General features: G+C 71.7%; 213 protein-coding genes, 2 pseudogenes and 1 riboswitch (2 of these 216 only partly in view). Of the genes and pseudogenes, 78 read left to right on the forward strand and 137 right to left on the reverse strand.

Annotation, left to right across the window (positions count from 1 at the left end; all coding sequences use genetic code 11):
- A protein-coding gene (locus JMF97_RS17320; RefSeq protein WP_203222510.1) for a YeiH family protein crosses the window boundary here: on the reverse strand, window positions 1-106 show its start. Its footprint begins 1,049 nt before the window's first position; the window shows 106 of its 1,155 coding nt (coding positions 1-106); the start codon lies at window positions 104-106; its stop codon lies off the left edge, out of view.
- Window positions 106-249: a hypothetical protein gene (locus JMF97_RS17325; protein ID WP_203222511.1), complete on the reverse strand. Its 144-nt coding sequence runs from the start codon at window positions 247-249 to the stop codon at window positions 106-108. Before JMF97_RS17325 ends, JMF97_RS17320 begins: the two co-directional genes overlap by 1 nt.
- 277 nt (window positions 250-526) lie before the next feature.
- Between JMF97_RS17325 and JMF97_RS17330 the strand changes: the two genes are divergently transcribed.
- Both JMF97_RS17330 and smpB read left to right on the forward strand, forming a co-directional pair.
- Window positions 527-2,827 (forward strand): hypothetical protein, encoded by a 2,301-nt coding sequence (locus JMF97_RS17330; protein WP_203222512.1) that lies wholly within the window; start codon window positions 527-529, stop codon window positions 2,825-2,827.
- Window positions 2,828-2,878: 51 nt separating this feature from the next.
- Window positions 2,879-3,370 (forward strand): SsrA-binding protein SmpB, encoded by a 492-nt coding sequence (gene smpB / locus JMF97_RS17335; protein ID WP_203222513.1) that lies wholly within the window; start codon window positions 2,879-2,881, stop codon window positions 3,368-3,370.
- Here smpB and JMF97_RS17340 read toward each other — a convergent pair.
- From JMF97_RS17340 to JMF97_RS17360, 5 genes are all read right to left on the reverse strand, one after another.
- Entirely contained in the window at window positions 3,356-4,426 is a 1,071-nt protein-coding gene (locus tag JMF97_RS17340; protein ID WP_203222514.1) for a hypothetical protein, read from the reverse strand. The genes smpB and JMF97_RS17340 overlap by 15 nt on opposite strands.
- Window positions 4,330-5,385 carry a glutamate ABC transporter substrate-binding protein gene (locus JMF97_RS17345; RefSeq protein ID WP_013734288.1) on the reverse strand — a complete coding sequence of 352 codons (1,056 nt, stop codon included), beginning with the start codon at window positions 5,383-5,385 and terminating at the stop codon, window positions 4,330-4,332. Before JMF97_RS17345 ends, JMF97_RS17340 begins: the two co-directional genes overlap by 97 nt.
- Window positions 5,386-5,549: 164 nt before the next feature.
- Entirely contained in the window at window positions 5,550-5,960 is a 411-nt protein-coding gene (locus JMF97_RS17350; protein WP_203222515.1) for a type II toxin-antitoxin system Phd/YefM family antitoxin, read from the reverse strand.
- Between the two features lie 75 nt (window positions 5,961-6,035).
- Window positions 6,036-6,917 carry an MHYT domain-containing protein gene (locus tag JMF97_RS17355; RefSeq protein ID WP_203222516.1) on the reverse strand — a complete coding sequence of 294 codons (882 nt, stop codon included), beginning with the start codon at window positions 6,915-6,917 and terminating at the stop codon, window positions 6,036-6,038.
- 169 nt (window positions 6,918-7,086) lie between these two features.
- Window positions 7,087-9,864: a DEAD/DEAH box helicase gene (locus JMF97_RS17360; RefSeq protein WP_203222517.1), complete on the reverse strand. Its 2,778-nt coding sequence runs from the start codon at window positions 9,862-9,864 to the stop codon at window positions 7,087-7,089.
- A gap of 86 nt (window positions 9,865-9,950) precedes the next feature.
- On the opposite strand from JMF97_RS17360, the gene JMF97_RS17365 reads away from it, so the two are divergent.
- On the forward strand, window positions 9,951-10,700 hold the full coding sequence (locus tag JMF97_RS17365; RefSeq protein ID WP_412101232.1) for an HAD family hydrolase: 750 nt from the start codon (window positions 9,951-9,953) through the stop codon (window positions 10,698-10,700).
- A 200-nt stretch (window positions 10,701-10,900) separates the two neighbouring features.
- Here the strand turns inward: JMF97_RS17365 and JMF97_RS17370 are convergent, their stop codons facing one another.
- The gene (locus tag JMF97_RS17370) at window positions 10,901-11,833 is read right to left on the reverse strand and encodes a diacylglycerol kinase (protein WP_438803764.1); all 933 of its coding nucleotides are present in this window, start codon (window positions 11,831-11,833) and stop codon (window positions 10,901-10,903) included.
- Window positions 11,834-12,331: 498 nt separating this feature from the next.
- Between JMF97_RS17370 and lanKC the strand changes: the two genes are divergently transcribed.
- The 4 genes from lanKC (at window position 12,332) to JMF97_RS17390 (ending at window position 18,614) form a co-directional block, all read left to right on the forward strand.
- Entirely contained in the window at window positions 12,332-14,920 is a 2,589-nt protein-coding gene (gene lanKC / locus JMF97_RS17375; protein WP_307816962.1) for a class III lanthionine synthetase LanKC, read from the forward strand.
- A gap of 6 nt (window positions 14,921-14,926) precedes the next feature.
- The gene (locus JMF97_RS17380) at window positions 14,927-15,046 is read left to right on the forward strand and encodes a SapB/AmfS family lanthipeptide (protein WP_013734295.1); all 120 of its coding nucleotides are present in this window, start codon (window positions 14,927-14,929) and stop codon (window positions 15,044-15,046) included.
- A gap of 74 nt (window positions 15,047-15,120) precedes the next feature.
- Window positions 15,121-16,848 (forward strand): ABC transporter ATP-binding protein, encoded by a 1,728-nt coding sequence (locus JMF97_RS17385; RefSeq protein WP_203222521.1) that lies wholly within the window; start codon window positions 15,121-15,123, stop codon window positions 16,846-16,848.
- Complete coding sequence (locus JMF97_RS17390; RefSeq protein WP_203222522.1) at window positions 16,845-18,614, forward strand: ATP-binding cassette domain-containing protein; 1,770 nt, start codon at window positions 16,845-16,847, stop codon at window positions 18,612-18,614. The genes JMF97_RS17385 and JMF97_RS17390 overlap by 4 nt, the downstream gene beginning before the upstream one ends.
- 49 nt (window positions 18,615-18,663) lie before the next feature.
- Here JMF97_RS17390 and JMF97_RS17395 read toward each other — a convergent pair whose 3' ends face one another.
- From JMF97_RS17395 to JMF97_RS17430, 8 genes are all read right to left on the reverse strand, one after another.
- Window positions 18,664-19,806, reverse strand: coding sequence for a glycoside hydrolase family 25 domain-containing protein (locus tag JMF97_RS17395; RefSeq protein ID WP_203222523.1), 1,143 nt, complete (start codon window positions 19,804-19,806; stop codon window positions 18,664-18,666).
- A gap of 286 nt (window positions 19,807-20,092) precedes the next feature.
- Window positions 20,093-20,671, reverse strand: a complete 579-nt coding sequence (locus JMF97_RS17400; protein ID WP_203222524.1) for a response regulator transcription factor — start codon at window positions 20,669-20,671, stop codon at window positions 20,093-20,095.
- 89 nt (window positions 20,672-20,760) lie between these two features.
- Window positions 20,761-21,366 (reverse strand): response regulator transcription factor, encoded by a 606-nt coding sequence (locus tag JMF97_RS17405; RefSeq protein ID WP_238359574.1) that lies wholly within the window; start codon window positions 21,364-21,366, stop codon window positions 20,761-20,763.
- A 302-nt stretch (window positions 21,367-21,668) separates the two neighbouring features.
- Complete coding sequence (tatC, locus tag JMF97_RS17410) at window positions 21,669-22,619, reverse strand: twin-arginine translocase subunit TatC (RefSeq protein ID WP_203222525.1); 951 nt, start codon at window positions 22,617-22,619, stop codon at window positions 21,669-21,671.
- Window positions 22,620-22,637: 18 nt separating this feature from the next.
- Window positions 22,638-22,925: a Sec-independent protein translocase subunit TatA gene (gene tatA, locus JMF97_RS17415; protein ID WP_013734302.1), complete on the reverse strand. Its 288-nt coding sequence runs from the start codon at window positions 22,923-22,925 to the stop codon at window positions 22,638-22,640.
- A gap of 225 nt (window positions 22,926-23,150) precedes the next feature.
- Entirely contained in the window at window positions 23,151-23,399 is a 249-nt protein-coding gene (locus tag JMF97_RS17420) for a hypothetical protein (protein WP_203222526.1), read from the reverse strand.
- Between the two features lie 9 nt (window positions 23,400-23,408).
- The gene (locus JMF97_RS17425) at window positions 23,409-24,413 is read right to left on the reverse strand and encodes a helix-turn-helix transcriptional regulator (RefSeq protein ID WP_126710820.1); all 1,005 of its coding nucleotides are present in this window, start codon (window positions 24,411-24,413) and stop codon (window positions 23,409-23,411) included.
- Window positions 24,410-25,456, reverse strand: coding sequence for a helix-turn-helix transcriptional regulator (locus JMF97_RS17430; protein WP_203222527.1), 1,047 nt, complete (start codon window positions 25,454-25,456; stop codon window positions 24,410-24,412). The genes JMF97_RS17425 and JMF97_RS17430 overlap by 4 nt, the downstream gene beginning before the upstream one ends.
- Window positions 25,457-25,678: 222 nt before the next feature.
- Between JMF97_RS17430 and JMF97_RS17435 the strand changes: the two genes are divergently transcribed.
- Window positions 25,679-26,776: a DUF3866 family protein gene (locus tag JMF97_RS17435; RefSeq protein WP_203222528.1), complete on the forward strand. Its 1,098-nt coding sequence runs from the start codon at window positions 25,679-25,681 to the stop codon at window positions 26,774-26,776.
- A 74-nt stretch (window positions 26,777-26,850) separates the two neighbouring features.
- On the opposite strand, the gene JMF97_RS17440 is transcribed toward JMF97_RS17435, so the two are convergent.
- The 4 genes from JMF97_RS17440 to rfbA all read right to left on the reverse strand — a co-directional run bounded on the left by JMF97_RS17440 (window position 26,851) and on the right by rfbA (window position 30,031).
- On the reverse strand, window positions 26,851-27,036 hold the full coding sequence (locus tag JMF97_RS17440; protein ID WP_203222529.1) for a hypothetical protein: 186 nt from the start codon (window positions 27,034-27,036) through the stop codon (window positions 26,851-26,853).
- A gap of 54 nt (window positions 27,037-27,090) precedes the next feature.
- Window positions 27,091-28,449: a Pup--protein ligase gene (gene pafA / locus JMF97_RS17445; RefSeq protein ID WP_013734308.1), complete on the reverse strand. Its 1,359-nt coding sequence runs from the start codon at window positions 28,447-28,449 to the stop codon at window positions 27,091-27,093.
- A 71-nt stretch (window positions 28,450-28,520) separates the two neighbouring features.
- Complete coding sequence (locus tag JMF97_RS17450) at window positions 28,521-29,135, reverse strand: dTDP-4-dehydrorhamnose 3,5-epimerase family protein (RefSeq protein WP_203222530.1); 615 nt, start codon at window positions 29,133-29,135, stop codon at window positions 28,521-28,523.
- Window positions 29,132-30,031, reverse strand: a complete 900-nt coding sequence (gene rfbA / locus JMF97_RS17455; protein ID WP_203222531.1) for a glucose-1-phosphate thymidylyltransferase RfbA — start codon at window positions 30,029-30,031, stop codon at window positions 29,132-29,134. The genes JMF97_RS17450 and rfbA overlap by 4 nt, the downstream gene beginning before the upstream one ends.
- An 86-nt stretch (window positions 30,032-30,117) precedes the next feature.
- Here rfbA and rfbB point away from each other — a divergent pair, with 86 nt between their 5' ends.
- Genes rfbB through JMF97_RS17485 form a run of 6 tightly spaced genes read left to right on the forward strand, consistent with a single transcriptional unit; the run spans window position 30,118 to window position 35,400 of the window.
- Window positions 30,118-31,119 (forward strand): dTDP-glucose 4,6-dehydratase, encoded by a 1,002-nt coding sequence (gene rfbB / locus JMF97_RS17460; RefSeq protein WP_203222532.1) that lies wholly within the window; start codon window positions 30,118-30,120, stop codon window positions 31,117-31,119.
- Window positions 31,116-32,000, forward strand: a complete 885-nt coding sequence (rfbD, locus tag JMF97_RS17465) for a dTDP-4-dehydrorhamnose reductase (RefSeq protein ID WP_203222533.1) — start codon at window positions 31,116-31,118, stop codon at window positions 31,998-32,000. Before rfbB ends, rfbD begins: the two co-directional genes overlap by 4 nt.
- Window positions 31,997-32,377, forward strand: a complete 381-nt coding sequence (locus tag JMF97_RS17470) for a DUF2304 domain-containing protein (protein WP_013734313.1) — start codon at window positions 31,997-31,999, stop codon at window positions 32,375-32,377. The genes rfbD and JMF97_RS17470 overlap by 4 nt, the downstream gene beginning before the upstream one ends.
- Complete coding sequence (locus tag JMF97_RS17475; RefSeq protein ID WP_013734314.1) at window positions 32,370-33,071, forward strand: glycosyltransferase family 2 protein; 702 nt, start codon at window positions 32,370-32,372, stop codon at window positions 33,069-33,071. The genes JMF97_RS17470 and JMF97_RS17475 overlap by 8 nt, the downstream gene beginning before the upstream one ends.
- Window positions 33,068-34,375, forward strand: a complete 1,308-nt coding sequence (locus JMF97_RS17480; RefSeq protein ID WP_203222534.1) for a polysaccharide biosynthesis protein — start codon at window positions 33,068-33,070, stop codon at window positions 34,373-34,375. Before JMF97_RS17475 ends, JMF97_RS17480 begins: the two co-directional genes overlap by 4 nt.
- The gene (locus JMF97_RS17485) at window positions 34,372-35,400 is read left to right on the forward strand and encodes a glycosyltransferase family 2 protein (protein ID WP_203222535.1); all 1,029 of its coding nucleotides are present in this window, start codon (window positions 34,372-34,374) and stop codon (window positions 35,398-35,400) included. The genes JMF97_RS17480 and JMF97_RS17485 overlap by 4 nt, the downstream gene beginning before the upstream one ends.
- A 554-nt stretch (window positions 35,401-35,954) precedes the next feature.
- On the opposite strand, the gene prcA is transcribed toward JMF97_RS17485, so the two are convergent.
- The 7 genes from prcA to arc all read right to left on the reverse strand — a co-directional run bounded on the left by prcA (window position 35,955) and on the right by arc (window position 44,159).
- Complete coding sequence (prcA, locus tag JMF97_RS17490) at window positions 35,955-36,785, reverse strand: proteasome subunit alpha (protein WP_203222536.1); 831 nt, start codon at window positions 36,783-36,785, stop codon at window positions 35,955-35,957.
- 63 nt (window positions 36,786-36,848) lie between these two features.
- Window positions 36,849-37,688 carry a proteasome subunit beta gene (prcB, locus tag JMF97_RS17495; protein WP_203222537.1) on the reverse strand — a complete coding sequence of 280 codons (840 nt, stop codon included), beginning with the start codon at window positions 37,686-37,688 and terminating at the stop codon, window positions 36,849-36,851.
- On the reverse strand, window positions 37,607-38,128 hold the full coding sequence (locus JMF97_RS17500) for an endonuclease VII domain-containing protein (RefSeq protein WP_307816963.1): 522 nt from the start codon (window positions 38,126-38,128) through the stop codon (window positions 37,607-37,609). The genes prcB and JMF97_RS17500 overlap by 82 nt, the downstream gene beginning before the upstream one ends.
- A 186-nt stretch (window positions 38,129-38,314) precedes the next feature.
- Window positions 38,315-38,530, reverse strand: coding sequence for a ubiquitin-like protein Pup (locus JMF97_RS17505; protein ID WP_013734319.1), 216 nt, complete (start codon window positions 38,528-38,530; stop codon window positions 38,315-38,317).
- A gap of 115 nt (window positions 38,531-38,645) precedes the next feature.
- On the reverse strand, window positions 38,646-40,163 hold the full coding sequence (gene dop, locus JMF97_RS17510) for a depupylase/deamidase Dop (protein ID WP_013734320.1): 1,518 nt from the start codon (window positions 40,161-40,163) through the stop codon (window positions 38,646-38,648).
- A gap of 110 nt (window positions 40,164-40,273) precedes the next feature.
- The gene (locus tag JMF97_RS17515) at window positions 40,274-42,247 is read right to left on the reverse strand and encodes a hypothetical protein (protein ID WP_203222539.1); all 1,974 of its coding nucleotides are present in this window, start codon (window positions 42,245-42,247) and stop codon (window positions 40,274-40,276) included.
- Window positions 42,248-42,377: 130 nt separating this feature from the next.
- Window positions 42,378-44,159, reverse strand: coding sequence for a proteasome ATPase (gene arc, locus JMF97_RS17520; protein ID WP_013734322.1), 1,782 nt, complete (start codon window positions 44,157-44,159; stop codon window positions 42,378-42,380).
- A gap of 178 nt (window positions 44,160-44,337) precedes the next feature.
- Here arc and JMF97_RS17525 point away from each other — a divergent pair, with 178 nt between their 5' ends.
- The gene (locus JMF97_RS17525) at window positions 44,338-44,631 is read left to right on the forward strand and encodes a ferredoxin (RefSeq protein ID WP_013734323.1); all 294 of its coding nucleotides are present in this window, start codon (window positions 44,338-44,340) and stop codon (window positions 44,629-44,631) included.
- A gap of 35 nt (window positions 44,632-44,666) precedes the next feature.
- Here the strand turns inward: JMF97_RS17525 and JMF97_RS17530 are convergent, their stop codons facing one another.
- From JMF97_RS17530 to JMF97_RS17540, 3 genes are all read right to left on the reverse strand, one after another.
- Window positions 44,667-45,239 (reverse strand): hypothetical protein, encoded by a 573-nt coding sequence (locus JMF97_RS17530; RefSeq protein ID WP_013734324.1) that lies wholly within the window; start codon window positions 45,237-45,239, stop codon window positions 44,667-44,669.
- A gap of 72 nt (window positions 45,240-45,311) precedes the next feature.
- Window positions 45,312-46,316 (reverse strand): tRNA (adenine-N1)-methyltransferase, encoded by a 1,005-nt coding sequence (locus tag JMF97_RS17535; RefSeq protein ID WP_438803765.1) that lies wholly within the window; start codon window positions 46,314-46,316, stop codon window positions 45,312-45,314.
- A 2-nt stretch (window positions 46,317-46,318) separates the two neighbouring features.
- Complete coding sequence (locus tag JMF97_RS17540; protein ID WP_412101234.1) at window positions 46,319-47,470, reverse strand: M50 family metallopeptidase; 1,152 nt, start codon at window positions 47,468-47,470, stop codon at window positions 46,319-46,321.
- A gap of 82 nt (window positions 47,471-47,552) precedes the next feature.
- Between JMF97_RS17540 and JMF97_RS17545 the strand changes: the two genes are divergently transcribed.
- The 5 genes from JMF97_RS17545 to JMF97_RS17565 all read left to right on the forward strand — a co-directional run bounded on the left by JMF97_RS17545 (window position 47,553) and on the right by JMF97_RS17565 (window position 54,058).
- On the forward strand, window positions 47,553-48,467 hold the full coding sequence (locus JMF97_RS17545; protein WP_203222540.1) for a RecB family exonuclease: 915 nt from the start codon (window positions 47,553-47,555) through the stop codon (window positions 48,465-48,467).
- Between the two features lie 76 nt (window positions 48,468-48,543).
- Window positions 48,544-49,746: a sensor histidine kinase gene (locus tag JMF97_RS17550; protein WP_126710813.1), complete on the forward strand. Its 1,203-nt coding sequence runs from the start codon at window positions 48,544-48,546 to the stop codon at window positions 49,744-49,746.
- 14 nt (window positions 49,747-49,760) lie between these two features.
- Window positions 49,761-50,450 carry a response regulator gene (locus JMF97_RS17555; protein WP_203222541.1) on the forward strand — a complete coding sequence of 230 codons (690 nt, stop codon included), beginning with the start codon at window positions 49,761-49,763 and terminating at the stop codon, window positions 50,448-50,450.
- Between the two features lie 285 nt (window positions 50,451-50,735).
- Window positions 50,736-51,503 carry an ABC transporter ATP-binding protein gene (locus JMF97_RS17560; RefSeq protein WP_203222542.1) on the forward strand — a complete coding sequence of 256 codons (768 nt, stop codon included), beginning with the start codon at window positions 50,736-50,738 and terminating at the stop codon, window positions 51,501-51,503.
- Entirely contained in the window at window positions 51,503-54,058 is a 2,556-nt protein-coding gene (locus JMF97_RS17565) for an ABC transporter permease (RefSeq protein WP_203222543.1), read from the forward strand. Before JMF97_RS17560 ends, JMF97_RS17565 begins: the two co-directional genes overlap by 1 nt.
- Before the next feature lie 81 nt (window positions 54,059-54,139).
- Here JMF97_RS17565 and JMF97_RS17570 read toward each other — a convergent pair whose 3' ends face one another.
- The 3 genes from JMF97_RS17570 to JMF97_RS17580 form a co-directional block, all read right to left on the reverse strand.
- Window positions 54,140-54,787, reverse strand: coding sequence for an HAD family hydrolase (locus JMF97_RS17570; RefSeq protein ID WP_203222880.1), 648 nt, complete (start codon window positions 54,785-54,787; stop codon window positions 54,140-54,142).
- A 97-nt stretch (window positions 54,788-54,884) separates the two neighbouring features.
- Window positions 54,885-55,622 (reverse strand): neutral zinc metallopeptidase, encoded by a 738-nt coding sequence (locus JMF97_RS17575; protein WP_203222544.1) that lies wholly within the window; start codon window positions 55,620-55,622, stop codon window positions 54,885-54,887.
- A gap of 129 nt (window positions 55,623-55,751) precedes the next feature.
- The gene (locus JMF97_RS17580) at window positions 55,752-56,849 is read right to left on the reverse strand and encodes a calcium:cation antiporter (protein ID WP_203222545.1); all 1,098 of its coding nucleotides are present in this window, start codon (window positions 56,847-56,849) and stop codon (window positions 55,752-55,754) included.
- 319 nt (window positions 56,850-57,168) lie between these two features.
- Between JMF97_RS17580 and JMF97_RS17585 the strand changes: the two genes are divergently transcribed.
- Window positions 57,169-57,660, forward strand: coding sequence for a hypothetical protein (locus JMF97_RS17585; RefSeq protein ID WP_203222546.1), 492 nt, complete (start codon window positions 57,169-57,171; stop codon window positions 57,658-57,660).
- A gap of 85 nt (window positions 57,661-57,745) precedes the next feature.
- Here JMF97_RS17585 and JMF97_RS17590 read toward each other — a convergent pair.
- The 3 genes and pseudogenes from JMF97_RS17590 to metH form a co-directional block, all read right to left on the reverse strand.
- Window positions 57,746-57,851, reverse strand: a pseudogene (locus JMF97_RS17590) (vitamin B12 dependent-methionine synthase activation domain-containing protein); the annotation flags it as partial.
- Window positions 57,852-57,912: 61 nt separating this feature from the next.
- Window positions 57,913-58,491: a hypothetical protein gene (locus JMF97_RS17595; protein ID WP_203222548.1), complete on the reverse strand. Its 579-nt coding sequence runs from the start codon at window positions 58,489-58,491 to the stop codon at window positions 57,913-57,915.
- Window positions 58,492-58,635: 144 nt separating this feature from the next.
- Window positions 58,636-62,151 carry a methionine synthase gene (metH, locus tag JMF97_RS17600; RefSeq protein ID WP_203222549.1) on the reverse strand — a complete coding sequence of 1,172 codons (3,516 nt, stop codon included), beginning with the start codon at window positions 62,149-62,151 and terminating at the stop codon, window positions 58,636-58,638.
- Between the two features lie 323 nt (window positions 62,152-62,474).
- Here metH and JMF97_RS17605 point away from each other — a divergent pair, with 323 nt between their 5' ends.
- Both JMF97_RS17605 and JMF97_RS17610 read left to right on the forward strand, forming a co-directional pair.
- Window positions 62,475-63,344: a PAC2 family protein gene (locus tag JMF97_RS17605; protein ID WP_203222550.1), complete on the forward strand. Its 870-nt coding sequence runs from the start codon at window positions 62,475-62,477 to the stop codon at window positions 63,342-63,344.
- A gap of 146 nt (window positions 63,345-63,490) precedes the next feature.
- A complete protein-coding gene (locus JMF97_RS17610; protein ID WP_203222551.1) occupies window positions 63,491-64,282 on the forward strand; it encodes a GntR family transcriptional regulator in 792 nt (263 codons plus the stop codon).
- 408 nt (window positions 64,283-64,690) lie between these two features.
- Here JMF97_RS17610 and mshC read toward each other — a convergent pair whose 3' ends face one another.
- From mshC to JMF97_RS17630, 4 genes are all read right to left on the reverse strand, one after another.
- Window positions 64,691-65,938: a cysteine--1-D-myo-inosityl 2-amino-2-deoxy-alpha-D-glucopyranoside ligase gene (gene mshC / locus JMF97_RS17615; RefSeq protein ID WP_203222552.1), complete on the reverse strand. Its 1,248-nt coding sequence runs from the start codon at window positions 65,936-65,938 to the stop codon at window positions 64,691-64,693.
- A gap of 64 nt (window positions 65,939-66,002) precedes the next feature.
- Complete coding sequence (locus JMF97_RS17620; RefSeq protein ID WP_238359650.1) at window positions 66,003-66,776, reverse strand: SCO1664 family protein; 774 nt, start codon at window positions 66,774-66,776, stop codon at window positions 66,003-66,005.
- Window positions 66,777-66,817: 41 nt separating this feature from the next.
- On the reverse strand, window positions 66,818-67,393 hold the full coding sequence (locus tag JMF97_RS17625; RefSeq protein WP_013734343.1) for a DUF3090 domain-containing protein: 576 nt from the start codon (window positions 67,391-67,393) through the stop codon (window positions 66,818-66,820).
- Window positions 67,394-67,526: 133 nt separating this feature from the next.
- Complete coding sequence (locus JMF97_RS17630) at window positions 67,527-68,231, reverse strand: histidine phosphatase family protein (RefSeq protein WP_203222554.1); 705 nt, start codon at window positions 68,229-68,231, stop codon at window positions 67,527-67,529.
- Window positions 68,232-68,670: 439 nt separating this feature from the next.
- Between JMF97_RS17630 and JMF97_RS17635 the strand changes: the two genes are divergently transcribed.
- Window positions 68,671-69,258 carry a hypothetical protein gene (locus JMF97_RS17635; protein ID WP_203222555.1) on the forward strand — a complete coding sequence of 196 codons (588 nt, stop codon included), beginning with the start codon at window positions 68,671-68,673 and terminating at the stop codon, window positions 69,256-69,258.
- Between the two features lie 326 nt (window positions 69,259-69,584).
- Here the strand turns inward: JMF97_RS17635 and JMF97_RS17640 are convergent, their stop codons facing one another.
- Both JMF97_RS17640 and JMF97_RS17645 read right to left on the reverse strand, forming a co-directional pair.
- A complete protein-coding gene (locus JMF97_RS17640) occupies window positions 69,585-70,421 on the reverse strand; it encodes an undecaprenyl-diphosphate phosphatase (RefSeq protein WP_203222556.1) in 837 nt (278 codons plus the stop codon).
- Complete coding sequence (locus JMF97_RS17645; RefSeq protein ID WP_203222557.1) at window positions 70,418-71,470, reverse strand: LLM class F420-dependent oxidoreductase; 1,053 nt, start codon at window positions 71,468-71,470, stop codon at window positions 70,418-70,420. The genes JMF97_RS17640 and JMF97_RS17645 overlap by 4 nt, the downstream gene beginning before the upstream one ends.
- 138 nt (window positions 71,471-71,608) lie before the next feature.
- On the opposite strand from JMF97_RS17645, the gene JMF97_RS17650 reads away from it, so the two are divergent.
- Both JMF97_RS17650 and JMF97_RS17655 read left to right on the forward strand, forming a co-directional pair.
- Window positions 71,609-72,580: an aldo/keto reductase gene (locus JMF97_RS17650; protein WP_013734348.1), complete on the forward strand. Its 972-nt coding sequence runs from the start codon at window positions 71,609-71,611 to the stop codon at window positions 72,578-72,580.
- 69 nt (window positions 72,581-72,649) lie between these two features.
- Complete coding sequence (locus JMF97_RS17655) at window positions 72,650-72,841, forward strand: DUF5703 family protein (protein WP_013734349.1); 192 nt, start codon at window positions 72,650-72,652, stop codon at window positions 72,839-72,841.
- Window positions 72,842-72,865: 24 nt separating this feature from the next.
- Here JMF97_RS17655 and JMF97_RS17660 read toward each other — a convergent pair whose 3' ends face one another.
- Window positions 72,866-73,591, reverse strand: coding sequence for a YoaK family protein (locus JMF97_RS17660; RefSeq protein WP_203222558.1), 726 nt, complete (start codon window positions 73,589-73,591; stop codon window positions 72,866-72,868).
- A 302-nt stretch (window positions 73,592-73,893) separates the two neighbouring features.
- Here JMF97_RS17660 and JMF97_RS17665 point away from each other — a divergent pair, with 302 nt between their 5' ends.
- On the forward strand, window positions 73,894-75,912 hold the full coding sequence (locus JMF97_RS17665; protein WP_203222559.1) for a helix-turn-helix transcriptional regulator: 2,019 nt from the start codon (window positions 73,894-73,896) through the stop codon (window positions 75,910-75,912).
- Between the two features lie 65 nt (window positions 75,913-75,977).
- On the opposite strand, the gene JMF97_RS17670 is transcribed toward JMF97_RS17665, so the two are convergent.
- On the reverse strand, window positions 75,978-77,123 hold the full coding sequence (locus tag JMF97_RS17670) for a cupin domain-containing protein (protein WP_203222560.1): 1,146 nt from the start codon (window positions 77,121-77,123) through the stop codon (window positions 75,978-75,980).
- The gene (locus tag JMF97_RS17675; protein ID WP_203222561.1) at window positions 77,107-77,352 is read right to left on the reverse strand and encodes a hypothetical protein; all 246 of its coding nucleotides are present in this window, start codon (window positions 77,350-77,352) and stop codon (window positions 77,107-77,109) included. Before JMF97_RS17675 ends, JMF97_RS17670 begins: the two co-directional genes overlap by 17 nt.
- A 213-nt stretch (window positions 77,353-77,565) precedes the next feature.
- Between JMF97_RS17675 and JMF97_RS17680 the strand changes: the two genes are divergently transcribed.
- A complete protein-coding gene (locus JMF97_RS17680) occupies window positions 77,566-78,315 on the forward strand; it encodes a DUF1275 family protein (protein ID WP_238359576.1) in 750 nt (249 codons plus the stop codon).
- Window positions 78,316-78,394: 79 nt separating this feature from the next.
- On the opposite strand, the gene JMF97_RS17685 is transcribed toward JMF97_RS17680, so the two are convergent.
- Both JMF97_RS17685 and JMF97_RS17690 read right to left on the reverse strand, forming a co-directional pair.
- Complete coding sequence (locus JMF97_RS17685) at window positions 78,395-79,042, reverse strand: hypothetical protein (protein ID WP_013734355.1); 648 nt, start codon at window positions 79,040-79,042, stop codon at window positions 78,395-78,397.
- A 56-nt stretch (window positions 79,043-79,098) separates the two neighbouring features.
- A complete protein-coding gene (locus tag JMF97_RS17690) occupies window positions 79,099-80,427 on the reverse strand; it encodes a M20/M25/M40 family metallo-hydrolase (protein WP_203222562.1) in 1,329 nt (442 codons plus the stop codon).
- Window positions 80,428-80,580: 153 nt separating this feature from the next.
- On the opposite strand from JMF97_RS17690, the gene JMF97_RS17695 reads away from it, so the two are divergent.
- From JMF97_RS17695 to JMF97_RS17705, 3 genes are all read left to right on the forward strand, one after another.
- On the forward strand, window positions 80,581-81,180 hold the full coding sequence (locus tag JMF97_RS17695) for a hemerythrin domain-containing protein (protein ID WP_013734357.1): 600 nt from the start codon (window positions 80,581-80,583) through the stop codon (window positions 81,178-81,180).
- Window positions 81,181-81,257: 77 nt separating this feature from the next.
- Window positions 81,258-82,256 carry a LysR family transcriptional regulator gene (locus JMF97_RS17700; RefSeq protein ID WP_203222563.1) on the forward strand — a complete coding sequence of 333 codons (999 nt, stop codon included), beginning with the start codon at window positions 81,258-81,260 and terminating at the stop codon, window positions 82,254-82,256.
- 19 nt (window positions 82,257-82,275) lie between these two features.
- Complete coding sequence (locus tag JMF97_RS17705) at window positions 82,276-82,512, forward strand: hypothetical protein (protein WP_013734359.1); 237 nt, start codon at window positions 82,276-82,278, stop codon at window positions 82,510-82,512.
- A 58-nt stretch (window positions 82,513-82,570) separates the two neighbouring features.
- Here JMF97_RS17705 and JMF97_RS17710 read toward each other — a convergent pair whose 3' ends face one another.
- Genes JMF97_RS17710 through JMF97_RS17720 form a run of 3 tightly spaced genes read right to left on the reverse strand, consistent with a single transcriptional unit; the run spans window position 82,571 to window position 85,671 of the window.
- Window positions 82,571-82,921: a DUF3140 domain-containing protein gene (locus JMF97_RS17710; RefSeq protein WP_203222564.1), complete on the reverse strand. Its 351-nt coding sequence runs from the start codon at window positions 82,919-82,921 to the stop codon at window positions 82,571-82,573.
- Entirely contained in the window at window positions 82,921-83,085 is a 165-nt protein-coding gene (locus JMF97_RS17715) for a hypothetical protein (RefSeq protein WP_203222565.1), read from the reverse strand. The genes JMF97_RS17710 and JMF97_RS17715 overlap by 1 nt, the downstream gene beginning before the upstream one ends.
- A gap of 30 nt (window positions 83,086-83,115) precedes the next feature.
- Window positions 83,116-85,671: an ATP-dependent Clp protease ATP-binding subunit gene (locus tag JMF97_RS17720; protein ID WP_203222566.1), complete on the reverse strand. Its 2,556-nt coding sequence runs from the start codon at window positions 85,669-85,671 to the stop codon at window positions 83,116-83,118.
- A gap of 356 nt (window positions 85,672-86,027) precedes the next feature.
- On the opposite strand from JMF97_RS17720, the gene JMF97_RS17725 reads away from it, so the two are divergent.
- From JMF97_RS17725 to JMF97_RS17750, 6 genes and pseudogenes are all read left to right on the forward strand, one after another.
- Window positions 86,028-86,405 carry a hypothetical protein gene (locus JMF97_RS17725; protein WP_013734363.1) on the forward strand — a complete coding sequence of 126 codons (378 nt, stop codon included), beginning with the start codon at window positions 86,028-86,030 and terminating at the stop codon, window positions 86,403-86,405.
- Between the two features lie 240 nt (window positions 86,406-86,645).
- Window positions 86,646-86,906: a hypothetical protein gene (locus tag JMF97_RS17730; protein WP_013734364.1), complete on the forward strand. Its 261-nt coding sequence runs from the start codon at window positions 86,646-86,648 to the stop codon at window positions 86,904-86,906.
- Between the two features lie 8 nt (window positions 86,907-86,914).
- A pseudogene (locus tag JMF97_RS17735) lies at window positions 86,915-87,814 on the forward strand (hypothetical protein); the annotation flags it as partial.
- A 316-nt stretch (window positions 87,815-88,130) separates the two neighbouring features.
- Window positions 88,131-90,794: an FtsK/SpoIIIE domain-containing protein gene (locus JMF97_RS17740; RefSeq protein WP_203222568.1), complete on the forward strand. Its 2,664-nt coding sequence runs from the start codon at window positions 88,131-88,133 to the stop codon at window positions 90,792-90,794.
- Complete coding sequence (locus tag JMF97_RS17745) at window positions 90,791-91,450, forward strand: hypothetical protein (RefSeq protein ID WP_203222569.1); 660 nt, start codon at window positions 90,791-90,793, stop codon at window positions 91,448-91,450. The genes JMF97_RS17740 and JMF97_RS17745 overlap by 4 nt, the downstream gene beginning before the upstream one ends.
- Before the next feature lie 249 nt (window positions 91,451-91,699).
- A complete protein-coding gene (locus JMF97_RS17750) occupies window positions 91,700-92,197 on the forward strand; it encodes a GNAT family N-acetyltransferase (protein ID WP_238359578.1) in 498 nt (165 codons plus the stop codon).
- Here JMF97_RS17750 and JMF97_RS17755 read toward each other — a convergent pair.
- Together JMF97_RS17755 and JMF97_RS17760 are read right to left on the reverse strand one after the other, a co-directional pair.
- Window positions 92,194-93,456 carry a cupin domain-containing protein gene (locus JMF97_RS17755; protein WP_203222571.1) on the reverse strand — a complete coding sequence of 421 codons (1,263 nt, stop codon included), beginning with the start codon at window positions 93,454-93,456 and terminating at the stop codon, window positions 92,194-92,196. The two genes, JMF97_RS17750 and JMF97_RS17755, sit on opposite strands and share 4 nt — an antisense overlap.
- A 9-nt stretch (window positions 93,457-93,465) precedes the next feature.
- Window positions 93,466-93,708, reverse strand: coding sequence for a hypothetical protein (locus tag JMF97_RS17760; RefSeq protein WP_126710797.1), 243 nt, complete (start codon window positions 93,706-93,708; stop codon window positions 93,466-93,468).
- A gap of 252 nt (window positions 93,709-93,960) precedes the next feature.
- On the opposite strand from JMF97_RS17760, the gene JMF97_RS17765 reads away from it, so the two are divergent.
- Entirely contained in the window at window positions 93,961-94,707 is a 747-nt protein-coding gene (locus JMF97_RS17765) for a PIG-L deacetylase family protein (protein WP_203222572.1), read from the forward strand.
- Window positions 94,708-94,760: 53 nt separating this feature from the next.
- On the opposite strand, the gene JMF97_RS17770 is transcribed toward JMF97_RS17765, so the two are convergent.
- The 8 genes from JMF97_RS17770 to JMF97_RS17805 all read right to left on the reverse strand — a co-directional run bounded on the left by JMF97_RS17770 (window position 94,761) and on the right by JMF97_RS17805 (window position 100,229).
- Entirely contained in the window at window positions 94,761-95,189 is a 429-nt protein-coding gene (locus JMF97_RS17770; protein ID WP_013734372.1) for a DUF2267 domain-containing protein, read from the reverse strand.
- Window positions 95,190-95,474: 285 nt separating this feature from the next.
- Complete coding sequence (locus tag JMF97_RS17775) at window positions 95,475-96,350, reverse strand: DUF72 domain-containing protein (protein ID WP_203222573.1); 876 nt, start codon at window positions 96,348-96,350, stop codon at window positions 95,475-95,477.
- Between the two features lie 43 nt (window positions 96,351-96,393).
- Window positions 96,394-96,792, reverse strand: a complete 399-nt coding sequence (locus tag JMF97_RS17780) for a TraR/DksA family transcriptional regulator (RefSeq protein ID WP_102660563.1) — start codon at window positions 96,790-96,792, stop codon at window positions 96,394-96,396.
- 122 nt (window positions 96,793-96,914) lie between these two features.
- Window positions 96,915-97,556: a nucleoside/nucleotide kinase family protein gene (locus tag JMF97_RS17785; protein ID WP_203222574.1), complete on the reverse strand. Its 642-nt coding sequence runs from the start codon at window positions 97,554-97,556 to the stop codon at window positions 96,915-96,917.
- A 57-nt stretch (window positions 97,557-97,613) separates the two neighbouring features.
- Window positions 97,614-98,225 (reverse strand): winged helix-turn-helix domain-containing protein, encoded by a 612-nt coding sequence (locus JMF97_RS17790; protein WP_203222575.1) that lies wholly within the window; start codon window positions 98,223-98,225, stop codon window positions 97,614-97,616.
- Window positions 98,226-98,659: 434 nt separating this feature from the next.
- Window positions 98,660-99,100, reverse strand: a complete 441-nt coding sequence (locus JMF97_RS31790) for a winged helix-turn-helix domain-containing protein (RefSeq protein ID WP_203222882.1) — start codon at window positions 99,098-99,100, stop codon at window positions 98,660-98,662.
- Between the two features lie 134 nt (window positions 99,101-99,234).
- Window positions 99,235-99,726 carry a rhodanese-like domain-containing protein gene (locus tag JMF97_RS17800; protein ID WP_203222576.1) on the reverse strand — a complete coding sequence of 164 codons (492 nt, stop codon included), beginning with the start codon at window positions 99,724-99,726 and terminating at the stop codon, window positions 99,235-99,237.
- Window positions 99,727-99,764: 38 nt separating this feature from the next.
- A complete protein-coding gene (locus tag JMF97_RS17805) occupies window positions 99,765-100,229 on the reverse strand; it encodes a cysteine dioxygenase (protein ID WP_203222577.1) in 465 nt (154 codons plus the stop codon).
- Window positions 100,230-100,765: 536 nt separating this feature from the next.
- Between JMF97_RS17805 and JMF97_RS17810 the strand changes: the two genes are divergently transcribed.
- Window positions 100,766-101,158 (forward strand): ankyrin repeat domain-containing protein, encoded by a 393-nt coding sequence (locus tag JMF97_RS17810; protein WP_203222578.1) that lies wholly within the window; start codon window positions 100,766-100,768, stop codon window positions 101,156-101,158.
- Window positions 101,159-101,322: 164 nt separating this feature from the next.
- On the opposite strand, the gene JMF97_RS17815 is transcribed toward JMF97_RS17810, so the two are convergent.
- The 4 genes from JMF97_RS17815 to secA2 form a co-directional block, all read right to left on the reverse strand.
- Window positions 101,323-102,078: a class I SAM-dependent methyltransferase gene (locus JMF97_RS17815; RefSeq protein ID WP_307816970.1), complete on the reverse strand. Its 756-nt coding sequence runs from the start codon at window positions 102,076-102,078 to the stop codon at window positions 101,323-101,325.
- 110 nt (window positions 102,079-102,188) lie between these two features.
- Window positions 102,189-102,755, reverse strand: coding sequence for a DUF2231 domain-containing protein (locus JMF97_RS17820; protein ID WP_238359579.1), 567 nt, complete (start codon window positions 102,753-102,755; stop codon window positions 102,189-102,191).
- Window positions 102,756-102,874: 119 nt separating this feature from the next.
- Window positions 102,875-103,615 carry a GAF and ANTAR domain-containing protein gene (locus JMF97_RS17825; RefSeq protein ID WP_203222581.1) on the reverse strand — a complete coding sequence of 247 codons (741 nt, stop codon included), beginning with the start codon at window positions 103,613-103,615 and terminating at the stop codon, window positions 102,875-102,877.
- Window positions 103,616-103,821: 206 nt separating this feature from the next.
- Complete coding sequence (gene secA2, locus JMF97_RS17830; protein WP_203222582.1) at window positions 103,822-106,116, reverse strand: accessory Sec system translocase SecA2; 2,295 nt, start codon at window positions 106,114-106,116, stop codon at window positions 103,822-103,824.
- Between the two features lie 301 nt (window positions 106,117-106,417).
- Here secA2 and JMF97_RS17835 point away from each other — a divergent pair, with 301 nt between their 5' ends.
- From JMF97_RS17835 to ctaD, 3 genes are all read left to right on the forward strand, one after another.
- Window positions 106,418-107,434: a glucosyl-3-phosphoglycerate synthase gene (locus JMF97_RS17835; protein WP_239089170.1), complete on the forward strand. Its 1,017-nt coding sequence runs from the start codon at window positions 106,418-106,420 to the stop codon at window positions 107,432-107,434.
- Window positions 107,435-107,600: 166 nt separating this feature from the next.
- Window positions 107,601-108,329, forward strand: coding sequence for an ATP-binding protein (locus JMF97_RS17840; protein ID WP_203222584.1), 729 nt, complete (start codon window positions 107,601-107,603; stop codon window positions 108,327-108,329).
- An 86-nt stretch (window positions 108,330-108,415) separates the two neighbouring features.
- Window positions 108,416-110,422, forward strand: a complete 2,007-nt coding sequence (gene ctaD / locus JMF97_RS17845; RefSeq protein WP_203222585.1) for an aa3-type cytochrome oxidase subunit I — start codon at window positions 108,416-108,418, stop codon at window positions 110,420-110,422.
- A gap of 80 nt (window positions 110,423-110,502) precedes the next feature.
- Here ctaD and JMF97_RS17850 read toward each other — a convergent pair whose 3' ends face one another.
- The 4 genes from JMF97_RS17850 to JMF97_RS17865 all read right to left on the reverse strand — a co-directional run bounded on the left by JMF97_RS17850 (window position 110,503) and on the right by JMF97_RS17865 (window position 115,876).
- Entirely contained in the window at window positions 110,503-111,381 is an 879-nt protein-coding gene (locus JMF97_RS17850; protein ID WP_203222586.1) for a SigB/SigF/SigG family RNA polymerase sigma factor, read from the reverse strand.
- Window positions 111,382-111,605: 224 nt separating this feature from the next.
- Complete coding sequence (locus JMF97_RS17855) at window positions 111,606-113,018, reverse strand: hypothetical protein (protein ID WP_438803760.1); 1,413 nt, start codon at window positions 113,016-113,018, stop codon at window positions 111,606-111,608.
- A gap of 430 nt (window positions 113,019-113,448) precedes the next feature.
- Window positions 113,449-114,765, reverse strand: a complete 1,317-nt coding sequence (locus JMF97_RS17860) for a thiamine pyrophosphate-binding protein (RefSeq protein ID WP_203222587.1) — start codon at window positions 114,763-114,765, stop codon at window positions 113,449-113,451.
- Window positions 114,758-115,876: a baeRF2 domain-containing protein gene (locus tag JMF97_RS17865; RefSeq protein ID WP_203222588.1), complete on the reverse strand. Its 1,119-nt coding sequence runs from the start codon at window positions 115,874-115,876 to the stop codon at window positions 114,758-114,760. Before JMF97_RS17865 ends, JMF97_RS17860 begins: the two co-directional genes overlap by 8 nt.
- Before the next feature lie 148 nt (window positions 115,877-116,024).
- Here JMF97_RS17865 and JMF97_RS17870 point away from each other — a divergent pair, with 148 nt between their 5' ends.
- Window positions 116,025-116,564 carry a hypothetical protein gene (locus JMF97_RS17870; RefSeq protein ID WP_013734392.1) on the forward strand — a complete coding sequence of 180 codons (540 nt, stop codon included), beginning with the start codon at window positions 116,025-116,027 and terminating at the stop codon, window positions 116,562-116,564.
- A 28-nt stretch (window positions 116,565-116,592) separates the two neighbouring features.
- On the opposite strand, the gene JMF97_RS17875 is transcribed toward JMF97_RS17870, so the two are convergent.
- Window positions 116,593-116,937, reverse strand: coding sequence for a DUF3817 domain-containing protein (locus JMF97_RS17875; RefSeq protein WP_126710788.1), 345 nt, complete (start codon window positions 116,935-116,937; stop codon window positions 116,593-116,595).
- A 152-nt stretch (window positions 116,938-117,089) separates the two neighbouring features.
- Between JMF97_RS17875 and JMF97_RS17880 the strand changes: the two genes are divergently transcribed.
- On the forward strand, window positions 117,090-118,568 hold the full coding sequence (locus tag JMF97_RS17880) for a glutamate-cysteine ligase family protein (RefSeq protein WP_203222589.1): 1,479 nt from the start codon (window positions 117,090-117,092) through the stop codon (window positions 118,566-118,568).
- An 85-nt stretch (window positions 118,569-118,653) separates the two neighbouring features.
- Window positions 118,654-119,775: a carboxypeptidase-like regulatory domain-containing protein gene (locus JMF97_RS17885; RefSeq protein ID WP_203222590.1), complete on the forward strand. Its 1,122-nt coding sequence runs from the start codon at window positions 118,654-118,656 to the stop codon at window positions 119,773-119,775.
- Between the two features lie 8 nt (window positions 119,776-119,783).
- On the opposite strand, the gene bla is transcribed toward JMF97_RS17885, so the two are convergent.
- Entirely contained in the window at window positions 119,784-120,710 is a 927-nt protein-coding gene (gene bla, locus JMF97_RS17890) for a class A beta-lactamase (protein WP_438803766.1), read from the reverse strand.
- A gap of 35 nt (window positions 120,711-120,745) precedes the next feature.
- A complete protein-coding gene (locus tag JMF97_RS17895) occupies window positions 120,746-121,237 on the reverse strand; it encodes an FBP domain-containing protein (RefSeq protein ID WP_203222592.1) in 492 nt (163 codons plus the stop codon).
- 76 nt (window positions 121,238-121,313) lie between these two features.
- Between JMF97_RS17895 and JMF97_RS17900 the strand changes: the two genes are divergently transcribed.
- Window positions 121,314-121,889, forward strand: a complete 576-nt coding sequence (locus JMF97_RS17900) for a TetR/AcrR family transcriptional regulator (protein ID WP_203222593.1) — start codon at window positions 121,314-121,316, stop codon at window positions 121,887-121,889.
- A 30-nt stretch (window positions 121,890-121,919) separates the two neighbouring features.
- Here JMF97_RS17900 and JMF97_RS17905 read toward each other — a convergent pair whose 3' ends face one another.
- From JMF97_RS17905 to JMF97_RS17915, 3 genes are read right to left on the reverse strand one after another with little or no spacing between them, the layout of a single operon-like run.
- The gene (locus tag JMF97_RS17905; protein WP_203222594.1) at window positions 121,920-123,581 is read right to left on the reverse strand and encodes a CotH kinase family protein; all 1,662 of its coding nucleotides are present in this window, start codon (window positions 123,579-123,581) and stop codon (window positions 121,920-121,922) included.
- Window positions 123,581-124,255 (reverse strand): DUF4956 domain-containing protein, encoded by a 675-nt coding sequence (locus JMF97_RS17910; RefSeq protein WP_203222595.1) that lies wholly within the window; start codon window positions 124,253-124,255, stop codon window positions 123,581-123,583. The genes JMF97_RS17905 and JMF97_RS17910 overlap by 1 nt, the downstream gene beginning before the upstream one ends.
- A 4-nt stretch (window positions 124,256-124,259) precedes the next feature.
- Entirely contained in the window at window positions 124,260-125,060 is an 801-nt protein-coding gene (locus JMF97_RS17915) for a polyphosphate polymerase domain-containing protein (RefSeq protein ID WP_238359580.1), read from the reverse strand.
- 360 nt (window positions 125,061-125,420) lie between these two features.
- Here JMF97_RS17915 and JMF97_RS17920 point away from each other — a divergent pair, with 360 nt between their 5' ends.
- From JMF97_RS17920 to JMF97_RS17930, 3 genes are read left to right on the forward strand one after another with little or no spacing between them, the layout of a single operon-like run.
- On the forward strand, window positions 125,421-125,849 hold the full coding sequence (locus JMF97_RS17920; RefSeq protein ID WP_203222597.1) for a hypothetical protein: 429 nt from the start codon (window positions 125,421-125,423) through the stop codon (window positions 125,847-125,849).
- Window positions 125,843-126,076: a helix-turn-helix transcriptional regulator gene (locus tag JMF97_RS17925; RefSeq protein ID WP_203222598.1), complete on the forward strand. Its 234-nt coding sequence runs from the start codon at window positions 125,843-125,845 to the stop codon at window positions 126,074-126,076. The genes JMF97_RS17920 and JMF97_RS17925 overlap by 7 nt, the downstream gene beginning before the upstream one ends.
- Window positions 126,073-127,050, forward strand: a complete 978-nt coding sequence (locus JMF97_RS17930) for an NAD(P)-dependent alcohol dehydrogenase (protein WP_203222599.1) — start codon at window positions 126,073-126,075, stop codon at window positions 127,048-127,050. Before JMF97_RS17925 ends, JMF97_RS17930 begins: the two co-directional genes overlap by 4 nt.
- Before the next feature lie 77 nt (window positions 127,051-127,127).
- On the opposite strand, the gene argG is transcribed toward JMF97_RS17930, so the two are convergent.
- Entirely contained in the window at window positions 127,128-128,579 is a 1,452-nt protein-coding gene (gene argG / locus JMF97_RS17935) for an argininosuccinate synthase (RefSeq protein ID WP_013734404.1), read from the reverse strand.
- A 179-nt stretch (window positions 128,580-128,758) separates the two neighbouring features.
- Between argG and JMF97_RS17940 the strand changes: the two genes are divergently transcribed.
- The gene (locus JMF97_RS17940) at window positions 128,759-129,757 is read left to right on the forward strand and encodes a sulfite exporter TauE/SafE family protein (RefSeq protein ID WP_203222600.1); all 999 of its coding nucleotides are present in this window, start codon (window positions 128,759-128,761) and stop codon (window positions 129,755-129,757) included.
- 524 nt (window positions 129,758-130,281) lie between these two features.
- Here JMF97_RS17940 and JMF97_RS17945 read toward each other — a convergent pair.
- The 5 genes from JMF97_RS17945 to glgX form a co-directional block, all read right to left on the reverse strand.
- Window positions 130,282-131,130 (reverse strand): DUF6082 family protein, encoded by an 849-nt coding sequence (locus JMF97_RS17945; protein ID WP_203222601.1) that lies wholly within the window; start codon window positions 131,128-131,130, stop codon window positions 130,282-130,284.
- Window positions 131,131-131,207: 77 nt separating this feature from the next.
- A complete protein-coding gene (locus JMF97_RS17950; RefSeq protein ID WP_203222602.1) occupies window positions 131,208-131,411 on the reverse strand; it encodes a DUF397 domain-containing protein in 204 nt (67 codons plus the stop codon).
- A gap of 140 nt (window positions 131,412-131,551) precedes the next feature.
- Window positions 131,552-133,276 carry a malto-oligosyltrehalose trehalohydrolase gene (treZ, locus tag JMF97_RS17955; protein WP_203222603.1) on the reverse strand — a complete coding sequence of 575 codons (1,725 nt, stop codon included), beginning with the start codon at window positions 133,274-133,276 and terminating at the stop codon, window positions 131,552-131,554.
- Window positions 133,277-133,292: 16 nt separating this feature from the next.
- Window positions 133,293-135,584, reverse strand: a complete 2,292-nt coding sequence (gene treY, locus JMF97_RS17960) for a malto-oligosyltrehalose synthase (protein WP_203222604.1) — start codon at window positions 135,582-135,584, stop codon at window positions 133,293-133,295.
- 1 nt (window position 135,585) lies between these two features.
- Window positions 135,586-137,703 carry a glycogen debranching protein GlgX gene (glgX, locus tag JMF97_RS17965; RefSeq protein WP_203222605.1) on the reverse strand — a complete coding sequence of 706 codons (2,118 nt, stop codon included), beginning with the start codon at window positions 137,701-137,703 and terminating at the stop codon, window positions 135,586-135,588.
- A 393-nt stretch (window positions 137,704-138,096) separates the two neighbouring features.
- Between glgX and JMF97_RS17970 the strand changes: the two genes are divergently transcribed.
- The 4 genes from JMF97_RS17970 to JMF97_RS17985 all read left to right on the forward strand — a co-directional run bounded on the left by JMF97_RS17970 (window position 138,097) and on the right by JMF97_RS17985 (window position 143,784).
- Complete coding sequence (locus JMF97_RS17970; RefSeq protein ID WP_203222606.1) at window positions 138,097-139,500, forward strand: glycosyltransferase family 4 protein; 1,404 nt, start codon at window positions 138,097-138,099, stop codon at window positions 139,498-139,500.
- A 576-nt stretch (window positions 139,501-140,076) separates the two neighbouring features.
- Complete coding sequence (locus JMF97_RS17975) at window positions 140,077-140,733, forward strand: response regulator transcription factor (protein ID WP_203222607.1); 657 nt, start codon at window positions 140,077-140,079, stop codon at window positions 140,731-140,733.
- A gap of 131 nt (window positions 140,734-140,864) precedes the next feature.
- Window positions 140,865-143,027, forward strand: a complete 2,163-nt coding sequence (locus JMF97_RS17980; RefSeq protein WP_238359582.1) for a M14 family metallopeptidase — start codon at window positions 140,865-140,867, stop codon at window positions 143,025-143,027.
- A gap of 88 nt (window positions 143,028-143,115) precedes the next feature.
- Window positions 143,116-143,784, forward strand: coding sequence for a fasciclin domain-containing protein (locus tag JMF97_RS17985; RefSeq protein ID WP_203222608.1), 669 nt, complete (start codon window positions 143,116-143,118; stop codon window positions 143,782-143,784).
- A gap of 141 nt (window positions 143,785-143,925) precedes the next feature.
- On the opposite strand, the gene JMF97_RS17990 is transcribed toward JMF97_RS17985, so the two are convergent.
- The 4 genes from JMF97_RS17990 to JMF97_RS18005 form a co-directional block, all read right to left on the reverse strand.
- Complete coding sequence (locus tag JMF97_RS17990) at window positions 143,926-145,209, reverse strand: citrate synthase (RefSeq protein ID WP_203222609.1); 1,284 nt, start codon at window positions 145,207-145,209, stop codon at window positions 143,926-143,928.
- A gap of 214 nt (window positions 145,210-145,423) precedes the next feature.
- Window positions 145,424-147,457, reverse strand: a complete 2,034-nt coding sequence (locus tag JMF97_RS17995; RefSeq protein ID WP_203222610.1) for a sulfatase-like hydrolase/transferase — start codon at window positions 147,455-147,457, stop codon at window positions 145,424-145,426.
- A complete protein-coding gene (locus tag JMF97_RS18000) occupies window positions 147,450-148,970 on the reverse strand; it encodes a class I SAM-dependent methyltransferase (protein ID WP_238359583.1) in 1,521 nt (506 codons plus the stop codon). The genes JMF97_RS17995 and JMF97_RS18000 overlap by 8 nt, the downstream gene beginning before the upstream one ends.
- 6 nt (window positions 148,971-148,976) lie before the next feature.
- Entirely contained in the window at window positions 148,977-149,126 is a 150-nt protein-coding gene (locus JMF97_RS18005; protein ID WP_013734425.1) for a hypothetical protein, read from the reverse strand.
- A 180-nt stretch (window positions 149,127-149,306) separates the two neighbouring features.
- Here JMF97_RS18005 and JMF97_RS18010 point away from each other — a divergent pair, with 180 nt between their 5' ends.
- Window positions 149,307-149,711, forward strand: coding sequence for a VOC family protein (locus JMF97_RS18010; RefSeq protein WP_203222611.1), 405 nt, complete (start codon window positions 149,307-149,309; stop codon window positions 149,709-149,711).
- Window positions 149,712-149,722: 11 nt separating this feature from the next.
- On the opposite strand, the gene JMF97_RS18015 is transcribed toward JMF97_RS18010, so the two are convergent.
- The 4 genes from JMF97_RS18015 to JMF97_RS18030 all read right to left on the reverse strand — a co-directional run bounded on the left by JMF97_RS18015 (window position 149,723) and on the right by JMF97_RS18030 (window position 153,129).
- The gene (locus JMF97_RS18015; RefSeq protein WP_203222612.1) at window positions 149,723-150,529 is read right to left on the reverse strand and encodes a helix-turn-helix domain-containing protein; all 807 of its coding nucleotides are present in this window, start codon (window positions 150,527-150,529) and stop codon (window positions 149,723-149,725) included.
- Window positions 150,530-150,631: 102 nt separating this feature from the next.
- On the reverse strand, window positions 150,632-152,071 hold the full coding sequence (locus JMF97_RS18020; RefSeq protein ID WP_203222886.1) for a sensor histidine kinase: 1,440 nt from the start codon (window positions 152,069-152,071) through the stop codon (window positions 150,632-150,634).
- 17 nt (window positions 152,072-152,088) lie between these two features.
- Window positions 152,089-152,832 (reverse strand): response regulator transcription factor, encoded by a 744-nt coding sequence (locus JMF97_RS18025; protein ID WP_412101341.1) that lies wholly within the window; start codon window positions 152,830-152,832, stop codon window positions 152,089-152,091.
- 75 nt (window positions 152,833-152,907) lie between these two features.
- Entirely contained in the window at window positions 152,908-153,129 is a 222-nt protein-coding gene (locus tag JMF97_RS18030; RefSeq protein WP_013734430.1) for a DUF8847 domain-containing protein, read from the reverse strand.
- 155 nt (window positions 153,130-153,284) lie between these two features.
- Between JMF97_RS18030 and JMF97_RS18035 the strand changes: the two genes are divergently transcribed.
- From JMF97_RS18035 to JMF97_RS18045, 3 genes are all read left to right on the forward strand, one after another.
- Window positions 153,285-154,226 carry a serine/threonine-protein kinase gene (locus JMF97_RS18035; RefSeq protein WP_203222614.1) on the forward strand — a complete coding sequence of 314 codons (942 nt, stop codon included), beginning with the start codon at window positions 153,285-153,287 and terminating at the stop codon, window positions 154,224-154,226.
- A gap of 59 nt (window positions 154,227-154,285) precedes the next feature.
- Window positions 154,286-154,708, forward strand: a complete 423-nt coding sequence (locus JMF97_RS18040) for an OsmC family protein (RefSeq protein ID WP_013734432.1) — start codon at window positions 154,286-154,288, stop codon at window positions 154,706-154,708.
- 374 nt (window positions 154,709-155,082) lie between these two features.
- The gene (locus JMF97_RS18045; protein WP_203222615.1) at window positions 155,083-155,958 is read left to right on the forward strand and encodes a hypothetical protein; all 876 of its coding nucleotides are present in this window, start codon (window positions 155,083-155,085) and stop codon (window positions 155,956-155,958) included.
- A 6-nt stretch (window positions 155,959-155,964) separates the two neighbouring features.
- Here the strand turns inward: JMF97_RS18045 and JMF97_RS18050 are convergent, their stop codons facing one another.
- The 4 genes from JMF97_RS18050 to JMF97_RS18065 form a co-directional block, all read right to left on the reverse strand.
- On the reverse strand, window positions 155,965-156,417 hold the full coding sequence (locus JMF97_RS18050; protein WP_203222616.1) for a response regulator: 453 nt from the start codon (window positions 156,415-156,417) through the stop codon (window positions 155,965-155,967).
- Window positions 156,418-156,471: 54 nt separating this feature from the next.
- Window positions 156,472-156,825 (reverse strand): STAS domain-containing protein, encoded by a 354-nt coding sequence (locus JMF97_RS18055; protein WP_203222617.1) that lies wholly within the window; start codon window positions 156,823-156,825, stop codon window positions 156,472-156,474.
- A 77-nt stretch (window positions 156,826-156,902) separates the two neighbouring features.
- Complete coding sequence (locus JMF97_RS18060) at window positions 156,903-157,961, reverse strand: cobalamin B12-binding domain-containing protein (protein WP_438803761.1); 1,059 nt, start codon at window positions 157,959-157,961, stop codon at window positions 156,903-156,905.
- On the reverse strand, window positions 157,958-159,688 hold the full coding sequence (locus JMF97_RS18065; protein ID WP_203222618.1) for a PP2C family protein-serine/threonine phosphatase: 1,731 nt from the start codon (window positions 159,686-159,688) through the stop codon (window positions 157,958-157,960). Before JMF97_RS18065 ends, JMF97_RS18060 begins: the two co-directional genes overlap by 4 nt.
- Window positions 159,689-159,932: 244 nt before the next feature.
- On the opposite strand from JMF97_RS18065, the gene JMF97_RS18070 reads away from it, so the two are divergent.
- Window positions 159,933-160,289 carry an STAS domain-containing protein gene (locus JMF97_RS18070; RefSeq protein WP_498043310.1) on the forward strand — a complete coding sequence of 119 codons (357 nt, stop codon included), beginning with the start codon at window positions 159,933-159,935 and terminating at the stop codon, window positions 160,287-160,289.
- 98 nt (window positions 160,290-160,387) lie between these two features.
- Window positions 160,388-160,732, forward strand: a complete 345-nt coding sequence (locus JMF97_RS18075; protein ID WP_203222620.1) for an STAS domain-containing protein — start codon at window positions 160,388-160,390, stop codon at window positions 160,730-160,732.
- 58 nt (window positions 160,733-160,790) lie between these two features.
- On the opposite strand, the gene JMF97_RS18080 is transcribed toward JMF97_RS18075, so the two are convergent.
- Window positions 160,791-161,084 (reverse strand): hypothetical protein, encoded by a 294-nt coding sequence (locus tag JMF97_RS18080; RefSeq protein WP_102656401.1) that lies wholly within the window; start codon window positions 161,082-161,084, stop codon window positions 160,791-160,793.
- 207 nt (window positions 161,085-161,291) lie between these two features.
- Between JMF97_RS18080 and JMF97_RS18085 the strand changes: the two genes are divergently transcribed.
- Window positions 161,292-162,272 (forward strand): 4a-hydroxytetrahydrobiopterin dehydratase, encoded by a 981-nt coding sequence (locus tag JMF97_RS18085; protein WP_203222621.1) that lies wholly within the window; start codon window positions 161,292-161,294, stop codon window positions 162,270-162,272.
- Between the two features lie 123 nt (window positions 162,273-162,395).
- On the opposite strand, the gene JMF97_RS18090 is transcribed toward JMF97_RS18085, so the two are convergent.
- The 5 genes from JMF97_RS18090 to JMF97_RS18110 all read right to left on the reverse strand — a co-directional run bounded on the left by JMF97_RS18090 (window position 162,396) and on the right by JMF97_RS18110 (window position 166,493).
- Complete coding sequence (locus JMF97_RS18090; protein WP_203222622.1) at window positions 162,396-163,697, reverse strand: NAD(P)/FAD-dependent oxidoreductase; 1,302 nt, start codon at window positions 163,695-163,697, stop codon at window positions 162,396-162,398.
- A 50-nt stretch (window positions 163,698-163,747) separates the two neighbouring features.
- Window positions 163,748-164,032, reverse strand: a complete 285-nt coding sequence (locus JMF97_RS18095; protein WP_203222623.1) for a DUF6510 family protein — start codon at window positions 164,030-164,032, stop codon at window positions 163,748-163,750.
- Between the two features lie 54 nt (window positions 164,033-164,086).
- Window positions 164,087-164,809, reverse strand: a complete 723-nt coding sequence (locus JMF97_RS18100) for a ferredoxin reductase (protein ID WP_203222624.1) — start codon at window positions 164,807-164,809, stop codon at window positions 164,087-164,089.
- Between the two features lie 8 nt (window positions 164,810-164,817).
- Window positions 164,818-165,408 (reverse strand): sulfite oxidase-like oxidoreductase, encoded by a 591-nt coding sequence (locus JMF97_RS18105; protein ID WP_203222888.1) that lies wholly within the window; start codon window positions 165,406-165,408, stop codon window positions 164,818-164,820.
- A 68-nt stretch (window positions 165,409-165,476) separates the two neighbouring features.
- Complete coding sequence (locus JMF97_RS18110) at window positions 165,477-166,493, reverse strand: TerC/Alx family metal homeostasis membrane protein (protein WP_203222625.1); 1,017 nt, start codon at window positions 166,491-166,493, stop codon at window positions 165,477-165,479.
- A gap of 221 nt (window positions 166,494-166,714) precedes the next feature.
- On the opposite strand from JMF97_RS18110, the gene JMF97_RS18115 reads away from it, so the two are divergent.
- The gene (locus JMF97_RS18115) at window positions 166,715-167,881 is read left to right on the forward strand and encodes a CaiB/BaiF CoA transferase family protein (RefSeq protein WP_203222626.1); all 1,167 of its coding nucleotides are present in this window, start codon (window positions 166,715-166,717) and stop codon (window positions 167,879-167,881) included.
- A gap of 70 nt (window positions 167,882-167,951) precedes the next feature.
- On the opposite strand, the gene JMF97_RS18120 is transcribed toward JMF97_RS18115, so the two are convergent.
- Window positions 167,952-168,362: a DUF2267 domain-containing protein gene (locus JMF97_RS18120; protein ID WP_203222627.1), complete on the reverse strand. Its 411-nt coding sequence runs from the start codon at window positions 168,360-168,362 to the stop codon at window positions 167,952-167,954.
- Window positions 168,363-168,503: 141 nt separating this feature from the next.
- Here JMF97_RS18120 and JMF97_RS18125 point away from each other — a divergent pair, with 141 nt between their 5' ends.
- Window positions 168,504-168,776, forward strand: coding sequence for a DUF2795 domain-containing protein (locus JMF97_RS18125; RefSeq protein ID WP_013734449.1), 273 nt, complete (start codon window positions 168,504-168,506; stop codon window positions 168,774-168,776).
- Between the two features lie 220 nt (window positions 168,777-168,996).
- On the opposite strand, the gene JMF97_RS18130 is transcribed toward JMF97_RS18125, so the two are convergent.
- From JMF97_RS18130 to JMF97_RS18155, 6 genes are all read right to left on the reverse strand, one after another.
- On the reverse strand, window positions 168,997-169,653 hold the full coding sequence (locus tag JMF97_RS18130) for a hypothetical protein (RefSeq protein WP_203222628.1): 657 nt from the start codon (window positions 169,651-169,653) through the stop codon (window positions 168,997-168,999).
- 49 nt (window positions 169,654-169,702) lie between these two features.
- Window positions 169,703-170,674: a pirin family protein gene (locus JMF97_RS18135; protein ID WP_203222629.1), complete on the reverse strand. Its 972-nt coding sequence runs from the start codon at window positions 170,672-170,674 to the stop codon at window positions 169,703-169,705.
- Between the two features lie 50 nt (window positions 170,675-170,724).
- Complete coding sequence (locus tag JMF97_RS18140) at window positions 170,725-171,636, reverse strand: hypothetical protein (protein WP_203222630.1); 912 nt, start codon at window positions 171,634-171,636, stop codon at window positions 170,725-170,727.
- 165 nt (window positions 171,637-171,801) lie between these two features.
- Complete coding sequence (locus JMF97_RS18145) at window positions 171,802-172,437, reverse strand: hypothetical protein (RefSeq protein ID WP_203222631.1); 636 nt, start codon at window positions 172,435-172,437, stop codon at window positions 171,802-171,804.
- Between the two features lie 13 nt (window positions 172,438-172,450).
- The gene (locus JMF97_RS18150) at window positions 172,451-174,235 is read right to left on the reverse strand and encodes a DUF4012 domain-containing protein (protein WP_203222632.1); all 1,785 of its coding nucleotides are present in this window, start codon (window positions 174,233-174,235) and stop codon (window positions 172,451-172,453) included.
- 79 nt (window positions 174,236-174,314) lie between these two features.
- Complete coding sequence (locus JMF97_RS18155; protein ID WP_203222633.1) at window positions 174,315-175,574, reverse strand: glycosyltransferase family 4 protein; 1,260 nt, start codon at window positions 175,572-175,574, stop codon at window positions 174,315-174,317.
- 159 nt (window positions 175,575-175,733) lie between these two features.
- On the opposite strand from JMF97_RS18155, the gene JMF97_RS18160 reads away from it, so the two are divergent.
- Window positions 175,734-176,288, forward strand: a complete 555-nt coding sequence (locus JMF97_RS18160) for an arsenate reductase/protein-tyrosine-phosphatase family protein (protein WP_203222634.1) — start codon at window positions 175,734-175,736, stop codon at window positions 176,286-176,288.
- Here the strand turns inward: JMF97_RS18160 and JMF97_RS18165 are convergent.
- Window positions 176,269-177,726 (reverse strand): tyrosine-protein kinase domain-containing protein, encoded by a 1,458-nt coding sequence (locus JMF97_RS18165; protein ID WP_203222635.1) that lies wholly within the window; start codon window positions 177,724-177,726, stop codon window positions 176,269-176,271. The genes JMF97_RS18160 and JMF97_RS18165 overlap by 20 nt on opposite strands.
- 359 nt (window positions 177,727-178,085) lie before the next feature.
- Between JMF97_RS18165 and nhaA the strand changes: the two genes are divergently transcribed.
- Window positions 178,086-179,414 carry a Na+/H+ antiporter NhaA gene (gene nhaA / locus JMF97_RS18170; RefSeq protein WP_203222636.1) on the forward strand — a complete coding sequence of 443 codons (1,329 nt, stop codon included), beginning with the start codon at window positions 178,086-178,088 and terminating at the stop codon, window positions 179,412-179,414.
- 16 nt (window positions 179,415-179,430) lie between these two features.
- Here nhaA and JMF97_RS18175 read toward each other — a convergent pair whose 3' ends face one another.
- The 9 genes from JMF97_RS18175 to JMF97_RS18215 form a co-directional block, all read right to left on the reverse strand.
- Window positions 179,431-179,796, reverse strand: coding sequence for a DUF1622 domain-containing protein (locus JMF97_RS18175; protein ID WP_203222637.1), 366 nt, complete (start codon window positions 179,794-179,796; stop codon window positions 179,431-179,433).
- Between the two features lie 51 nt (window positions 179,797-179,847).
- A complete protein-coding gene (locus JMF97_RS18180; protein WP_013734460.1) occupies window positions 179,848-180,435 on the reverse strand; it encodes a TMEM165/GDT1 family protein in 588 nt (195 codons plus the stop codon).
- A 261-nt stretch (window positions 180,436-180,696) separates the two neighbouring features.
- On the reverse strand, window positions 180,697-181,662 hold the full coding sequence (gene egtD / locus JMF97_RS18185) for an L-histidine N(alpha)-methyltransferase (RefSeq protein ID WP_203222638.1): 966 nt from the start codon (window positions 181,660-181,662) through the stop codon (window positions 180,697-180,699).
- A 41-nt stretch (window positions 181,663-181,703) separates the two neighbouring features.
- Complete coding sequence (egtC, locus tag JMF97_RS18190) at window positions 181,704-182,450, reverse strand: ergothioneine biosynthesis protein EgtC (protein ID WP_203222889.1); 747 nt, start codon at window positions 182,448-182,450, stop codon at window positions 181,704-181,706.
- A 10-nt stretch (window positions 182,451-182,460) separates the two neighbouring features.
- Complete coding sequence (gene egtB, locus JMF97_RS18195; RefSeq protein WP_203222639.1) at window positions 182,461-183,798, reverse strand: ergothioneine biosynthesis protein EgtB; 1,338 nt, start codon at window positions 183,796-183,798, stop codon at window positions 182,461-182,463.
- Window positions 183,795-185,030, reverse strand: coding sequence for an ergothioneine biosynthesis glutamate--cysteine ligase EgtA (gene egtA, locus JMF97_RS18200; RefSeq protein WP_203222640.1), 1,236 nt, complete (start codon window positions 185,028-185,030; stop codon window positions 183,795-183,797). The genes egtB and egtA overlap by 4 nt, the downstream gene beginning before the upstream one ends.
- Before the next feature lie 123 nt (window positions 185,031-185,153).
- A complete protein-coding gene (locus JMF97_RS18205; RefSeq protein ID WP_203222641.1) occupies window positions 185,154-186,062 on the reverse strand; it encodes a hypothetical protein in 909 nt (302 codons plus the stop codon).
- A gap of 1 nt (window position 186,063) precedes the next feature.
- Window positions 186,064-186,693 carry an RNA polymerase sigma factor gene (locus JMF97_RS18210; protein WP_203222642.1) on the reverse strand — a complete coding sequence of 210 codons (630 nt, stop codon included), beginning with the start codon at window positions 186,691-186,693 and terminating at the stop codon, window positions 186,064-186,066.
- A 110-nt stretch (window positions 186,694-186,803) separates the two neighbouring features.
- Window positions 186,804-187,016, reverse strand: a complete 213-nt coding sequence (locus tag JMF97_RS18215) for a hypothetical protein (RefSeq protein ID WP_203222643.1) — start codon at window positions 187,014-187,016, stop codon at window positions 186,804-186,806.
- Between the two features lie 18 nt (window positions 187,017-187,034).
- Between JMF97_RS18215 and JMF97_RS18220 the strand changes: the two genes are divergently transcribed.
- Window positions 187,035-188,414, forward strand: coding sequence for a serine/threonine-protein kinase (locus tag JMF97_RS18220; RefSeq protein ID WP_203222644.1), 1,380 nt, complete (start codon window positions 187,035-187,037; stop codon window positions 188,412-188,414).
- 147 nt (window positions 188,415-188,561) lie between these two features.
- Complete coding sequence (locus tag JMF97_RS18225; RefSeq protein ID WP_203222645.1) at window positions 188,562-189,824, forward strand: nucleotide sugar dehydrogenase; 1,263 nt, start codon at window positions 188,562-188,564, stop codon at window positions 189,822-189,824.
- A gap of 53 nt (window positions 189,825-189,877) precedes the next feature.
- Here the strand turns inward: JMF97_RS18225 and JMF97_RS18230 are convergent, their stop codons facing one another.
- From JMF97_RS18230 to JMF97_RS18245, 4 genes are all read right to left on the reverse strand, one after another.
- Entirely contained in the window at window positions 189,878-192,370 is a 2,493-nt protein-coding gene (locus JMF97_RS18230; RefSeq protein WP_203222646.1) for an ABC transporter permease, read from the reverse strand.
- 4 nt (window positions 192,371-192,374) lie between these two features.
- Window positions 192,375-193,175 (reverse strand): ABC transporter ATP-binding protein, encoded by an 801-nt coding sequence (locus JMF97_RS18235; protein ID WP_203222647.1) that lies wholly within the window; start codon window positions 193,173-193,175, stop codon window positions 192,375-192,377.
- A gap of 131 nt (window positions 193,176-193,306) precedes the next feature.
- Window positions 193,307-193,990 carry a response regulator gene (locus JMF97_RS18240; protein WP_203222648.1) on the reverse strand — a complete coding sequence of 228 codons (684 nt, stop codon included), beginning with the start codon at window positions 193,988-193,990 and terminating at the stop codon, window positions 193,307-193,309.
- A complete protein-coding gene (locus tag JMF97_RS18245; protein ID WP_203222649.1) occupies window positions 193,987-195,192 on the reverse strand; it encodes a sensor histidine kinase in 1,206 nt (401 codons plus the stop codon). The genes JMF97_RS18240 and JMF97_RS18245 overlap by 4 nt, the downstream gene beginning before the upstream one ends.
- A 151-nt stretch (window positions 195,193-195,343) precedes the next feature.
- Between JMF97_RS18245 and JMF97_RS18250 the strand changes: the two genes are divergently transcribed.
- The 4 genes from JMF97_RS18250 (at window position 195,344) to JMF97_RS18265 (ending at window position 198,694) form a co-directional block, all read left to right on the forward strand.
- Window positions 195,344-196,801: an LVIVD repeat-containing protein gene (locus tag JMF97_RS18250; RefSeq protein WP_203222650.1), complete on the forward strand. Its 1,458-nt coding sequence runs from the start codon at window positions 195,344-195,346 to the stop codon at window positions 196,799-196,801.
- Window positions 196,802-196,917: 116 nt separating this feature from the next.
- Window positions 196,918-197,139, forward strand: a complete 222-nt coding sequence (locus JMF97_RS18255; RefSeq protein WP_102656327.1) for a DUF2188 domain-containing protein — start codon at window positions 196,918-196,920, stop codon at window positions 197,137-197,139.
- Window positions 197,140-197,280: 141 nt separating this feature from the next.
- A complete protein-coding gene (locus JMF97_RS18260; RefSeq protein ID WP_203222651.1) occupies window positions 197,281-198,492 on the forward strand; it encodes an ArsB/NhaD family transporter in 1,212 nt (403 codons plus the stop codon).
- Between the two features lie 46 nt (window positions 198,493-198,538).
- Window positions 198,539-198,694 carry a transcriptional regulator gene (locus JMF97_RS18265; RefSeq protein WP_273543885.1) on the forward strand — a complete coding sequence of 52 codons (156 nt, stop codon included), beginning with the start codon at window positions 198,539-198,541 and terminating at the stop codon, window positions 198,692-198,694.
- Window positions 198,695-198,712: 18 nt separating this feature from the next.
- Here the strand turns inward: JMF97_RS18265 and JMF97_RS18270 are convergent, their stop codons facing one another.
- Together JMF97_RS18270 and JMF97_RS18275 are read right to left on the reverse strand one after the other, a co-directional pair.
- Window positions 198,713-200,323: an asparagine synthetase B family protein gene (locus JMF97_RS18270; protein ID WP_203222652.1), complete on the reverse strand. Its 1,611-nt coding sequence runs from the start codon at window positions 200,321-200,323 to the stop codon at window positions 198,713-198,715.
- A gap of 4 nt (window positions 200,324-200,327) precedes the next feature.
- Complete coding sequence (locus JMF97_RS18275) at window positions 200,328-201,284, reverse strand: DUF5715 family protein (protein ID WP_203222653.1); 957 nt, start codon at window positions 201,282-201,284, stop codon at window positions 200,328-200,330.
- 185 nt (window positions 201,285-201,469) lie between these two features.
- Between JMF97_RS18275 and JMF97_RS18280 the strand changes: the two genes are divergently transcribed.
- Window positions 201,470-203,170, forward strand: coding sequence for a DEAD/DEAH box helicase (locus JMF97_RS18280; RefSeq protein ID WP_203222654.1), 1,701 nt, complete (start codon window positions 201,470-201,472; stop codon window positions 203,168-203,170).
- A gap of 81 nt (window positions 203,171-203,251) precedes the next feature.
- Here JMF97_RS18280 and lon read toward each other — a convergent pair whose 3' ends face one another.
- Window positions 203,252-205,588, reverse strand: a complete 2,337-nt coding sequence (gene lon / locus JMF97_RS18285) for an endopeptidase La (protein WP_203222655.1) — start codon at window positions 205,586-205,588, stop codon at window positions 203,252-203,254.
- A gap of 267 nt (window positions 205,589-205,855) precedes the next feature.
- Here lon and JMF97_RS18290 point away from each other — a divergent pair, with 267 nt between their 5' ends.
- On the forward strand, window positions 205,856-206,200 hold the full coding sequence (locus tag JMF97_RS18290; RefSeq protein WP_043721267.1) for a histone-like nucleoid-structuring protein Lsr2: 345 nt from the start codon (window positions 205,856-205,858) through the stop codon (window positions 206,198-206,200).
- A gap of 108 nt (window positions 206,201-206,308) precedes the next feature.
- Here JMF97_RS18290 and JMF97_RS18295 read toward each other — a convergent pair whose 3' ends face one another.
- Together JMF97_RS18295 and JMF97_RS18300 are read right to left on the reverse strand one after the other, a co-directional pair.
- Window positions 206,309-207,580: a hypothetical protein gene (locus tag JMF97_RS18295; RefSeq protein WP_203222656.1), complete on the reverse strand. Its 1,272-nt coding sequence runs from the start codon at window positions 207,578-207,580 to the stop codon at window positions 206,309-206,311.
- 275 nt (window positions 207,581-207,855) lie between these two features.
- Window positions 207,856-208,770: a hypothetical protein gene (locus JMF97_RS18300; RefSeq protein WP_238359586.1), complete on the reverse strand. Its 915-nt coding sequence runs from the start codon at window positions 208,768-208,770 to the stop codon at window positions 207,856-207,858.
- Window positions 208,771-208,951: 181 nt separating this feature from the next.
- Between JMF97_RS18300 and JMF97_RS18305 the strand changes: the two genes are divergently transcribed.
- Together JMF97_RS18305 and JMF97_RS18310 are read left to right on the forward strand one after the other, a co-directional pair.
- Entirely contained in the window at window positions 208,952-209,503 is a 552-nt protein-coding gene (locus tag JMF97_RS18305) for a hypothetical protein (protein WP_238359679.1), read from the forward strand.
- A 112-nt stretch (window positions 209,504-209,615) separates the two neighbouring features.
- Complete coding sequence (locus JMF97_RS18310; protein ID WP_013734486.1) at window positions 209,616-209,996, forward strand: FKBP-type peptidyl-prolyl cis-trans isomerase; 381 nt, start codon at window positions 209,616-209,618, stop codon at window positions 209,994-209,996.
- Window positions 209,997-210,054: 58 nt separating this feature from the next.
- On the opposite strand, the gene JMF97_RS18315 is transcribed toward JMF97_RS18310, so the two are convergent.
- From JMF97_RS18315 to pdhA, 5 genes are all read right to left on the reverse strand, one after another.
- Complete coding sequence (locus JMF97_RS18315; RefSeq protein ID WP_013734487.1) at window positions 210,055-210,408, reverse strand: STAS domain-containing protein; 354 nt, start codon at window positions 210,406-210,408, stop codon at window positions 210,055-210,057.
- Window positions 210,409-210,596: 188 nt separating this feature from the next.
- Complete coding sequence (locus JMF97_RS18320; RefSeq protein ID WP_203222658.1) at window positions 210,597-211,859, reverse strand: L,D-transpeptidase; 1,263 nt, start codon at window positions 211,857-211,859, stop codon at window positions 210,597-210,599.
- A gap of 282 nt (window positions 211,860-212,141) precedes the next feature.
- On the reverse strand, window positions 212,142-213,542 hold the full coding sequence (locus JMF97_RS18325; protein ID WP_203222659.1) for a dihydrolipoamide acetyltransferase family protein: 1,401 nt from the start codon (window positions 213,540-213,542) through the stop codon (window positions 212,142-212,144).
- Window positions 213,539-214,555: an alpha-ketoacid dehydrogenase subunit beta gene (locus JMF97_RS18330; protein ID WP_013734490.1), complete on the reverse strand. Its 1,017-nt coding sequence runs from the start codon at window positions 214,553-214,555 to the stop codon at window positions 213,539-213,541. Before JMF97_RS18330 ends, JMF97_RS18325 begins: the two co-directional genes overlap by 4 nt.
- On the reverse strand, window positions 214,555-215,721 hold the full coding sequence (pdhA, locus tag JMF97_RS18335; protein WP_203222660.1) for a pyruvate dehydrogenase (acetyl-transferring) E1 component subunit alpha: 1,167 nt from the start codon (window positions 215,719-215,721) through the stop codon (window positions 214,555-214,557). Before pdhA ends, JMF97_RS18330 begins: the two co-directional genes overlap by 1 nt.
- Window positions 215,722-215,824: 103 nt before the next feature.
- On the opposite strand from pdhA, the gene JMF97_RS18340 reads away from it, so the two are divergent.
- Window positions 215,825-216,328, forward strand: a complete 504-nt coding sequence (locus JMF97_RS18340) for an Lrp/AsnC family transcriptional regulator (protein ID WP_013734492.1) — start codon at window positions 215,825-215,827, stop codon at window positions 216,326-216,328.
- Between the two features lie 6 nt (window positions 216,329-216,334).
- Here the strand turns inward: JMF97_RS18340 and JMF97_RS18345 are convergent, their stop codons facing one another.
- Both JMF97_RS18345 and JMF97_RS18350 read right to left on the reverse strand, forming a co-directional pair.
- Complete coding sequence (locus JMF97_RS18345; RefSeq protein WP_203222661.1) at window positions 216,335-217,306, reverse strand: DNA polymerase domain-containing protein; 972 nt, start codon at window positions 217,304-217,306, stop codon at window positions 216,335-216,337.
- 66 nt (window positions 217,307-217,372) lie between these two features.
- Complete coding sequence (locus JMF97_RS18350) at window positions 217,373-217,612, reverse strand: hypothetical protein (protein WP_203222662.1); 240 nt, start codon at window positions 217,610-217,612, stop codon at window positions 217,373-217,375.
- Window positions 217,613-217,844: 232 nt separating this feature from the next.
- Between JMF97_RS18350 and JMF97_RS18355 the strand changes: the two genes are divergently transcribed.
- Together JMF97_RS18355 and JMF97_RS18360 are read left to right on the forward strand one after the other, a co-directional pair.
- Window positions 217,845-219,341: a S8 family peptidase gene (locus JMF97_RS18355; RefSeq protein ID WP_203222663.1), complete on the forward strand. Its 1,497-nt coding sequence runs from the start codon at window positions 217,845-217,847 to the stop codon at window positions 219,339-219,341.
- 72 nt (window positions 219,342-219,413) lie between these two features.
- Window positions 219,414-219,503: riboswitch (ZMP/ZTP riboswitch) on the forward strand.
- Between the two features lie 18 nt (window positions 219,504-219,521).
- The gene (locus JMF97_RS18360) at window positions 219,522-220,958 is read left to right on the forward strand and encodes a glycine hydroxymethyltransferase (RefSeq protein ID WP_203222664.1); all 1,437 of its coding nucleotides are present in this window, start codon (window positions 219,522-219,524) and stop codon (window positions 220,956-220,958) included.
- Between the two features lie 143 nt (window positions 220,959-221,101).
- Here the strand turns inward: JMF97_RS18360 and JMF97_RS18365 are convergent, their stop codons facing one another.
- The 6 genes from JMF97_RS18365 to JMF97_RS18390 form a co-directional block, all read right to left on the reverse strand.
- The gene (locus JMF97_RS18365) at window positions 221,102-221,362 is read right to left on the reverse strand and encodes a hypothetical protein (RefSeq protein ID WP_013734497.1); all 261 of its coding nucleotides are present in this window, start codon (window positions 221,360-221,362) and stop codon (window positions 221,102-221,104) included.
- A 62-nt stretch (window positions 221,363-221,424) separates the two neighbouring features.
- The gene (locus tag JMF97_RS18370; RefSeq protein WP_203222665.1) at window positions 221,425-223,728 is read right to left on the reverse strand and encodes a HelD family protein; all 2,304 of its coding nucleotides are present in this window, start codon (window positions 223,726-223,728) and stop codon (window positions 221,425-221,427) included.
- A 212-nt stretch (window positions 223,729-223,940) separates the two neighbouring features.
- Entirely contained in the window at window positions 223,941-224,252 is a 312-nt protein-coding gene (locus JMF97_RS18375) for an antibiotic biosynthesis monooxygenase family protein (protein ID WP_013734499.1), read from the reverse strand.
- On the reverse strand, window positions 224,249-225,502 hold the full coding sequence (locus tag JMF97_RS18380; protein ID WP_203222666.1) for a beta-ketoacyl synthase N-terminal-like domain-containing protein: 1,254 nt from the start codon (window positions 225,500-225,502) through the stop codon (window positions 224,249-224,251). The genes JMF97_RS18375 and JMF97_RS18380 overlap by 4 nt, the downstream gene beginning before the upstream one ends.
- The gene (locus tag JMF97_RS18385) at window positions 225,499-226,773 is read right to left on the reverse strand and encodes a beta-ketoacyl-[acyl-carrier-protein] synthase family protein (protein ID WP_203222667.1); all 1,275 of its coding nucleotides are present in this window, start codon (window positions 226,771-226,773) and stop codon (window positions 225,499-225,501) included. The genes JMF97_RS18380 and JMF97_RS18385 overlap by 4 nt, the downstream gene beginning before the upstream one ends.
- Window positions 226,770-227,089 carry the 3' portion of a cupin domain-containing protein gene (locus JMF97_RS18390; RefSeq protein ID WP_203222668.1) on the reverse strand. 79 nt of this gene lie beyond the right edge of the window, so 320 of the gene's 399 nt are visible here — the last part of the coding sequence; its start codon lies beyond the right edge, outside the window; its stop codon occupies window positions 226,770-226,772. Before JMF97_RS18390 ends, JMF97_RS18385 begins: the two co-directional genes overlap by 4 nt.

Here is a 227,089-nt window from a genome sequence, read left to right on the forward strand (position 1 = left end):
CGGCGGCCGTCCAGGCCCAGAAGTTCCTGTCCCGCACTGCCGGGGCGGGCGGTCCGGCAGTCGGGGCCGCTTCCGCTGCGGATCGGGTGTTGGCGTCGGCGGCCATCAGGGCACCAGCCCGGCGGGAATGGCACCGGCCAGGACCAGACCGAGCAGGGCGAGACCCAGGATGGTGGCGGCCCAGTCCTCGTTGACGGCGAACCGGCTCTCGGGTGCGGTGGGTGACGGTTGGGGTTCCGGATTGGTCATGATCGCCTCTTTCGACAGATCGACGGGGAGGACCGCCCGCCGACGGCGGAAGCACAGATGAAGTAGACCTATATTCCTACCGGGAAACTAGGTTTTCAAGCCCTTGTCCGCTCCCGTTCGTCGGGCCCGCCGCGTCACCGGCAATCCTGTCCGGCACAACGTCCACCCATGCCGCAGGCGTGACCGGCGTCGGGGCGGGTAGACGGCGACGCCGCGCCCGCAGCGGTTCGGTCGGGTTCCGCCACGCCCGGCCGGCAGAGACGACCCCGGGGGACGAATGACCAGCGGACCGCAGGCCCACGTCGATGTCGTGGAACTGCGGGTCCATGGTGTGTCCGGCGCCGGGGCCGAGCAGATCCTGAACCGTCCGCACAGCTACCAGGTCGCCGGGGACGGCAGCGGGGGCTTCTACCGGCCGCATCCGGACTATCCGGATGCCAAGGGCCCGGCCGGAGTGACCCTGGAGGCGTACCGCTGGAGTGATCTGCCCTCCGGGACGACGGTCCGGACCTTGTCGCTGATGTTCCTGTTGCCGTTCATGCTCTGCAACGTCGCCATCTGGATGCGACCGGCGACCCGGGGCACCTCCGGTGCGGGGATCAAGGCGACCTGCCGGCTGCTCGCCCTCACCCTCACCATGCTGTACGTGCTCGCCACGATGGGGGTGGCACTGGACCTGATCGCCGTCCGGTGCATGTCGAACCCGTTCTGCACGGCGAATCGGCCGTGGTTGTCCTGGCTGAGCGGACGACCCACCGGCCTACGCGTGTCCGTGCTCGCCCTGGCGCCGGCCGCCGCTCTCGGGCTGGTCTGGCGGCTCGGCGCACGACCGGGACACAACTTCGACACCTTCCACCGGGCGGCCAACGAGTCGAAGCCCCACGCACTCAGCGCGGTGGGCCAGTGGGACGGCGCGCCGCCGGTGGGCCGCCTGCGTTCGCTGCACGTCGCCGCCGGCTTCGCCACCCTGAGCAGCGGCCTGCTCATCGCCCGTTGCTTCGCCGGCCCCTCGACGCTGAGTGTCGCTCCCACCGTCGTGGCGATCGCGATACTCGGTGCCTGCGTCACGGTGCTCTGCGTCCGGCCGTGGATCGACGCCCCGGACAGTGGACGGGTGGACCGGTTCTGCTCCTTCCTGCGCACCGCTGCCTGCGTGCTCACCGCAGTGGTCCTGGTCCTGGTGGCGGTCGACCCGACACCCTGGCGATCGGCGGTGGGGTTGCCCGGATACAGCGTGATGGTCGGCCTGGTCATCCTCGCGCAGACGGCCCTGCTGTTCACCCTCGGCGTGGCGACCCTCGCCACCCGTGCTCAGCTCAACGACAAGGTGAGCGTGGCGGGCCGGGCGCGTGGCGGGGGGATCGACCCGGAGGAGGCGCGGCGTGGATTCGGCTGCGACGGGCTCGGATCGGGACCGTTGCAGGGGCTCGGGGCACCGGTCATCGCCGCCACCGCGACCGGTCTGGCGCTCGCCCTCACCGCAGACCTGGTCTTCGGGGTCGCGGATCTGCTCAACCGCCGTGCCCTGGCCGACGACGAACGCACCATCTCCGCGCCGCTGGGCTTCAAGTGGGCCATCTTCGTGTTCCTGCTGGCGGCAGTGATCGTCCTGGTGGGCGCGGTGGTGGTGAACCTGGCGAGTCGGTCCGTACGGATGAACAGCGCCCGGGCCACCGTGGCCCGCGACTTCCCCGACGCCCCCGCCGCGGCCCGGTACCGGCTGGAGCAGGTCGAACGCACCATCGCCCGGGCACGGTTCACCGAACGTCTGGAGATCCTCGCGGTGATCTACGCCGGTGTGGTCGGCGTGGGGTTACCCACCATCCTGCTCGGAATGTTGCAACTCGCTCCCGGCCAGGTCGTCGAGCAGCTGACCGGGATACCGGGGGCGGCGACGAACTTCGGCATCCAGGTGGGCAGCGTCCTCATCGCGGCCGTGGTGCTCGCCCTGCTCATCGGCGGCATCTTCGCCTACCGCACGGCCGAGTTCCGCCGGTACGTCGGGGTGCTGTGGGACCTGGGCACCTTCTGGCCCCGGGCGGCACACCCGTTCGCCCCGCCCTGCTACGCCGAGCGGGCGGTGCCGGAGTTGAGCCGGCGGATCACCTACCTCACCGAGCAGGGTCACGGCGTCCTGCTGACCGGGCACAGCCACGGGGCGGTGCTGCTCGCCGCCACGGTGCTGCAACTGCCCCGTGAGGTCTGCGGCCACCTGGCCCTGCTCACGTACGGCTCACCACTGCGCCGGCTGTACGGGCGACTGTTCCCCGCGTACGTCAACGAGCAGGTGCTGCGCGACGTGGGCGAGCGGGTGAACTGGCGGTGGCTGAACCTGTGGCGCGACACCGACCCGATCGGCGGTTGGGTCTTCTCACCGCACCGCCCGGGCCGGGATCCGGTGCTGCCCGGGCCACCGGGCACCGTCGATCGACGCTTCCGTGACCCGGTCGACGTGGTCCCCCCACCCGGCGACAGCGTGCCACCACAGATCATCGGGCACTGGCCCGGCGAGGCCGACCCCCGGTTCCGGGCCGCGGTGATTGATCTGGCCGAGCGGCTGCGCAACCGGCTGCCCTGAGCAGGGCGCGCGGCGACGTCGGTTCCGCCGGCGACGGATATCCTTCGCCGGGTGAGCACCTCCCGCAGTGGCGAGCGGACCTTGGTCGCGTCGAACCGCAAGGCCCGGCACGACTACACCATCCTCAAAACGTACGAGGCCGGGATCGTGCTGGCCGGTACGGAGGTCAAGTCGCTGCGGGCCGGCCGCGTCTCGCTTGTCGACGCCTTCGCGCAGGAACGCGACGGGGAGATCATGCTGTACGGCCTGCACATCGCCGAGTACCGCTACGGCAGTTGGACCAACCACGCTCCCCGCCGGACCCGCAAGCTGCTGCTGCGCCGGGTGGAGATCGGCCGGATCCTGGCGCAGGTCCGGGAGGGCGGGTTCACCCTGGTGCCGCTGTCGATGTACTTCTCCGGCGGCTGGGCCAAGGTCGAACTCGCCGTGGCCAAGGGCCGCAAATCGTACGACAAGCGTCAGGCACTCGCCGCCCGCGACGCGGACCGGGAGATCGCCCGCGAGCTGGGCCGTCGTCTCAAGGGGCGGTCACGGCCCGGCTGACGGCGAGGGCACCGGCAACGGCACCAGACCGCCGCAGCGCGGATCGGGCGGACCCACCGGTCGACGCGGCATGAGCCATTCCAGCGCGGTGTCCTCCACCGGCCATCGGGCCACGGTGACCCGGCTGCTCGGCACCCGGTCGGCGTCCGGGCAGAGCACCTGCGCCCGCACCTCGTCGTTGGGCAGGAAGCGGACCTCGCCGGAGCGGCTCAGCACGATGGTCATCCGGTCGGTCACCGTCACCGCCTCGCCCAGCACCACCTCCTGGGTCTGCGGCTGACCGACCTCGACGGCCACCGCGGGCAGCAACGGGACGCGCAGGAACACCGCTCCCGTCAGCAACGGCAGCAGCCCACCGACCGCGTAGATGACCGCCCGGGTCACGCCCGGGGCCATCCGCGCCGGCACCGGGCCGGTCAACACCAGCGCACCGGCGGGTGGGAGCGCCAGCAGCAGGGCCGTGGCCAGCTCACCGTGCCCGACGGCCGACCGGATGGCCGGTGCGAGCCAGGCGTAGCTGGCCGCCGCCACGACGACCGGCAGGATCAGGCCGGTGGCCAGCAGCAGTCGCGGTCGGTCCGGGTAGCGGCTGCGGGTGTGCAGGGCGACCAGCCAGACCAGCATCATCACCAGCCCGGGCAGGAAGCGCAGCTGCCAGGTGAGGGCGGCCAGCGCCGCCGCCACGACCAGCACCCAACCCGGCGTACGCGCGGCGGCGTACGCCAGCAGCGAGCGCTCCGGGTCGAACCGCTGCGGGGCGCTGACCTGCAACAGTCGACCGAGCACGACCGGCACCAGCACCACCAGCGGTACCGCCCAGACCAGCGCGATGAGCAGTGCGCTGAGCAGCCCGAGCGGGCTGACGTACTGCACCAGCAGCAGCATTGTCGACATGTCCTGTCGACTGAGCCGCCACAACCGCAGCACCAGCAGCAGTACCGGGAAGGCCGGCAGTACGGTCAGCAGCCACTGCTGCGTCTGGCGCGCACCCGGACGGCGGCGGCCGACAGGCCCGGTCGTGGTTGGTTCGGGTGCCGCCAGGCGGACCTCTCCCATGGCCACTGCCGCACCTCCACCTTGTCCGCCGGGCCGGGCGGTGGCTGCTGGTCAACCGCAACCTGCTGCTGGTCGTTGTACTTCTGGGAGTAGCCGAAGTAGCGGTCGAAGGCCGTCCGCCACCGCTTGCCGTTGCGGCCGTTGCGCGCCTCTTCCAGGGAGAGATTGACCAGGTCACGCATGGCCGGGTCGGGGCCGGTGTTGACCCCCCACAGTTCATCACCGTCGGCACCGATGTCGAAGTGACGCAACGGCTTGGGGTTCGTCAGCTTCTTGACCGGCGGTGCCTGCTCGGCGAGGGGCGGAGCCACGAATCCGGCCAGCACCGCCGCGTCGGTGGTGACCGCGTCGATCGTGCCGTCGTACAGCTCCTGGATGCACTGGCTGATCCGGTTGCGGCCGTGGGCCTGCGCACCGGCCGCGGCCAGGTTCTGCTCGGCCGTCGAGGTCGCCAGCGTGCAGACCTTGCGGCCGGCGAGATCGGCGAAGGTGGTCGGTGCCAGCTTGCTGTCGGCGCGGGTGACCACCGACTGCTCGGTCTGCAGATAGGGTGCGGAGAAGACCACGCCCTGGCGTCGGCGATCCTCGGTGATGCTGTACGAGGCGATGACCAGATCGACGGTGACGAAGCGCCCGTCCGGAGTGCGGGCCTGCCGACGGGCCCGGTCCTCGCTCTCGATGGGCAGGAACCGCACCCGTGGCGCGTCGAAGCCGAGATCCTCGGCGATCATGTAGGCGATCTCGATGTCGAAGCCCACGAACGCGCCGTTCTCCAGCAGCTGCGACACGCCCGGCTGATCGTCCTTGACCCCGATCAGCAGTTCCTGCTTGCCGGTGAGCCCGGCTCGTTCCCGCAACTGGTCACGACTGGGCGGGCCGGTCACGCTGACCACCCGCACCACCGTGACCGCGGCCACCACCAGCAGCACGAGCAGCGCGGCGAGGCGCAGCCACCGCATCCGGGGCGTGGGACCGGAGCTCGCGGGCGCGCCGCTCGGTGCTTCGGATCCGCTCATCGTCACCCCCGGCTACGCCCATCGTGAGGGTCTATTGTGGCCGACCAGCACCACCGGGTGACCCACAGTTACCCAAGCGAGATGCGTGTCGAGGCGACGCAGGGCGATCAGCCGTCGAGCAGGTCGGCGTGTCCGGCGCGCAGCCGGGCCAGCTCGGCGTCGCCCGGCGCGGCCCGACGCTCCAGCACGGCCCACACCTCGGCCAGCGCCGCCCGCATCGCGCGCAGCTCGGCGGCGTGTCGGCGACCGGCCTGCTCACGCTGCGCCTCAAGGCGACGGGACCAGCCCGCGGTGACCTCGGCGAGCCGGCCGGCGTCGGCACGAGCCTGCGCGGCGCTGCGGGCAGCATCGGCCGGCACGATCGCAGCGATCGGCCGGGAGTCGCCGTCGCGGGTGACCACGGTGACGGTGTCGGTCAGCTCCGCCATCGCGACGAGCTGACTCAGTCGGGTGCGCGCCTCGCGCAGCGGCAGCGAGCGCGGTGGGGTGTTGCGCGGGGTGAGGGCGGGGACAGCCATGAATACATGATGGGTACCGGGTACGACACTTTCCGCCACCGTCCACGAGGGACCGCGCAGATCGGTGCGCGCGGGTCAGCGCGGCGGACGGTCCCGGCGGGACGGGAACTGGGCACCGGGGCGGGCCAGGGTCGAGCGGGCACGCAACCCGACCGGGTCCGGCGAGTCGGCGCCGACCGGGTCGGCTGCCGGGGCCCGGCGGGCGGCCAGGTAGGCCGCGGCGGCCCGGTCCTCGTCGGTGGGCGCCGCGAGCAGCGCGTAGACCAACCCCACCACGCCGAAGATCACGAGCAGTACGATCGGGATCAGCAGGCTGCCCACCTCCGCGCCGGCGACCTCCCCCCGCCGCTCGTGCAGGTGCACCGACAGGGCGCTCATCCCGGTGAAGTGCATACCGTTGACCGCCACGCCCATCACCAGCGCCGACGCGAAGATCGCCACGCCGCGACGTACCGTCATCGCGAGCCACAGCGCGGCGGTGGCGGCGACCACGGCGATCAGCACGGAGAGCGCGACCCGGGTGGGGTCGTAGCCGAGTTCGCCGTTGAGCCGCATCGCGGCCATGCCGGTGTAGTGCATCGCCGCCACCCCGGCACCGGTGAACAGCCCACCGGCGAGCACCCGTACCGCCGACAGCCGGCCGGTGCCGACGATGGCCAGCCCGATACCCACCGCCACCACCGCGAGCAATGCGCTGACGACGGTGACCGGCACGTCGTACCTGATCCGGGAGCCGCTCACGGCGAAGCCGAGCATCGCCATGAAGTGCATCGTCCAGATGGCGGTGCCGCCGATGGCCCAGGCCGCGAGAGTTCCCCACCAGGCCCGCTGGCCGGCACTCGACGCGGTACGGATCCGGCCCGCACAGATCAGCCCGAGAACGGACCCCAGGACCGACAGCGCGTAGCTGAGGGCGGGTGTGATCCATCCGTACTCAAAGTGATTGATTTCCCCCACGACGGCTCCCCCCAGAGCTTCCACCGGCGCGCGGCTTACGCGCCGGTAGAATGATCAGGGAAGCGTTCACCAGGCACAATAGGATCAGTTGTCGAATGCGAACCGTTGCCGTTCGGTGACATCACCATCCGTCAGCCGGTGTTGACGTAACGTCGAGTGACGAAGCTGGTCAGGCCGGCGCGTGGTAGGCGAGCACACCCCGGTTGACGACACCGATCGCCTGCCGGGCGGTGGCCCGAAGCTCCGCCGAGGCACCGCCGGAGTCGGCGACCTGACCGAGCAGGTCCACCACCTGACGCGCCCAGCGCACGAAGTCACCGGCCGGCATCTCGCCGTCGAGTTCGTGTCCGCTGGCCAGCACCTTCGCCAGCGCCTCGCCCCGGGCCCACCGGTAGATCGGCCAGGCGAAACCCAGATCCGGCTCGCGGGTGACGGTCAGACCACGGGCGGCCTCGTCGGCCTCGATCTCGCTCCACAGCTTCAATGTCGCGTCGACCGCCTCGGCGACCGGACCGCGCGGCAGGGACGCCCGTTCGTCGACGTCACGCCGGGCCTCGAAGACCACCACCGAGACCGCGGCGGCCAGTTCGGCCGGTGACAGCCCGTCCCAGACCCCGCGACGCAGGCACTCCGCCACCAGCAGGTCGGCCTCGGTCCAGATCCGACCCAGCATCCGCCCGGCGTCGGTCACCTCGCCCTCGGCGGTGAGGTAGCCCCGGGCGGTGAGCAGGGCGACGATCCGGTCGAAGGTACGCGCCAGCGACCCCGTCCGACCGGCCACCCGCTCGCGCAACTCCTCGGTGTCGCGCTCCAGCCGGCGACGACGCTCCGCCCAGCGGGCGTGCTCCTCCCGCTCCGGGCAGGCGTGACAGGGGTGCCGCCGCAACTCGGCCCGCAACTGGGTGAGCTGGTGGTCCTCGCCCGACTGCCGGCCCCGGGCGCCTCGACGGCTGTGCCGGTCCAGGCCGGTGCCGCTGACCTGCGCCGCCAGGTCACGACGGGCCGCCGGGTTGCGGGGGTTGAAGTGCTTGGGCACCCGGATGCGGGCCAGCACCTCGGCCGGCGTGGTGAAGTCGCCGGGGCTGATCCGCCCGGCCCAGCGATCCTGGGTCAGCACCAGCGGACGCGGCTCACTGAACCCACCGGCGGCCGGGTCGAGCACCACGGCCAGGCCGGCGCGCCGACCCGACGGCACCCGGATCACGTCACCGACACGCAGCCGCTCCAACGCGGCCACCGCCGCCGCCCGGCGCTGGCTCTGCCCCTGCCGGGCGAGCGCCCGCTCCCGGTCGGCGATGGACACCCGCAGCGCGAAGTACTCGTCGAAGTCACCGTGGTGGCACTCCGCCTCCACGCCGTACGCCTCGATGGTTTCGGTGTTGCGCTGCACCTGCCGGGCCAGGCCGACCACCGAACGGTCCGCCTGGAACTGGGCGAACGAGGACTCCAGCAACGCGCGGGCCGGGTCGGCGCCGACGCTGCCGACCAGGTTGACCGCCATGTTGTACGAGGGCCGGAAGCTGGACCGCAGCGGGTACGTGCGGGTCGACGCCAGACCCGCCACGTGCCGCGGGTCGGTTTCCGGGGACCACACCACGACGGCGTGCCCCTCCACGTCGATGCCGCGCCGCCCGGCCCGCCCGGTGAGCTGGGTGTACTCCCCCGGCGTCAGGTCGACGTGCGCCTCGCCGTTGTACTTGACCAGGCGCTCCAGCACCACGCAGCGGGCCGGCATGTTGATGCCCAGGGCCAGGGTCTCGGTGGCGAACACCGCCTTGACCAGCCCTCGGACGAACAGCTCCTCGACGACCTCCTTGAACGCCGGCAGCATCCCGGCGTGGTGGCTGGCCAGCCCACGCTCCAGGCCGTCGAGCCATTCCCAGTAGCCCAGCACCGACAGGTCCTCACCGGGGATGGCGGTCACCCGGGACTCCACCACCCGACGGATCTCGGCCCGTTCCTCGGGCGAGGTGAGTCGCAGCCCGGCGGCCAGGCACTGCTGCACGGCCGCGTCGCAGCCGGCCCGGCTGAAGATGAACAGGATCGCCGGCAGCAGCCCTTCGCGGTCCAGCCGCTCGACGATGTCCGGCCGCGACGGCCCACGCCAGCGCGGCCCCCGCCGCCCACCCCAGCCGGCGGCGCGCCCCTCGCCCAGGTCGAGACGGCGGACCGTCTCCCGGGTGTAGCGCAGCAACTCCGGATGCACATCGTGCTTACGGGCCGCCGCCGCGTCGTGGAACAGGTCGAACATCCGCTTGCCGACCAGCATGTGCTGCCACAGCGGCACCGGCCGGTGTTCGCTGACCACCACCGTGGTCTCGCCCCGCACGGTGATCAGCCAGTCGGCGAACTCCTCCGCGTTGGACACGGTCGCCGACAGCGACACCAGGGTGACCGAGGCGGGCAGGTGGATGATGACCTCTTCCCACACCCCGCCCCGGAACCGGTCGGCGAGGTAGTGGACCTCGTCCATCACCACGTACGCCAGGCCCTCGAGCGTGGTCGAGCCGGCGTAGAGCATGTTGCGCAGCACCTCGGTGGTCATCACCACCACGGGAGCGTCGCCGTTGATGGCGTTGTCGCCGGTGAGCAGCCCGACCTGCGCGGCGCCGTAGCGGTCGACCAGATCGTGGTACTTCTGGTTGGACAGCGCCTTGATCGGCGTGGTGTAGAAACACTTGCGCCGCGCGCCGTCGGTCGGCGCCGGCTGCCCGGGCGTGCCGCGCAACGCCAGGTGTACGGCGAACTCGCCGACCACGGTCTTACCGGCGCCGGTGGGCGCGCACACCAGCACGCCGCTGCCCCGCTCCAGCGCCTGACACGCCTCACGCTGGAAATCGTCAAGATCGAACCCGATATCGGAGGTGAATTCTTCCAACGCCGGGAACTGTGAGGCCTGGGCGGCCCGGCGGCGCGCCGCGGCGTACCGCTCGGCGGGGCTCGACATGTTCTCAAGATTAGTCCGTACGCCTGACAGGTACCCGGCAAGGCCGACCGGCAGCCGGGTCGGAGGGGGTCGGTAGGGTGCAGCACGTGCCGGATCATGCCGAACCGACCGACTCCGTACGCGACGTCCAGCCGACCCCGTCCCGCCGTCCGGTGGAGGCGGTGCTGCTCGACTTCCACGGCACGCTCGCCCAGGTGGAGGAGCCCCGCGAGTGGGTCCTGGCCGCCGCCGCCACGTGTGGCGTGGATCTTGACCGGGTCCGGGCCACCTCGCTGGCCGACCGGCTGCTCACCGCGGGTCGGGCCGGCGGGCCGCTGCCCGCCCGGGTGCCACCGCAGCTGGCCGAGCTGTGGGCCGACCGGGATCTTTACGAGCATGCCCACCGGGGCGCGTACACCGGGCTGGCCGCCACGGTCGACGCGGGCATCGACGGCTTCGCCGACGCCCTCTACGAGCGGGTGCTGACGCCCGAAGGCTGGGTACCGTACCCGGACACCGCTCCCACCCTGGCGGCCCTGCGGGCGGCCGGCGTACGGGTGGCGGTGGTCAGCAACATCGGCTTCGACATCCGCCCCCACTTCGCCGCCTGGGGTCTCGCCGACCTGGTCGACGCCTTCGTCCTCTCGTACGAGGTGGGTCGCTGCAAGCCGGACCCGGCGATCTTCTGGCGCGCCTGCGGACTGCTCGGCGTCGACCCGGAGCACGCCCTCATGGTCGGCGACACCCCCGCCGACGCAGGAGCCGTGGCAGCCGGCTGCGCCGCGCTGGTACTCCCGGCCGCCGACGTAGGCCGCCCCAACGGCCTAGGCTCCATCCTCCCCCTCACCACCCCCTAAACCCCCACCCTCACCCCGCTGCCCCACCCGCACCCGCACCCGCACCCGCACCCGCACCCGCACCCGCGATCTTGCACTTCTGGTCGCCGACATGGGGCATACGCCCGTTATTCCCCGACCTAAAGTGCAAGATCGGCGAGGCTGTGGGAGCCGCGAGGGGTGGGAGGGCGGGGAGGGCCGAGGGCGCGAGGGTGGGGGGTTTAGCGGAGGAGGTGGAGGGCGGAGGGGGTGGCGGTGATGGTGATCGGGAGGGGGAGGCAGCGTTCGCCGTCGGCGTAGGTGGTGATGTCGGGTGCGGCGATCTCGACGGTGTGCGCTCGGTAGCTGCGGACCAGCGGGTGGTGGATGTGGGTGCCGTGGTAGATGTTCGGCTTCTCGCGGATCAGCATGCGCCGGTTGAACCGCCCGCCCACCACGATGTCGAGCAGTCCGTCGGTCGGGTCGGCGTCCGGGCAGATTCGCATGCCGCCGCCGTAGGACGCGCAGTTGCCGACGGCCACCAGCGCGGCGTCCAACTCGTGGGTTTCCCCGTCGAGGCGCAGCGTGTAGCGGCGCGGGCGCAGCCGGGCCAACTCCACCAGGATCGCCAGGTCGTACCGGCGCGGGCCGCGCGGCCAGCGCATCCGGTTGGCCCGTTCGTTGACGATCGCGTCGAAGCCGGCCGCGAGCACGGCGCCGAACCAACGGTGTTCGCCGGTCGCCGTGGTGATCCGGGCCAGGTCGACGGGGCGGGAACGGCCGTCCCGCAGCGCCGCCGCGATGGTGTCCACGGCCGTCAGTGGATCGGCCGGGAAGCCGGTCTCGACGGCGAAGTCGTTGCCGGTGCCGGCCGGCACCGCGCCGAACGGTACCCGGGTGCCGGCCACCGCCTGCAGGGCCACGTGCACGGTGCCGTCGCCACCCACCGCGACCAGCGCCGCCGCCCCGTCGGCCACCGCCTCGCGGCAGGCCGCCTCGGCCTGGCCACGGGTGTACGCGTCCAGCACCCGCACCGGCCGTCCGCCCGCCGACAGGCGGTCCAGCACCTCGGGTAGCAGTCGCCGGTGCCTTCCTCGACCAGCGGTGGGGTTGGCCAGTACGGCGACCGGCCGATCGACGGCTACGCGGTGATCGCCAGGCGCCACGGCGGCCAGCCGATCGACTACGGGGTGATCGCCAGGCGCCACGGCGGCCAGCCGATCGACTACGGGGTGATCGCCAGGCGCCACGGCGGCCAGCCGATCGGCTGCGGGGTGATCGCCAGGTGTCACAGCGACCGGCCGATCGACGGCTACGCGGTGATCGTCAGGCGTCACGGCGGCCAGCCGATCGACTACGGGGTGATCGCCAGGTGTCACGGCGTACGCCGTATCCGTCCCGGCTGCGGCTGGGCCCTCGCCGTCAGACGCAGGTCAGCGGCGTCTTCGCCGCCGACAGGCACGACCCGGGCTCTCGGTCGCGTCGGCTCGCACCGCGGGCGGTCGTGCCAACCGCCGTCGGCCGGGACCCGCCTGACATTTGTCACGGCCAAGAGTGTGGCACACACCTCACGTCATGACTGATCACACTGGAAGCGCCATAGGCCGAATAGACAAACTCATATCAGCCAGCAAGACCGAGGGCTCAGCCGATCAGCGGAGGGAGTGGTCACGGTGGACGATCGCTACGACAGCTACTGCGCCGCCGACCGGCACTTCTACGACTCGCTGGGCAACGCCGCCGCAGAGCCCACCTTCGCGGCGGCCCGGCGGCCCCTGCCCCACGGCTGGCGCACCGAGCCGCTCGACGACTGGCTGATCTACGCCCCGGACGGCGGCTCGTTGCCGCAGCAGGGCTGGAAGATCCACGTGTCGGCGACCCTGGACAACGCCGAACGGGTGCTGGACGCGATCTGGGACTACTGCGTCCCTCGTGGACTGTCGTTCAAGTTCCTCCGCGGCCCCCGCACCCTGTTGCTGCGCAACTCCAAGTACGCCTCCCGGGCGGCCAGCGGCAAGTTCGTCACCGTCTACCCGCACGACGACGCCGAACTGGAACTGGTCTGCAAGGAACTCGACGAGCTGCTCGCCGGCGAGGCCGGTCCGTACATCCTGAGCGACCTGCGCTACGGCGCAGGCCCGGTGTACGTGCGCTACGGCGGCTTCGCCGCCCGCTACTGCCACTCGGCGGACGGCCAGGTCGTCCCGGCGATCGAGGACGACAACGGCGCCCTGGTGCCCGATCGGCGTGACCCGGTCTTCCACGTACCGTCCTGGGTGACGCTGCCCGACTTCCTCGCACCGCACCTGGCCGCCCGCAACGCCACCAGCACCGACGAGGTGCCGTACCGGATCGAGAAGGTCATCCACTTCTCCAACGGCGGTGGCCTCTACATCGGCCGGGACCTGCGTACCGACACGCAGGTGGTGCTCAAGGAGGCGCGACCGTACGCCGGTCTGGACGCCGACGGCGCCGACGCGGTGGCCCGCCTGAGCCGCGAGGCAGCGGCGCTGCGTCGACTCGCCGACCTCCCGCAGGTGCCCCGGGTGCACGACGAGTTCACCCTCGGCGAGCACCGGTTCCTGGCCCTGGAGTTCATCGAGGGCCGGGCGCTGAACAAGGTGCTCGTCGACAGGTACCCGCTCATCGACGCCGACGCCACCGACGACGACCGTGCCGCCTACACGCGCTGGGCGTTGGACATCCACCGGCAGGTCGAGGAGGTTGTCCGGGCCATCCACGAGCGTGGCCTCGTCTACGGCGATCTGCACCTGTTCAACGTGATGGTCCGCCCGGACGATCGGATCGCCCTGGTCGACTTCGAGGTCGCCGCCCCGATCGACGGGCATCGCCGGCCCGGCCTGCGCAACCAGGGCTTCGCCGCACCCCGCGACCGCACCGGTCCCGCCGTCGACCACTACGCCCTGGCCTGCCTGCGCCTGGCCCTGTTCCTGCCGCTGACCCAACTGTTCCGGCTGGCACCGGCAAAGACCGCACACCTCGCTGACGTGATCGCCGCCCGGTTCCCGGTGCCCGGAGCTCTCCTGGACGCCGCCGTCGAGGAGATCACCGGCGAGAGTCCGGCAGCAGCGGAACACCGAGCCGACCTCACCGTCGACGTCGGGCCGTCGCACCGCGACCGACTTGCCCGGGCGATCCTGGCCAGCGCGACACCGGAGCGCGACGACCGACTCTTCCCCGGCGACATCGAGCAGTTCCGCAGCGGTGGGCTCAACCTCGCCCACGGTGCCGCCGGAGTCCTGTACGCGCTGCACGTCAGCGGCGCCGGACGCCGGCCGGAGCACGAACGCTGGCTGGTACGCCGGGCGACCTCGCCCGGCGCCGGCACCCGCTGCGGTTTCTACGACGGCCTGCACGGTGTCGCGTACGCCCTGGAGCTGCTGGATCGTCGGCAGGACGCCCTCGACGTGCTCGACATCTGCCTACGGCAACCGTGGGACGGGCTGGACCACAGCTTGGCCGGCGGCCTGTCCGGGATTGCGCTCAACCTCGCCGAGCTGGCCGGACGCACCGGCGAGACAGCCCTCCGCGACGCCGCCTGGCGGGCCGCCGAGCGGGTGATCGCGCAACTCGCCGACGCACCGGAGTCGGACGTCAGCGGCGGCCGGCACCCGTACGCGGGACTGCTGCGCGGCCGTACCGGACCGGCCCTGATGCTGGTACGGCTGTACGAGCTGACCGGCGACTCCCAGTTGCTGGAGCACGCCGCCACCGCACTGCGACAGGACCTGCACCGTTGTGTGGTACGCCCCGACGGCGCGCTGGAGGTCAACGAGGGCTGGCGCACCATGCCCTACCTCGGGCAGGGCAGTGTCGGCATCGGACTGGTGCTCGACCAGTACCTGCGGCACCGCGCCGACGAACGGTTCGCCGAGGCGAGCGCCGGTGTCCGTCGGGCCGCCCGGTCCCCGTTCTACGCACAGTCCGGCCTCTTCGCCGGACGGGCGGGCATCGTCGCCTACCTGGCGGCGTACCCGGACGATCCGCAGCTGGCGGCACAGGTGGAACGCCTCGCCTGGCACGCCCTGCCGTACGCCGACGGGATCGCCTTCCCCGGCGAGCAGCTGTTGCGGCTGTCCATGGACCTCGGCACCGGCACCGCCGGCGTCCTGCTGGCACTGGCCGCCGCCCGACCAGACACGGCGGTGACGCTGCCGTTCCTCGCGCCCCTGACGGGCGCCACCGACACCCTCGCCGATGCGAGGGGAACCGACCAACCCGACAAGCACGGGAGGAGGTGACACGACATGGCGCTTCTCGACCTCCAGGGCCTGGAGATGGCCCCCGCCGACCGCACCGGCGGTGGCAGCCGGGCGAGCCTGCTGCTCTGCGGCGACAGCTCGCTGTCCGTCACGACCTGCAACTGACGGGTCGCCACGCGAGGCCCTGGGCGGGGCGATGTACCCGCCCAGGGCCGCACGTCTTTCTCGCGGGAGGTCCGATGCCGACACCGACCGGCCCCGACCGGCTGCTGCGCCGGGTGGTCCGCGACGGCGGCGGTTGGACCGTCCTGCTCACCGTGGTGGCGCTCATCGGCGCCGCCGCCGAACTGGCCCTGCCGGCATCCCTCGGGTTCGCCGTCGACGCCGCCGTCGGCGGTACGGCCTCCTGGTGGCCGGCCGTCGCCTGCGCGCTCGTCGCGATCCTCCTGGCCACCGACATCCTCGGTGACGTCGCCGCCGGCTACGGCGCGGCCCGGGCCACCGCCCTGCTGCGCCGGCGGCTGCTACGCCACCTGTTCGCCTGCGACGTACGCACCGTGCGTCGCTACCCGGTGGGTGACCTGGTCGGCCGGCTCGTCGGTCAGGCCACCGACGCCGGGCAGGCCGGGACCGCCGTGGTGTTCGGTGTCGTCGCGCTGCTGCCCCCGGTGGGCAGCGTCGTGGCGCTCACCCTGATCGAGCCGCTGCTGGGGCTTACCCTCCTCGGCGGGCTGGCGGTGCTCGCGGTGCTCATGCGGGCCTTCGTGACCGATGCCTCCGCCGCCGTGACCGGATACCAGCGCGTGTTGGGCGCCATCGCCGGGCGGCTGCTGGAGGCGCTCGGCGGGGCCCGCACCATCGCCGCCGCAGCCACCGTCGACCAGGAACGCGACCGGGTGCTGAGCGCACTACCGGAACTGCGCGGGTACGGGCTGCTCGGTTGGCGACTACTGGCCCGGGCGAGCGCCCGTACCGCGGCCGTGGGTCCGCTGTTGCAGGCGGCCGTCGTGGCCGTCGGCGGGTACGCGCTCACCGCCGGCTGGCTCACCCCCGGGCAACTGGTCGCCGCGATGCAGTACGCGGCCCTCGGCGCCGGACTGGGCGCGGTCCTGGCCACGCTCAACCGACTGGTACGCGCGAGGGCGGCGGCCAACCGGATCGCCGAGCCCCTGGCCCACCCGACCCGCCGGTACGGCGACGAGCCACTGCCGTCCGGCCAGGGTGAACTGCGGCTGTGCGGGGTCGGCGTGCACGGCGCGGACGGGCGGCCGGTGCTGCGGGGTATCGACCTGCTGGTGCCGTCCGGCGCCACGCTCGCTGTCGTCGGGCGTTCCGGCGTCGGCAAGTCGACCCTGGCCGCCGTGGCGGGCCGACTGCACGACCCGGACGCCGGTGAGGTGCTGCTGGACGGGGTGCCGCTGCACCGGTTGAGCCCGCAAGCGCTGCGCCGGGGCATCGGACAGGCGTTCGACCGTCCGGTCCTGGTCGGCGAGACGGTGCATGACGCGATCGGTCTCGCCCTGCCCGACGAATCGGCCGGCCCGCCCGCCGGTGCCGCCCCGGCGACCGCCGAGGTGCTGGCCGTGGCGCGGGCCGCCCAGGTGGCCGACGTGGTGGCCCGCCTGCCCGACGGGTTCCGCACCCGGCTGACCGACGCGCCGCTGTCCGGCGGCGAGGCACAGCGCCTCGGGTTGGCCCGCGCGTTCCCGGCACAGCGGCTGCTGATCCTCGACGACGCCACGTCCAGCCTGGACACCGCCACCGAGCACCGGATCAGCCGGGCGGTGACCGAGGGGGTCGGCGGTCGTACCCGGCTGGTGGTGACCCATCGTGCGGCGACGGCGGCCACGGCCGACCTGGTCGCCTGGCTCGACGGCGGCCGGGTACGGGCCGTGGGGCCGCACCGCCGGCTGTGGGCCGACCCGGACTACCGCGCGGTCTTCACCCCCGGCGGTGACCTCCGATGACCGGCGTACGCCGCACCACCTTCGCCGCCCTGCGGGACCGCCGCCGCCCGTTGGGGCGGCTGGCCGCCTGGTCGGTGGCCGAGTCACTGCCGGCGCTGCTCAGCGGCCTGATCGTGGCCCGCGCGGTCGACCGGGGCTTCCTGGCTGGCGAGTTCGGCACCGGCCTGGCGTGGTTGGCCGGGCTGGCCGCCGCCGTACTGGTCGGGGCGGTCGCCACCGGGCGGGTGTACCGCAGCCTCGGTGCCGTGGTGGAGCCGTACCGCGACGAGTTGGCCGCCCGGGTGGTCGACGGTGCGCTGCGCGAGGCCACCCGGCCCGGTGGTCGCCCGGACAGCGCCGCCGTGGCCCGACTGACCCAGCAGGTGGAGGTGGTCCGGGACACCTTCGGTGGGCTGCTGCTGGTGGTGCGCGGTTTCCTGTTCACCGCCGGTGCGGCACTGCTCGGCCTGCTTGCCCTGTCGCCGCCGCTGGCCGCGGCGGTGGCCGCGCCGCTGGTGCTCGGGCTGGCCGTGTTCGCGGCGGCGCTGCCGTCGATGGTCGCCCACCAGCGGGCCCAGGTGGCGGCCGGTGAGGAACTCGGCCGGTCGGCGGCCGCCGCGCTGACCGGGCACCGTGACGTGACCGCCTGCGGTGGGCAGGAGCGGGTCGTGGCCGCGGTCGACCGGCGGGTCGTGGCACAGGCCGACGCCGAACGGACGCTGGCCCGGATGGCGGCGCTGCGCAGCCTCAGCCTCGGGTTGGGCGGCTGGCTGCCGGTGGTGGTTCTGCTGCTGGCCGCGCCGTGGCTGGTGGGGCGCGGCCTCAGCACGGGCGCGGTGCTGGGCGCGCTGGTCTACGTCACCACCGGCCTGCAACCCGCCCTGCACGCCCTGGTGCAGGGCGTGGGCGGTGGCGGCCTGCGCTACGCCGTCACCCTCGACCGGATCCTGCGCAGCTGCCCGCCGACCGACCCGAGCGCCGCCGCGCCCCCGGGTCGAAACGCCGGCCCGGCAGACACCGGCACGGTGGGCGGCGGCGTGGTGCCGGCGGTACGGGTCCGCGGGCTGACCTTCCGGTACGGCCCGCACGCCCGGCCGGTCCTCGCCGACTTCACCCTGACCGTGGCCGACGGTGAACACCTGGCCGTGGTCGGGCCGAGCGGTGCCGGCAAGTCCACCCTGGCCGCGCTTATCTCCGGGCTGGTGCCGCCGGAAGCCGGCAGCGTGCACCTGGCCGACACGCCGGTCGCCGCCGTCGCGCCGGAGACACTGGCCCGGCTGCGGGTGCTGGTGCCGCAGGAGGCGTACGTCCGCTCCGGCACCCTCGCCGACAACCTGCGGTACCTGCGCCCGGACGCCGACCAGGCGACCGTGGCGGCCGCCGTGGACGCGCTCGGGGCCGGGCCGCTGGTCGAGCGCCTCGGCGGCCTGGCAGCCGAGGTCGAGCCCGGCCGTCTCTCGGCCGGGGAACGGCAGCTCATCGCCGCGGTCCGGGCCTACCTCGCCCCGGCACCGCTGGTCATCCTCGACGAGGCGACGTGCCACCTCGACCCGACGCTGGAGGCCACGGTGGAAGACGCGTTCGCCCGCCGCCCCGGCACCCTGGTGGTGATCGCACACCGGATCAGTTCGGCGATCCGCGCCCGTCGGGTGCTGGTGTTCGACGACGACCGGCCACTGGCCGGGAGCCACGAGGAACTGTTGCGCCGCTCCCCCACCTACCGGGAACTGGTCGGCCACTGGCAGGAACTGACGATCCCGGTCCACCGGCCGCTCACCCGGACATGACCGCCGACCGCCCGTCGCCCCGGCAGGCTGGCGGCCCGGCAGGCTGGTGTCAGCTGGGGAGCCGGAACAGCACCATGCTCACCCTGGTCAGGTCGCCGTAGGAGACCCGACGGGTGGTGTCGCCGTCGCCGGCCCGCACGGCCACCTGGAGCCGGATCTCGGTCCCGGACGGCAACTCCACGTTGATGTTGGGAGTGTTCACCACGAAGATGCCGCCAGCGGTGTCCGGGTTGAACGAGACGAGTTCCTGGGTCAGCAACGGGGTCTCGGAGGCGGGATGGCCCGGCTCGGTGTACTCCGCCCGTACCCGGACCAGGTCGTCGAGTTGGAGCCCGCGCAGGTCGACGGTGGCCTGGACGGCGGTGAGCCCGTCGGCCGGCAGCGTCCAGTGGTAGGTGCCGCTTTCCCAGCGGATGGCGTGGAAGGTGTCGTCGGTGTCCAGCGTCTGGTCCCGGTACGGCACGGTGAGGAAGCTGGCGATCACGTCGTCTTCTCCTTCCGACGCTTGCGCGCCGATCATTTCCGCGAAATCCGCTTCGGTGCCACGGAACGCGTCGGCATCGCAGGTGTGCTGTCGACCGATGATGGCCGAATCGGTGAACTGCCAGATGCGCGGCATCAATTCCGGCCGCCCGTAACGGATCCAGCCCGGCCCCGAATCGCCACCGGCGCGGGCGTACGCGGCCTTGAAGTCCTCCGCCACCTGATAGGGGTAGTTGGCGTTCCACCGTGGATAGCTGCCCAACTCGTTCGAGCCGTACTGGCCCCGTGAGGCGTACATGACGACCCGGCGGTCGGTGCGTGCGCTCAACTCCCGGGCGACCGCGACACCGACCGTCGACGGCACGTCGTCCGTCGGCCAGCGTTCCAGGTCGATCTGCCAGAAGAACCGGTCGTAGTCGCGCCACCAGGGGGTGTGTTCGTCGGCGTAGTCGATGGCCGTGGTGGCCTGCTTCTCGGCGGTGATTTGGGAGTGCACCACGACGTACATGCCGAGGAAGGGAATGCCGGCGTCCTTTGCCGCGGTGAGCATGACGCCGTAGTACTGGCTGTGGAAGGTGCCGGCGGCGGACTGCTCCGTGCCCTTGTACGTCATGAAGGAGATTCCCGCCGCGCGGGCATCGCGGATGCGGCCGGTCGTCAAACCCCGACCGACGTCGTAGTCGCTCGCATCCCAGCCGTAAAGCGTCACCTGAGGCACCTCTCGACCTGAGTCTCGAACGGTTCGGGAAATGGTGGACATGCCTTTGGCGACACACCTGCCGAAGCGGCGCAAAACCATGGTGGCAACCTTTGGGAATTGCAGCCCGGACCCAGCCGGAAGGGAGGTGCTCCCTTTTGCGCGAATCCGCTCATCGAGGCTGGCCTACACGGCCGATGCTACCCCTTCAATCGGCGAGGAAAATGATCCATCCACAGGAATATTTCCGCAAAACAATTTCATCAACGGCGGCCGGTCCACCGAGGATTCCGGGCGGTCAGATCCAGCCCGCCTCGTGGGCCACCCGGACCGCTTCCACCCTGGTGCGGGCACCGACCTTGCGGGTGATCCGACCGAGATGATTGCGTACCGTGCCCGGCGCGAGGCCGAGCGCCTGGGCGACCTCCGCGACCGGAGCGCCCGCTGCGGTCAGATCGAGGATCTGGGTCTCCCGGGAGGTGAGCGGACTCCCCCGGGTCAATGCCGCCATCACCAGGTCGACATCGATCACCGACTCCCCTCGGGAGAGCCGCCGGACCCCGTCCAGCACCCGGTGCGGAGCGACGTCCCTGCCGAGGATGCCGAGGGGACGCCCCGGCACCAGCACCCGGTGCAGGCGGCGTGCCCGGCGTTGGTCGACGAGCACCAGCAACGGACACCACCCTGCGACGTTGGCCGTGCCGACCAGGTCGAGGTCGATGACCGCCACATCGGGACGCCGGGCCCTGATCAGCCGAGCCAGGCCGTCCCCCCGGTCCACCTCCGCCACCACGCTGATGTCCGCCTCGGCGGTGAGCACGAGGGAGAGCGCGCCACGGACCAGAGCACCGTCGAGGGCAAGCAGGGTACGGATCACGGTGGACCTTCCCGGAGATCGCCAGGCGGATCACGAACCGTCAGCATTCAAACACGTACCGGCCAGTACCGGGCGACGGCGTCTCGGGCCTAGATCCAGCCGTGGCGGCGGGCCTGCCATACCGCCTCCATCCGGTTGCGGGCACCTGTCTTGCGCATCACCGCCGACAGATGATTGCGCACCGTGCCGTGCGCCAGGAACAGCCGGCGGGCGATCTCCTTGAGCGGCAACCCTTCGGCGGCGACCCGCAGCACCTCCGCCTCCCGACGGGTCAGCGGGCTGCCGGGGGGCAGCAGCGCGGTCACGGCGACCTCCGCGTCGATCACCCGTCCGCCCGTCGCCACCTCCCGTACCGCCCCGACCAACGCCTCCACCGGCGCGTCCATGCCGATCAGCCCGCGCGCGCCGGCTGCCAGCAGATCCCCGACCACCGCCGGGCTCCACTGCCGGCCCATCGCCAGCACCGCGGCGTCAGGTGCGACACCCGCGATCTCGGCGACCACCTCGACCGACGGCGCGACCTCCGATGCCAGGTCCACCAGTACGACGTCGGGGCGGTGCCGTCGCAGCACGGCGGACAGGTCCAACGCCCGGGCCACCTGGGCCACCACCTCGATCTCATCCTCGCTCGACAGCGCGACGCAGAGCGCGCTGCGCAGCAGACTCATCTCCTCGGCGACGACGACGCGAATCAATGCCTGACTCCGATCGGGAAACGCACCCGCCACCCTCGGAGTCCCGCTGATGGGACTCCCATGGGCGGCACAGCGGTAGGCCGGATTCTTCGCAGGACGACCTTCCTCGTCGAAGTGCGACAACACATCGTTAAGGCGTCATTACCCGCCTGTTGCGCCGAGTAGGCCCGATGACGGATTACCGACTCCATCGCTGACAGTCAGCACGCCATGCGCTAGGAGCCCGTCGTGGCGGAGTGCTGCCACAGACAGGGCGACCCGCCCGCTGCATCACTCGCGCGGACGGGCCACCTCGACGACCGTCAGGTCACGTCGTCGTAGCGCCGCTCGATCGGCTTGGGCGCGGCGACCGGCTCCGGTGGCTCGATCGGGCTGACCGCCTCCACCGGCTGTCCCGCCGCCACCTGCTCGCGGTCGACCTCCAGCGGGGAGGCCTCGTCGTCGCCGATGCCGGCGTAGACCTCCTTGCCGCGGCCCTTGCGCCGGTCGTTGAGGAACGCCACCCCGACCGCAATGAAGTAGAGCAGGCTGAGACAGAGCGCCAGCAGCGTCATCCCGAACGGACCCGGGTCGGGCGTGGCCACCGCCGCGAACGCGAAGCAGATGAAGACCACCACCCGCCACCAGCTCAGCAGCCGCTTGGCGCTCACCACCCCGGTGAAGTTGAGCATCAGCAGGGTGAGCGGGAACTCGAAGGCCACCCCGAACAGCAGGATCATGGTGGTGACGAAGCTGATGTAGCGGGTCACCTCGAGCTGCTGATCGGTGCCGGTGACACCGGCCTCCATCAGGAACGCCAGGCCCTTGTCGACCACGAAGTAGGCGAGCACCGCGCCGGCAGCGAACAGCGGCGCCGCGATCGTGACGAAGACGTACGCCCACTTGCGCTCGTGCCGGTGCAGGCCGGGCGCGATGAACGCCCACAGCTGGAACAACCAGACCGGGGCACCGACGATGAGCCCGATCCAGAGCGCCAGCTTGAGCTTGAGGATGAAGCCGTCGGCGGGCGCGAGCATCAGGAACTGTTGACACTCGCCGTCGACAGTCATGCCGGGCAGCCGGCAGTACGGCTGGGCCAGCAGGTCGAAGGCCGGCTGAGCGAGCAGGTAACCGACGATCAGCCCGACCACGATCGCCAGCGACGCCCGGAACAGTCGGGTACGCAGCTCGCGGAAGTGCTCGACGAGCGTCATCGAGCCGTCGGCGGCCCGTTCGAACTGGCTCGGGCCACGCTTACGCAGGGCGAAGGCCACGGTGGTCGGGCCCGTCGCTCAGTTGTCGCGGACGCGCTGCACCGGGTCGACGACCGGCTGCTGCACCGTGCCCTGGTACGGCTGCTGCTGCGGGGGCTGCGGCGGAAGCGGCTGGTAGCCGGCCTGAGCGTCGGCCTTGCCGGCCAGGTCGCGGTCGTCGTCGTCAGCCAGGCTCTTGGTCTCGGCCTTGATGATGCGCAGCGAGCGGCCCAGGGAACGCGCCGCGTCCGGAAGCCGCTTCGCGCCGAAGAGCAGGATCATCACGACCACGAGTACGGCGATGTGCCAGGGCCTGAGGGCACCCATGTGAAGCTCCAGTCGCTTGTGTCAACGGGGGTGGTTCCGCAGCCCATCGTACGTGCGACACGGGCTGTTGCCACCCACCGGGGCGGTGGTGGATCCGTTCCGGCGGGTGAAGTCTCAGCCACCCGCAAGTGTCTCGTCAACTAGTTGACTCCGATCTTCGCACCGGAAAGCCGGTCCCGCTGCGCTGACGATCGGCGTGGCGGCCCACATCCACAGCACCCCAGCTCAGTCGCCTCGGCGGGCCCTGATCACGGCGAGGCGACGCTGGGTCGTCTCCAGCCGCCCCTGCACTCCTTCGGCCCGCTGCTGGAGGCTCTCCGCGGCCACCCGCAACGCCGTCGCCTCGTCGGCCCGCCGTTGCAGGCGCACCGCGGCCCGACGCAGCTGCGGCAACCGGGCGAGCAGCGGACGGACCGCCAGCGCGAGGACGACCAACGGCACCAGCACCAGCGCGAGCACGATCCACTTCAGCACGGCGTCAGCCTACTGCCTGGGCACTGTCGCCGCCGGGTCCGCGCCGGGCAGCACCGGCGTCGCGTACGCCTCCAGGGCCGCCACCGCCGTGTCCCGGACCTGCTCGGCCAGCTCCGCCGGAGCCAGCACGGTGACCTCCGAACCCAGGCCCAGCACGAACCGCCGGGCCCAGCCGAGGTCGGTGACCCGCAACGAGACCACCCACCGCTCGCCGTCGGACTCCACCCGCTCGCACGGGTAGTACTCGGTGATCCACCGCTCGCCCCGACCGATCCGCAACGTGATCAACGGCAGATCCGGCGAGGGGCGGAACACGCCCTCGCTGAGATCCTGGGGGCGGGCCTGCGGCGGCACCACGGCCGGCTCGTCCAACTCGGTGACCGCGTCGATGCGGTCGGCCCGGAACAGCCGTACCGCCTCGGCCCGCCGACACCACGCCTCGACGTACGCCCGACCACCGGCCATCAGCATCCGCAGCGGGTCGATCACCCGCTCGGTGGTCTCGTCGCGCGCCCGCGTGTAGTAGGTGATGCGCAACGCGCGCCCACCCTCCACCGCGGCCCGCAACTGCTCGACCCGGCGAGCGTCACCGGGCAACCGCACCTCGACCGGCGCCGCCACCAGGTCACCGCCGGCATCCTCGATCTTCGCGAGGGCCCGCTCGACGGCCTCCCGGTTGGCCACCCCGGGGGTCTCGGCCAGCATCCGCAGCGCGACGACCAGGGCGAGCGCCTCGTCCGGGGTGAGCCGCAGCGGCCGGTCGATACCCGCGTCGTAGGTGATGGTCACCCGGTCGCCGTCGAAGGCCATGTCGATGAGGTCGCCCGGACCGTAACCCGGCAGACCGCAGACCCAGAGCAGCTCCAGGTCCTCCCGCAACTGCCGCTCGGTCACCCCGAGATCGCCGGCCGCCTCGGCGATCTCGATGCCGGGCCGGGCGAGCAGGTACGGCACCAGGTTGAGCAGCCGCGCCAACCGGTCGGCCGAGGTCCGCGTGCCAGCCTTCGCGCTCACCGATCAAACCTTCCGTTCGCGACTGCGGGGCTCGCAAGCTCACTCCTCGCGCGTACCGGGACGACGGGCGGGAGGTCGTGGTGGGCGGCGATCTCCTTGAGGCGCTGGATGACCGCGTCGCGCACCTCCGGTGGGTCCAGCACCCGCACCTCGGGTCCGTAGCCGACCAGGTGACCGGCGATCAGGTCCACGTCGGTGTACGGCAGGACCAGGCGGTCCGCCTCCGGCCCCAGAGTCGCCTCGACAGCCACCCGACGCAGCCCGGCGGCCCGCCCGGGGGTCACCAGCACGGTGGCCCGTCCGGCGTGTTCGGTCGGGCCGGACCAGCGGGCCACGTGGCTGATCAGGTCGACACCGACGGGCGGCTGATAGGCGCCTGCGGTACCCGTGGCGCGCACCTGGCCGACCACCCGGGACAGCCGGAAACAGCGGGTGGCGTCACGATCCAGGTCGTGGCCGACCACGTACCAGCGTCCCCGCCAGCAGACCACGCCCCACGGCTGGAGTCGACGGTGATCGGGTGCGTCCCGGTCCGGTACCCGGTAGTCGAAGCGGACCTCGCGCCGGTCCCGGGCGGCGGCGGTCAGCGGCGCGAACGCCGGATCGACGTTGACCATCGGTTCGAGCCCGAGGGTGGCATGGGGGTCCACGTCGACGCCGGCCGCGCGTAGCTTCGCCAGGCCGGACGACGCGGCGGCCGCCAGCCCCGCGTGCTGCCACAGCCGGGCGGCGATGCCCACCGCGGCGGCCTCGTCGGGTTTGAGCGGAATCTCCGGGAGGGCGTACTCCCTGCGGGCGATCCGATATCCCGGCTCCGTGTCGAAGGCGCTCGCCGTGCCGGTCTCCAGCGGTACGCCCAACTCCCGCAGCTCGGCCTTGTCCCGCTCGAACTTGCGCTGGAACGCCTCGTGCTCACGGGCATCGTCCGGATCGTGCTCGTAACCGGGCACGGTCGCGGCGATCTGCGCGGCGGTCAGGAACCGCCGCGTAGACAGCAGACAGATCACCAGGTTGACCAGGCGTTCGGTGCGGCTGCGCGACACCCCGTAGACGCTAGCAGCCAACCCGCCCCACCCATGCACCCCCGCCGACACCTGAACCCCCTCCCTCATCCAACCCCGCCGATCTTGCACTTTCCGTCGCCAACTCACCCCTTTTGACAGGTTATGCCCCGACCAGAAGTACAAGATCGCGGGGGCGGTGGGCGGGCGTGGTGGGGGTGGGGTGGCGGAGGGGTGGGGTGGGGGTGGGTTAGCGTGCGGGGCATGGTGCGGTGGCGGGTGGGGACGGTGGCGGGGATACGGCGGCGGTGGGCGGGGGCCGTGGAGCTGGATGTCACGCTCGTCGACGGGACGTCGATGCGGGCGTTGGCGTACCCGGAGCTGGTGGGTGTGCCGGAGGTGGGCGACCGGGTGCTGCTCAACGCCGGGGCGCTGCTGATGGGGTTGGGCACCGGCGGGTACGCCCTGGTCGTGGCGGTGCCGGACCGGCTGCCGCCGGATCCGCCGCAGGCGGTCGACAGTCGCGACGCCGGCCATCTGGTGAAGGCCCGGTACACCCCGCTGCAACCGATCCTGCTCGGCGTCGACGAGGAGGCGTCACCGCATCACGAGGTGCTGGCCACCGCCGAGGATCTGGGCGGCCTACCGGTGGTGACCGCCGACCTGCACTCGGCGCTGCCGGCCATCCTCGCCGGCATCCGCGCCGACGCCCCGCAGGCCCGGGTGGCGTACCTGCTCACCGACGGCGGAGCGCTGCCCGCCTGGTTCTCCCGGACGCTGTCCGCCCTGCGCGACGAGTTGGTCGGCACGATCAGCGTCGGGCAGGCGTTCGGCGGTGACCTGGAAGCCTCTACCCTGCACAGCGGCCTGCTCGCCGCCCGGCACGTGCTGCACGCCGACGTGGCGGTGGTGGCGCAGGGCCCGGGCAACCTGGGCACCGGTACCCGGTGGGGCTTCTCCGGCGTGGCGGTGGGCGAGGCGGTCAACGCGGTCGCCACGCTGGGCGGCCGGCCGGTCGGCTCGCTGCGCATCTCCGACGCCGACCCACGGCCGAGGCACCGTGGCGTGTCGCATCACAGCCTGACCGCGTACGGCCGGGTGGCGCTGGCCCGCGCGGAGCTGGTGGTCCCCGACGGTCTGGACCCGGCGCTGGCCGCCGAGGTCGACGCCGCGCTGGCGCCGCTCGCCGACCGGCACACCGTGCTGCGGGTGGACACCGCCGGGCTGGACGCCGCGCTACGGCGCAGTCCGGTGCCGCTGTCGACGATGGGCCGCGGGCTCGACGCCGATCACGCCTACTTCCTGGCCGCCGCCGCAGCCGGTCGGCACGCCGCCCGCCTGTTCGGCCCTGGAGCGGCCTGAGCCGACCGGGCGTACGTGTTAACAGGGGGCCCCTGCTCTACCGCAGGCGTTAACAAGGGGCCCTTCCTTACACCTCAGGCGAGGATGATCAAGGCGAGCCAGGCGCCGACGATCAGTGCCAGCGCGGCCGCCAGCACCCAGGTCGGGACGGTGTACTCGCCTCGGCGATTGCGCTCGATCTCGGCGCGGACCTTGTCGCGACGGCGTTCGAGCCAGCTCTGCCGCTGGGCGCCCTGGGTGGGAGGTTCGGAAGGAAACATGGTCCGGCCAGCCTACCCGGGCCCGTCCGCGGTGGACGGGCCCGGTGCAGCCGGTCACATGCTGGCGATCAGCCGTTCGACCCGCTCGTCGTACGCCCGGAACGGGTCCTTGCAGAGCACGGTGCGTTGCGCCTGGTCGTTGAGCTTCAGGTGCACCCAGTCGACGGTGAAGTCCCGCCGCTTCTCCTGGGCGTGCCGGATGAACTCCCCGCGCAGCCGGGCCCGGGTGGTCTGGGGCGGCGTCTCCTTCGCCTCGAAGATCTCCGGGTCGGTGGCCACCCGGTCCACGTCGCCGCGCCGCTCCATCAGGGCGTAGAGGCCCCGACCCCGACGCAGGTCGTGGTAGGCGAGATCCATCTGCGCCACCCGGGCGTGCGACAGCGGCAGGTCGTGCTTGCGCTGGTAGCGCTCGATCAGCCGCAGCTTGGTCACCCAGTCGATCTCCCGGGAGACCGGTTCCAGGTCGCCGGTCTCCACCGCCCGCAGCACCCGGCCCCACAGCTCGACCACCCGCTTGGCGGTCTGGTCGCCGCCCCGGCGCTCGACGAACTCGGTCGCCTTGGCCAGGTATTCCTGCTGGATCTCCAGGGCGCTGATCTCCTTGCCCGAGGCCAGCCGCACCTTCCGCCGGCCGGTGATGTCGTGCGACACCTCCCGGATGGCCCGGATCGGGTTCTCCAGGGTGAGGTCGCGCATCACCACCCCGGCCTCGATCATCCGCAGCACGATGTCGGCGCTGCCGACCTTCAGCAGCGTGGTGACCTCGTTCATGTTGGAGTCGCCGACGATGACGTGCAGCCGGCGGTACCGCTCGGCGTCGGCGTGCGGCTCGTCGCGGGTGTTGATGATCGGACGGCTGCGGGTGGTGGCCGAGGAGACCCCCTCCCAGATGTGCTCGGCGCGCTGCGACAGGCAGTACACCGCACCGCGTGGAGTTTGCAGCACCTTGCCCGCGCCACAGATCAACTGCCGGGTGACCAGGAACGGGATCAACACGTCGGCCAGCCGGCCGAACTCCCCGTGCCGGGAGACCAGGTAGTTCTCGTGGCAGCCGTACGAGTTGCCGGCCGAGTCGGTGTTGTTCTTGAACAGGTAGATCTCGCCCGCGATGCCCTCGTCGTGCAGCCGCTTCTCCGCGTCGATGAGCAGCCCTTCCAGGATGCGCTCACCGGCCCGGTCGTGGGCCACCAGGTCGATCACCGAGTCGCATTCCGGGGTGGCGTACTCCGGGTGCGAGCCGACGTCCAGGTAGAGCCGAGCGCCGTTACGCAGGAAGACGTTGCTCGACCGGCCCCAGGACACGACCCGGCGGAAGAGGTACCGGGCAACCTCGTCGGGGGACAGCCTGCGCTGTCCACGGTAGGTGCAGGTGACGCCGTACTCGGTCTCCAGACCGAAGATTCGCCGTTCCATGATGAGACATTAGCCGTACGGAGCCCCGATTCGTCACTGTCGTGACACGTACGCTTGCCGCGTTCGCGACGTCAGCACCCGCCGGGCGCCTCGGCGTCCAGCTCGGCGGCGTACCGTCGGCACGTCTCGTACTGCGGCAACTGCCCCGCCGCGCGCACCTGCGCCAGGCTCGGCGCGGCGGCGTCGCGGGCGGACAGCAGCGGTGTGCCGGTCGGCCACTCGATGCCCAGTTCCTCGTCCAGCGGATGCACCGCATGCTCGGCCGTCGGGTTGTAGGTGGTCGAGCAGAGGTAGCTCAGGGTGGCGTCGTCGGTCAGCGCGCAGAAGCCGTGGCCGAGCCCTTCGGCCAGGTAGACCGCCCGCCGGTCCACGTCGTCGAGGCGCACGCTCTCCCACTGGCCGAAGGTGGGCGAGCCGACCCGCAGGTCCACCACCACGTCCAGGACCGCGCCGCGCACGCACGTCACGTACTTCGCCTGGCCGGGTGGCACGTCGGCGAAGTGGATGCCGCGCACCACGTGGCGGGCGGAGACCGACAGGTTGCCCTGGGCCAGCCGCAGCGGATGACCGACCTCCTCGGCGAGCCGGTCGAAGCGGTACCACTCCAGGAACAGTCCCCGGGAGTCACCGTGCTGCTGTGGCGTGATCTCCCAGGCGCCCTCGATGCCCAACTGTCGCAGCTTCATCGCACCTCTCCGGGGCTGATCAGCTCGTGACGATCACCGGCGAGCAGGTCGAGCAGGTAGTCGCCGTACCCGCTCTTGGTCAGCGGCTCGGCCAGGGCCCGCAGCTGGTCGTCGTCGATCAGCCCGGCCCGCCAGACGACCTCCTCGATACAGCCGATCTTCATACCCTGCCGTTCCTCGATCACCCGGACGAACTCGGCGGCCTGCATCAGCGAGGTGAAGGTGCCGGTGTCCAGCCACGCGGTGCCCCGGTCCAGGACGGTCACCGACAGCTCACCCCAGCGGCGGTACGCCTCGTTGACCGCGGTGATCTCCAACTCGCCACGGCTGCTGGGAGTGAGGCCACGCGCGATCTCCACCACCCGGTTGTCGTAGAAGTACAGGCCGGGCACCGCGTACCGGGACCGGGGCTGGTCCGGCTTCTCCTCGATCGACAGCACCCGGCCGTCCGGGGCGAAGTGCACCACCCCGTACGCCTGCGGGTTCGCCACCGGGTAGGCGAAGATCCGTCCGCCGACCGGGTCACCGGCGGCGGCGAGCTGTCGACCGAGACCGACGCCGTGGAAGATGTTGTCGCCGAGGATCAGCGCCACCCCCTCGTCGCCGATGAAGTCCGCGCCGAGCACGAACGCCTGGGCGATGCCCTCCGGCCGGGGCTGGGCGACGTACTCCAGCCGCAGCCCGAACTGGCTGCCGTCGCCGAGCAGCCGCTGGAACTGGGCCTGCTCCTCCGGCGTGGTGATCACCAGGATCTCGCGCACCCCGGACATCACCAGAGTGGAGAGCGGGTAGTAGATCATCGGCTTGTCGAAGACCGGCATCAGCTGCTTCGACACCGCCCGGGTGATCGGCCACAGCCGCGATCCGGTGCCACCGGCCAGCAATATTCCACGCACCCGGGGAGCGTACCGACACCCGCCGCAACCGGCACGCGGGCGCGAGCGGAGGCGAATGCGGGTGTTTCGCGTAGACTTCCGGACCCGTGAGGATCCTGGTCACCGGCGGCGCCGGCTTCATCGGTTCGGAGTACGTGCGCATGCTGCTGGGCGCACCCGGGGGCAGCGCCGAGGGGGTGCCCCCGATCCAGCCGTCCCAGGTGACCGTGCTCGACGCGCTCACCTACTCGGGCAACCGGGCCAACCTGGCGCCGGTGGCGGACGACCCCCGACTTCGGTTCGTACACGGTGACATCCGTCACGCCGAGGTTGTCGACGAGGTCGTCGCGGGGCAAGACGTCATCGTGCATTTCGCCGCCGAGTCGCACGTCGACCGTTCGATCTCCGGCGCCGGGCCGTTCGTCTGCACCAACGTGCTGGGTACGCAGACACTGCTCGACGCCGCGCTGCGGCACGGGGTGCGCCGGTTCGTGCACGTCTCCACCGACGAGGTGTACGGCTCGATCGCCGAGGGCTCGTGGACCGAGGACTGGCCGTTGGCGCCGAACTCGCCGTACTCGGCGTCGAAGGCTGGCTCCGACCTGCTCGCCCTGGCCTACCACCGCACCCACGGCCTGGACGTGGTGGTGACCCGCTGCTCCAACAACTACGGCCCCTACCAGTACCCCGAGAAGGTCATTCCGCTGTTCGTGACCAACCTGCTCGACGGCCGCACCGTGCCGCTGTACGGCGACGGCGGCAACGTGCGGGACTGGCTGCACGTGCACGACCACTGTCGGGGCGTGGCGATGGTCCAGCAGGGCGGGCGGGCCGGCGAGGTCTATCACATCGGCGGCGGCACGGAGCTGACCAACAAGGAGCTGACCGGCCGGCTGTTGCAGGCCTGCGGCGCGGACTGGGACCGGGTCACCCTGGTCGCCGACCGCAAGGGCCACGACCGCCGTTACTCGCTGGACATCAGCAAGATCAACAAGGAGCTCGGGTACGCGCCCACGGTCGGTCTCGACGAAGGCCTCGCCGACACCGTCGACTGGTACCGCGACAACCGCTCCTGGTGGGAGCCGCTGCGGAAGGCGTCGGCCGGATGAGATTCCTGGTGACCGGTGCCGGCGGGATGCTCGGGCGGGACGCCGTCGAGGTGCTCGCCGGGCACCCCGACCACACGGTGACGGCCGTCACCCGCACCGAACTCGACGTCACCGACGCGGCGGCCGTCGCCGACGCGGTGGCCGGGCACGACGTGGTGCTCAACGCCGCCGCGTGGACCGACGTCGACGGCGCCGAGCAGGACGAGGCGGCGGCGACCGCGGTCAACGGCACCGCCGTGGCCCATCTCGCCACCGCCTGCGCCACCCACGGCGCGTACCTGCTGCACGTCTCCACCGACTACGTCTTCGCCGGCGACGCCGACACCCCCTACCCGGAGGACGCGCCGACCGCCCCGGTCAACGCGTACGGTCGCAGCAAGCTCGTCGGAGAACAGGCCGTGCGCCGGCTGCTGCCCGACCGCGGCCACGTGGTGCGTACCGCCTGGCTGTACGGCACCCACGGCCGCAACTTCGTCACCACCATGCTCGGCCTGGCCAAACAGCGCGACTTCCTCGACGTCGTCGACGACCAGCGCGGCCAACCCACCTGGTCGTACGCGCTGGCGGAGCAGTTGGTCAGGCTCGCCGAGGCGGCCCGCGACGGCCGGGCGCGGCCCGGCATCTGGCACGGCACCTGCACCGGCGAGACCACCTGGTACGGCCTGGCCCGGGCGGTGTTCGCCCTGCACGGGCTCGACCCCGACCGGATCCGACCCACCACCAGCAGTCGGTTTCCGCGTCCCGCCGCGCGACCGGCGTACAGTGTGCTGCGGCACGGCCGATGGGCCGAGGCCGGCCTGTCCCCCCTGCCGGACTGGCACACCACGCTGACCGAAGCGTTCACCCCCGCCGCTCCACCCTCCCCGTGGAAGGTCGCATGAAGCTCACCCTGGTCACCGGCCTGACCGGACTCGTCCTGCTGGCCACGATCGTCGAGCTGTTGCGCCGGCGGCAGCTGCGGGAGAAGTACGGCATGCTCTGGCTCGGGCTGCTGTTCGTGGTGATCCCGCTGTCGCTGTTCCCCCGGCTGCTCGACGGCGTGGCCGACCTGGTCGGCGTGGCCTCCGGCGTCTCTCTGGTGCTCTTCCTCGGCATCGTCTTCCTGCTGCTGGTCTGCATCCACCTCAGCTGGGAGGTCAGCGCCCTGGAGGAGGAGACCCGGACGTTGGCCGAGGAGTTCGCCCTGCTCCGCGCCGAGGTCGAGGCCGACCGGGCGGAACGGGCCGACCGGCAGGAACTGGTGAGCCGCGATGGTTAACGGCAAACGACTGCTCGTCATCATCCCGGCGCTCAACGAGGCCGGTTCGATCGCCGACGTGGTCCGCGAGATCCGGGGCGAGTTGCCCGGCGTGGACGTGCTGGTCGTCGACGACGGATCGGCCGACCGTACGGCCGCCGTCGCCGCGGCAGCCGGTGCCCGCGTCGCCCGACTGCCGTACAACCTCGGGGTCGGCGGGGCGATGCGGCTGGGCTACCGCTACGCCCACGACCACGACTACGACGTCGCGGTGCAGATCGACGCCGACGGGCAGCACGATCCCCGGTACGTGCCGAAGCTGGTCGACCTGCTCGACGACTACGACCTGGTCATCGGGGCCCGGTTCGCCGGTGAGGGCGACTACGCCGTACGCGGACCGCGCCGCTGGGCGATGGGCATGCTGTCGATGGTGCTGTCCGGCCTGGCCGGCACCACCCTGACCGACACCACCTCCGGGTTCCGCGCCGCCAACCGCCGCATGATCGAGATGTTCGCCCGCTGGTACCCGGCGGAGTACCTCGGCGACACGGTCGAGACGCTGGTGCACGCCGCCCGCCGCGGCTACCGCATCCAGCAGGTCCCGGTGGCGATGCGACGGCGCATGGCCGGCACCCCCAGCCACTCCCCCGCCAAGGCGATGATCTACCTCGGGCGGGCGCTGGCGGTCCTCACCCTGGCGCTCATCCGCCGGTGATCCGCCGACTGCTCCGCCTCGTCCCACCCGGCACCGTCCCCGTCGGTGCCGGGCTGGCACTGGTGGGACTGGCCTCGTACGTGCATCTGGCCGTGGCCGGGCACACCCTCACTCCCGGCGACTACTCGTCGCTGTCGGTGCTCTGGTCGATCGTCTTCACCGTCGGCATCGGCGTGTTCCTGCCGGTCGAGCAGGAGGTCGCCCGGCTGGTCGCCGCCCGGCGTACCCGTGATCTGCCACCGGGCCCGGTGCTGGCGCGGGGCGCGACCGTCGCCGCCGCCGTGCTCACCCTGCTCGTCCTGGCCGTCACCGCCGCCACCGACACCCTCGCCGAGCGCCTCTTCGACGGCGACCGCGCCATGGTGGCCACGCTGGTCGGCGCGCTGGTCGCGCTGGCGCTGGCGCACACCACCCGTGGGGTGCTCTCCGGGCTGGGCCAGTTCACCTGGTACGGCAGCCAACTCGGGCTCGACGGCGGGCTGCGCATCGGCGGGGTGGCCGCGCTCGCCGCGGCCGGGGTCGACTCTCCCGTGGCGTACGCCTTCGTGCTGGTCGCCGCGCCGCTGCTGGCGGTCGCCCTCACCGCCCCGCCGGTGGCCCGCGCCGTCGGGGGTGGGACGCCGATGCCCTGGCCGCCGCTGCTACGCGGGCTGGCCCTGCTCACCGTCTCCAGCCTGTTGTCGCAGGTCGTGGTCAACGTCGGTGTGATCAACGTACGGCTGCTGGCCCCGGACGACGTCGCCACCGCCGGCGCGCTGCTGTCGGCGCTGGTGCTGGTCCGCATCCCGCTGTTCGTCTTCGGCTCGATGCAGGCCGCACTGCTGCCCGGCCTGTCCACCGCCGCCGCCACCGACGACGAGGCGGCCTTCGGCGGTCTGCTGCGGCGCGCCCTGGCGGTCGTCACCGCCCTGGGCGTCGGCGGCGGCGTGCTGACCGTGCTGCTCGGGCCGTGGCTCGTAACCGCCCTCTTCGACGCGCCGGCGATCCTCGGCCACGGCGACTTCGCCTGGCTCGCCGTGGCCACCCAGGCGTACCTGTGGGCGATGGTGCTCGGCCAGGCGCTGCTGGCCCGCGACCGGCACCGCGCCCAGGCGGTGGCCTGGACCCTCGGCGTCGCCGCGCTGGCCGCCGCGACCCTGGCCCCGCTGTCGGTCGCCCTGCGGGTCGAACTCGGCTACACCGTGGGCTCGATGGTGGTCGCCGCCGTCATGCTCGCCCTGCTGCGCCGCCGTCGTCGTCAGTCCGACCCGAACCCACCCGTCGCGGTGACGCTGCCCGCGACCGCCCCCGGAGGTGTCCGATGAGCCCGGCCCGAGTGACCGCGGTGATGCTCGCCTACGGCCCCGAACCCTGGCTGGTCGACGCCGCGCAGGCGGTGCTGGCCAGCACCGGCGTCGACGTGGAACTGATCGTCGTCGACAACGGGTGCACCAGCGACGGCATCGATGTGGTCAAGGGCCTGCCCGGCGTACGGGTGATCCGCCCGGAGCAGAACACCGGATTCTCCGGCGGCTGCAACCTCGGCGCCGCCGAGGCCGGCGGCGACTGGCTGGCCTTCGTCAACTCCGACGCGGTGGTCGCCCCCGACGCCCTCGCCAAGGTCACCGCGGTGGCCGCCGAACCCGGCGTGGGTGCCGCGATGGCCTCCATCCGCCTCGCCGACAACCCCGAGCTGATCAACACCTCCGGCAACCCGCTGCACTTCACCGGCCTGTCCTGGGCCGGCGGCAACGGCGAGCCGGCCACCGCCCACGCGCGCCGCACCGCCGTACCGTCGCTCAGCGGCTGCTGCTTCGTGATCAGCCGGGAACGCTGGGAGGAGTTGGGCGGCTTCGCCACCGAGTACTTCGCCTACCACGAGGACACCGAACTCAGCCTCCGGCTGTGGCACCGTGGCCTACGGCTGGAGTACGTGCCCGACGCGGTGGTCCGCCACCACTACGAGTTCTCCCGCAACGCTCTCAAGCTCTACCTGGTTGAACGCAACCGGCTGATCACCCTGCTCACCGCCTACCAGGGACGGACCCTGACGCTGCTGGCACCGATGCTGCTGCTCACCGAGGCCGCCATGCTCGCCGCCGCCCTCGCCGGCGGCTGGGGCCGACAAAAGGTACGCGGCTGGGCCTGGCTGTGGCAGCACCGCACCTGGGTACGCACCCGCCGCCGCCAACTCCAGTCCGAACGCACAGTCGGCGACGGCGCCCTCGCCCACCTGATCACCGCCCGGGTGGCACCCTCGAACGTGGACGCCCCACCCGGAATGGGCGTGTTCAACGCCATCGCCGCCGCCTGGTGGACCCTGGTCCGCCCCCTCCTCACCCGCCCCTGACCCAGCCCGCCCCCGACCCGACCTCGGCGCGGCCCGGGCCGTGCCGGGCCGGCCATCGGTTGAACCGAGCGGCTCGCCACACCACCTTCCTCCCGCCCGCCCTGCCTCCCCTCGCGCCCTTTGCTCTGCTTCAACCGACGCACAACTTCCCGCGCGCTTTGCTCTGCTTCAACCCACGCATCAACTCCGACGCGAAATCAGTGCGTGGGGTGAAGCAGAGCAAAGGGCTCCGGGAGCAGTGTGGACGCCGCTCGTGAAGCTCACCCCTCGAGCCGGCGCTGTCCGTGCCGGCAGCGCAGTGTGGACGCCGCTCGTGAAGCTCACCCCACGAGCCAGCGCTGTCCGTGCCGGCAGCGCGTGGAGGGCCGAGTCGAGTCCGCGTGGAGGGCCGAGTCGCGTGGAGGGGTCGTTCGGGCGTACAGAGCGGGTCTGGGTGGGTGTTGGGCCGGGCGGGTAGGCCGACAAAGGGTGCGGCGCTCGGCAGCAGAAAGCTGCCGAGCGCCGCGCAGAGCGTGATCAGGCCGAGTCGGGTCGGCCGGACCGGTGTGGGGGGGTCAGGCCTCGGAGGGGTTGCCGGGCTTGTCCTCCAGGTCGGCCGAGCCCGCCGAGGTGGTCGGCTTGTGGGCCTCCTCGGTCGGCGTGGTCGGGGTCTTCGCCCGGTCCTCGTCGGCGGCCTCACCCGCCGCGCCGCCGTCGAGCAGCGCGGTCAGCGTCGCGCCGGTGATCCGCCGGAAGGTACGCCCCACCCGGCTGCGGTCCAGGACCGCCACCTCCAGCTGGTTGGCTGCTATCGTCCGGGCGGCACCGCCCTCACCACCGACGCTGCTCAGCGCCTGCACCGCCACCTTCACCGCATCGCCGAGCGACATGTCCGGCTGGTGGTTCGACTTCAGCACCCCGGCGATCGCCTCGGACTGGCCACCCATCGCCATCCGGCCGGGCTCGTCGTTGACCGAGCCGTCGTAGGTGAGCCGGTACAGCGAGTCCTCCTCCGGCGTGGCACCCACCTCGGCCACGCAGATCTCCACCTCGAACGGCTTGGACTGTTCGGTGAAGATGGCACCGAGGGTCTGCGCGTACGCGTTGGCCAGGGCCAGACCGGTGACGTCGCGCCGGTCGTAGCTGAGCCCGTTCAGATCGGCCATCCGCACCCCAGCGCGGCGCAGGTTCTCGAACTCGTTGTACTTGCCGACCGCGGCGAACCCGATGCGGTCGTAGATCTCACTGACCTTGTGCAGGGTGCTGGAGAGATTCTCCGCAACGAAGAGGACCCCGCCGGCGTAGCTCAGGACCACCGCGCTGCGTCCTCGGGCGATGCCCTTGCGGGCCATCTCGGAACGGTCGCGCATGATCTGTTCGGGCGAGGCGTAGAACTGCATGGCCACGGCGGCGGCTCTCCTTCAGGCGCTGTGCTGGGCAACTGCGATCAGGTGGGATGCGGGACCGGCTCAACCGCCCGGGTTCTCCATCCGGCCGGCGACGACGCTCTCGGCGATCACCGACGTCTCCGCGTCGGTCAGCCGGTGCGTTCCCTCCGCCGTCGCGGTCATCACCACCGGGTAGATCCGCCGGGTCAGGTCCGGGCCACCGGTGGCGGTGTCGTCGTCGGCGGCGTCGTAGAGCGCCTCCACCGCCAACCGCACCGCGTCGTCGATCGACAGGCCGGCCCGGAACCGCTTCTTCAACGCCGACCGGGCGAACAGCGATCCCGAGCCGATCGCGTCGTAGCCGGTCTCCTCGTACGGGCCGCCGGTGACGTCGAAGCTGAAGATCCGACCGGCCCGGGCCGGGTCCTTGGCGGCCAGGTCGAACCCGGCGAACAGCGGGATCACCGCCAGCCCCTGCATCGCGGCACCGAGGTTGCCCCGGATCATCGAGGCGAGCCGGTTGGCCTTGCCGTCGAGCGAGAGCATCGCGCCCTCGATCTTCTCGTAGTGCTCCAACTCCACCTGGAACAGTCGCATCAGCTCGATGCCGATGCCGGCGGTGCCGGCGATGCCCACCAGCGAGTACGCGTCGGCCGGGTGCACCTTCTCGATGTCCCGCTGGGCGATCAGGTTGCCCATGGTGGCCCGCCGGTCGCCGGCCATCACGACGCCACCGGCCGCGGAGATGGCCACGATCGTGGTGGCGTGTGGGGCCAGGTCGGCGGCCATACCCGGGGGCAGCGGCCGGCGGCCGGGCAGCATCTCGGGGGCCACCTTGCTCAGAAACGACGTGAAGGAGGACGTCCCCGCGTTGGTGAACACATCTGGTAGACGCCCGGATGGATCAAAACCCGCTGCCACGTGGTTCCTCTCAGGTACGTGATGGCCCTGGCCAGCCTCGTGGGACTGTCACGGAACTGGCCAAGACCACCGTTGCAGTTGAAGCAGAGTATCCCGCGCACCCACCCGGTGGCATGATCGTGGTCCACATGTTCCGGATCGGGGTCACCGCACACCCCGCAGACCCCACCCTGCTCGGCCAACAGCTCGGCGAACTCCGCCTGCCCGATCCCGTAGCGACGCCGCAGGTGGTATTCGCGGGTCCCACCGTAGAGCCGCTGCTTCGTCTCACGCGTTCGGGTGTTGTGGCAGGGCTTGCAGTAGGTGGCGTAGCCCGAACTGTCGGCGCGGTTGCGGGGAAACTCGGCAAGCGTTTTGACGCTGCCACAGTCCGCGCAGAATCGGTGCCCGTCAGGCACCTCTCGGGCTGGCTTCACTTCCCGGCCATGCTGAAGCTTCACCCGTTTGGCGTAACTGGCCTTCGACCGGATGTTGAAACATGGCTTGCAGTAGCTACCTCGACCATTGGGACGCTTGCTGTTCGAGCAGAATTCCTCAGGCGCCTTCCACTGACCGCAGTCACGGCAGCGAAGCTGACCGCTTCCGTCGTCCCGCATTCCCGCCATGTCCAATTTAAACCGGTATGCTCACTGACCTCCCTTTTGCACGTATCCTCTCACGAATTCCTCGGCGTTCTCCTCGAGGACGGAGTCGATCTCGTCGAGCAGGTCGTCGACGTCCTCGGTGATCTCGGCGTGCCGCTCGGCGACCTCCGGGTTCGCCTCGACGGTGACGTCCTCGACCTCTTCGCCCTGGCGGGACTTGCCCGACTGCGACTGACCGCCGCTGTCACGAGTGGCCACTGTTGCCTCCTCCACGATCTCCCTGCGATGAACTTACCTCGCGGGAGCGACGAATCCCTCACGCGCGCCGGTACGGAAACCGCACGCGGCGACAACCACACCGAGGATCGGCCGCTCAGCCGCCGGTCAGGCTCTCCAGCAGGTCCTTGGCGCTGGCGCACCTGTCGAACAGCGCCCCGACATGCGCCCTGGTGCCGCGCTCCGGCTCCATCATCGGCACCCGCACCAGCGACTCCCGGCCGACGTCGAAGATGACCGAGTCCCAGCTGGCGGCGACCACCTCGGAGGCGTACTGCGCCAGGCAGCGGCCCCGGAAGTAGGCGCGGGTGTCCTCCGGCGGCTCGGTCATCGCCGAGCGACTCTCCTCGTCGCTGAGCAGCGTCTTCATCGCGCCCCGGGAGACCAGCCGGTGGTAGAGCCCCTTCTCCGGCCGTACGTCGGAGTACTGCAGGTCGACCAGTTGCAGCTTGTGCGAGCCCCAGGCGAGCTTCTCCCGCTCCCGGTACCCTTCCAGCAAGCGCAGCTTGGCCACCCAGTCGAGTTCGTCGGCGCAGAGCATCACGTCGCGGCCGAGACGGTCCAGCACGGACTCCCAGCGGTCCAGCACGTCGGCGGTCTGTTCGTCGACGTCGCTGCCGTAGCGGTCCTCGACGAAGGCGCGTACCCGCTCCAGGTAGGCCCATTGCACGTCCAGCGCGGTGAGCCGGCGGCCGTCGCGCAACCGCATCCGGTGGGTCAGCGACGGGTCGTGGCTGACGGCACGCAGCTCACCGACCGGGTCGGCGATGCCGAGGTCCGCGCCGAGCGCCTTCTCCTCGATCATGGTCAGGATCAGCGCGGTGGTGCCGACCTTGAGGTACGTGGAGATCTCCGAGAGGTTGGCGTCGCCGATGATGACGTGCAGCCGGCGGTACTTGTCGGCGTCGGCGTGCGGCTCGTCCCGGGTGTTGATGATCGGCCGCTTCAGGGTGGTCTCCAGCCCCACCTCGACCTCGAAGAAGTCGGCACGCTGGGAGATCTGGAAGCCGTTCTGGCCGCCGTCCTGCCCGATGCCGACCCGACCGGCGCCGCAGACGATCTGACGGGTCACGAAGAACGGTGTCAGGTACGCCACGATGTCGGCGAACGGCGTCTGCCGGCGCATCAGGTAATTCTCGTGCGCGCCGTAGCTGGCGCCCTTGTTGTCGGTGTTGTTCTTGTAGAGGTGGATCGGTGCGGTGCCGGGAATGGTGGCGGCCCGACGCGCCGCCTCCGCCATCACCCGCTCCCCCGCCTTGTCCCAGCGGACCACGTCACGCGGGTTGGTGACCTCCGGAGTGGAGTATTCGGGGTGGGCGTGGTCCACGTAGAGCCGAGCCCCGTTGGTGAGAATGACGTTGGCCAGCCCGAGGTCCTCGTCGGCGAGCGCCTCGGCCGGGTCGTACACCGCACCGGAGTAGGTGAAGCCCCGGGCGTCGCGCAGTGGCGATTCCTCCTCGTAGTCCCAGCGCGCCCGACCGCCCCGGTTCAGTTCCGGGCGGGCGCCATAGGCGTTCACCACCTGGGACGAGGTGACCATCGGGTTGGCCCCGGCCTGACCGGGCACGGAGATGCCGTACTCGACTTCGGTGCCCATGATCCGTCTTACGCTCATCGACCTACCCGCTTCGCTTGCCCGACCGATCCCCGTCACATCCGAGCGTAGTCGGCATGTGAGCGCACGGGGGCCTGCCGTGGTGGTCGGTGCGTCGCAAGTCGCGGGGATCAGCTCGGCGGATCATCAATGATCATCGTCTCCATGCTCACCCGGTCGGCCAGCTCAGGCACGGCGCGCAGGATCCTGTTGGTCCGTACCCGGGCCCCGTCGGTGACCGCCACCAGCCGGATCTCACCGGGTACGCGGTGCAGCATCTGCCAGGTCCGGCCCGGTTCGACGAAGACCATCTCGTAGATGCCGGCCTCGGTCTGGGCGGTGGTGCCCTGCAGCGTGGAGACGCAGATGTTCGCCAGGTAGGACTGGTACGGCCGGCGGTCGAGGATGAGCGTGGTGACACCGTCGGCGGCCGGGTAGCGCTGGAGGACCTGCTCGCACACGGCGGCGGCCCGGCCGGGTCGGTCGAGGTCCTGGTGGACCCAGCGCTGCGCCCAGCTCTGCGGGGTGACCACGAGCAGGCTGCGCTGCCCGCCGGTGACCCCGGCGAACCAGACGGTGGCGGCGGCGACCGTGAGGGCGGTGAGACCGGCCACGGCGGTGCGCAGCGGACGGCCCCGGGTCGGCACCGGCAGCAGCCGCACCACTGCGGCGGTGCCGATGATGAGCAGCACGGTGGTGAGGTGACCGGCCTTGTTGAAGTAGTAGCCGGCCTGACCACCGACGCTGATGCTGGCCTGACCGATGGCCAGGGTGAGCACCACGCTGACCAGCAGCGCGAACAGCCAGCGTCGCCAGGCCGGATCGGCCCGCCCGCGCCGTACCGCGTGCACCAGCAGGGCGGGCACCACGAACGCGCCGAGGCCGCCGAGGGCGAGCCAGGTCTCGGTCAGGTCCGGCCCGACGGTGGCGGCCAGTGACTCGGTCTGGTTGGCACGGAACACGCCGAGCAGGATCGGCACCGGGGCGAGCGTGGCGGTGGCCAGGCCGACGACGAGCGTGGTGCCGCGCAGTCGGCGTACCTCGCGCCGCCGCGCCAGCAGCGACCCGAGGACGAGGAGTACGGCGGCGGGCAGGAACAGGTAGTAGGTGTAGCCGATGCCGACGAGCAGGGCACCGAGCAGCAGGAAGTGTTCCCGGGGTGCGCCGACCGGCCGGGCGACGAGCACGGCGAGCACGGCGGTGAGGGTCAGTCCGAGCGTCTCGGTGGGGTATCCGGAGACCAGCATCCGGGGCATCTGGCTGCCGAGCACGAGCGCGCCGACCACGACGGTCAGCACGAGGCGGCTCAGCGGGTGCAGCGGGCCGGGGAGCCGCTGTGCGGCCCAGAGCAGGACGAGGACCAGCAGCCCGAAGGTGGCGAAGTTCCACCAGAGGAACGGCTCCACGGCGGCTGCGCCGGCCGGCCCGCCGCCGGGCGGGGTGCGGTGGCCGTCGAGGAGGGCGACGAGCAGGTGCCAGCCCTGCGGGTAGTGCACGAGTGCGGAGAACAGGTCGTCGCGGACGGCGGCGGGGTCGACGAAGAGGTAGCCGCCGTGTCGACCGATGACGTCGACCAGGCTCAGGTGCCGCAGGTAGTCCTCACCGCGGTGGAGGATGCTGAGCCGGCTGCCCAGGTCGCCGGCGCGCAGCAGGGGTTGGGCGAGATACCAGAGCAGGCCGGTGGTGCCGATGACGGGCAGCAGGTCGGGCCAGGCCGGGCGCGGCAGGGTGGGACGCCGCCCGGTGATCAGGGCGGTCAGCACGAGGGCGGTGAGGGCGGTGCCGCTGACCGCCACCGGGTTCATCCCCCAGGGCCAGACCGCGAAGAGCAGACCGGCCGCGGTGGTGAGGCAGACCAGCAGGATGGTGGCCAGCAACAGCCGGTCGAGCAGGGTACGACCGCCGCGCAGCAGGCTGGCGGTGGCGATCAGCACCAGCGGGGGCAGCAGCCAGCGGGCGTCGAGGGCGACCGCGGCGAGTGGCAGCAGCCAGGCCGCCGGCAGCGCGGCCAGCACGGCGAGGTTCCATCGACGGTACGGCTTGTCAGGGCTGGCGGTCAGACTCGGGACGATCGGCGGGGCCAGGGTGCGCTGCTCGGCGGGCACGCGAAATCCTTGCATACGAGGAGGGTTGTCCGGAGTCTAGCCCTGCCGCCCGACTTGTGCCTGACGTGGCGCGGTGCCGCACGCAGACGCAGGGCCCGTGACGACACCGTCACGGGCCCTGCGGTAGCGGTCAGAGGTACTGGCCGGTGTTGCTGGCGGTCTCGATGGAGCGACCGGCCTCGGTGCCCTTGCCCCCGGAGACGAGCGTACGGATGTAGACGATCCGCTCGCCCTTCTTGCCGGAGATGCGGGCCCAATCGTCGGGGTTGGTGGTGTTGGGCAGGTCCTCGTTCTCGCGGAACTCGTCGACGCAGGCGTCGAGCAGGTGCTGCAGACGCAGCCCCTTGCGGCCGGAGGTGAGGAACTCCTTGATGGCCATCTTCTTGCCCCGGTCGACGATGTTCTGGATCATCGCGCCGGAGTTGAAGTCCTTGAAGTACAGGACTTCCTTGTCACCGTTGGCGTAGGTGACTTCCAGGAAGCGGTTCTCCTCCGTCTCGGAGTACATCCGCAGGACCACCGCGTCGATCATCGCGGCGACGGTGGCCTGGGCGTCTCCGCCGTGTTCGGCCAGGTCGTCGGCGTGCAGCGGCAGACCGGAGAGGATGTACTTGGAGAAGATGTCCTTGGCCGCCTCGGCGTCCGGACGCTCAATCTTGATCTTGACGTCGAGTCGCCCCGGACGCAGGATCGCCGGGTCGATCATGTCTTCCCGGTTGGAGGCGCCGATGACGATGACGTTCTCCAGACCCTCCACGCCGTCGATCTCGCTGAGCAGCTGCGGCACGATGGTGTTCTCCACGTCGGAGGAGACACCGGAGCCACGGGTCCGGAAGACCGAGTCCATCTCGTCGAAGAAGACGATGACCGGCGTGCCCTCGCCGGCCTTCTCCCGGGCCCGCTGGAAGATCAGCCGGATGTGCCGCTCGGTCTCGCCGACGTACTTGTTGAGCAGCTCCGGGCCCTTGATGTTGAGGAAGAAGCTGGTGTGCTTCTCCTCGCCCCGCCGCTCGGCGATCTTCTTCGCCAGCGAGTTGGCGACCGCCTTGGCGATCAGCGTCTTGCCGCAGCCGGGCGGGCCGTAGAGCAGGATGCCCTTCGGCGGACGCAACTGGTGCTCACGGAACAGGTCCGCGTGCAGGAACGGCAGTTCCACCGCGTCACGGATCTGCTCGATCTGGGAGTGCAGGCCACCGATGTCGCTGTAGTCGACGTCGGGCACCTCCTCCAGCACCAGCTCCTCGACCTCGCTCTTGGGAATCCGCTCGTACGCGTACGCCGAGCGCGGTTCGATCATGAGCGAGTCGCCGGCCCGGATCGCACTGCCGATCAGGGTCTCGGCCAGGTGCACGATCCGTTCCTCGTCGGAGTGCGAGACCACCAGTGCCCGGTCACCCGGCGCGCCTTCGGGGCCCGCCAGGATCTCCTTGAGCATGACCACCTCGCCGACCCGCTCGTAGCCGAACGCGTCCACGATGTTGAGCGCGTCGTTGAGCAGGACCTCCTGGCCGCGCTGAAGTTCACCCACGTCGAGCGAGGGCGAGACGGCCACGCGCAGCTTGCGCCCGCCGGTGAAGACATCCACCGTGCCGTCGTCGTGTCTGGCCAGGAAGACGCCGTAGCCACTGGGTGGCTGGGCCAGCCGGTCGATCTCCTCCTTGAGCGTCACGATCTGCGCGCGAGCCTCCTTGAGGGTGCTCACGAGCCGCTCGTTGTTCTCGGTCAGCCGCGCCAACTGCGCCTGGGTGGCGGACAGTCGCTCTTCGAGCTGCCGCACGTGTCGGGGGCTTTCGGTCAACTTGCGCCGCACCAGAGCGAGTTCCTCTTGAAGGAACGCGACCTGCGTGGAGAGATCGTGGGCCTCCTTCTCCCACCGTGCGGCGCGCGAGTCCGCGTCGTCGCTGCGTGCCACGTCCCACCTCCCCGGGGGGCTTGAACGTTCTGACCTAACACTAGCCGCTATGAGCCCGATTCGGTCCTCCGCAACGCGCCCGTCACCGAAGCTTGATCGCCAAGGGTGGGTTGGCGGGCGGGTACGGGCATTCGGGTACCGTCGGGGGGTGGGACGCGAGAACATGGGGGGTGCACCGGTGGCCGAGGTCGCGACCGACGAGGTGCAGGTCTGGGTGGACCAGGATCTGTGCACGGGCGACGGGCTGTGCGTGCAGTACGCGCCCGAGGTCTTCGAGTTCGACGTCGACGGCCTGGCGTACGTCAAGGGCCCAGACGGTGAGCTCCAGCAGGCCCCGGGCGCCCGCGTCGGCGTACCGGAGCACCTGCGCCTCGAGGTGATCGACTCGGCGCGGGAGTGCCCGGGCGAGTGCATCCACGTCGTCCGCGCCAGCGACGGCGTCGAGGTGGCCGGCCCCGACGCCGAGGACTGAGCCCGCCCGCCGCACCGCAGCGGGCGACCGACCACTCACAGCAGCGGGCGACCGACCACCGAGGCGACCAGGCGGGCGAACTCCTCCAGCCGGGCGATCTGCCCGGCGCCACCGTCGTCGAGGGTCTTGCCGAAGCGCAGCGCGTCGTGGCGCGGCCCGCCGGCCGTCTCCTCGCTGGGCGGGGTCTCGTCGAGCGAGGTCAGCAGCAGGTACACGTCGATGCTGTCGACCCGGATCTCGCCGTTGTCGTGCCGGAACAGCCGACGGCGGCAGCCGACCTCGGTGACCGAGGAGACCGGCACCACCCGCAGCGACGAGGTCATCGACCCGGGCGGGCCCTCCCCCGGCGGCACGTCCTCGCCGTGCCAGAGCACCAGCCGGCTGCCGTCGCAGACGACGACCTCCTGCCACACCCCGTTGACCTCGTTGACGAAGCGTTCGAGGGTGAAGCCGAGCACCGAGGCCCCCCGCAGCACACCGCCGAGCGCCTCCAACGCGACGTCCGGGTCACGCAGGTAGGCCCGCGCCGCCGATTCGAGGTCGGTGTAGGGCGACCAGTCGGGGAAGACCGCCGGCAGGTCACCGCCGCCGAAACCGGGCCGACTCATGCGGCCACCCCCGGCCACCGCCAACCCGCATCCAGGTTCAGCCCGTTCACTGCCAGCCGCCCCATTCCGCCGTCACGGCCTGCCCGTCTCCTGCGTCGTGTCCGGTTGCGTCTGCGACGCCGTACTCGCCTGTCGGGCCGCCTCCGCCTCGCGTAGCGCCTGCCGGCGCTGCACGTACGCCTCGGTGCCCTTGCTGGGCTTGCGCCGGCGCGGCGGCGCGGTCACTCCGGGGGCGAGCTTACGCGCGGAGACGAGGAACGCGGTGTGCGCGATCATCCTGTGGTCGGGTCGTACCGCGAGCCCTTCGGCGTGCCAGTCGCGCACCAGCGACTCCCAGGCCCGCGGCTCGGTCCAGCCGCCCCGTTCCCGCAGCGCCTCGACCAGCTCGGACAGCTGCGGAGTGGTGGCGACGTAGCCGATGAAGACCCCGCCGGGCAGCAGCGCCCGTTCGACCATGTCGAGGTTCTCCCACGGGGCCAGCATGTCCAGGATGATGCGGTCGAAACCCGTCTCGGTGCACTCGCCGACGTCACCGACGTGCAGGTGCCAGGCGGGGTGCGGCCCGTTGAAGAACGCCTCGACGTTGCGCCGGGCGATCTGGGCGAAGTCGTCGCGCAGCTCGTAGGAGTGCAGTTCGCCGCTGGTGCCGACCGCGCGCAGCAGGGAGCAGCTCAGCGCGCCGGAGCCGGCGCCGGCCTCGAGCACCTTGGCGCCGGGGAAGATGTCGCCCATCGCGACGATCTGCGCCGAGTCCTTGGGGTAGATCACCTGGGCGCCGCGGGGCATGGACAGCACATAGTCCGACAGCAGGGGGCGCAGCGCCAGGAAGGCCGTACCGCCGCCGGAGGTGGTGACCACGCTGCCGTCGGGCAGCCCGATCAGGTCGTCGTGCGCCAGGATGCCCCGGTGGGTGTGGAACTGTTTGCCCGGCTCCAGGGTGACCGTGTGCATCCGGCCCTTGGGATCGGTCAGCTGCACCCGGTCACCGGGCCGGAACGGCCCACGGTGCACCGGGGGCAGCTCCGGGGTCTCGGCGGGCACGGCGTCGCCCGGGGTGGCCGGGTCGGAGTGGGTCACGGTCACGTGTTCATCTTCCGGTGAGGTTCGAGCAGGTGCGCCAGATCCGCGATGTGCAGGATGCCGACGACATCTTCGCCTGCCGTCACGAGGTACTGCGCGCCCGGGTGTGCCTGCACCGTCTCCAGCACCCGTTCCCCGTCCGTGGCCACCGACATGCGCGGCAGGTCGGCGACCGCGCGGGCGACCGCGTCCACGGCGAGCCAGGGCCGGCGGTGCGGCGGCACGGCCGCCGCCGCGGCCGGGTCGACCACCGCCACCGGTCGACCCGCGGCGTCGGTCACCAGCAGCGCGACCGGCCTGTCCGGGGCCGACTCGTCGGCCCGGCGCTGGGCCTCGGCCAGCGGGGTGGCGGTGGGTACGGCGAACACCGGCCGGGCCAGCCGGGCCAGGTCGATCAGGGGCAGTCGCCGGCCGATCCGGGCCAACCGGATCGACTGTCCGGCGCCGTGCCAGATGGTGAGCGCGACCAGGGCGGTCAGCGGCAACGCCAGCAGACTCAGCAGGTCAGCGGCGTAGAGCAGGCCGACAAGCGCCACGGTCGCCACGGCGAGAACCCGGCCGACCCAGCCGGCCACCTCGGTGGCCCGGTGCCGGTCCCGGGTGACCGCCCAGATGACCGCCCGCAACGCCCGCCCACCGTCCAGCGGCAGCCCGGGCAGGCTGTTGAACACGGCGACGATGACGTTGCTCACCGCCAGTTGGAAGGCGAGCTGGTGGGCCACAGTGCGGTCGGGCAGCGCCACGGTCGCGGCGACGGCGGCCACGCCGAGCAGCGCGGAGACCGCCGGCCCGGCCAGCGACACCAGCAGGTCCACCCGAGGCGACGGCGCGTCCCGGTCCATCTCGGTGTACCCGCCGAGCAGTTCGAGAGTGATCCCCCGCACACCGATGCCGAAGTGTCGTGCGGTCAGCGCGTGGCCGAGCTCGTGGGCCAGCACCGAGCCGAGCAGCGAGACCACGAAGCCGGCGCCGACCAGGTAGCCGAGGGCCGGCGAGAGCGCCAGTCGCTGGCCGGCCAGTTCGCCGTAGAGCACGATGATCAACACGGCCAGCAGCAGGATCGAGGCGTTCAGGTACAGCGGCACCCCGAAGATCCGACCGACCTGCAGGCCGGGACGCCGGCCCGGCCGTGACTGCCTGCTCTGCTCCACCGAGTCGATGCTACGCGGCGGGAGATCACCTTCGGTGCGGCGGCGGCCGCCCTGTCGTACCGGTGCCCTAGTCTTCCACGGCATGACCGCGGATCCGGTGATCGCCCAGCAGGCTCCGACTTCGACCCCGTTGCCACCGACGGTGCGGGCCTCGCTGTCACCGTCGCGTGCCGCAGATTTCAAGACCTGCCCGCTGCTCTACCGGTTCCGCAGCATCGACCGGCTGCCCGAGCGGCCCACCGTCGAGCAGGCGCGCGGCACGCTCGTGCACGCGGTGCTGGAGCGGTTGTTCGACCTGCCGGCGGCCGGGCGCACCCCGCAGGCTGCCGGTGACCTCGTCGCGCCGCAGTGGGACCGGCTGGTCACCGAGCAGCCGGAGCTGGCCGGGCTGTTCACCGACGACGGCACGGTCGACGCGGTCGAGTTCCTGCGTTCGGCGGCGGCCCTGCTGGAGGGCTACTTCTCGGTGGAGGATCCGCGCCGACTGGAGCCGGCCGAGCGGGAGAGCCTGATCTCCGCCGTGATCGACGACGAGTTGCTCATCCGCGGCTACCTCGACCGGCTCGACGTGGCACCCGACGGCGCGCTGCGGGTGGTGGACTACAAGACCGGTGGTGCGCCCCGCGAGGCGTTCGAGGCGCGGGCGTTGTTCCAGCTCAAGTTCTACGCGCTGGTGCTCTGGCGCACCCGGGGCGTGGTGCCCCGGGTGCTGCGGCTGCTCTATCTACGCGACGCCGAGGTGTGCGACTACACCCCGGACGCCGAGGAGTTGGTGCGCTTCGAACGCACGGTGGTGGCGCTGTGGCGGGCGATCGAGCAGGCCACCGCCGCCCAGGACTTCCGGCCCCGGCCGAGCCGGCTCTGCGACTGGTGCAGCCACCAGGCGCTCTGTCCGAGCTACGGCGGCACCCCGCCGCCCTTCCCCGAGCACCTGCCCGGCGCGGATCCGCTGCGCGACGCCCGCACCCGCCCCGCCACCCCGGGCGCGGACGAGTAGCTCTCCTCCTCAGGAAGGAGAGGCAGCTCACCATCCGAGATGATCTCTCGCCGGCATGGGCGGCTAGCGTCGGGGCATGGGTAGGCAGCTGAGGCAGTGGCTACGGGCACGCCCGCTGGCCGGCGACGCGTTGTTGACCGTCGGGCTGGTGCTGGGTGAGGCGCTGTTCACCCTGCTGTCCCCCCGGGAGTTCTGGCCCCGGTCGCTGCCGGAGGCGCTGGGCTGGAGCCTGCTCTGTGCCAGCCCCGTGCTGTTGCGTCGGATCGCGCCGTGGCTCGCCGTGCTGGCCGCGCTGGCGTCGCTGGCCCTGCCGGTCGTGATCGAGGTGGTGCCGGCCACCCAGGGCCTCACCCTGGTCGTGCTCACCTACACCGTGGCCGCCTGCCAGCCGATACGCCCGGCGCTGGCGACCGCGGTGGCACTGTGGGTGCCGGTGGCGGTGCTGGCGCCCCTGCTGCCCACCGAGGGCCTGCCGCAGGTCGGCGCGGCGTACGTGGTGGCGAACAACCTGCTGGTCGGGATCGTGTCGTTCTCCGTGGGCCGTACGGTGCACGCCCGCCGGTCCACCACGGCGGCGCTGCGGGAACGGGCCCGGGTCGCCGAGGCCAACCAGCGCGCCCTGGCCGAGCAGGCGGTCGCCGACGAGCGGCGACGCATCGCCCGGGAACTGCACGACGTGGTGGCCCACCACGTCAGCGTGATGGGGGTGCTGGCCACCGGGGTCCGGCGGGTGCTGCCCCGCGATCCCAAGGCCGCCGACGAGGCGGTCGCCACCATCGAGGAGACCAGCCGGGCCACCCTGCGGGAGCTGCGGCGGCTGCTGGACGTGCTGCGCACCGAGGCCGAGCCGGCCGCCGACCTGGCCCCCCAGCCCGGTCTCGCCGGCATCGAGATGCTCGTCGAACAGGTCCGCGAGGCCGGGTTGCCGGTGACCTTCGCGGTGACCGGCACGCCGGGGCCGGTGGAGCAGGGCGTGGCGTTGACCGTGTACCGGATCGTGCAGGAAGCACTGACCAACGCCCTCAAGCACGCTGGCCGAGCCACCGCGCAGGTGCACGTCAGCTACCCCGGTGACGCCGTCGAGGTGGAGATCACCGACACCGGTCGAGGGCCGTCACCGGACCGGCAGCGGGTCGGGCACGGCCTGGTGGGGATGCGTGAGCGGGTCGCCCTCTACGGTGGTGTCCTGCGGACCGGGGCCCGCGCCGGCGGCGGCTACCGGGTGTACGCGCGCATTCCGGTCGAACCACTGCCCGAGACCCGCTTTGCGGCACCCTGACCCCGGAGGATGAGATGACCGATCCGACGCCGTCGACGACCCGCCCGGTGCGCATCCTGCTCGCCGACGACCAGCCGTTGCTGCGTACCGGATTCCGGATGGTGCTCGGCGCCGAACCGGACCTGGACATCGTGGCCGAGGCCGGCGACGGCGCGGAGGCGGTGGAGTTGTCCCGCCGGCTGCTGCCCGACGTGGTGCTGATGGACATCCGGATGCCGCGGATGGACGGGGTGAGCGCCACCCGGGCGATCGTCGACGCCCGGCTGCCGGTCCGGGTGCTCATCCTGACCACCTTCGAACTCGACGAGTACGTGGTGGGTGGGCTGCGGGCCGGGGCGAGTGGATTCCTGTCCAAGGACGTGCCCGCCGAGGATCTGATCACCGCGATCCGTACCGTGGCCGCCGGCGACGCGGTGGTGGCCCCGCGCATCCTGCGGCGGCTGCTGGACCGCTTCGCCGACGTGCTGCCCGATCCCGCAGCGTCACCGCCGAAGGCGCTGAGCACGCTCACCGACCGGGAACGGGAGGTGCTGGGGCAGGTGGCCCGCGGGTTGTCCAACGCCGAGATCGCCCGCACCCTGTCGGTCAGCGAGACCACCATCAAAACCCACGTCGGGAACGTGTTGACCAAGCTCGGGCTGCGCGACCGGGTGCAGGCGGTGGTCTTGGCGTACGAGTCGGGTCTGGTCCGGCCGGGGGCGTAACGTGACCGTTGCATCCGTCACCTACCGTGACGGCCTGCACCGAGAACGGTTGTCTCTCGCGGGGGCCGCAGTCGCGGATTATCGTGTGGTGACGAGCTTCGTCGCTGCTCACAGCGCTGATCCGGGATAACCCTGACCCCGGGTGGGGGACTACCCGCAGCCGGAAATCCGCACCCACTCCCCCAGGAGTCGTAGGGATCGCCGGCACACGGCGCAGATGATGGAACTCGTGCCGAGATCCACGGGAGGGCGGCACGATCTGAACAGCGACGGAGAGGTTATAACGTGACCGCTACGACAGGCCGGTCGGCAGAGGCCGCAGCCCGGGCGAGCGACGTGTGGAAGGTGTACGGCAGCGGCGAGGCTCAGGTCATCGCGCTGCGGGGGGTGAGCGCCGAGTTCGAGCGCGGACGGTTCACTGCGATCATGGGCCCCTCGGGCTCCGGCAAGTCGACGCTCATGCACTGCCTGGCCGGGTTGGACACGGTCACCCGAGGCACCGTGCACGTCGGCGACACGACGGTCACCGGTCTCGGTGACGCCGGCCTGACGAAGCTGCGGCGCGACAAGATCGGCTTCATCTTCCAGCAGTTCAACCTGCTGCCGACGCTGACCGCCAAGGAAAACATCCTGCTGCCGCTCTCCATCGCCGGCCGCAAGCCCGACCAGGCCTGGTACGACATCGTCATCGACACGGTCGGGCTGCGCGACCGGCTCGACCACCGGCCGGCGCAGCTCTCCGGCGGCCAGCAGCAGCGGGTGGCGTGCGCGCGGGCGCTGGTGGCCCGCCCCGAGGTCATCTTCGCCGACGAACCGACCGGCAACCTGGACTCGCGGGCCGGCGCCGAGGTGCTGAACTTCCTGCGCAACTCGGTACGCGAGCACGGTCAGACCATCGTCATGGTCACCCACGACCCGACCGCCGCCGCGTACGCCGACCGGGTGGTCTTCCTGGCCGACGGGCAGATCGTCTCCGAGTTGATCGAGCCGACCGCCGACACGGTACTGGACACGATGAAGAAGCTGGACACCCTGACCGAGGTGGCTCCCTGATGTTCCGGGCGACACTGAAGAGCCTGCTGGCCCGCAAGGTCCGGCTGATGTTGTCCGGCCTGGCCGTGGTGCTGGGCGTGATGTTCGTCTCCGGTGCGTTCGTGCTCACCGACACCCTCGGGCGCACCTTCGACCAGATCTTCGCCGACGCCTACGAAGAGGTCGACGTCAGCGTCGCCGCCAAGCCGAAGGTGCAGGGCAACGAGTTGGAGGGCCCGCAGCTCGCCGGGCCGGTGCCGGCCGCCGCTCTGCAGACGGTGCAGTCGGTCGACGGGGTGGCCGAGGCGACAGGTGTGGTGGCCGCCGACGGTGCCCGGCTGATCGGCAGCAACGGCAAGGTGGTCGCCTCGTTCGGTCCGCCGCAGCTCGGCGGCAACTGGGTCGGCGAGAGCGACCTGGTGCAGCTGCGCGAGGGCCGCGAGCCGCAGGCCGACGACGAAATCGTAATCAACAAGGGTCTGGCGACCACGGCCGACGTGGCCGTCGGCGACCGGGTGGGCGTGCTCACCCTCCAGCCCCGCAAGGACTTCACCATCGTCGGCATCTTCGGCTACAGCGGCGACCGGGACTCCATGGGCGGCGCCAACGAGATCATGTTCACCACACCGGCCGCGCAGGAACTGATGCTCGGCGAGCCGGACGTCTACACCAACATCGTGGCCACCGCCGCCACCGGCGTCTCCGACGAGCAGTTGCGCGACTCGGTGGCCGCCGCGGTCGGCGACGCCTACGACGTGAAGACCGGCGAGCAGCTCTCCGCCGACGCCGCCGCCGGGTTGAAGGAGGGCCTGTCCTTCTTCAACCGGATCCTGCTCGGCTTCGCCGCGGTGGCGCTGCTGGTCGGCACCTTCCTGATCCTCAACACGTTCTCGATCATCGTGGCGCAACGCACCCGGGAACTGGCCCTGCTGCGGGCCGTGGGTGCCAGCGGTAAGCAGATCATCGGCTCGGTGGTGATGGAGGCGATCGCCATCGGCCTGATCGCCGCGGTGTTCGGCCTGGCCGCCGGCATCGGCATCGGCGCGCTGCTGGCGTACCTGTTCAGCAACCTCGCCGGTGGGATGACCCTGGCCGGGATCGCGGTGCCCGCGTCGGCGGTGATCGGTGCGTTCGGTGTCGGCCTGGTGATCACCGTGCTGGCGGCGCTGCTGCCGGCGCTGCGGGCCGCGCGGATCCCCCCGATCGCGGCGATGCAGGACGTCGCCACTCCGGACCGGCCGCTGACGAAGATCACCATCGCCGGGGCGGTGGTCACCGCGATCGGCGCCATCCTGCTCTTCCTCGGCCTGGGCGGCTACGCCGACAGCAACACGCTGGCCACCATCCTCGGTGGCGTGCTGTTCGCCTTCATCGGGGTGGCCCTGCTGACGCCGCTGATCAGCAAGCCGGTGGTGGCGGCGCTCGGCGCGGTCTTCTCCGGCTGGGTGCCGGGCAAGCTGGGCCGGCTCAACTCCGGCCGCAACCCGCGCCGTACCGCGATCACGGCCGCCGCGCTGATGGTCGGCATCGCCCTGGTCACCGGCATCACCGTCATCCTGGACTCGGCCAAGAGCAGCATCAGTGGTCTGGCCCAGGACACCGTCAAGGCGGAACTGGTGATCGCCGGTGCGCAGTCCGGCCCCCGCCCGCCGACCTTCGATCCGGCGGTGCTGGACGAGGCGAAGGCGATCCCCGGGGTACGGCTGGTCGACGGCCTCTACGGCGACATGTCCCTGGTCGACGGCAAGCGCACCTACACCGGAGCGGTGACCGAACCGGCCGCCCTGCGCCAGGTCTACAGCCTGACCGCCTCCGCCGGGACCATCGACCGGCTGGGGCCCGGTGAGCTGCTCGTCAGCACGGACACCGCGAAGGATCGGGGTCTGTCGGTCGGCTCGACCGTGCCGATCCAGTTCGCCCGGGGTGAGGCGCAGACCTTCACCGTCACCGGCATCTTCGACGACTCGCCGCTGTTCACCGGGGTGCAGATGGTGGTGCCGACCCAGTCGGCCGCCGACTTCGCCATCCCGCAGCCCATCCAGGGCTTCGTCCAGCTGGAGTCCGGCACCGCGGTCGACCAGGTGCAGCCGCGTGTCGAGGCGTTGCTGGCCAACAGTCCCGAGGTGTCCGTGGTCAGCCTCGACGCGTACATCGAGCAGCAGGCCGGTCAGCTCGACAGCCTGCTCACGATGATCCGCATCCTGCTGGCGCTGGCCATCGTGATCGCCGTACTCGGCATCATCAACACCCTGGCCCTGTCGGTGCTGGAGCGGACCCGCGAGCTGGGCCTGCTGCGCGCCATCGGCCTGAAGCGGTCGCAGACCATGGGCATGATCACGGTGGAGGCGGTGGTGATCTCGGTGTTCGGCGCGCTGCTCGGCGTGGTCGTCGGCACCGGCCTGGGCGCCGCCGTGGTGGAGGCCCTGCGCGACGAGGGCATCACCGACCTGGTGCTGCCGTGGGGTCAGATGGGGGTCTTCCTCGGCCTGGCCGCGCTGATCGGCGTGATCGCGGCGGTCCTGCCCGCGATCCGCGCCGCCCGCATCAACGTCCTGGGCGCCATCGCCCACGACTGAGGTGTAAGGAAGGGCCCCCTGTTAACGCCTGGTGCGGTACAGGGGGCCCTTATTAACATCCAGCGGCCGTCGGCGCAGGCGTCAGGCGGCGGAGCGGACGAGCAGGGCGGCCAGCAGCTCCAGGTCCGCAGCGAGCAGGCTCTCCACTTGGTGTACGCCGTCGCGCGGTACCAGCGGAACCTCCGCCGGCACGGCCAGCACCGCTGCCCCGGCGGCGACCGCGCTGGCCACCCCGGTGGCCGAATCCTCGATCGCCACACACCTGTCGATCGGTACGCCGAGCAGTCGCGCCGCCGTCAGATAGGGCTCCGGGTGCGGCTTGGTCGCCTCGACCTCGTCACCGCAGACCACCACGTCGAAGCTGTCCCGCCCCAGCGTGTCCAGGGCGATCTCGACCAACGCCCGGCCACTGGAGGTGACCAGGGCCGTCGGGACCCGCGCCGCCCGCACCGCCGCCAGCAACGCCAACGCACCAGGACGCCACTGCAGCCCGGTACGGAACAGTTCGAGGATCCGCCTGTTGATCCATTCCGCGCTGACCACCGGATCGCGGTGCGGCTGCCCCAGGTCGTCGTGCAGGATCCGCATCGAGTCGGCCATCCCGGTGCCGACGATCGCCCGCCGCGCCTCGGCGGAAAGCGTGCCGCCGTACGTCTCGGCGAGCTCGGCCAACGCCACGTCCCACAGTCGCTCGCTGTCGACCAGGGTGCCGTCCATGTCGAACAGCACGGCGGCGGGGTGACTCGTCACCGGATCCTCCTCGCGTCGGGTACCCGGTGAATCCTGTCAGCCCGTCACCGCCGTACGCCCGGGTCGGTGACCTTTCTCAACCGAGCCCGCAGGCCGACAGCGACCGCTCGTAGCCCCGGAAGAACGCCTCGGCGCGCTGCTCCGGGGTGCCGTGCGAGCCCTCGGCGAACCACGGCTGACCCGGGTCGTCGCCGACGGCGAGCAGACCCTCGCGGAACTCGTCCAGGTCACCCTCGTCGAGGGTGAGCCAACCGGCTTCCACCGAACCCCCCAGGTACGCCCCGGCCATGCAGTCGGCCTGCAACTCCTGCTGGATGGTGAAGTTGTACTGGACCCCGAGGCGGGTCTGGATCCCGTGGGCGTACTCGTGGCCGATCAGGTAGTACACGAACGCGTCCCCCACCTGCCGGAACGCCCCGAACGACCAGTTGATGTCGTACGCGATGAAGTCACTGACCGTGCAGTAGACGGCGTTGTTGCGGGGCACCTCCTGCCCACCGCAGGACACCTCACCGTCGCGCTGGTAGGCGATCACCTGCCGGATCGGCCGGAACGAACTCCCGGACGCCTCGAACTGCGCCGCCCAGTAGCGCTCGGCGGTGCGCCGGGCGACCTCCACGTCCTCCTGGAACTCCTCGACCGTGTCGGTGCCGTCGGCCCGGGTCACCTCTTCGCTCGGCGACGCCGGTTCCCGCTGTTCGGTCGGCTCACCCGGCTGACCCACCGGGTCGACCATGCACGCGGTCGCCGCCACCAGCGCCACCACCAGACCGGCGAACCTGCCCCGACGCCGCTCCCGCCCGTCTGCCGCCACCGCATCCTCCCGCCTCGGCGATGCCAGCTTCCATACCCCCACGGTACGACCGGCATGCCCCTCGCCGTCTGGTACGCCGTATCGCCCTCACCGGTTCACCGTGCGACCGGTCTGGCATCCTGCGGCGTGTCAGGGGCTGGCGGCGAGGAAGACGAAGGCGGCGAACAGCACCAGGTGCACCCCGCCCTGCAACAGGGTGGCCCGCCCCGGCACCACGGTCAGTACGCCGGTGATGACTGTCAACGCGAGCAGGGTGACCTGGGTGCCGCCGAGGCCGAGCAGCAGCGGGCCTTCCAGCCAGATCGAGGCGATCGCGATGGCCGGGATGGTCAGACCGATGCTGGCCATCGCCGAACCGAGCGACAGGTTGAGGCTGATCTGCACCCGGTCACGGCGGGCGGCACGGGCAGCCGCGAGGGTCTCCGGCAGCAGCACCAGCAGCGCGATTATCACCCCGACGAACGCCGGCGGCAGGTTCACCGCCGCGACACCCGCCTCGATCGCCGGGGACACCGACTTCGCGTCCCCGACCACCGCCACCAGCGCGACGAGCAGCAACCCGAGGCTGATCAGCGCCTGCCGGGTCGACGGCGGATCGGCGTGCACCTCCTCCGGCAGCGTCTCCCCTCCGCTGCCCACCGGCAGGAAGTAGTCCCGGTGCCGACCGGTCTGCACCATCACGAACAGGGCGTACAGGGCCAGCGACACCACCGCCGCGAAGGTCAACTGGGCCGGGCTGAACTGCGGACCGGCACGGCCTATGGTGAACGTCGGCACCACCAGACTGAGCGTGGCGAGAGTCGCCACGGTGGCCAACGCGCCACCCGTACCCTCCGGATTGAACACGGCCAACCGGCGGCGCAGCGCACCGATCAGCAACGACAAGCCGAGGATGCCGTTACAGGTGATCATCACGGCGGCGAAGACCGTGTCCCGCGCCAGGGACTGCGTCTTCTCCCCACCACTGATCATCAGCGTGACGATCAGGGCCACCTCGATCACGGTGACCGCCACCGCGAGCACCAGCGACCCGTACGGCTCGCCGACCTTGTGCGCGACCACCTCGGCGTGGTGCACCGCCGCCAGGACCGCGCCGGCCAGGAACAGGCCCACGATCACGACCATGATGCCGTCGAGCTTCTGGTTCCACGTCAGCGCGAGCACCACAAGGGCAGCGATCGGTACGGACACAGTCCACGTGGTCAGGGTGCGGCGCAACGCGAGCATGATCTACATCCTGCCAGCCATGATGATCATCAACGGCGAAGCCCTCCCACAGTCCCCCGTCCGCGCGGCCCACCACGACGCCCGGCGGGCCGCCCACCACCGCCCACCACGACCCCGGGTGCCCGTCCCAGCCGCGCCCACCACGACGCCCAGCGGGCCGCCCACCGTTTCGCCGAAACGGCGTCTTCCACCCGCGCCCGATACCACCGTTACGCCGAAACGGAGTCGATCATCCTGCCCGCCTGGCGAGTTCCGCCGAGCGCAGGTAGACCGGGGCTGCCGACCGCGACGCGGCCGGGACAGCTGACAAGATCGAGCCATGCTGAGATCGGTTCAAGTCCGGACCGTGCTGGTCGTCCCTGAATCGCCGCTGCACCATCTGCACTGGCGCGGCGAGCTCGCCCTCAGCTTGGACTGCTTCATCTGCGAACGCATCGACCGTACGACAGCTTTCGTACAAGGTGCGGAACGCGCGGTCTGCTCCGGTGCCCGCGGAACCGGCGAGCACTACACCGCCGCCAGGATCTCCGTGTTCGACCAGACCACGGAACGTGACCGGACTACTCTCCGGGCAATCGTGGACTACTGGTGGAGCCCCTTCCACGACGCCATCCGAGTCCAGCCGGCCCACTCCCTCACCCACACACCATGGGTCCGGCACCACCTCGGGTACTACTGCCAGCAGCAAGAGCAGGCCGGCGAGTTCTCCATCCAGACGAACGTCCTCCGGCCGCAATCCATCGACTGCCAGCACTGCTCCACGCCGATCGCCCAGAGCCACGAACCGCCCGAGCTACGACTCCTGACCTGACCGACCACGGCCCCGACGGCCTGCGCGCCCATCTGGACAGTGTTTGTACAGCTCAGGCCGGGCGATGACGGCACTTGGCGGTTACCCGGTCCTCCAGGTCGGGGCAGGCCGGGTAACCGAACGCGTACCGGCAGCCCTGGTAGTCGGTACGCAGCAAAGTCGGCCAGGTCGGTCGGATCATCGGCGGCGGCGGTACGGCCGTCGGGCAGGGGCCGCTGTCAGCCGGTCTCGGTGAGAACAGCCCGGCGGTGATCAGCCGGCGCGGATCAGATCCAGTGTGTGCACCGCCAGCCGGACCGCTGCCGGCCGCATCGCCGCCGCCTGCTCGTCGCTCACCGAACTCACCACTGTCAGCCGGACCTCCATGATCACGTTGGCGTCCAGCATCTCGATCCTGACATCGTCCCGGAGCTGCTGATAACGGACCGCATCGGCGACGATCTCCGAACCGCCCTCGAACGGCTCCGCCGAAGTCACGGTGGCGGAACGCTCGAATCCGGTACGAGCCTCGCCCACCCCACCAAAGCTCTGCATCTTCAAGAACACGAACCCGCCGCGGAACTCATCCCCCTCGAAGAAACCCTTGTGGCACCGGACGTTGGGGCCACGATCGTCATCCAACGGCGGAATCGGCATCGGCCCGCCGTCGAAGGCCGATGTGGCGAGCGCGTAGTCGACACGGTCGCAGAGGTCGTCCGGCACGACATGAATCGCCTCGGACGACGCCGTCGCATCCGGCGCCCCATCACTGGCGCAGCCCACCAGCAACAGAACCGGTAGCACAACACCGGCCACCGCAGTCAGCGCCACACGAGCAGGAAAGATCGTCACGGCGGGTGAGTGTGCCAGACCCGCCGACCCCCGTGAGATCCGATCGACGCGCGGACATCCCGGACCACAGCAGCGACCACACCTGACCACACCGCCTGCGGTCAGGCACTCAGCTCGACAGTGCGCCGGTGACGCCCTTGCCTCCTACTTGGCGTTGAAGTAGCTCGCTTCGGGGTGGTGGACGACGATGGCGTCGGTGGCCTGCTCGGGCATGAGCTGGAACTCCTCGGACAGTTGCACCCCGATCCGCTCCGCGCCGAGCAGCTCCACGATCTTCGCCCGGTCCTCCAGGTCGGGGCAGGCCGGGTAGCCGAACGCGTACCGGCAGCCCCGGTAGTCGGTGCGGAGCAGGCCGGCCAGGTCGGTCGGGTCGTCGTCGGCGACGGTACGGCCGTCCGGCAGGGTCAGCTCGGCGCGTACGCGCTTGTGCCAGTACTCGGCCAGGGCCTCGGTGAGCTGCACGGACAGGCCGTGCACCTCCAGGTAGTCGCGGTACTCGTTGCGGGCGAACAGTTTGGCCGCGTACTCGCTGACCGGTTGACCCACGGTGACCAGTTGCAGCGCGACCACGTCCAATTCTTCGCCGCGGGGGCGGAAGAAGTCGGCCAGGCAGAGCCGCCGCTCCTGCCGCTGCCGGGGGAAGGTGAACCGGGCCCGCTCGGCGTGCCCGTTCTCGTCCAGCACCACCAGGTCGTTGCCCTCGGAGTACGCCGGGAAGTAGCCGTACACCACGGCCGCCTCCAGCACCTGGTCGGCGATCAGGCGGTCCAGCCAGTAGCGCAGCCGGGGCCGGCCCTCGGTCTCCACCAGTTCCTCGTACGACGGGCCCTTGCCACCGCGCGCACCGCGCAGCCCCCACTGGCCCATGAAGGTGGCCCGCTCGTCGAGCAGCGCCGCGTAGTCGGCCAGCGGCACCCCCTTGACCACCCGGGTGCCGTAGAACGGGGCGGTCGGCACCGGCACGTCGGCGGCCACGTCGGAGCGGACCGAGGTGTCCGTCAGCTCCGGCAGGGACTCGGTGACCATGGCGCGCTGCCGTTCGCGGCGGGCCCGCCGGGCGGCCAGGGCCGCCTCCCGCTCGGGATCGATGACCGGCGCGCCGCCACGCTTGGCGGTCATCACCCGGTCCATCAGGGACAGCCCCTCGAAGGCGTCACGGGCGTAGTGCACCTGGCCGGGGAACATCGACCGCAGGTCGTCCTCGACGTACGCCCGGGTCAGTGCGGCGCCACCGAGCAGGACCGGCCAGCGCTCCGCGACCCCGCGCGACGCCATCTCGGCCAGGTTCTCCTTCATGATGACGGTGCTCTTGACCAGCAGGCCGGACATGCCGATGGCGTCGGCGCGGTGCTGCTCGGCGGCGTCGAGGATGGCGGAGATCGGCTGCTTGATGCCGATGTTCACCACCTCGTAGCCGTTGTTGGACAGGATGATGTCGACCAGGTTCTTGCCGATGTCGTGCACGTCGCCCTTGACGGTGGCGAGCACGATGCGGCCCTTGCCACCGTCGTCGGCCTTCTCCATGTGCGGTTCGAGGTACGCCACCGCGGTCTTCATCACCTCGGCGGACTGGAGCACGAACGGCAACTGCATCTGCCCGGAGCCGAACAGCTCACCGACGACCTTCATCCCGTCGAGCAGGATGTCGTTGATGATGGCCAGCGGCGCGGTGCCGGCGGCCATCGCGGCGTCCAGGTCGGACTCCAGGCCGTTGCGTTCACCGTCGATGATCCGCCGCTTGAGCCGCTCGTTGAGCGGCAGGGCGGCCAACTCCTCGGCCCGGGTGGCCCGCGCGGACGCCGCGTCGACGCCCTCGAAGACCTCGATGAACCGCTGCACCGGGTCGTAGCCCTCACGACGCCGGTCGTAGATCAGGTCGAGGGCGATCTCCCGCTGCTGCTCGGGGATCTTCGACATCGGCAGGATCTTGCTGGCGTGCACGATCGCCGAGGTGAGCCCGGCCTGCACGCACTCGTGCAGGAAGACCGAGTTGAGCACCTGCCGGGCGGCCGGGTTGAGCCCGAAGGAGACGTTCGAGATGCCCAGGGTGAAGTTGACCCCGGGCCAGCGGCGGGCGATCTCCCGGATCGCCTCGATGGTCTCGATGCCGTCGCGCCGGGTCTCCTCCTGCCCGGTGGCGATCGGGAAGGTCAGCGCGTCGATGAGGATGTCGGCGCGGCGCAACCCCCACCGCTCGGTGAGGTCACCGATCAGCCGTCCGGCGACGCGCACCTTCCACTCCGCCGTACGCGCCTGGCCCTCCTCGTCGATGAGCAGCGCGACCACGGCGGCGCCGTGTTCGGCGACCACCGGCATCACCCGGGCGTACCGGGAGTCGGGGCCGTCGCCGTCCTCGAAGTTGACCGAGTTGACCACGCACCGGCCGCCGAGCATCTCCAGCCCGGCCTCGATCACCGCAGGCTCGGTCGAGTCGAGCATGATCGGCAGGGTGGAGGCGGTGGCGAACCGCCCGGCCAACTCCCGCATGTCGACGGTGCCGTCGCGACCGACGTAGTCGACGCAGAGATCCAGCAGGTGCGAGCCGTCACGGGCCTGGCTGCGGGCGATCTCCACGCACGCCTGCCAGTCGGCGGCGAGCATCGCCTCCCGGAACGCCTTCGAGCCGTTGGCGTTGGTCCGCTCCCCCACCATCAGCACACTCGCGTCCTGCGCGAACGGCACGTGGTGGTAGATCGAGGAGACACCCGCGTCGATACGCGGCTCACGGGCCACCGGCGCGACGTCGCGCAGCCGTTCGGCGAGCACCCGGATGTGTTCGGGGGTGGTGCCGCAACAACCACCGACCAGCGCCACGCCGTAGTCGACGACGAAGCGTTCCAGCGCCTCGGCCATGTCCTCGGGCCCGAGGGGGAAGTACGCGCCGTCGGAGGTGAGCACCGGCAGCCCGGCGTTGGGCATCACCGACACCGGGACGGTGGAGTGCTGGGACAGGTAGCGCAGGTGCTCACCCATCTCGGCCGGGCCGGTCGAGCAGTTGAGGCCGATCAGGTCGACCCCCAGCGGCTCGATCGCGGTGAGCGCCGCACCGATCTCGCTGCCCAGCAGCATCGTTCCGGTGGTTTCGACCGCCACGTGGCAGATGATCGGCACCTGCCGGCCCGCCTCGGCCATCGCCCGCTTCGACCCGATCACCGCGGCCTTCACCTGGAGCAGGTCCTGGCAGGTCTCGATGATCAGAGCGTCCGCCCCACCGGCGATCAGACCACCGGCATTCTGCTGGTACGCGTCACGCAGGCTGGCGTAGGAGGCGTGCCCCAGGGTGGGCAGCTTCGTACCCGGGCCGATGGAACCCAGCACCCAGCGGGGGCGCTCCGCCGTCTCGTACGCGTCGGCGGCCTCCCGGGCCAGCCGCGCGCCGGCCTCGGACAGCTCCCAGATCCGGTCGGCGATGTCGTACTCGGCGAGGTTGGGCAGGTTGGCACCGAAGGTGTTCGTCTCGATGCAGTCGGCGCCCGCCGCGAGGTACGCCTCGTGGACCCCGCGCACCACGTCCGGTCGGGTGACGTTGAGGATCTCGTTGCAGCCCTCAAGGCCATCGAAGTCGTCCAGGCTCAGGTCGGCGGCCTGGAGCATCGTCCCCATCGCCCCGTCGGTGATGAGGATCCGGTCTGCCAACGCATCGAGCAACGAAGTCCGCACATTGTCAGGTTAGTCCGCTCCGGCACGAACTGAACCACCGCCGCGTGCCATCCCACATCGTGCCGTCGATGGCAGCTGCCCACTCTGCTGCGCTGTGCCCGGGGGACCGGAGATCGGACGGAGCGAGCCGCCCGGCGTCCGGCGGGGTGTCGGTACCGATCCGGAGGCGTGTCGGTGGCGATCCGGCGCGGCCGGCGGGCCCTGTCCGGACAAGGCACGTAGGCTACCAATGTGAGGGACTACAGCGACACCACCATGCACGACGGGCGCACGACCGGGGCCAGCCTGGGTCGCGCCGGTGAGGCACGGGGTGAGGTGACGGCGTGACCGAATTCGACGGGCTGCCGGTGCTGCGGTCTCCGGTGGCCATAGCCGCCTTCGAGGGGTGGAACGACGCCGCCGACGCCTCGACCGCCGCAGTCGAGCACCTGGAACAGGTGTGGCAGGCCAGACCGATCACCGAGCTCGACCCGGAGGACTTCTACGACTTCCAGGTCAGCCGGCCCACCATCGCGATGTCCGACGGCGCCACCCGGCGGGTGGAATGGCCCACCACCCGGTTCGCCGTGGCCAGCCCGTCGGGCACCGAGCGGGACGTGGTGCTGATCCGGGGCATCGAGCCGAGCATGCGGTGGCGCACCTTCTGTGAACAGGTGCTGGAGATCTGCCACAGCCTGGAGGTCGAGCGGGTGGTGCTGCTCGGCGCGCTGCTGGCCGACGTGCCGTACACCCGACCGCTGCCGATCAGCGGCAGCGCCTCCGACGCCGACGCCGCCAAGCGCTACCAGCTCACCCCGACCCGGTACGACGGCCCGACCGGCATCGTCGGCGTCCTGCACGACGCCTGCACCCGCGCCGAGGTCGACGCGGTCTCGTTCTGGGTGCACGTGCCGCACTACGCCAACAACCCGCCCTGCCCGAAGGCGACCCTGGCCCTGCTGCACCGGGTCGAGGAAGTCGTCGACCTGCCGGTGCCGATGGCCGACCTGGCCGAGGAGGCCGCCGAGTGGGAGCAGCGGGTACGCAGCGCCGCCGAGCAGGACGCCGAACTCGGCGAGTACGTCCGTGAGCTGGAGGAACGCGTCGGCGACGCGGGCATCACCCCGTTGACCGGGGACGAGATCGCCCAGGAGTTCGAGAAGTACCTCCGCCGTCGAGGCGGTTCCGCCGGCCCCACCGCCGGCTCCTGGTAGTCACCCTTCCTCGCAGGCCCCAGGCGATACCGCCTGGGGCCTGTTTCTGATCACCTCTCCCCCGGCGCCTGATGCGCTGGAGTGTCGGGGTGGCGCGGATCACCACGCGTAGGGCATCCTAGGAACCTAGCTGATAGGGGGTCGGGATGCAGATCAACCCGGGGGCGGCGGAGTTCCCGCACCGACAGATCGCCGCGCAGCTCAAGGCGCAGATCCGACGCGGCGACTGGGGTCCCGGCGAGCGCCTACCGTCGATCCCGGCCATCGCCGAGATGTTCGGCGTGGCGAAGCAGACCGTGCAGCGCGCCGTCGACCAACTGCGCGTCGAGGGCGTCCTGATCACCAAACCCGGTTCCGGTACGTACGTCCGCGGCACCCGGCGACGACTCAACCGGCTGTCCCGGGGGCGCTACGGCGGCTTCCGCGGCTACCACACCGACCTGGCCGCCCGCTACCGCCAGCAACTCGTCTCCGTGGGCCGCTCCCCCGCCCCACCCGAGGTGGCGGACGCGTTCGGCGTACCGGACGGCACCGAGCTGCTCTGCCGCCGGCATCTGGTCCGTACCGAGGACTCACCGGTCGAGGTCGGCGCCTCCTGGTTCCTGCCCGCCGACACCGCCGGCACCACCCTGGAACGCGCCGAGGCCTTCGGCCGCCCGCTCTACCAGGAAGCCGAGGAGGCCACCGGCCGACGGTACGCGACGGCCACCGACACGATCACCGCCCGCCAGCCCAGTCGGGAGGAGGCGGAAACCCTCCAGATCCGCCCCGACACCCCCGTGCTGCACCTGCTGCACGTGGCGTACGACGCCCACCGCAAGCCCATCGAGGTCGCCCAGGCCACCTGGCCCGGCCCGGTCACCACCCTCACCGAGGAATACAAGATCCCCGCCCCCACCCCAGACCCCCACCCCGACCCAGGCCTCATCCTCGGCTAACCCCCGCCCCTCACCTGCGGCCCGCGCTCACCCCCGAGCCCGCGCCCCACCCTCTCGCCCGCGCCCGTGGTTCGCGCGCGCTCGCCCTGCGCCCTGCACTCTCACCCCGTGCCGCGCTCGCGCTCGCCTCACCCGCGCCCGCCCTCCCACCCGTGCCCGTGCTCGGCCCTCCCTCACCCGCGCCCCGACCTCCTCCGCCGATCTTGCACTTTCTGTCGCCACATAAGCCCCAAAAGCCTCGTATCCTCGACCAAAACTGCAAGATCGACGGGGCGAGGGCGCGAGCGAGCGCGAGGGCGCGAGGGCGGGCACGGAGGGCAGGCAGCGTCCTCGACCACGCGGCTCAGGCGCAAGGCACGAGGAAGGGAGGGCGCGAGGGAGCGAGGGATGGCGGGTGGGAGGGGAGGGTTAGAGGCGGATGCCGAGGAGGGCGTCGAGGGTTTGGGAGAAGAGGGCGGGGGCGGTGGGGTCGGTGGGGGTGTCGGGCGAGGGGGTCAGGGTCTGGTCGGCCCACTCGTCGGCGAGGCGCAGGGCACCGGGCGAGTCGAGGTCGTCGGTGAGGCGGTCGCGTACGGCTGCCAGGAAGGCTTCCCCGGACGGGCCGGCAGGGGCGGCGGCGGCCCGTCGCCAGCGGTCCAGGCGCTGGTGCGCGGTGGCCAGCAGGTCATCGGTCCACGACCGGTCGGCGCGGTAGTGGCCGAAGAGCAGCGCCAGGCGTACCGCCATCGGGTCCACCTTGTCGGCGCGCAGCCGGGAGACGAAGACCAGGTTGCCCAGCGACTTGGACATCTTCTCGCCGTCCAGGCCGATCATCCCGGCGTGCACGTAGTGCTGGGCGAAGGGTGCCGCGCCGGTCAGCCGCTCGGCGTGCGCGGCGGAACACTCGTGGTGCGGGAAGATCAGGTCGTTGCCGCCGCCCTGCACGTCGATGGTGTTGCCGAGCAGCGCCAGGGCGATCACGGTGCACTCGATGTGCCAGCCGGGCCGACCCGGGCCCAGCTCGCCGCCGGGCCAGGAGGGTTCGTCCTCGCGGGCGCCCCGCCACAGCAGCGGGTCGAGCGGGTCGCGTTTGCCGGCCCGGTCCGGGTCGCCGCCGCGCTCGGGGAAGAGTTCCAGCATCTCGGCGCGGGACAGGTTGGACTCGTAGCCGAAGCGGGGCGCAGCGGAGATGTCGAAGTAGACGTCGCCGGTGCCGTCGTCCAGCCGGTACGCGGCGTCGTCCTTGAGCAGCACCAGCACCTTCTCGGCGATCTCCGGGATCGACTCGACGGCACCGACGTAGTGCGCCGGCGGGATGATCCGCAGCGCCTCCATGTCCTCCCGGAACAGCGCGGTCTCCCGCATGGCCAGGACCTTCCAGTCCTCACCGTCCCGCTCGGCGCGCTCCAGCAGGGGGTCGTCGATGTCGGTGACGTTCTGCACGTACCGCACCTCGTGGCCGGCGTCGCGCCACATCCGCTGCACCAGGTCGAACGTGATCATGGTGGCGGCGTGGCCGAGGTGGGTGGCGTCGTACGGGGTGATGCCGCAGACGTACATGGTCGCCGTGCCGGGCGGATCGGTCGGGTGCACAGCCTGCCGTGCCGAGTCGTACAACCTCAGCGCCTTGCTCCTGCCCGGCAAACGCGGCACCTCGTGCCCCACCCAAGACTCCATGACCGTCAGCCTAACCAGCCCGGAGGCGTGGCCATGGCCAGCCAGGGGTGATCAACGCCTCAGCTCACAGGGGCGGCCAGGGCACTGCCGGCCAGTCCCGGGACGGCTGGGGAAAACGGCCGCGTCGGCACAGCCGGTCGATGCGCGCCGCCAACTTGGTTATCTCACTGAGCGTGAGATGCTCGGCGAGTTCGGTGCCGAGCGGGCCACGGACCTGACCGGCGAGCCGGTCGAGCACCTCGAGGGCGTCGGTGGGCAACGGCCGCCCGGCCCAGCCCCAGAGCACCGTACGCAGCTTCTCCTCCACGTGGAAGCTGACGCCGTGGTCGACCCCGTAGATCCGGTCGTCGGGGCCGAGCAGGACGTGGCCGCCCTTACGGTCCGCATTGTTGATCACCGCGTCGAGCACCGCGAGCCTGGCCAGCCGGGGGTCGTCGGCGTGGGCCAGGGCGTACGGTGTGCCGTCGTCGTCGCGGGCGGCGGCGATCGGGAACCAGCGCGGTGGTACGGCGTCGGCCGGGACGAACCCGACCAGCGGCTCGGCGTCGTCGGGTTCGTCGATCCACAGCTGACACGAGCCCGGCCCGAACGGCCCGTCCCGCAGCACGGTCGGCGGTACCAGATCCCAGCCGGTGGCCGCGGACACCAGGTAGGCGGCGACCTCCCGCCCCGCCAGGGTGCCGTCCGGGAAGTCCCACAACGGACGCTCGCCGCGTACCGGCTTGTACACGCAGCGGGCGGTCGTGTCGTCGAGGGTGAGAATGCCGCGCAGGGTGGTGTTCGACGCGTCGACCAGCCGACCCTCCACGGTCAGCTCACCGTCGCGCAGCAGGCGCATCGCGGCGACACCGTCCTGTCGGGGGGTCACGCCGGACGCCGTCACCGGTGATAGCCGTTGTTTCGGGGGCAGAGGTGACCCGCCGGGTCGAGCGGCTGGCCGCAGAGTGGGCAGGGTGGACGGCCGGCGTTGACCACGCGCCGGGCCCGTTCGATGAACTCGCGGGTCGCCTCGGGGGTCAACCGCACCCGGAGTCGGTCGAGGTCCTCGTCCGGCTCGACGTCGTCGGCCTCGTCCTCCTCGGACTCGCCCAGCTCCATCTCGGCCTCGACTTCGCCGACCGCGATCGCCTCGATCACCACGGTCGCGGTGTCCGCGTCGAAGGCCAGGCCCAGCGTGCCGACCCGGAACTCCTCGTCGACCGGCGTCTCCAGCGGCTCGTTGTCGCCGACCGAGGCCGGTGCCTCGGGTAGTTCCACCCCGAACCGTCGCTGGGCCTCGGTGAGCAGTTCCTCCAGCTTTTCGGCGAGCAGGGAGACCTGGACCTTCTCCAACGCGACGCTGACCAGTCGGCCGCCGCCGCGCGCCTGGAGGAAGAACGTGCGCTCCCCCGGCGGCCCGACGGTCCCGGCGACGAACCGCTCCGGCGGCTCGAAGGCGTGCACCTGGTGCGTCATACCCACGACCCTATCCGGCGGCCCCGGGCACCGCGCACCCCACCGACCCGATTTCCGGTACGCTCCCCGGCCCGCCGCGCCGCCCTTGCGCCCGTGCGGTTCGCGGGCCTGTCGTCGGCCCGGGCCGGGCGACTCACCGGGCCCCTCCGGCCCCACCGCCCACCGCGGCGTCCGAGTCGGTGGGCCGGCTGGCCCGCCGACGCCGCTTACGCTGCGGCGGGACCAGCCCGGCCAGGTCGCCGCCGACGTCGTTGAGGCGCAGCAGGAACGGGCGCAGCGGGGTGTAGCGGATCGCGGTCACCGACGCCGGGTCCACCACGATCCGCTGAAAAAGATCAAGGTGTACGCCGAGCGCGTCCGCCACGATCGCCTTGATCACGTCGCCGTGGCTGCAGGCCAGCCAGACCGCCTCGGGGCCGTGCTCGGCGGTCACCCGGGCGTCCCAGGCGCGTACGGTGGCGACCGCGCGGGCCGCCATCTGTGCCATCGACTCCCCCTCGGGGAAGACTGCGGCGCTGGGATGCTGCTGCACCACCGGCCAGAGCGGCTCCTTGGCCAGCTTCTTCAGCGGCTGTCCTTCCCAGGTGCCGTATCCGCACTCGATGAGCCCGTCGTCGGGCACCGGCGACGCCTGCGGCAACGCCAGTTCGAGGGTGCGCCGGCAGCGGACCAGCGGGCTGCTCACCACGGCGGCCAGGGGCAGCCCGCGTAGGCGCTCACCCACCGCCGTGGCCTGGGCCTGACCGGTCTCGTCGAGGTCGACCGGTTGCCGACCGGCCAGTCCCCCGTCGGCGTTCGCGGTGGTACGTCCGTGCCGCAGGAGCAGAAGTGTGGCCACGTACCCACCCTAGGCCGCCGACGCTCCCCGATGGTCGGCACACCGTTCGCGACGCCGCCGCCCGTTTCGTACCATCCATGCCGTTGTGGGGTCTGTCTGCCTGGCCGCGGTCCGTGCCGGCACCGAGCGGGCCGTCTGAGCGTTATGCCGGATTCGGCCAATGTCGGCGCGACGGAATGTCGAGCGGGTGCCGGGCGTTTTAATCGGTGGCCGACCGAGCAGGGCCGCGCACGCCACGATCCCCCGTCCAGATGGCGTGGCTGGCGGGAATGACCCGCCCCGGTAGGTCGTTATACCTGGTCCGGTGCCGCGAAGACCTCAGGTCCGCCGCCGGAGATCCCCCAAGTCTTTCCTCTCATGCTCTGTGCGCCATGACGGCGCTGGTGTCGCCCGCCGATCCCCCGTCGGTGACGCCCAACCCCCGAATGGAGCTTTGATCATGAACACCATGCTGCGTAAGAGCGTCCTCGCCATCGCCGGCCTCACCGTCGCCGGCGGTCTCGCCGCCGGACCGCTCAACCACGCCACCACCGACACCACCACGAACACCACCACCACCGCCGTCGCGCAGGCCACCAAGCCCGACACCACCAAGCTCATCCCCCACGGCGTGCAGGGTGCGCAGTCGCGCATCGACCTGAACGACGAGCAGACCGCCAACACCAAGGCGATCATCGCCGCCACGAAGAAGGCCGGTATGGACGAGCGTGCCGCGGTCGTGTCGATCGCGACGGCGTTGCAGGAGTCGAAGTTGGAGAACCTTGGCCACCTGGGTGACCGTAACGACCACGACTCGCAGGGCCTGTTCCAGCAGCGTCCGTCCAGTGGTTGGGGCACGGTGGAGCAGATCACCGACCCCGAGTACTCGACCACCGCATTCCTGAAGGGCCTCAAGCAGGTCGACGGCTGGCAGAACATGCCCCTGACCGAAGCCGCGCAGACCGTCCAGGTCTCCGCCTACCCCTTCCACTACGCCCAGTGGGAACAGCAGGCCGCCGACCTCGTCGCCGAACACTGGAACAGCTGACCCCAAAGACATTCCTCCACAGGGGGAGCAAGAACTGTTGGCCGGCACCCGAACCCGGGGTGCCGGCCAACAGCCGTCTCCATTTCCACCACCCGACCCGACGGCCCCCGCCCATGCCCACCGCAACGAGCCGACGACACCCCACCGGGTTCCGCCCACCGCACCGTCTCGACGGCGCCGGACCAGGTCAGGCTGGGGCGACCGTGCCCGGCGTAGGGATCAAGCCTGACCGCCCGAAGCCGGGCACGGTCGCCCCAGCCCCACCGCAACCACCCCGAAGCCGGGCACGGTCGCCCCAGCCCCCACCGCAACCACCCCAGAACCCGTCAGGTTGCGCTGATCGTCCCCGTCATCAGCAGAGCGAGGACCAGAGTGCCGACCGCCACCCGGTAGAGCACGAAGACGTACAACGTGTGGTGGGCGACGTAGCGCAACAGCCAGGCGATGGCCGCGTAGCCGACCGCGAACGCGATGAGCGTGGCGACGACCATCTGCGCGACGCTGGGCACCGAGGTGCCCGGGGCGGCGGGCTCGAAGACGTCACCGAGGCTGAAGATCCCGGACATCACCACTGCCGGGATGGCCAGCAGGAACGAGTAGCGGGCAGCCGTCTCCCGGGTGAGGTTGAGGAACAGGCCGAAGGTCAGCGTCGCGCCGGAGCGGGACACGCCGGGGATCAGCGCCAGCGCCTGGGCGAAACCCATGACGACGCCGTCGCGCATCCGGAAGTCCTTCAGGGTCCGGGTCTGCCGGCCCCAGTACTCGGCGAAGGCCAGGATGAAGGCGAACACGATCAGGGTGGTGGCGACCACCCACAGGTTGCGGGCGGTCTCCCGGATCTGGTCCTTGAACAGGAAGCCGAACAGGCCGATCGGGATGGAGCCGATGATCACGTACCAGCCCATCCGGTAGTCGAGGCTGGAACGGACCGACGAGTCCCAGATCCCGACCGTCCAGGTCCGGCCGATGCGCCAGATGTCCTTGGCGAAGTAGAGCAGGACGGCCGCCTCGGTGCCCAGCTGGGTCACCGCGGTGAAGGAGGCGCCCGCGTCCTGGTCGAAGAAGATCGCCGAGGTGATCCGCAGGTGCCCCGAGGAGCTGACCGGCAGGAACTCGGTCAGGCCCTGGACGATGCCCAGGACGATGGCTTCGATCCAGGTCACTCCCCGACTCCCGAGAGCTCCAGGGCCTCGGCGACGGTACGCAGCGTCTGCACCCCGCTGTCCCGGTCGGCCACGAAGAGCGTCACCGACAGGGTGGTCACGCCGGCCTCGGCGTACTCGCGCATCCGCTCGGCGATGCGTTCCTTCGGCCCGAGCAGCGACGTACGGTCGATGAACTCCAGCGGCACCGCGGCGGCCGCGTCGCGCTGCCGCTTGGCCAGGTAGAGGTCCTGGACCTCGCGGGCGGCGTCGCCGTAGCCCATCCGGGTGGCGAGCTGGTTGTAGAAGTTCTGCTGCCGGCTGCCCATGCCGCCGACGTACAGGGCGGCGTACCAGCGGACCAGTTCGGCGCAGGAGGCGACGTCGTCGCCGACCACGACCGGTACGGAGGGCACCACGTCGAAGCCGGCGAGTTCCTTGCCGGCGCGGGCCCGGCCGGCGGTCACCGAGGCGAGTTGCTCCTGGGCGTACTCGGGGGCGTAGAAGATGGCCAGCCAGCCGTCGGCGATCTCGCCGGCCAGTTCCAGGTTCTTCGGCCCGACCGCGGCCAGGTAGATCGGGATGTGCTCGCGCGGCGGGTGGAAGCCCAGCCGCAGCGCCTTGCCGGGCCCGTCGGGCAGCGGCAGGGTGTAGAACTGGCCGTCGTAGCTGACTTCCTTGCGGGCCACCGCCAGCTTGACGATGTCGACGTACTCCCGGGTGCGGGCCAGGGGCTTGCCGAAGCGTACGCCGTGCCAGCCCTCGGAGACCTGCGGCCCGGAGACACCCAGGCCGAGCCGGAACCGGCCGCCGGAGAGGGTGTCGATGGTGGCGGCGGTCATCGCGGTCATCGCCGGTGTCCGGGCGGGAATCTGCATCACGGCGCTGCCGATGTCGATCCGCTCGGTTTGCCCGGCCATCCAGGCGAGCATGCTCGGCGAGTCGGAGCCGTACGCCTCCGCCGCCCACACCACGGAGTAACCGAGCCGGTCCGCCTCCTGAGCCAGGGCCAGATGATCAGCCGGCGTGCTCCACGCTGTCTGGTATCCGAGGCTTAGCCCGAGTCGCACAGAGTCCTCCCCTATCCGCAGTCGCATCAGGTTACGCAATGGTGGCGGTAGGGACGATCACCGGCTCACCCCGAATCGCGAGCAGACTCGGCAGGAGCGAGGATATCGGTCTGGCCCGGTTCGAAATAAGGTTCAACCATGCAGCAGCGACCGCTCGGCCGAAGCGGGCTGGCGGTTTCCCGGCTCGCGCTCGGCACCATGACCTGGGGTCGGGACACCGACGCCGACGACGCGGCCGCCCAACTGAAGAGCTACCTCGACGCCGGTGGAAACCTCGTCGACACCGCCGACGTGTACGGCGACGGTGACGCCGAGTCGGTGATCGGCTCGCTGCTGGGCGGTCTGGTGCCGCGCGAGGAGTTGCTCATCGCCACCAAGGCCGGCCTGCGTCCCGGCGGCAGCCGGCGCCGCGACGGTTCCCGGGGGCATCTGCTGCGTACGCTGGACGCCTCACTGCGCCGGCTGGGCACCGACTACGTCGACCTGTTCCAGGTGCACGGCTACGACCCGCAGACCCCGCTTGAGGAGACCCTCGCGGCGCTGGACCATGCGGTGGCCAGCGGTCGGGTCCGTTACGTCGGCGTGTCGAACTTCTCCGGTTGGCAGACCGCGCGGGCGGCGGCCTGGCAGGCGGCCTGGCCAGGACGGGCCCCGGTGGTGGCCGCTCAGGTGGAGTACTCGCTGCTGGAGCGGGGGGTGGAGCGGGAGGTGCTGCCGGCCTGCGACGCGCTCGGGCTGGGTGTGCTGCCGTGGTCGCCGCTGGGCCGAGGGGTGCTGACCGGTAAGTACCGGCACGGTCGACCGGCCGACTCCCGGGCGGTCTCGCCCCATTTCGAGCGGTTCGTCGCCACCTATCTGGAGCCGCGCTGCTCCAGCATCGTGGAGGCGGTGGCGACCGCGGCGGGCGGCCTGGGGGTGTCGCCGCTGGAGGTGGCGCTGGCCTGGATCCGGGACCGGCCCGGGGTGACCGCGCCGATCCTCGGCGCCCGCACCTGCGGGCAGCTGCTCGGTGCGCTGCAGGTGGAGCGGATGACCCTGCCCGAGGAGATCACCACGGCGCTGGACGACGTCTCGGCGGTGGAGGTCGGCTACCCCGAGCGCGACGGCTGACCCGCACGTCCGAGGCGAGGTCAGCCGCAGGGTGGCGGTATGGGGGTCGGGCTGGGCAGCATAGGGCTCATGGACTACGAATACGCGCCGCTGCGGCTGCCGCCGAACGTCGACCGGTTGACCGCCGCGGCGCAGTTGGCGATTCAGGCGGAGTTCTCCGGCTGGGAGTTGGCCCGGGTACGGCTGTACCGGGACGGCACCCGACAGGTGGTGCTGCGCCGCCGTCGGGTCAACCAGCCGCAGCCGGGACTGTCGTACTGACGGTGGGCACGGCCCACGGGTGGGTCACGACCGGTGCCGGACCAGGGGCGCCACGGCCAGCAGGGCGACGGTAGCCCAGGCCGGCACCCACAGCGGTCGATGCTGTGCCATGGTCCCGAGCGCACCACCCACCGCGTAACCGGCGAGCGTCAACAGCCCGAGCAGGAAACCTTTTCTGGCCTTGGTGCGGCCCGTCGGTGGGCCGAGCAGCCAGCCGACGATCCGTTCACCGGTCTTCGCCACCGTGCCCGACTGGTAGGTGATGGTGGTGGCCACCCCGGCGGTGCGGACGAAGAGCGTGGCCAGGGCGCCCATCGCGAACCCGCCGACGGCGGCCAGCAGCGCCCGAAGCTGAGGGCTGTCCCGACCGTACTGGAACACCACGTTGAGCGCCGTCCACAGCGCGACGGCGGCAACGGCGACGGCAAGCCCACGGGACACCGGCGACCACCTGCTGTCCACCGCGCGCAGCCGGCTGGTCAGGCCCGTCCCGACCACGAACGACAGCATCGACGCCGCCGCCGTCGGCCACGCCGGATGCCCACCGGCCGGTCCGACGCCCAGGAACAGGACGTTGCTGGACTGGTTGCCCACGAAGGCCCCGTAATGCAGGAAAGCGAAGGCGTCCAGGAAACCGGCGACCACCGTGGTCACGCCCAGCACCACGATCGGATGGCGAAACTCGCGGTACGCATCCGCCAGGTCGGGCCCGGTCCGATTCGCCCCGGAGGACGGTTCGGCACGTGACATCGGTTCTCCACACCTGGCTGTCTGTTTCGGGCGGTCCCGTGGGGTTCGGCGTCGTTGCGACCGGGTGCCGACGACTTCGCAACTTACCGAACCACAGTTACCGAATGGGCGGATACCACCGAATAGCCTCGGTGCCCAATTCCGCCCACCGACAGCGGTGGATCGCCGAATTTTCCTCGCGTGCATCTCGGTTTCCGGTCCGAATCCGACCCTCGCCTGGTTAGCCTCGCCATAACGGCTCCCGACTGCCCGGTGGCGTCCGAGAGTCGAATTCGGGGAGGCACTGACCAAAGGTGATGGCGATGCCCGAGGCATCCGTGCAACGTCCCAAGATGTCCACCGGCGGGTCACCGGCGACAAGCGATATCGAGCGGTACGTCCTGCGGGTGGTCGCCATCGCCGACGCGCCCTGCGAACTCTGGTTCCTCGACCGGCTGCTGGCCCGCGCGGGCGTACCGACCTGGCCGGCGCTGGACGCCACGCTGGAAGACCTGCTCTCCCGGGGAACGCTCGTCGACAGCCCGGCCGGCCTGCGACTGGCCTCGCCGCGACTGCGCGACGCGGTGCTGGCCGACATTCCGGTATCCACGCAGCGGGGACTGCGGGAGAGCGCCGCCGAGGTGCTGGCCGACGCCGGCCGCCCGGCCCAGGCCGCCCGCCACCTGCTGCGGGCCATGCCGATCGCGGCGCAGAGCGCCCGAGCGTTGGCCGCCCGACTGGCGACCGATCCGGCGGTGGGTCCGACCCTCTCGGCGGACCTGCTGCTCGCGGGTGGGCCACCCGACACGGCCGATCGACTCCTGGACTGGCTCGTCGCCACCGCCGACAACCTCTTCCTCGCCGGGCGGCTCGCCGAGGCCATGCACCTGCTGCGCACCGAACTGGCCGTCGACCGGTACGGCCCACGCCAGCGTGCCCTGCTGCTGGGCCGGCTCGGCGCCTACCACGCCGCCCAGCGTCCCTCGCTGTCGATGACCTACCTGGAGCGGGCGCTGGACCAACACCTGGACGGTGCGCAGCGCAGCTGGACGCTCGCCATGCGGGCGTCGGTGGCCGCCCGGTTCGGCTACGACGACAGCGGTGACCTGCTGGCCGAGGCGCAGCACGCACATCGTGCCGTGCCCACCGCCGACGGCGAGATCCGGTTGGCGTTGGCGCAGGCAGCCCAGGCCACGGCCGCCGCCGACCTGCCCAGCGCCAGCCGGATCCTGCGCAACGTCGACGCCGACGCGCCGGCGGCCCGCAGCCAACAGGTCTTCCTGCGGGTCGACCGGATCGCCAACCAGCTCTCCCTCGGCCAGTTCACCGACGCGCGAAGCGCCCTCGACGCCGTCACCGACGAGATCGACACGCTCGGTGGCGTGGCCCGACCGCTGGTCACCGCGCTGGACTGCGTCGCTCGCCTCGCGGTGGGCGAGTTTGCCGAGGCCGGGGCACGGGCCCGGCTGGCCCTCGACGGGCCGCAGGCCGACGCGCTGACCGACGAGGCCCGCGCCACCCTGCTCGCCACCGTCGTGGAGGACCTGCTGCGTCGCGGCGAGGTCTCCATGGCCCGAGCCCTGCTGACGCCGGAGAAGCCGGCATTGGACTGGCCGGACGGCCTCCAGTGGTTCCACCTGGGCGCCGCCGCAGCCGCAGATCCCGAACCCGAACGGCACGCTCCCCTGCTCAGGGCGATCCTGGAGATGTCGAACCGGTCGGCGGCGCCCCTGCTGCTGGTGCCGCACCACGGCCCGCGGCTGGTCCGCACCGCCCTGCTGCTCGGCGACCGGCAGCACGCCCAGATCCTCGCCAGCCACCTGAAGCGGGTCGCCGGCACGGTGAACAACCGGCTCTGGCAGGGCATCGCCCATCATGCCGACGGGATCATCACCGGTGATCCCGCGGCGCTGGCCACGGCGGTGGCCCGGCTGCGTACCACGGCGGCACGTCCGGCGTTGGCCGATGCGCTGTTCGAGCTGGGCCGCTCGGCAGGCGTACCGCGCGACGAGGCGGTCGACGTCCTCGACGAGTGTGCCGCCCTCTACGCGCGGCTCGGCGCCACCGGCGACCACGACCGGGCGCGGCAGCACCGCCACCACCTCGGCACCGGTACGCGCACCCGCAACGTGGTCCGGCCCGAGGGGCCGGCCGCGCTGACCCCCGCCGAGGCGCGGGTCGCCGAACTGCTCGCCGGTGGCGCGACGAAACAGCAGGCCGCCGCCGAACTCTTCGTCTCGTTCCACACCGTCGACACCCACCTACGGGCGATCTACACCAAGCTCGGCATCCGCAACCGGGTACAACTGGCCCGCCTCTGGGACGCCCGCCCGCCCTCCTGACCTCCCACGACGCGGACACCACGACCGGGCGTGCTGGTCGTGGTGTCCGCGGGTGCGGCTCGTCCTCAGTGTCGCTGCACGGCGTTCTTCACCTTCGGCAGCACCTCGATGACCTGCCGCTGCATGTTGAGGGTGTCGGCGACGACCTGCGGCGGGACGTTGGCCAGCCACTGCGCCAGCGACATGTCCTCGAACTTGGCGGTGCGGAACAGTTCCAGGTAGACGAACGGCTCGTCGCCGAGGTTCTCGACGTAGTGGCCCAGCGAGATCGGCACGTAGCCGACGTCACCGCATTGCAGATTGAACGTGCGGGCCGTGGAGCCGCCGCTGAAGACCCCCATCCGGCCCTGGCCGGAGATGACGTACTGCATCTCGGCGCCGTTGGGGTGCCAGTGCAGTTCCCGCATCGCGCCCGGCTCCAACTCCACCATCGCCACCGTCGTGGTGGTCGCGGCGGCGAAGTTGGTCGAGTCGGCGATGCGTACGCTGCCACCCTCGAACCGCTCCGGCGTCTGGGAGAGGAACGCGTGCTTGAACGTACGCGGCACGTCGCCGGTGGGGCTGAAGACCCGCTGCTCGGCCAACGGCGGCGGCACCTGCCCGTGGAACATGTACTTCTCGCGCTCCGGCATGTTGCGCATCTGTTCCTCGGTCCAGCCGAAGTTCTTCGCGATCACCGACCGGGGCACGTGCGACAGGAAGTCGGTCAGCTGGAAGGTGGCGTCCTCGGAGTAACACCCGTCGTCGAAGACCAGCAGGAACTCCATGCCCTCCTCGAAGGCCTGGATGTAGTGCGGGATGCCCGCCGGGAAGTACCAGAGGTCGCCCTCCTTGACGTCTTCGAGGAAGTTGCGTCCCTCCTGGTCCACCGCCCCGATGCGGCCACTGCCCTTCAGCACGATCGACCACTCGGACTGGATGTGCCAGTGCAGTTCCCGGTACGCCCCCGGGTCGAGGCTCATGTCGATGATCGCCAGGTCGTGCGCGATCGGCAGGAGCCGGTCGGTGATCTCCCGGGTCCAGCCGCCGCTCTCCCGGCGGGTGTGCGCCAGCGAGAACGGGAACACCATGTTGGGCAGCAGACCGTCGTCGGTCGACGGCGGGGTGACCAGATCGGGATGGGTGTCGTCGATTGCCGGGTTACGCGGAAGCGTTCCGACCAGTGACCCGTTGCCGTTCGAGTGCATCCCGAACTCATCGGACTTGCGCATCGCGAACAACCTCTCGTTGAGGGGCCGCCAACTTGGCGACCCGGGATGGGACGAAGAGCGCGCGGACCCGCCCGGTGCCCTGGAGCGCGACCGCGAGTGGGATCGCGGCACAGAGGAAGGCGGCTGCCGCGATGCTCCAGATCGGCGCGTCGATGACGATTCCGACAGCGGCCAGAGCGGCGAACGAGTAGAACCTGACGCGCAGTCTGGCCATGGAAACCCGATCCATCGCGGACCTCCTTCGTCGTGGAGAAAGCGCCGGAAACGGTCCGGGAGTGAGGGCACGCCGACCGGCGCCCACAACTGCGATCCTGACGCGGAGGCGACGGATAGGGAATCACGCGATCGCGCCATTCGGCCGAATGCGACCTGGCGCGCAGACCGCCGCGGGGCGTGCCGAATCGGCGCCGTTTACGCGATTACCGGCCGGGTAGTGTGCGCAATGTCCAGTCGCCAGAACAGAACCGGACCATCGGGCCGGCCGTCACCGCAACGGTGGAACACCACGCAACTCGACTTCCGGTATCCGTTGTTCGCCCTGATGTTGGGAACCGGCCTGGCTGGCGTGGTCGACGCCTTCGCGTTTCTGCGTTACAAGGTGTTCGTCGGGATCCAGACCGGCAATGTGGCTTTCGTCGGCATGGGCCTGGCCGGGCACCTTCCGGCGTGGCCGTCCGCGGTGGCGTCGCTCGTCGCGTTCGGCCTGGGCGGTCTGCTCGGCGCCGGGCTGCGGAAGTTCCCCTCGATCGGTCCGCTGCGGCCACCCGGGTGGGAACTGCTGGCCCTGCTGGCCCTGCTGGTCCTCTGGGGCCTGGTCGACAGGTCCCTCGACTCGGGTCGGGACTCGTTGACCGAACGCACGGTGCTGACCGCGCTGTGCGCCTTCCCCGTCGGCATCCTCGGTGGGCTGGTCACCCGTACCTTCGGGGTGCAGACCGCGACGTCGTTCCAGACCGGCACGGTGCTGCGGACCACCCGGGGTCTCGCCGACTGGATCTTCGAGCGCGGTGACACCAGCGGCGCCCGACGGATCGCCGGGCTCGGCCTGCTGTGTCTGGCGAGCTACGCGATCGGCGGTTACGTCGGCGCGGCCAGCGAACCACGTCCGATCGTCACCTACGTGATCACCTGGGCGCTGATCGTGGTGATGCTCGTCCTGGCGCTGTTGAAGCGACCGACGCGTACGTCGTGATCCCCGTACCGCCGGGAAGCCCTACCGACGCCGAGCCGGCGCCGTCCTCGCGGACGACGCCGGCTCGGCGGTGTCGGTGTCAGTGCGCGTGCTCGGCCTCGTCGTCGAGGAACGGGTGCTCGTCGAGACGCCCGACGAGCCGGTCGTCGGCGGCCGGTTGGAACGGGCCGACCGGGTCGTCGTCGTCGAACGACTCCAGGTCGACCGGGGTGCCGACCTCGCTGACCATGACGACGCCGTCGAGCGGCTCCAGCTCGGGCACGTCCAGCGCGGACAGCGAGCCGTCGCCGCTCTGCAGCAGCTCCAGCACCGCCTCGCCGACGCCCTCCACCGGCGGCACCTCCTCCTCGGCGGGGATGCCCTCACGCCGGGCCGCCTCGGCAACGCGGATCAGCGCGGAGACGCTCGGCACCCGGTAGTCACGCCGCTGGCGTACCGAGATCACCTGGGGGTGCGGGTCGGTGGGCTCGACCCCGTCGGCCCCGGCGAAACGCTGGTCGACCTCGTCCGGGTCGATCGACTCGACATCCCACGGGGTGACCTCACCGAAGGCGTCCATGAGTTGCTCGTCGTAGGCGAAGGACGCGTTGTTCAGCGCGACGTACGCCCGCCAGACGTCGTCATCGTCGATCCGGCCCTGCGCGGCGCGGACGGCGGCCAGGTGGTGACGGGCCGCTTCGATCACGCGCTCGAGAGCGGCATCCAGCTCACCGTGCTGGTCGGTCATAGGAGGCGTCCCTTTCAGGCTGTTTCCGTGAAGTCCTGCCCGAACCGGGCGTGACATCAGCAGGTACGCAGGAACCGGTCGAGAACCCGCACGCCGAACTGTAGTCCGTCCACCGGAACCCGCTCGTCGATGCCATGGAACAACGCCGAGAAGTTCAGGTCGGCCGGCAGGCGCAGCGGCGCGAAGCCGAAGCAGCGGATGCCCAGTTGCGAGAACGCCTTGGCATCGGTGCCGCCGGAGAGCATGTACGGCACGGGGTGGGCACCCGGGTCCTCGGCGCGCAGCGCGGCCGACATGGCCTCGACCAGCGGGCCGTCGAAGGTGGTCTCCAGCGCCGGCTGACGTTGGATGTACTCGATCGCGATGTCCGGGCCGATCAGCTCCCGCAGCTGCCGCTCCAGCAGCTCGGACTGCCCGGGCAGGCTACGGCAGTCGATGGTGGCGCTGGCGCTGCCGGGGATGACGTTCTCCTTGTACCCGGCGGCGAGCCGGGTGGGGTTGGCCGTGTTGCGGATGGTGGCGCCGATGATGTTGGCGATCGGGCCGAGCTTGGCGATCGCCGTCTCCGGGTCCTCCGGGTCCAGCTCGATGCCGAGCAGCTCGGACACCTCCTCCAGGAAGGCCCGGACGGTGTCGGTGACGACCACCGGGAAGCGGTGCCGCCCGATCCGGGCCACCGCCTCGGCCAGCGCGGTGACCGCGTTGTCGTCGTGCACCATCGAGCCGTGCCCGGGGCGCCCCTTGGTGTGCAGGCGCAGCCAGTCGATGCCCTTCTCGGCGGTCTCGATCAGATACAGCCGCCGTGACTCGTCCACCGTGTACGAGAAGCCGCCGACCTCGCCGATGGCCTCGGTGCAGCCGTCGAACAGCTCCCGGTGCCGGCTGGCGAGGAAGTGCGCGCCGTAGTCGCTGCCCGCCTCCTCGTCGGCGGTGTACGCCAGCACGATGTCGCGCGGCGGGCGCACGCCGGTGCGCTGCCAGTGGCGTACCACCGCCAGGACCATCGCGTCGAAGTCCTTCATGTCGATGGCGCCCCGACCCCACAGGTAGCCGTCGCGCAGCTCGCCGGAGAAGGGGTGCACCGACCACTCGGCGGGGTCGGCCGGCACGACGTCCAGGTGGCCGTGCACGAGCAACGCTCCCCGGCTGGGATCGGTGCCGGGGATCCGGGCGATCACGTTGGCCCGGCCCGGCGCGGACTCGTGCAGCACCGATTCGACGCCGACCTCGGCCAGCTTCTCCGCGACGTACTCGGCGGCGAGCCGCTCGCCCGTGCTGGTGGCGTTGTCGCCCGTGTTCGTGGTGTCGATACGCAGCAGGTCCCGGCAGAGGTCGACGACCTCGTCGGTCGGCGCGGGAAGGGCGGGGTGGGCGTCACTCGTCATCGCCTCTTCATACCAGCCGCAGGTCACGCCCATGCAGCGCCGGTGCAGCCCGCCCCCTCGGCGGGAGGCGTTTCGGGGCCGACGGGTGCGGGTACTGCCCCGCGCCGAGGTTGCCATATCATCGGCGCTCCACCCGCCCGCCGAGGAGGGACCGTGTCCGTCCACCTGCCGCCGCTACCCCCCACTCCGGGCGACGGCTACCAGCCCGCCGGGCGTAGCATCGCCGCCACCATCGCCGAGGAGCACCAGCAGCTGCTGGCGTTGACCCACCGGCTGGTCGAGCCCGGCCCGGACCCCGCGCACGGGCGGGAGATCCTCGTCGCCGCCCTGTCCCGGCACCTGTCGGCCGAGGAGCAGTACCTGCTGCCCGCCGTCCGCCAGGCGCTGCCCGACGCCGACGAGCCGGTCGCCGAGGTGCTGGCCGGTGACACCGCCCTGCTGATGGCGCTGCGAGGGCTGACCGACGACCGGCTGGCGATGGTCGCCCAACTGGTCGAGACGCACGTGACGGCGGTCGACGCGCTGGTGCAGCGGTTGTGTGACGCCGCCACCGAGGAGGAGCTGGTCCGGCTCGGCAATCGGCTGGAGATCGCCGAGGAGGCCGCGCCCACCCGCCCGCACCCCGGCGTCCCGCACACCCCGCCGTGGAACCGCATCGTCGAGCCGGCGGTGGCGCTTGTCGACAAGCTCCGCGACGCGGTCACCGGTCGACACACACAGCTGAGCGAGCTGAAGGATCTGCCACCACGCTGAGTGAGCCAGGACATGTTCATGGTCGTTGATTCGTCCAGGCACTACCGCCAACTGCTCCGTGGCCCTACCGTCACGCTATGAATCTGGAGTTGCGCCACCTGCGGGTGGTCTGCGCGATCGCGGAGACCGGGAGCGTGACCAAGGCGGCCTCGACTCTCGGACTGGCTCAACCGGCGCTGACCGCCCAGCTCCAGCGCATCGAGCGGACCCTGGGCGGGCCGCTGTTCGAACGGGACCGCCGGGGGGCCCGGCCCACCGCGCTCGGCGAGCTGGTGCTGGCCCGGGCCCGGGTGCTGCTGCCGGCGATGAAGGGCCTTCAGGACGAGGCGGCCCGGCTGGCCGGCGCGGGGGACGCGCCGCGCCGCTACCGCTTCGGCGGGGTGAACAGCCCGATCCTGGGACGGCTGGTACACCGGCTCGCCGCCGAACAGCCACAGGCCCAGATCACCACGTACGCGTCGTGGTCGGTGGACGAGTTGGCCCAACTGGTCGCCGGTGGGCGGTTGGACTACGCGTTGACCGGGGTGTGCGGCGATTCCACCCCGTCGGCCGACTACGGGCTGAGCTGGCGGGAGGTCGCCGTCGACCCGGTCATGGTGCTGCTGCCGGAGACGCACGCGCTGGCCGACCGGGACGAGGTGGCGCTGGCCGACCTGCGTCACGAGCAGTGGGTGGCGGCGCCGGGAGACGGCTGCTTCGGTGACTGCTTCGCCGCCGCCTGCGCCCGCGCCGGCTTCACCCCCCGCAAGGTGTACGAGGCCGACGTGCGCGGCTGCATCGACCTGGTGGACGCCGGTGAGGCGGTGGCGTTGTGCCAGGCCACGTTCCGGCCGGTGGCCGGGTTGGTGACCCGGCGGTTGGCCGGTACGCCGCTGCGGTGGCGGCTGATGCTGGGCTGGCATCCCGAGTCTCCCGCCGCCCGGATGGCCGACCTGGTGCTGGAGACGGCGCTGACCTCGTACACCGACTCGCTCGCCCCGCACCCGGCGTACCTGGCCTGGTTGTTGCGCAACCCGTCGTTCGGTTTGCGGTCGACGGTGCCGGTGGTGGTCGACCCGCGGGTGCGAACGGCCTGATGGTGGGTAAAGGGCGGCCATGACCGACCTCTATCCCGCCGCCGACGACCGCGAGGTCCTGCGCGAGGCGGCCGCGCGGCACACCACCGCCGTGCGGGACGTGGAAGCGTTCCTCCGCCGGCTGCCGGAGGTGCCCGACCCGGCCGACCTGACCGAGTACGCCAACCTGATCACCCGTGAGGAGCAGGCCCGCGCCGACCGGCAGGCCGCCGCGGACGCAGCCGGGCTGGACTTCCCCAGCCTGGGCACCGAGTAGCGCCGACGCCGCCGTCGCGGCCCGAACCGGGGCCGTGACGGCGGCGTCGTGGGTCGGCCTACCGCTCGACGAGTACGTCGTGTCCGAGGTCCAGCAGGGAGTGCCGCCACTCGTCGTCGGCGTTGCCCCGGCTGGGTTTGGCCGCGGTGAGGTCCCGGATGCGGTCCACCGCCTCGCGCATCACCTCGATGTCCTCCGGCGTCAGGTCGACCTTGCGTTTGCGCAGCACGGCGAGGATCTGCCGGCCCGGTTCGGGCAGGTCCAGGTCCGGGTTCGGGCCGAACGCCTCCTCGCCGGAGCCGCGGGTCAGCAGCCACTGCCGCAGCTGTTCGGACGGCACGTTGACCTCGGCGTGGAAGTCCTCCCAGAGCACTTCCACCTCGGGGTCGAGTCGCTGTTCGCGTACCATCAGCCCTCCTCTGCCGACGGCGACCCGGGTGTTTCCGGGTGCCCTTTGTCGATCTGCCCGCCCGGCCCCTCCGCCGGCACCTGCACCCGGGCGGGGTTGGCCGTCGGCGGCGCCACGATCGGGTCGGCACGGTCGTCGTCGCGGATCTCCTCCGGTTCGGTCATCTGTACCCTCCCCGTGCAGGGACATTCCGGTCAGCGCGGATGGGTGGTCGAGGCGGCCGTGTGGGCGCGTGACCCGGCCGACACGTCGAAGCTGAGCTGACCGTCCTGGACGTCGACGGTGATCTTCTGGCCCGGGGAGAGTTGCTGTTCCAGCAGCATCCGGGAGAGCTGGTTGTCCACCTCGCGCTGGATGACCCGGCGCAGCGGCCGGGCGCCGAACTCCGGTTGGTAGCCGTGTTCGGCGAGCCAGTCGACACCGGCGGTGGTGAAGTCCACCTCGATGTCCTGGGCGTGCAACCGGCGGCGGGTCTCCTCCAGCAGCAGCCCGGTGATCTGGCGCAGCTGCGCGGCCTCCAACCGCCGGAAGATGATCACTTCGTCGATGCGGTTGAGGAACTCCGGGCGGAAGTTCTCCTGCAACCGGCGCATCAGGCGTTCCCGCAGCTCGTCGCTCTCCTGATCGCTGCCGGGCGCGCCGGCACCGAAGCCGACGGCCCGCTGACTACCGGTGATCAGCTCGGAGCCGAGGTTGCTCGTCATGATCAGGACGGTGTTCTTGAAGTTGACCGTCCGACCCTGGCTGTCGGTGAGCCGCCCGTCGTCGAGCACCTGCAACAGGATGTTGAACACGTCGGGGTGCGCCTTCTCGATCTCGTCGAGCAGCACCACCGCGTACGGGCGGCGGCGCACCGCCTCGGTGAGCTGACCGGCCTCCTCGTACCCGACGTAGCCGGGTGGGGCGCCGACGAGCCGGCTGACCGTGTGGCGTTCCTGGAACTCGCTCATGTCCACCCGGACCATTCGGTCCGCCTCGCCGAACAACGCCTCGGCCAAGGCCCGGCCCAGCTCGGTCTTGCCCACGCCGGTGGGCCCGAGGAACAGGAAGCTGCCCATCGGGCGGTTCGGGTCGGCCAACCCGGTACGCGACCTGCGTACCGCCTCGGCCACCGCGTTGACCGCGTCGTCCTGCCCGATGACCTTCTCGTGCAGGTGGCCCTCCAGGCGCAGCAGCCGGTCCCGTTCCTCCTCGGTGAGTTGGCTGGCGGGGATGCCGGTGGCCCGGGAGACCACCTCGGCGATCTCGTCCGGCCCCACCTCGGGCACCTGGCTGCCGGTGCCTTCGTCGCCGCGGGCGCGGCCGACCTGCTCCTCCAACTCGGCGACCCGATCGCGCAGGGCGGAGGCGCGCTCGTACTGCTCGTCGGCGACCGCCTGCTCCTTGTCCCGGCGTACCTCTTCGAGTTGCTGTTCCAGGTCGCGGACGTCGGCGGCGGGAGTACGGGTGCGCAGCCGGACCCGGGCGCCGGCCTGGTCGATCAGGTCGATCGCCTTGTCCGGCAGGTACCGGTCGGTGATGTAGCGGTCGGAGAGTTCGGCGGCGGCGACCAGCGCCTCGTCGGTGAACCGCACCTGGTGGTGCGCCTCGTAGCGGTCGCGCAGGCCGCGCAGGATGGCCACGGTGTCCTCGCCGCTGGGCTCGGGCACGAACACCGGCTGGAAGCGTCGGGCCAGCGCGGCGTCCTTCTCGATGCTGCGCCGGTACTCGTCAAGGGTGGTCGCGCCGATCACCCGCAACTCACCCCGGGCCAACGCCGGTTTGAGCATGTTCGAGGCGTCCATGCCGCCCTCGCTGCCGGCGCCGCCCGCACCGACCAGGGTGTGGATCTCGTCCAGGAAGATGATCAGCTCCTCCCGGTGCGCCCGGATCTCGTCGATCACCTTCTTCAACCGCTCCTCGAAGTCACCCCGGTAGCGGGTGCCGGCCACCAGACCGGCCAGGTCGAGCTGGATGACCCGCTTGCCGAGCAGGGTCTGCGGCACGTCACCGTCGCAGATCCGCTCGGCCAGGCCCTCCACGATCGCGGTCTTGCCGACGCCGGCCTCACCGATGAGCACCGGGTTGTTCTTGGTCCGCCGGGACAGGATCTCCACCGCCTGCTCGATCTCGGCGGCCCGCCCGATGACCGGGTCGATCTGGTCGTTCCGGGCCAACTCGGTGAGATCCTGGCCGTACTGGTCGAGGGTGGGGGTGCCGCGATCCGGGCGTGGGTTGGTCATCGGCCCGCGCTCGGCGTTGGCCGCCTGCAACGACTCCGGCTGGATCCGGCCCGCGGCGAGCATCCGCCCGGCCGGCGACTCCGGGTTCAGCGGCAGCGCCATCAGGATGTGCTCGGGGCCGATGTAGTTCGCGCCCATCGCCCGGGACAGTTGGTGGGCGTCCAGCAGAGCCCGCTTGGCCGCCGGGGTCAACGACAGGTTCGGCGGCACCTCACCCTGTGGGGCGCCGTCACCGCGCCCACCCAAGGCGTTGACCAGGGTGTCCGGGTCCGCGCCGGCACGGCGTACCAGATCCCGCAGCGGTTCGCGTTGCAGCGCGGCCCAGAGCAGATGGTCGGTGTCCAGGTCGTTGCTCTTCTTCTGCGCCGCCCGGCGTGCGGCGTCGGCCAGCATCTCCCGGGCGTCGGCGGTCATCAGCCGGGTGATGTCGACCCGGTGCGCGGGCCGCCGCCCGCCCTCGCCCCGACCGAAGTACCGGGCCAGGAACTCGTCCCACGGGTCCGAACCGAAGTCGCCGGGTCCAATCATGTCTGTCCTCCGCGGTCGGGCGCGAGACGGGTCGGCACCGGCTACCCGGCCCTCGGCCGGACAAACGCCACCCCGCACCACCCGGACGAGCGAGCCCACCGGCCGACGGCTTGATCGACTCGCCGCCGGCGGGCTGCGGGCAGCGGGCATGATCGACTCGGTTTCGCCGTAACGGCGGTATCCACGGGAGCGGGATACCGCCATAGCGCCGAAACTGTCGGCGCGGCGGGCCGGTCGGCGCCAATGGCGGTGTCCGCCGGAGTGGGATGCCGCCGTTTCGCCGATAGGGTCGGCGCGGGACGGTTGCTCGGCGCGGCGGTCGCGCGGGACGACCGGCCGGGTGGCATGGTGAGCCGATGAACGCGACTCCGCTGCTCATCGTGGACGCCGCCAACGTGGTCGGATCCCGGCCGGACGGCTGGTGGCGGGACCGCGCCGGGGCGACCGCTCGACTGCGCGACACCCTGGTGCCGCTGGGTGGGCAGGGCGTGCCGCCGGAATTACCCCCGCCGGTCGAAGTGGTGCTGGTCGTGGAGGGTGCGGCCCGCGAGGTACCCGGGGTCGACGGGGTGCGGGTGGTCTCCGCCGCCGGCTCCGGCGACGACGCGGTGGTCGAGTTGGTCGCCGGAGCCGGTGACCGCCGTCGTCTGGTGGTCACCGCCGACCGCGCGCTGCGGGACCGGGTCACCGTGCTCGGTGCCGAGGTGTACGGCCCACGCTGGCTCCGCCCCTGACCCGGCCCGCGTCGACTCCAGCCCCACCAACCCGACCCATGTCGACTCCGGCCCGGAACAGCCGCCGACCGTGTCTCGATCACTGTTGGTGATCTTCCGACCCCGGGTCCCACGAATCGGACTCACGTCTCCCGTGGTCGACAACCGGTCAGCTGGGCAGCAACACTGACAGGGCGGATGTTCGTTTCCCAACCGGCATAGGCTCTAATGGAGTCCTCCCCGCCCCCAGGAGGTTCCCGCGTGGCGAGCGTCGCCGAGCTCAAGGCAGCCATCGACATAGCGCTCCAACAGATCGGTGACGGCCAGAGCGCCGTGCAGGCTGCCGGCGAGAAACTGGCCGAGGCGCAGCAGACGCTCGCCGGCGCGTTGGAGGGCAGTGGGCACACCACCGTCGAGGCGGCGCAGGCGTCGCTGACCCAGGCCAGTCAGGAGCTTGAGGAGTGCCTCGCCGCGACGCTCGTCGCGGTCGAGCAGGCCCAGCAGTACGTCGCGACGCTGTAGGGGCCGGCGTGTCCATCGTCGAGGATGTCGGCGCGCAGGTCCGGGCCGCCGCCGAGGAACTGCCCCTGGGTCTGCTGACGCAGGCGTTGGAGAAGTTCGGGCTGGCCACCGAGCGGCTGCGCTGGGTACGCCAGGAGTCCGCCAACCCGATGGGGGTGCCGGAGCTGTCCGCCGCCACCGAGCACGCCGAGACCGCGGGCTACGCGCTGCGGATCGCCCAGGAGCAGCTCACCGCGTACCTGGCGGCGATCGGACTGGCACCCGACGGGGCCGCACCGCCGGCCGGGGCGCCGGAGCGTCGACCCGTGCACGACGATCCGCGGGCAGCCGGGCCGGTGGCCGACGCCGTGCCGGAGCCCGCCGGCGACGTGCGGCTGCGCCGCTGGTGGGCGGTACGGGTGGCGGAGCTGACCGGTGGGCGCGAGGGCCCGGCCGAGCAACCCGACGACCGGGTCACCGACTCCCAGGAACTGCTGCGCCGGGTGGTGCGTGGCGTACGCGCCGGCGACCGCGACCGGCTGCACCGGGAGCTGCGCGGGGCCCACGCGGACGTGGGCATGGGTCTGGCCGCGGTGGCGCCACCGCTGCTGCGCGACCTCGCCGGGCAACTGCTCGGCCACCCGCCGCGCGGTGACGATCTGCCTCGGCTGCACCGCGAGCTGGACGGCCGAGTCCGTGACCTGCTGCCCGGCCTGCCCCCTCCGGTGCTGGACACCCTGCTGACCCGGGTCTGCCGGATGCCGCCGCCGCGTCGCGGCAACGACGACCAGCCGCACGCCGCCGACCCGGCGGTCACCGCCGGTGTGCTCACCGGCGTGCTGCTCGACCGCCTCGGCCGGGACCTGCCGGACGCGGGCAGCACCCCGCCGACACCGAACACCGGCGGCACCCCGTCAACACCGAGCACAGGGGGCCCGTCAACGCCTCGGACCGGCGGCGCCCCGTCGGTGCCTCACGCGGGCAGCACCCCGTCGAGGCCGACCACGGCTGGCACCCCGTCGGCGCCTTACACGGGCAGCACCCCGTCGAGGCCGAACACGGCTGGCGCCCCGCCTCACGGGGGCAGCACCCGGACGACGCCGAGCACGGGCGGTACACCGTCGACACCGGACGCGACCAGGCCCGTCGGCCAGCGCCCGCCCAGGCGGGAGGCACCGTGGGATGGGCCGCCGAGACGGCCGATCGCCGAGCACGGGATGGCCGGCCGGCCCGGGAACGGGATCGATGGCTGACCGGCGCAACCAGCTGGTCGCCCGGGTCCGGGAACTGCTCGCCGACGCACTCGGCGCGTCCCGGAACAGGTCGGCCGCCGCACAGACCGCCGTGACGACCGCCCGGGAGCGGGCGGTGCGGGTACGTCGGGCCGCGCTGGGCGTACCGCAGCGGGTGGGTGCCGAACGCGACCGGCGGCTCGCCGAGATCGACGCCCAGCACACGTCGCGGCTCGCGGCCCTGGCCCGGCAGGCGGCCGAGGCCGCGACCCGGGAGGCGCCCGGGGCCGGTTCGGCCCCGTGGGCGCAGTGGCGACCGACCCCCGCCGGGCGGGGCGAACCGCCGGGCGCGACCCGCATCGGTACGGTGCAGCTGCCCGAGGCCGAACCGGTGCCGGCGCTGGTGGCGCTGCTCGACGGCGGCCACGTCGCCCTCGACGGGGACGCCGAGGGCTGTGCCGCCGTGGTGTCCGCGCTGCTGCTGCGCAGCCTCGGCCGGGCCGCGCCGGGCGACGTGCGGGTGGTCGGCTACGACCCCGATCATCTGGGCGGCGGACTGGCCGGATTCGCCCCGCTGGGCACCGCCGGGCTGCTCACCTTCGTCGGGCCGGGTGGACTGGGCCGGCTGCTGGACGACCTGGTGGAGCAGATCCGCCGGATCAACGAGACGGTGCTCGCCGGGGAACACGCCACGCTGCGCGAGTTGGCCGCCGCCACCGGTCGCCGACCGGAGCCGTGGCGGGTGGCGGTGCTGCTCGGCGGGGAGGAACTGTCCCGGCACGAACGCGGGCAACTCGACCGGGTGGTCCGGGCCGGTGCCGCGTGCGGCGTACACCTGATCGTGCGGGGGGTGCCGCTGCCGGAGGATCCGACGGTCACCCGGGTGCGGGCCACCGGGGCCGACGCCCGGATCGGCACCCTGCCGGTACGCCTGGACCCGCCCCCACCTGCCACCCTGGTCACCGAGACCTGCCGTCAGATCGCCACGGTGGTCAGCGCCGGTCCCGCCCCCACCCCGTTCACCGACCTGCTGCCCTCACCGGAGCAGATGTGGCAGGAGGACTCGGCGACCGGGCTGACCGCGCCGATCGGCGAAGGGCCGCACGGCCGGCCGGTGCTGGTCACCCTCGGCGACTATCCACCGCACGCGCTGATCGGCGGCCCGTCCGGCACCGGCAAGACCAACCTGATCTTCGCCTGGATCGGCGCGCTCGCCGCCCGCTACTCCCCCGCCGAGTTGGAGTTCTACCTGCTCGACTTCAAGGAGGGGGTGTCCTTCGCCCGGTTCGCGCAGGGCCGGCGGGACCCGAGCTGGTTGCCGCACATGCGGCTGGTCGGCATCAACGTCAACACCGACCGGGAGTTCGGTCTGGCGCTGCTGCGGTTCCTCGCCGAGGAGCTGCGCCGCCGCGCCGACGCGGCGAAGAAACACGAGGTCACCAAGCTGGCCGAGCTGCGTACGGTGGACCCGACCGGCCACTGGCCCCGGATCGTGGCGGTGGTGGACGAGTTCCAGATGCTGCTGGCCGGGCGGGACGCGGTGGCCCGGGAGGCCGCCGACCTGCTGGAGGACCTGGCCCGGCGCGGTCGTTCCCAGGGCATCCACCTGGTGCTGGCCTCCCAGGACGTACGCGGCATCGAGGCGTTGTGGGGTCGTCCGGCGCTTGTCGCCCAGTTCACGCTGCGCATCGCGCTGCCCAAGGCGCTGCGGATCCTGGCCGAATCCAACGACGCCGCGCAGTCGCTGCCGAAGTTCCACGCGGTGGTCAACGCCGAGTCGGGCCTGCCCGACGGCAACGAGGTGGCCCGGATCCCGTCGGCCAGCGACTGGGAGACCTGGAGCGAGCTTCAACACCGGCTGTGGCGGATGCGGCCGGCCGAGGCGGCACCGGCGCGGCTGTTCGACGGCGACGCGATCCCCCGGTTGGCCGACGCGCCGGACTTCCGGGCGTTGACGGCACCGGAGGTCGGCACACCCCGCAACCCGGTCGCGCTGCTCGGCGAGATCATCGACGTACAGGCGCGGTCGGCGGCGCTGCGACTGCCCCGCGCTCCCGGACGGAACCTGGCCGTGCTCGGCACCCGGGTCGACGAGGCGTGCGCGGTGCTGGACGCGGCCGCCCGGTCCCTGGCCCGACAGCACCGCCCTGGTACCGCCCGGTTCTCCATCGCCTGCCTGGACCAGGACGCCGACCCGGCGACCCGAGCCCTGTACGAGGACCTCGCCGACGACGCCGCCTGGTACGACGAGGAGAGCGTGGCCGAACTGTTGGCCGAGACCGCCGACGGGCTGGGTGCGCCGGGATCCAGCAGCGCACCGCACTACCTGCTGCTGTTCGCCGTCGACGCGGCAGCCGGCGCGCTGGCCGCCCGCACCGGACGGGCGACCGGTGCGGCACACCTGCGCCGCATCCTGCACGACGGCCCAGAACGGCGTACGCATGTGCTGGCGTGGTGGCGGGGGGTGGCCCGGATGCGCGCCGACCTGGGCGGACCGGCCGCCCGCACCGACCAGATCGGGGCCTGGGTGGCGCTGGACACCCACGGCGGGGAGTTGGGCTCGCTGCACCCTGGCACGGGGCCGGACTGGTATCCCCGGCCGTGGCGCGGGCTCTTCTTCGACCGGGCGGTCCACCGCACCGGACAAACCATCATCCCCTATGGACCGTCCCGATGAACGAACCGGTGACCAGCCAGACGTACGCGGCCCAACTGCGGCGGCTCGCCGAACTGACCGCACGGGTGCAGCAACAGCGGGATGAGGCACACGCCTGGTACGAGCAGCAGTGCGCGGCGGCCGACCGGGCGGTGGCCGAGTCGGCCGAGGAGGTCAACCGGGCCGAGCGGGAACTGGCCGCGGCGCGGGAGACGCAGGAACGGGTCGACGCCGAGGTCGCCGTGCTGTGGCAGGAACTCAACGCCCGGCTCGGCGGTGGCGGACGACGGGCGGGCGCACCCCCGGCACCGACACCCGACGCCACCGGCGACCCGTTGCCACTGTTGGAGGGGGCACGCGACCTGCTGCGCCGTACCCGTCAGCGGGGCGAACTGCCGGGCAACGTCAACCCGCTGATGCTGCTGTGCGGGCTGGGCGGCGCTGTGCTGGCGTACGCCCTGGGGGCCGGTGCCCGTGCCCTCGGCGACCGCACCGACGGTGAACTCGCCGTCGGCCTGCCCGTGCTGGCCCTGGTGATCACGCTCCTCGGCCCGGTGCTGGGCCTGATCCCGGCCCGCCTGATCGCCGACCGCCGCCACGCCACCCTCACCCCCCGCCCCGTCCTCCTGGTCATAACCGCCGGCCTGACCACCACCCTCCTCCTCCTCGCTACCTGACCCCCACCCCCTCGCCCCGCCGCACCGCCCCGCCGCCCCCTCGCCCCGTCGCCCCGTCGATCTTGCACTTTGTGTCGCCGCGAAAAGGACAGACAGGGGCAAGTCGGCGACCGAAAGTGCAAGATCGACGGGGCGGTGCGGCGGGGAGGGAGGGGTGCGTGGGGACAGGGAGGGTGGGGTGTGGAGGTTCGGCTTGTGCCTTGGTCGGGGGCGGCGCTTGGGCTGTTGCGGCGGATCAACACCGCGGACATGCGGCGGCATGTCGGCGGGGCTGAGTCGGAGGAGCAGATGCTTGCCCGGCACCGGCGGTACCTTGCCATGCCGGCAACTGCTCGCGGTGCGATGTTCGTCGTGCTGCTGGGCGACGAGATGGTCGGCAGTATCGGGTACCACCGGCGTGACTGGCAGGGCAAGCAGATCTACGAGACCGGGTGGAACGTCCTACCGCCCTGGCAGGGCCGAGGTGTCGCCTCCGCGGCCGGCACCGCCCTGATCAGCATGCTGCGCGAGGCTGCCCGCCACCGCGACGCGCCCGACAGCCTGCACGCGCCCGACAGCCACGCGCCCGACAGCCCGGACGCGCCCGACAGGCTGCACGCGTTCCCGTCGGTCGAGAACACCGCCTCCAACGCAGTCTGCCGTCGCCTCGGCTTCACTCTCGTCGGCCCCTGCGATTTCGAGTACCCGCCGGGTAGCGGCAGCCTGATGCGCAGCAACGATTGGCGGATCACCCTCACCGGACCCTAGCCGGGGATCAGGGCGGCTTCTCGGAGCAGGCGGCGGGTGAGGGTGAGGCGGTCGGCGTCGCTGTCCAGGGCGGGGAGGTCGCCCACGCGGGTGATCTCGCCGGTGAGCAGGGCGCGTACGGCGGGTTCGCAGTACGCGGGCAGGGTGATGGCGCGGTCGAACAGGCGCAGGGTGGCCTGGTCGCCGGTGACGGTGAGCTGCCAGCGCAGGCCCGGGCGGGCGGTGACGTGGCTGTCGACGGTCAACGCGGTCAACGCGGCGGCCTGCGCCAGAGGGCGGATCGGGGCGGGACGCGACGCCGGCCAGGCCCGCTGCCGCAGCCGGCCCGCCACGGCTGCCGGGTCGGCGCGCGACAACCAGTCGCGCAACGCCTCGACGGTCTCGGTGAGTTCCGGCTCGATCGCTTCGGGGTCGGCCAGGTCGATGCCGAGGGGCAGGGTGGCCCGCAGCCGGCGGTCCTCGGTGGCCAGCGCGAGCAGCTCCTCGACCAGGGCGTACCGGGTCAGTGCCCGGATGCCGACGGTGAGGTGCAGTGAGCTGGACTCCTGGGCCTGGGCGCTGTGCAGCCAGCCGCGTGGCAGGTAGAGCGCGTCACCCGGTTCGAGCACCACGTCCAGGGTGGCGGGTCCGGCAGCGGTGGCGGCGACCTCGTCGGCCCGCCCACCCCACGGTTGGCGTTCGAGCGGGTCGGGCAGCACCGGCGGGTGGATCCGCCAGTGTTTGCGCCCGTCGACCTGGAGCACGAACACGTCGTGGGTGTCGTAGTGGGTGGCGAAGCCCTGGCTGCCGGGCGGGGTGAGGTAGGCGTTGACCTGCAACGGCTGCCCGACGGCAAGGCTCAACTCGCGGGTGAAGTCGACAAGTGGTGGCCAGTTGCGGTGCAGGCCCTGAAGCACCAGGGTGGCACCGCCGGCGTACAGCTCCAGGATCTTCTCGTCGAGGACCTGGTCGCCGATCTCGGCGCCGGCCCCGCCGCCGCCGGTGTAGCGCGCCGCGGGCAGCACCTGGCCGTCCTTGGCCACCCGCAGGAAGGGGGTACGCAGACCACGCCGGCTGAGCAGTTCGTCGGCGTCGTCGGGGCTGAGCAGGTCGGTGAAGCCGGCCGGGTTGGGCAGCTCGGCGGCGCGGGACAGCAGCGGCGTATGTCCCCAGTGGGCGGCGGCGAACTTCTCCGGCTCGACGCTGACACAGCGCGCCAGCGCGGACGGGTACGCCACCGCCGGGCGGACCGTGCCGCCCGGCGGATCGAGTTGCGTCATCGTGCTCGGCTACCGGGCGGCACCGTCGGCGCCACCGTCGTGCTGGCCCGGGGTCGCACCCCCGTCGGCCGGGCCCTCGGCGCTGCCGTCCGCACCACCGTCGTGCTGACCCGGCGTCGCACCACCATCAGCCGGACCCTCGGCGCTGCCATCGGCGCCGCCGTCGTGCTGACCGGGGGTGGCGCCGCCGTCGGCCGGGCCTTCCAGGCCGCCGCCGCTGGTGCTCTGGATGTCGTCGTCGTTGAGTGGCATCGTGCTCCCTCGGATGAACCCGACCCCGCCGTCGGTGGGGTGTGCCGTGCCGCGCGTGGTACCCCGCGCGCGATCTTCTCTAAACCAGTGCAACCCACCGTAGACGCCGGTGCCCCGCGACACGCCCGCTTCGCCGCGCTCGGCACTACCGGGCGATGCCACCCCGGTGGGCTCCCGCCACCATGCCGCTGGGCTGCTGCGGGCCACGCCCGGTGACAAGATGGGACCGAGCCGATCACAACGGAGGTGGCGATGACCGAAGCACTGGAACCGCTGGAGCCGGTGACCGAGGACTGGCAGCGCGCCCTGGCGATCGTGGCTCATCCGGACGACCTCGAATTCGGTGCCGCCGCCGCTGTCGCGCGCTGGACCGGGCAGGGCAGACAGGTGGTCTACTGCCTGGTCACCAGCGGCGAGGCGGGCATCGACGGGATGCCACCGGCACGCGCCCGGCAGGTACGCGAGCAGGAGCAACGCGACTCCGCCGCCCTCGTCGGCGTGGACACGGTCGACTTCCTCGGCCTGCCCGACGGGATCCTGGAGTACGGCGTACCCCTGCGCCGGGAGTTGGCCGCGGTGGTCCGTCGCCACCGTCCGGACATCGTGATCACCAACAACTTCCGGGAGACCTGGGACGGCGCGCTCACCCTCAATCAGGCCGACCACATCGCGGTCGGGCGGGCCACCCTGGACGCCGTACGCGACGCCGGCAACCGGTGGATCTTCCCGGAGCAGCTGACCGACGGCGTCGAGCCGTGGAACGGCGTACGCCAGGTCTGGGCGGCTTCCTCGCCCCGCTCGAAGCACGGGGTCGACACCACCGAGACGTTCGACAAGGGTGTGGCGTCGTTGCTGGCGCACGAGGCGTACCTGACCGGGCTGGGTGACGGCAGCTTCGACGCGCAGGAGTTCCTGGAGGGCGGCGCCCGCCCGGTCGGCACCCGGCTGGGCGTGCGCTACGGCACCTCGTTCGAGGTGTTCCACTTCGACCTCTGGTAGGGCCGGGCGCGCCGTCCGGGTGTGCCGGGCGGCGCGCCGCGAACCCGCGACGGTCAGGGCATGATCTGGACGAGGTCGTCGGGCATGGTGGCCCGCACGTCGTCCCATTCGCCCTGGGTGATGTGCCGACGCAGGGTTTCCAGCACCACCTGGACCACCCGCTGCGGGCCGCCCTCCGCGTCGTAGGGGAAGCCCTGCCGGACCTCGTAGAGGAAGTCGTCGCGGTTGAGCTTGATCGGTACGTTCTCCGGCTGCCAGCCGTCGAAGTAGATGCCCCGCACCAGCATCGGCAGCTGTGCGGAGAACTCCACGCTCTCCTGCACCGGCATCCGGTCGCGCAGCAGGTGCAGCACGGTGCGCAGCGCCGCGTACGACTGGTTGCGCTGTGCCTTCGGCCAGCCGTACGCCTGCTCGATGTCCTTGAGGATCAGGTTTGTCTTGTCCACCGACGACTCAATTGCCGACTGGAACTGCTCAGCCATCTGTCCACCCCCGTAGGTCGGTCTCCCAGCGTCGATCGTCGTGACGTCGCGGCGGACCCACCGGACCGGGCCGCGGCCGGATCGGGCTGGCCCGCCCGAAGCGTGGTGCCCGCCGGGCCTGGTCGCGGTCTCCGACGACGCGCAGGACGGCGTCGCGCCGTCGATGCGGTACCATCGTCATCGCCATCCACCTCCGTGAGATCTCCGCTACCACCACCCTCCGCCGGTCGAAGGTGACCCATCCTCACCCCGCGCGGGTGAGATGACAGCGGTGGCGCGGGCGGCTCAGTCGGATTCGGTCAGCAGCGTCTGGAGTTGCTGGGCGTTGACCTGGGCGTAGTCCCGATAACAGTTGTTCATCAGGACGTGGGTCTGCTGCGTCTGGTCGGCCAGTTCGCGCAGTCTGGGCGCCCAGTCGGCCAGTTCACGCTTGGAGTAGCGGTAGCCGAACTTCTCGTGGATGTCCCGACTGGTCCACTTGTCGCTGTGGCCGTGGAAGCGGACCACCGCCAGATCCGAGGTGGCAGCCAGCACCGGCGGGACCGACGAGCGGTGCCCCTGCGGCATGTCCACGCCGACGTACGCCAGCCGGTGCTCGCGCAGGAAGTCGAGGGTCTCGGTGGCGTTGTCCCCGTCGAACCAGGAGGCGTGCCGGAACTCGAAGACCGGACGCAGCGGCGCGCAGCGCCGGGTCACCTCCAGCAGGTACTGCTTGTTGTCCCGGCGAATGGTGAACCAGGGCGGGAACTGGAACAGCAGCGCGCCGAGCTTGCCCGCCTCGACCAGCGGGTCCAGGGCGCTGAGGAACCGGGTCCAGACCTCCTCGTACGCCTGCGGCGGCAGGTCGTCCGGGTAGAGGTTGCGTTTGTCGGTGGCCGGCCGCAGATCCTTGTAGATCGCACTGACCTTGGTGGGGTGGCCGGTGAGCAGGCTGAACGCCTTGATGTTGAAGGTGAAGCCGGGCGGGGTGCGCTCGGCCCAGAGCCGGGCGGTGCGCTCGGCCGGTGGCGAGTAGTAGGTGGCGTCGACCTCGACCAGCGGGAACTGCCGGGCGTAGTAGGCCAGCCGCTTCTCCGGCGTGTCCGCCGTCTGCGGGTACCACCCCGAGTCGAGCAGCGTACGGTCGGTCCAGGAGGCGGTACCCACTGCGATCTCGCCCATGGGTGACGTGCACCGTGTCCCGGACCGACCGGCAAGCTGTCGCTCAAGCTGCCCGACGCTCCCGGGTCTGCTTGCACGTCACGCAGGTGGTCGCCGACGGGAAGATCTCCAGCCGTTCCACCGGAATGGGAGCCGAGCAGCCCTCGCAGAAGCCGTAGGTGCCCTCGTCGAGCCGGGTCAGCGCATGCTCGAACTGCGCCCGCCGGTCCAGGATGGTGCGCAGCAGCGACTGCGCGGTGTCCCGCTCGGCGGTCTTGGTGCCGCTGTCGGCCTGGTCGTCGCCCGCAGTGTCGCCGACCTCGACCAGCCGGAGCACCTGGCTCTGCTGCACGGCCTGCTCGTACTCCTCGGACAGTTCGGCGTAGCGGGCCTGAAGGGAGAGTCGAATCTGGTCGATCTCCGCCTGCGATCGGCCCGTGCCGACCGTGTCGTGGACGAGCATGGCTGCCTGCCTTCCTGGGCATCATCATCATCGCAGGTGGGACCACCCCACCCGGTCATACCGCCCAGGCGGGTGATCACCCGGGCGCTGTGAGCCCCGCGATTACCCCCGCACCCCGGGGATCAAACCGGGTCGTCGACGGATTCCACGATCGCCGGGTGACGTGGGTCGTCCACCCGGACCACCAGATCGGCGAAGGTGGCCGGTGCGACCTCGTCGGCGTACCGGGCGTACGCGGGCAGGGTCCAGGCCAGTTCGGCAGCGGTACGCCGACTCAGCGCGGCAGCGGACATCTCCAGATGCACGGTGACGTCGAAGGGCAGTCCTCCGCCGAGCAGGAAGGCGCCACTGATCAGGACCACCCCGCCGGGCGGCACCTCGACGTACGCCGCCCGACTGGCCCGGTCGGTCCTGGCGTCCCAGAGCGAGGGCAGGATCCGCCCGTCGCCCGCCGGCCCCGCCGGGTCGAGCACCTCCCGACGTAGCCCGGCCTCGTCGACCCAGCCTTCGTAGTAGGCGTCCGGGTTGGTCCGGCCACGTTCCAGGCGTACGGACGCCGGGCGCAGGAAGTCGTCGGAGCGGATGTGCCGGGCCGGTCGGCCGTACGCCCGCAGCGGGTCGACCAGGGCGGCGGCCAACTCGTCGGGGTGGGCGGCGGCGGGACCGTCCACAGCGACCCGCAGCCGCCCGGCCGACCCGGTGTCGGCGAGTCGCTGCGCCAGCTCGGTGACCAGTCGCTGCGGTGAGATGGGACGCACACGCATCCGACCATCGTGCCCGGCCTCCGACAGTCACCGCCGCCGACCACCTGCCCCGAGCGGTCAGCCGGTCTCGTCGAGGGTGACCCGGGCCTCGTCGGCCAGCCGGTAGCCGACGCCGTAGACCGTGGTGACCAGGGGCACGTCCACCCCGACCTTGCCGCGCAGCCGGCGCACGTGCACGTCGACGGTACGCACCCCCGCGTGTTCGTAACCCCAGACCGCGTTGAGCAGCTGGAGCCGGGTGAACACCCGGCGCGGATGCACCACCAGATGCAGCAGCAGGTCGAATTCGAGGCGGGTCAGCGGCAGTGGCTCGCCGTCGCGCAGCACCGACCGGGAGGAGGCCAGGATGTGCAGGCTGGGGATGGTCGGCGCGAGCGGCCGTGCCGGTGTCCGCCCCGCCGGCACGACCTCGGTGCGCCGCTCGGGCACCACCGGGCCACCGTTGGTGATCGTGCCCTCGCCGTGCTCCAGCAGCTCCCGGGCCGCTTCCAGCAGCTGACGCGCGGCCGGTGTCAGCGACTCCTCGCAGGCCAGCGGAATCGACAGGGTGACGGTGATGACCGGGGCTGCTGTGCTGGTGGGGCGGCGTTGGCCGCCCGGTGGCCGACCGGGGACCGCTGGCTGGGACGTATGCCATCCGGCGCGCGACGAAGCGGGGCTGACCGACATGGTCCTCCTAGGCTGGTCCGGGTTTTCCCCACGGCCCCGGGACGCCGCTTTATCGATGCTTCCCGGCGCCGGTGTGCGGGTCAAGGGGCGGCTGCGTTGTGTGAATGTGACAATTGACCGACACTTCGGAGCCGGATGCTCGCTCTGCGTACGAGGCCAGATGATTACAGCAGAGTCGCCAACTTGACCCGATACGGGGGGTCGACACCGGAGTTCACCTTTCGTGCCAGGTCTCGCAACCACCCGCCGTGACGTCGACTGATCACGCTCCCAGGCCGACGGGGTCCCGGCCCAGAGACGCCGGGGTCACGGCCCAGAGACGGCGCGGCGCGGCCCAGAGACGGCGCGGCGCGGCCCAGAGACGGCGCGGCGCGGCCCAGAGACGGCGCGGCGCGGCCCAGAGACGGCGCGGCGCGGTCACGCAGGGCGGTAGATCAGTGTTCGACGCTCACCCGGGCCTCGTCGGCCAGGCGGTAGCCGACACCGTGGACGGTGGTCAGCAACGGCGTGTCGACGCCGAGCTTGGCGCGCAGCCGGCGGACGTGCACGTCGACGGTGCGCGCCACGGCGTGGTCGTAACCCCAGACCTGGTTGAGCAGCTGGATCCGGGTGAAGACCCGCCGGGGCCGCTCGGCCATGAACAGCAGCAGGTCGTACTCGATCCGGGTCAGCGGGACCACCCGGTCGCCCTGCTGGACGCTGCGGGGTCCGGTGAGGATGCGGATGACGCTCGGGTCGGCAGCGGCCGGCGGGTGATCGGCGTCGCCGCGCGCCAGGCGTCCCTCGCCTGAGGCGGCCAGTTCGCCGAGCAGTTCCAGCAACCGGTTCAGGCGTGGGCTCGCCGCTGCGGCGGCAAGATCGACGGTGATGGTCAGGGTGGGATTGGCGCGCCGCCGGACGAGGCGGCTGCGGCTGGTACGGCCGGACGGGTGTTGGCGCGGGCTGATGGCGACGACGGACACGGCGGCCTCCTGGGGGAACTACCGCCACGCCGGGTGGGCGTGGCTGATCAGTGGGACACCCGACCGGCGGTCGCCGGGGGCGCGGGAGTGGACGGGCGGATCGGTGGGGTGGGGCCCAGCACCGGCAGGCCGGCGATCCGCCAGGCGGCGAAGCCACCGATCACGTCGGTGGCCCGGAACAGGCCGAGATCCTGCAACGACGCGGCGGCCAGGGACGAGGTGTAGCCCTCCTGGCAGAGCACCACCACGGGCAGGTCGTAGCCGACCGCCTGCGGCAGCCGGGCCGGGCAACGCGGGTCGAAGCGCCATTCGAGCACGTTGCGCTCGACGGCGAGGGCGCCGGGCACCGTCCCGTGCGCGGCCCGTTGCGCGGCCGGCCGGATGTCGACCAGCAGCGCCCCCGTCCGGTACGCCAGGTGCGCCTGCTCCGGGTCGAGGCGGTCCAGCCGGGCCCGGGCGGCGTGCAGGATCTCGTCGATCCCCCGGGAGCCCGGCGGCGGTACCGGACAGTGGGCGGCGGGGTCGGTCTGCGGCATCATCGTTCCTTCCAGGTGTGTCGGCTGGTGCCAGGGGGGGTTCACCATGCCACGCCGGCCTCGGCCACCTCGGCGGCCCTCAGCCGACCCCCGTCGAGGTGGTAGCGGGTCATCCGACGCAGGGCCGGGCGGTAGACGTGCACGCTGACCGCCGGCTCGGCGTGCCGATTGGTCACCACGTGCACGTGCCGGGGACCGAAGCGACGGCCGGAGCCGGCGTCGAGCAGATGCGGACGCAGCCGCCCGCCGCTGACCGTCTCCTCGGTGAGCACCCCCGAGGCAACCAGGAAGGCACCGGACGAGCCCCCGTGGTCGTGCAGATCGGTGCCCTGGCCGGGCAGCCAGCTCAACGCCCACACCTCGTGGTCGTCGTTGGCGGCGAGCCGGGCGTACCACCGGCTGGCCGGGTCGAAGCGCAGCGGCACCGGCCAGCTCCCGGGGTCGCCGGCCCAGCGCCGGGCGACGGCGAGCAGGTCCGACCGCTCGGAGACAGGCAGAGCAGGCATGGCTTCCTCACGAGTTTCAACGGCTGTGGTCGCCACCCAGCCTAGGCGGTAAACCCTATAGGCTTAGTAGGTAATCTCACATGCCGGGACACTTCTTCATGATCGCGCTCGATCCCGGATCGAGTGGCTTGGTGGCGCGACCGAGCCACTGGATCCGATATCGAGCGCGATCATGCGTCCACGGGAGACCCTGGACGCCCATCCGACGCCTCGTGGCGTGACGGGAGGCCACGGCCCGAGCACCGGGGCGAGGACGAGCAACTCGATGCGCAGGTCGGACACCTGCCGGCGCTGCGGGACCAGCACGGATTGCAGGGTCCGGACAGAACTACAGCGGATGAGACGGGACTGCAGGGACCGGGAAAGAAGCTGCGGGACCGGGCGGTCGGGCGGGGTGCGGGGTTGCGGCGGGATGGGCGGAGCCCAGCCAGCACGGGTTTGCCCCTTCCGTCGCGGCCGAGCAGTAGCAGTGCCCAGGGCGGGGCGGTCGGACCGGTCGGGATGAGCGGCGTGGCGACGCCGGCTAGCCTGAGCCGGTGAGTGAGGAACTCGACGCCGAGACCCTGGAGTTCGCGCACCGGATGTTCGACCTGGCGCGCGACGGCGCGACCACCGAACTGGCCGGGTACGTCGATGCGGGGCTGCCGGTCAACCTGACCAACGAGAAGGGCGACACGCTCCTGATCCTGGCGGCGTACCACGCCCACCCGGAGACGGTGGCCGCGCTGCTCGATCGGGGCGCCGACCACACCCGGACCAACGACCGGGGCCAGACCGCCCTGGCGGCGGCCGTGTTCCGCAGCAGCGGTGACGCGGTACGCGCCCTGCTCACCGCCGGCGCGGACCCCGACCACGGCAACCCGTCCGCCGTGGAGACCGCCCAGTTCTTCGACCTGTCGGAGATGCTCACCCTGCTGCGTCCCGCCTGACCGACGCCGCGCTGCCGTAGAGCCTGCGTCAGCGCGGACCCGCCGGTGCCGAGTTGACACCACGGCCAGTCGACCCGCCCGTCGGTGCCGGGTCGACACCAAGCCCAGATGACCCCCGGTCGGTGCCACGTGACAGCGAATCGACCTCGTTCGTCGTGGCCGGGCTAACGGCGGGCCTCGATGAGGAAGCGTTGGGCGTGGGCGACGAACGGGCCTTCGGTGCGGATGCGCTCGTGCAGGCGGGCCAGCGCCGGCCGGTGCGCCGCAACCGTGAAGCCGGGCACCGTCCAGACCACCTTGCGCAGGAACCAGACCACGGCGCCGACGTCGTGGAACACGGTGCGCAGGGTGGCCGTACGCAGGTCGACGACGGTCAGCCCGGCCGCTTCGGCGGCGGCGACCGCCTGTTCCGGGTGCCGGTGGGCCGGTGGCGGCAGCGGCCCGAGGATCGCCTCGCTGAGTTCGCGGACGGTGCCCGGCCCGATCTGCTGGGACAGGAACGTGCCACCGGGCCGCAGTACGCGCGCCACCTCGGGCCAGTCGGTGTGCACCGGATGCCGGCTGACCACCAGGTCGAAGGTGGCGCTGCGCAACGGCAGCGGGGCGTCGGGGCGCACCGCGACCACTGTCGCCCCGATCGGGCGGAGCCTGGCCCGGGCCACCGGCACGTTGGGCGGCCACGCCTCGGTGGCCACCAGCAGCCGGGGCGGATGAGGCACCTCGGCGAGCACCTCTCCCCCGCCGGTGTCGATGTCCAGCGCCGTGTCGACGGTCGCCATCCGCGCCGCCATCAGGCGGGCGTACCCCCAGGGTGGACGCTCCTCGGTGGCCCGGCCGGCGAGCCGGTCGAAGGCCCAGCCCTCGACGGGCGCGGCGGCGCCGTCGGCGATCAGCTCGTCGAAGCTCGCTTCCCCTGACACGGCCTCAGCGTGTCCGGCATGCCTCGACCGTGGCAACGCCATTTCGCGTGAGGGCGCCGCGGCCAGGTTCGCCGGATGCCGCTCCAGCAGGGTGGTGCCGCCCCCTGGACCTACGGACGGGGGCGGACGATCTCGACGGTCCGGGCGTCGACACCACCCAGGACGGCGGCACCACGCGGGGCGTCCACGCCACCCAGGACAGCCGCACCACGCGAGGTGGCGGCAGCACGCGAGGTGGCGGCAGCACGCGGGGCGCCGGTGCCGCGGAGGGCGTCGAAGCTGGTCGGCTCGGCCCGTCCGGGCTCGTAGTGGCGCATCAGGCGCGCGCCCAGCGCCACGCCGAGACCGCCGACGGCCAGCGCGAGCAGCTCGACGACCAGCAGTACGGCGGTGGCGCCGCGGTTCGGCGCGTCCGCCCGCACCAGGCAGGAGAGCAGGAACAGTCCGGCCGTCCCGGCGTTGACGAGGTTGAAGCTGATCGCGGTGCGACGGGTCCGGTCCGGCGGCACGTCCCACAGGTCGACCATGCCGGCCATCGTGGTCAGTCCCGCCGCCACCAGGGCGGCCACCACCGTCCAGTAGCCGACCTCGCCGAACAGCGCGGGGCCGCCGACCACCTGGGCGAAGTCGAAGATGGTCGCACAGACGAAGAGCCCGTACGGGAACGTCACAAGCATCGGTTGAATGGGGTGCCCCTGCACCCGCAGTCGGCTCTGCATCGGTCCCCCTGGATTGGAATCAGCTCACCAGTCCAGGGTGCTACCCGGGTGCCTCCGCGGCGAAACGAGAGCGGTGCTCAGTTGTCCCGTGGTCGGGAGACGGTGCTGACCAGCCGCTCGGCCACCTGCCGCAGCGGGATCGACAACGACGATGCCGCGCTGCGCAGCACCTCGAGGGCGTCCTCCGGCGGGCAGCCGCGCTGCGTCATGATCACCCCGATGGCCTGGCCGATCACGCCGTCACCGAGCAACGCGACGTCCCGGGCGTCGGCCTGCGCGCTGCGGCGCTGCCGGTCCCGTACGGCGGCGAGCAGCAGGCCGGCGTGTTCGGCGAGGAGCATGGCGGTGAGCTGGTGGCCGGTGGTCAGCGCGTCGGGTCGGCCGGCGTAGAGGTTGATCGCGCCGATCACCTGCTCGTCCACGTCGACCGGTGCGGAGATCACTCCGAGTACGCCGAGCTCGCCGGCCCGGGTCGTCCAGTCCGGCCAGCGGCGTTCGGTGGCGAGGTTCTCCGCGCGGACCATCTCCCGTAGCCGGATCGCGTCCATCGCCGGGGTGTCCGCGCCGTAGCGCAGGTCATCCAGCCCGCTCATCGGCGCGTCGGAGGCGGCCACTCCGGCCGGCTCACCGGCCCGCAGGGCGGTGAACCCGCACCAGTTGACCCCGGCGATGGCGTCCCGGGTGATCCGGACCAGGGCGGACAGCGCCTCGTCGAAGTCGTCCAGGGCGATCAACCCGGCGGTCAGTTCCCGCAACAGGGCCGCCGTCTCCAGCACGCCGAGGGTCTCCGCCAGCGGTGGACTCGTTTCCAGGTTCACCGAGCCCGAGCCCCCGTACGCCTGGCCAGCGTCCTCACGGTCTCCTCCTCGCTACGACCGGACACGAGGGCAGCTCCGACGGCAGCCCTGACGTGACGACCCGCCCTACTACCCGCTGCAACAACGGTCGAAACGGTGCAAAGCGGGGCCCCTCCCAGGGTACGGGTACCGCTGGGAGGGGCCGCGACCGGATCAGTGGGTACGCGTCAGCGCCCGCCGCCCCCGCTGAGCCGCCGACCGACCGAGGCGATCAGCCGGTCCAGCTCCGAGCCGAACGGATTGTCGTGCACCAGGTACGTCCAGGTGGCGCTCGGCCGCACCAGCTCCGCCGCGTCCGGCTCCCAGTCCTCGTCGAACTCGGTCTCGGCGAAGGTGGCCAGCGTGCGCGCCTCGATCTCCGGCACCAGGTCGGTGAACGCGGGCACCGCCGCCCGGTGGAACTCGTCGAGCGGGTCGAGTCGGCCCAGGGCGCGCAGGTGTACGCCCTCGCGGACCTCCGACAGCTCGGCCAGGTGGTCGGCCCAGAGGCGGTCGAGGTGGTAGAGGGCGATCGACCGGGCCACCCGGGCAAGCAGGTCCTCGTCCATCTCACCGGCCTTCTCCGGCATCTTGTCCAGCAGCATCAGCGCCGCGACGTCGCTGGTCAGCAGCCGTTCCCGGCGTTCGGCGAGCGCCTTGCGCTGCTGTTCGATCACCACGCTGTAGCGCCAGGTGTTGCGGTGGATCTCGTGGTTGACGCCCTCGGCGACCCGCTGGGCGTGCTCCACCGCGTAGTCGACCTGCGGGTCGGTGACCAGACCGTCGGCGTTCATCCGCGGCGACGGCGGGACGGTGTCGCCGGCGTGCCGGGCGACCAGGTCGTCCTCCAGGCTGACGAAGAAGACCGACCCACCCGGGTCGCCCTGCCGGCCGGCCCGCCCGCGCAGCTGGTCGTCGACCCGGCGGCTGTCGTGCCGGCCGCTGCCGATCACGTAGAGGCCGCCGAGTTCGGCGACCCGCTCCCGGTCGATCTGCTCGCTGCCGCCGAGCCGGATGTCCACGCCCCGACCGGCCATCTGGGTGGAGACGGTCACCGCGCCGTACGCGCCGGCCTCGGCGATGATCGCCGCCTCCTCGTCGTCGTTCTTGGCGTTGAGCACCACGCAGGGCACGCCGACGGCGTTGAGCCCGGCGGCCAGCTGCTCGGACTCCTTGACGTCGAGGGTGCCGACCAGCACCGGCCGCCCGGCGGCGTGGCAGCGCTGGATCTCGTCGACCAGCGCCTCGTCCTTCTCCGCCCGGGTGGCGTAGATGCGGTCCGGCTCGTCCACCCGTACGCACGGGGTGTTCGGCGGGATCACCGCGACCTCCAGCCCGAAGAACTCCCGCAGCTGGTCGCCGACCAGCACGGCGGTGGCGGTCATCCCGCACACGTTCGGGTAGAGACCGATGTACGCCTGCACGGCGATGGTGCCCAGCACCTCACCTTCGGCGGTGGCGTCCAGCCCTTCCTTGGCCTCGACCGCGGCCTGCAGCCCGTCGGGCCAGCGGCGGCGCTGGGCCACCCGGCCGCGCATCTCGTCGATCAGCTCGACGGTGCCGTCACGGACGATGTAGTCGACGTCGCGGTGCAGCAGGGCGTGCGCGTGCAGCGCCACGTTCACCGCCGAGAGCTGTTCGACGTTCTCCTCGTCGTACAGGTCGATGCCGAGCTTGGCCTCGACGGCGGCCAGGCCGGCGGAGGTGAAGGCCACGCTGCGGCCGTCCTCGGCGACCGTGTAGTGCTTGCCCTTGCGCAGGCCGCGCACCAGCGCGGCGGCGGCGTGCACCGGGTCCTGCTCGCTGGCGACCGAGCCGGCGAGCACCATCGGCACCCGGGCCTCGTCGATCAGGATCGAGTCCGCCTCGTCGACGATCGCGGTCCGCAGCGTCGGCTGGACCCGGTCGGCGACGTCGGTGACGAGCTGGTCACGCAGGAAGTCGAAGCCGGCCTCGCTGACCGCCACATAGGTGACGTCGCAGGCGTACGCGGCCCGCCGCTCCGCCGGGGTCGAGGCCTCGTTGACCCAGCCCACGGTGAGCCCGAGGAGGGTGTAGACCGGCTCCATCCACTGCGCGTCGCGGCGGGCCAGGTAGTCGTTGACGGTGAGCACGTGCACCGGGCCGTTGCCGAGCCGTACGTGCCCGTACGCGGCGATCGCCGCGGTCAGCGTCTTGCCCTCACCGGTGGCCATCTCGGCGACCTTGCCGGACAGCAGCGACATCGCGCCGAGCAGCTGCACGTCGTACGGCCGCTGGTCGAGCCCGCGGCGGGCGGCCTCGCGGCCGAGCGCACAGATCTCCTCGTAGGTCGATGCCACGGCTGCCGCCTCGGTCAGCTCCGCGTCGTCGAAGGCCTGAACCTTCTCCTCGCGGGCCTCGATGGCCGGCAGCAGCTTCTCCAGCGGGGCCAGATCTACCGTGGTTCCCGGGCGCTGGAGGAACCGGCGGAACCTGGTCTTCAACCGTTGCGACACACCCATGAGCGGCAACGGTACGCGACCGACGGCCCCTTTCGCGCCCTCCCCGGCGTGCCTTCCGTTCCGCGCTGTCCGCCGGGCCGTCCCGCCGCACCGCCGACCGGCGCCGTGATCGGCGGCCGATGCCGCCGTGGTGGTTCGATGAGCAGGGCCGAAGCTTCGCGGTGGCAGCACCGCAATCAAACGTTCATCAAGCGGGAACGTGCCCGGCGCAGGGCCGTGATCAAGCTGGTGGGATCGATCCGGTTAGCTAGCCGGGTGCCGGGAAATCCCACTCCCGGTCTTCGGCGCGATGGGGGTGCCTGTGCGGAACACCGAATCTGCGGTCTCGCCGGTGGTCGAGGCCTGGGCCACCTATCGGACCAGCTCCGCCGCCGACTGGCCGACCCGGCGGCTGCTCCGGGCAAAGGGGGACAGCCGGGTCAGCGTGGTGTTGCCGGCCCACAACGAGGAGGCCACCGTCGGGGCGATCGTGTCGACCATCCGCGAGCACCTGGTGGACCGGGTGCCGCTGGTCGACGAGTTGATCGTGGTGGACTCCCGCTCGACCGACCGGACCACGCAGGTGGCCCGGGCCGCGGGCGCGGAGGTGGTCAGCCAGGACGCGATGACCCACGGGCTGCCGCGGCTGACCGGCAAGGGCGACGCGCTCTGGGCCGGCCTGGCCGCCGCCGAGGGCGACGTGGTGGCCTTCGTCGACGCCGACCTGCGGGAGTTCCGTCCGCACTTCGTCACCGGGCTGCTCGGCCCGCTGCTCACCGACCCGTCGGTGGACTTCGTGAAGGGCTTCTACCATCGGCCGCTGATCGGCACGACCGGGGTGGAGGCCGACGGTGGGGGCCGGGTGACGGAGCTGATGGCCCGTCCCATGCTCAATCTGTTCTGGCCGGAACTGGCCGGTTTCGTCCAGCCGCTCGCCGGTGAGTACGCGGGCCGCCGCGAGGTGCTGGCGCAGGTGCCGTTCGTCTCCGGCTACGGCGTCGAGACCGCCATGCTGATCGATCTGCTCGAACTCGTCGGCCTGGACGCGCTGGCCCAGGTCGACCTGGGCGAGCGCAAGCACCGGCACCAGGACACCGCGGCGCTGGGCCGGATGTCCGCCCAGATCATGCTCACCGTCTGGTCGCGGTTGCAGCGGCGGGGCTGGGCCAGTCCGGATGTGCTGCCCAGCGCCCTGCTGACCCAGTTCCGCCGGGGTGGCTCCGAGGCGCTGCCGAACCTCGACCGGGAGATCGTGGTCAGTGACGTCACCGTCGAGGAGCGCCCGCCGCTGGCCGAACTGCGACACCGGCTGCCGCGCCGCCGGGTCGCCGCGGCCTGACCGGCCGGCAGCGCACCGCCGCCGCTCGCCCGCTACCAGTGGGTACGCCCTCGCGGCGACACCGTGTGTGGCCTGGGGTGTCCGCCGCGCGGGGTGCCCTCGGCTGTTTCGGCCGGCCGGACGCCGGGTAGTTGGCAGCTCTCGACACCGGTGGAAGAGGGCGGAGATGACGAGCCGGATCACCTGCGATGTGGATGACGGGACCCCGGTCACCGTCGTCCGCGTCGCCGGCGGCCTCGACCTGACCACCACCCGCCAGGTGTACGCGGTGCTGGAGCGCTGCCTGTCCGCCCAGCCCGATGCGCTCGTGGTCGACCTGACCGGGCTGACCGTGCACGAGCCGCTGGCCGTGGCGGTGTTCGCCGCGGCGGCGCGCCGGGCGCAGGGCTGGCCGGTGGTGCCGCTGGTGATCTGCGCGCCGCATCCGCATCCGGCCACGTCGCTGGCCGCCTCCACCGCCGTGCGGGTGGTGCCGGTGCGCCACGACTGCGACGAGGCGGCCCGGGTGGCCGACGCCTCGGCCGTACCTCGGATGCGGGTCCGGCTCGAACCGGTCGCGGCGGCCTGTCGGCGCGCCCGGGAGCTGGTGGCCGACGCCTGCGCACGGTGGGACCTGCCGGCGGCAGTCGAACCGGCCTCGGTGGTGCTCAGCGAGCTGGTCGGCAACGTGGTCCGGCACGCCGGCACCCCGATGCAGGTGACCGTGACGCTGCGCCGGCCGTGGCTGCACCTGACCGTGGTGGACGGCAGCCCTGCGGCGGCCGAGCCCGGCCGGCCCGGTGAGCACGACGAGGGCGGGCGGGGCCTGCTGCTGGTGCGCGAACTGGCCGCGCGGTGGGGTAGCGCGCCGGCCGGTGACGGAAAGGCCGTCTGGGCAACACTACCGGCGAATTGACCGAAATTACCGCTGTCGCCTGGTTACATGGTCGGAAGGCCGGGTAGTCACGCCCGTCCTTTCCGTCGTCAGCGGGGTGAGAACTGATGCCCAAACGGGTACCCACCGAAACCGGACAGGACCGGGGGCCGGCCATCCTCGCGCCGGCCCGGTTCGGCGGCTATCCCGGCTCCCTGAACAAGCCACTGCCCGGCAGCAAGCTGCTCCGGTTCCTGGCCACCACCGATCACAAACAGATCGGCCTGCTCTATCTGATGACCTCGTTCGGCTTCTTCGTGGTGGCCGGGATCGAGGCGATGCTGATCCGCGCGGAGTTGGCCCGGCCGGGCATGCAGTTCCTCGCCCCCGAGCAGTACAACCAGTTGTTCACCTCGCACGGCGCGGTGATGCTGCTGCTGTTCGCCACCCCGGCGGCGTTCGGGTTCGGCAACTACATCGTGCCGATCCAGATCGGCGCGCCGGACGTGTCGTTTCCCCGGCTGAACGCCCTGGCCTACTGGCTGTACCTGTTCGGCGGGCTGATGGTCATCGGTGGATTCCTCACCCCGCAGGGCAGCGCCGACTTCGGCTGGACCGCGTACACACCGTTGAGTACCGCCCAGCACTCCCCCGGCGTCGGGGCGAACATGTGGGTGATCGGCCTGGTCGTCTCCGGTCTGGGCACCATCCTCGGCGCGGTCAACCTGATCACCACGATCCTGACCCTGCGGGCGCCGGGCATGACCATGTTCCGGATGCCGATCTTCACCTGGAACATGCTGTTCACCAGCGTGCTGGTGATCCTGGTCTTCCCGCTGCTGGCCGCCGCGCTGCTGGCGTTGAGCGCCGACCGGCTGCTCGACGCGCACGTCTACAGCCCTGCCACCGCCGGGCCGATGCTGTGGCAACACCTGTTCTGGTTCTTCGGCCATCCCGAGGTCTACATCATCGCGCTGCCGTTCTTCGGCATCATCACCGAGATCATCCCGGTCTTCTCCCGCAAGCCGCTCTTCGGCTACACCGGTCTGGTGCTGGCCACCGCCGCCATCACCGTGTTGTCGATGACGGTGTGGGCGCACCACATGTTCACCACCGGCCAGGTGCTGCTGCCGTTCTTCGCCATCCTCAGTTACCTCATCGCCGTACCGACCGGGGTCAAGTTCTTCAACTGGATCGGCACGATGTGGAAGGGGCAGATCACCTTCGAGACGCCGATGCTGTTCGCCATCGGCTTCCTGGTGACCTTCCTGCTGGGTGGACTCACCGGCGTACTGCTGGCCAGCCCGCCGGCCGACTTCCACACCCACGACAGCTACTTCGTGGTGGCGCACTTCCACTACGTCCTGTTCGGCACCGTGGTGTTCGCCCTCTTCGGCGGCTTCTATTTCTGGTGGCCGAAGATGACCGGTCGGCTGCTCGACGAGCGACTCGGCAAGCTGCACTTCTGGACGATGTTCATCGGCTTCCACGGCACCTTCCTGGTGCAGCACTGGCTGGGCAACGAGGGCATGCCCCGCCGGTACGCCGACTATCTGCCCAGCGACGGCTTCACCACGCTGAACACGATCTCCAGCATCTTCTCCTTCGTGCTCGGCGCATCCACCCTGTTCTTCATCTGGAACGCCTGGAAATCCTGGCGATTCGGCGCCCTGGTCACGGTGGACGACCCGTGGGGCTTCGGCAACTCGCTGGAGTGGGCCACCACCTGCCCGCCACCGCTGCGCAACTTCGACCGGATGCCCCGGATCCGTTCCGAGCGCCCGGCGTTCGACGCCAAATACGGTGAACTGGTCTCCGACCTGGGTCGGGACCTGCCGCAGCGGACCACGAAACCCCCGCAGGGATTACGCGACGAGCTGCACCGCGAGAAGCACCACCGCGAGTCGCCCAGCGCCGAGGGGGCGCACGGCGCGCCGGAGGCCACCGCCTACCACCCGGCGCCGCAGTCCGGCGCCCGACCGGTCGAGGTGCCGAACCCGCAGGACGTACGCCGGCCCAGCTTCGACGACACCGACGAACCGGAGGACAACCCGCTGGGCGCCGAGCGCCGCTCGGAGACCGACGACGACCGGTGGCGGCATCCGCGCAGCGGAGGCGACACCCAGGAGAACTGATCCGGGCGTACGAACTCTGATCCGGGTACGAACGACCGGGGCGGCACCGATCGGTGCAGCCCCTGCTGCGTCCTGTGTGGTCAGCGGGCCCGCGCGGAGGCGGGACGTGGCTGGTTCGCTGTCGTGGACTCGGACTCGGCGGCGCCGTTCTGCCACGGTGGTGGCGCGTCGGCGAGCATCGCTTGACGCAGCCAGGTCAACGCCCGGGACAGCAACCGCGACACGTGCATCTGGGAGATGCCGAACCGGGCGGCGATCTCGGCCTGGGTCTGGTTGCCGTAGAACCGCATGGCCAGGATCCGCCGCTCCCGCCAGGGCAGACGGTGCAACAGCCCGCTGACCGTGACCCGGTCGTCGACCGATTCCAGCGCGATGTCCGACTCCCCCACCAGGTCACCGAACTCGGCGGAACTCTCCCCGCCGACCGGCGCGTTCAGCGACGCCGGGCTGTAGCCGGCGGCGGACTCCAACGCGGCGAGGATCTCCTCTTCCGGTGTGTCCAGCCGCTTCGACAGCTCGGCGACCGTCGGTGCCCGGGACAGCTCGCTGGTCAGCGCCGCGGTCGCCTGCCCGACCTCCAGGATCAGGTCACGCAGCCGGCGCGGCACGTGCACACCCCAGGTACGGTCCCGGAAATGCCGTTTGATCTCGCCCACGATGGTGATCGCGGCGTACGCGGTGAACGAGCCCCGTTCCGGGTCGTACCGGTCAACCGCGTTGACCAGACCCAACCGGGCCACCTGTTCCAGATCCTCCAGCGGCTCGCCGCGCCCCCGGTAGCGGCGCGCCAGGCGGCCGGCGAACGGCAGGGCGAAACGCACCAGGTCGTCCCGCGCCTCGTGGCGGCGTTCCGGTGGCATTCCCGCGATCCGTGCCGCGTACGCCAACGCCGCCGCGTCGAGGTCCTCCAGACCTCGATCGGTGGATGGTGGTGTGGTTGTGGTGGTCTGTCCGAACATCCGCGCCTCCCTCAGGAAGGACCCCGCCCGGATTCGGCCGGCACCGGACCCTGCGCGTGGACACGCGCAGGCCGGCTCAGTGGGTTACATGACTGGGATGCGAAACGGGCGTCGGCCCCGTGCCACGCCAAGGTGATCAGCCTGTCGCAGCCGGCGGTGTTCCCGCTCCGTAGGTACTCAATCACGGGATCGCGGCTTCGCGAGGATGTTTCGCCAGCCCGGTGTCAAGAGACCAGCAGGCCGTGCGGGGCGCCGCTGTCCCGCAACGCGGCGAGGGCGTCCGTCACCTCGATCCGCGGCGGGGTGGGCAGGTCGTACGGTTGGGCACGAAGCACCTCGGTGGCCCGGCGGGTGGGTACCGAGGTGACCGGGTACCCCCGGGCCGCCGAACGGTCCAGGGCCCGACGACGGCGTCCGAAGCCGGCGACGGCCAGCCACTGCGGCAGCCCGGCGAGCGCCGGTGACCGCACACCCGGCGGCTCCGGCAGGACGTCCACCGAACTGAACGCTTCGCTGCCGGCCAACCACCACTCGGCCTGCTCCACGCACCGGCGGGTCGCGTTCTCGCACCAGTACGGCACCAGCCCGGCGCGTACCACCTGCCAGGGGTCGAGCAGCCGGCCGCACTCGACCACCAGCCGGTTCCCGGTCTTGCCGGCGGCCCGCAGCCAGCGGCGGTACAGGTCGGCGGTGGCTGCGCTCAGCGCGGCCGGCGCGGGGACGACGATCTGGCGCAGGGGATGTCCCTCGCGGGTCGTCCACTGCGCGACGTCACGGTCGAAACCGGACTCCACCCCGTGCTCGGCGACACCCGGCGGAGTGGAGATCTCCGGCGGTTCCCAGTGCGCCCCGTCGCCACCGGCGGAACGCAGCACCTGGCGTAGGGTGTGGCTGTCGGGGTGGAAGTCCACCGGATCGAGTCCACTGGCCGGGCAGCCCACCTGGAAGCTGTGGCCGTCGGCGGCCTCGTACACCGGCCAGGTCCGCGCGTCCCGCAGCACCACCACCGGGGCCCCTGGTTCCAGCCGGTCGGCGAGAAACCGCCGGTACGCCTGCGGCAGCCGGCGCCACCGCCCGGCCAGCGCCACTGTCGCCGCGGCCAGGGCACCCCGGCTGGCCGGGCAGTGCACCTGCCGTAGGTGCAGGTCAGGGTTGCCGGCGAGCATCCGCCCGGCGAGTCCGGCGCCATGGTCCAGGGCGGCAAGGGGCCGATCCACGGACCCCTTCGGCCAGTGCGCGATCATCTCGAACCCGGCGGGCAGCCACGGCACCCCCAGCGCCACCGCCAGATGTGCGGCGGCCCCGTGCGGCGAGCCCAGCAACACGCCCGGATAGCGGCCGCTCGGATACTGCCCGACGAACCACTCGGCGACCTGCCCCGCGTCCAGTTCCGCCGCCTGTCCGGCGGTCAGGGCCACCCGACCGGCCGAGCGGATGGCCACCGCCCGACGGACCGGATCGGGCGTACCCACGAACCGCGACGCCGGCCCCACATGGCTGATGTCGGCGCAGTCCGCCCCACGCAGGGCCCGGGCGATGGCCGCGACGAGGATCCGGGCGGTACTGCCCGTCGCGACGATCCGGTCGCCGGTCAATCCGGCGCCCGCCGCCGTGATTTTCCGGCGCACCTTACGCACCGGCCCCACCCTGCCCCGTTCGCTCACGCAGCCCGGCTTCCCGCCCACTTGCCGGTTAAACAGGGCATCCCCCCACCGACCGGCATCAACCATCTGATCTTGACCGTTCCCGACAACACCGACACACCCCTCCCCGCGCTCCTCCCCGCACCTCTCCCCCGCACCTCTCCCCCGCAGCCCTTCACGCCACCCCCTTCACGAGCCCTCTCACACCGCCCGCAGCCCCGCGCCCCCTCTACGCGGCGATCATGCACTTTGTGTCGGGATAAAGGGTGTGAATGCCGCGAAAAGGCGACCACAAGTGCAAGATCGCGCGTGAAGGAGGGTGTGGGCGGTGTACGCACGGGGAGGGTGCGGGGTGGGGTGGTGCGCGTGGGTGTGGAGGGCAGGGAGGGGAGGGTGTTCGGGGCGGGTGGGGTGTGGGGTGGGGTCAGGGAGAGGGGTGGGGGGTGACGATCAGGTCCAGCAGGCAGGGGCGGTCGGCGGCGAGGGCCTCGTCCCAGGCTGGGCCGACCAGCTCCGGGCGGTCGACGCGTACGCCGTGCAGGCCCAGCAGCCGGGCCCAGCCCGCGTACGGTACGTCGTCGGCCACCTGACGTCCGGGGTAGCCGGCCCGGGTGTTGAGTACCAGCACCACCAGCCTCGGGTCGGGCCAGTGCGGCCAATCCCGGGCGATGGTGACCAGCTCGGAGAGTCCGTGTGACCGCATGCCGTCGTCGGTGAGCAGGGCGAGCACCGGCCGCTGCGGGTCGACCAGTTTGACGGCCACGGCGTACGGCAGCGCGGCCCCGGACACCTCGTGGGCGTCGCAGGCCAGTACGGCGATGCCAGGCGGCAGGCGGCTGACGTGGCGGTTCAGGCCGGGCGCACCGTCCACCGTCACGGCGGCCTCCGGCGGTACACGGGCGGAGAGCTCGTCGACGACCAACCCGATGTCGACCCCCGCAACGGCGGACCGTCGCCCCGACTCGGTGAAGACAGCCGCAGCACCGACCTCCGGAACGACCGACGGTGGGACCGAGTCAACGAAGACCGTCCCGGCATCCGGAGCGGCCAGCGGTCGGGTCGACTCGACGAAGACCATCCCGGCACCCACCTGCGGACCCGCCGACGGTCCGCCCGGATCGACAGCGACGCTTTCGGCACTGACCTCCGCGAGGGCCGGGGGCCGACCCGAGGTGCCGGGGAGCAGCAGGCAGGCCGGGCCGTGACCGGCCAGCGCGCCGCGAACCGCCGCATCCACCAGCGCCGGAGCACGCCGCAGGTCATCGAGGTGCCACACCTGCCGACACAGCCCGGCGAACATCTGGTCGACCCCACCGACCCCACTGACCTCATCGACCCCACCGACGCCGGCGACCTCATCGACGCCGCCGACCCCGCCGATGATCGCCAGGACGGGCAGCGTTGCCCGCCGGGCGGCGTCGAGGCCGGCCAGCAGGCCGAACGCGGCCGGGCCGGCGGGGCTCAGGCAGACGCCGATCCCGCCGGTGAGCCGAGCGTGCCCGATCGCCATTGCCGCCGCGCTCTCACCGTGGCGTACGGGCACGAACTCGGGTTCGCCACCGGCCGAGTGCAACGCCTCGACCAGCGCCGCGACCGGCTCCCCCGCGATGCCGAACACCCGTGGCACCCGCCAGGCCGCGAGCCGCGCGACAACCGTCTCCGCCAGATACGGGTCGGGCACCGCCGTCTCCGCCAGATACGGGTCGGGCACCGCCGTCTGTGCCAGACGCGGGTCAGGCACCGCCCCGTCCCGGCGTGGACGGGTCGACGTACCGCAGTACCGCGCCGACGCCGTCGGTCAGCTGCGGGGCCTCGTCGGGGCCGAGCACGGTCAGCTCGGCGTCGGTGCCGACCAGGGCGCGGACCAGCGCCGCGTCGGCGCGTACCCGCGCGGGGTCGTCGACGCCGGGCAGCTGACCCGGCTCGGTGGCGATGTCGGTGGCGGCGGGGCCGATCCACAGCTCACCGTCGGCGGACGGGTCGTCCACGATCAGCATGGTGTCGACCTGGTTGCGTTGCAACGCGGCCACCACGGCGTCGAGTCCGGCCCCGACGTCCTCCTGCATGCCGAAGCGGTCCAGCGCCGCGCTGATCCGCTGGTCGGCGACCTCGGCGATGGTCTGCACGGTGAGGTCGTCCAGCAGGGTCTGGTCCGCGCCACCGGCCCGTGAGCCGGCGTCGGTACGCACCACCATGTCCTGCCATCGGTCGGGCATCTGTGCCGCGATCATGCCGGTGGCGCGGACGTCGCCGGCCACCACGACCACTTCGGCACCGACCCGTTCGGCCAGTTCCACGGTCGCCGCGGTGACGTCACCGGCGTTGTGGTGCCACGCTTCCATCGCCGCCCGCTGGTAGCGCGACTGCGACCAGCCGCCGGGCTGGACCCGACGCAGCTGGTGACTCTCCCGGCCGACGACGTGGGCCCGACGCGGTACGCCGCCAGCGCTTACCGACATCGCGTCGGCACCGGTGCGGTCGGCGACGACCCGTACCCAGGCCACCTGCTCGCCGCGCTGGGCCAGCAACGGCATCACGTGCGGCAGTGGCGCGTACGCGGCCAGGTCACGGCGCGGCGGGGCGGACAGGTACTCGGAGAGCACCACCCGGCCCCGGGTGCCGAACACGGCCAGCCCGTAGTCGCCGGGCATCGGGTCGTGACCCCGGATCACCCGGTCGATCGCGGCGACGGTCGGCTCGTCGGCGCCCTGCTCGGCCAGTCGGCGTTGCAGGTCACGCCAGCGCAGATCGAGCGCCGCGTGTGCGTCCTCCGTGTCCAGGGAGGCGTCCAGATAGACCGAGCACCACGGCCCGGGACGGTCGTAGAGCGGGCGCAGGAAGGACAGCTGCATGCTCGACCCCTTTCCAGCTCGGCCCCGCGCTTACCCGCCTCACCCGGCTTGTCACCTGCCTGTCACCGCGTGACCGGATTTCATTCACGCCATTCAACCTGGAGGATCGATACGATCTGTGCACGGATGTGGACTCAGGGTGGTGGAAATGGACGTGACATCGTATTCCCGGCGCAGCCTCCACCCCACCGGCCGCATCCTCACAGCCCGGGTCGCCCGCCTGATGGACGGCTACCCCCGGGAGGTACGGGTGGGACAGCCGGTGCTGGTGATGGTGCTGGCGGCGGCGGGGGTGGTCGGTCTGCTCGCCAAGCTGGTGCGCGCCGCGCTCTCCGCCGGTTCGGGCACCGGCCGACGCAAGTTCAAGGAGCTGAAGAAGGGCCCGGAGTACCTGGTCACCCCGATCCGGCTGCGCGACGACAACGGCCGGCTGTACGAGGTCGAGCTGCACGGGCACCTGCCGCAGAGCGCGCTGCATCCGGCCGACCTGGTCCAGTTGACGCTGCGCGACCAGGGCGACCCCGACCTGCCGCCGAAGATCGAACGGATCGTCAACCTGACCACCGGTCAGCTGCTGCGTCCGCGTACCGCCACCATGTGGTCACATCTCGGGCCGCCACTGCTGTTGCAGGCCGTGCTGGGCGCGCTGCTGCTCGCCGGGTTGGCCGCCTGCACCGCGCTCACCTGAGCCCTCGCTGCCGCCGAAGGCGGCCGGGTCAGCCGACCGGGGCGGGCTCGCGGACCGGCTCGGTGGTGTCCAGCATGCCGCGCCGACGGGCCCAGCGCTCGAAGGCGATGGTGGCGAACGGCGGCACCGCGCAGGCCAGCGCCACGACGGCGGCCAGCAGGCTCCACCGGCGTACCCGGGCCACCGCGAGCACCAGCGCCCCGTAGATCACGAAGAGCGCGCCGTGGATCGGGCCGAAGATCTGCACCCCCAGTTCGTTGCCGGGCGGGCCGTACTTGACCGCCATGCCGGCGAGCAGGCCGGCCCAGGAGATCGCCTCCGCGATCGCCGCCACCACGAACAACCGGGTCACCTTGTCACGCACGACGGCCATGGTAGTGCCGGCGGCGCTGCGGCTCGGGCTGCCGGGCGCAGAGGCGACGAGGGTCACCGCGTACCGGATGGTGGGTAACTGGACGTTAGGACTTTTCTCAGAGTGCATGGACATGCGACGTTGGGGGTACCAGTGGTGACAAGGTGGTGACCATGGGCGAGGAAGTCGGCGTACAGACGTTCAGCCGCCAGGATCGGGCTCGCTACCGGGACAAGGTGCGCCGTTGCCTCGACGTCTTCGCCGAGATGCTGCGCGAGTCCCGCTTCGAGATCGAACGACCGATGACCGGCCTGGAAATCGAGTTGAACCTGGTCGACGAGGACTCGATGCCGGCGATGCGCAACGCCGACGTGTTGCAGGCGATCGCCGATCCGAGCTTCCAGACCGAGCTGGGCCAGTTCAACATCGAGATCAACGTGACGCCCCGCCAGCTGAACGGCACCGGCACCGTCGAGTTCGAGGAACACCTCCGGGCCACCCTCAACGCCGCCGACCAACGGGCCCGCACGGTCGGCGCGCACCTGGTGATGATCGGCATCCTGCCGACCGTGCTGCCCGAGCACCTGACCGCGGCCGCCCTGTCGGCGAACCCCCGGTACGCGCTGCTCAACGAGCAGATCTTCGCGGCCCGTGGCGAGGACCTGCGGATCGCCATCAACGGGGTGGAGCGGTTGGCGGTCACCGCCGACACCATCACGCCGGAGGCGGCCTGCACCAGCACCCAGTTCCACGTCCAGGTCGGGCCGAACCAGTTCGCCGACTACTGGAACGCGGCTCAGGCCATCGCCGGGGTCCAGGTGGCGCTCGGCGCCAACTCGCCGCTGTTCTTCGGTCGCGAGTTGTGGCGCGAGACCCGCATCCCACTGTTCCAGCAGGCCACCGACACCCGCGCCGAGGAGATCAAGACCCAGGGCGTACGCCCTCGGGTGTGGTTCGGTGAGCGGTGGATCACCTCGGTGTTCGACCTGTTCGAGGAGAACGTGCGGTACTTCCCGGCGCTGCTGCCGGTCTGCGATGCGGAGGACCCGTCGGAGACCCTCGCCAGCGGTGGCGTGCCGACGCTTGCCGAGTTGCGGCTGCACAACGGCACCGTCTACCGGTGGAACCGGCCGGTCTACGACGTGTTCCGGGGTCGCCCGCACCTGCGGGTGGAGAATCGGGTGCTGCCTGCCGGGCCGACCGTGCTGGACACGGTCGCCAACGGGGCGTTCTACTTCGGACTGGTCCGGGCACTGGCCGAGGCCGACCGGCCACTGTGGTCGCAGATGTCGTTCAGCGCCGCCGAGGAGAACTTCAACACCTGCGCCCGGCACGGCATCGACGCGCACGTCTTCTGGCCGGGCCTGGGCTACCTGCCCGTCACCGAGCTGGTGCTGCGGCGGCTGTTGCCGCTGGCACAGTACGGCCTGGACCGGTGGGGTCTGGATCCGGACGAGCGGGACCGCCTGCTGGGCATCATCGAGCAACGGTGCCTGACCGGACGCAACGGCGCGACCTGGCAGATCGCCACCCTGCACCGGCTGGAGTCGACCGACCAGCTCGACCGGCCGACGGCGTTGCGCGAGGTGGTCCGGCACTATGTGGAGCTGATGCACAGCAACCGCCCGGTGCACGAGTGGCCGATCCCCTGACCGACTCCTGACACTCTGCGTGACGGTGCGGATACAACGATTACGGTGAGTGCGTTTCCCTCCGCCGGGTCGAGAGGATCCGCCGATGTCGCTGTCACGTCCCGCCGTCGCGTTCACCGCCCTCGCGCTCCTCATCGGCCTCGGCCATCCGCTGCCCGCCGCCGCCAGCCAACCTGCCAGCGCCGTCCCCGGCAGCCAACCTGCCAGTGCCATCCCCGACAGCCGACCGGCCGGCGTCGGCCTCGGCGGTCAACCTGTCACCGTCGGGAAGCCCGGCACGGCCAGCACCGGCGAGGTGCGTACCGTCGTCCGGGACGCCGTCACCGGCACCGCCACGCGGGCCTGCCTGAACCTGGTTCCCGCCGACCGTGACCCGTCCACCGTCGTGGGCCTGGGCGAGGTGCAACAGGGCCGGCACGCCGGCTGCACCGACGTCGACGGCGGCTCGGCGGTCGCCACCAACGTGGCACCCGGCCGCTACCACCTGCTGGTCCGCCCGTACGACAGCGTCCGGTACGGCGCGCAGTGGGTCGGCCGGCACGGCGGCACCGGCCAGCGGGAGCGGGCCGCGATCGTCCACGTACGACCGGGTCGGGTCGTCACCGCACCCCTGGTACGCCTCGACCCGCCCGGCACGGTGACCGGCCGACTGACCCGCGTCGCGGACGGTACTCCGGTGTCCGGTGGCTCGGTGCTGCTGCTGCCGGAGATCCAGCACCCCAAGTACGGCAGCCAGGGCGCGCTCACCGACGACGACGGCCGCTACACGATGACCGGCCTCGGGCCGTACCGATGGCCGTTGTACTTCACCGGCTACGGGCTGGCCAGCCAGTGGTCCGGGGCGACCACCGACCGGCTACGGGCCGCAACGGTACGGGTACGCGCCGGCGCCACCGTCACCGCCGATGCGGCGCTGCGCGCCGGCACGGTGGTCAGCGGCACGATCACCACCGCCGAGATGCCGTTCTACTCGCAGGTCGTCGCCTTCCACGCGCGCACCGGCGACGTGGTGGGGGTGGCCGATGCCGCCGAGAGTTACCACCTGCGGCTGCTGCCCGGGCAGCGGGTGCTGCTGCGCTGCGACTGCGCGTACACCCCGAGCCGCTGGTATCCGAACGCCGCCGGCATCGACGACGCCCGGACCCTGCGGGTGCGCAACTCGCCGGTCACCGCGCACTTCGACCTGACCGGCCCCGCCGCGCCCTGATCCGCGCCTCAGCGCAGGGCGTTCAGGGTGAGTTCGGCGGCGCGGGCGAGGAGGGCGTCGTTCGTCTCGGCGTCCTCGGCGTCCCGGCTGGAGAGCACGGCCAGCACGATGGGCTCGCGGTCCGGCGGCCAGATCACCGCGATGTCGTTGCGGGTGCCGTAGCCGCCGGAACCGGTCTTGTCGCCGACCACCCAGCCGTCGGGCGTGCCGGCCCGGATCACCTTCTCCCCGGTGGTGTTGCGCTTGAGCCAGTCGACGAGCACGTCCCGGTCCTCGGTGGTGAGCGCGTCGTCGACCGCGTACGCCCGCAGCGAGGTGGCCAGCGCGCGGGGCGTGCTGGTGTCGCGGACGTCGCCCGGGGTGGCCTCGTTGAGTGCCGTCTCGATCCGCACCGGCTCGGTGACGTCGTCGCCGATGTCGCGCAGTGCCTGCTTGAAACCGGCCGGACCACCGAGACGGTCGAAGAGCAGGTTGCCGGCGGTGTTGTCGCTGTAGCGCACCGCCGCGTCCGCGATCGCGCGCAGCGTCATGCCGGTCGCCACATGCTGCTCGGTGATCGGCGAGTAGGTGACCAGGTCATCGCGGGAGTAGCGGACGACCTGGTCCAACTCCTGCGCGCTGGTCGCCTTCAGGACCGCGGCGGCGGCCAGGGCCTTGAACGTCGAGGCGTACGCGAAGCGCTCGTCGGCCCGGTGCGCGACGGTGCGCCCGGTGCCGGTGTCGACGGCGTACACGCCGAGGCGGGCGTCGAACTCCTGCTCCAGCGGGCCGAAGTCGACGGCGACCGGCGCGGCCGACGGGGTGGCCGACGAGGTGCCCGGGTCCGGCGACGCGGGCGCGGCCGGGGTGTCGGACGAGCATCCGGTGAGCAGCGCAGCCGTCACCGCGGCGGCGAGCACACCGGCACGGGTACGGCGGGTGGTGCTGAGCAAAATCGCATCCTTCCAGTCGGCAGGTGACGACGAACCGGTCAGTTCATCACCTTCGCTATGAAGCCTGCCAAATTGGTGGTGGTACGGGCAATTTTCTCGTCCAGGCTGATCGTCTCGTGCAGCCGCGCACCCGCCCCGGCGTCCTTCTTGCCGCGCAGGTAGAGCGAGCAGGACAGGTCGCTACACAGGTAGGTGCCCACCGAACTGCCGTCCCGGCCGGCTCGACCGGCTCTGGGGGCGACGAGCAGGCTGACCCCGGCCTCCGGGGAGGTCAGGCAGATCGAGCACATGTTGCGGCTGCCCCGCCCGGCCGCCGCGCTCGGGCTGCGCAGGACCAGCGCGGCGAGGCGGCCTGCCTGCTCGGTGACCAGATAGGCGCGGTCTTCCGCCTTCGGGTCACGCCAGCCCAGGTAATCCAGGTCGGCCCAGGGCCGGGTGGCGAGGTCGCGCGGCACGAACAGGCGCTTCGCCTCCCCCTTGCTGCAGTTGACGAAAGCGGCACGGATCTCTGACTCGGTCAGTGCTTCCATAAGGCCATGGTATTTTTCCTAAAGACCTTAGGCAAAGGCATTAAGAGTGTCATGACACACGGACCCTGGAGGGAACATGGCACGGCTGGGACTGACCCCGCAGCGCCTGGCGGCCGAAGGTGCGGAGCTTGCCGACGAGGTCGGCTTCGACCAGGTCACCGCCTCCGCGCTGGCGCAACGCTGCGGCGTCAAGGTGGCCAGCCTGTACGCGCACATCCGCAGCACCCAGGACCTGAAGGTGCGCATCGCGCTGTTCGCGCTGAACGAGCTGGCCGACCGGGCCGCCGAGGCCGTGGCCGGCCGGGCCGGCAAGGACGCCCTGGTCGCGCTCGGCAACGTCTACCGCGACTACGCCCGCGAACACCCCGGCCGGTACGCCGCCAGCCAACTGCGGCTCGACCCGGCGACGGCGGCGGCCAGCGCCGGCCCCCGGCACTCCCAGCTGGCCCGCGCGGTCCTGCGCGGCTACCGGCTGGGCGAGCCCGAGCAGACCCATGCGGTACGCCTGCTCGGTAGCGTGTTCCACGGCTTCGCCAGCCTGGACCTGGGTGGCGCGTTCAGCCACAGCGTCCCCGACAGCGAGGAATCCTGGGCGTGGACGCTGAACGCCCTCGACGCGCTGCTCTCCTCCGGGGCGACCGGCGGCAGCTGATCGGGTCTGCGGGAGGCCGCAGGGCGTGACTCAGCTTCGGGTGATCACCTCATTGCCGGCGAGGGCCTCGGTGCGCTGCTGGATCAGGGTGCGCAGCCGCTGGGCGTCGCTGGTGACGACCGCGGCGGCGTGCCCGTCCACGGTGGCCAGCACCTCGGTGATCGCGTCCACCGCGGCCAGGGCCGCACCGTCACGGTAGACCTGCTGATAGAGGTCACGGTACGTGTCCTCGTACAGCTGGGTGAACTTCTCGCTGGCCAGGAAGCGCTCCTTGAGCCGGTGGCCGCTGCGGCCAGGCCCGGCCGTGTCGCCAAACCCTGCCGTGTCGCCAGGTCCGGCGGTGTCGCCAGGCTCAGCGCCACCGGTGTCACCGGGCCTGGCGGCACCGGGCATGGCTCGGCCGCCGAGTCGGCCCTGTTCGTGCGGGCCCTGGTCGGCGCTGCCGCCGAACGCCAGGTTGTAGTCCCAGCCGATCACCGTGAACCGTTTCGCGCCCAGGTCGTACCAGAGGTAGTAGTTGCGGCCAGGACCGGACATGTCGTCGAAGTTGAGCAGCAGGTTCTGCCAGGCCACGTACCGGGCGAAGGACGTCACGTCGAGCCGGTCGGCGAGCTGCTCGTCGAACTCGGAGTCGTCGGCGGTGTCGACCCATCTGATCAGGTCGATGACCGGTTGCAGGTCCTGGCTGCCCTTCATGGTGATCTGCTTGAAGTCGTCGGCGTACCCGGTCTGGTCGTCGCCCTGGTCGGTGAACTCGCTGGTGGCCAGGGCCTTGTAGAGCACCCCCGGGCCGTCGAAGTCCTCGGCGAAGTGCTCGTCGGGATGTTCGACCACCAGCCGCGCCGTGGTGGGCCGGTCGTTGACGGTGAAGCTGGTGTAGGCGTACTGCTGGGTCACCTCGCCGGCGGCGGCGAGCAGGTCGAGGGTGACCGCCTCGTTGAGCACGGTGGCGCCGCCGCCCATCCCCGCCACCCGTACCGCGATCTCCCGGTGGCCCTGGTACCGACGACCGTCGACGTACTCGTCGAAACGGATCAGCCACGGCAAGGTCTCCGGCTCATCGGCCTTCAACGTCGCGGTGGAGAACCCATCACCTGCGGGCCGACCACCCGCCCGACCGGTCTGGCCCTCCTGCCCGCCCGGCGCGTCAGGGGCACCTTGCTCCCCAGGCCCTCTGGGTCCACCGTCGCCACCCGGACCCCCGGGTCCGCCTTGTCCCCCGGGACCCCCGGGACCCCCGGGACCGCCGGGACCTCCCGGACCTCCCGGACCGCCGGGGCCGCCCTGGCCGCCCGCCCGTTGCGGGGTTTCGCCGTTGCGGGTCAGGCTACGCAGGGTGGAGTTGCCCTTGAGTCGGATGCCGACGCTGGGGATGGCGGTGCCGTCGATGACCAGGTCGGCCTCCAGGTACTCCTTCTCCCCCGCGTCGTAGAAGGCGTCAAGCATGCGTTCGTAGTCGGCGTCGCGGAAGACGAGTTCGATGCGGTGCGCCACCGTCTCGTCGAAGAGGTCGACGGTGCCGGCGATGTCCTGGGTGACCACGTCGCCACCGCTGGCGCTGCTGCTTGTCACGTACGGGCGGATCGGCACCGAACTGAGCGTCACGGTGAGCACCAGCGCAAACGCGAGGCAGCCCGCCAGGAACTTCCAGTAGTGCCGGATCCGGATCGGGATCCGGTGCTTCCAGCGCATCACAGGTCCGTCTGGTCGTAGCCGGTCAGCACGGTCACCCGCTGGCCACCGGTCCGCTCGGCCAGTGCGTTGATCAGGTCGGCGGGTTCGGTGCCCTTCGTCAACCGGACCGTGTACATGATCTCGGTCAGCGCGCCGCCCCGGATGGTCTCCATACTGACCAGTTCGAACTCGCTGGTGAAGCGGATCAGCACGTCCTGGATGTGGTCGGTGTGGCTGCCGGGCGGCACCTGCACCTTGACCACCTGACGCTGGACGTTCGAGGCGAACCAGTTGAAGCGGTACATCAGCACGATGATCAGGCTGATCGTCCCGGCGGCGACCACCGCCAGCAGGTAGAACCGGGTGCCGCAGGCCATGCCCACGCCCATCACCAGGAAGATGAATCCGACGTCGCGGGTCTCCTTGATGGCGTTGCGGAACCGCACCACCGACAACGCACCCACCAGGGCGAAGGCGCGGGCGATGTTGGAGCCGACCACCAGCATGATCAGCGAGATGAGCATGCCGAGGATGACGAGCGTCTGCACGTACGACTGGCTGTACGACACGTTGCGGTGGGTGAACCGGTAGACCCACCCGATCATGGCGCTGAGCAGGAACGACAGCGACAGGGCCAGGGCGATGTCGCCGACACTGAAGGTGCCGGACAGATCCTGGAACTCCAACGGCATGGGTTCAGACCTCACTTTTCACGGGGCTCCAGGCGGTAGCCCGGTCGGCGTCGTCGGGGACGTGGAAGAGGGAGCGGGGGGCGTGACCGAACGCCTCGACGCTCTGGCAGTACTTCGACATGCGGACGATGGACAGGTTCGTCCGGGCGGCCAGGTCGGTCAGCCAGTACGGCACCCGCTCGTTGGCCTTGATCTCCAGGACGGAGAAGGTGGCCGGCACGATGAGCCGGTTCTCGGCGTCTGCGCCGAGGTGGAAGTCGCGGTCGCGGCCGCGTACCCGATGGTCGAGGGTGACCCGCAGACCGAGGTCGGAGTCCCGGCCGACGAACGCCTCGCGCTGGTAGCCGGTCATCGCCACCGGGCGCAGGTCCAGGCCGCAGAGCAGTTCCAGGACCTCGTCGAGGAAGGCCCGCTGCTGCGGGACGTGCTCGACCAGCTGTCGCCGGTCGCACAGGTCACGGGCCAAGTGGTACGGCAGCGCCACCCGGCGTTTCTGGGTGACCCGGTTGACCCGCTGTTTGATCTCGACGTGCACGATGCTGTCGTCGGTGACCGTGGACGCCTCGCCGTAGTGCCGCACCCGCAGCTTGCGGCGGAACTTCAGGCCCTCGATCTTCTCCCAGTAGAAGCGCAGCCCGGCGGTGTCGTAGTAGACGCTCCACACGCCGTACCCGGTGTCGCCGCCGTGGCTGTCGCGGTCCATCCGGGCGGCGAAGTGCGCACGCAACGCCGGGACGTCACCGGTCGGCACCAGATACTTGATCTCGTACCGGTTGAAGGCGTGCAGCCTGCTCGGCGCCCGCAACGCGTGTCCGTCCCGGTCGTCACCATGTGCCGCCGAGGCGTCGGTTGTGGATGGTGCTCCGGAGCGGGGTTGCGGGTCTGGGGCGCGGGACGGAGCCCGACGGAGCCACGAACGCATGCGGGTCGGCCGATCTCTGTGACGACGGGGACCAGCACATGCAATCGGTCGAGGCTATGAATCAGCTTTGCGTACGGGGTGAACCAGCGGTGAACCGCCGCGCCGCCCCGGGGGCCGGCGGGTGCCCTCCGATCCAGTCCGGTCGATCAATGCACCCTGCGGCGATGTCAAAGTTTCTAGACACGATGTCAAAGACGCCTTACTCTGATGATGTCAAAGATTCTTAACGTCGGGGAGGTCGTCGTGACGCACGAGGAGAAACGCGCGTGGATCATGCTGGTGGTCAGCGTGATCGCGTACGCCGGTTATGTGGCGGTCGTGCTGGGCCGGCACGACGGCGGGTCGCTCACCGCGGTGCCCTATGTCGGCGCGCTGTTCTGGACGGTGGGCGGCGCCATCGTCGCGAGCATGCTGGCCGAGATCGGGATGGGGATGGCCAATCCGCGGGCGTCGCGGGTCAAGGATGACCGCGACCGGGAGATCGGGCGCCTCGGCGACCACGTCGGCCACGCGTTCGTGGTCATCGGCGCGGTGTCGGCGTTGCTCATGGCGATGGCCGAGTGGGACTGGTTCTGGATCGCCAACGTCATCTACCTCTGCTTCGTCCTGTCGGCCGTGATCGGCTCGGCGGCGAAGGTGATCGTCTACCGCAGGGGCGTTCCGCAGTGGTGAAACCGACCCGCGTCACCAACAACATCCGGGCGTTGCGCTTCGCCCACGACGAGATGACCCAGGCCGATCTCGCCGAACGGATCGGGGTGACCCGGCAGACCGTGATCGCCATCGAGCAGGGCCGCTACTCCCCCTCCCTGGAGATGGCGTTCCGGATCGCCCGGGTGTTCGGCGTACGGCTCGACGACGTGTTCCAGTACCCCGACTCCGAGGAGGTGGCACCGTGAGGGCCATCGTTCAGGACAGTTACGGCCCGGCCGACGTACTGCGGCTGGGCGAGGTCGACCGGCCCCGCGTCGGCGACGACGAGGTGCTCGTGCAGGTACGCGCGGCGGCGGTGGACCCCGGCGTCTGGATCTTCATGGTCGGTCAGCCCTACCTGGTGCGCCTGGCCAGCGGGCTGCGCCGCCCCCGGGTGGCGGTACGCGGCCGGGACCTGGCCGGGGTGGTGACCGAGGTCGGTGCCCGGGTGACCCGGTTCCGGCCGGGCGACGAGGTGTTCGGCACCTGCCTGCGCGGGTCGTACGCCGAGTTCACGAGCACCTCGGCGCGGCGGCTGGCCCACAAGCCGGCGAACCTGTCCTTCGCCCAGGCCGCCGCGGCCCCGGTCTCCGGGTTGACGGCGCTGCGCGCCGTACGTGACAGCGGCGCGGTGCGTCCGGGGCAGCGGGTCATGGTGATCGGGGCCTCCGGCGGCGTCGGATCACAGGCGGTGCAGATCGCCAAGGCGTACGGCGCCACTGTCACCGGCGTCTGCTCCCCCGCCAGGGCCGACTTCGTCCGCTCCCTCGGCGCCGACGACGTGCTCGACTACACCCGCGAGGAGGTCGACCGGGACGGCCCGGTGTACGACGTCATCATCGACACCGGCGGCGACCGCCCGCTGTCGTTGATGCGCCGTGCGCTCACCCCGCGCGGGACGTTGGCGCTGGTCGGCGGCACGTACACCCGGGGTGGGCTGCTCGGCGGGTACGGCCGGCAGATGTTCGGCGCACCGCTGCTGTCGGTGTTCGTCGGCCATCGACTGCGCAACGTCAGTGCTGTGGAGCGCAGCGAGGACCTCGACGAACTGCGCGAGCTCATCGACTCGGGCGCACTCACCCCACCTGTCGACCGCTGCTATCCGCTGGCCGAGGCGGCCGACGCCATCCGCCATCTGCGCACCGGGCACCCGGCGGGCAAGATCGTGGTCACCATCTGACGGCCTCGTCCACCGACGACTCCACCGGCCAGCCGCGACAGGGCTGGCCGGTGACGAGTCGGTCCCGGCGGCGACGGTCAGTCGACGCCGAACTCCATGGCGGCACGGTCGAGGGCCTCGTCCTCCGCCGGGGCCACGCCCCGGGAGGCGATCGCCTCGGCGCCACCCTGCGGCATCGCGCCGATCAGCCCGGTCGAGGCCGCCTGCGCGGCGCCGACCATCCGCTGCGGGGATCCGCCGCCGACCATGCCGAGGTTCGCGTACTGCTCCAGCTTGGCCCGCGAGTCGGCGATGTCCAGGTTGCGCATGGTGAGCTGACCGATGCGGTCCTGCGGACCGAACGCCGAGTCCTCGGTACGCTCCATCGACAGCTTGTCCGGGTGGTAGCTGAAGGACGGGCCGGTGGTGTCCAGGATCGAGTAGTCCTCGCCCCGGCGCAGCCGCAGCGTCACCTCACCGGTGATCGCCGTACCGACCCACCGCTGCAACGACTCGCGCAGCATCAGCGCCTGCGGGTCCAGCCAGCGGCCCTCGTACATCAGCCGACCCAGGCGACGACCCTCGTTGTGGTAGTTGGCCAGGGTGTCCTCGTTGTGGATGGCGTTGACCAGCCGCTCGTACGCGGCGTGCAGCAGCGCCATACCGGGGGCCTCGTAGATGCCGCGGCTCTTGGCCTCGATGATCCGGTTCTCGATCTGGTCGGACATGCCCAGCCCGTGCCGGCCGCCGATCGCGTTGGCCTCCAGCACCAGGTCGACCGCGCTGGCGAACTCCTTGCCGTTGATCGTCACCGGGCGGCCCTGGTCGAAGCCGATGGTGACGTCCTCGGTCGGGATCTCCACCGACAGGTCCCAGAACCGGACGCCCATGATCGGGTTGACCGTCTCGATGCCGGTGTCCAGGTGCTCCAGGGTCTTCGCCTCGTGCGTGGCGCCCCAGATGTTGGCGTCGGTGGAGTACGCCTTCTCGGTGCTGTCCCGGTACGGCAGGTCGCGTTCCAGCAGCCACTCCGACATCTCCTTGCGCCCGCCGAGTTCGGTGACGAAGTCGGCGTCCAGCCACGGCTTGTAAATGCGCAGCTGCGGGTTGGCCAGCAGGCCGTAGCGGTAGAACCGCTCGATGTCGTTGCCCTTGAAGGTGGAGCCGTCACCCCAGATCTGGACGTCGTCCTCGACCATGGCCCGCACCAGCAGCGTCCCGGTGACCGCGCGGCCCAGCGGGGTGGTGTTGAAGTAGGCCCGCCCGCCCGAGCGGATGTGGAAGGCGCCGCAGGTCAGCGCCGCCAGCCCCTCCTCGACCAGGGCGGCTCGGCAGTCGACCAGCCGGGCCAGCTCGGCGCCGTAGTTGAGGGCGCGGCCGGGCACGGAGGCGATGTCGGGCTCGTCGTACTGGCCGATGTCGGCCGTGTAGGCGCAGGGAATCGCGCCTTTGTCGCGCATCCACGCGACCGCGACCGAGGTGTCGAGGCCGCCGGAGAAGGCGATGCCGACACGTTCACCGATGGGCAGGGAGGTCAGAACCTTGGACACAAGGAAGAGTATGCACGACGGCGCATACCCATGCAAGCCGGGGTGGGTGGTGTCGCCGATTCGGCGGACCCGCGCCATCGACCTTCCCGGCATGACATAGCGCAATCCAGGAGAACGGCACGCTCGAATAATCCAGCATCATCAATTCCTCACCCTCTGTGATGCTGAGGAGTCTTTCCGTGACACAGGCCGAACGTCGTACCCGCCCTCCGCAGGCCGCCGACAAGATCCAGCTACCGTCCGACTCCCGCGCCACCTCCCTGTTCGCTCCCGGAGACGTCCCCCGCCGACGCGGGTTGATCATCCTGCTCAGCCTGCTGGGCGGTTTCCTGCTCACCGTCGTCTGGTCGGCAGAGTTCGTCGACTCGACGATCGGCGACAACGTCGCCAACACCCTGCTGGGCCACGACGCGAAGGAGACGCCGATCAGCGGGGCGGTGGCGGGCGTGATCTTCGCGTTCGTCTCCGGGGTCGCCGGCACCTTCACCGCCTGCAACATCGCCGCCTTCGGCGCGCTCGCCCCCCTGACCGGTACGGCCGACAGCCGGCTGAGCCGCTTCCTGGCACCGTTGCGTCCACTCGGCTGGATGGCGGTCGGCATGATCGCGGTCTCCGCCCTCTACGGTGCGATCGTCGGCCTGGTCGGCACCGCGATGCCGCAGTTCTCCACCGCGCCGAACGTGCCCGGCTCACTGTCACCGCGCAGCATCCAGTCCATGGTCGTCTACGGCATCATCGGCCTGGTCATGATCTACCTGGGGCTGGCCGCGCTGAAAGTGGTGCCCGACCCGTTCGCCCGGATCTCGCAGCGCTACCCGAACGCCCCACTGGTCTTCATGGGCGCGCTCATCGCCGGCTTCCTGATCGGACGGCCGTTCCCGCTGTTCCGGCAGATGTTCCGCGACGCCGCCGAGAGCGGCAACCCGCTGTACGGCGCGGCCGCGTTCACCCTCCAGTCGATTGGCAACATCGTGATCATGGCGATCATGTTCCTGCTGCTGAGCTGGTTCGTCGGCAGCCGACTCCAGCGCTGGTTCGCCGCCAAGCCGAGCCGGCTGGCCGCCACCATCGCGGTGGCGTTCATCATCGCGGGCGCCTTCATGTTCCTCTACTGGGACGTCCGCCTGCTCGCCCGCCGGGAGATCATCCCCTGGTACCCGACCGCCCCCTGGGTCTAGCCACCTGGCCATCCCCCAATGATCACGCTCGATCCCGGATCGAGTGGCCTCCCCTCGCAGGAATGCCACTCGATCCGGGATCGAGGACGACCGTGCCTCCTGCGCCTCCCCCACCGCGCCCACCTGCTCGAACGCGGCGAACCGGGCATCGAACCCCAGTGCCGAGGTGCCCATGTTGCACAGCTCGCGCTTGGCCTCACTCCTCGCGCGACCGCGCGTCGGCCACCGCGTCCCCGGCGTCGGCCCGCGCCGCCGGATGGACCACCTGCTCCACGAAGGGCGCTCTGACAGGGAACATCATGATCACACTCGATCCGCGATCGAGTGGCCTGACCGTCGCAACGAAGCCCCTTCATCCCACATCAAGCACGATCTTGGGAGCGAGTGGCATCTCACACCTCCGAGGCCACTCGTTCGCGGAACGAGCACCGATGGCGCGAGCAGAGCGGCAACCAGGGCGACGCAGGTGAGGTCGACGAGGGTGACCAGGCCGGTAAGGCCGGGCAACGCCAACGGCAGGCCAATTACCCGCGTCGCGCGGACCGATGTGCTTGTGTCCCCAACGGGGTACCCCAACCGCCAAGCGTCATCCTGCCCCACCGTGCCATCGAACACAACAGGATCCCGACACCAACGCCAGCAACCATACCGACTGCAAGACGATGACGTCGGGGATCCTTCGAGATATTTGGTTGAGGCAGCGTCAACGCACCATCAGCCGCCGCCTTCGCGGCAGACATGTGGGCCACGTTGGCTGCGATGTCACATTCCTCGGAGAGGATTTCAAAGAACTTCTTTCTCTTGCGAGAACTCAGGTACGACTGGCCGTTCGCTCTCCACCAATCGCGGGCTAACTGCGCCTCGAACAGTCGCCTCGCCACGGTACGCAGCGTGTCCTCACGCATTTCGCTGAGATCCCAGACCATAGCCCAGTGACCAACGAACAGGTTGGCGTAGACCTTCAGCGAGTTGTCCGGATCAGCGACCGCGGCAGCGCCATCAACGTAGAGGTACCTAGGGTTGTCCAGAGCCAGCTTGACGATATCGAACTGTCGCTGACGAATTGAGTGCAACTGGCTGATGCGATTCAGACTGCTCTGGATTAGCAGGGAAGCCGACACTCCAGCCAACGCGAGCCCAGAAAGAACTGCCGACGTAGCCCCGTACGCCTGGCCCATATCGGACAGCTGACCCCACTGCACAGGAAGATCCGCCATCCAGGTCATCGCAATGGGAGAAAATGCGATAAGCCCAACAGACAATACTGTCAGCAGCGGAATAAGAACTCTACGGCCCCATCGCTCCCAATCCGACAATCTTGACATTGCCACTCCTCGATGATCCTCACGCCCGGCTCCCCCGCGCTTCAGCATGCGGCAACCGTGCAAGGTTCATCGATGCGGTGGCTGGTGGCCTACCCTCCTACACACCCCCCCCCCGAAGGGCAAGGTCATCTGCGTGTCGCCCGGAAGCCGAGGACGAAGTTCCACCAAGCCGGACGGTCGAAGGCAAGGACATCGCCGCCCTTCGGGTCCTTCGAGTCCCTCACCAGGATATGCGTCGGCGCAGCCGCCACCTCGACACACTCCTGGGTCAAGGTGCTACGACTGCTCTTGATCCAGACGACTTCGGAGTCGATCCAGCGATCAGTCATGTGTCGAACCTCCACGCGCTTTTGTGTCACCGGGCCATCGCCCTGCTCAACGGGAACGCGAGAAGCGAAATCGGACCAGTTGTGCGATCGGACCAGTTGTGCGAGAGGTACCTTGCTCCCCACTCCCGCCGACGACTCCGTCACAGCGCCACGATGGCTGCGGTTTCCGCTGGTAGGTCGATGCGGTCGCGGGTCACCGTGACCCCCTCGGCCGTGGTCAGCAGGACCCGTCGGGCCACCCCCGGCAACGTCACCCGTTGCGGCTTGTCGGCGAGGTTCGCCGCCACCAGGCACCCACCACGGCGCATCACCAGGAACCGGTCACCGTGCCGCACCTCGACCGCGAACAGGTGCGGATCCGACAGCTCCGGCCGGGACTTCCGTAGCGCGATCAGCCGCCGGTAGAAGTCGTACATCGTCCGGTGTTCGGGTTTGTCCAGCTCGGCCCAGTCCAACCGAGAGCGTACGAACGTCTGCCGGTCCTGCGGGTCGGGCACCGCCGAGGCGGACCAGCCGTGGCTGGCGAACTCCTGACGGCGACCCACCACCACGGCGGTGGCCAGCTCGGGCTCGGGATGCGAGGTGAAGTACTGCCAGGGGGTGCTGGCGGCCCACTCCTCCCCCATGAACAGCATCGGGGTGAAGGGCGAGGCCATCAGCAGGACGGCGCCGACCCGGAGCATGGCGGGCGACAGCGACGCCGAGAGGCGATCACCGACCGCGCGGTTGCCGATCTGGTCGTGATTCTGCAGGTACGCCACGAAGCGGTGGCCGGGGGTGCGCGGGTCGACCGGGCGGCCGTGTTGGCGGTTGCGGAAGCTCGACCAGGTGCCGGTGTGGAAGAAGGCGCCGGTCAGCACCTCGGCGAGGCATTCCATGGTGCCGAAGTCGCCGTAGTAGCCCTGCCGTTCGCCGGTGAGCAGGGTGTGCAGGGCGTGGTGGGCGTCGTCGTTCCACTGGGCCTGCAGGCCGTAGCCACCGGCCTCGCGTGGGCTGATCAGCCGGGGGTCGTTGAGGTCGGATTCGGCGATCAGCGACAGCGGGCGGCTCAGGTGCACCGACAGACTCTCGACCTCGACGGCGATCTCTTCCAGCAGGTGCACCGCGCGGGTGTCGGGCATGGCGTGCACGGCGTCCAGGCGCAGGCCGTCGACGTGGTAGTCGCGCAGCCACATCAGCACGCTGTCGAGGATGAAGCGGCGTACCCCGTCGGAGTGCGGGCCGTCGAGGTTGACGGCCTGTCCCCAGGGGGTGGTGCGGTCGCTGAGGTACGGCGCGAAGCGCGGCGCGTAGGCCCCGGAGGGCCCGAAATGGTTGTAGACGACGTCGAGGATCACCCCCAGACCTTTGGCGTGGGCCGCGTCGACCAGCCGTTTCAGCCCGTCCGGGCCGCCGTACGGTTCGTGCGGGGCGAACCAGCAGACGCCGTCGTACCCCCAGTTGTGTTCGCCGTTGAAGGCGTTGACCGGCAGCAGCTCGATCATGTCGACGCCGAGGTCGACCAGGTGGTCGAGCTTGTCGATCGCGGCGTCGAAGGTGCCTTCGGGGGTGAAGGTGCCGACGTGCAGTTCGTAGAGGATGCTGCCGGGCAGTTGCCGGCCGGTCCAGGCGCCGTCGGTCCAGGTGAAGGCCGAATGGTCGTAGACGCGGCTGACGCCGTGCACCCCGAAGGGCTGCCAGCGGGAGCGGGGGTCGGGCAACGCCTGGTCGTCGTCGTCGTCCAGCAGGTACGCGTAGTCGGAGCCGGCGGCGGGGACCTCGACGCGCCACCAGCCGCCCCGGCCGGCTCTCATCTCGTGGTCGGCGTCGGGCAGGCGCAGCCGTACCCGTTTCGCCTCGGGCGCCCAGACCGTGAATTCGGACATGACGCAGCCTCCCGGGTCAGGTGGTGGGCACCAGCAGAGCGACGGGATATGTGGCCAACAGGTCCGCGAGTCGGACCCGTCCATCACTGTAGACCTGACCGGTGAACAGGCACGACATCTGATTAACGGGCAATGACAGGGTGGTGTCGCGCCAGCCGCCCTCGGCGGCCAGCCGCAGTGGCAGGCGGGTGGCGACGGCCACCGCGCCGCCCCGGTCGAAGGCGACGGCGTGGCGGGCGGCCGGGCCGTGCACGAGCATCGGCTGGTAGTCGCCGAAGAGCTCCGGGCGGTTCCGGCGGGCCCGCAGGGTGTGGGACACCACGAGCAGCTTGGCCGCGCCGGTGTCGTCCACCGCCGGCTGCCAGCCGGCGTCGAGCCGGGCCAGCAGTTCCCGGCGTACGCCGAAGTCGACCGGGCGGCGGTTGTCCGGGTCGACCAGGGAGTTGTCCCACAGCTCGGTGCCCTGGTAGGTGTCCGGCACGCCGGGCATGGCGAGCTGGATCAGCTTCTGGCCGAGCGAGTTGGACCAGCCGGCCGGGGTGATCTCGGTGGCGAAGGCGGCCAGCTCCGACGAGACGGTCGGGTCGTCGTACATGGCGTCGACGAGGGCGTGCATGGCCTGTTCGAAGGCCGGGTCGGGGTCGGTCCAGCTGGTCGAGGCCGCGGCCTCCCGGGCGGCTTTCTCGGCGTACGCGTGCAGGCGCTCACGCTCGACGGGCCAGGCGCCGACGGCGGTCTGCCACAGCAGGTGCGCCAGGGCGGCGTCGGGCAGCGGCACGGCCGCCATCCAGCCGGTGACCAGCTGCGCCCAGCGTTGCGGCAGTTCGGCGAGGACGGCAAGGCGGGCGCGGACGTCCTCACCACGTTTGGTGTCGTGGGTGGACAGGGTGGTCATGCTTGTCGGCCAGCGGTCGTGCCGGGCGACGGCGAAGCGGTGGAACCGGCCGGGCAGGGTGCCGAAGTGGGCGGGGCTGCCGCCGACCTCGTTGAGGGCGACGAACCGGCTCCACCGGTAGTAGGCGGTGTCCTCCACCCCCTTGGCCATCACCGCGCCGGTGAACTGCGGGAAGCGGCGGGCCAGTTCGTCGTCGGGGTCGCGCAGTCGCCGGGTGACCGCGTCCAGCGCGCCGGTCAGGTCGGTGCGGCGGCGGCCGGCTTCGGCGCGGGCGTTGGCCAGGTGGCGTACCCCGTCGGGCGGGTAGCCGCGGTAGACCGGGAACGCGGCGGCCAACTCGGCCAGGGCGGCGCGGGCGGCGTCGGCGTCCACCTCGGGGGCGAGGGCGGCCAGTCGGGTCAGCTCGGCGGCGAGCAGTCGGGTGGCGGCGCCGAGTTTGGTGTCGTGGGTCAGGTCGGCCCAGGAGGTGGCCCGGCCGGTCAGCCGGGTGTCCAGGGCGGTGAAGTCGGCTTCGGCGTCCCCGTCGACGAAGAGTCCGCAGACCGCCGCGAGGGCGTCGTAGCCGGTGGTGCCGTCGACCGGCCAGGCGGGCAGTTCCTCGCCGTACTCCAGGATCTTCTCCACGATCAGCCACGCGTCGGGCGCGGCGTCGCGGAGCCGGGCCAGGTAGCCGGCCGGGTCGCGCAGCCCGTCGGGGTGATCGACCCGGATGCCGTCGATCTCGCCGGCCGCCGCCCAGGCCAGGATCAGCTCGTGGGTGGCGGCGAACACCGCCGGATCCTCCACCCGCAGCCCGGCCAGGCTCGCCACGGCGAAGAACCGGCGGTACGTCAGCTCGGTGTCGCCGCGCCGCCAGCAGACCAGTTCGTAGTGCTGCCGGTCGTGCACCTCGCGAGGGCTGCCGTCGCCGGTGCCGTCGGCGATCGGGAAGCGGTGCTCGTGGTAGCGCAGTTCCCCGTCGACGATCGTGAGGTCGTCCAGCGCGTCGGGGCTCTCGGCCAGCACCGGCAGCAGCAGTCGGCCCCGTTCCCAGTCGATGTCGAACCAGTCCGCGTACGCCGAGTCGCGCCCCCGGCGCAGCACGTCCCACCAGGCCGGGTTGGCGGCCGGTACGGCAATCCCGGCGTGGTTGGGCACGATGTCCACGACCAGCCCGAGCCCGACCGACCGCAGCGCCCGCAGCAGCCGCTGCCGGGCGGGTTCGCCGCCGAGTTCCGGGTTGACCTGACGGTGGTCGACCACGTCGTAGCCGTGGGTGCTGCCCGGCGCGGCGGTCAGCAGCGGCGCGCTGTAGAGGTGGGTGACGCCGAGGTCGGCGAGGTAGCCGGCGAGACCGGCGGTGGCGTCCAGGTCGAAGTCGGGGCGTACCTGCACCCGGTAGGTGGCGCCGACCGGTCGAGGGGTGTCGGTCATGTCAGGCGACCCTCTCCAGCACCACCAGGGACCGGTCCGGTACGCAGACCGTGCCGCCGGCCTCGACGGTGGTGCCCTTGTCCTGGTCAGGTTCGGCGGTGCTGATCACCAACTCCCAGCGCTGACCGAACTCGGCCGGCGGTGGGGTGAAGTCCAGTGGTGCGTCGTGGGCGTTGAAGCAGAGCCAGAAGGAGGCGTCGTGGTGGCGTTGGCCGTACTGGCCGCGTTCGCGGATGCCGTCGCCGTTGACGAACAGCGCCACCGAGCGGCCGAAGTCGTTGCCCCAGTCCTCGCCGGTCATCTCCCGCCCGTCGGGGGTGTACCAGGCCAGGTCGGGCAGGGGTTCGTCGGCTCCCCGGCCGCGGACCGGCAGGCCGGTGAAGAAGCGGCGGCGTTGGAACACCTGGTGCTGGCGGCGGAACGCGACCAGCCGGCGGGTGAAGTCGAGCAGCTCGTCATCGACGTTGTCCCAGTCGACCCAGGCCAGTTCGCTGTCCTGGCAGTAGGCGTTGTTGTTGCCGCGTTGGGTGCGGCCCAACTCGTCGCCGTGGCCGATCATCGGTACGCCCTGGGAGAGCAGCAGGGTGGCGATGAAGTTGCGCCGTTGCCTGGCGCGCAGGGCCAGCACCCCGGGGTCGTCGGTGTCGCCCTCGACGCCGCAGTTCCAGGACCGGTTGTGGCTCTCCCCGTCCCGGTTGTCCTCGCCGTTGGCCTCGTTGTGCTTGTCGTTGTACGACACCAGGTCGGCCAGGGTGAACCCGTCGTGGCAGGTGACGAAGTTGATGCTGTGGAAGGGGCGACGCCCGTCGTCCTGGTACAGGTCGGCGGAGCCGCAGATGCGGGAGGCGAACTCGGCCAGGGTGGCCGGTTCGCCGCGCCAGAAGTCGCGGACGGTGTCGCGGTACTTGCCGTTCCACTCGGTCCACAGCGGCGGGAAGTTGCCCACCTGGTAGCCGCCGGGGCCGACGTCCCACGGCTCGGCGATCAGCTTGACCCGGCTGACCACCGGGTCCTGCTGCACCACCTCGAAGAAGGTGGAGAGCCGGTCCACCTCGTAGAACTCGCGGGCCAGGGTGGCGGCCAGGTCGAAGCGGAACCCGTCGACGTGCATCTCGGTGACCCAGTACCGCAGCGAATCCATGATGAGTTGCAGCGAGTGCGGGTTGCGCACGTTGAGGCTGTTGCCGGTGCCGGTGTAGTCGACGTAGTGCCGCCGGTCGGACTCGCTGAGCCGGTAGTAGCTGGGGTTGTCGACGCCCTTGAAGCTCAGCGTCGGGCCGAGGTGGTTGCCCTCGGCGGTGTGGTTGTAGACCACGTCGAGGATGACCTCGATGCCGGCGGCGTGCAGCGCCTTGACCATGCCCCGGAACTCCTGCACCTGCTGGCCCAGGTGGCCGAGGGCGGAGTAGCCGTGGTGCGGGGCGAAGAAGCCGATGGTGTTGTAGCCCCAGTAGTTGCGCAGCCCCAGGTCGGCCAGGCGGTGGTCGTGAACGAACTCATGGACCGGCATCAACTCGATGGCGGTGATGCCGAGCCGGGTCAGGTGGTCGATCATCGGGGGTGAGGCGATGCCGGCGTACGTGCCACGCAACTCCTCCGGGATGCCGGGCAGTCGCATGGTCAGGCCGCGCACGTGCGCCTCGTAGATGACCGAGCGGTGGTACGGGATGCGCGGCGGCGCGTCGTTGCCCCAGTCGAAGTACGGGTTCACCACCACCGACTTCGGCATGAACGGCGCCGAGTCGGTCTCGCTCATCCGCTCCGGCTCACCGAGGGTGTAGTCGTAGACCGCCGGATCCCACCGCACGTCGGAGTCGATCGCCTTGGCGTACGGGTCGATGAGCAGCTTGTGCGGGTTGCAGCGCAACCCGTTCGCCGGGTCGTACGGGCCGTGCACCCGGTAGCCGTACCGCTGTCCCGGTCCGACCCCCGGGATGTAGGCGTGCCAGACGTACGCGTCGACCTCGCGCAACTCGACCCGGCGCTCATGGCCGACGTCCCACTCGTCGAAGAGGCAGAGCTCGATGCGCTGGGCCACCTCGGAGAAGATCGCGAAATTGGTGCCCATCCCGTCGTACGTCGCACCGAGGGGGAACCGCTCGCCCGGCCAGACCTGCATGTCGCTCCTTCGGCAAGAATCATGAGCGCGCCCGCATCATGAGCGCACCGTCCGGGGGCCGGGCGGATGCGCGCGGCGGTAATGCCCCGCACGGTCCGCCACCAATCCATCCGATCGGATGAATGCCTGGTATCCGCCCGACTGACCTCGAGTGAATTCGTACGTGCCGTCAGTCACTGTGACCGTCCTCAAGGTGCGGAATCGGCCGTGATGACGTTTCCTTGTTGCGGGCAGACGTCCATGCGCCGGTGATCGTCCCGATCCGCTGGCGCCTGGTCGCGCATGCCTCGATCCTCGCACCGCCGGACGCGTCCGCGCGTGTCCGAAACCCAACCTTGTTCCTTCGCCGTCATCGACGCCGGCGCGTTCCTTCCTGCACGGACGGAGACTGATGTGACGACCCTGCGGGTCGGCGGGCGTACCGCCACCGCCACGGACCGGACCCACCGGCCCACCCTCACCTCGCGAGCCCAGATCCCGGCGCAGCCCGGCCCGGCCACCCCGCCGCGCCGCCACCGCATCCTGATGCTGTCCTGGGAGTTCCCGCCGGTGCTCGTGGGTGGCCTCGGCCGGCACGTGCACGCCCTGTCGGTGGCGCTGGTCGCCGCGGGCCACGAGGTCACCGTCGTCACCCGTCATGCCGAGGGCGCGCCGCTGGAGGAGTACGTCGACGGGGTGCGGGTCGTCCGCGCCGCCGAGGACCCGGTGACCTTCCCGCTGGCCACCGAGAGCCTGCTGGCCTGGACGATGGCGTTCAACCACACCCTCACCCGTGCCGCCCTGCGCGCCGTCTCCACCGGCGGGTACGACGTCATCCACGCCCACGACTGGCTGGTCGCGCACACCGCGATGACCCTGCGCGAGCACCTCGACCTGCCGCTGGTCAGCACCATCCACGCCACCGAGGCGGGCCGGCACCAGGGTTGGCTGCCCGAGGAGATGAACCGCACCATCCACGGTGTCGAGCAGTGGATCAGCACCGAGTCGACCCGGGTGGTGGTCTGCTCCGGCTACATGCGCGACGAGGTGACCGGCCTGTTCGGCGTGCCGGCCGGTCGCGTCGACGTGGTGCCCAACGGGGTGGAGCCGCACCGCTGGCGGGTGCCGGCGAGCGCGGTGGCGCAGGCCCGGGCCCGGTTCGCCGGGGACGGTCCACTGGTCACCTTCGCCGGTCGACTGGTGTACGAGAAGGGTGTGCAGCATCTGCTCGCCGGGTTGCCCCGGCTGCGGGAGCGGCACCCGGGTCTGCGTGCGGTGATCGTCGGCGACGGCCCGTACCGTGGCGAGTTGGAGGCCGACGTGCACCGGCTCGGTCTGGCCGGCACGGTCAGCCTGCCCGGCTTCCTCGGCGGCACGGACCTGCCGGCGGTGATGGCCGCCTCGGACTGCTTCGCGGTGCCCAGCATCTACGAGCCGTTCGGCATGGTCGCCCTGGAGGGTGCCGCCGCCGGTGCGCCGCTCGCGGTCGCCGAGACCGGCGGGCTCGCCGAGATCGTCGAGTCCGGTGTCACCGGAGTGACCTTCCGTCCACACGACCCGGAGGCGTTGACCGACGCGGTGCACACCCTGCTCGCCGACACCGAGCACGCCCGGGCACTGGCCCGACGCGCCCGCGCGATGGTGCACGAGCAGTACGGCTGGGCGGCCATCGCCAGCCGCACCGCGTCCGCGTACGCCTCGGCGATCGCCCAGGCCCCCACCGTGGCGGCCGAACGCGCGGCCCAGCAGATGGCGCACGGCCGGCCACGGCTCACCGTGCCGGAGGGCAACCTCCTCGCCGCCGCCGGCCTGCGCTGACCACCACCGCCACCTGTTCGCAGATGGCCCCGCCGAACGCCCCCCGGTCCGCGATGTCGACACCTCGCGTCGCGGACCGCGGCGTCGGACGGTGGTGTCGCAGAGTGTGGGATCGCGGGGCCGTGGTGTCACGGACAGAGATGTGGCGTTGCGTGACCGATGCGGTCATCAGCGACTATTGCCCCGCCGCCCTTTGCTCTGCTTCAACCCACGCAATAGCGCCTGAGCTGGGCGGATCCGGCGGGCGCGCGAAACAGCCGCACAGCGTCCCGCACGGTGAGTGACTGTTGCGTGGGTTGAAGCAGAGCAAAGGGGACAGTGCACGGACGGCCGGGCGGTGGAGCTGTCACGGGGGGTGACGACCGTGGGCTGGGCGGTGGTGGATCGGGTCGAGAGGTGTCGTTACGCCAGGCGCGCACGGTAGCCACAGGATGACCGTCCGCAGTGTCCGGGCGCCGCCAGGGCCGTTCGGGTAGCCGTTTCTAGCGTTACGATCTTGTATCCGCACTGGTCAACGCACGTTCACATCCGACAGACTCGCGTACATCCAGCGGGGGCGGGTCGAGGAGGATGTAGGTGCGGGTGCTCCTGGTGGAAGACGATCTGCGTGTGTCGGCGGGGCTCGCCTCGGCGCTGCGACGACGGGGGCACGAGGTGGTGCAGGCGCTCACGGCGGCCGAGGCGGCCGAGGCCGAGCCGGTCGACCTCATTCTGCTGGACATGAACCTGCCGGACCGCGACGGTCTGGAGGTGTGCCGGCGGATCCGCCAGCACAACGAGGAGGTCGCCATCATCGCGGTGACCGCCCGCGCGGAGGAGCACGACCGGGTGGCGGGGTTGCGCGCCGGTGCCGACGACTACGTGGTGAAGCCGTTCTCGATGGTCGAGTTGCAGGCCCGTATCGATGCGGTGATGCGGCGGACCGGCCGTGCGGTGCGGGCGACGACGGCTCTTCAGATCGGGCCGTTGCGCATCGACGTCGACGCCCGCCGGGTCTGGATCTACGAGCGGGAGGTCGCCCTGTCCCGCAAGGAGTTCGACCTGCTGGTGGCGTTGGCCCGGCAGGCGGGGACGGTGGTGCCCCGGGACCGGTTGCAGTTGGAGGTGTGGCACACCACCTGGGCGACCCGGCACAACCTCGACGTCCACGTCGCGGCGTTGCGCGGCAAGTTGGAGAACCCCCGACTGGTGGAGACCGTACGCGGAGTGGGATATCGATTGCGGGTCGACTGAGCCGGCGGTCAGAGCCGGAATGTGAGGTGAACCTCAGATGATCCTCAAGAATCCCAGCTGCCGGCCCCGCGCCCAGTCCGCGGCGGGTGTGCTGTCTGACACCCAGCCATACCTCCTGTTTGGAGATCCCTTTGAGATACAGACGGACAAAGGCCGGTGTCTTCTCCAGCCTACTTGCCGCCATCCTCGCGGTGACGGCGCTGCCGGCGCTGGCATACGGGAAGCCGGCCGCCACCGCGCTGCAGATGCAGGCGGAGCCGAACCAGGTTCAGAACGTGACGGTGGTCCAGGGTGACGGGTACGCGACCCTGGCCTGGACGCACGTCGACGGCGCCACCGACTACCAGATCGAGCGGACGCCCGTCGCGGAGGACGGCACCCCCACCGGCAACGGCGTGATCGTCGGTGTCTGGCGACCGAACCGCCAGATCAACAACGACAAGCCGACCTTTGCCGACGCCGGCTTCGCTCCCGGTGACCGCTTCCAGTGGCGGGTCCGGGCGCGGTTCGGCACCGAGGCGCAGCCGTACTCGGCCGCCGTCGCCGGTGTCACCAAGCCGCACTGGGGCGACCCGAACCTCCCGGGTCAGAGCCTGCGTACGCAGTGGGAGCAGACGCTGGGTGCCCAGTACACCAGCGACGTCAACGAGTACGCGTACACCGCGGCCGTCGACGAGCTGAGCGACCGGGTCCGCGTGACGGAGATCGGCCGTACCGTCAACAACCGGCCGATCAACATGCTCATCATCGGCTACCCGAAGGCGCCGGCGACCCCGGACGCGGTGGCCGCGACGAACCCGCTGGTCGTCAACTGCAACGTGCACGGCAACGAGCCCGGTGACCGTGAGGCGTGCCTCATCATGGCCCGCCAGCTGGCCTTCACCAGCGACCCGGCCACCCTCGACATGCTGTCGAAGACCACCATGCTGATCGTGCCGACCCTCAACGGGGACGGCCGGGCGGCCAACAGCCGGGGCAACTCCACCGGCCAGGACCTCAACCGGGACCACTCGCTGATCCGTCAGCCGGAGACCCAGGCCTTCATGGCGATGGTCCGCGACTACCGGCCGATCGCCGGTTACGACGGCCACGAGTACGGCAACAGCAACACCGGTGACCTGCCGATGCTGTCGCCGCGGCACGCGAACGTGGCGCAGGGCATCTTCGACCAGTCGCAGGACATGATCGAAGGCCACATGTACACCCAGGGCGCCAAGGACGGCTGGTGGGCCTGCCCGTACGGCTGCACCCCGGGCGCCAACGTCGGTCTGGGGCAGGAGACGATCCTGCGCAACACCCTCGGCCTGAAGAACGTGGTCAACTCTCTGCTGGAGCTGCGCAGCTCCGGTGGCCCGACCCGGCCGAACGAGAGCAACACCGCCAACAACCGTCGTCGTAAGACCTACTCGGGTCTGTGGACGTTCAACCAGTTCCTCCAATACCACGTGGCGAACCTCGACAAGGTCACCAAGGCGCGCGCCGAGGCGATCAAGTTCCAGTCCGCCAACACCGGACAGATCGTTCTCGAGGGCTCCCGGGAGATCAAGGCGTACCCCGCCCCGCACCCGGGTGAGGCTCCGCCGCCGGTCGACGCGCCGCGCGAGGAGAACATCATCAAGCACGCGCCGTGTGCGTACAAGCTCACCGAGGAGCAGTACAACGGTGCGCGGACCGACGGTCCGGGTGGCCAGGGCGCCACGGTGGCCCAGCGGCTCGCCGCTCACGGCTGGAAGGTCATCAAGACCGCCGACGGTTACATCGTTCCGCTGTCCCAGCCGGAGCGGGGTCTGGTGCCGCTGCTGCTCGACGAGCAGGCCGTCGCCGGCCTGGTCGCCGGTGAGCGGATCATGCCGACCGTGACCGGTACCCGCAAGGGTGCGCTGACGGTCTCCGGTGTCACCTGCATCGCCGACGCCACCGTGCGGGGCGCGATCACGGTGAAGCGGGGCGCCACGCTGATCGCCACCGGCAGCACGATCAACGGTCTGGTCCACGCCGACCGCGCGGCCGGGTTCGTGCTGACCGACAGCAAGGTCAACGCGATGGTCAACGTGCTCAACACCAACGGTCCGGTCATCATGGTCGGCAACAAGATCAGCGGCCCGGTGCTGCTGCACGGCACCAAGGCCAGCGGCCCGGCCAACGTGGCCAACGGCGTCGTCGGAGCGCCGCTGGTGGCGGGCAACACCCTCACCGGTCTGCTCACCTGCACCAGCAACGAGGTCAAGCCGGCGAACCTGGAGGTCCCCAACACGGTTCGGGGCCTCAAGATCGGCCAGTGCGCTCGCCTCTGAGCCGCTGACCTGAACCGGTAACAGACGTACCGGCAGGCCGGATCCGCGCCCGGCCTGCCGGTACACCAAGTGCGGAGTGGAGAACACCGTGACCGACGTCTTCCTCGACACCATGAGGCCGACACCACGGCGGGTCCGACGGGCCGGCCCGGCCGCAGGGCTGGCTCTGGCCACGCTGCTGGCGGTCACGGGGTGCACCGGTGGCGACGCGACGGACGTCGACGGGATCACGCCCGTCGCGTTCACCGTCACCGGTCCACTCTGCGCGGAGCTGCCGGCGGGCACCGAGCCGGGAAACCCGGAGTCGCTCGCCGGCATGCCCGCCGATCAGGCCGTGCAGTGGATTCCCGTGCTGACCACCTTCGACGCGGCGGTCCGGGCCACGGGCCTGGCCGGTGAGCTGACCGGGGTGACCGTCCTGGCGCCCACCGACGACGCGTTCGCCGAGAAGTTCTCCCGGACCAACCTCGACGAGCTGCTGCTGCACGACACCGACGAACTACGTGAGTTGCTGCGCGAACATCTGCTGACCGCGCCGATGTCGGTCGCCGAGATGGTCGCCGCCGGCACGGTGAAGACCGTCGCCGAGGGCGAACTCACCGTCACCGCTCAGGGGCCGGTTGCCCGGTTCGGCAACGAGGCCGAGACGGTGTGCGCCGACTACCAGGCGACCAACGCCCGCATCCACGTCATCGACCACGTCCTCGGCTCGCTGCCCACCACGGCCGGCGGCGAGGACGACCATCCGTACCACTAGCCCGCGGGGCACAACCCCCTCCTCGCGGACCACGACGGCCGCCGACCCCGAATCCGGGGCGGCGGCCGTCCGTGTTGTTCGCGTGTTAAGAAGGGGCCCCTCCTCTACGCCAGGCGTTAAGAAGGGGCCCTTCCTTACGGGTCAGCGCTTCTCGAGCGGGAGGTAGTCGCGCTCGGTGGCACCGGTGTAGATCTGCCGCGGCCGACCGATCTTGGTCTCCGGGTCGTTGATCATCTCGCGCCACTGTGCGATCCAGCCGGGCAGCCGGCCCAGGGCGAACAGCACGGTGAACATCTTCGTCGGGAAGCCCATGGCCTTGTAGATCAGGCCGGTGTAGAAGTCCACGTTCGGGTAGAGCCGCCGGGAGACGAAGAAGTCGTCGGCGAGGGCGATCTCCTCCAGCTCCATGGCGATGTCCAGCAGCGGGTCGGGCTTGGCCATCCGGCCGAGAACGTCCTGGGCCGCCTTCTTCACGATCGCGGCACGCGGGTCGTAGTTCTTGTAGACCCGGTGGCCGAAGCCCATCAGCTTGACGCCGTCCTGCTTGTCCTTGACCTTGCGGACGAAGGACTGCACGTCGCCACCGCTGGCCTGGATCCGCTCCAGCATCTCCAGCACCGCCTGGTTGGCGCCGCCGTGCAGCGGGCCGAACAGGGCGTTCACGCCGGCGGAGACCGAGGCGAACAGGTTGGCGTTGCTGGAACCCACCAGCCGTACGGTCGACGTGGAGCAGTTCTGCTCGTGGTCGGCGTGCAGGACGAAGAGCATGTCCAGCACCCGGGCCATCACCGGGTCCACCTCGTACGGCTCCGCCGGCACGCCGAACGTCATCCGCAGGAAGTTCTCCACGTAGCCCAGCGAGTTGTCCGGGTACAGCAGCGGCTGACCGATGGACTTCTTGTAGGCGTACGAGGCGATGGTCGGGACCTTCGCCATCAGCCGGACCGTGGACATCTCCACGTGCTGGGCGTCGAACGGGTCCAGGCTGTCCTGGTAGAACGTGGAGATGGCGCTCACCGCCGAGGAGAGCACCGCCATCGGGTGCGCGTCCCGGGGGAAGCCGTCGAAGAACCGGCGCATCTCCTCGTGCAGCAGCGAGTGCCGACGGATCCGCTCACTGAACTCGGTCAGCTGCTCGCTGGTCGGCAGCTCACCGTAGATCAGCAGGTAGGAGACCTCCAGGAAGGAGCTCTTCTCGGCCAGCTGCTCGATCGGGTAACCCCGGTAACGCAGGATGCCCGCGTCCCCGTCGATGTAGGTGATCGCGGACGAGCAGGCGGCCGTGTTGACGAAACCGGGGTCGTACGTCGTGAGTCCGGTTTCCTTCAGGAGCTTGCCGACACCGATGCCGGCGGGGCCCTCGACCGCGGAATGTACCGGCATCGACAGCTGCCCGCCGGGGTGATCGAGCTTGACTTCCGTCATGTGTTCCTCGCTTCGCCGGCAGATCTACGTTGAATTGCCTTCGCTTCTACCGTAATTGCGGTTGCGACAACACCGCCCGCCGTGGTTCTGCGGTGAGGTATGCGTCACCCGATTCCCGACCAGGCGGCGGGGAAACCCCGACGATCAGGACGCATAGGCACGGAGAGCGCACGGAGCGTGGAAGTTCCCGGTCGAAACGGGACTGTGCGGCGACTCAGGAGATGGTGAGCTGACGCAGGCCGCCGGCCGGCTCGACCAGGTACAGGTCGAGGCGGTTCGCGCCGGCCCGGAAGAACCGGTCGTCGGCGATCAGGGCGGCGAAACGCCGTCCTGCCGGGTCGGGGGCGACCACCGGCACCACCGAGGCGACGGTGCCGTTGACGGCTACCGCCAGCAGCGTGCCGTCGGGGACCTGTTCGGGCAGGGTGCCCCAGATCAGTGCCGGGAGTTGGCCGCTGTCCGGGTCGACGGCCCGGAAGCCGTCCTGGCCGCCGATGCGGACGGTGCCGCCGGGCGCAGCGTCCGCCACGGCGGTGCCGACCAGCGGATGCAGGGCCGGCGATGGCAGTGGATCGGGCACGCCGCCACCGATCGGGGTCGGTTCGGCAGGCCGGTCGTAGAACACCTTGCCCGGCTCGGTGCGCGGCGCCTGACGGGCGGAGCGGCCGTCGACCCGCCACGGCAGCGAGATGGCGGCCTCGTCGGCGATGGTGGGCAGCAGGTCGACGTGCTCCCAGTTGCGGTCGTCGACCCGGCCGGCGCGTTGTCCCGGCGTCTTGACGAAGGTCGGCACCCAGGCCACCTCGTCGGCAGCGGCCCGGATGGCGTCCATCCCCCGGCCCTGCGCGCCCTTGGTGAAGCTGACCCCGTGATCGGCGGTGACCACCACCAGCGCCTGGTCCCACAGGCCGGTCTCGCGCAGCGTCCGCAGCGTCTCGCCGATCAGCCGGTCGGTGTAGCCGAGCTGTGCCAGGTGACGGGCGCGGGCCAGGTCCACCCAGCCGTCGCCCTCGTTGGGGAACTCCTCCGGCGCCTCGTAGCGCGCCCCGGAGGGCAGGTACGCCCACGGCGAGTGCGGCATCAGCAGGTGCAGGAAGTGCAGCGTCGGTCGAGGTGCGGGGGTCAGGCCGTTGAGGAAGCTGGTGAACCGGGCCGGCTGGTTGACGTTCAGGCTGTCCCAGCGGAACTTCGGGTCGTCCGGCACCGGCTCGGCGGCGTCGATGCCCGCCTCCTCGGCGGTGCGTTCCCGGTAGGAGTTCTCCGGATCGATCCGACTGTCCTGCGGCGCGGTCACCTGGCGCAGCAGCTGGCCGGTCTCGCGTACCAGGACGCCGAGCCCCTGCTCCGGCATGACCGGCTGCTCGCAGCGGCTGGGCGGGCACAGCCGGGTGATGCTCTCCTCGGCGCGGATGTCGTACAGGCCGCCGAAGGCGGTGAACAGGTTGTCCGGGTAGTGCGAGTAGTGCGGGGCGTACGGCTGCGCCGGGTAGCGACCGGTCAACATGGCCGGCAGCGCGTAGGGCGTCCAGCCGCTCACCCCGGTCGCGTTGCGGTACCAGGTGGAGGCGGCGGCCAGCTCGGCGAAGTGCGGGAACCGCTGCGCGTCGATGCCGCCGTCCGGGCCGAGCAGGGAGACCAGCGGCAGCTCGTCGAGGACCAGCAGGACCACCGGCGGATGCCGGTTGCCGGTGGCGGTGCCGGCCGCGCCGCCGTCACCGCGGGGCAGCACCACCGGCGCGGTCGGCGAGGCGAACAGGAACAACCCGACGAAGATCAGCGGACCGACGCCGGCCACCCGCAGCACCCGGCCCGCCGCCCGCCAGCGCCGATGGGCGTACGCCCCGACGGCGCCGGCCACTCCGGCCACCAGCAGCAGCGGTACGCCCCGCAGCGGTGTGAGCTGCCGACCGACCTGCACGGCCAACGCGGCGACCAGCAGGCCCACCAGCAGGGTGTGCGTACCCGCCCGCACGGTCGGCCCGAGCAGCCCGCTGGCCAGCCCGAGCAACCCGACCGCCACCGTCGGCAGCACCGCGACCAGGGCCACCAGCAGCAGGATCTCCCGGCGGTCGGCGCGGTGGAACAGGAAGAAGTCCGGACTGCGCCCGAGCACGTCCAGCAGCGGCTGGGTGATCACGAGGCCGAGCAGCGCCGCCACCTCCAGCAGTCGACCCACCTCGGCCCGCCAGCCGCCCCACCCCCACCGCCAGCGACGCGTCCGCTGCGCGGTGCCGGGCCGGTCAGCCACCCAGGGCCACCCGGTACAGCGTCCGGCTGCCCGACGGCAGCTCCAGCCGATCCTCGACGGTGCCGCGCGCGGCGAGCAGCGCCTCGAAGGCGTCCCGCCGGTAGTCCGGGAACAGCCCGTCGGGCTTGTTGGCCAGCAGGCGGCGGGCCATCGGGTCCTCGGGGTGGACGAACTCCACCACCAGCCGGCCGCCCGGGGCGGCCAGGGCGGTGAGGCAGGCCAGCACCTCGGGCAGCGGAACGTTGCGACCGATCGCCAGGTGGTGCACCAGCGCCAGGGCCAGGACGGTGTCCGCGCCCGTGCGGGCGGCGAAGGAGGCCCGTTCGGTCCCGCGCCAACCGCCGCCGGGTGACGGGTCGGCCAGGTCCATCACCAGCGGCAGCACCCGCCGCTCGCCCTCGCCCCGCAGGGCGCGGTAGAGCCGGTCCACGACCGCCGGATCCTGTTCCACCGCGACGACGTAGTCGGCGTGCGCGGCGGCCAGTCGGGCGTACCGGCCGTCGTTGGCACCCAGGTCGAGCACGAGTCGCCGCTGGGCGGCGCTGGTCAGCGCGGCGGTGACGAAGCGTTCCTTGGTCGACCGGTCGGCCTCGGAGTAGCCGCAGGTGCGCTGGTAGTCCACCCAGTGGCTGGTCGGTGGCTGATGGTCCAGGCGCCGGACCAGCTTCTCCATCCCGCGTACGGTGGCCAGCGCCAGCTCGCGGCTGTAGCCGGCGTCGCGCAGCTGGGCGCGTACGTCGGTGGTGGTGCGGGCGGCGTTGCGCCGTTGCACGCTGCCGTGCAGGTGGACGTGGGTCAACACGCCCGGCAGCAGGCGGCGTACGCCCCGGAAGAGGCGGCCCATCTGGTCCGGTTCGATGCCGTCGACCTGCGAGCGCAGCCACGGGCGGAAGTCGACCCCGAGGTGGGCGTTGAGCAGCAGCGGGTAGAGCAGTGTCTGACAGAACTGCCGGTAGCCGGCCCACGGCTCGCCCTCACGCAGCGGGGCGAACGACCCCACGTCGATGAAGACCGGCTCGGTCCCCCGCCACTGCAGGTTGTACGCCGAGCCGTCCTTGGTGGTGAAGCCCGCCGGCAGGGCCTCCCGGAGGATCTCCAGGTGCAGCAGCGCGGCGTCGCGCAGCATCGTGAACGACCACTCGTACGGGTGGGACACGAACGGGATGCGGTCGTGCCGCAGCACCGCCGCCCACCGCTGCGGTGCCGTGGCCGCCGGCATCTCCTCGGTGCCGCAGACCTTGCCGGCGGCCATCAGCGGCGGGAAGAAGTCACTGCCGGCCAGGGCCCGCCAGTGCGCCGCCGCGGTCTCGTCGAGCGCCCGCAGCACGTCCTGGCCGGCGTAGAGGACCCGGTTGGCCGGATCGCGGAACGAGCCGGGCTCGGCGCGTAGGTCGGTGCCGAGCGCAGCGCTCAGGTCACTGCCGGGCTCGGCGGGCAGGTCGGGGCCGGGCAGGTCCGGGCGGGTGGAGGGGGTGCCGGGCGGTGCGGGGTGGCGCAGGTGCGGGATCGCCATGCCAGGTCAGCTCTGGTCGGTGGGCTGGCGGCGGAACCGGCTGACCAGTCTGCGCCAGTAGAGCTTGGCTGCGACCGCGACGCCAGCGACCCCGCCGACCACCGCCTGCACGATCAGGCTGCCGGATCCCGCGTCCAGGTAGGCCAAGTGGTTCACCGACCGCTCCTTTCCCTCGCCGTGTCGAACCCCGACTTCACCACAATAAATCTCATATTTAGGGTCTAGCCGGACTTCTGCCACCGTACGCCGATCTTCGGCGTCCTGTCGGGCACAACGCCCACATCTGGCGTCCGTTTCGTTCAAGACGGTGGCCGACGATCGTCGTAGCCTGCGGCCATGACCCCAGAACTCGACCTCATCGGCATGGTCAGCACGGACCTGGCCCGCACCGTCGCCTTCTACCGTCGGCTCGGCATCGACATCCCGCCGGACGCGGAACGCGAACCGCACGTGGAGGTACGGCTGCCCAACGGTCTGCGGCTGGCCTGGGACGACGTCGCCACGATCCGTTCCTTCGACCCGGACTGGACCCCACCGGTGGGTGGCGCGCGCACCGCGCTGGCCTTCCGCTGCGCCGACCCGGCCGAGGTGGACCGGTGGTACGCCGAACTCACCGCGGCGGGTGGTCAAGGTCACCGGCCGCCCTGGGACGCGGTATGGGGGCAGCGCTACGCCGTCGTGCACGACCCGGACGGCAACGCCGTCGACCTCTTCGCCCCGCTGCCGCCTGCCGAGTCCTGAACCCCGCCGGTTCAGGTGGTCAGCAGTGCGGTGGGTGGCACACCGGCGAGGGCGCGCACGTCGCGGGTCAGGTGCGCCTGGTCGGCGTAGCCGGTCCGGGCGGCCACCTCGGCCAGCGACATGCCCGCCCGGGCCAGGGCCAGCGCCCGGCGCATCCGCAGGATCCGGGCGAGGGTCTTCGGGCCGTACCCGAACAGGTGTCGGCTGTGTCGCAGCAGGCTGCGCTGGTCGAGCCCGGCCCGGGCGGCGGTCTCGGCCACGGTGGCGCCGGTGGCCAAGGCGGCGGCCACCCGCAGGCCCAGCGGGTCAGCTCCGCCGGCCGCCCGCAGTCGGCGGGCCGCCACCGCCGCCAGGAGCGTGCCGACGTCGTACAGCCCGGCGTCGGCAGCGCCACGGCCCACCGCCGCGTCGGACTGAGCCGCAGCGTCGGCCCCGGGCGCAGCGTCGGCCTCGGGTGGTCGGGGCGGCGCGGGTGACGACGACGCCGCGTCGGCCGCCTGGTCGGCCAGGATGCCTGCCGCTCGGGCACCCCAGAGGTCGGCGAGGGGCACCCGCTGGTCGCGCAGTTCGACGGCGGGGACTCCGAAGACGGCCGGACCGACACCGGGCGGCAGGCGCAACCCGACCCAGCGCTCGGCCGGCGCGCTCGTGCTCAGGTGCGCGGTGCGGTCCGGCCCGGCGACCAGCAGCCCGAGCCGGCTGGACCAGAGCAGATCCAGGCATCCGTCGGGAAGCACCCGGACGGGTCGCGGGTGCGCCGGGGCGCTGCTGGTCCACAACACCGCCCCGGCCACCCCGGCCGGACGTTCCCGATACACGTCGCCAGTCTGCCCCGCTGCGGCGACGTCCGCCCCGCTGCCGCGCCCGAGCGGCAGCTCGGTGACCGGCCCGGACAGCGCCCTGGTGGGCGGGGCGGGCGGCTATCCGCCGTCCAGGGTGGGGTCGGGCAGCCGGACGGTGAACACGGTGCGGCCGGGCCGGCTGTCGAGGGTGACGCTGCCGTGGTGGGCCGCCACCACCGCGGCGACGATGGCCAGGCCGAGGCCGGTGCTGCCGTGGGCGCGGGAGCGGGAGCTGTCGCCGCGGGCGAACCGTTCGAAGACCTCGGCCCGTAGTTCGGCGGGGACGCCGGGGCCGTCGTCGGTGACGCTGAGTTCGGCGACCTCGCCGGCCAGCCGCAGGCTGGTGGTGACGGTGCTGCCGGGCGGGGTGTGTACCCGCGCGTTGGTCAGCAGGTTCGCCAGCACCTGGTGCAGCCGGGCAGGATCGCCGGGCACCCGGATGACCTGGTCGGGCAGGTCGAGCTGCCAGCGGTGGTCGGGGCCGGCGACGTGGGCGTCGCTGACCGCGTCCACCACCAGCGCGGTGAGGTCGACCGGCTCGACCGCCAGGGGGCGGCCGGAATCGAGCCGGGCCAGCAGCAGCAGGTCGTCGACGAGGCTGGTCATCCGGGTGCTCTCCGACTCGACCCGGCGCAGGGCGTGCGCCACGTCGGCGGGTACCTGGTCGTGGCCGCGTCGGGCCACCTCGGCGTAGCCGCGGATCGCCGCCAGCGGCGTACGCAGTTCGTGGCTGGCGTCGGCGACGAACTGGCGTACCCGGGTCTCGCTGGCCTGGCGGGCGGCGAGCGCGGCGGCGACGTGCCCGAGCAGCCGGTTGAGCGCGGCACCGACCTGCCCCACCTCGGTACGCGGGTCGGTGTCGGCGGTCGGCACCCGTTCGGAGAGCGCCACCTCGCCGCGGTCCAGCCGCAGTTCGCTGACCCGGCCGGCGGTGGCGGCGACCCGGCGCAGCGGGCGCAGGGTGGCCCGGACGATCACCGTGGCGGCGGTGCCGGCGACGAGCAGCCCGGCGGCGGTGACGCCGGCCTGGGCCAGCACCATCCACCACACGGTCTCCTGCACCCCGGACAGTGGCACGCCGAGCACCCGGACGGCGCCGGCGGTGGACTGCCGGGCGACGAGCCGGTAACTGCCTCGGTCGCCGAGGTCACGGCTGTGCGCGCGGCCGTCGGTGGGCACCGTGGCCAACGCGGCGACCTCGTCGACAGGTACCGCCTGCTCCTGCCGGTCGGCAAGCGTCCACGCCTCGGTGACCTGCCCGTCGACGACGCGGGCGTTGATCGTGCCCGGAGGGAAGCCGCGCGGCACCCGCATGTCGGACCAGGACGGGGCACCCGGCCCCGGCTCCCACGGCGTCGGAGCGCGCATCCCCGCCATCGGGAGCAGTTGCTCGTCGAGCCGGGAGACCAGGAACTCCCGCAGCGCCGCCGTGGTGATCCCGCCGATGGCCAGGCTGACCACGGCCAGCAGGGCAACCAGGGTGACCACCAGGCGGGTCCGCAGGGACCACCCGGCCACCCAGCGGCGCAGCACGCTCACTCCGCCGGTTTGAGCAGGTATCCGGCGCCACGCAGCGTGTGGATCATCGGCTGCCGACCGGCGTCGATCTTCTTGCGCAGGTACGAGATGTACAGCTCGACCACGTTGGCCTGGCCGCCGAAGTCGTAGTTCCACACCCGGTCGAGGATCTGCGCCTTGCTCAACACCCGACGGGGGTTGCGCATCAGGTACCGCAGCAGCTCGAACTCGGTGGCGGTCAGGGTGATCAGCTGACCGCCCCGGCGTACCTCGTGGCTCTCCTCGTCCAGAGTGAGGTCACCGACGGTCAGCACCGCGTCCTGCCGGGCGGTGACGGCGAAGCCGGAGCGGCGCAGCAGGGCGCGCAGCCGGGCGATCACCTCCTCCAGGCTGAACGGCTTGGTCACGTAGTCGTCGCCGCCCACGGTCAGCCCGGCGACGCGCTCCTCCACCGCGTCGCGGGCGGTCAGGAAGAGCACCGGCACCGTGGCGTTGTCCTCGCGCAGCTTGCGCAGCACCTCGAAGCCGTCGAGGTCGGGAAGCATCACGTCGAGCACCACGGCGTCGGGCTGGAACTGGCGGGCGGCGCGGATCGCGCCCATGCCGTCACCGGCCGCGCGCACCTGCCAGCCCTCGTAGCGCAGGGCCATCGACAGCAGGTCGGTCAGGGTCGGCTCGTCGTCGACCACCAGCACCCGGACCGGTTCGCCGTCGGGCCGGCGCAGCTCGACCCGTCCCGGCCCGGCCTCCCTCTCGGTCATCATGACCTCATCGTGGTCCGGCGCGTTGGAGACGGCTTGTGCGGATTCTGTGAGTGTGCTGTGCGTACCGGTGGGTCATTCGGTCACCCCGACCGGGTCGGTGCGCACGTAGCGCATCGTCCAGACCGTGCCGTCGGGCCGCTGGCGGGCGTAGAGGTGGTCGGCGGCCGGGGTGGGCGCCGCCTCCGGTCGCCGCAGCACCCACAGGCGGGGCGGAGCACCGTCGGGGCCGGCCGGTAGCTCCCGAACCAGGTCGTGGGCCGGGCCACCGACAAAACGTACGGTCACCTCACTCATCACCCGTATCCCTCCAGACTCCCTGGTATCGCGCTCCCGGCTCGCACGCTAACGCACCGACCGCGATCTCAGGCCGGTTTGCCCTGATCGGCGGCCGGGTACGGGTGCCGAAGCCGCCGGTGAGGCGGGCGCGAGGCGAGGGCAAGGGGCGGTCGATGAGAACGCTGGACGGGCGGTACCGGCTCGAACAGCGCATCGGTGTCGGCGGCATGTCGGAGGTCTGGCGGGCCCACGACACGGTGCTGGACCGGCCGGTGGCGGTCAAGCTGGTGTCCCCGGATCAGCCGGACGGCACGGCGTCGGTGGAACGGATCCGGGCCGAGGCGCGGTCCGCCGCCCGGTTGGCGCATCCCAACATCGCCAGCGTGCACGACTTCGGCACCTGCGCCACCATTCCGGGCCGGGAGACGCCGTACCTGGTGATGGAGCTGGTGCAGGGCGAGACGCTCGCCGCTCACCTGCGCGCCGGCCCGCTGGACTGGCGCATCGCAGTGCGGGTGTGCGCGGAGGTGAGCGCCGCCCTGGCCGCCGCGCACGGGCACGGCATCGTGCACCGCGACGTCAAACCGGCAAACGTCATGCTCACGCCGTCCGGGGTTAAGGTGCTCGACTTCGGCATCGCCACGCCCGCCGGTTCCGCCGACACCGTCCCCGAAGGCATGGTCGTCGGTACGCCGGCGTACCTGGCCCCGGAACAGCTGCGCCGGGCGCCCAGCACGCCCGCGGCCGACATGTACGCCCTCGGCGTGCTGCTCTACTACTGCCTGACCGGGCGGCTGCCGTACACCGCCGACAGTGTCACCCAGCTTCTCGGACCGCAGCGGCGGCAGCCGCCGCAGCCGCTGCCCGAGGTGCCCGGGCTGCCCGCCGAGGTGGCCGAGATGTGTCGGCGCTGCCTCGCCGAGGAGCCGCTGCTGCGGCCGAGCAGCCTGGTCGCGGCGCTGCTGCTGGCCGAGGTGGTGGACGCCCGGGTGTACGTGCCGATGCACGAGCCGCTGTTGCCGCGACAGCGCGCGGTGAGCCCGTGGACGGAGCAGGCGGCCGCCGAGGCCACCGAGGCGGTGGTCGGGGCCCAGTGGAGCCGGCACGGCGGGTGAGTTCCGGTTTCACCGGGGCGGCGTCGGGTAGCCGGGCGGTGAGTGACGGGAGGAACGCGATGCCGAGTTCCTGGCTGAACGAGGTTGCCGCCGCGACCGCCGAGGGCGGTCACATTCACACCGACGACGAGGCGCTGTCCACCACCCTCGCCTCACCGCTGGCACCACACAGCACGGGGCTGACCCCCTCGCAGCTGCTCGCCGCCGCGTACGCGTCCTGCCTGCACCATGCCGCGGTGGAGGCGGCCGGCGGGATCACCGACGAGGCCCACACCGTGCAGGTACGCGCGGAGGCCAAGCTGGGTCGCGACGACGACGGGCGGTACCGGGCCGACGTGCACGCCTCGATCTCCTCGGTCGGTCTGAGCCGTGAGCAGCTCGCCGAACTGGTCGAGCACGCCGACCGGCTGTGGCCGTTCTCCCGCGACGACGGCGGCCGCCACCGGCTCACCGTCACCCCGGCCGAGAACGGGCGGCATTAAGCAGCCTCCGTCGGGCGGCTGGCCCGCCTCGGGCCGGCTCCTGCCCCGGCCGGATCAGCTTCGGGGCGTGCCAGACACGCGGATCGGGATCGTCCAGGGGCTGGGCCGACTGTCCCAGGTGCCCGCCCTGGGGGGCCGATGGCGGGGTCGGTCGTTCGGTGGATGCCGACCAATGCGGTCAAAACGTCAACCAAGATCACCTTTTCCTGCTGCTTTTCGATGACATTCCGGTCATGGTGGAAATAGCAGGTTGCTGCCGATCGTCGGCTATCGCCGCCGCTGAGGGGAATCACCCGGCCGCTAGCCGCAAAATGTGACTCATGCCATCAAGCCACCCGGGTGGCAGGACGCCGAGACCTCTCTAACCTCGGCGGATGCACCCCGACGACGACTTCGACCAGAAGCTGCCCCCACAGCAACAGGTGAGCCAGTCGGCCGATGGTTCATCACCCGAAAGGGTGACCGGCCGGCATCGCGCCGCGATTGCGCCCCGTCGCGGCATCGCCGCCGCACTGGGCGGCACCGGGCTCCGGATGGCCCTGGCCACCGGCGTGGCCTGCTGCCTCGGCGTGACCGCGGTGGCGGTGGCGTCGACCCGCGACACCGACGAAGCCCCCCGCCCTCAGGTGGCCGAGGCCGTGGCCGACCGCGTGCTGGCCGCCGAGGACAGTGCCGCCTCCAGATCCCTGGAACGCACCAGCCCTTCCCCCACCCCGTCGAGCAGCCCCAGCCCGTCCGCCTCCCCCACCGCCAAGCCGTCCGCCACCCCGAAGCCGAAGAAGACGACGGCCAAGCCGACGAAGCCACCCCGCCCCAGGCCGGTCGCCGGGCTGACCCAGGCGCAGATGGACAACGCCAAGGTGATCGTGGATGTCGGCGTCGACATGAAGATCCCGCGCAAGGGCCTGGTCGTCGCCGTCGCCACCGCGATGCAGGAGAGCACCCTGCTCAACTACGCCAGCGGCGTGCTGCCCGAGTCGCAGAACTACCCCCACCAGGCCATCGGCTGGGATCACGACTCGGTCGGGCTGTTCCAGCAGCGCCCGAGCAGCGGCTGGGGCACTGTCCGCGACCTGATGCGTCCCGCGTACTCGGCCCGCGTTTTCTACGAGGCCTTGCTGGAAGTGCCCGGCTGGGAGCAGATGAGCCTGACCCTGGCCGCGCAGGCCGTGCAGATCTCCGCCTTCCCGTACGCGTACGCCCAGCACGAGGAGCGGGCGAACACCATCGTCGCCGCACTCCTGAGCTAGGACGGGTCAGGGGCGCTGCTTGGGCAGCACGACCACCCGGCCGAAGAACTCGTCGATGCGGTGCACCACGTCGTTGAAGTCGTCGAGGTCGATCGGCTTGGTGACGTACGCGTTGGCCTGGAGGGTGTAGCTGCTGATGATGTCCGTGTCCGCGTTCGACGTGGTCAGTACGACGATCGGAATGGTGCGCAGGTCCGCGTCGCCCTTCACCTCGCCCAGCACCTGACGCCCGTCCATCCGGGGCATGTTGAGGTCGAGCAGGATCACGTCCGGGCGGTGCGCGTCGGTGTGCCGGCCCTCGCGGCGCAGAAACTCCATCGCCTCCTGACCGTCGCCGACCACGTCGATGACCTTGTCGACGTCGGAGGAGGAGAGCGCCTCCTCGATCATGAGCACGTCACCCGGGTCGTCGTCCACGACGAGGATGCGAACCGGGTCAAGGGTACGAGCGGCCATCATTACCTGCCTCAGGTCGGCGAGGACGGGATCTGCGATCCTGTGCTGGCGGGGAATCTAACCCATTCCGGCACGATCGTCCGGGCCTGGGTCGGCAGAACCGTACCCGAGCACATCGGCCAGGCCGGTCACCTTGAGCACCCGCTCCACCCGACCGGTCGCGCCGGTGATCCGCAGCCAACCGCCCTGCTCGGCAGCGCGGTTGTCGCCGCGTACGAAGACGGCGATCCCGGTCGAGTCGCAGAACGTCAGCTCGGTCAGATCGATCAACAACCGCCGCTGCCCGGCGGCGGCCAACCGGTCGATCGCCTCGTTCAACTCGGGGGCGCTGCTCATGTCGAGCTCGCCGGCGAGACGGAGGCGGGCCGGTCCGCCACCGTCACGATCGGCGTACGTGACGGTGAGCGCCACGACAATCCCCTCTCGCCGCCCGGGACGAATGCTTGCAGTGCGGCAAGTATAGTGCGTGCCACACGGCGGGCCGCATTTTACGCCTCCGACGGAAGGGGTCGCCGCCCTGCCGCCGGCAGCGACGCGCCACCGGCTCGCAGGAACGCTGCGGCGCGCGGAAAGTCGTGCAGCACGCCCGCGTAGTGCCGCAACGTCGCACCCACCGCGGCGGCCGGCACTCCTCGACTGGCCAGAATGGTCACCAGCCACTCGACGAACTCGGTGAACAACGAGCCGTCGTCGACATAGAGCGCGGCGGCGAGGAAGTCCAGGATGTAGCCGAGATCGCTGACCGTCGAGTCGAACTGGGCCGGGGTGTAGTCACCGAAGCCCGGCATCCGCCGCGCCAGGTCGGCCAGCGCGCTGTCGATCAGTTCGCCACGTCGACCGACCAGGCCGGCGTACTCGTCGTCGGCCAGGTGGGCCAGGTCGGCCGGTGCCACGGCCCGCAGCACCCGCTCGTCGGCGAGCAGGTCGGCGGCGGAGGGGCCGTCCGGTGCCCAGGTCATACCGAGCCGACGCGCCCAGCGGCCGTCCGCGCCGAAACCCCGGCCGCCGACCACGACCGGCACGTCCGAACGCTGACACGCCTCGATCATCCGGTGGGCCTGGGGCAGCCGCATCGGCAACGCGCAGGCCAACGCGACCGCGTACGCGTCATGCCGGTGCAGGTACGACACCAGATGCGCGGCGGGCACGCTGGCCCCCAGGAAGGTCACCTGCCAGCCCCGCAGCCGCAGCACCTCGGCGACCAGCCGCGCCGGCAGGGCGTGCCACTCACCGTCCATACAGGCCACCACGATCCGACCGCGGTCGCCTCGGGGATTGGCGTACGCGGCGATCGCCGCCACCACCCGCTCGCTGACGTGCGTGGCCGCGTGTTCCTGGGCCACACTCCACTCGTTGCGCGCCCACCGCTCCCCCACCTCGGCCTGCGCCGGTGCGACCAGGTCCAGCAGCACCCGGTCGGCGGGCACGCCCGCGTCGAGCAGTTCCCGGGCCACCTCGACGGCGGCCGGTTCGTCGGCTTCGGCGAGGCAGTGCAGATAGCGCGGGTAGAGCGCTGCGGGAGAGGTGCCCGTCGTCGCCATGGTCACGAGGTCGTCGCCCCTTCCCGCACCACCGGAGTCGGAGTGGGCACCGCGTGCAGGTGCCGCTGTGGCCGGGTGCCGGTGGCACGCAGCGCCAGCACCGCGATGTCGTCGTGGTCGCGTTGGGCCAGCCAGTCGCAGGTGATCTGCTCGACCCGTTCGGCGAGGGCCGGCGCCGGCATCCGCTGGCAGCCGGTCAACGCCTGCATCAGGCGCTCGGTGCCGAGTTGCTCCGCGCCCCGGCGACCGCCGCGTGCCTCGGTCACGCCGTCGCTGTAGAGCAGACAGGTCTCGCCGGGGGCGAGTCGGGTGGAAACCTGGCTGACCCGCGGGTCCGGGACCACCCCGATGAGCATCCCGTTGAGCGGGAGCTGTTCCACCTCACCGGAGGACCGCACCACCAGCGGGGGCAGGTGGCCTCCGCCGGCCAGCGTCAACGCCAGGCCGCCGTCACGGTGCGGCCGGACCACACCCAGCACCATCGTGGCGAACCGGCCCTGCCCGTGCGCCAGGGTGCTCTCCAGCAGCGCGTCGTTGAGCAGCCGCAGCAACCGGGCCGGCTGCGCCTCGATGCGGTGCAGCGCGTGCAGGCACTGGCGCAGCTGGCCGGTGAAGACCGCGGCCTCCACCCCCTTGCCCGAGACGTCGCCGAGAAAGAACACCGAGCCGCCGTCGGGCAACCGGTGGGAGCCGTAGAAGTCGCCGCCGATGCGCAGACCGGCCTGCGCCGGTCGGTACGCCGTGCCCCACTGCCCGCCCGGCACCTCCGCCGGCTCCACCGGCAGCAGGCTCGCCTGCAACGTGTCGGCCACCTCGGCCTGGTTGCGGTAGAGCAGGGCGGTGGTCAACGCCGCGCCGGCCCGGTCGGCGAAGGCCCGCAGCAGGTCGAGATCGTCGTCGGTGTACCAGCGGGCCGCCGGCCGGGCCACCAGCAGCACGCCCACCGGCGCGTCCCGACCGGGCAACGCCACCAGTCGGACGCTGGCGTCGGCGGCGTCGATGCCGGGCAGCCAGCCCGCTTCGACGGCCTGTTCGGCAAGCCAGTCGACGGCGTACGGCTGGACACCGTGCAGGCTGTCGGTGACGGCTGCGGGCAGCTCCGCCGCGGCCAGCACACCTCGGTCCACAGTAGGCAGGTCGTCCTCGGCCCGGCGGGCTCGCCACCACCGGGCCCGCCCGGAGCGGGGTGCCAGGATCAGCACGGCCGCCTCGGCCAGCGTCGGCACGGCGAGCCGCACCACGGCAGCGGCGGCACGGTCGGGATGCAACGGGTTGCCGAGCTTCTCCCCCACCACGGCCAGGAAGGCCGAGCGGGCGCGTTCGGCCGCCAACTCGTCGGCCGGGTCGCTGTCCTCGCTGACATCCTCGACGTACCAGCAGGTCGGGCCGGCGGAGAGCGGCACCCGCCGGACCCGCAGCCGACGTCCGTTGCGGACGATCTCGGCGGTCGAGCCGTCCAGTGCGTCGAACACGGCGCAGGAGCCGCCCACGACGATCTCCGGAAGCAGTCGCTGCGCGACCGGGCTCACCTGCCACACCACGCCGTCCGGGCCGCACAGCACCAGCCCTTCCCGGAGGTGCTCGACGATCTCCGGCCAGCCGGCGAACTCCGACGAATCGATGGTGGGCGGGGCGGCGGTGGACGCGGCAGGGCTCCACGCCGGGGCCTGCGGGGCACTCGGCGTGAACCGTCCGTCGCCGGGGTCGATGTCCCTGACGTCGGCACCAGTCACCAGGTGAGCCCCACTCCTTCTCGATGCCGCACCCGCGCGCCGCGGTGTGCCTGGTCGCGTTCCGTCACCAGGGTACGCCGGTGTCGGCGCACCGCCAGTCGGGCGACGCTCCGACGCTACCGGCCGCCCCTCAGTCAGGGCGACGAAGGTTGTTACGATCCGGACGCCCCTGCCCGCCCGCCAGCCGCGGAAGGCGTGATCGTTGCTGTCCCACGGTCGAAGACCCGAGACCACGCCACTGAGCGTGATCGTCGACCGGTCCGATCCCGACATGCCGGTGATTCGGGTGGGCGGCGATCTCGCCTACACCACCGCGAGCCCGCTGCGTTCGGAGATCGACCGGGAACTGCAGGCCGGTCCCGCCACCCTCGTGCTCGACTTCGCCAACCTCCAGTTCATCGACAGCACCGGGCTCAGCATCATCGTGCACACCTGGCGTGAAGGGCTGCGCGACGGCGTGACCCTGCGGTTGCGCGCGGTGCCTCGGTTCCTGGAGACCATCCTGGACATGACCGGGGTCACCGGCCTGCTCGCCCGCTCGACGAGCGGCGACGCACCGCTCGGCACCGAGCCGGACGGGCAACCCACGGTCACCGCCTGAGCGACCCGCGTAGTCGGCGGGACACCGGCCGTTCGCGCGGCGGTGAATCGCGCACCCCCGCGACTTGCGTTCCGCGGCGGGGCTGGGAGCATGGAGGTATGTCCTCCCAGCTGTTGGCCATCGAGGTCAGCCGGTTCGATGTCGGACGTGCGGAGCTGCGGCTCACTGGTGACCTGGACTTCGACAGCGCTCCGGAACTGATCAGCGCCGTCGAGAAGCTACGCCGGGACGGCTACCAGCAGCTCGTCATCGACCTGGCCGGAGTGGCGATGTGCGACTCCTCCGGTCTGAGCGCGCTCGTGGTGGCCCACCGGGGCAGTCCGGTCCCGATCCGGCTGGTCGGCCTCAACCCCAAACTGCGACAACTGCTCGACCGCACCGGTCTGGCCGAGTTGCTCCAGGTCTCGACCGCCGACGCCGGCGACGCGCAGGCCGCCGGCTGACACCGGCGTCGGGGGTGCCCCCGACCCTGGGACCAGGGGCCGGGGGCCGGAGGATGGCTCAGGGCGCCGTCACGACCGATCCGGCACGACGGGCCTCGGGCATCGGCTCCGCGTCGTCGGGCGGGCCCGAATCCGGCGTCTGGAACAGATAGCGGACGAACTCCGCATCTGTCCCGCCGTCACCGGGCCACTGTCCCGCGCAGTCGACACCGATCACCTCACGTCCGGTGCCGTCGGCATCTTCCAGCAGAGCCCACAGGCTCACCGGATAGCAGCGGGTGTTCTCGGGGGCCAGTCGCCAGCGGGCGTACCAGCCGGGCCGAGCCGGGACGATCTCGACAATCCGCTTCATCATGACCTGCCCTCCGCCGTGCCTCGGAAGATCTCCGGTCCGCTGCGATCATCGACGCCGGTCGGGTGAGCGGCCCTCACCCGGCCGGGATGAAGCGTGCCTGCCCGCGCCGTCTTGCGAGCCGGGCCGATCGTTTCGTGCCCGGTAGCGGTGGGAAGGCCACCGGCGAAGCCCGAAGCAGCACACCAGCGGAAGCGAGGTGTCAGCATGCGCAAGCAGATGGAGGGCGACAACCAGCGGCGGCGGGCGCTGGCCCGGCAGGCCCGCGAGCGCGGCCGGCAGGCCGCCGACACGGGCGCCAGCCTGAGCGCGTCGAAGCAACTCACCCATCTCGACCAGTCCCGACGATCCGGCCCACCGGCGGCCGGTCAGCGCCACAAACCGAACACCACGCGAGGTGGTCCCGCTCCGCCGTCGGCCGGTGTCCCGCAGACCAGTCGACCGCTGCCCGAGGCGGGCGTGGGCAACCCCGGCGTCACCACCATGGGCTACCAGGATCTCGTCGCGGACGTCAGCCGGCGAGCCGGCGTCGACTTCCGCACCGCGAAGGTGGGTGTGGAGTCGACGGTGCTCGTGCTGGCCTGGGCGCTGGGCACCGCCGAGCGTCAACGTCTGCTGGCGGCGGTGCCGGCGTCGCTGCACGACGTCGTGCCGGTCGACGGCATCGAACGGCGCGAGGATCTGCCCGGCTTCCTGTCCGAGGTGGGACGGATCAGCGGCCGCAGTCCCGAGCAGGCCCGTTACCAGGCCGAGGCCACCCTCGCGGCGCTCGCCGAGCGCGACGGGGACCTGGTCGAGTCGCTGCACGTGCCGGACCAGTTGCGGGAACTGCTGGAACCGATGGCCGTCGGCGGTGGCCTGGTCGGCGCCAGTAGCGCCACCGCGCCGCTGACCGGCTCGGAACTGGCCGCCGCGCTCGATGCGCTGCCGTACTGGTCGGGCGACGACGAGGTGCTGACGCGCACCCTTGAGCTGCCGTCGGACAATCTCGACCGGGTTCTGGATCGGCTCGACCAACTCCGCGTCCAGAACGGTCGGGGGCCGCGTATCGGCCGGGCAGACCCGACCACGGCGGTGCTCACCGTCCGCACCGGTAATGCCGGTGGGGTGACCGCGCTGGATGTCGACCTGGCCCACACGATCGACGCCGCCATCGACGAGGCGGGCGCCGGCCTGAACGCCGGCTGAGCAGGCGTCCGGCCGGATCGAGCGGGCCGGACGCCTGCGGGTAGCAGGAACGAGGCCGGTGGGCACCCCGTCCACCGGCCTTGTGGCCTGTCCGTACTGATCACCACACCGGTCCGTACCGGCTCAGTGCGCCCAGGCGGGCACCTCCGGCGAGGTGCTCTCCAGCGGCACCGCATCGGCCGGTACGAGGCCCAGCTGGGTCGCCGAGCGGGGCAGCGCCGCGTCCAGCACCCAGTCGGCGCTCACCCTGGCCCGGTTTCCGGGGATGGCCAGCAGGTGGTAGCCCCGGGTGACGGCCTTCGCAGGCAGGCCGGACAACGGCACGTTGAGCGGGTTGGCCGCGGCCTGCTTGCCGCCCAGATCGACCACCCAGCCCAGATCATGGTGCTTGTACGGGCGACGCCGGCCCTGACCGTAGGAGGCGGCGATGTTGTGTGCGGCGAGCCGGCCCTGGCGCTGGGCGTGCTGCGCGGTCATGGTGCAGATCTCACCCGGCCGGGTCAGATCCGGCACCGCGGCGGCGTCACCGCAGGCGTACACCTCGGGGAAGCCGGGGACGTTGAGGTACTCGTCGACGACCAACCGCCCCTTCTCGGTACGCAGACCCAACTGCGCCACGAACGGGTCGGGGCGTACCCCGACGCACCAGACCAGCGAGCAGGTGGGCACGTACTCCCCGTCGGTGAGCTTGACGCCGTCGGCGGTCGCCACGGCGACGGAGGTGCCCATCCGGACGTCCACGCCGCGTCGGCGCAGCACCCGGTCCGCGGTGCGCGACATGCGCTGGTCCAACTCGGGCAGCACCCGCGGCGCGACGTCCAGCAGCATCCACTTCGGGCGGATCTTCAACCGGGGTCGCTGGCTGGCGAGTTCGTCGGTGAAGAGCTGCCCGTGCGCGGCCACCTCCGTACCGGTGTAGCCGGCACCGACCACGACGAAGGTCGACCGGGCCTGCTGCTCGGCCGGGTCCGTCGCCTGCTCGGCCAGCTCGATCTGCCGGATCACGTGGTCGTGCAGGTACAGCGCCTCGGGCAGGCCACGGAAGCCGTGCGCGTACTCGGTCACCCCGGGGATCGGCAGGAGCTTGTTGACGCTGCCGACGGAGAGGATCAGCCGGTCGTACGCCAGCCGGTTACGGTCCCCCTCGGGCTGGGTGAAGCCGACCCACCGGTTCTGCAGATCGACGTGATCGGCCTCGCCGATGACCACACGGACGTCGCCCAGCGTGCCGGTCAGCGGCACGGCGATCCGGCCGGGCTCCACCACACCCGCCGCCACCTCGGGCAGCAGCGGCAGATACAGGAAGTAGTCGGTCGAGTTGAGCAGGACGATCTCGGCCCGGCCGCGGGCCAGCCGGCTCAGCGTCTTCGCCGCGTGGTAACCGGCGAACCCGGCTCCCACGATCACCACACGAGGTTTCGTCATCTTGGCCCGGTTCCCGTGGATGACTGAGGCAAACGTCCACGCCGGCCCGGTCACCCTCCGGCGTTCACCTGCGGCAGCGGCAGCTGGAGCAGGGCGGTCCCGCGCAGGTCCAGGAAGGCTTGGTCCGGCGCGCGGACCAGTCGCATCATCACCTCGGCGCAGGTCGGGCAGCGCACCACGAGTCCCGGTGCGTGCGAGTAGACCCGCAGGGCGGCGACCGGGCCGGTGGCGCCGCAGTGGGCGCATCGGCCGGTGGCCGTGCTCAAGTCGACCGCGAACACCTCCCCCAACGGGCCGTCGAGCATGTTGCCGTCGACGTACGGCAGCGTGGTCATACCGGGCCTCCTTCACTCAGAGCCGCTCGGGCGGTACTCAGCCGGTGTACTTCCTCAGCCGGTCGGGCCGAAGCGTTCGGTCCGCACCAGGCGGGCCGGGTGTCCCAACCCGACGAGCAGGTCGGCGACGGTCTCCACGAACCCGGTGGGGCCGCAGACGTACACCCGGGGTTCCAGCTCCGGCGGCCAGCCGTGGGTGTTGACGTCGGCGAGGCCGATCCGGTGCGGCCGGCCCGGCCACTGCTCGGGCGCCTCGCGGGTGTAGACGTACGCCACGTCGAGGCCGGCGTCGTCACGGACCCGCTGACGCAACTCCTCGGCGTAGAACACGTCGTCCGGGGTGCGTACGGAATAGATCAACCGGAACGGGACGCGACTGCCCGCCGCCCGGCGGGCCCGGATCATGGCCATCAGCGGCACCACGCCCGACCCGCCGGCGACCAGCAGCACCGGTTCGGTCTGCTGCGGTCGCCAGATGAACCAACCGCCCAGCGGCCCACGAACCTCCACCGGGTCGCCCACCTGATAGCCGTCCACCAGGAACGGCGACACCTCGCCGTCGGGCACCCGCTGCACGGTCACCTCGATCCGGTCGCCGTCGGCGGGACCGGCCAGGGAGTACGAGCGGGCGGCCTGGTAGCCGTCGGGGGCGGTGAGGCGGATGTCGACGTGTTGGCCGGGCAGGTGGCCGGGCCAGTCCGGCACCTCGAGCACCAGGGTCTGCGCGGTCGCCGTCTCGACCCGGCGGCTGACCAGCCGGGCCGGCTGCCAGCGCATCCGCGCGCTCAATCGCCCTGGTACCGCTGCTCACGCCACGGGTCACCGTAGTCGTGATAGCCGGCGGTCTCCCAGAACCCGGGGGTGTCCTCGTGGCCCAGGTGGATGCCGCGCACCCACTTGGCGGACTTCCAGAAGTAGAGATGCGGCACCAGCAGCCGGGCCGGACCGCCGTGTTCGGCGGGGAGGTCCTCCCCGTCGAAGGTGTGCACCAGCCAGGCCTGCCCGTCGAGCAGGTCGTCCAGCGGCAGGTTGGTGGTGTAGCCGCCGTAGCAGTGCGCCAGGGCGTAGTCGGCGGCGGTGTCCACGTCCTCGAAGAGGGTGTCCAGGGACACCCCCCGCCAACTGGTGCCGAGCTTCGACCAGCGGGTGACGCAGTGGATGTCGACGGTCGGCGTCTGTTGGGGCAGCGCCATCATCTCGTCCCAACTCCACCGGTGCTCGGTGCCGGTCTCGGTGGTGATGACGAACTCCCAGGTGTCACGCGGCACCTTCGGCGTGGGACCGGCGGAGAGCACGGGAAAGTCCGGTGTCAGGTACTGCCCGGGCGGCAGATCCGGCGCAGCGGAACGCGGCCGACCCGAGAAGCCCGGCGTGATGATTCCCACCGCTCAGTCCTACCACGCCCGGGAGTACGCCGGGCCGCCTTCCCAGGCCGGCCGGCGGGTCACCGTCGTTCGGTGACGACCTCCTTCGACCCGGGTACGACGTTGCGGGTGGCCCGCAGGCTGGTGATGGTGACGATGATCAGCACGGCGACGATGACCATCAGGGAGATCTCGGTGGGGATGATCGGGACGCTCTCCCAGATGCCGTGCGCCCAGTGCAGACCGAGCTTGACGCCGATGAAGGCCAGGATGATCGCCAGACCGTAGCTGAGGTGCACCAGCCGGCTCAGCGCCGCGTGCAGCACGAAGTACAGCGCCCGCAAGCCGAGCAGGGCGAAGGCGTTGGTGGCGAAGACGAGGTACGGGTCCTCGGTGATGCCGTAGACCGCGGGCACCGAGTCGACGGCGAAGACCACGTCGGTGGCGAGGACCGCCACGACCACCAGCGCGAGCGGAGTCAACGCCCGGCGACCGTCGACCCGGACGGTCATCTTGGTGCCGTGGTACTCGTTGACCACCGGCATGAACCGGCGCAGCAGGCGCACCGAGCGCATGTTGGCGATGTCGACGCTCTGCTCGTGGCCGGTGAAGGCGTCCCGGAGCAGTTTGGCCGCGGTGAACAGCAGGATCAGCGCGAAGATCAGGAAGGCGAAGTCGAGCGTCTGCAGCGCCGCCGCGCCGAGGGCGATGAAGATGCCGCGCAGCACCAGCGCACCGGCGATGCCGAACAGCAGTACCCGCTGGGCGAGCACGCTCGGCACCGCGAAGGCGGCCAGCAGCAGCATGAAGACGAAGAGGTTGTCGACCGACAGCGACTTCTCGACCAGGTAGCCGGCGAGGTAGTCGATGCCCTCCTGTCTGCCGTACTGGGACCAGACCCAGGCGCCGAAGGCCAGCGGCAGGGCTATGTAGAAGGCGGACCAGCCGAGTGCTTCCTTCAGCGACACCTCGTGCGGGCGCCGGGTCACCACGAAGTCGAGCACCAGCAGCGCGATGACTCCGGCAATGGTGATCGCCCAGAGCGAGGGCGTGCCGATGGACTGCAAACCGGCAGCTACGTACGACATTTCGGACATGGGGCCTCCTCGAACACCGTGTCATGTTCGAGGTCTCCTTCACCCACGGAATCGTGGGCAACCACCCGAGGCGCACCCTGGGCACGCCGTACTGACCGGTATGGTTCGTGGGAAGTACTCCCCTCGTCCCGACAAGGTTAGGACAGCCCGAACCGGCCCGCCAGGCGGGGCGGGCGGGTCGCGTCTCACGGGCGCGGATGCGAACCCCTATCGTGGCCGAGATGACCGCTGAGCTGCCGACCGGCCCGTTGACCGGCGTACGCGTGATCGAGCTGGCCGGCATCGGACCCGGCCCCTTCGCCGCGATGATGCTCGCCGACCTCGGCGCCGACGTGATCCGGGTGGACCGGGTCGGCGACGTGGACCCGAGCGGCTTCGGCACCCCGCACCCGGACCTGCTCAACCGGGGGCGTCGCTCGATCGCCGTGGACCTCCGGTCGACCGACGGCCGGGAGGTGGCGCTGGCCCTGATCGGCGACGCCGACGCCCTGATCGAGGGTTTCCGCCCGGGTGTGACCGAACGGCTCGGCCTCGGCCCGGCCGACTGCCACGCGCTCAACCCACGACTGGTGTACGGCCGGATGACCGGCTGGGGGCAGGACGGCCCGTACGCGCCGTACGCCGGACACGACATCACCTACCTGGCCCTGACCGGCGCCCTGCACGGCATCGGCCGGGCCGCAGAGCCACCGGTGCCCCCGCTCAACCTGCTCGGCGACTTCGGCGGCGGCGGCATGATGCTGGCCCTGGGCGTCGTGGCCGCGCTGTACGCGGTACGCGGCGGCGCGGCCGGACAGGTGGTCGACGCGGCGATCGTGGACGGCGTCGCGGTGCTCAGCACCCAGATCCACGCACTGCGCAGGCTGGGCATGTGGCAGGACCCTCGCGGGGGGAACCTGCTCGACGGCGGCGCCCCGTTCTACGACAGCTACGAGTGCGCCGACGGCCGGTACATCGCCGTCGGCGCGTTGGAGCCGAAGTTCTACGACGAACTGGTCCGCCGCACCGGTTTCCCGCTGCCGCCGGACGAGGCGCCCGACCGCACCGACCCGGCGAACTGGCCGGCCCTGCGGGCGGCCTGGGCGCGGCTGTTCCGCACCCGGCCCCGGGACGAGTGGGCGGCCCTGCTCGCCGCCTCCGACTCCTGCCTGGCACCGGTGCTCGACTGGCAGGAGGCGCCGGAACACCCCCAGCTGGCCGCCCGACGGACCTTCGTCGTCCACGACGGGGTACGCCAGCCGGCGCCGGCTCCCCGGTTTTCCGGCAGCCCGACGGCGATACGTCGACCACCACCATGGCCCGGTGAACACACCGACGAGGTGCTCGACGAGATTGGCTACCCGGCGGACCGGGTGGCGCAGCTGCGGACCGCCGGTGCGATCGGCTGAGCCCGCCCTGCCCGGCATCGCGCCGCGCCACCGCCGTGCCGCCCTGCCGCCGTGTCGGCCCGTGGGTCGGTCAGCGGCGGCGCAGGGTGGCGCCGGGGGCCATCGCGGGCTCGACGATGTCGCGGTAGTCGCGGGGCAGTTGCACGACCAGCTCGTCGAACTCGCCGCCGGTCACCGCCTCACGGATGGTGACGAACACCGCGCTGATCACGTCGCGGGCCGCCGACTCGTCGATCTGGGCGCGCAGCGCCACCCGGGCGACGAACTCGCCGGCGCCGAAGCGCTCCGCCGCCTCGGTGGCGGGTGTCGGTCGCAGCGGCAGCCGCAGCGGCTCGGGCAGTTGAACGGCCAGATCCAATACCTCGCCACCGGTCAACCGGTCGGCGAGCGTCGCCAGGGTGGCCTCGATCAGCTCCACCGCCCGCTGCGAGGACGTGCTGGTGCGCTGGGCGACCTGATCGACGAACGTGTCGTAGTTCATCGTGTACCCCCTCGCCGCGCGGTTACCCGCCGCTGCGCGCCGGAAACGGCTGCCGGTTTTCCCGCTTGCGGCGCGTGACACCGGCTCGGCCGGGTAACCGCGCCCGGTCGTGGCGGATCGAAGCCGGGAGGAACCGACATCATGGCGAGTTACGCCGACGTACTGCACTACCTGTCCAGTTTGGACTACCCCGCCGGCAAGGACGACGTGCTACGCGAGGCGGAACGGGAGGGAGCTCCGCCGGACGTGCTGCGTGCCCTGCGCGCGTTGCCGCCGGTGGACTATGCCAACGGCCCGGAGGTGGCCCGCTCGGCGGGCATCGAGGCAGCTCCCGAGGTGGACGACGCACAGCGCGCCGCCGCCGGCCGGGACAAGCGGCATCAGAGGGTCTCGCAACACCTGCGCAGCATCTGAAACGGGCGGCGCGGCGGCCGGAGCGTCAGGAGGGCGCCCCGGCCACGAACCGCGACCGGCGGCGCCCCTGAGTAGCCACCTGCCCTGGTGGCGTCCCGTCCGAACCGGTCGGGACCACCAGGCGGCCCACGACTCACCCGAACCGGGCGAGCGCTGCTACCGCGAGAATCTTACGACACGCATCAGCCGAACGGCCAACAGGGGTCGCCGAACGCACATCTCACGCGGGCAGCTCCGCGTACCGGCGCTCCAGGTCGATCCGGGCCAACGCCCCGACCAGCCAGGCCAGCCGTTCCGACTCGCCACCGCCGGCCAGCACGGCGAGATCCTCGGCGGAGCGGCCCAGCTTGAGCCGGCGGGCCGCGGCCAACGCCCGCCGGTCGGCCACCGGCGCCACCTCGCCCCACAGCGCCTGCACCTCGCGCAGGAAGAGCTCGACGACCGCGGTGTCCACCCCGGGGAGCGCGGTGAGCAACTCCCGCTCGCGGTCCGGGTCGTACCCGGCCGCGGAGCGCAGCCGCCGCAGGTCGCCCCGATACCGCTGCACCACGGTACGGGCCAGGTCACCCAACAGGTCGGCCAGCGCGTCGACGTCACCGCGTTGACCGCTCTCGCGCAGCACCCGGACCAGGTCCTCGTGCAGGGCGCGGGCCAACCGGGCGGCGCTGTCCCACCCGGCGTCCGGCAGCGCGTGCGCGCTGTCCAGGGCCCGCCGGTAGTCGCCGCGGCGAGCCAGCAGGATCGCGAGGCAGAGCAGCTGGAACAGGCTGGACGGATTGTTCGTCACCCGGAAGCCGTACTGCTCGGCGAAGCCTCGACCGCTGCCGGCCAACCGGCGTACCAGACGCTTCTTGTCCTCGATGGTGGACGTTGTCATGCCGGCTACTACCCGCGCCCGGGCCGCTCACGCCTGCGGTGGTGGCCGGTCAGTCCCGCCAGCCGCCGGCCCGGTCGCGGGCCTTGAGGCGGACCGTCGGCAGGGCCGGCGCGGGCAGCGGCGGATCCGGGTCCTCGGCGACGGTGCCGAACCGGCGGCCGGCCATCCAGTCCTCGCGGGCGGCCTGGATCTCCTCGTGGTTGCGACCGACGAAGTTCCACCACATCACCAGCGGCTCCTCGAAGGGGGTGCCGCCGAGCAGCATCAGCCGGGTGCCCGCCGCGCCGCGCAGGGTGAACTGGGTGCGTCCCGTGCCCAGCCAGAGCAGGGCCCCGGGGGCGAGGGGTACGCCGTCGACCTCCGCCGCGCCGTCGAGGGCCAGCAGGGCGTACTCGAAGTCGGGCCGCAACGGCAGGCCGACCGGCTCGGTGCCGGTCAGTTCCAGCTGCGCGCCGACCAGCGGGGTGTGCACCCGGGCGGGTGACCGCTCTCCCCCCAGCTCCCCGACCAGCAGCGTCACGTCCAACGCCCCGTCGCGCCAGCGGGGCAGCTGCGCGTGGTGGGCGAAGTCGGCCGGGCCGGAGCGGGCCGGGTCCGGCAGCGCCACCCACAGCTGCACGCCGTGCATCAGCGGCGGATGGTCGGCCGGCGACCGCTCGGAGTGGGCGATGCCGTGGCCGGAGGTCATCACGTTGAGCTGCCCCGGACGGATCGGTTGGACGCTGCCGAGGCTGTCCCGGTGCAGGATCTCACCGTCGAGCAGCCAGGTCACGGTCTGCAGGCCGGTGTGCGGGTGCGGCGGCACCTCCATGCCGGGGCGCTGTGCCACGTCGTCGGGGCCGAAATGATCGACGAAACACCAGGCGCCGACCATCCGCCGGCTGCGTTGCGGCAGCAGTCGCCGGACCGTGGTGTAGCGACCCAGGGGTACGTCGTGGCCGGGCAGCAGGACGCTGCCGGGATCGACGGTCGCCACCCCGGGCGGTCGGGTCTGCGACGGCATCGACTCGGTAGGCTCCACGAGCCGACTCTACGCCGACCCGCCTCGTCCTCGACGTGGCCCGACCGGCGTCACCCCCGGCGCACGGTGACCAGGTGTGCCCCGGCGACCAGGTCCAGGAAGACCCGGTCGACCGAGCGGTCCCACTGCGGCGAGCCGAGCACCGTCCCCGCCGGAACCCCGTCGCGGCGCTCGTCGTACACCTGCACGTCGCCGGCCCCGGCGTTGGCCCGTACCCGCGCCGGCGCGCCACCGGCGACCGTGACGTCGAAGACGTTCACCCCACCGGTCACCCGCACCACGACCGTGCCTCGGGTGCGGGGCAGCCGCAGTTCGGTGCGGGTGGCACCACCGGCGAACTCCACACCGGACAACCGGCCGGCGGTCAGATCGAGTCGGCGTTCGGTGGTGCCACCGGTGATCTGTACCTGCCAGATCACCCGGGCGTTGAGCAGCACCTCCACCTCCCCCGGGCCGTCCGCGAGTTGTTGCATCCGCAGCCGGAGCCGGTCGGCGGTCAGCTCCGGGCGGGGCCGCGCGTCGGATTCGGCCGGGCTGGTGATCCGGTACAGCTCCTGGCCCAGGTCCGCCATTCGCAGTTCGAACCGGGTCACGCCGTCGACCAGTTCGAAGGTGGCGCGTTCCCGACCGGCCAGCGGCGCCGTCCGGATCTCCTCGGAGGTCTGCGCCGCCGCGCGGGCCGCGCCACCGAGCCCACCGGAGGATGTGGGGGTGACCTGCGGCCGGGGGCCTTCGCCGGTGAACACCCGACCGAGCCGGTGCGGGTCGGACAGGATCACCACCACGGCGCTCGCACCGAGTCCCAGCACCAGCACCGCGGCGGCGGCCAGCAGCCGCGCCCCGGCCGAGAAGGTCCGGCCGGTGGCCTCCTCGTCGCTTACCACCGGATCGGTCGATGATCCGGCCGTCGGCGTCGGTTGCGGGGTTGTCGGACCATTCGCGTCCTGCGGTTGCTCGCCCATGCCAAGTCCCCTTCCACGGTCCCCTACCAGCAGACACGCAGCAGAGGGCCGGTCGGATCAGTCGGCGGCGAGGTCGAATGTCGAACCGGCACACGGCCGGTGCCCGCCGGAAGCATCCGACGGGCACCGGCTACGGTGCTTCCGGGCGTTGCCCGGAGTGCGGGATCAGCGTGCGCCACCGGTCCCGAAACGGTTACGCCGCCGCCAGAGCATCGTGCCGAGCAGCATCACGCCGCCCACCGCGACGAGACCCCCGCCGACCTTCATCGGGGTGCCCAGGCTGCTGCCGGTGACCGGCAGGTGCGGCTTCTTCTTGTGCAGCACCCGCAGCTCGGTCGAGGCGGTGCGGTCCGACTCGCGCCCGGTGGCGGTGATGGTGAGCAGACCGGTCACCCGCGGCGTGTACCGCCGGGTGAAGACGCCGGCGGCGTTCGTCCGGGCGGTGAAACGGTCGACCGCGGCGGCCGCCTGGAAGGCCACCGGCGCCATGGCGACGGTGCTGCCGTCGCTGCGACGCGCGGTGCCGGCCGCGGGCGCGGCGAGCGGCTGGGCCGTCACCACGATGTCGACTGTCTCGTTCGGCCCGAAGTTGCGGCCGGTGATGACCACCGTCTCGCCGAGGAAGATGGTGGGCCGGTTCACCGTCAGCGTCGTCACCAGGTTCGGCGGGTACGGCGGTGGTTGAGGCGGATCGGTGACGGTGGGCGATGGCGCCGGCTGCGGCTGCGCCGCCGCCACGGCCGGCACGGCCACTACGGCCAGTCCGACCGTGAGCGCCATGATGATGCGGGATAGCCGCATTTCTCGTTCCCTCCTACTGTGAACAGCTAGGTGCGGTAACAACTTGGGTGGTCCATGGGGCGGTGGTCGGGGTCAGCCACAGCTGGGCGTCTCCCGTGTCCGTCTTGCCGGTGAGCAGGGAGACCTCCAGGGTCTTGCTCCCGCCCGGGCCGATCTCGACGTTCACGGTGGCCACCTGCCGGCGCCGTTCGGTGCCGGTGGCCGTCACGGTCTCGTCCCCGTCGAGGCGGATGTCGAGCACCGCCCCGCCGGCCGGCGCGTACACCGAGACCAGGGTGCGGACGGTGTACGGGTCGCCCGATCTGGCCAGACCGAGGACCGATTCGCTGAGCCCGGAGGACGGTGCGGTGGAGCGCATCGTCACCCGCAGGCTCAGTTCGCGGCGGCCGTCCCCCTGGCATTCACCGACCGTCAGGTCGGCGCTCTGCCGGAGGTAGTAGCCGAGCTTCGCGCCGCTGCCGTCGTTGAGGAAGACACCGACGGTCGGCACCGCGTCCTGTTCCGGAAGCGTCCCGGCCATCCGGCTGTCGCCGAACGTCCGCTGTTCCTCCGGACGGGCACTCCAGAACAATATCCGGCGTTCTGTCATAGAACGGTCGAATGCGGATAGCAACCCGCTTGGGGGAATCTTCCGCTCAAACAGGGCGTCGAACACCGAGCCGGCGGCGGCGGCGAAGAAGGCGTCCTGCTCGGCCGGCTCCATCCGCTGGTAGGTGTCGCTGAGCAGCGTCTTCACCGCGTTGTCGGCGGTCAACTCGACCCCGGAGGGCACCCGGACCGGGCCGGTCACCCGTAACAGGTACGACAGCGCCACCGGATCCACGGCGAGCACCCCGTCGACCGTGTCCTGCGCGCTGCGCCGGTACATGTCGCGGTAGAGCGCGGCAGCGGTCGGGAAATGCGGGGTCAGGTTGACGTCGGCGGGATAGATGCCGGGCAGGTCACCCCAGAGGGCCTTCACCTCGGCCGGCACCTTGAGCGGCTTGGTGAACGCCCCGAAGCCCGCCGAGCTGCCCTGCGAGCCCATCTTGAGCCGACCCTTGTTCGCCTCGATCAGGGCGTACGCACCGAACATGCCCCCGGTCGCGCGCACCTCGGCGAGGTTCTGCGACACCAGCAGATAGCGGCGTGGGCCGTCGGCGCCGAGCAACGGTGGCAGCAGCCGGCCGGCCCGGTCCGCGGCGGAGGTCAGGTCGGCGAGCTTGTCGATCTCGTCCCGCAGCCGGACCACCGCCTCGCGGACCTGGTCGATCAGCCGATCGTCGTCGATGGCGAGCAGGTCCGACCGGGTGCGCCGCACCGTCGCGTCGACCTCGGCAAGTTGGGTGGAAACGGCTTGCAGGTCGGAGACGTCCAGCCGGCCCTCGCGGGGCACCAGGCCACCGAGGTCGACCTCCAGCAGCGCCGGAAAGGCCTGCCGGGCCAGGTCGTCGATGGCGATGGAGATCTGCCGTACGGCCGTGAGGTTGCCGCCGGCGTACGGCACCTGCCGGCCCAGCCACCAGCCCGGATCACCGGTGGCCCGGCGGGCCGCACCCGACTGCTCCTGCAACGCGGCGAGGGTGCGCTGCGCCCGGGCGGTGTCCCCGCCGACCAGGTGGCTGCTCAGCTCGCTGGCCAAGCCGGCGGCGTTGACCAGGTGCGCCCGGGCCTGCCAGCCCCGGAACCCCACCCAACCGCCGACCGTGAGCACCAACGAGGTGACCACCAGCGAGGTGAGCAGGACGCGACGCAGTCGGGCACGCCGCCGTCGGCGGGATCGACTCCGCCGCCGACGCGGACTTTCACTGTCCGTCACACTTACCTCACTCCTGGCGATTTGGACAGAAGGCACCATAGTTCTAACAGCTGGTGACCGTTTTATGGCGGTAATAGACTCATTCGGCCGTAATGAGGGTGGACTTCGACGTATCCGCTCCGCCCCTCGACTCGCCCGCCGCGGCCTCCCGCAGGAGTCGCTCGATCCGATCCACGCCGCCCGGCAGCGACATGTCCCGCAGATACGCCTCCCGGCCGCGGCGGCCCATCTCGGCCCGTGCGGGCGGGGGTATCTGCGCAGCGAGCCAGAACCGGTCCGCCAGGCTGGCCCAGTCCTCCGGCGGGCAGGACAGTCCCGCCCGGGCTCGTTCCACGAGCGTGGCGGTGTCGCCGCCGGCCGAGGCCACCACGGGTGCCGCGCAGGACAGGGCCGCCGGGAGCTTGTCCGGCACGGTGCTGCGCAGCGCCGGCAGATCCCGCAGCATGACCAGCTGGTAGTCGGCGGCGGCGTACAGCTCCGGCATGTCCAGCGGCGAACGCCGGTCGACGAAGCGGATGTTGTCGGCCCGCAGCTCGGCGGCGAGCCCCCGCACCCGCCGCTCGTGCGCACCCGAGCCCACCAGGACCAGATCGATGGTGTTCTCCAGCGCTGCCGCCGCCCGTACCGCCGTCTCCAGCCCCTGCCGCGCGCCGATGGTGCCGGCGTGCATCACCACGCACCGCTCGTCGCGGCGGACCAGTCCCCGTGCGGCCGAGCCGGCCGGCGCGGGCCGGAAGATCCGCTCGTCGGTCCAGTTGAGCACCACCTGGACCCGGGCCTCATCGGCGCCGACCGCGACCACCGCGTCGCGCAACGACGGCGTGCTCACCGCGATCGCGCTGGCGGCCCGGTAGGTCCGGGTCATGGCGGCGCGTACCCGGGCCGCCCAGCGGCCGTCGTCGGTGTCGTCCGGGGCCTGCTCCGCCCACACGTCCGGCACGTGCAGCACGACCGGTTTGCCGCCGAGCAGCCGCAGCAGCGTCGCCGAGGCGAACGCCGTCGCCGGTGGCTGATGGACGTAGAGGACGTCCACGTCGGCGAGGTAGCGTCGCCCGACCAACCCGGCGCTGGCAGCGAAGGAGAGCCAGGACGCCATCCGGGGCCGGACACCCCCGTCACCCGTGCTGTAGCGGGGCACCCGGCGTACGGTCAGGTTGCGGCTGCGGGTCTCGTGCCGCCAGCGCTGCCGCCAGCCCGGGTAGACGTGACCGCCGGGATAGTCCGGAAACCCGGTCAGCACCCGCACCTCGTGGCCGCGCGCGGCCAGCTCCTCGGCCAGGCTGCCCGGGATGAACGCGGGCTCGGGCGGAAAGTGGTAGCTCAGGATGCCGATGCGCACCGGGACACCCCCGCCCTCGCCCGACCCGGCGCGGCGTCCGCGACGAGGGGCACCGCTGCTGCGTACGATGCCGGCAACCCCTCCCGGGACGGGTGCCGGTGGCGGCCGTCCTTCGTTGCGGCGCCAGCCTGTGCGACCGCCTCGTCGAGAGGGTTCCCGATGGTCAACGGAGTTCTGTTCGTCTGCCACGCCAACCTGTGCCGGTCACCGATGGCCGAGTACACCGCGCGGCGCATGCTCGCCGGGCTGCCGGTGACCGTGGCCAGCGCCGGCACGGACGCGGTGGCGGGCCGGGCCATGCACCCGTACGCGGCGGACGTGGTCGCCGAGGCCGGTGCGGATCCGGAGACCTTCCGCACCCGACGGCTGGCCCCGGAGCACCTCACCGACGCGGTGCTGGTGCTGACCGCGACCCGGCGCCAGCGTTCGGTCTGCACCTCGATGGCGCCGGCCGCGCTGCATCGGACATTCACCCTGCGCCAGTTCGGCCGCCTCGCCGCGGCCGTCGAGCCGCCGCTGACCGAGCAGGACGATCCGCTGGCCGCCGCGGTCACCGCCGCCACGCTGGCTCGGGCGCGGCTGCAACCCGCTCCCGGCGACGACGACGACCTGCCCGACCCCGTCGCCGGTACGCCGGAGCAGTTCCGGCGCTGCGCGGAGGAGATCGAACGGTCGCTGCGACCACTGGCGGTGCTCATCGGGACAGCCGGGTGAGTTCCTGGGTGTGGTCGACCGGCTCGGCTGCGCCTCGGCGCTCGGCGTGCCGGCCGGCCGAGGACCGCGCTGCCGACGTCGCCGCGGCGTCCGTCACCACTCGGTAGGCCTCGTACTGGTAGGCGTCGGTCTTGGGCACCCGCGCCATGTTGAGCACGCAGCCGAGCAGCCGGACGGAGACCGAGTGCAGGGCCCGGGCGGCGGCGGCCACCTGCGCCCGCGAGGTACGTCCCTGCTGGCTGACCAGCAGCGCACCGTCGGCCTGCACGGCGACCACCACACCGTCGGTGACCGCGAGCAGCGGGGCGGTGTCGATGATCACGATGTCGGCCGACTCGCGCAGCGCCAGCAGCAGATCCGACATGGCCTTGGAGCCGAGCAGTTCGCTCGGGTTGGGCGGTGCGGAGCCGCTGGGCAGTACGAGCAGGGACTTGTCGCCCCACCGCTGCACCACGTCCCCGACGTGCACGTCGCCGACCAGCACGTCGGTCAGCCCGACCCCGGAGTCGACGCCCAGATAGTGGCCGACCTTGGGCCGACGCAGGTCGGCGTCGACCAGCAGCACCCGCCAGCCCGCCTCGGCCAGGGCGATCGCCAGGTTGCACGACAGGGTGGTCTTGCCCTCCCCCTGCAGCGCGCTGGTGACCGCGATGACCCGGGCCGGTTCGTGCACGTCGACGAAGCGCAGGTTGGTCCGCAGCTTGCGGATCGCCTCGGCGCGGGCCGAGGTCGCGGCGTCCCCGACGATCAGCGGGGCCACCCGGGCGCTGCCGTCCAGCGGGATCTCACCGAGCAACGGGCTGCCGGTGACCCGCCGCAACGCGGCGGCGTCGCGCAACCGGACGTCGGCCATCCCGCGCAGCACCGCCAGGCCGACACCGGCGAGCAGGCCGAGCAGGGCCCCGATGACGGTGTTGCGGACCGGCTGCGGGGAGACCGGGCTGGGCGTGACGCGCGGTCCGCTGACCACCTCGATCTTGATGGGACCGGCCGAGCCGTCCGGCTTGGTCTCGACCTTCTGGACGAGTTCGACGAAGTTCGCCGACAGCGCCTCGGTGACTCGCAGCGCCCGCGCCTGGTCGGTGTCGGTCACCGAGGCCCGCAGCAGGACGGTGCCGTTCTCGGTGGAGGTGCTGACCCGACGCTGGATCTCCTCGGCGGTCAGCCCGACCTGCCGATCGGCGGCGGCACTCTGCGCCAGGCGGTCGCTGGTCAGCAGTTCGGCGTACGACTTGACCCGCTGCTGGAGAAACAGGCCGCCCTGGTAGGCGTCGGTGACGCCCTGGCTCGGGGTGGTGACGAAGAAGGTGACCGAGGCGACGTAGCGGGGCTGCGCCCGGACCGTGATCAAGGCGGTCACCCCGAGCGCCACCATGACGGTGACCAGGACGATCCACCAGTGCTGCCGCACGAGGCGCAGCTGGCGCAACAGGTCCATCAGGCACGCCTCCGGATCGGCCCGGTAACGCCAAAGAACTTCACGAAAACCCCCAAGGTCGACTGAATCTCGTGAAACCATTAAAGCGGCTTATGTGGCCTGTGTCCGGAGTTAGGCGTTTTCCTGGCGGTGACCCGCTCCCCCACTGCCCAACCGGACCGAGCGTCCGTCGGAATCGCCCTCTCGCCGGAAAAGATGCGGTTTCCACAGGGAGACATCGACGAGCGGCCGCCGGGTGGTGTCGCCCGTTCGCCGCCCTCGCGCCCGCCGTCGCCAGGGGATAAGGTCGTGGCCGGTGTGCCGGGAAGTCTGGTCGGCGATGAGACCGTTACGCCCCGATCGACAGGTGGAATCCGCGCATGACCGACCACGACCCACGCCCGCCACACCGCGGCGTGCGCCGCCTCTTCTCCCGCACCTCCTGGCCGGAGGCCCGCTTCCTCGCCGACGTCCTGCGCACGGAGACCGTCGGCGGCGCCCTCCTGCTGGTCGGTGCGGTGATCGCGCTGATCTGGGCGAACTCCCCGTGGGGGGACACCTACACCGAGCTGGGGCGATGGGTGCCGTGGCCGGGCGGCTCGACGCTGCACCTGGACCTCGACCTTGCCACCTGGGCCGCCGACGGTCTGCTGGCGGTCTTCTTCTTCGTGGTCGGCCTCGAACTCAAACGCGAGTTCGTCGCCGGCGAGCTACGCGACCCACGCCGGGCCGCGCTGCCGGTCGTGGCCGCGGTCGGCGGCATGGCGCTGCCCGCGCTCATCTACGTCGCCGTCAACCTCACCGCCGGTGGCGAGGGACTGCGTGGCTGGGCCATCCCTACCGCGACGGACATCGCCTTCGCGCTGGCCGTACTGGCGGTGATCGGGGCGTACCTGCCGCAAGGGCTGCGTGCCTTCCTGCTCACCCTGGCCGTGGTCGACGACCTGCTCGCGATCACCGTCATCGCGATCTTCTACACCGACGACTTCAACCTGCTCCCGCTGCTCGGCGCCGTCGCGCCCATCGCGTTGTTCGCGCTGCTCGTGCAGCGACGGCGCACCTGGTGGTGGGCGCTCATCCCGTTGGCGCTCGTCGCCTGGACCCTGGTGCACTCCTCCGGCGTGCACGCCACGGTGGCCGGCGTGCTGCTCGGCTTCACCGTGCCGGTGCTCGCCGGCAAAAGCCGCGACGGCCGCCCCGTGCCGGGCCTCGCGGAGCGCCTGGAACACACCTGGCGACCGATCTCGGCCGGCTTCGCCGTACCGGTCTTCGCGTTCTTCGCCGCCGGGGTCTCGCTGCGCGGCGCCGACCTGGGTGCGGTGGTCAGCGATCCGATCGTGATCGGCATCGTGCTCGGTCTCGTGGTCGGCAAGACCGTCGGCATCCTCGGCTCCACGTTCCTGCTGGCCCGGTTCACCCGGGCCCGTCTCGACGAGGACATCACCTGGTCGGACCTGCTCGGTGTGTCGATGCTGGCGGGCATCGGGTTCACCGTCTCGCTGCTCATCGGCGAGCTGGCGTTCGGTGCCGGCAGCGAGGCGGGCGCCAACGTGAAGGCCGCGGTGCTGGCCGGATCGCTGATCTCCGCGCTGCTGGCCAGCGTGGTCCTGGTCCGCCGCAACCGGGTCTACCGGATGATCGCCCTGAAGGAGCAGGTCGACCTCGACCAGGACGGCGTGCCGGACGTCTACCAGCGGCCCGGCGGCTGAGCCTCCCGGGCCCCGATCATCGGGCCGCTTCCCGGCGCCTGTCGACCTGCTGTTGTCCCTGCTCGATTTCCTTGCGCAGGACGTAGTTCAGGCCGGTACGGATCGCCGCGACGGCGGCGAGCTGACCGATCTGCCCGAACGTCGGCGACAGCGCGGTACGCAGGATGTCCGCCGCCAGCTGGAACTCCAGGCCCAGCACGAGGAACCGGCTCAGGGTCAGCCGGATCCGGGTGAACATCGCGGTGTCGCGGTGCCGCAGCCCGTCGATGAGGAACTGCACCAGCGCCCAGGCCACCCCGGCGACGATCACCACCACGCCGACGAACTCGACCGCGGTCACCACCAGATGGTGACCGCGGTCGAGCGCCCCCGCGACGTCCACCTCGGCGCCTTACCCGGCCAACACCTGGGTAGTCGGTGCCGGGGCGGCCGGTCAGAGCAGTTCGCTGAGCGCGTCGATGATCAACCAGATGCCGCTGATCGCGAACAGCGCGGCGGCGCCGTACTTGATGGTCCGTTCCGGCAGTTTCCGGCCGAGCAGGCGGCCGACGATGATGGCGAGCGCGTCGGCGGCCACCATGCCGACCGTCGAACCGACCCAGGTGCCGAACCAGCCGTACTGGGTGGCCAGGGTGATCGTGGCGAGCATCGTCTTGTCGCCGAGTTCGGCGAGGAAGAACGCGACACCGACGGTGAGCACCGCGGACTTGCCGCCCCGGGCGGCCTTGCGCTTGTCCTCCTCGGTGAGGCTGTCACCCCGCAGGGTCCACAGCCCGAAGCCGATGAAGGCCGCACCCGCCAGCAGTGAGATCCAGCCGGTCGGCAGCGCCGAGCCGAGGCCGTACCCGATGGCCACCGAGGCCAGGTGCACCACGGCGGTGGCCACGGTGATGCCGATCAGAATCGGCATGGTGCGATATCTGGTGGCGAAAGCCAGCGCCATGAGCTGGGACTTGTCTCCCAGCTCCGCAACGAAGATCACGCCGAAACTGACCGCCAGCGCGACGAGGAACCCCTCCATGACGTCCTTCCGGATCAGGCCGGGAGGAGGTACGGGGATGCCCTCGACCCGGCTGTACAGCCTGGGTCGAAGGTCTCGCCCGCCTCGCTGCGCGAGGCCTCGTGGCCGGATGCGGAACGCACCAGTATGTCGACCACGATGTTGAGGGCTACTCCCCTTCGCTGCGCCCAGCCTAGCCGACCCCGCCCCGGTCGGACGACCGGGTGGGGTGGCTGACGGCGGAGCCCGAGCGGACGGGTCGCGGGACAGGCCCGGGCGGGGTCAGTCGGCGCGGGCCAGGGTCACCCCGAACAGGCCGTCCGGGTCGGTCCAGAACCGGTACGCGGGCAACCCGGCCGCGGCCAGTTCGGCGGCGATCCCCTCGGGGCGGAACTTCGCCGACACCTCGGTCCGCAACTGCTCACCGGCGGCGAAGTCGACAGCCATGTCCAGCACCCGGACCCGCATCGGTCGTTGCGCCCGCAGTCGCATCTCGATCCACTCCTGCTCCGGATCCCAGAGCGCGACATGGTCGAACGCCTCCGGATCGAAGTCGGCGCCGAGTTCCCGGTTGAGCACCCGCAGCACGTTGCGGTTGAACTCGGCGGTCACCCCCGCCGCGTCGTCGTACGCGGGCACGATCACCGACGGGTCCTTGACCAGGTCGGTGCCGATCAGGAACCAGTCCCCCACCTCCAGGGCGGCCCGCATCCGGGCCAGGAACTCGGCCCGCTCGGCCGGCAACAGGTTGCCGATGGTGCCGCCGAGGAAGATCACCAGCCGTCGCCCACCGGCCGGCAGCCGATGCAGGTCACGGGTGAAATCACCGACGATGCCGCGTACCCGCAGCCCGGCGTAGTCGGCCGCGAGCGCGGCGGTGGAGGCGCGCAGCGCGCTGACCGACACGTCCAGCGGGACGAAGGTGCCCAGCCCGCCCCGACGGGTGAAGGCGTCCAGGAGCAGCCGGGTCTTCTCCGACGACCCGGACCCCAACTCGATCAGCGTCTTCGCGCCGGTCAACTCGGCGATCCCGGCCGCGTGCTCGGCCAGCACGGCCCGCTCGGCCCGGGTCGGGTAGTACTCCGGCAGCCGGGTGATCTCGTCGAACAGTTCGCTGCCCCGAGCGTCGTAGAACCACTTCGGGGGCAGCCACTTCGCCTCGGCGCTCAGCCCCACACGGACGTCCCGACGCAGGTTGTCGGCGACGTCCCGGTCGTCCAGGTGTATCTCCAGCGGTTCGGCGCTCATCTGCTTCCTTTCGGTGATGCTGATCGGTTCGTCCCGGTGGTTCAGGGCCCGGCGAGCGCCCGCTGGCGCACCGTGGTCGCGGTGGCCTGCACGAGCTGGCCGTCCGGCACCTCTCGCCAGCCCGGTTCGTCGTCGTGCGGCTCGGAGGCGAGCAGCACCGATGCGGGTGTGGTCCGCAGGGACAACGCGTGCCCGACGGTCGTGGCGACCGCCGTGTGCCCGTCGGTGAGCAGCAGGTTGAGCCGGGAACCGGGGGCCGCGGCGGCGACCCGGGTAACCGTCTCGGCGACCGCCTGTTCCGGCGCGACACCCGCGCGCAGCCGGTGCCGCACCAACGCCCACAGCAGCGCCGAGTCGGTCGTCGCGTCGAGCGTGAGCAGGTCGCGTACGGGTAGCTCGGCGGCGAGCGGCACCATCGAGTCCGGCCAGCCGCGCACCACGCCGTTGTGGCTGAACAGCCACCGGCCCTCGGTGAACGGGGCGGCAGCGCCGTCGATCACCGCCATGCCGACCGTGGCGGAACGCACCGCGGCCAGCACCGCCGTGGTCGAGGTGACGGCCGCGAGGTCGGCGATGGTCGGGTCGCTCCAGATCGGCTGCGCCCGCCGGTACCGCACCGGCGGGCCGTCGCCCGGATACCAGCCGACACCGAACCCGTCGGCGTTGATCGTCCCCCCGCCGCGCATGTCGCGGGGGGCCCAGGACTGACGCAGCAGCGAGTACGGCGGATCGAAGAGCACCTCGCGCAGGGTCACCGGTGGTCCCAGGTAGACCAGGTGGCGGCACATCAGCCCACCGTCACCGGCGGGCCTGCTCGGCGTCGGCGTCACGGGCACAGCGGAAGCCGCTGAAGATCTGCCGCCGGATGGGGTAGTCCCAGTTGCGGAACGTGCCCCGGCAGGCCGCCCGGTCGGTGCCGAACGAGCCACCCCGCAGCACCTGGTAGTCGTCGCCGAAGAAGACCTCCGAATACTCGCGGTACGGGAAGGCGACGAAGCCCGGGTAGCCCCGGAAGGTGCTGGAGGTCCACTCCCACACGTCGCCGATGAGCTGGTGCACGCCCAGCGGCGAGGCGCCGGCCGGATAGGCGCCCACGGGTGCCGGCCACAGGTGCCGCTGCCCCAGGTTGGCGTGCGCCGAGGTCGGGTCGTCGTCGCCCCACGGGTAGCGCCGGGAGCGGCCGGTGGCCGGATCCCAGCGGGCCGCCTTCTCCCACTCGGCCTCGGTGGGCAGCCGCTTGCCCGCCCAGCTGGCGTACGCCTGTGCCTCGTGATAGCAGACGTGCACCACCGGCTCGTCGGCGCGGACCGGGGACCACCGGCCGAAACGCCGGTACGCCCACCCGTCGCCGTCGCGCCGCCAGTGCAGCGGCGCGCTCAGCCCGGCCTCCTGCCGGTGCAGCCAGCCCTGCTCGCTCCACCAGCGCGGATCGTCGTACCCGCCGTCGGCGATGAACTCGGCGTACGCCCCGTTGGTCACCGGCGCGGCGTCGATGAGGTACGCGGCCAGCTCCACCCGGTGGGCGGGACGCTCGTTGTCCAGTGCCCACGGGTCGGCGTCGGTGCCCATCACGAACGGGCCGGCCGGCACCAGCACCTCCCCGGCGGGCCGTACGGTCGGCTCGGGTGGTGGCGGCGCCTGGAGCACCGCCGGCCCGGACCGCAACTGGTGGGTGGCGAGCATGGTCTCGTCGTGCTGCTGCTCGTGCTGCACGATCATGCCGAAGGCGAAGCCGTCGGCGACAAGTGGACGGCTGTCGAAGGCGACCCGGTCGAGCAGGTCGAAGACCTTGTCCCGGACGGTGGCCACGTACGCCCGCGCCTCGGTCGGGGGCAGCAGCGGCAGCGAGGGGCGGTCCCGGCGGGGCTGCTTGAAGGCGTCGTACAGGTCGTCGATGTCGCACCGCACCGGCTCCCGGCCGCCGACGTCGCGCACCAGCCAGAGTTCCTCCTGGTTGCCCACGTGGGCCAGGTCCCACACCAGCGGGGACATCAGCGGCGAGTGTTGGCGCATCAGGTCGGCGTCGTCCACCACCTCGGTGAGCAGGGCGGTTCGGGCCCGGGTGCGTTCCAGTTCCGCGGCGATCCGGCTGCGCAACTGCTCGGCGTCCGCCCCTTCGGTCACGGTGTGGGTCACCCTTGCCTCCTTCGTGCCGCGGCCCGCCGTCGGCGCAGCCCTCGGTCGATGTCGTCGTGCAGTTCCGCCGGCAGGTCGAGCCGCGGCAGTGCCGCCCGGGCCAGGTCGAACAGGGCGGCGGCGGCCGAGGCCAGGGCCGGGTCGCCCAGGCCGTGCCGGGCCGCGCTCTGCCACCTGTCGGCCACCGGCGCCGCCACCGCGACGGCCGAGTCGATCGTCTCGGCGTCGGCGAGCAGGGCGGCGAGCACCGCGAGCGGGAGGGTCCAGTCCCGGCCCGGCTGTGCGTCCAGGTAGCGCAGTTCGAGGTAGCCACGCGGGCGCACCGGCGGAAAGAGCGTGCTCGCGTGATAGTCGAGGTCGTCGATGGTGGGTGGTCGGGGCAGCGCCCCGTCGAGCCAGTCGGCGAAGGTGACGCCCGGTGGTGCGGTCCAGTCGCCGTCGGGGTCGCGGACGCAGAGCAACGGCGCGGCGAGCACGTACGCGGTCCAGGCGGCGACCGGATCCTGGTCGGGTCGGCCGGGATCCCAGACCGGTGCGGTGCGTGCCGGGTCGATGCGCAGCCACGCGCCCATCCGCGCCGAGGCCCATCCGGTGTCCCGGCCGGCGTGTCTGCCGGAGGTGGCGAAGGCGGCCAGCAGTGGTGGCCCGATCATGTGCACCACCGCCCAGCGGGCCGCCACCTGCCCCGGTTCGCCCGCGTCCAGGCAGACCTGCAGGCCCGCGGTGCCGTACATCATCGTCCGCCCGGCCGGGCCACGCCTGTCGAAGGCCAGACGCATGGCGCGGTAGCGAGGAGTGTCGAGCAACGCTCCGGGCGGACGGTAGGGATCGATTCCGGTGCGGCCCAGCCGCAGACCGGCGGCGCCCAGCAGACGGGCGACCTGGTCGATGTCGGACTGGGTGGCCTCGATCAGGGCCGCCACGGAGGCGCGCGGTGGGGTGGAGATCTCCACCTGGCCACCCGGTTCGACGGTCACCGCGCCGCCGTGCAACAGTCGCAGCGCGGGGCTGGTCGGATCCAACGTGGTGGGACTGTAGGGCCCGAGCGCCGCGCGCAGCCGCTCGGCGTCGACGGGACGGGTCGGGTCGACGGCATCGTGGACAGTCCATTCGAGCTCGACGCCGGTGTAGGTCGGTGGGCCGGTCTTGAAGCAGATCCGGGCGAGGTGCCGGGCGGCCGCGGCGCGGTCACGCAACTCCCGGACCCGGTCCAGCTCCGGTGACATCACCATGCAATGGCTCCCATCGGCACCATGCAACGGCTCCTTTCGGCAATGCCGGCTCAGCCCTGTCACGGTAGCCCGTACCGGTGACATCGGTGGACCGGTGGACCGCCACCTTCTGTCTAGCAGGCCTCAACCGAGCGTCAAGGGGAATTCCTCCGCATAGCGGCCAGGGAACAGGCCCGCCGGGTCGGTCGACCTGGCGGCGGAGCCGGCAGCGGGGCCGTGCTTGGCCAGCCACTCCGGGTCGGTCTCGGCCAGCACCGCCTGGCAGTACGCCAGGACGTTGTCGACGCCGCCGGCCGCGACCACCAACTCGCTGAACGCCGGGGTCCTCAGCGCCTTCTCCCGCTGGCGCTCCGACTTCGACAGGTAGGCCTTGCAGAGCCCCGGCCGGTCGGCGGTGTTGTCGGAGTTGCCCGGGCCGGCCTGCACCGTACGTTCCACCGTCGGCTCACGCGACTGCGGCGGTTCGGATGTCGACGGCGCCGACGTCGGGTCCGGCGCGCCTGCGGTCGGCTCGACGCTGACGCCGGGGGTGACCCCCGGGGTGGCGGTGGGGGCGGCACCGGGCACGCCCTGGGACGGGGTGACGCCACCCCGATCGGGTTGCCCGCCCGTTGCGCTCGGCGACGGCGCGACGGGGCGGGTGATCGGGGTCGACGGCGGTGCCGACCGCTCGTGCGGCCAGTCGAGCCGTACCGCCGCCAGGGCGGCACCGGCGGTGGCGGTGGCGGCCACCCCGGCGATCCAGACCACGACGCCGGCGGTGAACCGTCGCCGCCGCTTGGGGCGGGACGCCGGAGCGGTCAGGCCGGCCTGCCGGGCGGCCCGGAAGGCGGCGAGCGCCTCCTCCTCGCCGGCGAGTTCCCCCGGGCGGGGCGGGGCGGCGGCGGCCCGCAGCAGTCCGGCGAGCGGATCCGGCGAGCCGGACGGTGCGGCCGTGGGGCGTGGTTCACGCGCGGCGTCGAGCAGGTGGTCGTGGTCGGTCGGCACTCCGGTGCCGTCCAACCGCCGCAGGTACATCCGTAGTCCCCTCACGTCAGCCGTCCACCGGCTCGGCATGCGGCGTCTGTGAACCGGTACGCGGCAGTGGCGGCGTGGCCGGTGTGGCGGCGGGCTCGTCGTACTCCTGCGTCGACTGACCCAGCATCAGCGCCAGCCGACGCAGGCCGCGGTGGGCGGCGGTACGCACCGCCCCGGCCCGCCGGCCGAGGACCCGCCCGGCGGTCTCGGCGTCGAGCCCGACGACGGCACGCAGCAGCACCGCCTCGGCCTCCCGGGGCGGAAGGCTGGCGATCATCGCGAGGGCGGCTTCGGTGCCGATGCTCTCCCCGGCCCGTTCGGCCGTGTCGGCGTCCCCGGCCAACTCGCTGAGTTCCTGCACCGGCACGGGCAACGCGGGGCGACGGCGTTGCCGCCGCAGGTGATCCATGGCCCGGTTCCGGGCGATGGTGACGGCCCAGGCACGGAACTCCCCACCGCTGAAGTTCGGCAGGTCGCGCGCCACCTGCAACCAGGTCTCCGAAGCGACGTCCTCGGCGGCGTCGGCGCCGACCAGGGCGGTCAGGTAGCGCAGCAGCCCGGGCTGGAGGCTGCGGTAGAGGAAACGGAACGCCTCCTCGTCGCCGGCCTGAGCCGCCTCGACGGCCCGACTCAGTTCACCGGACATGGCCTTGCCGTTTCCGTTCTACCGGTCCTTCCGTGGGTCGCCCGAACCACAGGCGCACCGGGCACGGGTCGATTGTCCGGGCTGGCACCGTTGTCCGCACCCCGCCCCCGTCAACCTGCTCGCTTCCGGGCCGTTGTGGCCCGGATGCGGATTGTTCCCGACAGCACCGCCGACCACAACCACCGGCCGGAGAAGCCGAGCAGACCCGGAACGCACCGTGCGAGTGGCTCGTCACTGATGGTCATCATCGGGTGCCGTACGCTCATCGCGGCCGGCCGGGAGGCCTCCCGCACCCGGACCACCGGCGCGCCGATCAGGCTCATCATGGGTACGGTGGTGCCGTGTTGTCTTCGGAGGTCGTACTCAGCGGTCGATACCGCTTAGACGAACGCGTCGCCACCGGCGGCATGGGCGATGTCTGGCGAGGCACCGACCTGATCCTCGGCCGGCAGGTCGCGATCAAGGTGCTGCTGCCCTCGCTGGTGTCCGACCCCGATTTCATCGCCCGATTCCGCGCCGAGGCCCGGATGATGGCGGCGCTGCGTCACCCCGGCATCGTGCAGGTCTTCGACTGCGGCGAGGACGACCTGGCCAGCGGCGGGCGGGCCGACTACCTGGTGATGGAGTTCGTCACCGGCCAACCGTTGTCGAAGCGGATCGAGGCCGAGGGCCGCCTGGACGTTGCCGAGACCATGTCCGTGGTGGCCCAGGCGGCACAGGCACTGCACGCCGCACACCAGCGCGGCATCGTGCACCGGGACGTCAAGCCGAGCAACCTGCTGGTCCAGGAGGACGGGACGGTCGTTCTCGTCGACTTCGGCGTCGCCCGATCGGTCAATGTGACCAGCATCACCAGCACGAACGCGGTGCCGGGCACCGCCCTCTACATGGCCCCCGAGCAGGCCGCTGGACGACCCGTCTCCGGAGCGACCGACCTGTACGCCCTCGGTGCGGTCGCCTACTGCTGCCTCATCGGCAGCCCGCCGTTCACCGGCGACAACCCGCTCCAGGTCGCCGTACGGCACCTCGACGACCCGCCGCCGGAGCTGCCGCACGACATTCCGGAAGCGGTGCGGGCCCTGGTCGAACGTGCCCTCGCCAAGGATCCCGCGGACCGCTTCAGCAGCGGCGCGGCGATGGCGGAGGCGGCCCGCAGCGCGGTCTCGGACAGCTCCCTGCCCACCGCGATGGTGCCGGCGGCGGTACGCGGCCCCGGGCCGGACACCCGCACGGCGAACACGGTGGCGCAGGCCGTACCGGCCGGCTCGCGCCGCGGGCGCGGCACGCTTGTCGGCGCGCTCACCGCGGTGGTGGTGGGTCTCGTCGCGCTCGGCGCGGCGCTCAGCGCGGCCCAGCAGGCCAACACCCCGGCGGTGCAGTTGCCGAGCAGCGTCCCGGCCACCGACTCGGTCGTCGAGGCCGAGGAGCCGTCGGACGACACGGAGAGCAGGCCGGCACGGGTGCCGCCGTACCGACCGGCGGGCTCGACGGGCAAGGCGACCGGGTCGCCCTCGGCCTCGCCCAGCACCGGCGCGCCCAGCGAGTCGAACGAACCCGAGTCACCAGAACCGGCGCCGAGCAGCAGCAGTCCCGCTCCCGGTCCCGGCACCAGCACCCCGGCCACGGACCCGACGACCCCGCCCACCACGCCGCCGCCCCCGACGACCGCGCCGCCCGGCGGCGGCGACACCCCGCCCGATGACGGGGCCGAGGCCAGCTGACCCGCACCAGAGCGGCGCGGGCCGGCTCAGCCACACCGAGCCAGCTCAACCGCACCAACAGCCTCGGAATCCCCAAAACGGACACCCGGCATCATAATTCACCTTAGGCTCCTACCAGCAATTACCGCCTGATGTTCGGGAGCCCGGATGAGTGTGGAGAAGCTGGTCGTCGTCGGCCAGGGGTACGTCGGCCTACCGCTGGCCATGCGAGCCGTCGAGGCGGGCTTCGACGTCGTGGGACTCGACGTCGACACCGATCGGGTGAAGCGACTCGCTTCGGGTGAGTCGTTCGTCTCCGACATCCCGGCCGACCGGCTCGGTCGGGCAACGGCGACCGGACGCTACCGCCCGAGCAGCGAGTACGCCGACGCCAAGGACTTCGACTTCTGCGTGATCACCGTGCCCACGCCGCTGCGCGACGGCACTCCCGACCTGAGCTTCGTCGAGGAGGCCGGCACGGCGATCGCGCCGTACCTGCGTCCGGGCTGCACGGTCATCCTGGAGTCGACCACCTACCCGGGCACCACCGAGGAGCTGCTCCGGCCGCTGCTGGAGTCGGCCAGCGGGCTGCGCAGCCCCGGCGACTTCCACCTCGGCTACAGCCCGGAGCGGATCGACCCGGGCAACCGCACCTGGCGGCTGGAGAACACCCCCAAGGTGGTCTCCGGGATGGATCCGGCCGCGCTGGACCGCGTCGACGGCTTCTACCGGCGGCTGGTGGAGCGCACCGTCCCGGTGGACTCCACCCAGGTGGCCGAGCTGACCAAGCTGATCGAGAACACCTTCCGTCAGGTCAACATCGCCCTGGTCAACGAGCTGACGATGCTCTCGCACCAGTTGGACATCGACGTGTGGCAGGCGATCGAGGCGGCGGAGACCAAGCCGTTCGGTTTCATGCCGTTCAAGCCGGGCCCGGGGGTCGGCGGGCACTGCCTGCCGATCGACCCCTGCTACCTGTCCTGGCAGGTCAAGCGCCGACTCGGGCGGCAGTTCCGGTTCATCGAGCTGGCCAACGACATCAACCACGAGATGCCCGAGCACGTCGCGCAGCGGGTGATGGCCGGGCTCAACCGGTCCGGCAAGGCGGTCAGCGGCGCTCGGCTGCTGGTGCTCGGGCTGGCGTACAAGCCGAACACCGGTGACATGCGGGACTCCCCGGCGGTCGACGTGACGCGGCGGTTGCGTGAGCTCGGCGCGGAGGTCCGCGCGGTCGAGCCGTACGCCGCGGCGAACCACCTGCCCGACGGGGTGCTGACGGTGGACCTGAGCGAACGGGAGATCCGCGAGGCCGACTGCGTGGTCGTGATCACCGACCACGACGTGTTCGACTACGCCCTGGTCGAGCGGCACGCCCGGTACGTCTTCGACGCCCGCAACCGCTGCTCCGGCCCGAACGTGGAACGCCTCTAGGACAACGCCGCAACGGCCCCCGCCAGGTTCGGCGGGGGCCGTTGCGTACGCCGTCACAGGTCCGCGAGCGCCTCCACCACCGGTCGACGCAGCGCGCGGCGGGCCGGCAGCACCGAGGCGGCCAGCGCGGCCAGCACCGCGACGGCGAGGATGCCGCCGAGCTGCCCCCACGGCACGGCCAGGATGAAGCCACCACTGAGGCTGGCCAGCATCGCCATCGCCGAGCCGGTGACCGCGGTGCCCAGGGCGACGCCGAGCAGCGCGCCGACCAGCGCGGTGAGGACGGCCTCGACGGCGAGCATCGCGCGCATCCGTCCCCGGGTCAGACCGACGGCCCGCAGGACCGCGTTCTCCCGGGTCCGCTCCAGCACCGACAGGCTCAGCGTGTTCGCCACGCCCACCAGGGCGATCACCACGGCCAGGCCGAGCAACGCCACCACGAACGCGAGCAGCATGTCCACCGTGCTGGTGAGCATCCGCTTGTACGCCGCCTGGTCCATCAGGTTGACCGTCGGATAGTCGGCCAGCACCGACTCGATCGCCTCCCGGGCCGACGCCGCCGACACCCCCTCGGCCGGCTCGATCTCGGCCAGGTAGCCGCGCTCGTCGGGAAAGAGCCGGGTGAAGTCGGCGGCGACCAGCTCGACGACCCGACCGGGCGACACCGGGCCGTTGGCGACGTCCGGACCGACGACCACGGCGGCCACCTCGAACGAGTGCCCACGCAGGTCGATCCGGTCACCGGGCGACCAGCCACGCTCGTCGGCCAACTCCCGGTGCACCAGCACCCGGCCCGGCCCGAAGCTGCCGACCTGCCCGGCCACCACGCTCTCCAGTTGGCGCTCGACAAGCGCCGGGTCGGCCGCGCGGACCCTGCCCTCGTCGACGATCCGGGACCGCTGCTCGTGCACCACGCCCAGTTCGGGCCGGGCGGCCAGCGCGTCGATCACCCCGGCGGGCAGGTCCCCGCCGATGCCGGTCACCACGAAGTCCACCCCGATCTGGGCGTCCACGCTGCGTTCGATGGCGGCCTTGGTGCTGTGGGCCCCCACCACGAAGGACGAGACCAGACCGATCCCGATCACCAGGGCGGTGGCGGTGGCGGCGACCCGGCGGGGGTTGCGGACCGCGTTGGCCACGGCGAGTGCCGCGGTGATCCCGAAAGCCCGTCGGGCGGCGACGCCGAACATCCGGACCAGCGCCGGCACCAGCACCGGACCGAACAGCACGATGCCGAAGAAGCTCAGCATCCCGCCGAGGGCGACAAGCGCGATCTGCCCGGTGCCGCCCGCTGCGGCCAGGGCCGCGACACCGGCCGCGAGGACCAGCCCACCGAAGATCAGGCGCAGTCGGCCGGCGGTCCGGGTGACCTGGAGGGCGGCGTCGGTCAGCGCGGCCACCGGGGCGACCCGGGTGCCCTGCCAGGCCGGTACGAGAGCGGCCCCGACGGTGAGCACGGTGCCGACGACCAGGCTGCCGAGCACCGTGGTGGCGGTGACCGTCAACTCGCCGTTGAGCGGGATGTCCAGGCTGTTCATCAGGGCGCTCAACGCGGCGGCCATGCCGATGCCGATCAGCACACCGACCGCCGAGGCGACCAGGCCGAGCACCGCGGACTCCAGCAGGGTCGCCCGGAACACCTGTCCCCGGGTGGCGCCGACCAGCCGCAGCAGGGCCGTCCGTCGGGTGCGCTGGGCCAGCACGATGGTGAACGTGTTGGCGATGACGAACGCCGCCACCAGCACCGCCACCGCGGTGAAGACGAGCAGCACCATGTTGAACTGGTTGACGTCGCGTACCGCGTCGTCGACGGCGGCCTCGAGGATCTCCGCCCGGGTGTGCACCGTCGTACCGGCGCCGGTGACCTCGGCGATCCGTGCGGCGAGCACCTCGTCGGCGACGCCCGGCTCGGCCGCGACGAGGATCCGGTGGTAGCCCGACTGCTCGGTGACGGCGAGCGCCTCGGGCCCGAACAGCCCGATGAACGGCCCGCCGATGTCCCGCGAGGTGTCGGCCACGTCGACCACACCGACCAGGGTGTACGGCTTGGCCGCGCCGCCGGCGCCGCCGACGCGGACCTCGGTGCCGAGGGCGAATCCCTCGTCGGCGACGGTCCGCTCGTCGAGCACCGCCTCGCCGGCCCGTTCGGGCAGCCGACCCGCCAGCACGTCGTACGACTGCAGGGCAGGGTCGGCGGGGACGGCGACGAGCACCCCGAAGCCGAGCACCGGACGACCATCGGCGCCCACCACGCCGCCGGTGCCGACCAGTTCCGCCGCCGCGGCCCGGACGCCCTCGACCGCGCGCACCTTCTCGACAAACGCGGCGTCGATCAGATCCGGGTCGGTGTCGGCGTCCGGATCGGGGTACACGCCGACGTCGGTGTGCCGGTCGAAGGTGGCCGCCCGGTCGTAGGCTCCGGCCCGCATGCCGTCGACGAAGATCAACGTACCGGCGATGAAGGCCACGCCGAGGACCACGGCGAGTGTGGACATCAGCATGCGCGCGAGGTCGGCGCGCATCGAGCGCAGGGTCAGACGCAGCATCGGGTCACCGCCCCCGGTGCGACGCGACGGCGTCACCGGCCCGGTCCGCGCCGGGATCGAGGTGGGCGAGCACGTCGAGGATCCGCTCGGCGGTCGGTGCGGCCAGGTCGCGGACCAGCCGGCCGTCGGCGAGGAACACCACCCGGTCGGCGTGGGCGGCGGCGGTCGGGTCGTGGGTGACCATCACCACCGTCTGGCCCAGGGTGTCCACCGCCTCGCGCAGCAACCGCAGCACCTCGCTGCCGGCCCGGGAGTCGAGGTTGCCGGTGGGCTCGTCGGCGAAGACCACCCACGGCTTGGTGACCAGGGCGCGGGCCACCGCGACCCGCTGCTGCTGGCCACCGGACAACTCGGCCGGTCGGTGCCGCAGCCGGTCGGTCAGCCCGACGGCGGCGACCACCTGGCGGAACCAGTCGGGTTCCGGTCGCCGGCCGGCGATCGCCAACGGCAGCAGGATGTTCTCCTCGGTGCTGAGCGCGGGCAGCAGGTTGAAGCGCTGGAACACGAAACCGACCCGGTCCCGACGCAGCAGGGTCAGCCGCCGGTCGTCGAGGCGGCCCAGCTCCGCGTCGCCGATGCGTACGGTGCCGGCGGTGGGCCGGTCCAGGCCCGCCAGGCAGTGCATCAGGGTCGACTTGCCGGAGCCGGACGGGCCCATGATGGCGGTGAACCGGCCGGCGGCGAAGGTGACGTCGACGTCGTCGAGGGCGACGACGGTGGCCTCCCCGGTGCCGTACTGCTTGCGCAGGCCGTGGGCGGTGACGGCGACGCCGGCGGTGACGTGGACGGGCGGTGCGAGGGACACGTGGATTCTCCGAGCAGGCGGTGATCTCTGACGTCTTCAGACGCTACGGAGCTCACGGCCGGTGGAGATCAACCTGCGCGCTCGACCTGGGTACGACCCAGGTGGCCCCGGACCGGGGGAACCCGTACGCCTCAGGTCGTACGCCCGGACTCCGCACCGGGCACGACCAGCCCGCTCTCGTACGCCAGCACCACCGCCTGCACCCGGTCGCGGAGCTGGAGCTTGGCCAGGATCCGCCCGACGTGGGTCTTCACCGTCGCCTCGGCGACGTGCACCCGTTCGGCGATCTCGGCGTTGGCCAGTCCCTGCGCCACCAGCAGCAGGATCTCCCGTTCCCGCTCGGTGAGCTGGGCCAGGCGGGGATCCTCGCCGGGGGCGGTGCCGAGTTGACCGGCGAACCGGTCGAGCAGCCGTCGGGTGATCGAGGGAGCGACCACCGAGTCGCCCTGGGCGACGACCCGGATCGCGGCGAGCAACTCCTCCGGGGGGACGTTCTTGAGCAGGAAGCCGCTGGCCCCGGCGCGCAGCGCGGCGAACGCGTCGGCCTCGGTGTCGAAGGTGGTCAGCACCAGCACCCGCGGTGGGCCGGCGGGACGGTCGGCGCAGAGTCGACGGGTGGCCTCCACCCCGTCCATGGTGGGCATCCGGATGTCCATCACCACCACGTCCGCCTCGACCCGGGAGAGCAGGCGCAGCGCGTCGGCGCCGTCGACCGCCTCGCCCACCACCTCCAGGTCGGGCTGGGAGTCGAGCACCATCCGGAACCCGGCGCGGACCAACGCCTGGTCGTCCACGATCACCACCCGTACGGTCATGCCGCGATCACCTCCGCTGTCGGCGACGACGGTAGCGGCAGCCGCGCCAGCACCTGCCAGCCTCCGGCCAGTCGCGGACCGGCGGTGAGGGTGCCGTCGTACACCGACACGCGTTCGCGCATGCCGACGAGGCCGTGACCGCCCGACGGCGGCGGACCGGCCGGGGGGCGGCCCTGCCCGTCGTCGGTGACCCGCAGCGTGACGGCGCCGCCGACGTGGGTCAACCCGACCTGCACCTGAGCGCCCGGTCCGGCGTGCTTGAGCGTGTTGGTGAGGGCCTCCTGCACCAGGCGGTACAGGGTCAGTTCGAGGGCCGGCGGCAGCGGGCTGGGCAGGTCGGTGACCGGGTATCCCACCTGCAGCCCGGCGTCGCGGAACCGCTGCAGCAGGGCGGGCAGTTCGGCCACGACCGGACGCCGGTGGGCCGGTTCGGCGGCGGGCGCGTGCGGGGCTTCGGCGGGCGGTTGCGGCTCCCGGAGTACGCCGACCAGGCGGCGCATGTCGTCCAGGGCACGGCGGCCGGTGTCCGCCACGGTCCGGACCGCCTCGCGGGCGCGCTCCGGGCTGCTGTCGAGCACGTACCGGGCCCCGTCCGCCTGGGCGATCATGACCGCCATGCTGTGGGCCACCACGTCGTGCAGTTCCCGGGCGATGCGGGTACGTTCCTCGGCCACCGCCGCCCGGGCCTCGGCCTCCCGTTCCCGTTCCAGCGTCGCGGCCCGCTCCTCCAGGCTGAGCACGTACAGCCGGCGGGTGCGGACGTTCAGGGCGAACAACCAGACCGCGCCGATGACCAGGGCGTAGAAGATGGCGGTGAAGTACCAGATGCCCGGGGTGGAGGTGCGGACCGCGGCGAACACCGCCCCGCCGACGGCGACCAGTCCGGCGATCACCCCGGCCCGCAGCCGGTCGGCGTACTTGACCACGCTGTAGAGCGCGATCAGCACCGCCACGTCGTACGGCAGCGGCGCCCAGCCCAGGGCGACCTGGACGAAGGCCAGCACCGCCACGACGGCGGTCACCGCCACCGGTCGGGCCCGACGCGCCAGCAGGGCGGCGCCCATCGCCAGCCCGATCGCGGTGGCCCACCAGCCACCGGGCTGGACCGTCCCGCCGGCCACGCCGATCAGCATCACCGGTACGGCGACGACCACGTCGAAGGCGACGCTGCGCAGCGGATAGCCGAAGACCGTCGTTCTCATCGGCACCTAGCGTACGCAGGGGATTCGGGCCGCCCGGCGGGCCAGTCCACGGCGGCGGGCCACCCCGACCACTGTGACGCAGATCACATCGATGACCTCCACTGGGGCGTATGGTACGAGAAAGGTCCTTCCTTCCCGAAGGGTGTCGCCGATGGTCATTCCGACTCCGGCGCGGGCACGGTGGTTACGCATCGCCAGCGCCGCCGCCACCGGACTGCTCCTCGCCAGCATCGCCGCCGCCGCACCCGGCAACGCCCAGCCGGTCACGCAGGCGGCCGCCACCTCGACGTCGGCCGCCGCGCCGCCGCTCGGCGTCGACGAGATCGCCCACAGCCCCAACCTCAGGCTGATCGCCAACCTGCCGAAGCAGTCGCCGTTCAACACCACGAACGCCCTCGGCACCGACATCGCCTTCCAGGGCAGGTACGCCTTCGTCGGCAACTACGACGGCTTCGTCATCTACGACGTGTCCCGGCCCAGCCAGCCGAAGATCGTCTCGCAGGTGCTCTGCCCGGGTGCCCAGAACGACATCTCCATCTACGGTGACCTGCTCTTCCTGTCGACCGACTCGTCCCGCAACGACGACTCGTGCAGCAGCGTCGCCCAGCCCGCCTCGGTGAAGGAGTCGTGGGAGGGCATCAAGATCTTCGACGTGCGGAACAAGAAGCAGCCGCGCTACATCAAGTCGGTGGAGACCGCCTGCGGCTCGCACACCCACACCCTGGTGCCGGCCAAGAACGCCAAGTCGGTCTACCTGTACGTCTCCTCGTACAGCCCGCAGGACGCCTTCCCGGACTGCCGACCGCCGCACGACTCGATAAGCATCGTCAAGGTGCCGCTCACGAAGCCGACCGACGCCGCCGTGGTCGCCACCCCGAACCTCTTCCCCGACGGCGGCTACGAGGGCCGTACCGGCGCCTCGGCGACCACCGGTTGCCACGACATCACCGCCTACCCGCAGAAGGACCTGGCCGCGGGCGCGTGCATGGGCGACGGGGTGCTGCTGGACATCAGCAAGCGGGAGGCCCCCCGGGTGCTGCACCGGGTCCGGGACACCACCAACTTCGCCTTCTGGCACTCGGCCACCTTCAACAACCGCGGCACCAAGGTCGTCTTCACCGACGAACTGGGCGGTGGCGGCGGCGCCACCTGCAACGAGGCCGTCGGCCCGGAGCGTGGCGCCAACGCGATCTACGACCTCACCGGCCGGGGCGACAAGCGCAAGCTGGAGTTCCGCAGCTACTACAAGATCCCGCGCACCAACGGTCCCACCGAGAACTGCGTGGCGCACAACGGCTCGCTGATCCCGGTGCTCGGCAAGGACATCATGGTCCAGGCGTGGTACCAGGGCGGCATCTCGGTGTGGGACTTCACCGACTCCCGCCGGCCCACCGAGATCGGCTTCTGGGAGCGGGGACCGCTGTCGGACAGCGAGATGGTCGTCGGCGGCTCCTGGTCGGCCTACTACTACAACGGGCACATCTACTCGTCCGACATCCAGAAGGGGTTGGACGTGCTGGACCTCGACGACTGGCGGACCTGGACGGCCAAGCTGGTCCAGTTCCGTGAGCTGAACGTCCAGACCCAGCCCAGTTATCTGAGCTGGTAGGAGGTCGCCGAGGCGGACCCGCCGCCTCGGCGCATCCCCCAGGCTCACTGTCGCGTTTTGTCCCTCGCGTCCCGGGTACCTCGTCGGCACCTCTGGTACCAGGAAGGGATGCCGAGATGACCCGCACCGAGTATCACGTCGTGCCCGACGGTGGTGGCTGGAAGGTCGAGCAGGGCGGCACCACGGTCGGCACGTACGACACGAAGCACCGCGCGGTCTCCGCCGGGCGCGAGGCGGCCCACGGCAGCGAGCCCAGTCAACTCGTGGTGCACACCGCCGACGGCCGCATCGAGACGGAGTACACCTACCAGGACGACCCCTACCCACCCGCCGGCTGACCGCCAGCCAGACCGCCGGCCGGCGCCCGACCGCAGGTGGCGCCGGTCGGCGGCGGCGTTCTCGCCCCCCGGTGCCGCCGCCGTCACCTCGGCCGGCTCCGCTACCGGCGAGGCATCGCGGGCGTGCGAGGATGGCCGGCCGTGACCGCCATCGGGGACGCCCCGACACCAACTGGCCGCCGGCCGCACCCGCTGGACGTGATCGCCGTCGGGCTGGCGCTGGCCGGCGCCGCCTGTGTCGCGACCGGGCTGCTGCCCCGCGCCGACGCCGCCGCCACCCTCGCCCGGATCCTGCCCCTGCTGATCTTCCTCGGCACGGTGGTGGTGCTCGCCGAACTGACCGCCGCCGCCGGCGTCTTCGACGTGCTGGCGACCCGGATGGCCCGCGCCGCCCGAGGGCGCTGGCCCGCGCTGTTCGCGCTCTGCGTCGGCTTCGCCGCGCTGACCACCATCGTGCTCAACCTGGACACCACGGCGGTGCTGCTCACCCCGGTGATGCTCGCGCTGGCGGTGACGCTGCGCACCGCGGTGGCGCCGCTGGCGGTGACCACGGTCTGGCTGGCCAACACGGCGAGTCTGCTGCTGCCGGTGTCCAACCTGACGAATCTGCTGGCCAGCGAACGGATCGGGCTCGACCCGCTGGCCTACCTGAGCGTCATGTGGCTGCCCCAACTGGCGGCGATCGCGGTCACCACCGTCCTGCTCTGGTGGTTCTGGTGGCGCCGGGACCAACCGCCGGACGGCCGGTTCCCGCCACCGCCGACGCACCGGCCCACCGACGCGGTGCTGTACCGCACCGCCATCGTCGCCTGTCTGCTCTTTGTCGCCGCGATCCTGGTCGGGGCGCCGGTCGGGCTCGCCTCGGCCGTCGCCACCGGCCTGCTGCTGCTCGGCTTCGCGATCCGCTCCCCCGGCACGTTGCGCCCGGCTCTGCTGCCCTGGCGGCTGCTGGTCTTCGTCACCGGGCTGTTCCTGGTGATCCAGACCATCGGCGTGCACGGGCTCAACGACCTGGTCGCCTGGCTCGCCGGTGACGAGGGGGGCACCTCGGGGGTGCTGCGTGCCGGCGGCACCGGCGCGCTGCTGGCCAACCTGGTGAACAACCTGCCCGCGTACCTGGCCGGCGAGGCGGTGCTGCCGACCGGTGACCGGCAACGTCTGCTCGCGCTGCTGGTCGGCACCAACGTCGGCCCGCTGGCCCTGCCCTGGGCCTCCCTGGCCACCCTGCTGTGGCTGGAACGATGCCGGGCCGCCCGGGTACGGGTGCCGCTGGCGCGGTTCCTGCTGACCAGCACCGTGCTGGCGGTGCTGGGCACCCTGGCGGCGGTCGGCGCCCTGCTGCTCACCGGCTGAACCTGCCCAGGTCTTGTTCCCGGACGTCACCGGCCCATAGACCGGGCTGCTCCAGGCCACCAAGGGCTACGAGGGACGCCGCCCGGTCACCTGGTTGCGGCTGACCCGGGCGGGCCGCACCGCGCTGCGCGCCGAGGTGGCCGCCCTGGAGCAACTGGTCAGTCGGATCCGGACCGCCACCGCCGCCGACGAGGAGAGCTGAGACGCGCGGACCGAGGCGTCAGCCGGGCAGTGGGGCGCCGTCGCCCCGGTTGCGGCGCGGGGTGACCAGCCGACGCACCATCGGGGCGGCGTTCCACCGGGCCGCGCCGACCAGGTCGCGGGCGTGTTCCAGCACGGTGTAGTCCCGCCGCGCCCGGCCGGCGGCGATCGCCGCGTCCAGGTCGTTGTCGCAGCTCATCAGGACGCTGTCGAAGTCGCGGCGGACCGGCTCCAACAGGTGGTAGCCGAACGTGCGGTGCAGCCGGGCGAACAGCGGCTTGTACAGCCGGGCCCGCTCGTGCAACCCGGAGGAGTACGACATCGGGTTCTTCGGCCGTCGGCGGATGTAGTCCGGCAGCAGGTCGGCGAAGGCCCGCCGGACGATCCACTTCTCCTGCCCCTCGCGCATCTTCAACTCGATCGGCAGCCGCATCGCCAACTCGACCAGGGCCAGGTCGAGGAAAGGCACCCGGGCCTCCACCCCGAAGCCCATGCTGGTGCGGTCGACGCGCTGCAACTCCGTACGACAGAGGTTGCGGATCTTGTGCAGGAACAGCCGCCGCGCCACCTCCGGGCCGACCTCGTGATACATCGGGTAGCCGCCGAACAGTTCGTCCGAGCCGTCGCCGGTGAGCACGACCTTGACGCCCAACTCGGCCAGACGTCGGAAGATGGGCACCGAGACCACCGCGTTGATGATGTCGCCGTACTCGGTCAGCTCGGAGATCCGGATCGCCTCCCGCACGTCGGCCAGCCGGATGTCGCGGGGTCGCAGCTCGACCACCTCGTGCCGGACGCCGAGTTCCCCGGCCAGCCGCCGCGCGTACGCCACGTCGGGGCTGTCCGGCACACCGACGGTGACCGCGACGCAGTCCGGGTGCCGCTGCGCGGCGTGCAGCAGCACCAGGGAGCTGTCCAGCCCGCCGGAGAGCACCACGCCCACCGTGAGGTCGGTGTCCAGCCGCACCTGGATGCTGTCGGTGAGCGTGGTACGGACGAGCAGGGCGGCCTCGTCCGGATCCGTCACCATCGGGGCATCGGCGCCGAGGGAGAGCAGGTCCACGTACGGTCGCAGGTGGACCTGGTGGTCGGCATCGATCCAACCGTGGTGGCCGGGCGGCACCTCGACCACCGGTGCGCCCGCCCGGACCAGCGCCTTGACCTCGCTGGCGAGGTGCAGACAGCCCGGCGTACGCGACAGGTACAGCGGCTTCACCCCGAGCGGATCCCGCACCAGGTAGGCCCGGCCGGTGGCCCGCTCCACGATGGCGAACGCGTACTCGCCGCGCAGCCGGGTGACCATCTGCTCGCCCCACTGCGCGAAGGCGGCGAGCACCACCTCGGTGTCGCTGGCGCTGCGGAAGCGGTGGCCCAGCCCGGTCAGCTGCGCGCGCAGCTGGTGGTGGTTGAAGACCTCGCCGTTGTAGCAGAGCAGCCAGCGTTCGTCGGCGGAGACCCACGGTTGCACCGCCCGGTCCCGGTCCACCACCCGCAGCCGGCGGGTGCCGGCGAGCAGGCCGGCCTCGTACCGGGTCTCGGTGACCTCGCCACGGGGGGCGAGCACGGCGAGCATCCTGCGGAAGATCACCGGGTCGGCCTCCGGGCCGAGGCTGAGTACGATCCCGCACATCGCGTCAGATCCCCATCTCGGCTTCGTACGCCCGGCGCAGGCGTGCGGTCGCGGTCGGTGCCAGACAGACGTGCCAGGCCTGACCCTCGTCGACCACGTTGATCTCGCCGGCGCGCTGGCGGTTCAGCAGGAGCCCGGCGAGGGTGTCCCGGACGCCGAACCGGCCGAACCACTCCATCTCCAGGTCGACCGCCCAGCCGAGGCAGTGTCCGCTGGGCACCATCGCGGCGTAACCCAGGCGGCGCAGCCGGTACTGGTGCTCGGCGCTGCGCACCAGGCTGGTCACCCACAGCGGCGGGGTGCCCGCCGGGGTCACCGCGGCGAACTCGCGACCGATGTCGTTGAGCAGCGCGACCACCTCCCGGCGCGCCCGACGGAACAACAGACCGGCGGTACGCGGAGTGGCGTCGGGCAGCACCCGGCGGCGCAGTGCGCGGACTCCCCGTCCGACCAGGCTGCGGGGCTGCTCGGTGTAGCGGAAACGCAGCAGGTCCCGACGCCGCAGCCAGTCCAGGTCGACCAGGTCGACGCTGTGGTGGACCTCGGTGTCGGTGAGGAAGGTGCCCGCATCCCGCCACCACATCACGTCGATGCGGGACAGCAGGTAGATCCGCACCAGGGCGGTCAGGTCCGCGGCCGAGCTGCGCGCGTTGGGCTGGTACCGGGCCATCTCCAGCAGCAGGGTCTCCCGGGCGCCGATCAGTCCCTGGGGCGTGGCGTCGAGCACCGCGGCGATGGCCGGCTCGCGCAGCCGCTGGTCGATCAGCACCTGGCGGGCCTTGGTGCTGCTGGCCGACGCGAGCGCACCCACCTCGACGAGCAGTTCCGCCACGGCGTCGCGGTAGGCGTCCAGATCGGGACCGATCGCGGCCGGCGGCCGTCCCGGGCCACGCGGGCGCCGCCGGGCCGGTGCGGCAGGAGGACCAGGCCGCTGTCCCGGACTTCGACTGGGCACTCGCATGGTCGGGTCCTCTCTCCCGGTGTGGGTTCGCCTGTTGCCGACAGTAACCACACGTTGCGGGATGAGTCCGAGTAATCCTCCCATTTTCCCCGAAGGGGTGCGCACCGGTCTTATCGCCGCTGGTCGTTGGCGGTGTTGCGGTGGTCGCCGCAATGCACTCGGGGGCGTGATGAAAAACTTGACCCATGAGTTCCACGCCCGTACTGCCGGACCCGTCCACCGAACCGCCCGCCTTCGCGGACCTTGGCCTGCGTTCCGAACTGCTCGCCGCGCTCTCCGCGCTCGGCTACGAGGAGCCCACGCCGATCCAGCGGGAGGCCATCGGTCCGCTGCTGGCCGGCCGGGACCTGCTCGGGCAGGCCGCCACGGGCACCGGCAAGACGGCCGCGTTCGCCCTTCCGCTGCTGCAACGCATGCCCGACGAGCGGCCCACCGGCGACCCGGTCGCCCTGGTGCTGGTGCCGACCCGGGAGTTGGCCGTGCAGGTCTCCGAGGCCTTCCACCGCTACGGCAAGGATCTCGGTGCCCGGGTGCTGCCGATCTACGGCGGACAGCCGATCGGCCGGCAGCTGCGCGCCCTGGACAACGGGGTCGACGTGGTGGTCGCCACGCCCGGTCGGGCGCTGGACCACATCGCCCGCGGCACGCTGCGGCTGGGCAACCTCACCACGGTGGTGCTGGACGAGGCCGACGAGATGCTCGACATGGGTTTCGCCGAGGACATCGAGGCGATCCTGGAGCACACCCCCGAGCAGCGGCAGACGGTGCTGTTCTCGGCGACCATGCCGTCGCGCATCGACGGGATGGCCCGCGCCCACCTGACCGACCCGGTCCGCATCCTCATCGCCCGGGAGCAGCCGGTGGCCGGCGAGGCCCCCCGGGTACGCCAGAGCGCGTACCTGGTGGCGCGGGCGCACAAGCCGGCGGCGCTGGGCCGGGTGCTGGACGTCGAGTCGCCGACCGCGGCGATCGTGTTCTGCCGCAGCCGGGAAGAGGTCGACCGGCTCACCGAGACGATGAACGGGCGCGGCTACCGGGCCGAGGCGCTGCACGGCGGGATGAGCCAGGAACAGCGCGACCGGGTGATGGGCCGGCTGCGCGGTGGCACCGCCGACCTGCTGGTCGCCACCGACGTGGCGGCCCGAGGGCTGGACGTCGAGCAGCTCAGCCACGTGGTCAACTACGACGTGCCGTCGGCCCCGGAGTCGTACGTGCACCGCATCGGCCGGGTCGGCCGGGCCGGGCGGGAAGGGGTGGCGATCACCCTCGCCGAGCCGCGCGAACACCGGATGCTCAAGACCATCGAGCGGGTCACCGGGCAGCGGATCACCATCGACAAGATCCCAACGGTGGCCGACCTGCGTACCCGCCGGCTGGAGCTGACCCAGGCGGCGCTGCGGGAGAGCCTGCTGGAGGACGACCTCGACCCGTTCCGGGTGATCGTCGAGACGCTCAGCGACGAGTTCGACCTGATGGAGGTGGCGCTGGCCGCGGTGAAGCTGGCCCACGAGGCGACTCTGCCCGGCGCCGAGGAGGCCGCCGAGGAGATCCCGCAGGTGGCGGTCCGCGCCCCCCGGGAGACCCGGCCCGGTGCCGATGCCCGTGGCGGCGACCGCCGCCCGGCCCGGCCCCGCGCCAACGGCACCACCCAGGTCTTCATCGGTCTGGGCCGCCGTGCCGGGGTGCGCCCGCAGGACCTGGTCGGTGCGATCACCGGGGAGACCGGAATCCGGGGCCGCGACATCGGCTCGATCGAGATCGCCGACCGGTTCTCCCTGGTCGAGGTGCCGATCGCCGTCGCCGACGAGGTGATCGCCGGGTTGCGCGGCAGCACCATCAAGGGCCGCAAGGCGACCGTACGCCGCGACCGCGACGATCGCCACTGAGGCGTACACAGAGGACACCCGGCCGAGCGCCTGGCGGACAGCAGCGGCCCCCGCTGTCCGCCAGGCGTCAGCACGTTACCCCTAGGCGGCGGTGACGCGCTGTCCCCCCAGCTCCGCCGGATCGATCTCGGCCGGGCGCAGCGCCAGGGCGAGGACGTCGGCGACGTCGGCCAGGGTGTGCACGGTCAGCGCCTCGCGGACCTCGGTGGGCAGGTCGTCGAGGTCCGGCTCGTTGCGGGCCGGGATGATCACCTCGGTCAGGCCGGCCCGGTGCGCGGCGAGCAGCTTCTGCTTCACCCCGCCGATGGGCAGCACCCGACCGGAGAGCGTCACCTCGCCGGTCATCCCGAACTCGGGGCGTACCGGGCGTCCGCTGGCCAGCGACGCCAGGGCGGTGACCATGGTGATGCCCGCGCTGGGGCCGTCCTTGGGCACCGCGCCGGCCGGCACGTGCAGGTGGATCCGCCGTCCGGCCAGGGCGTTGGGGTCCAGGCCCAGCCGGCGACCGTTGGCCCGCAGGTAGGACAGCGCGATGTGCGCCGACTCCTTCATCACGTCACCGAGCTGACCGGTCAGGGTCAGTCCGGGCTCACCCTCCATGCTTGTCGCCTCGATGAACAGCACGTCTCCCCCGGCGCCGGTGACCGCCAGGCCGGTGGCCACCCCCGGCACCGCCGTACGCTCCGCCGACTCCGGCGTGTGCTTCGGCCGGCCGAGGTAGCGGACCAGGTTGTCGGCGTCGACGCGGACCGGTGCCGGGTCGTCGGTGAGCGCCACCGCGACCTTGCGCATGATCTTCGCAAGCGCCCGTTCCAGCTGCCGTACGCCGGCCTCCCGGGTGTACTCCCCCGCGATGCGGCCCAGCGCCGAGGGGTCCACGTCGACCTCGTCGGCGGTCAGCCCGGCCCGTTCCCGCTGCCGGGGCAGCAGGTGGTCCCGGGCGATGGCCACCTTCTCGTCCTCGGTGTAACCGTCCAGGGTGACCAGTTCCATCCGGTCCAGCAGCGGGCCGGGAATCGCCTCCACCACGTTGGCGGTGGCCAGGAACAGCACGTCGGACAGGTCGAGGTCGACCTCCAGGTAGTGGTCCCGGAAGGTGTGGTTCTGCGCCGGGTCGAGCACCTCCAGCAGGGCGGCGGCCGGGTCGCCCGCGTACCCCGCGGAGAGCTTGTCGACCTCGTCGAGCAGCACCACCGGGTTCATCGAGCCCGCCTCGCGCAGCGCCCGGACGATCCGGCCCGGCAACGCGCCGACGTAGGTGCGCCGGTGACCGCGGATCTCCGCCTCGTCGCGGATGCCGCCGAGGGAGACCCGGACGAATCGGCGGCCGAGCGCCCGGGCGACGGATTCGCCGAGGCTGGTCTTGCCGACACCGGGCGGACCGGCCAGGGCCAGCACCGCGCCGGAGCCGCGACCGCCGATCACGCCGAGGTCACGCTCGGCCCGTCGGTTGCGCACCGCCAGATATTCCAGAATGCGATCTTTCACATCGGACAGACCGGCGTGGTCGGCGTCGAGCACCGCCCGCGCCGCGGTCAGGTCGGTGTTGTCCTCGGTACGGGTGCTCCACGGCATCTCCAGCACCGTGTCGAGCCAGGTACGGATCCAGCCCGCCTCCGGGGAGGCGTCGCTGGCCCGCTCCAGCTTGCCGACCTCACGCAGCGCCGCCTCGCGTACCTTCTCGGGCAGGTCGGCGGTCTCGACGCGGGCCCGGTAGTCGGCCGAGCCGTCCGGGGCGTCCTCGCCGAGTTCCTTGCGGATCGCGGCGAGCTGCTGGCGCAGCAGGAACTCCCGCTGCGTCTTCTCCAGCTCTTCGCGTACCTCGGAGTTGATCTGCTCGGTGACCTCCTGCTCGGCCAGGTGCTCCTTGACCCAGCCGACGAGCAGGTCCAGCCGCGCGGTGACGTCCGGTGCGGCCAGCAGTTCGGTCTTCTGCGTCAGGCTGAGCCAGGGCGCGTAGCCGGCCGAGTCGGCCAGCTCGCCGAGGTCGGTCATCCGCTCCACCGCGTCGATGACCTGCCACGCGCCGCGTTGCTGGAGCACGGAGGTGACCAGCGCCCGGTACTCGCGGGCCAGTTCCCGGGCCTTGCCGGCCGGGGCGGGTTCGTCGATCTCGGACGCCTCGACCCAGAGCGCCGCGCCGGGACCGGGCACCCCGGAGCCGATGCGGGCACGGGCGATGCCGCGGATCACGGCGGCCGGTTCGCCGCTGGGCAGCCGGCCGACCTTCTCGATGGTGGCGATCGCGCCGACGGAGCCGTACTCGCCGTCCAGGCGGGGCACGGCGAGCAGCTTGTGGTCGCCGGTGGCACGGGCCGCGTCGACCGCGGCCTGGGTGGTCGGGTCGAGGGTCACCGGGATGACCATGCCGGGCAGCAGTACGGCGTCGGTCAGTGGAAGTACCGGAAGAGTTGCCATCGAACACCTGCTATCCCATTGAGTTGAGCGTGTCAGGCTCAAGTCGCGAGGAACGCTCATTGTTCCGTGATGTGACCCAGGACACTTAGCGCGGGCGGATGTGACCGCTACCGGGCGCTGACACCACTACTGGAAGCAAGGTCGCCAAATCGGGATTTCGATGAACCGCAAAACGCGACGCGCAACAAGGGGTGCTTTTGTTGCGCAATTGGCTGGGCATACGTCAAACTTTGACCACACCCCGCCACACACAGGGAGTAATCAACGATGGCGAGAAAAGTAATCACGGTGCTGACTGACGACCTCGACGGCGGAAAAGCCGACCGGACGGTCGAGTTCAGCCTGGATGGCGTGGCGTACACCATCGATGTCTCCGACGAGAACGCGGGCGTCCTCCGCAAGGCGCTGGACCCGTTTATCAATGCCGGCCGCAGACTCGGGCGTGGCACCGACACCACCCGCAGCGTTCGCCGCGTCGCCGGCCCGGCGACTCCGGGAATGAACCGTGAGCAGAACCGCGCCATCCGCGAATGGGCGATCAGCAACGGCTACAAGATTTCCGAGCGGGGCCGCATCCCCGTCGAGGTCGTCGAGGCGTACAAGAACCGCTGAACAGCGATCGCCCGCGGCAACTCACCGCGTGCGCTCTTTCCACGACCAGGGCCGCCCGGAGGAAGTCCTCCCGGGCGGCCCTGGTCGTTGCCGAGTCAGTTCACCGAATCAGTTGACCTGAATCCGTACCGCGTCGAAGGCGGGAGTCTGGTTCGCCCGCTCCGACATCGGGATACGGTGCGAGCCGTCACCGGCCCAGACCGCGCACTGCGCGGTACCCGACTCCGGCAGGCCCGGAATCTGGATGACCACGCTGTCCGGCTGGCGACCGCCGCCGCCGTCCTCGGTGGCGACGAAGAAGGCCGGCACCGGTTCCGGCGCGGGCGCCTCGTTGGTGTTGTTCAGCATCCGGCACGCGGTGTGGAAGTGACCGCGGGTCAGTCCTTCACCGTTGAGCAGCGAACTCTCCAGGTAGTAGCCGCCCTGCCCGGCCGGCAGGAAGCGGTCCCGGACCAGGTTGCGGGTGCTCACCCGGATGGCGAAGCCCTGGTTGCGGTTGATCTGCTGCGGGAACTCGGTGATCAACAGCGACGGGTTGTTGGCTGCCGCGCCGACCTCACCGAAGGCGGTGCTGATGCACCGGTTGCCGTTCTGGAAGCCGTCGTGCGGCTGCAACCGGCTGTTGTTGCAGTTGTTCGCCAGCACGTCGAGGCCGTTGTTCGGGTTGCCCCCGTTGTTCCCACCGTTGTTGCCGCCGTTGTTGTTGCCACCGCCGTTGTTGGGGTTGCCGTTGTCGGGGTTGCCGCCGTTGTTGTTGTTGACCGGCCGCGCCTGGCACCTGGCGAGGTCGGCCAGACCGCGCGGCCGAGGGCCGAACCGGTCGATGGCGATGGTGATCCGGTCGAGCGTGGCGCGTCGCTTGCTGGCCAGCGGGCCCAGGATGGCGTTGTTGATGAAGCCCTGACCCTTGTTGCCCTCGGCGGCGAGTCGCTGGTCGGCCTCGGTGATCTGGGTCTGCAGCAGGGCCAGGTTACGGTCCACCTCGGCGCGCGCCCGGTCCGGCACCTGCGGCAGCCGGCTGACCACGTCCGGGCAGGCCACGGCGAGCGAGCCGGTGGCCGCGCCACCGCCGCTGCGGGTCTCCTGGCATTCCTCGATGGTCTGCTGTCCGTCACCCCAGTGGTTGGTCACCCAACGGCCGTTCTGGAAGGTGCGGGTGGTGGTGGCACCACGAGCGGCCGGCGCGGTGGCGCCCGGGCTCGGCGCGACGCATTCGGCCGCCACCGGACGGGTCTGCTTGTGCGGCCGTCGGTCACCGGCCGATGAGATCTGGGTCACGGCGACCACACCGCCGAATACGGCGAGCGTGGCGCCGATGGCCAGCAGTCGCTTCGTCCGCGTGTTACCGGATGGTCGGCGCGACCGGGGGGACCTGCGCATCGAATTGCTCTCCTTCTCGATCCGGTACCTGATTCGTGACTCGACGGACCGAACGGAATCGTGGTGGCACGCTCGGCGGACATCCGAACGCGCCGATGGCACGTCGACTAACGACGATGCCCTTTCCGCACCGTCTCCCGCGCCTGTCGGTGCGGGTCGGGGAGATCCTGTCCATTCCCGGTGAGGTACGGACCCGCCACGACGGGGGTTCAAAGTCGGCGAAGTTTTTTTCGGCGCAGGTACGCCGGATCAGTCGATGCGTCGACCGGCAGGCGTCATGCCTGGCAGAGATGGTCGTAGGCGAAGCCGTCGACGAGTTCGTCACGGCGTTCCCGTAGTCGCCGAATGTCACCGAGCAGTTCCGCACGATCGACCAATATCGGAATGTCGGCGTCCAGCTTGCGCAGCCGGTCGCCGATCGCGAGCGCGGCCAGATCCTCGGCGAGTCGCGCGGGGTCGACGCCGCAGGAGACGCGGTGCGCGTGCAGCGACACCCGTTCCACAAGGCACTCGCCGGGGCGTACCTCGACCCACGCCCAGCCCTCGGCGGGGCCGGCCGTCCAGCGCACGTGCAGTCCCCGCAGGATCGGATCGGCCAACCGCCGGGCCACGTACGCCTCGACCGCGTCCGCCCGAGCGAGCGCGCCCAGGTCGTTCACCGCTCCGGTGCGGCCGTCGGGCAGCCGGCCGACGATGTCACGGAAGCCGACGGCGGCCACGTCGGTCCCGGCGGCGCCCTCGGCGTACCGGCGGGCGTCGAGCAGGTACGTGACGATCCCCGGCCCGTGTTCGGCCGCGTTCAGGGTGGTCGAGACGATCCGCAGCACGGGCAGCCCGACGGCGGCGGTGACCGCGGCGGTGGCCCGCTCGACGCGGCGGGTGGACGGGTCGGACGACGGTGGCCGGAACTCGACGGCGAACTCGACGTGGTCGCCGTCCACAGCGGACACCACGAGGTCGAGACGTTCCCGGCCGGCGATGTTCCACTGGTGCGCGGTCAGGCCGGTCGGACGCCGCCGGACCAGGTCGGCCAGGCGCAGACCGGCATGCACCCGCTGCCCGGCCCGGACCAGCACGTCACCACGCGCGGCCCCGGCCGGGATCGTCGCCGTCGAGGAGTCGTCGCCACTGGTCATCGTCGCATCCACCCCATCCTGCCGCCGACCGCCCGAGTCTAGGATGGCGATCATGCCCACCCCCTGGCCCGGGTGGGTCGTCCCCGCAGCAGGTCCCGGCGGAGCGGGTCTAAGGTCCCGCCCGGTCATGGCCTGGTCGGCCCTGCACACCACCTACCCGACCGGCGTCCAATAGAGATGTCACCGGGACAGCGGTGCGAAGCAGAGAAGGGACGTGGACACGATGACCGCGATGATGGAGCGGAACACCGCCACCGCCAAGACTCCCGGGGCCCCGACCGTCCAGGAGCGCACCACCCGCAAGCGCGCCACCCGCTACCTCCTCGGCGGGCTCCGCCTGGCCCTGGGCTGGATCTTCCTCTGGGCCTTCCTGGACAAGCTCTTCGGTCTGGGATTCGCCACCGAGGCGAAGGGCGCCTGGATCAACGGTGGCAGCCCCACCAAGGGCTTCCTGACCTTCGGCGCCACCGGCCCGTTCCAGGGCTTCTACAACAGCATCGCCGGCGCCGCCTGGGCGGACTGGCTGTTCATGATCGGCCTGGCGGCCATCGGAACGGCGCTGATGCTCGGCATCGGGGTACGCGTCGCCGCCGCGGCCGGTGGCCTGCTGCTGGTGCTGATGTGGACCGCCGCCCTGCTCCCCGCCAACAACCCGTTCATGGACGACCACCTGATCTACGCCGGTGTGCTGGCTCTGCTCGCGGTGACCAACGCCGGTGACACCTGGGGTCTCGGTCGCACCTGGGCCCGGCTGCCGATCGTCCAGCGGTTCGGCTGGCTCCGCTGACCTGACTCAACTCCCCCCGCGCGGCGGGCGTCACCACCAGGTGACGTCCGCCGCTTGCCGTAGCATCCGGCAGGATTGTGCTGACTGAAACCGACGTCACAGGAGAATTCGCATGAACCAGGCAGCGAGCAAGCCCGAGATCGGTCCGATCGAGGGAGCCCCGCCGGCCGACCTCGTGATCGAGGACATCACCGTCGGCGACGGCCCGGAGGCCCAGGCCGGCCAGGTGGCACGGGTCCACTACGTCGGGGTGGCGCACTCCACCGGCGCGGAGTTCGATGCGTCCTGGAACCGCGGCGAGGCGTTCGAGTTCCCGCTCGGCGGCGGACGGGTCATCTCCGGCTGGGACCAGGGCGTGGTGGGGATGCGGGTCGGCGGCCGACGCAAGCTGACCATTCCCCCGCACCTGGGCTACGGCAGCCGTGGCGCCGGTGGTGTCATCAAGCCCAACGAGACCCTGGTCTTCGTGGTCGACCTGCTCGGCGTGCGCTGAGGGCAGCGCCCGCGGCGTCGGACGCCCCCCCCGGTGTCCGACGCCGCCGCTCTGTTGGTCAGCAGACGGCGGCGAGTATCCGGTCAGGGGCCGCCTCGGCGATCGGGATGACCCGGCGCAGACCGGTGGCGCGCAGCACCCGGTCGACCACGGGCGGCGGATCCACCAGCACCAACTGGCCACCCTGGGCGCGCACCCAGAGCCGCGCCGCGATCAACGCGCGCACCCCGGCCGCGGAGAGCAGCCGGACCTCGGAAAGATCCACTCGCAGCTCCGACCGTGCCGGTGCCGCCCAGAGCGCCGCCCGGAACGCCCCGACAGTGGCGATGTCGATCACACCCACCACGCGCACGCACACCACGTCGCCCGACACCGTGGTCTCGACGTGGAACCGTTCCTCGCGCTCTCGCATGAGTCGAACCTATCCAGCGGCACCGACACTTTTCACCCTGCGCAGAGAGGGTTCCGGGTAGATCCAGGGCATGACCCGCAGACCCACCGGGTCCACCCTAGGGAGGATCCCCCGCGCCCGTGTCGTACGCCGCCGCGGGCAGCATCCGGGCCGGCCCGTGACGAGCCGGCCCGGAGCGTACGGCCGCCTCAGCCGCCGCTGGCGGACGGTGCCGGCTCCGGTGAGCCACCGGCCACCGCGCCCGGATCCGGCGCCTGGGTCGGGGTGGGTTGCAGCCCGGCCGGCACCGGCAGCGCGCTGCCCTTGGCGAACTGCTCCCAGCTGACGTTCCAGGCGGTCCAGCCGTTGCCCTCGTCGAGAGGAACCTCGGTGCCCTTGACGGTGACCAGGTCGCCGACCTGGGTGACGCCCATCAGCCAGTCGGCGTTGGCCGCCGACAGGTTCGTGCACCCGTGCGACACGTTGGTGTAGCCCTGGTCCCCCTCCGACCAGGGAGCGCCGTGGATGAACTCACCGCGCCAGGTGAGCCGCTGCGCGTCCTCCACGTCGACCACGTACGGGTCGGCCGAGCCCCGGGTGTCGAAGGTGGTGAAGTCGTGCTTCTCCATGATCACCATCTTGCCGCTGGAGGTCGGCGTGCTCGGCTTGCCGAGACTGACCGGCAGCTTGCGCAGCAGCTTGCCGTCCTGAAAGACCGACATCCGCTTGGTCGCGTTGTCGATCTCCAACTGGACCTGCCGGCCGATCTTCGAGGTGGCCCGCTTGTCCGTGTCACCGACATGTTCCTTGCCGATGGGCAGGCCCTCCAGGGCCGACCGGACGCTGATCGTCGTGCCCGGTCGCCAGAAGTCGGGTGCCCGGTAATAGACCTGGCTGCCGTCGGACACCCAGGACCAGGTGCCCGGCTGCGGCGGGTCCGTCTTCACGAACAATCGGCGCTGCACATCCGCCCGCGCCTCTTTCGGAATGGGCGGGTCGAAGGCGACGGTTACCGGCATCGCGGTACCGTACGTCCGATTGCCGGCGAAATACAGCACGCTGCTGATGGCCGGCTTCGACGATTTGGGCTGAGTGGTGAACGTGGTCTTGCGGGTGACCGTGTCCCCCGAGTCACCGGTGACGGTCACCTCCGCGGTGTACGTCCGCTTCGCCGCCAGTGGCTTGCTCGGCACCCATCCGGTGCCGTCCTCGCGTGGCTCCGCCTCGACAGTGGCGCCCTTGTCGTCGGTGATGCGGACGGCGGTCACCCGGCCGTGCTTGACGTCGGTGCCGATCTCGCCGCTGATCGGCACGTCGCGGCTGCCCTCTGCCGGCGTGACGGTCACCTCCGGCTTGGCCCGCGCCTCGGCGTGCTGCTGGCCGGGCCTGCGGTCGCTGGTGCATGCCCCCAACGCCAACGGTGCCGCCGCGACGGTCACCGCGAACAGCGTCAGTCGCCGCCTGAACCTCATGATGATCGTCCCCCCGTTTATCTCCGTCCTCTGCCACATTCTCTCTGCCGGACACCGACTGTTTTGCAATTTCGGAAAGAGCGAAGAAAAGCGTGGCCCCGACACTTCCGCGAATTCCGCACCGCCTCGGCCCCCGGGATACCCGGTAGCGCAGCAACGGGCGGTGCCGCCGGGAATGTCCCGGCCCGTGCCGACCGGTGCCCTCCGGTCGGCGGACAGCCGAACGCGCCCGGCGTCCCCTGGTAGGGGGGACGCCGGGCGCGTGGTGGTGGGGTACCGGACTCAGACGGCGGCGATGAACGCTTCCGGCCGCTCGACACAGTCGGCGACATGCCGCAGGAACCCGCCGGCCACCCCGCCGTCGCAGACCCGATGGTCGAAGGTGAGGCTGAGCTGGGTGACCTTGCGGACCGCGAGCTGACCGTCGACCACCCACGGCTTGTCGACGATGCGGCCCACCCCGAGCAGCGCCGCTTCCGGGTGGTTGATGATCGGCGTGGAGCCGTCGACCCCGAACACGCCGTAGTTGTTCAGCGTGAAGGTGCCCCCGGTCAGCCGCGCCGGTGGCAGCTCGCCGGCGCGGGCCGCCTGCGTGGTGGCGGCCAACTCGGCGGCCAGTTCCATGGTGGTCAGCCGGTCGGCGTCGCGCAGCACCGGAACCAGCAGACCCCGGTCGGTCTGGGCGGCGATGCCCAGATGCACCCCGGCGGACTGCACGATCCGCTGCCCCTCGGTGTCGACCCGGGCGTTGAGCTGCGGGTAGCGCCGCAGGCCGGACAGGCAGATGCGGGCGAGCAGGGCCAGGATGCTCACCGGCCGGTCGGGGTACGCGGCGTTGATCGCGCCCCGGGTCTCCAGCAGGGCGGTGGCGTCGGCGTCCACCCAGATGGTCACCTCGGGGATCTCCCGGCGGCTGCGGGAGAGCTTGTCGGCGATCGCCTTGCGGATGCCGGTCAACGGGATGACCTGATCCCCCGCGCCGGTCGGGGCCAGCCCGACGTGCGCAGCCGACTGCTCGACGGACGAGGCAACGGCAACGCCCGCGGCCACGGCGACGGGCGAGGCAACGGCGATGGTCGAGGTCGCGGCGTCGGCCGCCGCCTCCACGTCCGCCCGCCGGATCACACCACCGGGCCCGCTGCCACGTACCGTGGCCAGGTCCACCCCGCGCTCGCGGGCCAGCCGACGCACGATCGGCGAGATGACCAGGGCCGTGGCCGGCTGCGACGACGCGAGCGCCACCACCGGAGCTGGCGCCGGAGCCGGAGCCGCCGGGACCGGAGCCGGGGCCGGGGTGAGCGAGGCGGTGGCGTGGGCGACGGGGCGGGCCCGCCGACGGCGGCGTGCCCCGCCGTGTCCGGTGCCGTACCCGATGAGGACGTTGCCGGAGCCGGCCCGCTCCTCCTCCCGGTAGACGGCGTGCCCGACCGGTTCGGACCCGCCGTCCGCCGCCACGGTGATCAGCGGCTGGCCGACCGGGCGTACCTCGCCCTCCGCGCCGTGCAGGGCCACGACCCGGCCGGCGTACGGGCAGGGCACGTCCACGACGGCCTTGGCGGTCTCCACCTCGACCACGGTCTGGTCCACGGTGACCACGTCGCCGACCGCGACCCGCCACTGCACGATCTCCGCCTCGGCGAGCCCTTCCCCGAGGTCGGGTAGAAGGAAGACCTGCTCGCTCATGCCGGCACCCCGTCGGTCAGCCACCGGGAGTCCGGCTGGTCGTCCCACTGGAGTCGGGCCACCGCGTCGAGCACCCGGTCGACCGAGGGCAGGTGGGTGTGCTCCAGCATCGGCGCGGGGTACGGAATGTCCAGCCCGGACACCCGCAGCACCGGCGCGTGCAGGGCGTGGAAGCAGCGCTCCTGCACCCGGGCGGCGATCTCCGCGCCCACCCCGGCGAAGCCCTGCGCCTCCTGCACCACCACACACCGGCCGGTACGCCGCACCGAGGCGGCGATCGTGGCGTCGTCGAACGGCACGATGGTGCGGACGTCGACGACCTCCAGGTCCCAGCCCTCCTCCTTGGCGGCCTCGGCGGCCTCCAACGCGACCGGGACCGCCGGGCCGTACGCGACAAGGGTGGCGTCGCGACCGGGCCGGCGTACGACCGCCCGACCGAAGGGCTCGGTACGCGCCGAGGGGTCCGCCTCGCCGCTGGCGAAGTAGAGCTTCTTCGGCTCCATGAAGACCACCGGGTCCGGGTCGTCGATCGCCTCCCGCAGCAGCGAGTACGCGTCGGCGACCGTCGCCGGGGTGACCACCTTCAGACCCGGGGTGTGCGCGTAGTACGCCTCGGAGGAGTCACAGTGGTGCTCCACCCCACCGATGCCCCCGGCGTACGGCACCCGGATGACCATCGGCACGCTGAGCGCGCCACGGGTGCGGTTGCGCAGCTTCGCCACGTGCGAGGCGATCTGCTCGAAGGCCGGGTACGCGAACGCGTCGAACTGCATCTCGACCACCGGCCGCAGCCCGGACATGGCCAGTCCGACGGCGAACCCGACGATGCCGGCCTCGGCCAGCGGGGTGTCGAAGCAGCGCTTGTCACCGAAGCGGGCCTGGAGGCCGTCGGTGATCCGGAAGACCCCGCCCAACTGCCCGACGTCCTCGCCGAAGACGACGACCCGCTCGTCGTCGAGCATCGCGTCGGCGAGGGCGGCGTTGAGGGCCTTCGCCATCGTCATGGTGGCCATCAGGCGTCCTCCTCCTGCGTCGCGGCCAACTCGGCGCGTACCTGTTCCCGCTGCTCCACCAGTTGCGGGGTGGGCTCGGCGTAGACGTGCTCGAAGAGGCTGAGCGGGTCGACGGTGGGCTGGACGTTCATCCGCTCGCGCAGCCGCGCCGCGTACGCCTCCGCCTCCTCGGCGATCTCGGCGACGGCGGCGTCGTCGAGCACCTCGCGGGCCCGCAGGTAGCTCTCGAGCCGGTTGATCGGGTCACGCTCACGCCACGCCTCGACCTCCTCGGCGTCGCGGTAGCGGGTCTGGTCGTCGGCGTTGGTGTGCGGCTCCATCCGGTAGGTGTGCGCCTCCACCAGGTACGGCCCCTTGCCGGCCCGGGCGTGCGCGACGGCCCGGTTCAGCACGGCCAGCACCGCGACCGGGTCGTTGCCGTCGACCTGCTCGCTCGGCACCCCGTAACCGACGCCCTTGTACGCCAGCGTCGGCGCGGCGGTCTGCCGGGACAGCGGGACGCTGATCGCGTACCTGTTGTTCTGCACGAAGTAGACGACCGGCGCCTTGAAGACGGCGGCGAAGTTGACGCCCTCGTGGAAGTCGCCCTCGCTGGTGGCGCCGTCACCGATGTAGACGAGCGCGACGGTGTCGCGACCCTGGTACGACTCGCCATAGGCCAGGCCGGCGGCGTGCACGCACTGGGTGGCCAGCGGGGTGCACTGCGGGGCGGTGTGCACCGCGGTGGGGTCGTACCCGCAGTGCCAGTCGCCGCGCAGCAGGGTGAGCACCTCGACCGGGTCGATGCCCCGGGCGGTCAGCGCCATCGACTCGCGGTAGGTGGGGAACACCCAGTCGTCGTCGCGCAGCGCGAGGACGCCGCCGACCTGGCAGGCCTCCTGGCCCCGGGACGACGGGTAGACGGCCAGCCGGCCCTGCTTGGTCAGCGCGGTGGCCTGCGCGTCGAAGCGACGGCCGATCACCATCCGCCGGTACATCTCGCGCAGCGCCTCGACGGGCGGCTCGGGATAGTCGGTACGCGACGGCAGCGGGGTGCCGTCGGAGTTCAGCAACCGGACCGGTTCGGCCTGCGGCATCAGGCCGGCGGACGGGTCCGGTGCGGCCGGGGTGGCCGGCCGGCGCTTTCGCGGGGATGCCCTGCGCGCCGCCTGGGGGGTCGTGGTCACGGCGAACCTCCTGGACGTGTGGTGGCCCTATGCTCCTTTGGTTGGATGATTGACTCAAGATGCCTGGTGAACGCGGGATGAATGGCACCGAGGGGAGGCTGCGATGGGCCAGGAGACCGTCAACGGACCGGCCGTGACGAGCGCCACGGGACGTTCGGCACAACTGGACGAGGTGGACCGGCGGTTGCTCGACGAGTTGACCCGCGACGGCCGGATGTCCATCCGTACCCTCGCCGAGCGGGTGCACGTGTCGCGGACCAACGCGTACGCCCGGGTGGAGCGGCTGGTCCGCGACGGGGTGATCACCGGGTTCGCCGCGCGGGTCGCCCCGGAACCGGCCGGCCTGGGCACCTCGGCGTACATCGCGTTGACCATCCGGCAGAACACCTGGCGGGAGGTGTCGGCGGAGCTGGCGCAGGTGCGCTACGTCGAGCACGTGGCGCTGCTCAGCGGCGAGCATGACGTGCTGGCGCTGGTCCGTGCCCCGGACAACGCGACCCTGCGGGACGTGGTGCTGGACCGGGTGCAGCGCATCTCCGGGGTGCTGTCCACCCGCAGCTGGCTGGTCTTCGAGGAGTACGACGGGGTCAACAGCCCCTGGTCGTAGCGGGGCTCAGCGTTCCGGCGGCGCGGCGAGACCCTCCCGGTCGGCCAACTCCAGCAGCCGGTCCAGGCCGAACCGGGCACCGTCCAACCCGGCGTGCGGGTCGCCGCGTTCGGCGAACCGGGCGGGCATGCTCACCACGTCGAAGTCCTCCGGCCGGACGTCGTCCAGCTCGGCCCAGTCCAGCGGGGCGGAGACCAGCGCCTGCGGGGTCGGGCGGATCGAGTAGGCCGAGGCCATCGTGTGGTCGCGGGCCATCTGGTTGTAGTCGATGAAGACCGGCCGGTCCCGCTGCTCACGCCACCAGGTCGTGGTGACCAGGTCCGGGCGGCGCCGTTGCAGCTCGCACCCCAACGCCAGCACCGCGCGCCGGCAGTCACCGAAGCTCCACCGGGGCTCGATCGGGACGTAGACGTGCAGGCCCCGGCCGCCGGTGGTCTTGGGGTAGCCGGTCAGACCCAACTCGTCGAGGAAGCGCCGCACCTCGTGCGCCACCGGCACCACCTGGTCGAACCCGACGCCGGGCATCGGGTCCAGGTCGATGCGCAGCTGGTCGGGCCGCTCCACGTCGGCGCGGGTCACCGGCCAGGGGTGAAAGCGCAGGGTGCCCAGGTTGACCGCCCAGATCACCACCGCCAACTCCCCCGGCGCGACCTCGTCGGCGGTACGACCGCTGGGGAAGGTGATGTGCGCGGTGCCCACCCAGTCGGGCGCGCCCGACGGCACCCGCTTCTGATAGAAGGCGTCGCCCCGGTTGTCCTGCCGGGTGGCGATGGTCGCCCCCTCGAACACCCCCCGTGGCCACCGTTCCAGCATGGTCGGTCGATCCCGCAACGCACGCAGGATGCCGTCACCCACGGCGAGGAAATAGCGCACCACGTCCAGCTTGGTCAGCCCACGCTCGGGGAAGTACGGCTTGTCCGGGCTGGAGACGCGAACCGTCCGCCGCCCCACCTGGATCTCCTCGGCCGTACTCGCCATGGACTTCACCATAGGCGCGGCGATGGCCGGGTGGGGCGCAACACCACCCGGCCATCGCCGCCTCGATCAGACCTTTTCCCGCTGAAGGCGCGCCTTCAGCAGCTTCTTGCCCTGCGCACCCATCTTGCGGTGCTCGTCCTGGATCTCGCGGAACCAGGTGGCGAGTTCGCTGTCGCCGCGCGCCTCGGCGTCGGCGATGTAGTTCTCCATCTTCCAGACGTGCTCCAGCGACATCTGCAGGGTGTGCAGCAGGTCGTAGTGGTCGTCCTTCACCGGACTGACCGGCTCCCGCACCATCGTGGCCATGGTTCACCTCCAGCTAGCAGGTGGGTCTGCGGTCGCGTACCCCTGACGGTGGCCGGCACACCCCCGCAGGGCCGACGTCTTGCTCTGACACCTGCCACCTGCGCACGTCCTGGGGTGTAACGCCACATATCGACAGGACGCTTCTGATCGTGAGGGCGGACAACCCGTCCGCCGCCGCCGGGCCGCCCGCACGAGGGTGCCGCACGGCGGGGTCGCACTCTGGGGAGTCTGTGTGAAGAAGCTCGGCCGCAAGGCACTCGCCGTGGCGGTCGCCGTGGCACTCGGCGCCGGCGTCACCAGCGTTGTCACCGCCCCGGCCACCGCCTCGGTCGACGGCGGCGAGGCCCACGGCGGCGAGGCCACCTTCCTGGTGCTCACACCGCAGGGCGCCACTGTCGACCGGGCGCTGGCCCGGGTGGCCGCCGCCGACGGCACGGTGGTCGCCGACTACCGGCAGATCGGTGTGCTGGTGGTCCGCTCCGCCAACCGTGACTTCGTCGCCGACACCGCCGGTGCGGGCGTTGAGTCCGTGGCGTCGACCGCCGGCCTGGGCACCGTGCTCGACGAGGGTCACACCGTCGAGCTGACCGCGGCCGAGTTGGCGGCCGCCGGCGGCGACCCGAGCGCCGAGCCGCTGTTCGCCCAGCAGTGGAACATGCCGATGATCGACCTGCCGCGGGCCCACACGGTCACCGCCGGCAGCGCCGACGTGGTGGTCGGCGTGCTGGACAGCGGCATCTCCAGCAGCCACCCCGACCTGGCCGGCCAGATCGCCCGGGACAAGAGCGCCTCCTGCCTCGGTGGGGTCGCGGACACCACCGAAGCGGCCTGGAACCCCACCACCTCCGACCACGGCACCCACGTGGCCGGCACCATCGCGGCCGCCCGCAACGGCGTCGGCGTCACCGGCGTGGCACCGGGCGTCAGGGTGGCCGCGGTGAAGGTCGTCGACAACGAGGGCTACATCTATCCGGAGGCCGCGGTCTGCGGGTTCATGTGGGCGGCCGAGCAGGGGATGCAGCTGACCAACAACAGCTACTACCTCGATCCGTGGCAGCTGAACTGCCGCAACGACGCACGCCAGCGCCCGGTGTGGCAGGCCGTGCAGCGGGCCATCCGCTACTCGCAGAGCAAGGGTGTGCTCACCGTCGCCTCCGCCGGCAACGCCAACCACGACCTGGCGCACCGGTTCGTCGACTCGGGCAGCCCGAACAACGGCACCCCGGAGGTACGCGAGGTCAACGGCGCCTGCCTGGTGCTGCCCGCCCAGGCGCCGGGCGTGGTGACCGTCGCCGCGGTCGGGCCGACCGGGCAGAAGAGCTACTACTCGTCGTACGGTCAGGGGGTCGTGGACGTGACCGCGCCCGGCGGCGACAGCCGGATCCGCACCCAGGGCCTGACCCCGACGACCGCCGACACCATCCTGTCGACCACCTTCAACACCGTGACCCGCACCGACGGCTGGGGTTGGAAGCAGGGCACCTCGATGTCCGGTCCGCACGTCACCGGCGTCGCGGCGCTGGCCCTGTCGGCTCGCCCGGGCATGACCCCCGGGCAGCTGGCGGCGCTGCTGGAGCGCACCGCCGTGCCCCAGCCGTGCCCCGCCGGCGGGTACGACCCGATTCCGCTGCTGCCGAGCGCGACCGACTACACGGCCACCTGCCAGGGCGGCACGCGCAACGGCTTCCACGGCGCCGGCCTCGTCAACGCCTACCGCGCGGTGAAGTGATCTTCGGCGGGGTCCGGCGGCCGAGGGGGACGCCGGACCCCGCCGACGGCCGACGTCGCACCCGGTAGGATCGGCGAGGGCCGTGACTGGCGCGTGGGGATGGAGCACCATCGGGAAGCGGTCCCGTCACAACGACGCACGCCGAGCGCCTGGGCCTTCCGCACATCCACTGGAGGTCGCATGTCGCCCAACGCCGAGTCCACCGCCTTCCGCAGCGCGCTGGAGGTCATCCGCTCCGTCGAGCCGCGCGTCGCCGACGCGATCGGCGCGGAGCTGGCCGACCAGCGCGAATCGCTCAAACTGATCGCCAGCGAGAACTACGCCTCACCGGCCACCCTGCTGACGATGGGCAACTGGTTCAGCGACAAGTACGCCGAGGGCACCGTCGGCCGCCGGTTCTACGCCGGCTGCCAGAACGTCGACACCGTCGAGGCCCTCGCCGCCGAGCACGCCCGGGAGCTGTTCGGCGCGGCCCACGCGTACGTGCAGCCGCACTCGGGCATCGACGCCAACCTGGTGGCGTTCTGGGCGATCCTGGCCGACCGGGTGGAGGCGCCGGCGCTCAAGCGGGCGCAGGCCCGGCACGTCAACGACCTGACCGAGGCCGACTGGTTCGCGCTCCGCCGGGAGCTGGGTGACCAGCGGATGCTCGGCATGTCGCTGGACGCCGGTGGGCACCTCACCCACGGTTTCCGGCCGAACATCTCGGGCAAGATGTTCGACCAGCGCAGCTACGGCACCGACCCGGCGACCGGCCTGATCGACTACGACAAGGTCGCCGAGGCCGCCCGCGAGTTCCGGCCGCTGGTGCTGGTCGCCGGCTACTCGGCGTACCCGCGGAAGGTGAACTTCCGGATCATGCGGGAGATCGCCGACTCGGTCGGCGCGACCTTCATGGTCGACATGGCCCACTTCGCCGGCCTGGTGGCGGGCAAGGTCTTCACCGGCGACTTCGACCCGGTGCCGCACGCGCACATCGTCACCACCACCACCCACAAGTCGCTGCGCGGCCCGCGCGGCGGCATGGTGCTCTGCGGCCCGGAGCTGGCCGAGCAGGTGGACCGGGGCTGCCCGATGGTGCTCGGCGGCCCGCTGCCGCACGTGATGGCCGCCAAGGCGGTCGCGCTGGCCGAGGCCCGCCGGCCCGACTTCGCCGACTACGCCCAGCGCATCGTCGACAACGCCCAGGCGCTGGCCGAGGGCCTGCTACGCCGGGGCGCCAAGCTGGTCACCGGCGGCACCGACAACCACCTGGTGCTCATCGACGTCAGCGGCTACGGGCTGACCGGCCGGCAGGCCGAGCAGGCGCTGCTGGAGTCGGGCATCGTCACCAACCGCAACGCCGTGCCGCAGGACGTGAACGGCGCCTGGTACACCTCCGGCATCCGGATCGGCACGCCCGCGCTGACCACCCGTGGGCTGGGCGTGGCGGAGATGGACACCACGGCCGAGCTGATCCACACCGTGCTGAGCCAGACCACCGCCGGCGCGAACCCGGACGGCACCGCCTCCAAGGCCAAGTACGTGCTCGACCCGGCCCTGGCCGACAAGGTCAGCCGCCAGGCCAGCGAGCTGCTCGCCGGTTTCCCGCTCTACCCGAGCGTCGACCTGGGCTGATTGACGCGGCTTTCCGGCCGGCCCGACGCCGTGCGGCGTCGGGCCGGCCGTTTCTGCGCTGCCGTTCTGCTGCGGGATGCACTGTCTGCCCGGCGGCGGGGCCGCCCCACGCGCCCGTTGGTGCCGCCGGGTCAGGGCGCGCCTCAGTTCAGCGGGCGCTTGAGGTGGTAGCGGTGGACCTCGGTGCTGCCCTGCACGTTGTTCACGTCCTCGGCGGCGGTGACGAGTTCCCAACCCTCCCGGCCGACACGGTTGAGATGCGCGACGGCGGTGTCACCGTAGGCGGTGACGTCCTTGCGTGACCCGTCGGGGCCGTACCAGACGAACGTGACGTGAAAGTTCCGGCCCTGCCCCTGGTAGCGGCGGACCAACAAGGCGTACTCCCAGGCAACCATGCGATCCATTATGACTGTCCACCCAGGACCGGGCCACGGGGGTCGTCACAGGTTGCGAACGGGTGAACGCGCTACGTCAGCTCGACGGAGTCGGCGTCGCGCAGGGCGACAGGCAGTGCGTCGTGGTGCAGGACGACCAGGGTCGCGACGGCTCGGGTCAGTACGACGTAGAGCCGGTTCATGCCGCGCGGTTCGGCGGCCACGATCTCGGCCGGCTCCACGACGATGACGTGGTCGTACTCCAGGCCCTTGACCAGGCTGGCCGGGACCACCGCGACACCGGCGGCGTCGATGAGCGGGGTGATCGTCTCGGTCCGGTCGTCGGCGGCGATGACGGCAACGGTCGCGTCCTGCGGCGCCTGCTGGAGTTCGCTGCGCAGCGCGGCGTGCAGGTCGTCGACCCGGCGTACGGCGAGGGTGCCGCCGGGCCGGTACGACCGGGTCGGCGCGATCCCGGGGGTGAGGGCGCGGGCCGCGTACTCCGCGATCAGCGCCGGCACCCGGTAGCCGGTGTGCAGCTCCAGGGTGCGGATCTCCCGCTTGCCGATCCGGGCGAGCAACTGCGGCCACGACTGCGCCGCCAGCGGATGGGTCGCCTGCCCGAGGTCGCCGACCACGGTCATCGAGGCGTACTCGACCCGGCGGGCGATCATGCGGCACTCCATCGGGGAGAGGTCCTGCGCCTCGTCGAGGATGACGTGCAGGTACGGCTCGTCGTCGGCGGAGTCCTCCTCGACCTCCTCGATCGGCAGCGGTTCGGCCAGCACCGGCACGTAACCCTCCTCGCCGTGCGGGTCGAAGCCGTCGGCCCAGCCGACGACCTGGTGCCCCTCCCGCAGGATGACCGCCTCCGCCCAGCGCTGCGCGGCGACGATCGCGTCGTTGTCGATGCCCGGTCCGGCGAGCGCGAAGGGGGTCGACAGGTGGGGGGCGTACAGCTCCCAGCCGTTGCGCAGGCCGCAGCTGAGCACGAAGGTCGCCACGGTCCGGGTGCCGGTGGTCAACTCCCGCAGCCGCCACTCGGGCTCGGGCGCCTGCGGTGCGGCGGGCGGGCGGCCCAGCAACTCGGCCAGTTCGTCCAGAAGCGGCACGTCGTCGACGGACCAGTCGGGCCGGTTCCGGTACGTCGCGGCCAGTGTCTCGGCGTCCTCGGGGTCCAGACCGACCACCCGGGCGGGGTCGGTGAGCCAACGCAACACCTCGGTCGGGGTCAGCGGGGGCCACCAGGCGCGACGGAACCGGCGGAACTCGGCACGGTCGCGGACCTCCTCGGCGAAGAGCTTCCGGTCCAGGTGCTTGCCGTCGACCTCCTGCCACAGGGTCTCCAGCAGGACAGCGGTGACGGTCGGTGCGGCGGCGTTGGGTGTGGTGCCGTCCGCTGCGCAGCGGGCGCGGATGCGACGGCGGGCCGTCGCCAGGTGCCGCGCGTCGAGCGTCAGCGGCTGGCCCGCGTACACCAGTCGGAGCCGTTGCGGCGCGGTCGGCGGTGGCTGCCAGATCAGCTCGGCCAGCACGTCACGCATCCGGTCGTCGCCCTTGATCCGGGCGACGGCGGCGCGGTCGCGGCGGGTGGCGGTCACCCCCTCGACCAGCTCGCCGAGGGCCCGTAGGTGCACGCTCTCCTCGCCGAGGGAGGGCAGGACCCGGCTGATGTAGCGGGTGAAGACGGTCGACGGGCCGACCACCAGGATGCGGCCGTCGGTGAGCCGGCCCCGGTTGGTGTAGAGCAGGTACGCCGCTCGGTGCAGCGCGACCTGCGTCTTGCCGGTCCCGGGCCCGCCGGTGATCAGGGTGACGCCCCGGGCCGGGGCCCGGATCGCCTCGTCCTGCTCCCGTTGGATGGTGCCGACGATGTCGCGCATGTGCGCTCCACGCGAGCGCCGCAGCGCGGCCAGCAGCGCCCCTTCGCCGAGCACCCGCAGCTCACCGGCCTGGTCGGGGGTGAGCACGTCGTCGTCGAGGTCGATCACCTTCGGCCCCTGGCAGAGGATGACCCGGCGGCGGATCACCCCGAGCGGGTCGCCCGGCGTCGCCCGGTAGAACGCTGCGGCGGCCGGGGCCCGCCAGTCGACCAGCAGGGGTTCGTGGCCGTCGCGTACGCCCAGGCGGCCGATGTGGAAGGTCTCGCCGTCGTCGAAGTCGAGCCGGCCGAAGACGATGCCCTCCGCCTCGGCGTCGAGCGACCGCAGCCGTACGGCCGCCCGGTGCACCATCGCGTCCCGCTCCACCAGTCCGGTGGCCGGGCCGCCGGCCGCCCGCCGATGCCCCTCGCCGGCGAGTTCGTCGGCCCGTTCTCGCGCGCCCTCCAGCAGCTCGTAGACCCGGTCCACGACCACCTGTTCGGCAGCGATCTCCTGTCCCCTGACGTCAGCCATGCCCGCCCCCGCAACGCACGATGATTACCGGGTGAGCCTATGAGCCGGCCTGGGGACAAAAATCATCAATCCGGACGATCTGAACGGGCATGGCGACCCGTACACTGAAGATGGCACGGACAAGCAGCCACTTCCTGGCCGCCTCGTCGGGGGGACAGCTTGTCGATCGTGCAGCGCGGCGATGCGTTCGGTGTGAACTCGTACCTGTCTGCTCAGACCGGGACCGGGGTCTGCGCGTGCACGTGGAAGCGCAGCGACCGGGCGTCGGTGAAGCACTCCCGCATCGGCCGGACCAGATCCCGATGTTCCGGGCTGCGTTCCCACGCCTCGAAGTCGGCCAGGCTGGCCCACTCGCTGGTGATCAGCCACTGCTCCGGGTCGGTGGCCGAGCGGCACACCTGGTCGACCAGGTGCCCCGGCACCCCGTCGGCGACCAGGTGCCGCACGGCCTCGTAGGCCCGCAGGAAGTCGTCGGTGCGTTCGGTGGGTACCCGGACGAGGAAGACGACCCGTCCTCGCGTCATGGTTGGTCCTCTCCGGCCGGTGCCGTCCCCCGCAGCACCAGCGCACTGTTGAAACCGTCGAAGCCGCGCGCGCAGACCAGACCCACCCGGGTACGCGGGCGGCGGCGCTCACGCAGGAAGTCCAGTTCGCAGCCCTCGGCGACCTGCTCCGGGCCGGCCGAGGGGGGCAGCGTGTCGTGCGCGAGGGCGAGCAGCAGGGTCGCCACGTCCAGCGCCGAACCGCCCTGGTGCGCCCGCCCGGTGAGCGCCTTGTGGGTGCTGACCGCCGGCGCCGTACCGGCGAAGACCGCCCGCAGCGCGCTGGCCTCGGCCCGGTCGTAGCGGGCCACCCCGAGCGCGTCGGGCACCACCAGATCCACCTCGTGCGGCCCGACGCCGGCCCGGTCCAGGGCCAGCCGCATCGCCCGGGCGTACTGGTGGGGGTCGCCGGCGCTGTCGGCGGTGGTGTGTGCGGCGTCGTGGGTGGCGCCCCAGCCGGTCACCTCGCCGTAGCCGCGGACCCCCCGGGCCCGGGCGTGCTCGTACTCCTCGACGACGAAGACCGCGCCGCCCTCGGCGGGCAGATAGCCGCTGGCGGAGACGTCGAACGGCAGGTACGCCCGCCGCGGGTCGTCCACCGCGCTGAGCAGGCCGGAGCGCAGCTGGCAGGCCAACGCGTACGGGCTCAGCGGGCATTCGGTGGCCCCGGCCAGCACCACGGAGGCGCCCCGCCGGATGGTGCGTACGGCGTGGGCCAGGCTGTCCAGCCCACCGGCCGACTCGGCCACCAGCACCCCGCACGGCCCCTTCGCCTGGTGCGCGATGGACAGTTGCCCGACACTCGCCGCGTAGAACCAGGCGATCGACTGGTACGCCCCGACGGTGCGGCTCGGCGACGACCAGAGCCGCTGCAGTTCCCGCTGCCCGAACAGGTTCCCGCCGGACGAACTGGCCAGGGTGACCGCCCAGCCGTACGGGTCGGCGGGGCGCTCGGGCAGGCCGGCGTCCCGCAGGGCCAGCCGGGTGGCCGCGAACCCGAGGTGGGTCCAGCGGTCGGTCTGCACCAGGACCCGGTTGTCGGTGTACCGGGCCGGGTCGAAGTCGGGCACCTCGCCGCCGAGCCGGGTCGGGTAGTCGGCGGCGTCGAACAGGGTGATCGGGCCGGTACGCCGCTGACCGGCGAGCACCGTACGCCAGTGCGCCTCGGCGCCGACACCGCTGGGCGCGACCACGCCGATCCCGGTCACCACCGCCCGCCGACGCTCGTTCATGCCGTGACCTCCCGGGCCAGGCGACGGAACAGCATCGCCGACTGGAAGCCGCCGAAGCCGCTGCCGACCGACAGGGCCACGTCCACCGGCACCTCGCGTGCCTCGTTGGGCACGTAGTCCAGGTCGCACTCCGGATCCCGGGTCGTCCAGTTGGCGGTGGGCGGCACCACCCCGTACTCGATGGCCAGCGCGCAGGCGGCCATCTCGATGGAACCGATGGCGCCCAGCGAGTGCCCGACCATCGACTTGATGGAGCTGATCGGCACCCGGTACGCGGCCGGCCCGAGCGCCCGTTTGAACGCGGCGGTCTCGTGCCTGTCGTTCTGCCGGGTGCCGGAGCCGTGCGCGCTGATGTAGGAGATGTCCTGCGGTGCCAGTCTGGCCTGGCGCAGCGCGTCGGTGATGGCCAGTCCCATCTCCACGCCGTCGGGGCGCAGGCCGGTCATGTGGTAGCCGTTGCTGCGGCTGGCGTAGCCGGCCACCTCGCAGTAGACGTGCGCGCCGCGGCGGTGGGCGTGCCCGGCCTCCTCCAGCACCAGCACCGCCGCCCCCTCGGCCAGCACGAAACCGTGCCGGTCGGCGTCGAACGGGCGCGACGCGTGCGCCGGGTCGTCGTTGTCCGGGCTGGTCGCCCCGATGGCGTCGAAGGAGGCGACGGTGACCGGGGAGATGGGTGAGTCGGCGGCGCCGGCGAGCACGATGTCCGCCTCGCCGTCGGCGATGAGCTGGTGGGCGTAGCCGATCGCGTCGATGCCGGAGGTGCAGCCGGTGGAGATCACCTGCGCCGGGCCGTGCAGGCCGTGCGCGCAGGCCACGTCGGCGGCCAGGCTGCTCGGCACCAGCGCCTGGTAGAGGTACGGGCCGCCGAGCCCGGCGTCGACCAGCCAGTGTCGACCGCTGTCGCTGACCGTCACGTACTCCTGTTCCAGGGCCATGGTGCCGCCGACGGCGGTGCCGAGCACCACGCCGGTGCCGTCGCGCTCGGCGTCGGTCAGCTCCAGGCCACTGTCGGCGATCGCCTCGGCGGCGCAGGCGAGCGCGAACTGCACGTACCGGTCGGCGCGCCGCCGCCGGTCCAGCGGGATGCCGGCGGCGTCGGGGTCGAAGTCGCACTCGGCGGCGATCTGCGAGCGGAACGGCGTCGGGTCGAAGAAGCTGATCCGGCGGGTGGCGGTGCGCCCCTCGGTGATGGTCTTCCAGAACCGGTCCCGGGTCACGCCACCGGGGGCGACCACCCCGATGCCGGTCACCACGGTCCGTCGGCCGGTCACGACCCGTCCCGCTGTTCGACCAGCTCGGTGTCGACGTGGCCGAGTTCCGGGCGGGGGGCCAGGGGACCGAGGTGGAAGACCACCTCGGCGGGTACGTCGCCGGTGTTGCGCAGCCGGTGGCGGACGTTGCGGGCCACGAACAACGCCTCACCGGCGGTCAACGCGACCGGCTCGTCGTCGAGGTCGACGGTGATCGCACCCCGGGCGACGTAGAGGAACTCCTCGCTGTACGGGTGGTAGTGCTCCGCGATCCGCTCCCCCGGTGCCATGGTCGCCACGCCCATGAACCCGGAGGTGCTGCCGACGGTGCGCGGGC

Origin of the sequence: Micromonospora fiedleri, assembly GCF_016774385.1 — a bacterium.
Lineage (GTDB): Bacteria > Actinomycetota > Actinomycetes > Mycobacteriales > Micromonosporaceae > Micromonospora > Micromonospora gifhornensis.

Excerpts from the sequence above, each read along its gene's own strand:
- JMF97_RS17325 (WP_203222511.1), bottom strand. The coding sequence starts at position 249 with ATGACCAATCCGGAACCCCAACCGTCACCCACCGCACCCGAGAGCCGG.
- JMF97_RS17330 (WP_203222512.1), top strand. The coding sequence starts at position 527 with ATGACCAGCGGACCGCAGGCCCACGTCGATGTCGTGGAACTGCGGGTC.
- JMF97_RS17340 (WP_203222514.1), bottom strand. The coding sequence starts at position 4,426 with ATGGGAGAGGTCCGCCTGGCGGCACCCGAACCAACCACGACCGGGCCT.
- JMF97_RS17345 (WP_013734288.1), bottom strand. The coding sequence starts at position 5,385 with ATGCGGTGGCTGCGCCTCGCCGCGCTGCTCGTGCTGCTGGTGGTGGCC.
- JMF97_RS17350 (WP_203222515.1), bottom strand. The coding sequence starts at position 5,960 with ATGGCTGTCCCCGCCCTCACCCCGCGCAACACCCCACCGCGCTCGCTG.
- JMF97_RS17360 (WP_203222517.1), bottom strand. The coding sequence starts at position 9,864 with ATGTCGAGCCCCGCCGAGCGGTACGCCGCGGCGCGCCGCCGGGCCGCC.
- JMF97_RS17380 (WP_013734295.1), top strand. The coding sequence starts at position 14,927 with ATGGCGCTTCTCGACCTCCAGGGCCTGGAGATGGCCCCCGCCGACCGC.
- JMF97_RS17385 (WP_203222521.1), top strand. The coding sequence starts at position 15,121 with ATGCCGACACCGACCGGCCCCGACCGGCTGCTGCGCCGGGTGGTCCGC.
- JMF97_RS17390 (WP_203222522.1), top strand. The coding sequence starts at position 16,845 with ATGACCGGCGTACGCCGCACCACCTTCGCCGCCCTGCGGGACCGCCGC.
- tatA (WP_013734302.1), bottom strand. The coding sequence starts at position 22,925 with ATGGGTGCCCTCAGGCCCTGGCACATCGCCGTACTCGTGGTCGTGATG.
- JMF97_RS17435 (WP_203222528.1), top strand. The coding sequence starts at position 25,679 with ATGGTGCGGTGGCGGGTGGGGACGGTGGCGGGGATACGGCGGCGGTGG.
- JMF97_RS17440 (WP_203222529.1), bottom strand. The coding sequence starts at position 27,036 with ATGTTTCCTTCCGAACCTCCCACCCAGGGCGCCCAGCGGCAGAGCTGG.
- pafA (WP_013734308.1), bottom strand. The coding sequence starts at position 28,449 with ATGGAACGGCGAATCTTCGGTCTGGAGACCGAGTACGGCGTCACCTGC.
- JMF97_RS17450 (WP_203222530.1), bottom strand. The coding sequence starts at position 29,135 with ATGAAGCTGCGACAGTTGGGCATCGAGGGCGCCTGGGAGATCACGCCA.
- rfbD (WP_203222533.1), top strand. The coding sequence starts at position 31,116 with ATGAGATTCCTGGTGACCGGTGCCGGCGGGATGCTCGGGCGGGACGCC.
- JMF97_RS17470 (WP_013734313.1), top strand. The coding sequence starts at position 31,997 with ATGAAGCTCACCCTGGTCACCGGCCTGACCGGACTCGTCCTGCTGGCC.
- JMF97_RS17475 (WP_013734314.1), top strand. The coding sequence starts at position 32,370 with ATGGTTAACGGCAAACGACTGCTCGTCATCATCCCGGCGCTCAACGAG.
- JMF97_RS17485 (WP_203222535.1), top strand. The coding sequence starts at position 34,372 with ATGAGCCCGGCCCGAGTGACCGCGGTGATGCTCGCCTACGGCCCCGAA.
- dop (WP_013734320.1), bottom strand. The coding sequence starts at position 40,163 with ATGAGCGTAAGACGGATCATGGGCACCGAAGTCGAGTACGGCATCTCC.
- JMF97_RS17530 (WP_013734324.1), bottom strand. The coding sequence starts at position 45,239 with ATGAGTCGGCCCGGTTTCGGCGGCGGTGACCTGCCGGCGGTCTTCCCC.
- JMF97_RS17545 (WP_203222540.1), top strand. The coding sequence starts at position 47,553 with ATGACCGCGGATCCGGTGATCGCCCAGCAGGCTCCGACTTCGACCCCG.
- JMF97_RS17550 (WP_126710813.1), top strand. The coding sequence starts at position 48,544 with ATGGGTAGGCAGCTGAGGCAGTGGCTACGGGCACGCCCGCTGGCCGGC.
- JMF97_RS17555 (WP_203222541.1), top strand. The coding sequence starts at position 49,761 with ATGACCGATCCGACGCCGTCGACGACCCGCCCGGTGCGCATCCTGCTC.
- JMF97_RS17565 (WP_203222543.1), top strand. The coding sequence starts at position 51,503 with ATGTTCCGGGCGACACTGAAGAGCCTGCTGGCCCGCAAGGTCCGGCTG.
- JMF97_RS17580 (WP_203222545.1), bottom strand. The coding sequence starts at position 56,849 with ATGCTCGCGTTGCGCCGCACCCTGACCACGTGGACTGTGTCCGTACCG.
- JMF97_RS17585 (WP_203222546.1), top strand. The coding sequence starts at position 57,169 with ATGCTGAGATCGGTTCAAGTCCGGACCGTGCTGGTCGTCCCTGAATCG.
- JMF97_RS17610 (WP_203222551.1), top strand. The coding sequence starts at position 63,491 with ATGCAGATCAACCCGGGGGCGGCGGAGTTCCCGCACCGACAGATCGCC.
- mshC (WP_203222552.1), bottom strand. The coding sequence starts at position 65,938 with ATGGAGTCTTGGGTGGGGCACGAGGTGCCGCGTTTGCCGGGCAGGAGC.
- JMF97_RS17620 (WP_238359650.1), bottom strand. The coding sequence starts at position 66,776 with ATGCGCCTGCTGCGCGACGGTGAGCTGACCGTGGAGGGTCGGCTGGTC.
- JMF97_RS17625 (WP_013734343.1), bottom strand. The coding sequence starts at position 67,393 with ATGACGCACCAGGTGCACGCCTTCGAGCCGCCGGAGCGGTTCGTCGCC.
- JMF97_RS17635 (WP_203222555.1), top strand. The coding sequence starts at position 68,671 with ATGAACACCATGCTGCGTAAGAGCGTCCTCGCCATCGCCGGCCTCACC.
- JMF97_RS17650 (WP_013734348.1), top strand. The coding sequence starts at position 71,609 with ATGCAGCAGCGACCGCTCGGCCGAAGCGGGCTGGCGGTTTCCCGGCTC.
- JMF97_RS17655 (WP_013734349.1), top strand. The coding sequence starts at position 72,650 with ATGGACTACGAATACGCGCCGCTGCGGCTGCCGCCGAACGTCGACCGG.
- JMF97_RS17660 (WP_203222558.1), bottom strand. The coding sequence starts at position 73,591 with ATGTCACGTGCCGAACCGTCCTCCGGGGCGAATCGGACCGGGCCCGAC.
- JMF97_RS17665 (WP_203222559.1), top strand. The coding sequence starts at position 73,894 with ATGCCCGAGGCATCCGTGCAACGTCCCAAGATGTCCACCGGCGGGTCA.
- JMF97_RS17670 (WP_203222560.1), bottom strand. The coding sequence starts at position 77,123 with ATGCGCAAGTCCGATGAGTTCGGGATGCACTCGAACGGCAACGGGTCA.
- JMF97_RS17675 (WP_203222561.1), bottom strand. The coding sequence starts at position 77,352 with ATGGATCGGGTTTCCATGGCCAGACTGCGCGTCAGGTTCTACTCGTTC.
- JMF97_RS17680 (WP_238359576.1), top strand. The coding sequence starts at position 77,566 with ATGTCCAGTCGCCAGAACAGAACCGGACCATCGGGCCGGCCGTCACCG.
- JMF97_RS17685 (WP_013734355.1), bottom strand. The coding sequence starts at position 79,042 with ATGACCGACCAGCACGGTGAGCTGGATGCCGCTCTCGAGCGCGTGATC.
- JMF97_RS17690 (WP_203222562.1), bottom strand. The coding sequence starts at position 80,427 with ATGACGAGTGACGCCCACCCCGCCCTTCCCGCGCCGACCGACGAGGTC.
- JMF97_RS17700 (WP_203222563.1), top strand. The coding sequence starts at position 81,258 with ATGAATCTGGAGTTGCGCCACCTGCGGGTGGTCTGCGCGATCGCGGAG.
- JMF97_RS17705 (WP_013734359.1), top strand. The coding sequence starts at position 82,276 with ATGACCGACCTCTATCCCGCCGCCGACGACCGCGAGGTCCTGCGCGAG.
- JMF97_RS17710 (WP_203222564.1), bottom strand. The coding sequence starts at position 82,921 with ATGGTACGCGAACAGCGACTCGACCCCGAGGTGGAAGTGCTCTGGGAG.
- JMF97_RS17715 (WP_203222565.1), bottom strand. The coding sequence starts at position 83,085 with ATGACCGAACCGGAGGAGATCCGCGACGACGACCGTGCCGACCCGATC.
- JMF97_RS17720 (WP_203222566.1), bottom strand. The coding sequence starts at position 85,671 with ATGATTGGACCCGGCGACTTCGGTTCGGACCCGTGGGACGAGTTCCTG.
- JMF97_RS17725 (WP_013734363.1), top strand. The coding sequence starts at position 86,028 with ATGAACGCGACTCCGCTGCTCATCGTGGACGCCGCCAACGTGGTCGGA.
- JMF97_RS17740 (WP_203222568.1), top strand. The coding sequence starts at position 88,131 with ATGGCTGACCGGCGCAACCAGCTGGTCGCCCGGGTCCGGGAACTGCTC.
- JMF97_RS17745 (WP_203222569.1), top strand. The coding sequence starts at position 90,791 with ATGAACGAACCGGTGACCAGCCAGACGTACGCGGCCCAACTGCGGCGG.
- JMF97_RS17750 (WP_238359578.1), top strand. The coding sequence starts at position 91,700 with ATGCGGCGGCATGTCGGCGGGGCTGAGTCGGAGGAGCAGATGCTTGCC.
- JMF97_RS17755 (WP_203222571.1), bottom strand. The coding sequence starts at position 93,456 with ATGACGCAACTCGATCCGCCGGGCGGCACGGTCCGCCCGGCGGTGGCG.
- JMF97_RS17760 (WP_126710797.1), bottom strand. The coding sequence starts at position 93,708 with ATGCCACTCAACGACGACGACATCCAGAGCACCAGCGGCGGCGGCCTG.
- JMF97_RS17765 (WP_203222572.1), top strand. The coding sequence starts at position 93,961 with ATGACCGAAGCACTGGAACCGCTGGAGCCGGTGACCGAGGACTGGCAG.
- JMF97_RS17770 (WP_013734372.1), bottom strand. The coding sequence starts at position 95,189 with ATGGCTGAGCAGTTCCAGTCGGCAATTGAGTCGTCGGTGGACAAGACA.
- JMF97_RS17775 (WP_203222573.1), bottom strand. The coding sequence starts at position 96,350 with ATGGGCGAGATCGCAGTGGGTACCGCCTCCTGGACCGACCGTACGCTG.
- JMF97_RS17780 (WP_102660563.1), bottom strand. The coding sequence starts at position 96,792 with ATGCTCGTCCACGACACGGTCGGCACGGGCCGATCGCAGGCGGAGATC.
- JMF97_RS17785 (WP_203222574.1), bottom strand. The coding sequence starts at position 97,556 with ATGCGTGTGCGTCCCATCTCACCGCAGCGACTGGTCACCGAGCTGGCG.
- JMF97_RS17790 (WP_203222575.1), bottom strand. The coding sequence starts at position 98,225 with ATGTCGGTCAGCCCCGCTTCGTCGCGCGCCGGATGGCATACGTCCCAG.
- JMF97_RS17800 (WP_203222576.1), bottom strand. The coding sequence starts at position 99,726 with ATGATGCCGCAGACCGACCCCGCCGCCCACTGTCCGGTACCGCCGCCG.
- JMF97_RS17805 (WP_203222577.1), bottom strand. The coding sequence starts at position 100,229 with ATGCCTGCTCTGCCTGTCTCCGAGCGGTCGGACCTGCTCGCCGTCGCC.
- JMF97_RS17820 (WP_238359579.1), bottom strand. The coding sequence starts at position 102,755 with ATGCTTGTGACGTTCCCGTACGGGCTCTTCGTCTGTGCGACCATCTTC.
- secA2 (WP_203222582.1), bottom strand. The coding sequence starts at position 106,116 with ATGGGTGTGTCGCAACGGTTGAAGACCAGGTTCCGCCGGTTCCTCCAG.
- JMF97_RS17840 (WP_203222584.1), top strand. The coding sequence starts at position 107,601 with ATGACGAGCCGGATCACCTGCGATGTGGATGACGGGACCCCGGTCACC.
- ctaD (WP_203222585.1), top strand. The coding sequence starts at position 108,416 with ATGCCCAAACGGGTACCCACCGAAACCGGACAGGACCGGGGGCCGGCC.
- JMF97_RS17850 (WP_203222586.1), bottom strand. The coding sequence starts at position 111,381 with ATGTTCGGACAGACCACCACAACCACACCACCATCCACCGATCGAGGT.
- JMF97_RS17865 (WP_203222588.1), bottom strand. The coding sequence starts at position 115,876 with ATGCAGCTGTCCTTCCTGCGCCCGCTCTACGACCGTCCCGGGCCGTGG.
- JMF97_RS17870 (WP_013734392.1), top strand. The coding sequence starts at position 116,025 with ATGGACGTGACATCGTATTCCCGGCGCAGCCTCCACCCCACCGGCCGC.
- JMF97_RS17875 (WP_126710788.1), bottom strand. The coding sequence starts at position 116,937 with ATGGCCGTCGTGCGTGACAAGGTGACCCGGTTGTTCGTGGTGGCGGCG.
- JMF97_RS17880 (WP_203222589.1), top strand. The coding sequence starts at position 117,090 with ATGGGCGAGGAAGTCGGCGTACAGACGTTCAGCCGCCAGGATCGGGCT.
- JMF97_RS17885 (WP_203222590.1), top strand. The coding sequence starts at position 118,654 with ATGTCGCTGTCACGTCCCGCCGTCGCGTTCACCGCCCTCGCGCTCCTC.
- JMF97_RS17895 (WP_203222592.1), bottom strand. The coding sequence starts at position 121,237 with ATGGAAGCACTGACCGAGTCAGAGATCCGTGCCGCTTTCGTCAACTGC.
- JMF97_RS17900 (WP_203222593.1), top strand. The coding sequence starts at position 121,314 with ATGGCACGGCTGGGACTGACCCCGCAGCGCCTGGCGGCCGAAGGTGCG.
- JMF97_RS17905 (WP_203222594.1), bottom strand. The coding sequence starts at position 123,581 with ATGCGCTGGAAGCACCGGATCCCGATCCGGATCCGGCACTACTGGAAG.
- JMF97_RS17910 (WP_203222595.1), bottom strand. The coding sequence starts at position 124,255 with ATGCCGTTGGAGTTCCAGGATCTGTCCGGCACCTTCAGTGTCGGCGAC.
- JMF97_RS17945 (WP_203222601.1), bottom strand. The coding sequence starts at position 131,130 with ATGCTGAAGCGCGGGGGAGCCGGGCGTGAGGATCATCGAGGAGTGGCA.
- JMF97_RS17950 (WP_203222602.1), bottom strand. The coding sequence starts at position 131,411 with ATGACTGATCGCTGGATCGACTCCGAAGTCGTCTGGATCAAGAGCAGT.
- treZ (WP_203222603.1), bottom strand. The coding sequence starts at position 133,276 with ATGTCCGAATTCACGGTCTGGGCGCCCGAGGCGAAACGGGTACGGCTG.
- treY (WP_203222604.1), bottom strand. The coding sequence starts at position 135,584 with ATGACCGACACCCCTCGACCGGTCGGCGCCACCTACCGGGTGCAGGTA.
- glgX (WP_203222605.1), bottom strand. The coding sequence starts at position 137,703 with ATGCAGGTCTGGCCGGGCGAGCGGTTCCCCCTCGGTGCGACGTACGAC.
- JMF97_RS17990 (WP_203222609.1), bottom strand. The coding sequence starts at position 145,209 with ATGACGGAAGTCAAGCTCGATCACCCCGGCGGGCAGCTGTCGATGCCG.
- JMF97_RS18000 (WP_238359583.1), bottom strand. The coding sequence starts at position 148,970 with ATGGCGATCCCGCACCTGCGCCACCCCGCACCGCCCGGCACCCCCTCC.
- JMF97_RS18010 (WP_203222611.1), top strand. The coding sequence starts at position 149,307 with ATGACCCCAGAACTCGACCTCATCGGCATGGTCAGCACGGACCTGGCC.
- JMF97_RS18025 (WP_412101341.1), bottom strand. The coding sequence starts at position 152,832 with ATGACCGAGAGGGAGGCCGGGCCGGGACGGGTCGAGCTGCGCCGGCCC.
- JMF97_RS18030 (WP_013734430.1), bottom strand. The coding sequence starts at position 153,129 with ATGAGTGAGGTGACCGTACGTTTTGTCGGTGGCCCGGCCCACGACCTG.
- JMF97_RS18035 (WP_203222614.1), top strand. The coding sequence starts at position 153,285 with ATGAGAACGCTGGACGGGCGGTACCGGCTCGAACAGCGCATCGGTGTC.
- JMF97_RS18040 (WP_013734432.1), top strand. The coding sequence starts at position 154,286 with ATGCCGAGTTCCTGGCTGAACGAGGTTGCCGCCGCGACCGCCGAGGGC.
- JMF97_RS18045 (WP_203222615.1), top strand. The coding sequence starts at position 155,083 with ATGCACCCCGACGACGACTTCGACCAGAAGCTGCCCCCACAGCAACAG.
- JMF97_RS18050 (WP_203222616.1), bottom strand. The coding sequence starts at position 156,417 with ATGATGGCCGCTCGTACCCTTGACCCGGTTCGCATCCTCGTCGTGGAC.
- JMF97_RS18075 (WP_203222620.1), top strand. The coding sequence starts at position 160,388 with ATGTCCTCCCAGCTGTTGGCCATCGAGGTCAGCCGGTTCGATGTCGGA.
- JMF97_RS18080 (WP_102656401.1), bottom strand. The coding sequence starts at position 161,084 with ATGAAGCGGATTGTCGAGATCGTCCCGGCTCGGCCCGGCTGGTACGCC.
- JMF97_RS18085 (WP_203222621.1), top strand. The coding sequence starts at position 161,292 with ATGCGCAAGCAGATGGAGGGCGACAACCAGCGGCGGCGGGCGCTGGCC.
- JMF97_RS18090 (WP_203222622.1), bottom strand. The coding sequence starts at position 163,697 with ATGACGAAACCTCGTGTGGTGATCGTGGGAGCCGGGTTCGCCGGTTAC.
- JMF97_RS18095 (WP_203222623.1), bottom strand. The coding sequence starts at position 164,032 with ATGACCACGCTGCCGTACGTCGACGGCAACATGCTCGACGGCCCGTTG.
- JMF97_RS18100 (WP_203222624.1), bottom strand. The coding sequence starts at position 164,809 with ATGCGCTGGCAGCCGGCCCGGCTGGTCAGCCGCCGGGTCGAGACGGCG.
- JMF97_RS18110 (WP_203222625.1), bottom strand. The coding sequence starts at position 166,493 with ATGTCCGAAATGTCGTACGTAGCTGCCGGTTTGCAGTCCATCGGCACG.
- JMF97_RS18115 (WP_203222626.1), top strand. The coding sequence starts at position 166,715 with ATGACCGCTGAGCTGCCGACCGGCCCGTTGACCGGCGTACGCGTGATC.
- JMF97_RS18120 (WP_203222627.1), bottom strand. The coding sequence starts at position 168,362 with ATGAACTACGACACGTTCGTCGATCAGGTCGCCCAGCGCACCAGCACG.
- JMF97_RS18125 (WP_013734449.1), top strand. The coding sequence starts at position 168,504 with ATGGCGAGTTACGCCGACGTACTGCACTACCTGTCCAGTTTGGACTAC.
- JMF97_RS18130 (WP_203222628.1), bottom strand. The coding sequence starts at position 169,653 with ATGACAACGTCCACCATCGAGGACAAGAAGCGTCTGGTACGCCGGTTG.
- JMF97_RS18140 (WP_203222630.1), bottom strand. The coding sequence starts at position 171,636 with ATGGGCGAGCAACCGCAGGACGCGAATGGTCCGACAACCCCGCAACCG.
- JMF97_RS18145 (WP_203222631.1), bottom strand. The coding sequence starts at position 172,437 with ATGCGGCTATCCCGCATCATCATGGCGCTCACGGTCGGACTGGCCGTA.
- JMF97_RS18160 (WP_203222634.1), top strand. The coding sequence starts at position 175,734 with ATGGTCAACGGAGTTCTGTTCGTCTGCCACGCCAACCTGTGCCGGTCA.
- JMF97_RS18165 (WP_203222635.1), bottom strand. The coding sequence starts at position 177,726 with ATGGACCTGTTGCGCCAGCTGCGCCTCGTGCGGCAGCACTGGTGGATC.
- nhaA (WP_203222636.1), top strand. The coding sequence starts at position 178,086 with ATGACCGACCACGACCCACGCCCGCCACACCGCGGCGTGCGCCGCCTC.
- JMF97_RS18180 (WP_013734460.1), bottom strand. The coding sequence starts at position 180,435 with ATGGAGGGGTTCCTCGTCGCGCTGGCGGTCAGTTTCGGCGTGATCTTC.
- egtD (WP_203222638.1), bottom strand. The coding sequence starts at position 181,662 with ATGAGCGCCGAACCGCTGGAGATACACCTGGACGACCGGGACGTCGCC.
- egtC (WP_203222889.1), bottom strand. The coding sequence starts at position 182,450 with ATGTGCCGCCACCTGGTCTACCTGGGACCACCGGTGACCCTGCGCGAG.
- egtA (WP_203222640.1), bottom strand. The coding sequence starts at position 185,030 with ATGGTGATGTCACCGGAGCTGGACCGGGTCCGGGAGTTGCGTGACCGC.
- JMF97_RS18210 (WP_203222642.1), bottom strand. The coding sequence starts at position 186,693 with ATGTCCGGTGAACTGAGTCGGGCCGTCGAGGCGGCTCAGGCCGGCGAC.
- JMF97_RS18215 (WP_203222643.1), bottom strand. The coding sequence starts at position 187,016 with ATGAGCCTGATCGGCGCGCCGGTGGTCCGGGTGCGGGAGGCCTCCCGG.
- JMF97_RS18225 (WP_203222645.1), top strand. The coding sequence starts at position 188,562 with ATGAGTGTGGAGAAGCTGGTCGTCGTCGGCCAGGGGTACGTCGGCCTA.
- JMF97_RS18230 (WP_203222646.1), bottom strand. The coding sequence starts at position 192,370 with ATGCTGCGTCTGACCCTGCGCTCGATGCGCGCCGACCTCGCGCGCATG.
- JMF97_RS18240 (WP_203222648.1), bottom strand. The coding sequence starts at position 193,990 with ATGACCGTACGGGTGGTGATCGTGGACGACCAGGCGTTGGTCCGCGCC.
- JMF97_RS18245 (WP_203222649.1), bottom strand. The coding sequence starts at position 195,192 with ATGAGAACGACGGTCTTCGGCTATCCGCTGCGCAGCGTCGCCTTCGAC.
- JMF97_RS18250 (WP_203222650.1), top strand. The coding sequence starts at position 195,344 with ATGGTCATTCCGACTCCGGCGCGGGCACGGTGGTTACGCATCGCCAGC.
- JMF97_RS18255 (WP_102656327.1), top strand. The coding sequence starts at position 196,918 with ATGACCCGCACCGAGTATCACGTCGTGCCCGACGGTGGTGGCTGGAAG.
- JMF97_RS18270 (WP_203222652.1), bottom strand. The coding sequence starts at position 200,323 with ATGTGCGGGATCGTACTCAGCCTCGGCCCGGAGGCCGACCCGGTGATC.
- JMF97_RS18275 (WP_203222653.1), bottom strand. The coding sequence starts at position 201,284 with ATGCGAGTGCCCAGTCGAAGTCCGGGACAGCGGCCTGGTCCTCCTGCC.
- JMF97_RS18280 (WP_203222654.1), top strand. The coding sequence starts at position 201,470 with ATGAGTTCCACGCCCGTACTGCCGGACCCGTCCACCGAACCGCCCGCC.
- lon (WP_203222655.1), bottom strand. The coding sequence starts at position 205,588 with ATGGCAACTCTTCCGGTACTTCCACTGACCGACGCCGTACTGCTGCCC.
- JMF97_RS18290 (WP_043721267.1), top strand. The coding sequence starts at position 205,856 with ATGGCGAGAAAAGTAATCACGGTGCTGACTGACGACCTCGACGGCGGA.
- JMF97_RS18295 (WP_203222656.1), bottom strand. The coding sequence starts at position 207,580 with ATGCGCAGGTCCCCCCGGTCGCGCCGACCATCCGGTAACACGCGGACG.
- JMF97_RS18300 (WP_238359586.1), bottom strand. The coding sequence starts at position 208,770 with ATGATCGCCATCCTAGACTCGGGCGGTCGGCGGCAGGATGGGGTGGAT.
- JMF97_RS18305 (WP_238359679.1), top strand. The coding sequence starts at position 208,952 with ATGGAGCGGAACACCGCCACCGCCAAGACTCCCGGGGCCCCGACCGTC.
- JMF97_RS18310 (WP_013734486.1), top strand. The coding sequence starts at position 209,616 with ATGAACCAGGCAGCGAGCAAGCCCGAGATCGGTCCGATCGAGGGAGCC.
- JMF97_RS18315 (WP_013734487.1), bottom strand. The coding sequence starts at position 210,408 with ATGCGAGAGCGCGAGGAACGGTTCCACGTCGAGACCACGGTGTCGGGC.
- JMF97_RS18320 (WP_203222658.1), bottom strand. The coding sequence starts at position 211,859 with ATGAGGTTCAGGCGGCGACTGACGCTGTTCGCGGTGACCGTCGCGGCG.
- JMF97_RS18325 (WP_203222659.1), bottom strand. The coding sequence starts at position 213,542 with ATGAGCGAGCAGGTCTTCCTTCTACCCGACCTCGGGGAAGGGCTCGCC.
- JMF97_RS18330 (WP_013734490.1), bottom strand. The coding sequence starts at position 214,555 with ATGGCCACCATGACGATGGCGAAGGCCCTCAACGCCGCCCTCGCCGAC.
- JMF97_RS18340 (WP_013734492.1), top strand. The coding sequence starts at position 215,825 with ATGGGCCAGGAGACCGTCAACGGACCGGCCGTGACGAGCGCCACGGGA.
- JMF97_RS18345 (WP_203222661.1), bottom strand. The coding sequence starts at position 217,306 with ATGGCGAGTACGGCCGAGGAGATCCAGGTGGGGCGGCGGACGGTTCGC.
- JMF97_RS18350 (WP_203222662.1), bottom strand. The coding sequence starts at position 217,612 with ATGGCCACGATGGTGCGGGAGCCGGTCAGTCCGGTGAAGGACGACCAC.
- JMF97_RS18360 (WP_203222664.1), top strand. The coding sequence starts at position 219,522 with ATGTCGCCCAACGCCGAGTCCACCGCCTTCCGCAGCGCGCTGGAGGTC.
- JMF97_RS18365 (WP_013734497.1), bottom strand. The coding sequence starts at position 221,362 with ATGGATCGCATGGTTGCCTGGGAGTACGCCTTGTTGGTCCGCCGCTAC.
- JMF97_RS18370 (WP_203222665.1), bottom strand. The coding sequence starts at position 223,728 with ATGGCTGACGTCAGGGGACAGGAGATCGCTGCCGAACAGGTGGTCGTG.
- JMF97_RS18375 (WP_013734499.1), bottom strand. The coding sequence starts at position 224,252 with ATGACGCGAGGACGGGTCGTCTTCCTCGTCCGGGTACCCACCGAACGC.
- JMF97_RS18380 (WP_203222666.1), bottom strand. The coding sequence starts at position 225,502 with ATGAACGAGCGTCGGCGGGCGGTGGTGACCGGGATCGGCGTGGTCGCG.